Genomic DNA, 229,101 nt, shown 5'->3' with positions numbered 1-229,101 from the left:
GGCCCCGCTCGTTACCAGTTGAAGTGCGTGGTTCGACTCATACGGGCGTAGTGAGCGAAAACGGAATGCGCAGCTCTTCGACAGGCCCTGAATCGCGCCCGCACATTTCGTCGTGCACGCATTGCTGCACCAGTACGCAGGGAAAGGCCGGCACGGTCTGTAGCAAGTCCCGCAGGTGGGTGATCGAACGCAGGTGCATCGGCTTGGCCGCGTCATCCAGCAGGGTGAACTGGCCGTGATCCAGGCGGATCCGCGCCAGATAAAAACCACCTTCGAGCGACAGCAGTTCCAGTTCGCGTATTTCACTGTTGGCCGCACGTTCGGTGAGGGCTTGCAGGTTCATGCTTCACTCCTTGCCTACCAGGGTAGGCGTTCTCCATCGTAGGCAAAGAAATGGCCGCTGTCGGCCGGCGTCAACTGGTCTATCAAGGTCAGTAACTGTTCAGCGGCAACGTCTGCCGGACGGGCGCTGGAGGCGCTGCGAAAAGGTTGCGACAACCCCGACACCACCGTGCCCGGGTGCAGACTGAGCAAGCGACTCTGCGGGCGCGTGCGTGCCAGTTCGATGGCGGCGGTCTTGATCAGCATGTTCAGCGCAGCCTTGGAGGCGCGGTAGGCGTACCAGCCGCCCAATCGGTTGTCGCCAATGCTCCCGACCTTGGCCGAAAGCATCGCCATCGCTCCCCGAGGATCGAGCAGTGGCAGGAAATGGCGCAACACCAATGCCGGTCCCAGCGTGTTCACTTGAAACACGGTTTGCAGCGCCTCCGGCTCGATCGCGCTGAAGCTTTTTTCCGGTTTGATCCCTTCGCGATGGAGCAGACCGGCCGCGTGGATGATCAGTTGATACGGCGCTTCGCCTGCCAGTTCGGTGGCGGCACTGGCAATCGTTTCGGGCCGTTCAAGGTCGAGCGCGGGGAGCGTACGGCGCCCCAGCGCACGAACGTCGGCACAGCGCGGATCCTGTTTCAGCCGTTGGCAAAAGGCTGTGCCGAGGGCGCCACTGGCGCCGATCACCAGCGCGCGATAACCGTCGCCGAGCGAGGCCAGGGTCAATGCGCGGTTCATTCGCTGACTCCGGCACCCTGGCGACGGAAGAACAATGTCACCTGTCCGACCTCTACGCCGAATTTGGACATGCTGGTGCGGTTAATCAACGTGTCCTCGTCCATCAAGTGCATCCAGTCGTCCATGCTCATTTCGTAAGTCGAGTCATCGACCGGCAGGTTCAGGCGATAACGCCAGTGCAACGTGTTGCCCGCGACCTGGCCCTCGGCGACACCCACCACGTCAGCCGCGCGACCGCTCCAACGCCCCTGGCCTTCAGGCGTGAGGGTCCAGACGCGGCGTTGGCGGGTGCCGTCGCTGTACAGGAAGCGCTCGTCGAGAATCAGGTTGTTGCCCTCACGCCGGCTGACGATGTTGACCTCAAAACGCTTGGCCACCTCACCGCTGCGCTTCTGAAACATCCCCCAGGCTTTGACGGGCTGGCTGAAAAAGCGCTGCAGGTCCAAGGCCGGTTGTTGCTCGGCATAACGGGCAACATCCACGCTGCCGCAGCTTGCGACGCTGAGTGCCAGTGTCAGTAACAGCAGAAATCGGGTCATCGCCTAACTCCCTGAAACACACAAGTGAAGAGGGTGAGATTCGAACTGTCGGCTTGTACAGTGACTGTCCTCTGTATAGCTTTATCGCCGCCCGATCAGTTGCAGAAATTCCTGCCGTGTCGTCGAACTATCCCGGAAAGCCCCCAGCATCACGGAGGAGGTCATGACCGAATTCTGCTTCTCAACGCCGCGCATCATCATGCACATGTGCCGCGCTTCAATGACCACCGCCACACCGGCGGCATCGGTGATCTGCTGAATGGCGTCGGCAATCTGCCGCGTGAGGTTTTCCTGGATCTGCAGGCGCCGCGCGAACATGTCTACCACCCGCGCGACCTTCGACAGCCCCAGGACCCGGCCGGTGGGGATGTACGCGACATGTGCCTTGCCGATAAAGGGCAGCATGTGGTGCTCGCACAAGGAATACAGCTCGATGTCGCTGACGATCACCATTTCATCGCTCTGCGACTCGAACAGGGCACCGTTGGTGACGTCTTCCAGGCTCATCGTGTAGCCATTGCACAGGTACTGCATCGCTTTGGCGGCGCGCTGGGGTGTGTCCAACAGTCCTTCGCGCTCGGGGTTTTCACCGACGCCGACGAGAATTTCACGGTAATGGCTGGCTAATAGTGGGTTCATTCAAGGTGCTCGCGGCAGTGCTGTGCGTGAGGCCAATCCATAGCGAAAGAGTTGTACGCAATGAAGTGCTTTGTATAGGTTTTATTGAAGATAGGCTGAAAAAAATCACCTGACAATGAATCGGCAATCTTTTTTATGCAGATGCGAAAACCTCACATCGCAAAATGTGAGGTGGCGCGAGGAGCGGGAAGGGGGGGATGACAGTGAGCGCTACGGCAGAAGCAGGAGCGCGGGGCACAACCAAGCGATGTTGTGCGGCGTTCTGATTGATTTGGAAACCGTCAGACATCCTGACGGTTCCCGATTGCTGCACCTCAAGCGTTCTCTGCAAGCCTGCGCACGTCACCCAGGGAGTCACGCTGCATCGACTGCAGGTTCTTTTCGATGGTTTCGCACAGCGCTTCCATCTGAATCTGATGCTCGCTGTGGCGAAACGGACTTTGCAGATCGGTGCCGATGCGCTCGATGGCCAGCAGCATAAAGCCCACCACGGTCGACGCCAGCGGCGTGAACCAGCCCAGGGATTCCACTAGTCCGATCGGTACGATCAGGCAGAACAGCGAAATAAACAGCCGCGGAAAATACACATAAGGGTAGGGCAGCGGCGTATTCGCAATCCGCTCCATGCCACCCTGGCTGTTGGACAAGTCCACCAGCGTCGATTCCAGCCGCGCCAGGCGAATGCTGTCGAGGCGCCCGGCCTTGTATTCCCGAGCGAGCAAAGTCGCCGAGCCAGTGAGGATGTCGTTGGCAAAGTTATTGGTGGTGCCGCTGCGGGCGAACTCCTCGGCGGGAATGAACGCGCGGACTTCCTCAGGGCAAGGCTGGCCTTGCAAATGCGCTGCGAGGCAATTCACATAGGCGACGTGGCGGCGTAATAGAGTCGACTTGACCGGATTGACCTCGTTGTCAGCGTCATCCAGCAACGTCAGCACCTGCCGGGCGAAACTGCGCGAATTGTTGATCATCGAACCCCACAGCGTCCGTGCTTCCCACCAGCGGTTGTAGGCGCTGCTGTTGCGGAAACTGATCAACACAATCAACGCCGAACCCAATAAAGTCAGGGGCATGAGGGGTAAATTCAGCTTGGTGTTGAGAAACAACATGAAGTCGACAGTGACAGCGATGTCCCAGAGCAACAGCCAGAACAAGGCCCAGCCGACGTAGCCCAGCGTTTTGATGATCAATCGGTATTTTCTGACGATGGCAGCTTTCAAACGGAAACCTCGTGGCGAGCGGTAAGCGTTAACGCTTTAGCTCGGACGCTGTTTTCGGGGGAAAGGTTCGCTCATCGATGCAGCGCCCGAGTGATCACCGGCAAAGACGTTACACGCTATGTGCTCGATACGCCTGGCACATCCATATTGATCTTGCGCCAGCAAGCTTCCGACAGACTGTAGACCGAGAACGCCATCAGCCCCAGGGCTATTACCATCAAGATCAGCCAGCCAGCGGGTAGATTCTGCAGCGCATCGAGCGCTTCCTTCATACCCGGGGGATCCATGGCCCGATAGGTAGAGCCGCTGATTGCCAGGAGCAATGCGATCTCGATAAACACGACGCCGCGCGCGATCAGGCCAAACCGCGAGACCGGGCGGACGTAGCGCATGACCTCTTCGTCGGCCTCGAAATACTTCTCGAACGACGCTTTCCAGCCCTTGATGATGTGAGCAATGCCTACACCGAGCGGCACGAGGGCGATCAGGTACACCAGCCAGTTCGAATGTTCCCAGGACAGAAGATTCGCCAGCCAGTCTTTGGTTTGTCCTGCGGAATTGCCCGAGCTTTTAATCCCGCTGATGAGCAGGCCCAATGCAAAGAACGCCAGAGCACCGTTGACCAGACCTCCCACAAACAACCCTGTGCGGATCACCAGACCTTTGAGTTTTGTGCCGTGATGATCGACATCACGCGTTGCCTGCAGGACACGCCAAGCGGCAAATGCGAGCAGTCCCGCCACGACAAGTCCAACCAGAAAATAGCCGAATGGCTGGCCTAACAAGGCTTCCAGACTCTTGTGGCTGTCCTTCGGTTTAGTCGAATCCTGGGCTGCCAGCAACGCAAAGATACCGATGATCAGATAAAGCATTCCTCGGGCGGCATAGCCTCCCCGAGCGAGGAGGACGAGGTTGCGTTGCGCGGACATGGGGGTATTCCTGAGAGGTTATAAGAGAGCAGACCCTTCTTGCCGGGAGGGGTTCTATGACCTGTCGAAGAACGCCGTGAGCGGATTTCCATAGATGACTCAGCAATAGCCGGAATCGTCATTTGATCGAAACAACGACCTTGCCCTTGGCGCGTCCCTGCTCGACGTATTTCAACGCCTCTGCTGTAGATTCAAAGGGGAACGTTCGATCAATCACCGGTTTGATGATGCCGGCCTCGACCAGTGCGCTGATCTGCTGCAGTTGGGCGCCGTTGGCGCGCATGAACACGAATGCGTAATTGACGTCCTGCTTGCGTGCCTTGCGCCGAATGCCGAGGCTCAACAGGCGCATGACCTGCTGCAAGGGCCAAGACAAACCTTGCTCCTGTGCGAATTGCGCGGTGGGTGGCCCAGAGATGGAAATCAGCTGGCCACCGGGCTTGAGCACCTTGATTGACTTCTCCAGGACATCAGAACCGAGGCTGTTCAACACCACGTCGTAGTCGTGCAAGACACTTTCGAAGTTCTGCTGTTTGTAATCGATCACCACGTCAGCCCCTAGCGCCTTGACCCATTCGACATTCGCGGTGCTGGTGGTTGTGGCGACAAAGGCACCGAGGTGTTTGGCAAGCTGAATGGCAACGGTGCCGACGCCGCCGGAGCCGGCGTGAATCAGTACTTTCTGGCCTTTTTCCAGCTGGGTGGTTTCGACCAGCACTTGCCAGGCGGTCAGTGCCACCAAGGGCAGGGAAGCAGCCTGTGCCATGTCGGTATTGGCCGGTTTGAGGGCAATCGCATTTTCGTTCACGGCGATCAACTCAGCGAAGGTGCCGATTCGTGCTTCGGGTGGGCGAGCGTACACCTCGTCTCCCGGTTTGAAGCGTGTCACTTGCGTGCCGACTTCAGTCACCACGCCTGCCAGATCGTTGCCCAGAATCAATGGAAACTCGTAGGGGAGGATCAACTTGAATTCGCCGGTGCTGATCTTCGAGTCCAGCACGTTGACGCTGCTGGCATGGACCTCGATCAAGACGTCGTGAGAACCCACTGCCGGGACCGGCGCGTCGCCGATGCGCCCGGTGTGTTTGCCATAGCGATCAATCAAAAAAGCTTTCATCGAGGTGCGGCTCTTGTCGGTGTACGGATGGTAGTCGGTGCGTTGCGGATTCGATGCAGCGCCTTGTGACTGCATCTAATCTGCCGCGCATGCTCGCTAGCTGAGGATCACTCTGGCGTCTGGTAGCGCTGGGCAACCTCAGATTGGCGGATTTGCCCGATAAGGCCCAGCCGTGCGCCCTGCAAGGCATCCCAGCGCTCTGCTTCGTGCAGCGGCGGAATGGTCACCGGTTCGCGACGATCGAAGCCGACGAGCGCAGCATCCACCAGATCACCCACCTCCATGATTTCGCTCAAGGTGTTGATGTCGACGCCGGAGCGATCCCAGATTTCCGTGCGTGTGGCGGCCGGCAACACGGCCTGCACGTAGACACCCTGAGGCGACAGTTCCAGGCTCAGTCCTTGGGACAGGAACAATACAAACGCCTTGGTCGCGCCGTAGACCGTCATGCCGAACTCCGGTGCGAGGCCAACTACCGAACCGATGTTGATGATCGCACCGTCACCGGCCTTGGCCAGGCGTGGAGCGATGGCGCTGGCAAGCCGCACCAGTGCGGTGGTGTTGAGGGCGACCAGTTGCGCCACTTTGTCGGTGCTTTGCTCGACGAAATGGCCGGACAGCGCCGCGCCGGCGTTATTGACGAGGACGCCGATACGGGCATCGTCGCGCAGGCGGTTTTCAACAGTGGTCAGATCGCCGGGTTGGGTCAGGTCCGCCGGGATCACATCGACGGCGACGTCATGCTCGCTGCGCAAGCGCGCAGCCAGTGCATCCAGGCGCGCCTGATCGCGGGCGACCAGCACCAGATCGTGGCCGCGTTGCGCAAAGCGTTCGGCGTAGACCGCGCCGATGCCGGTGGAGGCGCCAGTGATCAGAACAGTAGGGCGAGTGCTCATGGTTTATCTCTCTTTGAGGGTGTGAGAAGCAGAACGCGCTCAGCTTGCGCTGATGCTCGATTCAGCCAGCGGCGATTGAGGTTGTTCCGTGCCCGTTGATGAAGATCGATGGTGCGAGCAATTAGGATGATGATCTAAATCTAAACTGTCAACGGTTTTGATTATGGCCAACATCTATGTATCATCGGACGCAGGATTTCCCCGGAAACACGAGGTATTGCACGTGAGAGTGACCAAGGCCCAGGCGCAGGCCAATCGAGAACACATCGTTGAAACCGCCTCAGAGCTGTTCCGTGAGCGCGGCTTTGACGGCGTCGGCGTGGCGGACCTCATGGCGGCCGCCGGTTTTACCCATGGTGGTTTCTATAAACATTTCGGGTCGAAGGCCGACCTGATGGCCGAAGCCTCGGCGTGCAGTCTGGCCAAATCGCTGATAGCCGCCCAAGCGCTGGATGTTCCGGGCTTCATCAACGTCTATGTGAACAGAGAACATCGCGACGGACGCGGCGACGGTTGCACCATGGCCGCGTTGGGCGGCGACGCGGCGCGTCAGTCGGATGAGGTGAAAGCGACGTTTGCCGAGGGCATTGAGCACACCCTGCAAACCCTGGGCGAGAAATACCCGAGCGGGCCGGATGCCGAGGCGGGTGAGGGGCGCAAGCAGATGATCGACCTGCTGTCGCGGGCCGTCGGCGCGATTATCCTGTCGCGTGCCTGCCCGGATGATTCCGCGCTGGCAGACGAGATTCTTGAGGTATGCCGCGCAGAAATGCTCGCTTCGTTGCCGACCGAAAACGCCATCGCAGAGTAGCAGCGCGGCTCATTCGGCGAGCGCTTTGGCCCTGACGATGGAGAACGCTTGCGGCAGTTGGGCGCCATTCTTCGCCGCAAGAATCTCGGCCATCACGCTGACGGCGATTTCCGCAGGCGTCTTGCTGCCGATGTAGAGGCCGATCGGCCCGTGTAGACGTTTAAGCGACGCCTCGGTCTCGCCAAAATGCTCGATCAGGCGTTCGCGACGCAGCTGGCTGTTGCGCCGCGAGCCGATGGCGCCGATATAGAACGCCGGGCCGTGGAGCGCTTCGAGCAAGGCCAGATCGTCGAGTTTGGGGTCATGACTCAAGGCGACGATGCAGGTGCGCAGATCGACCGCGAAGTCGCGGACCACGTCGTCCGGCATGCCGACAATGCGCTCCACACCGTCTACCGCCCAAGTCTCGATGTACTCGGGACGCGGATCGCACACCGCCACCTTGAAACCGTTGAACAAGGCCATGGTCGCCAGATACTCGGCCAGCGCGCCGGCACCGATCATCAGCATTCGATAGCCCGGCCCCAAGGTGTTGAGCATCTGCACGCCATCGAAGCTGAACTGTTCCGGCGTTGCGGTCGGTTCGAGCATCACCTGACCAGACTCCAACGCCAGACGACGGCGAACCAGTTGCCCGGCGTCCAGTTGCGTCAGCAGTTCATCGAGCGACTGCCACGCCGGGTTGAACTCAAGGATCAGTTCAAGCGTGCCACCGCACGGCAAGCCAAAGCGATGCGCTTCATCGGCGCTGACGCCATAGCGCACCACTTGCGGCGCGCTGTCGCTAAAAGCGCTGCCGCCATGGGCCGTGGTATAGCGATGGATCAGATCGTCCTCGATGCAGCCGCCGGACACACTGCCCACCACGCGACCATCGTCACGCAAAGCCATCATCGAACCGGTCGGACGCGGTGAAGAACCCCAGGTGCGCGCCACCGTGGCGAGCAATACACGCTCGCCAGCGGCAAGCCAGTCCCGCGCTGTGCGCAGGACCAGCAAGTCGATGCTTTCCATCAGTGTCTCCTCTTAGCGCATCTGCAGAATGATCGGGCTGCTGCTGGCCGGATCGGTGTGTTCACGCAGTTTGCCCACCGTCTGCGCATCAACCGCAGTGCTTTGGTTGCCCCAGGTGCTGCGCATGAAGGTCAGCACTTCGGCGATCTGCTGATCCGACAGCTGTTCACGGAAGGCCGGCATGCGATAGGCATCCGGCACGCCAGCCGCGACGACACGCTGCGAGCCATTGAGGGTGATGTTGATCGCCGAGGCGCTTTCCTTGGCCAGTGCAGAAGTCGCGCCGGCCAGCGGCGGCATCCATTCGGACTGGCCCTTGCCGTCCAGACCATGGCAGGAAGCACAGCGCGTCACGTAGGTATGAGCACCGGGCGAGTCGAGACGCTCCGCCGCCGAAACCGCTTGATACTGCCAAGGCTCGCCATCGCGCTGGCGGTCGCCAGGCAAGGACTTCAGGTAGTGGGCAATCGCGGTCAGATCGTCATCGGTCATGAACTGCGTGGAGTTGTTGAATGCTTCGGTCATCGAGCCGTAGACCACCGCATGTTTGTTGCGACCGGTCTTGAGGAACTGGACGATCTCCGGTTCGCTCCAGCGGCCCAGCCCGGTGTTGTGATCATCACGCAGGCTCGGTGCGTACCAGCCATCGAGCAAAGCGCCAGCGAGGTATGGCTTACCGGCCTCATCCAGTGCCTTTTCGTTGAACGCCAAACCGCGCGGCGTGTGGCAACTACCGCAATGCCCGGCGCCTTGAACGAGGTAAGCGCCACGGTTCCACTGTTCATCCTGCGAAGGTTTCGCCGCATAAGGCTCGGCGTCGACAAACACGCCATTCCACAGCGCAATCGGCCAGCGCAGGTTCAGTGGAAACGGAATCGCACTGGGGATGTTCGCCTGTTTCACCGGCGCCACGCCTTTCATGAAGAACGCATACAGCGCACGCACATCGTCATCACTGAGCTTGGCGTAGGACGGGTAGGGCATCGCCGGGTACAGACGGCGACTGTCGGGCGCCACGCCGTGGCGCACCGCTCGGTCGAAGTCCGCCAGGCTGTAGTGGCCGATGCCGGTTTCCGTGTCCGGGGTGATATTGGTCGCATGGATTGAGCCCAGCGGTGTGGCCATTTCCAGGCCGCCAGCGAATGGCGCCCCCCCTGGCACGCTGTGGCAGGCCACGCAATCGCTGAGTCGGGCGACGTATTCGCCACGGGCGACCAGTGCCGGATCGATGTCGGCCACGGCGATCTGATGGGTTTCCAGGCGCGAGACAGGCTCGCGGGTGACATACCAGGCCAGCAGGCCTGCCGCGACCAGGCACGGCACTGCCAGCCAGCCAGCGGTTCTTGCGAATCGGCTGTTATTCATGGACGCTCCGGCGCTGATCAAGTGAAGGTGTGTCGGCTCAAGGGCAGGCTACGCACCCGCTGACCGGTTAGGGTCGCCACCGCGTTAGCGACGGCGGGCGCGACCGCAGGCAGCGGCGGTTCACCGATGCCACCCATTTTTTCGCCACTCTCGACCACACGCACATGGACCCGAGCCATCCGCGCAGGCGGCAGGATCGGATACAAGTCGTAGTTGCGCGCCCGGGGTTTGCCATCAATCCACACGGCTTCTTCCACCAGGGTTTGCGACAGCCCCAGCGCCACGGCGCCATTGACCTGAGCCTCGACGATCGCTGGGTTGACGATGCTGCCCGGGTCAATCGCTTGCCAGATATCGTGCACCTTGACTTGGCCGTTCTCGATGGACACCTCGGCGATCACCGCGGTCTCCGTACCGAACGGCGAAGCCATGGCCACGCCGCGCGCACGTTTGCTGCCGTCTTCGGCGGTAAACGGCCCGCGCTTCCAGCCTCCGGATAGCTCACCCACCGCTTGCAGCAGAGTGGTCAAGCGCTTGTTGTCGCGTAACAGATGCAGGCGCAAATCGAACGGGTCTTTGCCGCCCTTGTCGGCCAGTTCGTCGAGGAACGATTCATAGAAGAAGTCGTTGAGCGAATTGCCCACCGAACGCCAGTAACCGAGCATGGCCGGGCCTTTGACGTAGATCTGCGCGATGCGCTTGTTAGGGATCGCGTAAGACTTGCCGGACAAGCCTTCAAGTGCCGTCGGATCGAGCTTCTCACCCTGCTTGCCGGCGAGGGCTTCGGTCGGGCCTTCGGTGGCACTGATCGCTTCGATTGCCAGCGGCCAGCCGTCGCTGTCCAGTGCGGCACGGAAATTCACTGCGGCAACGGGACGAAGCACGTCACGCAGGAACTCTTCTTCGCGACTCCAGATCAGTTTGACCGGGCGGCCAACCGCTTGCGCCAGCGCGATCGCCTGCGGATAGGGACTGGCCGAATCGTAGAGGAAATGCCGGCCAAAGAACCCGCCCAGCAGCGGCGAATGCAAGGTGATGCGCGAAATATCGAGGCCCGTGCGTTTGGCGATGTCCGCACGGAACATGTCCGGCGCCTGATTCGGCAACCAGACTTCCAGCGAACCGTCCGGGTTGAATCGCGCCAGTGCCGACGGCGGCTCCAACTGCCCGTGGTTCAGGTATTGGTTGTGGTAAGTGGCGTCGATCCGGGTCTTGGTTTCCTTGAGAATCGCCGCCACGTCGCCTTCATGTTCATCATCTTTGGCCGGGCCTTTATCTTCCGCGAGGCGCTTGAACCAGGCATCGCTGGAAAAGTCGGCGGGCATCGGCCGCACTTTGCTGTCGGCCGTTGGCTCTTGCCAGTTGACCTGGATCGCCTCGACAGCACGTTTGGCGTGCCACCAGCGCTCGGCGACTACCGCCACGGCACCCGGCAGACGATGCACGGAATGCACGCCTTTCATTGCCTTGACCTGCTCTTCGTTGCGCAAAGTGCCGACCGTCATGCCCAGGCGCGGGGCATGTTGCACGGCGGCATGGAGCATGTCGTCGACCTTCAGATCGATGCTGTAGAGCGCCTTGCCCGTGGACTTGTCGTAGGCATCGAGGCGCTTCACCGGTTTGCCGATCCAGCGGAACTGGCTCGGATCACGCAGCTTCACGGAGGCCGGATCGGGAACCGGCAGATCCATCGCGCGCTCGGCCAGTTCACCGTAAGCCAGCGAGCGGCCCGACTTGGCGTGCACGACTTTGCCTGGCTCGGTGCTCAACTCGCTCACTGGTACGCCAAGTTGCTGCGCACCCGCCTGCAATAACATGGCGCGGGCAAGGGCGCCGAGGCGGCGCATCACCGGGTAACTCATGCGCACCGACATGCTGCCGCCGGTGATGCGCATGCCGTTTTCCAACACCACATAGGCTTCGCCGGGCGGCGCCGCTTCGACCAGGAAGGTCGCCGGGTCGGCATCCAGTTCTTCACCGACAATCTGCGCCATTGCCGTGAAAGTGCCTTGTCCGCCTTCCATGAACGGGCAGAGCAAACGCACGCGATTGTCCGGACGGATCTCGAGAAACGCCGGGACCTGCGTGCCGCGCTCAGCCGTCGCCGTTGCAACGGCAGCTTGCACGCGTGTCGCACCCAGCGGCAGACCGAAGCCGAGAACCAGAGCGCCGACGGCGGTGCCGGTGAGAAAACGTCTGCGCGAAACATTGATCGGTTCGTGCAGATCCAGTACCGAGGCTTGCTGTGAAGGGTCGATACGAACGTTCATCACGCTTCTCCCTTGCCGGCCAGTTCATGCACGGCGGCATGAATCGCGTTGTAAGTACCGCAGCGGCACAGATTGACCATCGCTGCCTCGATCTGCGCATCACTCGGTTTAGGGTTTTGTTTGAGCAGCGCAGTGGCGGCCATCACCTGCCCGGACTGGCAGTAGCCGCACTGCGCGACCTGCAGATCGACCCAGGTCGAGACCACCCGTTTGCCCACGTCATCGCTTTCGATCGCCTCAATCGTGGTGACCTCGCGACCGACGACACCCGCCACCGGTGTGACGCACGAGCGCACGACGTTGCCATCCACCAGCACCGAGCAGGCGCCACATTGCGCCAGTCCGCAGCCGTACTTGGTGCCGGTCATGCCCAGATCATCGCGGATCACCCACAGCAAGGGTGTATCGGCGTCGGCATCGACCTGATAGGTCTTCTGGTTGATTCGTAGTTCCATGATTCACCCGCTGATCATCGGTTGACGTGCATTGTTATGAGCGGTGACGCGCGGCGAGGCGCATCACCGGTTTTCGTTCAATTCGCGACTGTGCCGAGCGCCTCTGCCTCGAATGGCTGACCGCGCAGAAGGGCGATGTCACGACTCGGCGCGGTGCCGAACAGCCGGGCATATTCGCGGCTGAACTGCGAAGGACTTTCATAGCCAACCGCAAACGCCGCCCGCGAAACGTCGAGGCGCTCGACCAGCATCAGCCGGCGGGCCTCGTTCAGCCGCAGCCATTTCTGGTACTGCAACGGACTCATGCCGGTGAGCTGGCGGAAATGATGGTGAAAGGTCGGCGCGCTCATCTGCACCCGCGCGGCCAGATCGTCGATGCGCAGGGCATCGGTGTAGTTGACCTTGAGCCAGTCGATGGCCTTGGCAATGCGGTAACCCTGGCCATCGACGGCCGTGATCTGCCGCAGCCGTGCGCCTTGATCGGTGTGCAGCAGCCGATAGTGGATTTCGCGCAGAATCAGCGGCGCCAGCACGGGGATCGCCTCGGGTTCATCAAGCAATGCCAGCAGGCGATCGAGTGCGCCTTCCAGGGCAGACGACAGACTGCCAATCGCGGCGCCCGTGCCCGTTGCTGGCTGCCGCTTGGCCGGCAAGCCGCTCTTGGTGATGACCTCAGCGAGCATGCTGACATCCAGCTTCAGTACGAGGCCGACACAGGGCCGCTCGGGGCTGGCAAGCATCACTTCGGAGTTGGCGGGCAGATCCAGCGAAGTCACCAGAAACCGTGAAGGGTCATAGCTGTAGCCTTCACCACCGACCCACAAACGTTTTTCGCCGCGACCGACGAGAATCAGGCTGGGTTCGATCATGCACACCACGGGCGGCGCTGGCTGGTCGCGACGAAACAGCGACAGTCCGGGTATGGCCGTGGCGAAGTCACCCGGCGCACTCACGCGCGGGTCAATGTGCAACGCCAAAGGCGATTCCTCGGGCAGAGGGGTTGGGATCATGTCGGGTCACTCCTGTTGACTGAACTCTAATCCGCGCGCGAGACGTTTCCTATCCATCACCCTGCATCGCCAGAGGATCAGGCAAGCATTCAAGAGGAATGCGCTAGGGAAGGGCCGGATTGACCGGGAGAATGTGTCTATCTGTTACAGGGGCAGTGTCCGGATGGGCGTCAAACTGCTTGCCCCTGCGCATCACACCCACAGGTTTTTCGCACCACAGGTAGTTCCCATGACGTTTCCTTCTACAGATCCTTCTAAAAGAACAGGCGGCTGGAGCGCTGTGCTGGCCATGTCGCTGGCCGCATTCGCTTTGGTCGCTTCAGAATTCATGCCCGTCAGTCTGCTGACGCCGATTGCGGCTGACCTGCACATCACTGAAGGCCAGGCCGGACAGGGGATTTCCGTGTCCGGTGCCTTTGCCTTGATCACCAGTCTGTTGATTGCCTCGGTCGCCGCGCACGTCGAACGCAAGAAGCTGCTGTTGGGCCTGACCTTGCTGATGATCGTCTCCGGTACGATCGTCGCGGTCGCGCCGGGTTACCCTTCATTCATGTTTGGACGTGCGTTGATCGGGATCGCGATTGGTGGTTTCTGGTCGCTGTCGGCGGCGACTGCGATACGTTTGGTGAAGCCTGAACAGGTTTCGCGAGCGCTGGCCATCGTCAATGGCGGTAACGCGCTGGCGACGGTCATCGCCGCTCCGGCAGGGAGCTTTCTCGGTTCGCTGATCGGCTGGCGTGGGGCATTCTTCTGTGTGGTTCCGGTCGCAGTGCTGGCCGCCGTCTGGCTGCTGATCAGCCTGCCGTCCTTTAAGGCCGAACGCCAGGCCGGTAGCGGCAACGTCCTGCGGCTGATGAAGCAATTGCCAGTGGCCTTGGGCATGGTCGCCGTCAGCGTCTTTTTCATGGGCCAGTTCATGCTGTTCACCTACCTGCGTCCCTTCCTTGAAGGCGTGACGGGCGTCAGTGTCTCGACGTTGTCCTTGATGCTGCTGGGGTTGGGACTGGCCGGTTTTATCGGCACTTTTTTGATCGAACGGTTCATGGGGCGCGGCCTCTATCGCACGCTGACCATCATCCCGCTGATCATGGCGGCCATCGCGCTGGCGTTGGTCAGCTTCGGCAAATCACCGGTACTCACCGCCGTATTGCTCGGACTCTGGGGACTGGTTGCTACCGCCGCGCCGGTCGGCTGGTGGACATGGCTGGCGCAAACACTGCCGGATGATGCGGAGGCTGGAGGTGGCTTGCTGGTGGCGATTGTCCAACTGGCGATCGCCGGTGGCGCGATCATTGGTGGTCTGGCTTTTGATCTGAGTGGTTATAAAGCTACGTTCGAGCTTAGCGCCGCGGTGTTGGTTGTCGCGTCGGTGCTGGCCTGGTTGGCGGGGCGCAATGCAACGGAGGTTCATCTTGTCGAGGCGACAGCTCATTCGGACGCCGTTTCCGGCTAAGCTGGGTCTCGATTTGTCTGATCACGTAGGAAGCTGCTCAGTGCACCAATGACGGTTGGGTAGCGACCGAGACAGTGAAGACCACGACAAACAGCACGACGAGTCCCCAGAACAACACCATGATTGTCAGCATGACGACCTTAAGGCCTTGATAAAGCCTGCGCAGCCAATGGCCTTCGGGTTTTGCTTCAGAACGGGTTCTGAGTAGGCCTTTCAAGTAAAAACCGAGGAGCGCCAACAGCGCGCCATCGATCGCCAGCGCAGGCAGGCCGGCTATGGGGAAAATGCTTTCCCACCGATAGAAAGAAGACCGGCTCAGAAAGACCACATAACAAGTCAGGCTGCCGTAGGGCAGTGCTCTCCACCATTTACCGGCCAGCGCCCCGACCATCAGGCACATGATCACCATGAACGGGCTGAGGAGAATATGGAGCATCCAGTCCAGTAGGTTGGGCAAGTAGTCCGGGGAATGGATGCTGCGCCAGAGGTATTCCAACATTGATCGGGTTCCTTCCTTCTCGGGAGTCAGTGCGGTTGCGGTGCTTCCGTGCTGCTGCAGGGTATCGGCGTGTTTTCGGGTTACATAAGGGTGTTATGTGAATTGGGTAAGAGCCGACGTTCGCGAAGGACCGGTTCCGCCCCGTAACCACCGTTTACACAGCTCGATTGCTAGAGTTCCAGCCAGTCAGAATGAAGCTGCGGAAATCGCTCTTGCAGCCACTCGATAAAAGCTTGAACCTGGGGCGCCAGATGAGTCCGGCTCGGGTATAGCAACGACACCGGGCGAGGGGCTGGCCGATAAGGCTTTAGAATTTCCACCAAACCGCGACTTTCCAAATGCTTGGCCACGGCGATCCCGGGTGCCTGAATTATTCCGAAGCCCGACACGCCACACTGAACGTACGCATTCGACTCGGTGACGGTGATGCCAGCGTCAGGCACAAAGGATCGATCCTGACCTTTCACCGAAAAATGCCAGGGCAATGTTCTGTTGCTCTGACCGGACAAGAAGTTAACGCCTCGATGGGAGGTCAGATCGTCGAGTGTCTTGGGTTCGCCATGCTCGTTCAAATACCCGGGCGCGGCACATGTCACCATCGTCGCCATCGCGATAGGGCGAGCGATCAAGGTGGAATTCGGTAGATCGCCGATACGCAACGCACAGTCGACGCCTTCACCGATCAAGTCGACCGCCCGATCAGTCACGCCCAGAACCATGTTGATACTGGGGTAGCAGACGGTGAATTCTTTAAGGCTATTGATGAATTTCATCTGCGCGAAGGCGCTTGGGATATCGACGCGCAGCCGGCCTGTGAGCGTTGCTCCTGATCGATCGAACATTGAGGTCGCAGCAGAAATACCCGCCAGAATTTCCTGTACTCGTTCATAGAATCTCTCGCCCTCGGCGGTGAGTGCGACCTTTCTCGTGGTGCGCTGGAACAAGCGCACGCCCAATGACGTTTCCAACTCCTGGATATACCGAGTGACCTGAGGTCGTCCGATGTCCAGCGATTCGGCGGCTTTGGTAAAGCTGCCAAGTTCGGCAAGCCTGGCGAACAGTCGCATCGATTGAAGCAATTCCATGACGCTTTCCTATGAACCCCGAATGAATAAAAGGTTGAACATGATTGTTATCCAAGATTAGAACAATCATGTCTTTTTCCACGCATTTATTGCGCGCTTTCAACAGCGAAGAATGCACCCAAGGCGGAACCGGCTCTGGTTCGTGGCCATTGATGTGTAATTGGAGACTGGCAATGAAAGCTTGGTTATTGAAAGATTTCGGACTCGACAACCTGCAATTGGGAGAGGTTGCGACCCCGCAACCCAAGGCTGGCGAGTTACTGGTGAAGGTCGGCGCGGTCTCGCTCAACTTTCGCGACAAGGCTATCGTCGACGGCATTTATGAACCGCACATGGTGCCCAAACCGCTGATTCCCGTGAGCGATGCAGCCGGCACGGTGGTCGCGATTGGTGACAACGTCACGCGTTTTAAAGTCGGTGATCGCGTCAACTCCCACCTTTATTCTCGCTGGCTGGATGGCGAGCCAGGGCCGAACGAACCCGATTACTGCTTCGGTTCACCGTTGCCCGGCGGTCTGGCCGAGTACATGATCATCCATGAAGACAGCGCCGTCGGTGCACCCGACAACATGAGCGACGAAGAGGCGGCAACACTGCCCATTGCTGCGCTCACAGCCTGGTATTCGCTGGTGGACTTTGGACAGATCAAGGCAGGACAGACCGTATTGGTTCAAGGTACTGGAGGGGTATCGATATTTGCCGTGCAGATTGCTAGTGCACTTGGTGCGAAGGTCATTGCAACGTCGAGCAGCGACCAGAATCTGCAAACTGTGACGGGACTGGGAGCCGTGGCTGGCATCAACTACAGAACCACCCCGAAGTGGGCGGACGAAGTGCTGAAATTAACCGACGGCAAGGGCGTGGATCTGCTACTCGATGTGGCCGGTGGCAGCGGCATCAATCAATCGGTCGCAGCAACCAAAGCATCGGGGCGCATTGCACAGATCGGCTTTCTCACTGGACAAACCGTTGAGCTCAATCTGATGCCACTTATTTTCCGCCAGACGACCATTCGCGGAATCGCCGTGGCGCCGCGTTCATCATTCGACCGGATGAACGCGTTCCTCAACGAGCACGAAATCCGTCCCGTGATCGATCAGGTTTATCCGTTCGAGAAAGCACGAGAAGCTTACGAACATCTCGCGAGGGGAGCGTTTGGGAAGGTTGTGATCAAAGTCGCTTGATAACGTTGAGGCGCCAATTTGGCGCCTTTTTTCTCGCTCATCGCAGCTTATTCGCCACCAGAGTCTGAGCCGGGCTAGGCTCAGATTCCGATGTCAACGATAAGCAGGGGCCGTCGGACGACCATTCCATCAAGGCCCTACATGAGTTTGAAAAATCTTGCTAATCACAGTCCACTTGCCATCAACTTTCAGCAGATGAAAAAAGTCGGTGAAAGAGATGCCTGACATGTCGTTGGCGTCGATGCGAGCACTAGCCGCCGTACCGACGACTTCGACGCGGACGATAGCTGCTGGTGCGTCAGGAGAAGGGCGGAAACCCTTGTCGACCCCTTCGAACAGTATTGAAATCGCACCCCCAGCCAGCTTACCGTCGCCATCGACGCTGAACATGGTCGCTTGCTCACTGAAAGCCGGCTTCATGATGCTGCTTTTGGCCTGCTTGCAGCCCTCAATGTACTTGTTAAGCACCTCGGTAATGGCTTGGTATTCTTCCACGTAAGTAGGCTTGCTCATGGTTTTGCTCCTGCTTCATCGCATTGCTGTTATTAGCTGATCTGATTAGTGCAAGAAAGCATCAGGCTTTGGTATCAAGCCAGACAGATCCATAACGTGTGTAGGCGGTAGGAATCTCGATGATTTCCTTAAGATCATCTGCAGCGGTGCGAACCCAGAATGGATCTCGGAGCATTTGCCGCCCGACAAACACCAGATCAGCTCGGCCGTTCTGCAAGATTTCTTCTGCCTGACGCCCACTCTGGATCACCCCCACAGCGCCTGTCGCAATATGCAATTCCTTACGCAGTAATTCAGCGGCCGGCACCTGGTAACCCGGATAGGTCTCGACCTTGACCATCTTGATCCCGCCGGAACTGCAGTCGATCAAGTCAACGCCCTGCGCTTTCATCCAGCGACCATATTCGAGAAACGATTCGGGCGTGTTTCCGCCTTCGGCGTAATCAGAGCTGGAGATGCGAACGAATAGAGGGCGATCCCCCCAATGAGTTTTAACCTCTTCCAGTACCTCGCGCAGGAAGCGATAACGACGCTTGGCATCACCGCCATACTCGTCGTCGCGGGTGTTAGCCAGCGGCGAGAGAAACTCACTTAACAAGTAGCCGTGCGCGGCATGGATCTCAAGCACATCGAAGCCCGCTTCGCTGGCGCGACGTGCGGCATCGCCGTAAAGCTTTACCAGAGCCGGAATCTCATCAGCCGCGAGTTCGCGAGGAACAGGGCTGGTTTGCGTAAATGGAATCGCCGATGGCGCGATGTGAATCAGACCGGGCAGGTCAGCATTGCGCCCCGCATGGCCGATCTGAGCGCCGGCTTTTGCACCAAAACCGTGAAGCAATTCTGTTAGCGCCTTCAAGCCAACAACGTGCTCATCGCTCCAGATGCCAAGGTCACCGGCTCCAATACGACCGTCAGCCTGAATGGCCAGCGTTTCGGGAAAAATCAGTGCTGCCTGACCCAGGGCACGAGCGCCGTAATGAACGCGGTGCCAGTCGGTCACGAAGCCATCATCCGACGCCATGTGCATGCACATAGGGGACATGACGACCCGGTTTTTCAGGGTGAGGCCCTTAATTTCATAGGGTGATAACAACAAACTCATCTGGCAGATTCCATCGTGGTGAACATGGAATCATGCTAACTTTTGCAGCACATCGACGTAAGTACGCACAATTTTGTGCGGTAGGCACACTTTTTATACCAAGGTGATAACAGTGAAAAAATGTAACCCTCAGGATGAGATTGAGGCTTTCGCGTGTCCCGTCGCCTTCACTGTTGATGTCATTGGTGGAAAATGGAAATCGCTCATACTTTTTCACCTGATGTCGGGCACGAAGCGCTTCAACGAGCTGCGTCGGCTAATTCCAGATATCACGCAGAGGATGCTCACACTTCAGCTCAGAGAACTGGAGACTGACGGGGTGATTCATCGCGAAATCTATCGCGAGGTGCCACCCAAAGTTGAGTATTCGCTTACAGCGTTAGGTGACTCACTCGCGCCATTGGTGAGTGCGATGCGAGAGTGGGGCGCAGTGCATGAACGCACGATCCTGGAGCTCAGGCGCTCTGCCGTCTGTGACGACAAGTTGGAATCTCTGGCTTGAATCATGCTGATGTTGAGAGGTGGAGGGGGTGAACAATACGAAGTTTGATGCCCGCTTGGCGCAGGGTTGAAACTGCACGAAAATCACTCGCGCGTGATGAGGCGAATTTTTGAGGTCGCACTGCCGTTACGAAAAATTCGGGCTGCCACCTTATTTCATGTCACGCCATCGGCTTCGGGCGTGTAGATACGCCGTCAAATCGCTGTAACCTAGTTGAGCTGCAATCTCCGTTAATGACTCTCCCTGCAATTCAAGATGCATTTCCAATTCTGCGCGAATCTGATCGAGCAATTGTCTGAAGGTTGTACCTTGCTCTTCCAGCCGTCTGCGCAAGGTCCTTGGCGTCTGGTGCAGCGACTTCGCCAGATTGTCCAGATTGGGAGTTTCACGTCTCGCTAGAGATCGTCGCGCTCCTTCAGCAACCTTGGCTGACCAACCGCTGAAATTCCGATGCGCGGCGATCCGTCGATCCAGCTCCTGCGTTAATAATTCCAACATCCCGTGATGACGGGTTTGCATTGGCAGGCTTAAGCTTCGAGCATGAAAATAGAAGCAGTTGATCGAGCAATCAAACTCGACTCGATCACCAAACCATTCGGTGTATTGCTTGTAATACGACGGACGCGAATGAGTGAACTTTGCCAAAATCGGCTGCACATTGTGTCCTGTTCCTCGTCGTAACTGCGCTATGGACATCACCCCGTAGTGTTCGACGACATACCGCGCCAACTCTCCTGGCGCATCAACGTTCAATTCGACTCCGACGCCGTTTTCGTCATTAACCAACCTGACATTGTCTGTGTCCGAGGCAAGAGGTGCGTACCGGGCCCAAAGGTGCATGGCTGACAAAATATCTGGACTGTACAGGCAAAGATAAGCCAAGACATGCCAGTCCTGGGGTGTGAATAGCGCGAACAATTTTAATCCGATCGCCGGATCGATACGTGCCGCTTCGCGCCACAGTTGATCCAGTTCGATCAGGTTGTAATCCGTACTTTTCCGGGCAACCTGGCTATCAAGGAAGCGCTCCAATACCTGGCCCAGCCTGCCGCGATGAAAGCGTTGGGGGGGGCGGTTGGCCGGTTCTAGCTCAATTTTGTCCATTTCGCGCATTGGGAGGACTTGCTCGCAGGTTTCTAATGAAAGGGCATTGCCCGCAAGGGCCTAAATCGAGAGTGCCATGAATACAACAATGCTCGTCAATAACCCCGCTGTGATAGTAGCCGGGATTTTCCTCTCCTTCATTTTACTGGAACTTGCCTGTTCCTCGCTTCGTCAGTCGTCAGGTAGTAAACGTGACGTGCTCATTGAAGTCGTCGGCTCCGGTATATTAGTGATGGTCACATTTCCTTTAGTCATGTGGCTAAGTGGTCTGATATTAAATCACGCCATCCCGGAAATGAAGGGCGCACTGTCCTCTATTCCATGGATCGCAGGATTTGCGTTGTTTCTACTGCTGGATGACATGACCCAATATTGGTGGCATCGCCTGACGCATCGTATTCCTGCTCTTTATGCATTGCATCGCGCACATCATTCCGCGCCCTATATGAGTATTCGCATCGTCTACCGCAACAATAGTTTCTACTATCTCTTGATGCCGGGCATCTGGCTATCAGGCGTGTTGATTTATCTGGGGCTCGCACCCGTTTATTATGTTTATCTGATTATAAAAATGACTGTGATCTTCGCCGCACACAGCAATGTTGCGTGGGACGACAAACTCTATCGCATTCGCGCTTTACGGCCGATCATCTGGGTTCTTGAGCGAACCATCTCCACTCCATCCACTCATTCTGCGCATCACGGTTTGACTGCAGAGGATGGCGTGACTCACTACAAAGGTAATTTCGGTAACCTGTTATTTTTATGGGATGTGTTGTTCGGAACAGCCAAAATTACCCGTAGGCGTCCGCCAGCATACGGTATCGAACACTTGTCACCGATAAGCTGGAAAGAAGAATTGTTCTGGCCAATCGTTCGCTCCCATCGCACGGCACCCAAGGTAAGTGAAGCTAAACAGAAGGTCGCACAATGAGTCGTCATATCGTTTTGCTGTCTGGATCGAATAGATCCAACAGTCAATCAATCAAAGTTGCCCATTATCTGCGCGACCGGTTAGCAGCACTTGAGCTTTGTGACTCAAGCGAACTAATAGATCTGGCGTCGAGTCCGCTACCGCTGTGGCCAGAAGAAGACACTCAGAAAGCCTGGAGTGCCCAGCAATCTACCCTCAAAAAAGCAACAGCATTGATCGTGATCAGCCCGGAATGGAATGGCATGGCTTGCCCGGCCCTGAAGAACTTCTTTTTGTACGCAGGGTTCAGCGAACTAGGACATAAGCCCGCGCTTCTAGTTGGCGTTTCGGCTGGACTTGGGGGAGCCTACCCAATTACAGAGTTACGTGCTTCAAGCTATAAAAATAGCCGGATCCTGTATTGGCCTGAGCAACTGATTATAAGAAACGTTGAATCAATGTTTAATAGTGAGTGCCCTTCAGATGAAAATGATATGCGCATCCGCGCACGTGCCGATTGGGTTTTGCATGTTCTTTGCCAATACAATGACGCCTTGCGTACGATGCGAACTGCAATCAAACATCCTCCTGAGTTCTCTACGGGGATGTGAGGTTGTCGCACCTCAATAAGTTTAAAATGCAACTGTTAAAGCTAAACCTTAGTTGGCTCATGACGCCAGAAGTAAATACTTCGCGATAGGCAAACTTCGGCCGATAGTTGCCTGCAAAGAATGTCCGTTTTGGGTCGAAACCGGTCGTTCACGAACGTCTGCTATTGGCCGATAGCTGCCGGTCAAGGTCAACTATTTCCAACTCAGCGCAGACATTACACAGGATGGCGCTGGATTATATCCAGACGTCGTTCAAAGCCGTTCTTTCGCCATCTTCATGCCCGGTGTTCAAAATACCTCGTGGCTCGATCATCATCAGTTTTGCTTCACCTTCAGCAGCCGTCCGGTGTTCAACGCCGCGGGGTACTACATACAATTCACCCTGGCTCACATAGACGCAGCTATCCGGCAGGTCGATGCGCAAGGTGCCCTCCAGGACAAGAAATGCTTCGTCGGTCTCAGGATGTGAGTGCCAGATGAATTCGCCTTCGATTCGCACAACCTTGAACTGGTAGTCATTCATTTCTGCAACAACCCTGGGGCTCCATTGCTGTTCGATGAGCGACGCTTTACGTGCCAGGTTTACAGGAACTGATGATTGTTGATGACGGAGCTTTGACATGACGAATCCTCGGTGGTCGAAGTCGCCATCCTATAGAGCATGGAGCAGGGCGCTCTTGTACGATCCTGCAAGTCAGCGTGCGGCCCGCAATCGTTCCAGCCAGCGCATGGGCGGAACTCCGTAGCAGCGGGTGAAGTGTCGCGTCATATGACTTTGATCGTGGAAACCCGCGATGAGGGACGCATCCACCAGGGCGAAACCTTCAAGCACCAATGCGCGGAACCGATCCAGACGGCGCAGGGTGACAAATCGGTAAGGGCTCGTACCGTAAAGTGTTCTGAAGTCGCGTGACAGGCTCCAGCGCTCGCGCCCACTGGCATGTTCCAGCATCTCCAGCGAAATGCATGTGTGCAGATGTTCCAGGATGAATGCTCTGGCGCGCTCGGCTGCGCGATAATCCAGACGCTTGCGCCCGCGCGGCTTGCCGCCGACCGCACGCAACGCCATCGCCAGGTCATACAGCGCGTCCTGTTCCTCCAGTGTTTCCAGTGGATGATCCACCGCTAGCACGAATGCTTCACTGGCATGGAACAGACGCGGATCGCTCGACAGTCCCCCGGCGATAAAGGGCAAGGGTTCCCCACCCAGAGCGTTCTGGATTAACGCCGGATCAACGTAGGCCATTCGATAACGAAAGCCTGCGTCGGTGCCGGCCATACCATCGTGGAGTTCGTCTGGGTGAAGCACCAGCGTATTGCCGGGGAGACTGTGGCGCATCGAGCCTGCGTAGTGAAAGCTCTGGACGCCCGCCAACGTACGGCCGATCGAGTAGATGTCGTGTCGATGAGGATCGTAGCCGTGGCTGCCGAACCACGCTTCGATACGCTCGATTCCTCCCGGTTGAACACTGCGGATGACCCAGTCGGCGTTGGCACGTTGGCCATTTTTCTGATCCATGAATGTACCTCTCCAATATGGGTGATCGCGTCGTCCCGGCATGTCGGGCACATTTTCAGGAGACATTTCATCGACTCATGACTGCCGCCAGTTTCGGATGGTTTTTTGCGTAATACAGCTCTGACTCAGCGTCATCTTCCAGGAAGTGCCATATCTTTTTTGATCGCATGGAATATATGACGATAACCAGAAATACCCCGAGATAAAGCCACATCAAACTGGATGCACCGGATACGGACATGATGGTGCCCGTCATCATGAATGACACCGAGCCGCCTAGTTGACTGATCACTAATGTGGATGCCATCAGTCGCACGCGTACGCCGGAGGGGATCGACATGAGCCTCTTGTCCATTCCGACCATCGTAATGCAAGCACTCGCCGCCCCGACGAAAAACAGGCAAGTACTCAACTGCCAGATCTCGTCGGCTTGTGTCGCTGCACAGAGTGCAAACGTTAATAGGGCCCAACATCCAAGATACTTGTTGCGCTGATTTTCCTTTTTGCTAATCAGCGGGCTTAAAAAGAACAAACCTGCAACGGCTCCGCCCGCGAATATCGCATTGAACAGGCCAACGCTACCTTCAGCCAGACCCCGAGTGTGTATGAGCGCTGGCACCAGCATCGGTATGGTCACGGTAACGGCCAGACCAAGCAGTAATCCGGAAAAGGTCAAAAATTGTTCTGGCGGTAGAACGCATTTGAGTTTAAGCCCCAAAAGCATGTCATTAACAAGATCGGTTGATGATTTTCGGGGTTGCAGGGCAGGGGATTCGCTGACGGGTAACACCATGCCTAAAACCACAATGACGAATCCTACTATCGACACAAATAGCAGCGAGACTTCCAGTGAGGAAACCGTAATCACCATACCCGCCAACAAAGGCCCAGCAACCCGGCCAACAGTAACAACGATGCGTCGGACGCGAAATGCAGCGTCCGTCCGATGTTTATCAACGGTTTCCGCAGGATAGATACCCAACAGAGGCTGGATCATTCCAAATGCTGATGCAGCGATTACATCGATCACTATCAGCGCATCAAGCGAATACCAGTTTGCAGCAAAAACGTATCGCAATACGCTGGCCATCAAGATCGCAAAACAGCCTACCTTGAGCGCCGTGCTGCGGCGCATTGACTCAACACGCGGCGCCAGACACAACATTGAAATGATCGCCGCGAGTGCCAGCGCTGTTTCGTATGCAGCCAGCTCCATCAGGCTTCCCCGCTGCACGATAATCAGAGGTAGCGTGGTATTCCAACAGCCGAGGTAGATCCAAAGTAACAAGTCCAGGCAAAGATACTTTCGAAATGTACTCAAGGGGTGACTTCCTTGCTCCGCACCTTGTTGTTTGGAATGTCATTCGCACGCGCCGAATTATCCGCAATGCGGCTGCGCAAATATCAGCTTATACCTGCGCTGACATCCGGTGATGTTCCCGCAAAAAGTCGACGAACAATCGCACCCGTGCCGGCATCGCCGCGCCACCGACGAACACCGCATGAATCGGCTCCTGATCCCCCGGGTTCCAGTCTTGCAACAGCGCAATCAGGTCGCCGCGCTGCAGATCCTCGCTCACGCTGAACGCACCGATACGGGCAATGCCGGCACCCACTCGCGCGAATTGTGCCAGCGCTTCACCACTGCTGCATTCGATGTTGCCGCTGACCTTCAGGGCAAACGCTTTGCCATCGCGGATAAATGGCCAGTTGGGTTCGGCACGCTTGAAATTGAAGCGCAGGCAGTTGTGTTGGAGCAGGTCTTCCGGTTCCTGCGGGATGCCGTGGCGCTGCAGATACTCCGGCGATGCCACCACGACCTGGCCGGTGGTGCCGATCCTGCGTGCGGTCAGCGGGCTGTCGGGCAGATGGCCGAAGCGCACCGCGACGTCGGCTTGCCCGCCGAGAATGTCGACCACCTCGTCGCCGAGGGTGAGGTCGACGACGATGTTCGGGTAACGGGCGCTGAAGGCTGCGACCAAGGGAACGATGGCCAGCCGTCCATGGCCAAGGGCGGCACTGACCCGCAGTCGCCCCTTGGGCACGCCCTGATCGGCGATGGCTTCCTCGACTTCGTCCATGTCGGCGAGGATCCGCCGGGCGCCGCGCAGGAACGCTTCGCCCTCGGCGGTGAAGGTGAGCGCTCGGGTGGTGCGCAACAGCAGGCGAGTGCCAAGCCGTTGCTCGGTGCGCGCAATGATCCGGCTGACGGCCGAGGGTGTCAGGCCCAGTGCACGCGCGGCGGCCGACAGGCTGCCTTCCTGCGCGACGGTGGTGAATACGCTCATTTCACCTGACCTGCCGTTGAAATCCACTTGTGCCTCCTACGCAAAGGTGATTGCCAAAAACGCTATCTACCGCCTGAAAGGGCGCGATCGTAGCATTGGCAGCATAGATGAGGAGCTTTCCATGCGTATCAATCCACCACTTGTTGCACTCGCCATCGGTGCCTTCGGCATCGGCGTCACAGAATTCGCCCCCATGGGCATGTTGCCGGGTATCGCTGCGGATCTGGGCGTTTCCATTCCCGCTGCCGGTTTGCTGGTCAGTGCTTATGCGCTGGGCGTATTGCTCGGCGCACCACTGATGACCCTGACCACCGGCAGGATTCCCCGGCGCTCTCTGCTGATCGGGCTCATGGCAATTTTCACCCTCGGTAATCTGATGTCAGCCCTGGCCACCGATTACTACAGCCTCATGGTCGCCAGGGTCGTGACCTCACTGAACCACGGTGCCTTCTTTGGCGTTGGCTCCGTCGTCGCCGCCACCTTGGTCGCCCCGGAAAAACGTGCCGGGGCGGTCGCGGCGATGTTCATGGGCTTGACTCTGGCGACCATCGGCGGTGTGCCGCTGGCTGCCTGGTTTGGCGAACTGTTCGGTTGGCGCACGGCTTTCTGGGGCATTACCGGCCTGGGCGTGCTGACCATGGCCGCGTTGTGGTTCGCTTTGCCCAACGTTCGGGCGCCGCAAAGCGTCGGTGTCATGGCGGAAATCCGGGTATTGGGGCGCGGCCCGGTGCTGGCCGCACTGGCCCTGACAGTCGTCGGCTCGAGTGCCATGTTCACTGTCTTCACCTACATCGCGCCAATCCTCAGCAGCGAGACCCATGCATCCACTGCCTACATCACCGCCATGCTGATGCTTTACGGTGTCGGGTTGACGCTGGGCAACATGTGGGGCGGCAAGGCCGCTGACCGCTCGATCGATCGCACCCTGATCGTCTCGCTGAGCGTGCTGATTCTGGTCTTGTTGGCGTTCACCGTACTGATGCGCTGGCCGCTGCCAGCCGCCGTGGCCATCCTGATCTGGGGTATCGCCAGCTTCGCTCTGGTGCCGCCGTTACAAATGCGTGTAATGGAAGCGGCCAAGGACGCACCCAATCTGGCCTCGGCGGTGAACATCGGCGCCTTCAACTTCGGCAACGCGATTGGCGCGGCGCTGGGCGGCGCGGTGATCAGCAGCGGGCTGGGTTATCCGGCGATCTCCCTGGCCGGCGCGGCAATGGCGGGCCTGGGGCTGCTGATGGTGTTGGGATTTGCGTGGCGTTCCAGGACGATTGAAGCCGCCGTGGTGTAACACGTTCAACAATGCTCGGCGAGTTGTCAGTCATTCATAGGGTGAGTAAGCTGCCCCCATGAATCAGCCATCCCTAACTGCCTCCTCGCCGAGCACTCGCGGCCCCGCCGAACACGACATTCGCGACCAGATTGTCGCCGCGGCCAACGAGCACTTCAGCCAATACGGCTACGGTAAAACCACGGTTTCCGACTTGGCCAAGGCCATCGGTTTTTCCAAGGCCTACATCTATAAATTCTTTGATTCCAAGCAGGCGATTGGCGAGGCCATTTGCGGCAACTGCCTGGGCCAAATCGCTGCAGCCGTCGAACAAGCGGTTAACGCAGAAGCGCTTTCAGCCACCGAGCGTTTGCGCAGGCTGGTCAAAACCGTGATCGCCACGGGTGTGGATCTGTTCTTCAACGATCGCAAGCTCTACGACATCGCGGCGTTTTCCGCATCAGAGCGCTGGAACAGCGCCCAGGTGTACGAAGCGCAGATCAAGGGCTTTATCCTCGACATCGTGCGTCAAGGTCGAGAAGCGGGGGAGTTCGAGCGCAAGACCCCGCTGGACGAGACCGTCGAGGCGATCAATCTGGCGCTGCGACCTTTCGTCAACCCGCTGCTGTTGCAACACAATCTGGATCTGATCGAACAAGCGCCCACGCTGACCACCAACCTCATCCTGCGCAGCCTCATGCCTTGACCCATCGCTGAGCAAAGTTTTCAGGCGATTCGAGTCAAGGCGACATCCCCCCTTATCAAGTTTCCTGTTCCCGGTACATGAGTACCGGGAGGGCATTGAATTTAGCTCAGCGTGACCATTGATTGAAATGGTCACATGGATAATATGGCTTCGCTGTAGTGCTCGATGTTCTATTCCAGTGATCTCCATAGAGTCCAATAATGAAAAAAACAATGCTCAAGAGGCCCGTGGGCCTGGCCTTCGTGCTTGCGTCTTCCAATGTGTTTGCCGGTGGCTTTGCACTCAACGAACAAAGCATCAGCGGGATGGGATCCGGTTTTGCCGGGCGCTCTTCATCAGCCGAAGACGCCAGTACGATCTACGGCAACCCGGCGGGCATGGCGCGGCTTAAACGGGAGCAGGTCAGCGTGGGCGCGGCGACACTGTTCGCCAAGTCTGATATCAGCCGGACGCGCAGTACGTTCGGTGGCAAGGAAGACGGCGACATGGTGCCCACGACCACCGTGCCGATGGGGTATTACGTCAAACCCATTGATGACCACTGGGCATTCGGCGTCGGATTTTATGTACCGTTCGGGTTGATCACCGACTACGGCAGTGGTTTTGCCGGACGCTATTACGCCAACAAGAGTGAAGTCACCACGCTGACTTTCCAGCCGACCATCAGCTACGCCTTTAACGAAAAAGTTTCGATCGGCTTCGGTCCGACCATTAACCGTATCAGCGGCGAGATATCGGGCATGGTTCCCAATCCACTGAGCCCGGGGCGTAATGACGGCAAGCTCAAAAGCACCGGCGATGACACCGCGCTGGGCTTCAACGCCGGTGTGCTGGTGCAGGCGACAGACCAGACCCGCCTGGGCCTGACCTACCATTCCAAGGTCAGTTACCACCTGGATGCGAAAACCAAGGTCACCGATGGCATCTTCAGCGTGCTGGGCGTCAGCGGTCGCAACTATGACGCGTCGCTGGACGTGGACACGCCGGAGTCGGTGGACTTTTCGGTCACGCATCAAATCAATAACGACTGGACGCTTTATGTGGGCAGTACCTGGACGCGCTGGAGCCGCTTCAAGGAGCTGACGATCGAGAACAGTGGTTTGCCGCCATTGCTGAGCGGCCAATTGGGCAAGATCAGCGAAGAGCAGAACTGGCATGACACTTGGGCTCACGCGATCGGTGCAGCCTATCAATTGAATAACCAGTGGGTGCTGCGCGCCGGTTTCTCGGTTGATCAGTCACCGGCTAACAACACCAATCGGGGGCCGCGGATTCCGACGGGCGACCGCAAGGTGCTCAGCTTCGGGGCCGGCTGGACGCCCGTGGAAAATGTCACGATCGACCTGGCTTATTCCTACCTTTGGGAGGAGAGCGTCGAGGTCAACGACACCTCGACATCGAGAGGTGCCTACAGTGCCCGATACAAGAACAGTGCGAGCGGGCTCGGGACTTCGGTGAGCTACCGTTTTTAGGCAGGCCCGTCAGCCGATTCGTAGTTCGATACTGCAGGTGGTCAGGATGCAGGTTGTGACCATTGACGTTATTGGTCACAAGGCTGAGAATATGATGATCATCCTATTCCTCAGTAAGGGAACCTATGCGCCGGCTCCGACCTTTCCCCATTGCCGCATGCTTGTTGCCTCTCGCCCTGAGCGCCTGTGGCGAATCTTCCAGCGTTGCAGATCCCCGTACGCAGGCGCCGCTGGTCAGATCCGCTGCGGTTCAAGCGTCACCCGATGTCGCTCGCTCTTTCACCGGCGTGGTCGCGGCGCGCGTTCAGGGCGACCTGGGGTTTCGCGTTTCGGGCAAAGTGCTCGAACGTCTGGTTGATACGGGGGAGGTCGTCAAGCGAGGGCAGCCGCTGATGCGTCTCGACCCGATCGATCTCGGATTGCAGGCGCGGGCGCAGCAGGCGGCGGTCATAGCTGCTCGCGCCAGCGCCAAACAGACAGCCGACGATGAGGCTCGCTATCGCAAACTGGTCGGCGTTGGCGCCATTTCGGCATCAGCCTACGATCAGTTCAGAGCCGCCGCAGAGACGGCAAAAGCGCAGCTCAACGCCGCGCAAGCGCAAGCCGATGTAGCGCGCAATACCTCGGGTTATGCGCTGCTGGTCGCTGATGCGGACGGCGTGGTGGTGGAAACACTCGCTGAACCGGGACAAGTCGTCAGTCCGGGACAACCGGTGGTTCGACTGGCCCGTGCAGGTCAGCGCGAAGCCATCGTGCATCTGCCCGAAACCCTGCGTCCGGCCGCCGGCTCCACCGCGCAAGCCAGCCTCTACGGCATGAATTCAGCGGCTGTCACGGCAAAACTGCGGCTGCTTTCGGACTCGGCAGACCGTACAACGCGCACGTTCGAAGCGCGCTATGTGCTTGAGGGGCCGCTGGCCAATGCGCCAATCGGTGCGACCGTGACCCTCAGCATTGCCGAGGGCGCCACCCAGACTCAAGCGTTACAAGTCCCCATCGCCGCCGTTTACGACCCGGGCAAAGGCCCCGGTGTGTGGGTGATTGCCGGAACACCGGCAACAGTGACCTGGCGAGCGGTTCAGGTGCTGGGGTTGAGCGATGATTCGGCGCGCATCGCCGGCGACCTCGCTGCCGGTGAGCAGGTTGTAGCGTTGGGCGCCCATCTGCTGCGCGATGGCGAAGAAATACGATTGCCGCAGCAGAGCGAAGCCAGCGTTGCCGGGAGCCGTCCATGAGTCAGGGGCGCTTCAACCTTTCGGCCATCGCCGTGCGCGAGCGGGCAATCACGGTGTTCCTGATTTTTCTGATCGCTGTTGCAGGGACGTTGTCGTTCTTTAAGTTGGGACGTGCGGAAGATCCACCGTTTACGGTCAAACAGTTGACCGTGATTACCGCGTGGCCCGGCGCGACGGCGCAAGAGATGCAGGATCAGGTCGCCGAACCCCTTGAAAAGCGCCTGCAAGAACTCAAGTGGTACGACCGCTCGGAAACCTACACCCGCCCTGGACTGGCGTTCACGATGGTGTCGTTGCTCGATAGCACGCCGCCGTCGCAAGTGCAGGAAGAGTTCTATCAAGCGCGCAAGAAACTCGACGATGAAGCCATCAGGCTGCCGGCCGGTGTGATCGGGCCGATGGTCAACGATGAGTTTTCCGATGTGACCTTCGCGCTGTTCGCCTTGAAAGCCAAAGGTGAGCCGCAGCGCTTGCTGGTGCGTGATGCGGAAGCCATGCGCCAGCGTCTGCTGCACGTGCCGGGGGTGAAGAAGGTCAACATCATCGGTGAGCAAGCCGAGCGCATCTACGTTTCGTTTTCCCATGACCGGCTGGCGACCCTCGGCTTGTCGCCGCAGGACATCTTCGCCGCGCTGAACAGTCAGAACGTGCTGACGCCCGCCGGCTCCATCGAAACCAATGGGCCGCAGGTTTTTCTGCGTCTCGACGGTGCCTTCGACAAGGTGCAGAAAATTCGCGACACACCGGTCTTCGTGCAGGGGCGCACACTCAAGCTCTCTGATGTGGCGACGGTTGAACGCGGTTACGAAGATCCGGCGACCTTTGTTGTACGCAATAACGGTGAAGACGCGCTGCTGCTGGGCGTGGTGATGCGCGAGGGCTGGAACGGTCTGGATCTGGGCAAGGCGCTGGATGCGGAGACCGCGCGGATCAATGCGGAAATGCCATTGGGCATGATACTCGCCAAAGTCACCGACCAGGCAGTCAATATCGACTCGGCGGTCGGCGAGTTCATGGTGAAGTTTTTTGTCGCGCTGCTGGTGGTCATGCTCGTTTGTTTTCTGAGTATGGGCTGGCGAGTAGGGGTGGTGGTCGCAGCGGCTGTGCCGTTGACCCTGGCGATCGTGTTCGTGGTGATGGCCGCCACTGGCAAGAATTTCGATCGCATCACCCTCGGCTCATTGATCCTTGCGCTCGGGCTGTTGGTCGATGACGCGATCATCGCCATTGAAATGATGGTGGTGAAAATGGAGGAGGGCTACGACCGCATCAAGGCATCCGCCTATGCCTGGAGCCATACGGCAGCGCCGATGCTGTCCGGTACGCTGGTGACGGCAATCGGCTTTTTGCCGAACGGTTTTGCCCAGTCCACTGCCGGCGAGTACACCAGCAACATGTTCTGGATCGTCGGCATCGCATTGATCGCTTCCTGGGTCGTCGCGGTGGCGTTCACCCCGTATCTGGGCGTGAAATTGTTGCCGGACATCAAGAAGGTCGAAGGTGGCCACGCGGCGATCTATAACACGCCGAATTACAACCGCTTCCGCCGGCTGCTGACCGCGGTGATCGCCCGCAAATGGTTAGTAGCAGGCACGGTGGTCACGCTGTTTTTTGTCGCCGTGCCAGGCATGGGGCTGGTGAAGAAACAGTTCTTCCCGACCTCTGACCGCCCCGAGGTGATGATCGAGGTGCAAATGCCCTACGGCACTTCGATCGAGCAGACCAGCGCCACGGCCGCCAAGGTCGAAGCCTGGTTGCAAAAGCAGGATGAGGCCAAAATCGTCACGGCCTATATCGGCCAGGGTGCGCCGCGTTTCTTCCTGGCGATGGCGCCAGAATTACCCGACCCTTCGTTTGCGAAAATCGTGGTGCTGACGGACAGTCAGGAAGCACGCGAAACCCTCAAGTTCCGGCTGCGCGAAGCGGTTGCCGAGGGGCTCGCGCCGGAAGCCCGTGTCAGGGCCACGCAAATTGTGTTCGGTCCTTATTCTCCGTTTCCGGTTGCCTATCGGGTGATGGGCCCTGATCCGGCGAAGCTGCGCGATATCGCCGAGCAGGTCCGGAGCGTGCTGCAAGACAGCCCGATGATGAGAACGGTGAACACCGACTGGGGACCGCTGACCCCGACCTTGCATTTCAGTCTCGATCAGGACCGTCTGCAGGCAGTGGGGCTGACCTCCAATGCGGTCGCCCAGCAACTGCAGTTTCTGCTGAGCGGAGTGCCGATCACGGCGGTGCGCGAGGATATTCGTTCTGTGCAGGTCGTCGGGCGTGCGGCGGGCAATATCAGGCTCGACCCGGCGCAGATCAAGGGTTTCACTTTGGTCGGCGTGTCGGGACAACGCATCCCGTTATCGCAGATTGGCGAGGTCGATGTGCGCATGGAGGACCCGATTCTGCGCCGCCGTGACCGCACACCGACGATCACTGTGCGTGGCGACATTGCCGAAGGTTTGCAGCCACCGGATGTATCGAGTTCGATCATCAAGCAGTTGCAGCCGATCATCGACACGTTGCCTTCCGGTTACCGCATCGAGCAGGCGGGGGCTATCGAGGAGTCCGGCAAGGCGGGCAAGGCGATCTTGCCCTTGCTGCCGATCATGATCGCCATGACGTTGCTGATCATCATCGTGCAGGTGCGTTCGATCGCGGCGATGATCATGGTCTTCCTCACATCACCGCTAGGCTTGATTGGCGTGGTGCCGACGCTGCTGATCTTCAATCAGCCGTTTGGCATCAATGCGCTGGTCGGTCTGATTGCGCTGTCGGGGATCCTGATGCGCAATACGCTGATTCTGATCGGGCAGATCCACCACAACACGCTGGAAGGGCTGGACCCGTTCCACGCCGTTGTCGAGGCCACGGTGCAACGCGCACGGCCGGTCCTGCTGACGGCGCTGGCGGCCATCCTGGCCTTTATTCCCCTGACGCACTCGGTGTTCTGGGGCACGCTGGCCTACACCCTGATCGGCGGCACATTCGTCGGTACCATCATGACGCTGGTGTTCCTGCCAGCGATGTATTCCATCTGGTTCAAGATCCGTCCTGAGCACAACGCTCAGACTGAAACAGTCAAACTGGCGTAGTGACAACGCCTGCAATCGAGGCCCGCTTTGGCGGGCCTCTTTGTCCCCCCGTCAAAGTGTGGTGATCTGCCCGTTGCGGTCCAGCTCATACACCTTGTTGCCCTGCAATTTCTCCTTCAGCCACCGCTCGGCCTTGCCCAGCGGTCGCTGCCGCGCCCACAACAAATCCACACCGATCTGCCAGTCCGTATGCGGATACGCCGAGAGCTGCAGTTCCACCAGCTCACCATTGGCCAGTTCGCGCTGAACAAGCTGACGGGGCAGGGTGGCCCAGCCGAGCCCGGCGCGGACCATTTCCAATAACGCCAGATAGCTTTCCGCTTGCCACAACTGGGTCGAGCGCAGGTATTCGCTGCTCGGCAGTTTGCTTGCGTGGGCGCTGAAGGCCAGGCGGCGATGGACGTGCAGGTCGTCGAAGGTGACGTCATCGAGTTGCGCCAATGGATGCTCGGGATGGCAGACGTGCAGCATGATCAGTTTGCCCAGTTGCTGGAACGCCAGTTCCTTGGGGTAGCCGGGCTGCGAAAACGCCACACCGAGTACCGCTTCGCCGCTGCTGACCAATTCGCTGACGTCGCCATACACCGGATGGCGGATGATCAGGTCGACAAAGGGGAACGCGGCTTCGAAGGCCTTGAGCACCGGCATGATCGGGCCGTACGGCGTTTCAATCGCCAGTGTCAGGCTGGTTTCGACATTGTCCGAAAGGCAATCGGCGTGGGCTTCGAAGGTCATGCAGCGTTCGAGCACGGCTTCGGCCTGCACCAGCAATTTGTGGCCGCTGGCGGTGAGGGCAGGGCTGCGGTTGCTGCGATCGAACAGGTCGACGCCAAGGTCGGTTTCGAGGTTGGCAATCGCCGCGCTGATGGTCGATTGGGTCTTGCCCAGTTGGCGCCCGGCTGCGGAGAACGATCCGCTTTTGACCACTTGGACGAACATCAACAGTTGATCGAGTGAGAAGCGCAAGCGGTGAACTCCCGGGTCGAAAATAAAGGTTTGGAGCGGCTAACGAATGCGTGATTGTGCCATCGAAAAAAACGATGGTTGCTAATTTGTTTCATCGTAATAAACGTTCAACTATGGCCCCGCGTCAAACGATCTCCGGGGCGGATCTGACTTTCAAGCGCCCCTGAGCATGCCCGCGATCTCAACAGATGCCGCACCTTCAGGAGCGTGTGAAATGACTACACAACGCATTCATCCGGTGGACGAGGTTTTGCCACTGCGACAGTTGTTCACGTTTGGCTTGCAGCATGTGCTGGTGATGTACGCGGGAGCGGTGGCAGTGCCGCTGATTCTCGGCAGTGCGATGGGGCTGACCTCGGCGCAGATCGTTTTACTGATTAACGCCAACCTGTTGACCTCGGGGGTGGCGACGTTGATTCAAACCCTTGGCTTCTGGAAGTTCGGCGCGCGGCTGCCGCTGATTCAGGGCTGCTCGTTCATAGCCCTGGCGCCGATGATCATGATCGGCAAGGAATTCGGCCTCAGTCAGATTTTCGGTGCGGTGATCGCGGCGGGCTTTATCACCATTGCGTTGGCACCGGTGTTCAGCCGCTTGCTGCGGTTTTTTCCGCCGGTAGTGATTGGCAGTCTGATCACCATCATCGGCATCTCGCTGATGCCGGCGGCGGCGATCTGGCTGGGCGGCGGCAATCCCGACTCGGCGGATTTTGGTAATTCCGCGAACTTGTTGCTGGGCCTGGTCACAGTCAGCGTGACACTGGTGATCTATGCCAAATGCAAGGGCTTCCTCGGCAACCTCAGCGTGCTCATCGGCCTGTTTGTCGGCAGCCTGATCGCAGCGGCTTGCGGCATGACTCACTTTAATCGGGTCAGTGAAGCCGCATGGTTCGAGCTGAGTGCGCCGATGGCCTTCGGCGCGCCGGAATTTGCGCCGGTGCCGATTCTGATCATGACCCTGGCGATGCTGGTGATCATGGCCGAGACCACCGGCAACTGCCTGGCGATCGGCAAACTGACCGGCAAAGCCACCACGCAACAGACCCTCGGCAACGCATTCCGCGCCGATGGCCTATCGACCATGCTTGGTGGCTTGTTCAACAGTTTTCCCTACAACGCTTTCACTCAAAACACCGGTTTGATCGCGCTTTCGAACGTGAAAAGCCGCTTCGTCGTGGCCGCGGCCGGGGCAATCATGGTGCTGATGGGGCTGTTCCCGAAACTCGGCGCGTTGATCGCCGCAGTGCCGACGCCAGTGCTCGGTGGCTGCGCGATCGTGATGTTCGGCATGACCACGGTGGCGGGCATTCAAGAACTGTCGCGGGTGCAATTCGAGGGGACGCGCAACGGCATTATCGTCGCCGTCTCGGTGAGCGTCGGCGTGCTGCCGATGTCCTTTCCGGCGCTGTTCGAACACGTCGGCCCGACCCTGAAACTGGTGCTCGACAGCGGGATTTTCCTCGGTGCGATCACCGCCATCGTCCTCAACGTGTTGCTCAACAACGATAAAAAATCGACCGAAACCATCGGCGCTGAACTGGCCGACTGACTGTTTGTTTTCCACTGCCCAGGAGTTACTCATGAATCAATTCACTCAGCTCATTCCGGCCGGCGTCAGCGAGCTTGATCTGACCTTGCTGCGCCAGACCATCGCCTTGTCCGAGGCATCGAAGCAACGCGGTCGCCATCCGTTCGCGGCATTGGTGGCCGACCGCAACGGCAAGGTGATTGTCGAAGCGGGGAACAACTCGATGCCGCCGGAAGGCGATCCGACTCAGCATGCGGAGTTGGTGGCAGCAGCGGCAGCGGCAAAACTGCTGTCGCCGCAAGAGCTGGAACTGTGCACGCTGTACACCAGCGCCGAACCTTGCTGTATGTGCGCCGGCGCGGTGTATTGGACGGGTATCGGACGGGTGGTTTATGCCTTGTCGGAGCATGCTTTACTGGGATTGACCGGTGACCATCCGGAGAACCCGACGTTCTCGCTGCCATGCCGCGAGGTATTCGCCAAGGGGCAGCGCAAGGTCAGTGTGTTGGGGCCGATGCTAGAGGGCGAGGCGGCTGAGCCGCACAAGGGTTTTTGGTCGTAACCAGCTTTGCAACGAAGCTCGAATGGGGTGAGGTTGCGCTATCCAGAGACTTGAGAGCACTTGCTCGCCGAGAGGGAGAAGGTGCGAAGTTTTGGAACTGCCAGCCCTCGGCCGATGCCGAATGAGTAACCAGAACGAGGGCAAAGCAATGACTGAAGAAACAGCACAATTTCCAGAGGAAGAAGTACCGGATCAATCGACGCCGGCGCATTCCACAGAGGAAGAGCAAAAGCGCCTTAAAGATTTTAACAAGGAAGGCATCCCGCCCGGCAGCTGCTGATCGGTAGGCACTGGCTCGGGCCACGTACCTTCGGCGCGTCGCTTTGCGACGCGCCATGAGGCGTTGGCCCGTGCCTGTGCGGCCATCGGCGGGGATTTCAAGCGTGTGTGTCAACGCTGAGTGTCATTTGGATCAATGTTGCCTGCAGCGCGTGGAGGTTGCCAGCGCATACAGAAATCTGATTTTGAATCTCGATTGTTCTTTGAGCCTTCTCTTCTTCTGGCATATTCATTCTTTCGGTTTTAGCCAGCTCTGCTTTGCGAGTTGCAAGTTGTTGCTGTATCTCGGCAATTTGTTTTTTTATGAGCTCGACTGCACTAATAGGCTGTTTGACCGTATTAACTCCTTTTTCGCTGGAATCAGTCCTAATCTTGTCGTCGCTTGTGGTTTTCTTCGTAAGCGATAGATGGTTTTGCGAATCTGATTTTATGTGTTGGTTGTTCTCTGGTTTTTTCTTATAGGTGGTTGCTCTAATGGCGCTGATTTTTGGCATGGCTAATTCTCTTGGCTTTCTCGCCTAAAGGGCGTTGGGGCTATTGATCTCACACGGTTGCGCGTGAGTGCTCACTACGCCTTTTATGGTAATGAGCCTTCTGCGTGTGGATATAGGAATTGTCTTGTTTTTATGTGCCATGGCTAGACGCGCAGAAACGACAAGGCTCTGAATAAATCAGAGCCTTGATGTTGAAGATTGAAGAATTGAACGTGTTATTTCGATGTGTCTACGCTGGTTGAGCAAGAAAGCCTGTAATGCTCATAGTTCAAATCCTTCAGTCGTTCTGGCAGCTTGTAAGGGGCAGGGCAACTTTTACCCTGCCACTTGATTGTGATGATGCCTTGATCTTTGGTAACAAGCGCTAACGCCTTGCCGGTGGGGTCGGAAAGCGCCAGTTGTTTACCGTCGGCGTCCATCAATACCGCTCCGAATGGGAGGGGATTGCCCTGGGCATCGTAGAGTTCGAACTGGATCCGTCGACCTTTGCTGCCTTCGAAGCGCGCGAGCACGACTGAACCTCGTCTCGGTACGAGTTGTTGAGTGGCGTTGTCCAGCTCTATGTCACCGCCGAGATTTCGTGTGTCCAGCGTCACCCAATTCACGCGATAGGGCTGTGCGTTTGGAAGGACGGCATAGCCGTTGAGGCCGGTTTTCACGCCGGAGTAGCTGCTGACTTCTACCCCTGACATGCCAGGCACTTCCACCATTGCGAATGTTTCGCCGACGGTCTGGCCCATGTTGATTCCCCCCGCGTGGGCCACGATCGATCCGGCCGCGCTCAGGTTCTGTGATTCATAACCGCTGCCTCGGCTGTAGCCCAATCCCAGATCACCCATCGCTGTACGGGTACTCAGGCTAAGCGAGCCGGAGCGATCACCTTGCACACTGCGGCCGGTCTGTACGGAATAGTAGGTGTCACTGTCTTCAGTCAGATAACCATTGATCCCGGCTTGTGTACTGGTGCCGGTATTCTGATGATTGCTGGAAATATAGGCGCGAGGCGCGCGAGGTGTCGATCCGAGCGGGAATGAGATCGAAACGCTCAGTTGGGTGTCGTGAGTGGTGTCACCGCGTGCGCCGAATTCCTCGGTTTTACTCAAGCTGATGTTGTAGTTCAGGTCGCGCCAATTATTGTTGTAACCGGCAGAAAAGCTGCGCGAGCCACCGCGATCCCAATAGCGCTGATCACTGGCATTCAAGTACAGCGAGCCGTACTGGCGCGCTTCGCCCAGGGTCTGGTTGACCGTGAGGTCGGTACGGGTTTTGGCGTTACCTGCGCGCCGCGTAGCGCCGGTGCTGGTGTCCTGAACGTGGTCGGTCAGCGTGCGGTAACCCTCGGTCGAATAACGATAGGCGGCGAGGGTGAAGCTGGTATCGGTGCCGGTGAAGGTTTTTGCATAGAGCGCGCGTACGCTGCTGCCCTGGGTCGTTTTGCCAAATGCCTTGCTGGACGATTGCGTGAGGTCCAGCGACATCGCGCCAATCGAAGTGTTCTTCGCCGCACCGACGGAAAGCGCCTTGAAACCGTTGCTGGCCTGAATGCCGGCAATGCCTGTCAGGTTGCTGGTCAAGCCGTAGGCGAAAGTGCCGCCCAGGAAGGCCGGTTTGTCGTAGCCCTCGCTGTTGTTGTTGAATTTGCCGCTCGACAGGCTGTACTTCAATTGACCCTCACGCACCATCGTCGGCAAGGCGGAGAACGCCTGCCGGGTTACCTTGCGCCGACCATCCGCCTCGACAATGGTGATCTCCAGATCGCCATTGGAACCCGATGGATAGATATCACTGATCTCGAACGGACCCGGCGGCACGTTGGTGGTGTAGAGAATGTAGTTATCCTGGCGGACTTCAATTTTTGCATTGGTTTCAGCCACGCCACGAATGATCGGCGCATAGCCGCGCTCGCTGTCTGCACGCATGCCCTCATCAGAGGCCACCTTGACGCCTTGATAGCGCACGCTGTCGAACAGGTCTGAGTCGGAAAAGATTTCACCCGCACTCAGTTGCCCCTTGATCGCCGTGAGGTCGCGCTGGATGAACGTGCGGTTGCTGACAAACCGATTGGGCCGGCCGGTGGCACTGCTGAGGTTGGACTCGTTGCGCAAACGCCAGGCACCGAAGTTGATGCCGTTGCGCAGCCCCAGATTATTGGAGATTTGCGTCGAGTAATCGGTTTTGCTGCGGGTGCTGCTCAACTGATAGTTGATGAACCCGGCGGCCACGCCATCGTCCCAAAGTTCTGGGTCAACATAGCCGCGCATGCCACGTGCCATAGCAACCTGCGGCACGCTGATATTGAGGCGTAGGCGGTTGGCGTCAAAACTGATACTGGCTTGCTCGATCATCGACGCAAGATCGTAGTGATCGGCAGGCCGTTGCTCATCAACCAGACCTTGCTCACGCAGTTTGCGCATGTCCACACCCAGCTGCTGTAACAATTCCAGGGTGATACGTGGCTCGACTTTGCCGTTGAGTGGGTTGGCCGCGAAATCAACGTCGCGACGACCGACCAGCATGCCGTTGCTGAACACGTCAACGCGATATCGGCCTGGTAGAACGCTGTTGGCATTCAACAAGGGTTGCAGATCGACCGCCGATGAACCTTCCAGAAACAAGGTATTGAACGCTTCACCCGCTACCGCGGCGGGGGCTTCGGCACCCATGGCGAATCCACAAATGGCCATATTGATGGCAAAGCACAATGGATGCAGGCAGCCCAACGCCGTTTTGTTTTTATGGCGCGCAACGTGATGCTTTACACAACTTGCAGATGTGTGGTGTTGGGAGGAAAACATGCAATTTGCCTTATCAGTCCGTGTTGCTTCAACCGGAGTCCGGAACTCGTAAATAGCTTGTGAATTGGCGGGGTGGGGCGGGGAAGTTACTGGGCGGATGCATCTTTCACGCGCTCGGCATGACTTTCGGTAGCGCTGAGTGGTGCATCGAATCGTTGTTGTGCGCCGTAATCGTTAATGGCTGAAAACGTCAGGCGCGGAGATCCAGGTGGCAACTCTTTCAAGTTGAATGAACGAACTTCGCCCGGAACGATCATTGTCGAATCAATCACCAACTCTGCTTTTTTTCCTGCAGCGACTTTCAGGTCGGCCAGCGACACATGGTAATTACTCTGGTTTTTTACTTTCAGTACCGACTTGCCAGCTTGCGTGACCAATTGCCATACAAGTTGCACCGGCGCTTGCGCGGCGTCACCGGTCAGTCCGTTCGGGCGAAAAAAAACCTTGATGCGCTGACGCACCGCCAGTTGCAGGGTGTTGACATCGGCAGCACTGGCCTGAGGGATTTCCTGCACGTTCAGCCACACCACCGACTCTTTGTCTGCAGGCATGCCCCGGCCCTCATAGAGAATCCTCAACAGTTGCTGTTGATTGGGTTCGAGTCGGGCCAGCGGTGGAGTCACCGCAAATGGCGGCGCGCTGCCAGCGGTGTCGCCGGCATCCAGCCACGATTGCGCCAGGATGGTTTGCCCGCCGTTGCGCACGGTGACGTTTGCCTCTTTGTGCGCGCCATCGAAGATGACCCGGGTGGAACTCAAGGAGATGCTGGCGAATGCCGAGTGCGTCATCAACACCCCGGCAAGCCCCAGACACAGCGGAAAATAGCGACTTAACATAGTTTTCACCGATTGATCTGGTCGGGAAGGACGAGGCACAGCGGCCCCGTCCAGGTATTGCGCGCTGCTTATTCGTATTCGAGAACGAACGGCAGAGTGGCGTTACCGGTACCTGCAGTAGCGGTGGCCTTGTCGCCGGTGGTGACGTAAGCGGCTGCGAACGACAGGGTGCCGTCGCCGCCAGTGGTGCCGTCGCCAGTCAGGCTGGTCTGTACTTTGGCTGTGGCTTCGGAGCTCAGGTCGATCAACTGGCCGTTGCTGTCCAGCAGCGCGATACCTACGCCTTTGGCCGCATCAGTACCTTGCAGCTTGAGAACTTTCTTGCCATCAACCAGGCCCGAACCGCCGTTGACGGTTGGTTTGAACAGCATCGACACCTTGGTGCCGGCGTTGCAGTTCACTTTCAGGTTGAAATCGTTGGCAGCCACGCGACCAGCACCCGGGGCAGAATCGGTGCCCATGTCTTTGATCGATACGCTGCCCATGTCCACGGCAATCATCTTGTCGTTACCCGAAGCGCCATCTACCGAGCACGCATCGTTGTTGATGACGCCGGTGAAGCTGATTTGACCGCTGCCGCCCTTGACGGCTTTAGCGGCTTCTTCTTCAGCCAGTGCACCAGTGGAGGCAGCCAGTACGGAAAGAGTGAGTACTGCGAAAGCGAACTTTTTCATGTTTATATCCGAAGTTATTGTGAAGTGCTGCATTGAAATGCCAGGCCATGTTAGGTCGGTGATAGCGATGGGTCTTTGAGATTTGTCTTAAAGCGTGACAAGTGCGAACAAGGCGGCAATATCGGAAGTGAGTATTTATATCTTCAGTCAATTTTACGGCAGGCTAAATGAGACAATTCTCAAAGTCGCACGGGTTCTGTTCGGTTACTGTTTGCGGATGCAGAAATTCTTAGTCAGTGCAAAGTTTGTGAGCGGTCTTTCTGCTTGAAAGATAATTCAGATGTTTTGCTATTAATGGCTGATAGAAAGAGGTTCCCGGTTTGTGAGCACGCTTCGAATATTGGTATTGGAAGATCACGCCTTCCAGCGCACGGCTGCGGTCAGCGCGCTTAATAGTCTGGGTTACAAAAATATCTTTCAGGCGGCTGATGGCAAAGATGCGCTGGCTGTGATCTCCCAGGCAGGGGGTGTGGACGTTGCGTTGTGTGACCTGAGCATGGCCGGGATGGATGGTTTGACCTTTTTGCGCCTGGCGAGAGAGGCCGGATTGATTCGCGCAGTGATCATCTGCAGTTCGTTGCCTGAAGACTTGTTGCGCACGGTTGATCGAATTGTCACGTTGCAGGGCCTGGAATTGCTCGGCAGTGTTGCAAAGCCGTTGATGGTCGATGTGCTGGCGCCATTGCTGGCGCGCTATCGGCCGCACAGCCAGGTCGATGTCAAAGTGGCGGAAAGTCATCTCGATCAGCCTTCGGAGAACGAAGTGCTTGAAGCGATACGTCGGCAGGAATTTCGCGCGTACTTCCAGCCCAAGTTTCATCTGCGCAGTGGTGAAGTGGATGGCGCCGAGGTGCTGGTGCGCTGGCAAAGCCCCAGTCGCGGGTTACTTTCACCGGGCATGTTCTTGCCCACGATCGAGCGTTGCGGGCTGCTTGACGAAATGTTTTTCAGCCTGCTCACGCAAGGATTGAGTCTGCAGCGTTTCGTGCAGTCCCACGGCAAACCGTTCAAGCTCGCGTTCAATCTCGACGTGACGCAGATGGCCAACCCGAATCTTGTCGATCGGATCAAGGCGCTGTTGCGCATTCACGGTGCCTCGCCAGCCGGGCTGATATTCGAGCTGACGGAAACCGGTCTGCTGCAGATGCCCGAGATCAGCATGGAAAACATGGTGCGTCTGCGCATGCTCGGCTTCAGCCTGGCAATCGATGATTTCGGTGTCGGCTATTCTTCGCTGGAGCGACTGTGTCAGATGCCGTTCAACGAAATCAAACTCGACGCCGGCTTCGTGCAGAATTTCCAGCAGGCTCGCTACAGTGCGGTCATCCACGGTGCCTTGGCCTTGGCGCGCGAGCTGGACATGCGTGTGGTGGCAGAGGGTATTGAAACCGCAGACCAGGTTCATCACCTGGCTCGACTCGGTTGCCAGTGGGGGCAGGGCTTCTTCTACGCTCGCCCCATGAATTGGGCGCATCTGGTCGATTGGCGCTTCGAGGGTCAAAAGTCGTCCTGGCGCCGCGCAATAGGTACGTCCGACCTTTGATGCGCGCTCGCGGTCTGACTTTTGGGACAAAGCCCTATTTCGTCGTGTCTTCAAAACAATCATCATGTGCCGAGAAATCAATCAGATGCACCTGAAAGCTTCGGTGATGCCCGGGATCTGCTGCGGTTGCCAAGTGCTGATGATCCTTCAACCCTCCTCATCATGGAGTTGCTCATGCATTGGTCAGTCGTGAATCCGTTACGCGTTGCCATCCTTGATGATCACTCGCTCATACGTCTGGCGATGAAATCGCGGCTGACGCGCGAAGCCGAGTTCAGTGTCGTGGGCGTGTACGGGAGCAGCGCGCAGTTGCTCGCTGGATTGCGCGAGGTCGAAATCGACCTGCTGATACTCGACTACAAGCTGCACGATGGTGAGCTGGACGGGCTCAATCTGATTCGCCTGCTGCGCAAGCAATATCCAGACATGCGCATCCTCGTCTCATCCTCTGAAGAGCGCCCGGCGGTGGTGAACATGGCGATCGGAGCGGGCGTCAGCGGATTCTTCGGCAAGTCCCAGCCAGTCGATGACCTGATCACGGGCATCCGTTGCGCAGCGTCCGGCCAGTTGTACCTGTCGCCGGCAATGGCCTTCGAGCTTGATGTGCTGCCTGCGTCGGTCGATGAACCTGCTGGTGCCAATGATGACGGCGCGGCGCACAGCGACGATTTCCTGAGCAATCCTTTGCTGTCGCCGAAAGAGAAAGAAGTCTTGCGTTGCTGCCTCGAGGGTATGGGGGTGACGCAGATTGCTTTGAAGTTCTCGCGCAGTCGCAAAACCATCAGTGGGCAAAAACAGGCCGCTTTCAAAAAGCTTGGCATTCGTGGTGATGCAGAGCTGTTCAAGTTGCAGCACAGCCTGACAGCCGACAACCAGGGATAACACGCTTATGTTTCAACTGTTGCGCGGTGTTTTGCTCGTCAGTGTGCTTTTCGTATTCGGTAGCGGGTCGTTGTGGGCAGCAGAGCCGCGCACTCTGCAGGTGTTCGGTCGATCAGACTGCAAGACGCTGCAGGTCGATCTGGGCAATGAAGACTGGAGTTGGCTGCGGCAGAAACGCAGCCTCGTATTGGGATCGGCACTTCCGGATTTCCCGCCTTATGTCATGACCGCCAGCGGTACGCGTTATGAGGGCATTGCCGCCGACATCGCCTGCATTATCGGCCAGGCCTTGCATGTCGAAGTTACCGTCAAGGCATATCCCGACCGTCGCGATGCCATGGCGGCGCTTGAACGCGGCGACATCGACATGTTGGGCAGCTCCAACAGTTTCGAGTTGATCGACGGCCTCGTCGCGCTCAGCAAGCCTTATGTCGAAGACGTGCCGGCAATGTTCATGCGCGGCGATGATCGGCGACCGATGCCGGCCAATCTGGCCGGTTTGCGTATTGCGGTTGCCGACGATTACCTGCCATCCAGTCAGCTCCATGGTTTGTATCCCAATGCCGAGTTCGTACTTTTTCCATCGAACGAGTTGGCACTGGCCGCGCTGGCGTTTGGCAAAGTCGATCTGTTTCTGGGCGATACGGTGTCCAGCAACTATCTGATCAACCTCAACTACTTCAACTATGTGCGCCTGCACTCGTTCGTCAAAACGCAAACCAACGGTTTCAGCTTTGCCCTGCGCCGAGGTAATGATCAACTGCTGCGTCTGATCGACTCGGTCATCGAGTCGATGGGTGACGGCAAGATAGCCGAAATCACCAAGCGCTGGTCCGGTGGCGGCGGGGCACTGACACCCAAACGTATTGACCTGACACCCGGCGAAGCACGCTGGCTTGAGCTGCACCCGGTCGCGCGGTTCGTGATCAATGACGATCAGGCGCCATTTGCGTTCTTTGATGGCGATGGCAACTTTGGCGGAATCGGCGCCGATCTGCTGGAACTGATTCAGCGGCGCACCGGTTTGCAGATCGATGTGGAGCGTACTGACAGTTTTTCCAGCTTGAGCACACGCCTGCTGGATGGCAGCGCCGATATCTCATTGCTGACGCCAACGGTCTCCCGTGAAGTCGGTATGCGTTTCACTCACCCATTCCTCGCCAGTCCCTTTGTGATCGTCACCGCCAAGGATGCAGGCGCGCCTTCAAGCCTGCAGGAGCTACGCGGCAAGCGCGTCGCCGTCCCCGAAAGCTCCGCGGAGCGTGAGTTGCTCAAGGATTATCCCGACATTGAAATTGTCGACAGCGAGACAGTGCTGGGTGCGCTGGCTGACGTGAAGGATGGGCGAGCGGATGCGATGATTACCACGTTGCACGGTGCGCGCTACTACATCGCTCACATCTACAGTGACAGTTTGCGCATCTCCAACATCGTCGGCATGAACAAGGGTTTCCTCGCCTTCGCCGCCCGGCGCGCCGATACCGAACTGGTCAGCATTCTGAACAAGGCTCTGCTGAGCATTCCACCCGATGAGCTGGACGTGATTCTCAACCGTTGGCGTCCCATTGCCGCGTTCTCGGGACTGTCGTGGCGCGATTACAAGGTGTTGATCTATCAAATCAGCGCTGGTGCCTTCTTGATTATCCTCGGATCGCTGGCGTGGAATTTCTATATTCGCCGGCAGATCCGCGAGCGCAGTAGGGCAGAGCGCTTGCTCGGCGATCAGCTGAAGTTCATGGGGGCGCTGATCAACGGCACGCCGCATCCCATTTACGTACGCGATCGGGAAGGTCGGCTTGTCACCTGCAATAACAATTATCTGCAGACGTTTGGCCTGTTGGAAAAAGACGTGATCGGCAAGACCGTGCTCGAAAGCGGCAAGCGCAATCGCCAGGAAGCGTTGCAATTTCACGATGACTATCTGCGCGTCATCGAGCGGGACGAACCTTACGAGGTGGATCGCACGCTGCATGTTGGTGAAACGCGGCTGATCATTTATCACTGGATCCAGCCTTATCACGACACGACGGGGGAAGTCAGAGGCGTGATCTGCGGCTGGATCGACATCAGCGAACGCCGCGAACTGATCGAGGAGTTGCGTTCGGCGAAAGAGCTGGCCGATGAGTCAAGCCGCGCCAAAACCACGTTCCTCGCGACCATGAGCCACGAGATCCGTACGCCGATGAGTGCCGTGATCGGCATGCTCGAACTCACCCTCAAGCGCGCCGAGCAGGGCCACTTCGATCGACCGGCGATTGAAGTCGCCTACGACTCGGCGAAAGGCCTGCTGGAGCTGATCGGCGATATCCTCGATGTGGTTCGCATCGAGTCTGGGCATGTCAGTCTTTCGCCCAAACGTGCCAACCTGCGCGAACTTGTGGAGTCCGTGGCGCGGGTGTTCGACGGCTTGGCCAGGCAGAAGAGTCTGGTATTGAAGCTCGATATCGACGCCACAGTCGGCTGTGACGTACTGGTTGATCCGATGCGCTTCCAGCAGGTGCTCTCGAATCTGGTCGGCAATGCCATCAAGTTTACCGATACCGGGCATGTCAGCGTCTCGATTCGCGGCCAACGCCTTGCTGACGAACGTTTGCAGGTCGACCTCAAAGTCGAGGATACCGGCATCGGCATTTCCAGCGCTGATCTGCAGAACCTGTTCCAGCCGTTTTCGCAAGCCAATCACGGCCCCTCGAACCGGGGCGGCACCGGTCTGGGATTGGCGATTTCACGTTCGTTGTGCGAGTTGATGGGCGGGCGACTGAACATCACCAGTACGCTGGGCAAAGGCACCTGCCTGGAAGTGTCGCTGTTCTTCAATATCCTCAGTCCGCTCGGCGGCAAGGTGCTGCCTGTTTCGGTTGTCCAGGACAAGCCAGTGCCGACGCTGCGGATTCTGGTAGTGGATGACCAGAGCGCCAACCGTCTGCTGCTGACGCAGCAGCTCAGCTTTCTTGGCCAGGCGGTGCGTGATGCTGCCGATGGTGCCCAGGCATTGGCGTTGTGGCGCTCGGAGCCGTTCGACATTGTGATCACGGATTGCAACATGCCGGTCATGAACGGCTATGAACTGGCCCGCACCATTCGCCAGGACGAACGCGGCAGTGGTGAAGCGCCGTGTATCGTGCTGGGCTTCACAGCCAACGCGCAGCCGGAAGAAAAAGTGAAATGCCGAGAGGCGGGGATGGACGACTGTCTGTTCAAACCGATCAGCCTCAGCACCTTGTCGACCCTGCTTGCCGGCTGGGAAAAGGACGTCGAAACCGAGCCAGTTGAAAGCCCGCCTGCGGCGGGTATCAAGGAGCCGGGGTCGATTCGCGAGCGTCTGACCGAGCTCACCGGAGGCGATCTCGACATGATGAAAGAACTGCTGCGCGAGGCGCTGTCGAGTTGTGAGAAGGATCTGGAGGAGCTGCATTCGCTGATACCCGAAAGCGATCCCGGGTTGTTGGCTGACCTGGCACATCGGATCAAGGGCGCGGCGCGCATTGTCGCCGAGCATCAGGTCATCGAGGCGTGTAACGACCTTGAGGCCGAGTGCGAAGCGCCGGTCATCGATCCACTGGATATCAATCGCAGCGCGTTGAAGCTGGAGCATGCACAGGCTGATCTGATCAAGAAAATCAAACGGGTCGAGCTGTAACCGTATTGGCGCAGGGCTCTGCTGACTGGCCTTGCATTGAAGGGGGACGTTAAAGATCATTTTGCAACGGGCGATACCTTGGTTAATAACCATGGAGTTTCGCGATGATCATTCGACGTCCTTTATTGATTGCCTGTCTCTGCCTGCTGAGTTTTGACACCGTCAGCGCGGCCCAGTCTGCGCCTGTCAGCGGAGTGATTCGCTTCAGCGGACAGATCGTCGAGACAAGTTGCATGGCGAGTGGCGCCAGCCGTGCTTCTGCTTCTGTCGAGCTGCTTGATTGTCCGCAGGCGAGCACTGGTCAGATGTTCTCGGTGACCAACGTCAGTGCGGCAGGGCGGGGTGAGCCGCGCCAGCAAGTGTTCGTGAAGATGATTGCCGATACCCACGAGCAGGAAAAATATTACGACCAGCGTTTGCTGCTCACGGACAACAAGGGCCATCAGATAACGACTGGCAATTACGTCGTGACGCTGACGCTGCCTTGATGGACTGAGAAGAATGAGTTTGCGCCCCTTGTTTCAAGGTTACTGACAACAAGGGGCGTTAATAATGAGAATTGTCTGGTTCGTATACGACCGTCCCGCGCTTCTGGCATTGCGCCGCTCGCCACCGTTGCAAAATCCCTCCTTCCAATAACCTTGAACCAAGCCACGCCGCGCTAGCGCAGGCTTGTCGTCAAGGTGTGGTTTTCGCTCAGCGATCCCTGTGGTCATTTTGAGACAAGTCTCATATCGGCCAGGTTGGCCCCTTGGTTATTTTCTTGAAAGGAAGAATGGAGCTGCCAAAGGTGTCCGATGTTTCTTGAAAATAACCGAAGTCGATCCTTGCGGATCCTGATCGCCGATAACGACGTGCGTAGAGGTCTGTCGATTGAACAACAGTTCAACAAGCTGGGCTGTCTCAGCGTAGTGAACGTCTGTACTTATCGTGACCTGAGAGTACTGACGTATTACTGCCCCCAACGGCTCAGCCTGGTCGTCGTCAATGCTGAGTTGCTCAACGAGATGGCGATGGATCCGCTCGATTTTTTTGGGGAGAACCCGCTGATTCGTCACCTGCTGATTTTCAACCCCAGTGATGATCATCAGTGGTCGAAGACCGTCTTCAACCCGCATCCGCAACGCTGGATGCGTCTGGTCTCGAAAATCGATCTGCCGCGATTGGCGGATTTTCTGATGCTGGCCGACCCGACGCTCAAGGAGCTGGCGGAGCCGGCCTCATCCGACTCCACGCTTTCTTCGGGCGCAAACCGCTAGCTGTTGCGCCTTCGCGCGGTAATCCGCTTGTGCTTTGAGGTGCTATTGCTCAGCGCCTGCTTTGCTGCCCGCTCGTTTGCCCCATTGTCTTGAATACACTCTAAGGTAAGGCATCATGCTGCTTCGTAAACTCAATCTCGCGCCGCGTTCGGCGCTGTGTTTTGGCTTGTTCTGTCTCATGATTATCGCGATCGGATTGATCGCCTTGCAGCAAGTCGACTTGCTCAATAAGGCGGAGACCTATGTCGAGACGACCATCGTGCCGAGTATCAAGCTGCTCGGACAACTGGATCGTGAACTCATCGAAATCAAGGGCAATAACGCCCGCCTGCGCAACCCTATTGAAACCCCTGAGCGCAAGGCTCAGGCCCTGATGGACATTCAGCAATCGCGTCAGCTCATCAAAAATCATCAGCGCGCACTCATTGATCTGCTGGCAACTGACGCCGGACGTGAGGCCTTCGAGGCGTTCGCCAAAGCACAACAGGTCAATGATCAGGCGCAGGACCAATACCTTGAAACCGTGGCGAACGGGCAGCTTGAAGCGGCCATTGCGCTGTCAAAGAATCAGATGCGTGCCGCCTCGGACGGCGTGCAGGTCGCGCTCAAGAAGCTGATTGCTCTCAATGAGATCGAAGCTTATGAAGCGGGCAAGCAGGCCGACAATGTCTACGAACACACGCTGTGGATCGTCAGTGTGTTCATTATCATTGCCATCGGTGCTTCCTTGGCCCTGGCGGTGTTGTACACGCGCAGCCTGACGGTGCCGATTGCAGGCTCGCTGAGGGTGGCGGAATGCATCGCCGCCAACGATCTGAGCGAAACCATCGCGCTGGATGGCTCCGATGAGGCAGCGCAGATGCTGTCGTCGTTGGCCGCGATGCAAGCCAGTTTGCGTGATGCGCTGATCATGATCCGTGACTCGTCCACGCAGTTGGCCGAAACCTCGGAAGTCATGCACGGCGTCACCGAAGATATTTCGCGTATCACTCAACGTCAGAGTCATGAAATCGAAATGGCCGCCACCGCCGTGACGCAAATGAGTGCGGCGGTGGAGCAGGTCGCGGACAACGCCGCATCGACCTCGCAACTGACGTCGGAATCAAGCGCCGCAGCCATTGCCGGTAAAGCCCAGGTCAGCGAAACGGTCGCGGCAATCAATCTGATGGTTTCCAGCGTGCATGGCACCTCGGCAGAAGTGCAGGCGCTTTCTACGATGGCGAGCGATATCAGCAGCGTGCTGGACGTGATCCGAGAAGTCGCCGAACAAACCAATCTGCTCGCGTTGAACGCGGCCATCGAGGCGGCGCGGGCGGGGGAGGCGGGCCGCGGCTTTGCCGTGGTTGCAGATGAGGTGAGAGGGCTGGCGCAGCGTACGCAGAAATCGACCGAGGACATCGAGTCCATGGTCAGCTCCATTCAGTCGGGCACCAGCAGGGCGGTTTCTTCCATGAGTCACACCCGCTCTCAAGCTGAAAGAACACTCGAGATGGCCAATATCGCCGGCGAAGTGCTGACTGACATCACTGGGTCTCTGAATCTTATCAATGAACGAAACCTGCTGATGGCGACCGCTGCCGAAGAGCAGGCTCAGGTTGCGCGCGAAGTGGATCGCAGCCTGATCAGCATTCGCGACCTGTCTTGCGAAACTGCAGAAGGCTCGAAACAGACCGCCGTTGCGTCGGCGGAGCTTTCGCAATTAGCGGCATCGCTGAATAAGTTGACCAAGGAATTCAAGCTGTAAAGAGTGAGCAGGAAGCCCTGATCACCAGGGCTTTGTTTGATCCGCGGTCAATCCTGTTGTGCAGCGGCCGCTACCTCATTTCTGTGTTGGCTGCTCGGTTTGTGCCGTCAGTTGTTCAATGCAGGTGGCGAGTTGTTTTTCATAGCTTTCAAGCACCGCTTCGGCTTCAGCTTCGCGCTCATCACGCAAGCGAAAGAAGTCATCGCGACTGAGCTGGTCCGCTACGAGGCGGATATTTTGCTCGATGATCGCGCACAGTGAATCTTCATCCTCTAACGCGGCGCTGGTTTGCGCCGCGCGTTGAGTGTTTTCGAGCTCCGTCTTTGCCGTCTCGGCAGCCTTCGCCTGTTCCTTCGCGGTAAGCAGGTCAGTCTCCAGTGCCTGCTTTTGTTCTGCCAGACGCTTGAGTTCTGCGCTCATTGACTGGATGGCATCGGCTCGCTGTGTGAGCTGGATCTCCTGCTTTTGCACCACGGCCTTCAGTGGAAACAGATTGTTGAGCTCATAACCGGCGGCGACAGTCATGGCGATCAGCGCCAGTGCCAGAATCGTCAGGCAATAGATGGCGGCGTTGCTCTGGGGTTTTGGGCTATTGAGGGTATCGAGGGCTCTCACGGAATCGTTTCTCCTTTCAAGAGTGGACAGTGTAATGACCGATTTCCGTTGCGCCTTTAAGACGAGTCTTAAATTGTCTGTTGGTTATCTGCGCTGGTAAAGGATGGTGTTCAATAACGTGTCCTTTTATAGGTTTTTCCGATTTGGCTAGTTAGCTATAAATCTATGAGAATTGTCTGTTTGTTGAATAAATAAACTTTTTGCGCAAGTGCTGTTTATTTATTATCTTCTCGTTCCGATTGTGGTGGTTTTGCTGCCGATTAAATATTCGCGCCATCGTCAGTCATTCAGTTGTTTGCATGCAATGCAGAGTCAGAGAGAGTGCTATGAAGTTATCCCGTATATCAATTGTCGGACTCTTGTATATGCTGTCGTCAAATACAATGGCGGCGGTATGCGAATTTTATCCCGATAATTCCATGGGCGACCTCCGAGTTGTCCTTCCGGCCACGATCTCGGTGCCGCGGGACACGCCGAACGGCACGGTTATCTATGAAAGCCCAATCGTGACCCTGGGAGCCATTCCCAGTTCGTTCAGGTGCTCTGCGGTACACAATGAAGGTGTTCGCAATTCTGTGGGCGTCACCCAATCAGGCGCGCAGATTTTTCCTGTTGGAAATACCGGGATCGGCTGGCAATGGATTCGACCGCCATCGGGCAAAGCATGGAAAGGCTTTCCGGGAGACACCGACGTTGCTGGCGGTTGGGGGTGGAATGGCACTCAGCACATCTTGCGTCTTGTAAAGACGGGTGAGATTTCCGGTAGTGCGACGATACCCTCAGGCCAATTGGGGAAATTTGTCGCTGCTGAAATCGAGCCTCTGGCATTGAATACAAGTGGCACGCGGGTGGTCTCACAGTCTTGCGAAACACCCGATGTAAAAGTTGATATGGGTAGCTATAACTTGAGCGATTTCCCGAAGAACGGTGCCTATGCCAAGGAGCAATACTTTTTTCTCAGTATGAAAAACTGTCCTGCCGGAATAAACAACTTCCGCTACTCCTTTTCGCCCACTGCGGGCAGCCCTCTGTGGGACGCTAATACTGGCATGGTAAATATGAACAGTAGTTCCACTGCCAAAGGTTTGGCATTGCAGATGCGCTTCAGAGACGGGAAGCCACTCAAGCTGAATCAGAACTACATAATGAAAGCGCCTACATCGGAAGGCGGGAACGCATCTGTAGACTTGCAAGCGCGCTTCGTGCGCATTGAGCCCGCGAATTCACAAATGAGAGCGGGCAATGCCAATGCCGAAATTGCCTTTGTCGTTGAGTATCTATGAGGAAGCCAACAGCTTCTTCACCTCAGCCACAATCACTTCAATGTCGAAAGGCTTGGGCAGCACCACGTCAAACAGATCCGAGCGCTGCATGCCGATGTGCGCCTGCGCTCCACTCATGAGAATGATCGGCAGGTGTTTGACGGAAGGCTGAGCACGCACGGCTTCGGCGAATTCGAGGCCGTCCATGACCGGCATCATGAAGTCCGTGATGATCAGTGCTGGCCGTTCTCTCTCCAGCACTTCGAGGGCTTTCTTGCCATTGCTGGCCGTCACCGTCATGAAGCCTTCATCCTCCAGTGCAAAGCCAAGAATGTCAGCAATCAGATACTCGTCGTCGACTACCAGGATGGTGGTCATGTTATTTCAACCCGCTCGAAGACTTACGATATTGAACCAGGCAATGACTCAGATGAGACGGAAGGTTCATTTCTCAAAGCCTTTTCCAGGAACACATCTTGATCACGGATGACTACCTCGAACCGCGAAGGGTTGTAGGAGCTATCACGTATCTTGAGAATGGAAAGCGTCCTGCGAAGTTCAGCGTGATTTTCAAAGAAACGCATGAGAATCAGGTTGTCAGCAATACTGGACAGGTCGGAATTCGGTGCGCTGACCTCGGAGCCAAACAGATCGCGCATTTCCCACGAGGCGAAGACCGTGACGCCTCTGGATCGCAGCTCGTTCATCAGTGCACTGAAAAAATCGGTGATGCGTTCCGGTGTGGTTGAAACCCGAGTCATGCCGCTGAGGCTGTCGATGAACAGGCGCTTGATTCCTTTTGCATCGACCAGGCTCAGCAGGCGCGCACCGAGGGCGTCGAGCAAGCCCTCGGTGGTCGGCTGCCAGGCAATGCTCAGTGCACCGCTGTGTTCTATTTCTTCAATATTGATGCCCAGCGAACGGCCTTTGAGTCGCAGCCGTTGCGGGCTCTCATAGAAGCCGAAATGCAGGCCCGGCGCTTCGGCCGTCGACTGCGCGAGAAACTTCAGCCCCAGCGTGGTTTTGCCGATCCCGGAAGGTCCCATGACGAGCGTGACGCTGGAGCTGTGCAAGCCGCCACCGAGAATGTCATCCAGCGAAGCGATGCCGCTGGGAATGCGTGTCATGTCTGCGCTGTCGGGGGCGGAAGGGCGTTTGTACAGACTTTCCAGGCGCGGATAGACCACCAGGCCTTTTTCGGTGATTTCACACTCGTGAACACCGGTCAACGCGCCGCTGCCGCGGGTCTTGCGCAGGTGAATGCGGCGCACCGATCGGGTGCCGAACAGCTCTTCGCCCATTTCGATGACGCCGTCGACCATCGTGTGTTCCGGGCTGCCGTCGTCAAGGCGCGAGCTGGTGAGAAACAGCACGGTGCAACCGGCGAATGCCGCATGGCCTTGCAGTTCGGAGATGAATTTTTTCGTGTCGATCGGTGAGTCGGCCTTGGAGCGGGCGTTGAGCAAACCGTCGACGACCATGACCGTCGCTTTCTGCCGGCTGATTTCGCGCCGCAGCAGTTTCACCACTTCATCGAGGCCTTCGTTTTCCAGCGTATCGAAAGCGCTGACAAACTGTATTTCAGCGCCCACTCGGGATGCGTCGAAAAAACTCATGGTCGACAGAAACTGAAACAGTCGGTCGTGGGACTCGGCCAGCAACGTGGCGACCAGAACGCGACCGCCATTGCGGGCATGATTGAAGCCGAGCTGATTGGCGAGGATGGTCTTGCCGGAACCGGGGCGGCCCTGAACGATGTACGAAGCACCCGCGACCAGGCCACCCTGAAGCAGCGCGTCGAGCCCTTCGATTCCGCTTTGAAGGCGTTTTAGCTTTTCCACTATGCGACCCTGATCTGAAAAAACAGGCTTGTTAAGCCGGATGGATGAAATGCTAACGCCATTTCCATTTTGGAGCCATGGCGGTGGAGGCAAAGTAGCGTTGGAAAGTGGCGCTTGGCGAATGGCGGCACGCAATCCGGGAATAAGGACAACCCGCGCGCAAGAAGATTCGATTGCCAAATCCCGCGAACGACAAAGGCGGAACAGGCAGGGCTTTGCCTGACTGAGATAACGCAGGCGATGGGATTCGGACTCATGGCGACGGCCAGCGAATTCTCACGCGCCTGCCGCCGCAGCGGGCGAGTAAAAATTCAGATCCACTGTCGCCTGGATGGACACCCATTGCCTTGAGAGTCCTGGAAAGTCATGTGCGTCGGTACTACTGCGCAATAGGTATGTGCGAGGAGGGGGTACGATGAGTAAGGGTAGCAAGGGGTCAAAACGATTGAGGCGCGGTCCTGCCATCCAACGTTCATAAAAACTTAACGAGATTGCTGCAGAGTTAAGGAGCCCCTATAAGGAGTTTCCTTGATGAAACGATTGATCAAGTCTGCTGCGTTCGCTGTGACTGCATCTGTGTTGGCTACCTCAATGTCCTTCGCGGCGGAAAACGTCCGGCTGACAGGCTCCGGAGCCAGTTTTCCGGCACCGATCTACCTCACCTGGTTCAAGGATTTCAGCAAAAAGTCGGCGGGTGTCACTGTGGATTACCAATCCAAGGGCAGCGGTGCGGGTGTACAGGACTTTTTGAATAAAACCGTTGATTTCGCCGCCAGTGATTCTGCGATGAAAGACGAAGACATTGCCAAGGTGGGCGAGGGCGTGCAGTTGCTGCCAATGACGGCGGGTGAAATCGTGCTGGCTTATAACCTGCCGGGCAATCCTAAAGGGCTCAAATTGCCACGCGACGTCTACTCCAACATCTTCCTGGGCAAGATCACCCGCTGGAACGATCCGCAGATCGTCGCAGCCAACCCCGAGTTGAAACTGGCCGATACGCCGATCACGGTTGTTGTGCGAGCAGACTCCAGCGGTACCACTGCGGTGTTCACCAAGCACCTGGCGGCCATCAACCCGGAGTTCAAGCAGGCGCTGGGGGAGGGCAACACCGTCAACTGGCCGGCCAGCGACAAATTCATCAAGTCGCCCAAGAATGACGGTGTGACAGCCACCGTACGCCAGACGCCGGGTGCCATCGGTTACATCGAATACGGCTTTGCCAAACTTGCCAAGGTTGACTTCGCGCAGTTGCAGAACAAGGCCGGTCAGTACGTGGTACCGAACGCGGAAAGCGGCGCCGAGGCACTCGCTGCGGTAAAAATGCCCGAGAGCCTGGTGGCCTGGCTGCCAGATCCGGACGGCGCCAAGTCTTACCCGATCACTTCCTACACCTGGATGATCTTTCGCAAGGACAACGGTAACCCGGCCAAGGCCAAAGCCATGCGCGAGATGGTCGAGTACAGCTTGACCGAAGGGCAGAAAATCGCCGACTCGATGGGTTATATACCTTTGCCACAGTCAGTCGTCGATCAGGTTCGCAAAGCGTCTGCCAACATCCAGTAAGCGCTCCTGAGGCCTCTCTCGGCGCCTGCTTGCAGCGCCGGGAGAGTTTCCCTTCATTCCGGAATTAGCCAATGAACACACCTTTTGTCGTACCGGTTAATCCGGCTTCTGCGTGCCAACCACCGTCCGCAAAGGACTTTCTGGTCGACCGCGTCTTCCGTGCGCTAGCGCAAATAGGCGTGGTGCTGATTCTGGCGCTGGTCTTTGCGCTGATATTCGAAGTAGGGCGCAAGGCCATTCCCGGCATGGAGAAGCACGGCCTGGATGTGCTTTTGGGGTCCGTCTGGGATGTTAATCAGGGCAAATACGGCATTCTGCCGGCCATTTGGGGGACGCTCTACAGTGCTTTCATCGCGCTGCTGATCGCCGGTTTTTTCGGTGTCAGCATGGCGATTTTTCTGACCCAGGATTTCCTGCCCGCTAAGCTCGCTGCCGTCTTTCGTACCATCGTCGAGTTACTGGCGGCCATCCCCAGCGTCGTTTATGGTCTCTGGGGGATCTACGTGGTGATTCCGGCAATTCGGCCGCTGGCGGAGTGGCTGAACAGCGAACTCAGCTGGATACCTTTTTTTGGCACTTCGTTGAGCGGACCTGGACTGCTGCCGGCGGCGCTGGTGCTGGCAATCATGATTCTGCCGACCATTGCTGCCGTGTCGCAGGACGCGCTCACCGGCGTACCGATGAAAACCAAGCAGGCTGCCTACGGCATGGGCACCACCCATTGGGAGGCCATTCTCAAGGTGATGGTGCCATCTGCCGCCACCGGCATCTTTGGTTCCCTCGTCTTGGGGCTGGGCCGCGCGTTAGGTGAAACCATGGCGCTGGCCATGCTGGTAGGCAACGCAAACAACATCTCCCTTTCTCTCTTTGCCCCGGCCAATACGCTGGCGGCCTTGCTGGCGTTGAATTTTCCCGAGGCGGGGCCGAATGAGATTGAAGTGTTGATGTACGCCGCATTGGTCCTGATGTTCATCACGTTACTGGTGAACATCATCGGTTCCATGATCATGGTCTATGCCCAACGTGGTACTAAATAATGACTGACATCACGTCCTCTGAGGCTGCATTTCCTAGCCTGCAGCGCAAGTTTGAAGGTCGCGCGCTGCGCAGCCTGGTGTTGACCATGCTGGTCTGGGGCGGTGCTCTATTGGCCAGCGTGCCATTGATCTCCGTGCTCTACATGCTGATCACTCGCGGCGGGGCACGTCTGAATCTGGAGGTCTTCACCGAACTTCCGCCCACCGGTTTCGAGACGGGCGGTGGCTTCGGCAACGCTATGGCCGGCACTTTCGTCATGGTCGGTATCGCAGCGGCGATCGCGGTGCCAGTTGGCATCATGGCGGCTATCTTTCTGGCGGAACTGGGCCCTGACAGCAAGCTGGCAAACGCCGCGCGCTTTGCCGCCAAGATGCTTACGGGGCTGCCCTCCATTCTGGCCGGGGTGTTCGCCTATGCGCTGGTCGTGATGACCACTGGTACTTACTCGGCGCCGGCCGGTGGCGTGGCACTGGCCGTGCTGATGTTGCCGATCGTCGTGCTGACGGCTGAAGAGTCGATGCGAATGGTGCCCAAGATCATGAAGGATGCCGCCTACGGCATGGGCTGCACCCGCTCACAGGTCATCTGGAAAATCGTCTTGCCGACCGGCATGCCCGCGATCCTCACCGGGGTCATGCTGGCCGTGGCCCGCGCTGCAGGCGAAACCGCACCTTTGTTGTTCACGGCGCTGTTCAGCAACTACTGGATCTACCACGACGGCAACCTGGCGGTCATGAATCCGACGGCCTCGCTCGCCGTACTGATTTACAACTTTTCCGGCATGCCCTTCGACAACCAACTCGAACTGGCATGGGCGGCCTCGCTGGTGCTGGTGATGATCGTACTGGTCGTCAATATTGTCAGCCGTATTTTCGGCAAGCCCAAGTACTGAGAACGGAGCATCTGAACCTTGAACGCATCAAATCTGCAAGTCGCGGCTCCGTTTGTCACTCAGGCGCCAGTGGTCATGGACTGCAAGCTGGACAAGATTTTCTACGGTAACTTCCTGGCAGTGCGTGACAGCCATGTTCCGATCGAAAAAAACAAGATCACCGGTTTCATCGGTCCATCGGGTTGCGGCAAGAGCACCGTGCTGCGCAGCCTCAACCGGATGAACGATCTGGTGAAGGGATTTCGCTTTGAAGGGCACGTGCATTTCCTCGGACAAGACGTTTATGGAAAGGGCGTTGATCCAGTGGTCGTGCGTCGTTATATCGGCATGGTGTTTCAGCAGCCGAATCCGTTCTCGATGAGCATTTTCGACAACGTTGCATTCGGCCTGCGCCTCAATCGCTACAAGGGCGATCTGGGCGACCGCGTGAAACATGCCTTGCAGGGTGCCGCGCTGTGGGATGAGGTCAAGGACAAGCTCAAGGTCAGCGGCCTGTCACTCTCCGGTGGTCAACAGCAACGGCTTTGCATCGCCCGTGCCATCGCGACCGAACCGGAAGTGCTGTTGCTGGACGAGCCTTGCTCGGCACTCGACCCGATCGCGACCCGACGGGTCGAGGAGTTGATGATCGAGTTGAAGAAGGATTACACCATCGCCCTGGTGACTCACAATATGCAGCAGGCCATCCGCGTCGCTGACACGACCGCTTTTTTCTCGGTTGATATTTCCCAGGGGACGCGCACCGGCTATCTGGTCGAGATGGGGCCGACAACCCAGATATTCGATAAGCCGCGTGAACAAATGACCGAAGACTACATCAGCGGCAAGTTCAGCTAAGCAGCAATCATCCAGTCAAGACGGCAAGCGGCCATGGACAAGGGTGCTGTACTGGCATCCGGCCGTTTGACCCTTTTATCTACCGTTCTCAGGATTGCCAATGTCTGCAACGCGTCGTCTTGATTTGCCCGCGATTGAACGGGTATTGCGAGAGGTTCAGGGCCGTTTCTCCGAACTCAGCAGGCACTTTACCGAGCCTCGCGATCCCTTCACTGACGAAGTGCTGCACAATGTGCTTGAAGGCTATGCGCTGATTGACGACTATGTCGCTCGCGGTGTCGACCTGTTCGACCTTCAGCAACTGAACCTGATGCTGGAGATCAACGCTACCGTCCTCTGTGGCCGGGACCCGGTTCGCCGACTGGAGTACGCTCAACACCTAGCGGCGACCGAAGAGCACTTCTTCAACAACGTTGAGGGGGGGATAAAGGACCTGTTCAACTGGTATTGCGCGTATCGCAGCGAGTCAGTCTGGAAGCGAGCGGCTGGTGTTTATGTTCGAATCCTCAGCAAGCCGCAGTTGTTTATCGAGGGTAATAACCGCAGTGGCTCACTCATCGTCAGCTATTTGCTCATGCGCGCGGGATTACCTCCGTTCGTGCTGACGCTGGAAAATGCCGGGGGTTACTTTAATCCGTCCTCGGTCATCCGCAACTCCGCCAAGCACGGGGTAAAGGCGTTGTATGAATTGCCCAAAATCAAGAAAAAGTATGCGGCCTTCCTTGAAGGTCAGGCGCCTGAGTCGATGAATTTTTTACTCAAAGACAAGACCTCGCCCGTCTTGCAAGGGGGAGATTGATGAGCGGGCAACCCATTTCCGCCAGGTACCAGGCTTCCGTCAGCCGCGTTTGGCAAGCCATGCTCGGTGCTATCCCCATGAGCGTATTCGCTCGCCAGCGCATACGGGTTTCGTTCGATATCGATGACACGCTGGCCTGCCAGCTGCATCACTGTGCCGTCGAGCAGAGCTGGTTGCCGGCTTGCTTGCATCGTTGGCTCGGCGAGCCACTGCGATGCGGTACGCGCTCATTGACCCGCGAGTTGCGGCGTCAGGGCTGCAGTATCTGGGTTTACACGTCGTCCGGTCGGACCCCGGCCTATATCAGGCGCTGGCTGTTGTTGTATGGCATCCGCGTCGACGGGGTGGTCAACAGTGTGGTGCATAACCAGGCGTTGGCGACAAACGGACTGTCAAACGGCCCGTCGAAATTCCCCCCGGCCTTCGATATCGACTTGCATGTCGATGACTCCGAAGGTGTGCGCTCGGAAGGCCATGATCACGGTTTTCGCGTTGTTGTCGTGCACCCGGAGGATGAGCATTGGGCGCAGCGGGTTCTGGATGCCGTCGCTGACGTACAGGCACTGCTCGCCCGGCAACAACAGGGCAAGAGCAGGAATCCGGCGCAACAATGTCCGGAAGCCGTGTCCTGATTTTCAGTGCAGACAAAAACGCCGCTCAATGAGCGGCGTTTTTTGTAGCGGGCAGTGACGCGTCGCGGGTTATTGCGAGCCTCAGGCTACGCCGTTCCAGGGACGATCTCCGTGTTCATCCTTGATGCGGGTCGGCAGTCCCATGACGTCCAGCGCCTTGAGGAACGGCTCAGCCGGCAGTTCCTCGACGTTGGCCATGCGCTGCACATCCCACTCGCCACGGGCGACCAGCAGGGCAGCGGCAACAGGCGGTACGCCGGCGGTGTAGGAAATGCCCTGGCTGTCGGTTTCGGCAAAGGCTTCCTCGTGGTCGGCCACGTTGTAGATGAACACTTCGCGCGACTGGCCATCCTTGGTGCCCTTGACCAGGTCACCGATGCAGGTCTTGCCGGTGTAGCCGGGCGCCAGCGAACTCGGATCAGGCAGCACGGCCTTGACCACTTTCAGCGGCACGACTTCCAGGCCTTCAGCGGTCTTGACCGGTTGTTCGGACAGCAGACCGAGGTTTCTGAGGACCGTGAACACGTTGATGTAGTGCTCGCCGAAACTCATCCAGAAACGCACGTTGGGTGCGTCCAGATTCTTCGACAGCGAGTGCACTTCATCGTGACCGGTCAGGTACAGGTTCTGCGAGCCTACAACCGGCAGGTCGTCGGTGCGTTTGACTTCGAACATGGTGTTGCTGGTCCACTGGCTGTTCTGCCAGCTCCACACCTGCCCGGTGAATTCACGGAAATTGATTTCCGGATCGAAATTGGTGGCGAAATATTTGCCGTGGGAACCGGCATTGACGTCAAGAATGTCAATCGAATCAATGCGGTCGAAATACTGTTGTTGTGCCAGTGCTGCATAGGCGTTGACCACACCCGGGTCGAAGCCCACGCCGAGAATGGCGGTGATGTTCTTCTCTTGGCACTCGGCGAGGTGCTTCCACTCATAGTTGCCATACCAGGGCGGGGTTTCGCAGATCTTGCCCGGCTCTTCGTGAATGGCGGTGTCGAGATAAGCGACGCCGGTATCGATGCAGGCACGCAACACCGACATATTGAGGAACGCGGAGCCGACGTTGATGACGATCTGGGATCCGGTTTCACGGATCAGCGCCTTGGTCGCCTCGACATCCAGCGCATTGAGGGAGAAGGCTTTGATATCGGCGGGTTGTTTGAGGCTACCCTTGGCCTTGACGCTGTCGATGATGGCCTGGCATTTGGAGATGTTGCGCGACGCGATAGCGATACGACCGAGTTCATCGTTATGCTGCGCGCACTTGTGGGCCACCACCTTAGCGACACCTCCTGCACCAATGATAAGAACGTTCTTTTTCAATTGCTTTTTCTCTCCTTTGTCTGTCCGTTTCAAGAAAGGCTGGACAGGTAGTCTTCGTAACCGAATTGGCGAACTACTTCGACGGTACCATCGAGTTGTTTCACCACGATGGATGGCATTTTCAGGCCGTTGAACCAGTTCTTCTTGACCATGGTGTAGCCGGCGGTATCAATGAATGACAGTCGATCACCAATGGCCAGCGGACGATCAAACTGGTACTCGCCGAAGATGTCTCCGGCCAGGCACGATTTGCCGCACACCATGTAGGTGTGTTCACCCTCGCTCGGCGCCAGCTTGGCGTTCAGGCGATAGATCAACAGGTCGAGCAGGTGGGCTTCAATGGAGCTGTCCACGACGGCCAGGTGCTTGCCGTTGTAGAGGGTGTCGAGCACGGTGACTTCCAGCGAAGCGCTGTTAGTGATCGCCGCTTCGCCAGGCTCCAGATAGACCTGCACGCCGTACTTTTGCGAGAACGCCTTGAGACGAGCGCAGAACGCGTCCAGTGCGTAGCCTTCACCGGTGAAGTGAATGCCGCCGCCCAGGCTGACCCAGCTGACCTTGTGCAGCAGCTCACCGAAGCGTTCTTCAATGGTGCAGAGCATTTGGTCGAACAGGCCAAAGTCGCCGTTCTCACAGTTATTGTGGAACATGAAGCCGGAGATCTGGCTGATAACGCCTTCGATCTTCACCGGGTCCCATTCGCCTAGACGGCTGAACGGACGCGCCGGGTCGGCCAGCAGATAATCGGAGCTGCTGACTTGCGGGTTAACGCGCAGGCCCCGGACTTTGCCCTCAGAGCGCTCGGCAAAGCGTTGCAGCTGGCTGATGGAGTTGAAGATGATCTTGTCGCAATTGTCGAGCATCTCCTCGATCTCATCGTCAGCCCAGGCCACGCTGTAGGCGTGGGTTTCGCCTTCGAACTTCTGGCGGCCGAGCTTGAGTTCGTACAGCGACGACGACGTGGTGCCGTCCATGTATTGCTGCATCAAGTCGAACACCGACCAGGTCGCGAAGCACTTGAGTGCCAGCAGGGCCTTGGCCCCTGACTGTTCGCGCACATAGGCGATCTTCTGCATGTTGGTCAGCAGTTTCTGTTTGTCGATGAGGTAGTACGGTGTCTTGATCATTTCGAGGCCTCCGGCAAGGCCAGCCAAAAAAGGATGCGCATTGTGCCCGGACTGACCATATATCGAAAGAGCAGAGCGTAGGACTGGTTCAGCAAATCCCCGCGAAAGGTTGAACGCTCGGGACGTTGGGCCAGTATGCAACGTCTGCTTCAAGCAATCAGCAATCCCGAGAACCCCGGTAACTGCTCAGTCATAAATCGACGTCAGTATGGCAGTACCATCCAGTACCCGAGGTCTTCACCATGCCCTCAGCTCAAGATCAGTTGATACACCGCATTCAGCGCGAGCTGCTCGACCACAGTGACGAGGAGCTGGAGTTGGAGTTGTCCGAAGACGGGCATGACCTGAACGCGCTGTTCGATGACCACGTTCCGAATGGTATTGAGAAGGACGACCGACGGCTTTATTTCAGCGAGTTGTTTCGCCTGCAGGGTGAACTGGTGAAGTTGCAAAGCTGGGTGGTCAAGACCGGACACAAGGTAGTGATCTTGTTTGAAGGGCGCGATGCCGCTGGCAAGGGAGGGGTAATCAAGCGCATAACCCAGCGGCTCAACCCCCGGGTATGCCGAGTCGCTGCCTTGCCCGCGCCCAACGACCGCGAGCGAACTCAATGGTACTTCCAGCGATATGTCTCGCACCTACCGGCAGCAGGTGAGATCGTGCTATTTGACCGCAGTTGGTACAACCGCGCCGGTGTTGAAAAAGTTATGGGATTTTGCAACGACTATCAGTACGAAGAATTTTTCCGGACCGTGCCAGAGTTTGAACGGATGCTCGCCCGTTCCGGCATTCAGTTGATCAAGTACTGGTTTTCCATTTCCGACCAAGAACAACACCTGCGCTTCCTTAGTCGCATTCACGACCCGCTCAAGCAGTGGAAACTCAGCCCGATGGACCTGGAGTCACGTCGGCGTTGGGAGGCCTATACCAAGGCCAAGGAAATCATGCTCGAACGCACCCACATTGCCGAAGCACCCTGGTGGGTGGTGCAAGCCGACGACAAGAAAAAAGCCCGACTTAACTGCATCAATCATCTACTCGGCCAAATGCCTTACGAAGAAGTCGAGTTACCGCTGATTGAACTGCCGCAGCGCGTGCGCGAGGAGGACTACTCTCGCAGTCCTACGCCACCGGAACTCATGGTGCCTCAAGTCTATTAAACGGCCGAACCAGGCGGCCCGACGACGGGTTGCCGGGTATCTAAATAACCTCATCCAATGCCTGCTCCAGCAGGCTGACCGTGCGCTCGATATTCTGCAGCTTCTCCAGCCCGAACAGCCCGAGGCGAAAGGTCTGGAAGTCGGCTGGCTCATCGCATTGCAATGGCACGCCGGCGGCGATCTGCAGGCCGTGCTGGGCAAATTTCTTGCCGTTTTTGATGTCGGCATCATCGGTGTAGCTCACCACGACGCCGGGGGCCTGAAAGCCTTCTGCGGCGACGCTTTTGAAACCTCTGCCGGTTAACAGGGCGCGCACCTGATCGCCCAGCGCCTGTTGTTCGTCGCGGATCTTGTCGAAACCGTACGCTTGCGTCTCTTTCATCACGTCGTTGAATCGCGCGAGGGAATCGCTGGGCATGGTCGCGTGATAGGCATGTCCACCCTGTTCGTAGGCCTGCATGATCTGCAGCCACTTTTTCAGGTCGCAGGCGAAGCTGCTGCTTTGCGTCTGTTCGATGCGCTCAAGCGCTGCAGAACTGAACATCACCAAGGCGCAGCAGGGGGAAGCGCTCCAGCCTTTCTGTGGTGCGCTGATCAGCAGGTCGACGGCGCATTTGTGCATATCCACCCAAATGGTGCCGGAGGCAATGCAGTCCAGCACGAACAGACCACCCACCGCATGCACGGCGTCGCCAACGGCTCGTAGGTACTCGTCGGGCAGGAGGATCCCGGATGAGGTTTCAACGTGGGGCGCGAAGACCACCTGCGGTTTCTGTGCGGCGATGGCTGCCAGCACTTCGTCCAGTGGCGGCGGGGCGTAGGCGGCCTGGCGACCCGTCTCGATCGGCCGGGCCTTGAGCACCGTAGTGGCCGCCGGGATGTTGCCCATCTCCAAAATCTGGCTCCAGCGATAACTGAACCAGCCGTTGCGTATCACCAGGCATTGCTGGCCGGTGGCGAACTGCCGCGCCACCGCTTCCATGCCGAAAGTGCCGCTGCCTGGAACCACCGCCACCGCTTCGGCGTGGTAGACCTGTTTCAGGGTTTTGGAAATGTTCTTCATCACGCCTTGAAAGGACTGCGACATGTGATTGAGCGAGCGGTCGGTGTAGACCACGGAATACTCGACCAATCCCTCGGGATCGATGCTCGGATAGAGCTTGGACATGGTGACTCCTTCGGCAGAGAGGTAAACATCATTGGCAAGCAAGTGTAGGCAAAGGGCAGGGCAAGGGCACTGGCAAATCACGTTGGCCAAGTGGAGCCCTCTGGTTTAGTTTTGCACTCCAGGGTTTTTCTGATTTGAACTCACCGTACTGACGGATCACACGCCCCCCATGCTCACAAACCTCTGGTATGTCGTTCTCCCATCGTCACAGCTGACTGATGGATTGATGCCGGTTCAATTGCTCGGACAACCGTTCGTTGCGTTCCGCGATGACGCGGGGGTCGCTCACCTGCTTTCGGATATTTGCGTGCATCGCGGCGGTTCACTGTCAGCCGGCAGCAAGGTCGGCAACAGCGTGCAGTGCCCTTATCACGGCTGGCGGTTTGGCGGTGATGGCGTGTGCACGCAGATACCGGCGCAGCCCGACCTGCGGATTCCCGCCAAGGCCCGCGTCGATGCCTACCCGACACTGGAGCGATACGGCTGGATCTGGGCGTTTTTAGGTGATCTGCCTGAGTCTGAGCGTCCACCCTTGCCGATGCTCGACTGGATCGACGATCCCGCCATCCGCGTGGTCTCGGGTCACTTTGACTGGCAGGCCAGTTGGGACCGGATTATCGAAAACGGTCTGGACTTCGCCCACGCACCGTTTGTCCATGGATCAACCTTCGGCGATCCGGATCATCCCGAGATTGAATCATTCGAGGTCGACAGCGATGCGTGGAGCGGCAGCGCCCAAATGCTCATGCGCAGGCCGGCACGCAAAGGGCTGCTGCGGCGCAAATCCTCCACCGAGTTTGTCAGTGTGGCCACTGTTCCGGGGTTTCACCTGTCCGGCCCTTGTACAACGCTTGAGCTTGAGTTGCCCAACGGCTGGCGGATCTACATCGTCTCGGCGCATGTGCCGATTGACGCCAGTCGCACGCGCACCTGGTGGATGATGGGCAGAACGTTCCTGCGCACCCGACTGCTGGATCGCAGGTTCATTGCGAGCAATATCCGTATCTTCGAACAAGATCACGCTGTGCTGAAAAACGTCCGGCCCGAGCGTGTGCCGGACTCTTTTCAGCAGGAGGTTTCGTTGAAATCCGATGCGCTGCAGATTGCCTTTCGCAAAGACGTGCAGGCACTGGAGTTGCGCGGATGGCGCATTGATGAAGAGCGTCTTGCGCGAACGTTCACTGGACGCAAAGCCTGCGCAATACCCAGCCCTGAACGTCGTCAGATTCGCGCTTGGGCGATTGAACCGATTCCGCTCGTGGATATCACCCACGAATCTGAATAGCGGTGCGAGCCAGCCTGCGCTTGGCGCAGACTGGCGCAACCCCTAGCGCGTCTCACATTGCGGCGAAGGCTCGCCGCTCAGTGCATCGACCATCGGCGGATGCTCCTGCACCGCTTGACGCAAGTCTTCAGTCACCCGCAGCTCCGCACCAGTCGGCGAGAACGTCGCTGCCGCCGCAAAAGGTGCGGGATTGGCCGGAACCGGGCGTTTGCCACGGCGCCACAGGAAGAAGGTGACCATGCACAGATTGACCAGCGCAAACACCCAGAACAGACCATTGGCACCGAACGAATTCATCACCGGCGAGATCATCATCGGGCTGATCGCCGAGCCCAGCGAATTGATCAGCAGCAAGCCCTGAATCATCGGCACCAAGGCTTCGGCCGGGGCACGGTCGGCGGCGTGGCTGACGGCAACCGGGTACAGCGCGAACACACCACCACCAAGCAGAAACAACATCACCGCGAGCATGGTCGAGGACAACGGCACCAGAACGATCACCAGCGATAGCACCGTGCATGCCACCGTCAGAATGGTCAGCACTTGCAAGCGATCCTTGCGGTCAGACCAGCGCCCGACTGGGTATTGCAGGAGCATCGCACCGAGGATCGTCCAGGCCATCATGCTGCCAACTTCCCCGACATTCAGACCGCTGCGTTGCAGATACAACGGCAGCAAGGTGTAGATCGCCGCGATGGTCACACCCGAGCCGAAACAGCCGACCAGCCCGGTCGGCGTCACGCCTAGCAGTTGCCGGGGTTTGAGCGGTTCAACCTGATCAAGCAATGGCGATACGCGCGGCAGAATCACGATCGGCAGCACCGACAACGAGGCGAGCATGCCGGCGACCATGAACGGTGCGCTGTCGCTCAACCCGGTGATTTTCCCTAGCGTTGCCTGACCCAGCACACCGGCGCCGTACAAGACGATCATGTACAACGCGAGCAAGCGCCCGCGAATCTTCGCGTCGCCCGCCAGCAGCAACCAGCTTTCGATCACCAGAAACACGCCGACCGTGGCCCAGCCGTTGATCAGGCGCAGGGCGAACCAGCCCCAAGTGTCATAGAACAAGCCCTGCAGCAGGATGGTCACGGCGATCAGCGAGGCGAAACTGCCATAGGCGCGGATATGGCCGATGCGCAGAATCAAACGGTCATTGAACACCGCACCCAGGGTCAGGCCGATGAAGTAGGCCGATGAAACGATACCGATCATCGTGGTCGAGGCACCGGCAGCGTCCAGTCGAAGGGTGGTCAGCGACGACATGAAACCGTTGCCCAGCGCAACAATGAACAGCCCGAGCAGGGGCGCCAGCGCCATGGCCAGCAAACGCGGAGACATAAAAACCTCTAGAGGACGAACAGCGCAACGTGCGCCGCTGCGCATGCGATTGCCAAGCCGAAGTGTGTTGTGGTGCAGGCAGACGCCGAGGGGGCTGCAAGAGAGCGCGGGATTCTAAGGCTTGTGCAGGATTTGCCAATAGCTGTTTGCTGCGACGTTAGGACGCAGGGGTTGCCCTTTATGCTTGTCCTGAGTGGCTGAGCAAAAAACAGCTTTTTGCCACCACCTAAGTGCTAAATTGCCGCGCGTACGATAAGTGTTCCGCAATCACGCAAGTTTCTGGAGATCAACAGCATGGAAGCCACCCGGATAGGCCGAAGAGCCGCAACACGTTACCTCGCAGTATTTGGCCTATCGCTGCTGTTCAACCCGTCAACCCCAGCCTTCGCCTTCAACCCCGACTTGCATTCGGCCTATGCACTGAAAGCAGCTCAGGCGTATCAACGCTGCCCGGGGGTGAAGTTGCCCGAACAGTTGGCGGAGGCTTTGGCGGCAGGCACTGACGCTGAGGATTCAAACCTGCTAACGCTCCCTCAGCGCGCTACCAATTGGCACTTCTATAACCGCAACAAAAAACTTGAGCCATTCTGGTTCGCCAACCGTAGCCTGGACGTGATTTTTTCCAAACGTATTGAAAAGCTGAACGCGCTGCTGGTGGAACCCGGTGCCGATCCCGTTGCGGTATACGAGCAAGCGGGAAGGGTCTTGCATTACATACAAGACATGAGCGTCCCCGGCCATGTCGTGCCGGCTTACCACGCCAAGTTGCCGGGCAATCATGCGGATCCGTTTGATGAGTTCGAGAGCATTGAAGCGCTGCCATTGTTCGACTTGTCTGACGCGCAGTGTCAGGCGCTTCGTGATGAGGCGAGTAAAGCCGATGCCACCCCTCAAGGTTTTCTGGACGCCGCTGCGACAGCAACCTTGCAGGCGATTGAGCAGATAGACGCGGCCGGCAAACCTGTCGTCGACGGTGCATGGCAAGCGTATTGGGTGTATCCCGCCCGAGATACCGATGAGGCCCGCAAAGGCTGGGGCCAATACGGTAGCTGCGAATTTGCAAGGGGCGATATCAACGCTGAGTGCAAGCGTGAAGAAGAGCTTGTGGCGTTGTTTGAGCAGCAATCTCGACAGGCTCAGACAAATTCGGTGTTGATGCTTTTTTATGTGCAAAAGAAGCTGGCCGAAGCAGGCCAAACTCGACCGTGAGAACCGCTGGCGAGAACCCCTCACGCACTGACTTTAACCTCAGCCTTGACCACTGATTTACGATATGTCAGCAAAACGATGCCCGTGACCACAATTACCCCGCCGAGAATCTGTCCGTTGCTGAGCATCTGATCCAGCACAATCCAGCCCATCAGCAGCGTTGCCAATGGTTCGATGTTCATCACCGGCGCATTGCGCGGCATGTCGAGTCGAGGTACGGAAATGAACAAGACGATAAAACCTGTGCCGTACAGCACCACCAGAGTGGCGAGGGCCAGCCATCCGGTCGAGGTGGCGGGCAGGTTCAATCCGCCGGGAAGGGCGCCCGTCAGCCCTGCGAGGTTGACGCTGCTGAACACGATGAAAATGGTCAGCAGACTGCGCACCGAGCCGCGTACCTGAGACAGTTTGTGGTCGGTGATCCACAGCGCGCAGGCGAACACGCTGGCGGCGCAGAACGCGAGCGCGACGCCGGTCAGCCATTGCGCACTGACGTCTGTCGTGGTCGAGAGGCGCCCGGGCACGTCCAGCACAAACACCAGACCCAATAGAATCAAACCCATCAATATCGCGGTGCGCGCGCTCGGTCGCGGGCCACCCAGCGCCCAGGTGAGCAATGCCAGCAGAATAGGGAATACGTTCGCCACCAGCAGGGCCAGCGCCACCGGCACCCGTGCGACAGCGGAATACAGACACAGACTCTGTGCAGTGATCAGCAACCCCAGCAGCAGTTGCCAGCGCCATGCGCCCGCCGGCAAACGCGGGCTTTGTCTTTGCCACAGCACCAGCATGGCGAGCACCAGCAAGGTCCCGCCGGAACGCATCAAAATCGCCAGCAACACTCCCGCACCATCATCAAATGCGACTCGCGCCGCCACATGATTGCCGGCAAACGCACAGCCCATGCACAACAGAATGATCACCGCCAGATAACGGGGGTAGGGTGGCGGCACGGTTTGCGTAGCGGTAGGGCGAGGCATGGCAGATCTCAGGATTGTTAGCCGTTCGAACGACTTGATTTTTATTAGGTTGTCGTACAACGAGCCCGTTTTATCGCATTCGGCGACGTCGGGCAATAGACCTGAAAGCGCACAGCTGCACTGTGATCGGCGTTACGGTGGATTTTTCACATCTGCGACTAAACGTAGAGATCGTATGACTTGATCGAGCAGGGGCGCATCGGCCCCTGCTTCCAGGGATTTACACATTCATGAGAGGCGGGTGGCCTGCATTTGTTCAGGCATGAAATGGATAATCGATGTAGCCCCGCTGATCCCCACCGAAAAAGCTGCTCGGATCCGGCACGTTGAGCGCCAGGCCATCGTGCAGCCGACGCGGCAAGTCCGGGTTGGCCAGGAACGGCCGGCCAAACGCGATGATGTCGGCACGATCGGCAATCAGCGCCTGTTCGGCAGATTGCGCATCGTAGCCGCCGGCCAGGATCAGCACGCCGTTCCAGGTCTTGCGCAACTGGGCAATGATCGCGTCCCAGCGCGGGTCGAAGTTCTCGTCTTTGACTGTGCCGACCATCGCCGGCTCGACCAGGTGCAGGTAGGCCAGATTCCAATGATTGAGCGCTTCGACGAGGTGGCCGAAGGTTGCCTCCGGGGTGTCATCGCCCATGCCCATGAAGCGCCCCATCGGCGTCAGGCGTACGCCGACCCGCTCGGCGCCAACTTCTTCAGCCACGGCCGCGACCACCTCCAGCAGAAACCGCGCGCGGTTCTCCACGCTGCCGCCATAGGCATCGTCACGCTGGTTGCTGTTGCTGTTAAGAAACTGGTCGAGCAGGTAACCGTTGCCAGCATGAATCTCTACACCGTCCATGCCCGCCAGCAATGCGTTGCGCGCGGCCACGCGGTAGTCCTCGACGATGCCGGCGATTTCCGCGGTTTCCAGCGCGCGCGGCACCGGCACATCACCCCAGACGCCGTTACCGTTTTCGTCGACGATAAACGTCTTGCCAGGCACTGGCAGCGCGCTGGGCGCAACCGGCAGGCCAGCATCGGGTTGAAAACTGGGGTGGGACACCCGGCCGACGTGCCACAGTTGCATGAAGATCAGGCCGCCGGCCTCATGCACCGCCGCGCTGACGTCGCGCCACGCCTCAACTTGCTCAGGACTGTAGATGCCCGGCGTCCAGGCGTAACCCTGAGCCTGCCGGGAGATTTGTGTGGCCTCGGTGATGATCAGCGCGGCGCTGGCCCGCTGGCGGTAGTACTCGGCGTTCATCGGCGTCGGTACATCGCCCGGTTGGCCGGCGCGTGAGCGCGTCAAGGGGGCCATCGCCACGCGATGGGCGAGGGTGTAAGGACCGAGTGCGAGGGGTTGGAACAGACGACGGGTCATGGGTAGCTCCAGATTTCAATAAAGGAAATTCAAGCGCGGCAGCGGGGCCGCGAACCAGTGCCGCTAACTTAACCGCGCTCAGCGGGGCTGATAATCGGCGACCGGCGCTACGCTGTTTTGCGCGCAACGCAACGGCGCCCGTGCTCATCAGCGATGAACACGGGCGTGGCTCAGTCGGATTGGTTTGAGCGCGTGAGCGGTAGGTTCAGCCAGCGCCGGCCAGTGGCGTTGGCGACGGCGTTGCCAAGGGCGGCGGCCATCGGCCCTTGAACGATTTCAGCGGCACCGAGGAAGGGTTCTCCCGGTTGGTCGAGCAAATGCACATCGACTTTTTTCGGCAGTTGCGTGAAGCGCAGAATCGGATAACCGCTCCAGTCGTAGCTGCGAATGCCCCCCGCGTCGTAGGCGACTTTTTCGTACAGGGTCCAGCTCGCGGACTGCACGATGCCGCCCTCGACCTGATTGCGCAGGCCATCGGGGCTGACGATCTGGCCGACATCCACCGCCGTCACCACGTGATCGATGCGGATCTCGCCAGTCTGCGGATGCACGCGAAGTTTCACCGCGATGGCGCAGTAACCCATGATGTTTTTGTAGCGGGCAAAGGCGAAACCGATACCGGCGCCGGGCTCGCTGCTTTTTTGCGGCCAACCGATCTCATCACGCACACGTTCTACCACCGCGCGAGCACGCGGGTCGCTGAGATGGGCCAGACGCAAGGCGACCGCGTCGATGCCGGCCCTGATCGCCAGTTCGTCGATACTCGCCTCGATGGCAAAAATGTTGATGTGCGCGCCCAGTGAACGCATGGCCGAGGTGCGAAAGGGCATCTGGGTGACGAAGGTCATGTTGATGCGCGTCGAGTTCAACGCATACAGCGGTACCGCGTTGCGATCACCATCGCCTTCGGGCTGGGCGATCGGCACGGATGGCGCCGAGGCGAAGGGCCGCGCGAGCAAGCGTGCCGGCAGCAGACGCCCGGCGTTGACGATGCGTTCGTTATGCGGCGTGGTCCAGAGTTCGTAGGCCCAGTCCTGCAGACGACCCTGGCTGAGGCCTGCGTCGACTTCAGTGACCATCGCCGAGCTATACGGCTCCCAAAGATTTTCCTGTTCGCGCATCCATTGCACGCGCACCGGCGTACCGGGCACGCGCAGGGCAATCAATGCTGCATCGGCGGCGGCATCATCTGCGCCGTTGTGGCCGTAACACCCTGAGCCTTCAGTATGAATACAGCGCACCCGCTCTGGTGGCAGGCCGAGCATTTCGGCAATGCCGGCGCGCAGCGGGTAAACGCCTTGGGTGTGGGTCCAGACGGTGAGCGTGCCGTCCTTGAACCAGGCCACTGCGCAAGACGGGCCGATCGAGCCGTGCATCAGATATTGCTTGGTGACCCGCGCCTGAAAACGCGTGTCGGCCGCGCCGCTCGGCGTGCCGCTGTGGCTGATCGGATAGCGCCGTGAGGGCAGGCGTTTGAGCAGGTCATGAATCTGCGCCGCATCAGGAATCGCCTCGCCGCTGCTCCACTGCGCGACTTCGCTGGCACGGCGCATGGCTTTGATCGCTTGCCACTCATCACCGGCGACCACCGCCAGATAGTTGCCGTCGCGGATCACCTTGACCACGCCAGCCAGCGCTTCGATGGACGCCGCATCGAATGCTTGCAACGTGCAGCCCGGACGGGGCGGGCGGATCACCCGCGCATGCAGCATGCCCGGCAGGCGCATGTCCTGGACGAAGGCTGCACCACCGCTGACCTTCGCCGGAATGTCGAGGCGCGGCAACGAATGGCCGATCAGTTTGAAATCAGCGGCGGCCATCGCCGGTGACTGAGCCTTGGCATATTGATGCACATCGACATGCTTGACCGCGTCGGCGTAACTCATCTGCTGGCCGGCCGGGCCTACGATCACAGCGTCGCGGGTGCTCAGCAGTGCTGCATCAACCTGCCAACTGCGCGCGGCGGCATCGACGAGCATTTCGCGCACCTGCGCGGCGGCGTTATACAACGCGGTACCGCTGTCAAAAATGCTGTGGCTGCCGGCGGTGTAGCCTTCGTTGGGCGTCAGCGCGGTGTCGGCGGTGAGCAAGTTGATGGAGGTTGCCGGCACCTGCAAACGCTCGGCGGCGATTTGCAGCAGCGCGGTTTTCACCCCGGTGCCCAATTCGACCTTGCCGGTGTAGACGGTAATGCCGTCGGCGCCGATGCGGATCCAAGCGTCGAGAAACGGATTGGTGCGCAGGCTTCCGGGCAGGTCGGGCGCGAGGACCACGGTGCCGAGCGTATCGACTTCCGTATCTGCCAACACACGCCGCGCGACCGGCATCAGGGTGAACGCCATCAGCAACGCACCACCGCGCAGGAAGGCGCGTCGGCTCGGCTGCAAACCATTCGACTCACTCATGTCAGGCTCCCATTGTGCCCGGCCACCTGTTTGATCGCCTCGATGATCCGCAAGTGCGTACCGCAGCGGCACAGGTTGCCGGCCATGTGCTCGCGAATGGTCGCCTCATCCGGGTGGCGATTACGCTCAAGCAACGCCTGCGCGCGCATCAGCATGCCGGCAATGCAGTAACCGCATTGCGCGGCCTGTTTCTCAATGAACGCCGCTTGCAGGGGGCCAGGATCTTCTGCGCTACCGAGGCTTTCCACGGTGCGGATTTTTTTGCCTTCGAGACCGGCGCAGGGCGTCAGGCAGGCGAACACCGGTTGATCATCGACGATCACCGTGCAGGCGCCGCACTGACCGAGACCGCAGCCGTATTTGGCGCCGTTGAGGTTCAAGTGATTGCGCAGCGCATACAGCAGCGGCATGTCCGGCTCCAGCTCAAGCGGTTGCGCGGCTCCGTTGACGTTGAGGGTGATCTGGCTCATTTCGTCTCCTGACGTAACGCTTCAATAGTGGAAGAGAGGTCGGCCCACGGTTGATCGGGGCTGGCTTGCTGACGCAGATACGCGGCCAGTGCGCCGAGTTGCGCGTTGTCGAGGCTGGCGGCGAATGCAGGCATCAGCGGACCGGGCGATCCGGGTGTGGCGGGCAAGCCTTCAAGCACGGTTTTGAGGAAATTGCGCGAGCTGGCCGCTTGCAGCGCCGAGGTGTTTTGCAACCCCGGGCGACCATCGATGGTGCGCATCGGCGCCGCTGGGCCATGGCAACCGGCGCAGGCGCTGCTGAAGAGCAGGGCGCCGGTCGAGTGGTCTGCCGGGGCATTGGCGGCGCGCTGCGCTGTTGTCTCTGTCACCGAAAGCGGGTTTTCCAAACTGAGCAGGTATTCGGCAATCGCCTCGGCCTCACTGGCGGGCAAGCGGGCCAGACTCAAGCTGACCGGACGCATCGGCCCGGCGGGTGTGCCGTGGCCATCAACGATCTCAGCGCGCAGATAGCCGACCAGTTGCTCACGACTCCACGGGTTGCTGCGCTGGCCCATGCCGACCAGCGCCGGCGCGTGCCAGCCGTCAACGCTGCCGCCCTGTAGGTATGCCGAGGACTTTTCCGCGCCGATCAGGTTCAGCGGCGAATGGCAGCCGGCGCAATGGCCCGGGGCGTCGACCAGATAACGCCCGCGATTCCACGCCTCGCTACGTCCCGCCAGAGGCGTCAGTGGCTCACCGTGCAGGAACAGCAGGTTCCAGAACGCCACCAACGGACGAATATTCATCGGGAAATTCATCTGGTTGTGCTCGGCCGGCGCGTGCACGGCGGGGCCGCTCATCAAGTAGGCATAGGCGTCGGCGATGTCTGCTGCGCTCATGCGCCGGTAGTGCACGTAGGGGAACGCCGGATAGAGCAAGTGACCATCGCGAGCAATGCCCTGACGCATCGCCCGCTCGAAGGCCGGCAGTGACCATTGGCCGATACCGGTCTCAGCGTCCGGGGTGATGTTGGTGCTGTACAGCGTGCCGAACGGCGTTACCAGCGGCAGCCCGCCGGCCAGATATTCACCGCCGGGGCGGGTATGGCACACCGCACAATCGCCGGCCTCGACCACCCGCGCCCCGCGTTGCAATTGCGCAGTATCGAACAGCGTCGGGCGCTCGATGGGTGTAATTGCCGGACGCCACATCAACCAAACGGCACCGATCAGGCCGAGCACAGCGATGACTGCCACGCTGATCCATAGCGTTCTGGACTTCAGAAATGAGCTGTTCATGGCACAGGAAAAAACGCGGCAGGCGATGACAGGACGGATGGGCTGCGGGTCATGGAAACGCTCCTTGTGATGGCCGGGGAAGGGCGCCGCAGGGGACTACGGCGCCAGGGGCCAAAGCGTAGAGAAACCGTCTGCGCGGGAGAATGACCGGCCCACGCAACAGCGCGTTGCGCGAGAAGCAACGCTTGCGCCGTTGCACCGGACGCATCACTGCGTTGCTCGCCGCGTGGATTCTGCACGTCGACACAGGGCCGTAGCCTTGGCAGCACTTTCCTGAACTCAATGAGGTGTCATCATGCTCACAGGCAATCCGGCCGTTGCGGCGAATGCCGAACAGCCAACTTCACTGTCCGGCCTGATGGTCGCGTTCTTGGCATTTTGCTGTGGCGCGGTCGTGGCCAATCTTTATTACGCGCAGCCGATCGTCGAACTGATTGCACCGCAGATCGGACTGTCCAGCGCCAATGCCAGCCTGATCGTTTCGCTGACGCAATTTGGCTACGCACTGGGCCTGTTACTGCTGGTGCCACTGGCCGACCTGATGGAAAACCGCCGGCTGGTGGTCGGCTTCACCCTGGCGGCGAGCGTCACATTGCTGTGCGCCGGGCTGACCCATTCACCGTCGATGTTCCTGCTGTTGTCTTTGCTGATCGGTCTGACCTCGGTGGCCGTGCAGATCCTTGTGCCGTTGGCGGCACACCTGGCGCCCGAGGCCAGTCGTGGCCGCGTCGTCGGCAATATCATGAGCGGTCTGCTGCTGGGTATTCTGTTGTCGCGGCCACTGTCGAGCCTGTTGGTTGAAGTGTTCGGCTGGCGCGGGGTGTTTTACAGCGCGGCGGCCCTGATGGCGGTCATCGCGCTGATCACTGCGGTGGCGCTGCCGCGTCGGCTGCCGACGCATAAAGCTTCGTATGCTGCGTTGATCGGTTCGGTGTTTGCCTTGGCCCGGCGCTATCCACTGTTGCGTCAGCGCTCGCTGTATCAAGGGTTGCTGTTTGCCAGTTTCAGCCTGTTCTGGACCCTTGCACCGATTGAACTGATGCGTCACCACGGCTTCACTCAGGCACAAGTCGCGATCTTCGCGCTGGTCGGTGCGGTGGGTGCCATTGCCGCGCCGATTGCCGGACGTCTGGCCGATGCCGGGCATGGTCGTCGCGGCACGCTGGTCGCATTGCTGCTGGCGCCGGTTTCGCTGCTGATCGCCGCGCTCCCGGGCAGCGGCTATGTCTGGTTGGTGGTGTGCGCGGTGCTGCTGGATTTCGCCGTGCAATTGAACATGGTGCTCGGCCAGCGTGAGGTGTACGCCCTCGATCCCCACAGCCGTGCGCGCCTGAACGCCGTGTACATGACCAGTATTTTCGTCGGCGGCGCGCTGGGGTCGCTGGTTGCAAGCCCGTTGTACGAGCATTTCGGCTGGAACCTGTCCGCTGTCGCGGTGGCGCTGTTGCCAGCGCTGGCGCTCGGCTTGTTCCTGGGTCGCCAGGCCGATGTCTGAACAACCGGCGAGCGCGGGCAAGCACGGTGGTACAAGACGACGGGGGAACAGTGATGCACAATCATCCGCGTTCCCTTTCGACCGGACTCCGCTTATGGACAAGTTGCTGGCACTGAAGATGTTTGTGGAAACCGTGCGCTGCGGGGGCTATTCCTCGGCAGCGCGCAAACTCGGGATATCAACGTCGTCAGTGACCCGGCAAGTCGCGGGGCTGGAACACGAGTTGGGCGCGAGCCTGCTCAATCGCACCACGCGCAACACCAGCGTGACCGTTGCCGGCCAGACCTATTTCGAAAAAGCCGTGGCGATTCTCGACGCGATCGACGAAGCCGATGCCGTCGTCGCCGATCGTGGCGCCGAAGCGCAGGGCCGTCTGCGCATCAGCGTGCCGGTGGAGTTCGGGCGGCGCCTGATTGCGCCGCACCTGAGCCGTTTGCTTGAACGGCATCCCGGTCTGGAGATCAGTCTGTCGCTGAGCGATCAGGTCAGCGACCTGCTCAGCGAGCAGATCGATGTTTCCGTGCGGCTCGGATCGTCGGTGGTCAGTGAAGACATCGTCAGCAAACGCGTGGGGCAGTTCGAACGCTGGGTGGTAGCGAGTCCGGCGTATCTGGCGCGTAGCGCAGTGCTCTGTCACCCACGGGATTTGCTCGAGCATCAATGCCTGCGTTTCGATTACGGCGGCACCCACCAGCACTGGACTTTTCAGAATGAAGACGCGCCCATTCAGCTCAACGTCCACGGGCGCCTGCAAAGCAATAATGCCGACATCCTGCGCGAAGCCGCCATCGGCGGCGGCGGGGTGACGCTGCTGGCCGACTGGCTGGTGCGCGACGACGTCGCAGCCGGCCGGCTGACCCGCTTGCTTGAGCAGTACGAGGTCAATCCCGGCAGCGCCAGCACGTGCATCAACGCGTTGTATTTACCCAATCACCGTGGGTCCAGCCGGATCAATGTGTTTATCGACTTCCTGATGGAAATTCTCAGCCCGACGCCCGCGACCACGCCCGCTGCGTGATGCCTGCGGCTCAACGGCGCCCGGTCCGCGTACTCACATCCACCCAAACCGCCAACACCAGAATGCTGCCCTTGACGATCATCTGCCAGTAACTGTCGACGTCGAGCATCGACATGCCGTTATCCAGACTGGTGATGACCAGCGCACCGAGGAGGGCGCCGTACACCGTGCCGGAGCCGCCGCGCATGGAGGTACCGCCGATAAAGCAGGCGGCGATGGCGTCGAGTTCGCCCATGCTCCCGGCTGAAGGCGAACCGGCGGCCAGGCGCGCGGTGTTGACCACGCCGGCGAGGGCGCACATCACGCCCATGATCCCGAAAATCCACAGCTTCACCGCCTGCACATTGATCCCGGACAGGCGCGTCGCTTCCATATTGCTGCCCACGGCATAGACGCGCCGGCCGAACACGGTCTGACTGGTGACGTAACTGAACACGCCCAGCAGAATCAGCAACAACAAGACCGGCACGGGAATGCCGTCATAGCTGTTCAGCGTCTGAACGAAACCGGCGAGCACGGCACCGATCACCAACACGCGGATGACATCGCGCACCAATGAATGCGCCGCGAGGCCGTGAAGGGCGCGATTGCGCCGCTGTTTCCAGGTCAGGAACACCGTCAGCGCGAACAGCAAAATGCCCAGGCCAGTGCCGATCGCGTGGGGCAGGTAACCCTGACCGATGTAAACGAGCTCCGGCGATACCGGTGCGATGGTCGTGCCGCCGGTAATCCCCAGCAGAATCCCGCGAAACGCCAGCATGCCGCCGAGACCGACAATGAACGAGGGGATGCGCAGGTAAGCCGTCATGTAGCCGTTGGCGAGGCCGATCATCAGGCCACACAGGGCGACCAGACTGAGGTTGGCCAGCAGCGGAATGTGGTAGACAACATCGAGAATCGCCGCGAGACCACCGAGCAGGCCGAGTAATGAACCGACTGACAAATCGATCTCGCCGCTGATGATCACCAGCACCATGCCGCAGGCAAGAATGCCGGTAATCGACATTTGCCGCAGCAGGTTGGAGAGGTTGCGCGGGGTCAGGAATCCGCCTTCGGTCTGCCAACTGAAGAACAGCCAGATCAGCACCACGGCAAACACCAGCGCGAGCATTTTGTAGCGGGTGAACAGTTGTTTGACCTGATTCATTTACGCGGTTTTCCGATCATTATTGTTATGACTGCCAGGCTGGCTGAGGGCGGCGGCGAGTACCTGTTCCTGGGTGAGTTCATGGTTGATGAAGTCACCACGCAACTGGCCTTCGCCGATCACCAGCACGCGGTCGGAAACGCCAAGCACTTCGGCCAGTTCCGACGAGACCATGATGATCGACACGCCGGCAGCGGCCAGTGCGCCCATCAACTTGTAGATTTCGTATTTGGCGCCGACGTCCACGCCTCGGGTCGGCTCGTCGAGAATCAACACCCGGGGTTTGGCCAGCAGCATCTTCGCCAGCACGGCTTTTTGTTGATTACCCCCCGAGAGGCTGGTGATCGGCAGGAACGGGCTGGCGGTTTTGAGGTGCAGGCGCGAGATTTCCTTATCGATGCTGCCCAGTTCGGCTTCGGCATCGATGCGGGTCAGTTTCGAGTAGTTGTCCAGCACGGCGAGGGTGATGTTCTGGCCAACGCCCAGGTCCGGAATGATGCCTTGGCGCTTGCGGTCCTCCGGCACCAGGCACAGGCCGGCGTGGATTGATTTGAGCGGCGTGCGGGTGTCGATGGGATGCCCATCGAGCCAGACTTCGCCCTCATGGCGACCGGGGTAGGCGCCGAACAGCGCGGTCACCAGTTCGGTGCGGCCGGCACCGACCAGACCGGCGATACCAAGGATCTCGCCGCGTTTGAGCACGAAGGAAACGTCGTCGACCCGTTTGCGCTTGGGGTTGTCGACGTCGTAGCAGGTAATGTGCCGGGCCTCGAAAATCACCTCGCCAATATCGTGCGGCTCGGAGGGGTAGAGGTTGCTCATTTCCCGCCCGACCATCTGCGTGATGATCTGCGCAATATCCATGTCGGCCATGGCGGTGGTGGCGATGTGTTTGCCGTCGCGGATCACCGAAATGGTGTCGCACACGGCGGCGACTTCATCGAGCTTGTGCGAGATGTAGACGCAGGCCACGCCTTTGGCTTTGAGGTCGCGGATGATATCCAGCAACACCTCGATTTCCGAACGGCTCAACGCCGATGATGGCTCGTCGAGGATCAGCAGGCGGGCGTGTTTGTTCAGAGCCTTGGCGATTTCCACCAATTGCTGATAGCCGCCTCCGTACTGCGAAACCGGCAGCGATACGTTCATGTCGGGGACTTTCAGTTCGCGCATCAACGCTTCGGCGCGGTGGATCATCGCCGGGTAATTCATCCGTCCGCCGGGCAGTGTCAGCTCGTGGCCCATGAAAATGTTTTCGGCCACCGACAGGTCGGGCACCAGCGTCAGTTCCTGGTGAATGATGACGATGCCGGCGGCTTCCGTTTCGCTGATCGATTGCGCCCTGAGCGGTTGCCCGTCCCAGAGAATTTCACCGTCCCAGGTGCCGTGCGGGTACACCGCCGAGAGGATCTTCATCAGCGTGGATTTGCCGGCGCCATTCTCGCCGCACAGGCCAACGCACTCGCCGGGCCTGACCTTGATGTCGATGCCGTTCAGCGCTTTGACACCGCTGAAGGTTTTGACGATGCCGTTCATTTGCAGCAGATAGTCGGACATGGAGAGGGCTCGTATATCAAAGACTCACACACCACTGAACCTGTGTGGGAGCGAGCCTGCTCGCGAAAGCGTCAGTTCAGACAATGCTTCGTTGACTGACACACTGCATTCGCGAGCAGGCTCGCTCCCACAAGGGTTTTTCGCATTACCGGAGATCACTTCCCGGCAATTTGCGCCTTGGTGTAGAAGCCGTCCTGTTCGAGCAGGTCGATGTTGTCCTTGGTCAGCGGGGTTGGCGTGAGCAGGATGGTGTCGACTTTTTTGCTGCCGTTGTCGTACTGCGAGCTGAAGGCGGGTTTTTCGTTGCGTGCCAGTTGCACCGAAAGCTTGGCCGCTTCGGAGGCGATGAGTTTCAGCGGCTTGTAAACGGTCATGGTTTGCGTGCCGGCGATCACACGTTTGACAGCAGCAAGGTCGGCGTCCTGCCCGGAAATCGGCACCTTGCCGGCCAACTGCTGCGCCGCCAGTGCCTGAATGGCGCCACCGGCGGTGGCGTCGTTGGAGGCGACGATGCCGTCGATTTTGTTGTCGTTGCGGGTCAGGGCGTTTTCAACAATGCTCAGCGCTTCGGTCGGGTTCCATTCCTTCACCCACTGCTGGCCGACGATCTTGATATCGCCCTTGTCGATGGCCGGTTGCAGCACTTTCATCTGGCCTTCACGCAGGATCTTGGCGTTGTTGTCGGTGGGCGCACCACCGAGCAAAAAGTAGTTGCCCTTGGGTGCGGCATTCAGCACGCCGCGGGCCTGCATCTCGCCGACCTTTTCGTTATCGAAGGAAATGTAGGCGTCGACATCAGCGTTGAGAATGAGCCGATCATAGGACACAACTTTGATCCCGGCTTTCTTCGCTTCGGCCACCGCGTTGGTCAGCACCGTGGCGTTGAACGGCACGATGACGATGACATCGACGCCCCGGGAAATAAGGTTTTCGATCTGGGAAATTTGCTTTTGCTCGTTGGCATCGGCCGATTGCACGAAGACCTTGGCGTCCATTTTTTCTGCCGCCGCGACGAAGTAATCACGGTCACGCGACCAGCGTTCCAGGCGCAGGTCATCAATGGAGAAACCGATTTTCGGGTGGGCAGCGTCAGCCATCACCGGCAGTGACAGCAGCGCCAGGGCAGTGGCCAACAGCGTGCGTTTTACGTTCTTCATAGTGGGGCGTCCTTTTATTGTTGTTGGAAAGACACGGCCTGACGATGAGTATCGGGCTGGTAAAACTGTAGAGAATCCGCAGACGCCGCAGGCACAGATTTGTCGTAGAAATGTCACCGCGTGGATGCGCCCGCAGACTTCCTCTGTGATCAGCGATAGATGAACCGATTGACGATGTTCTCGAGCCTTTCCTGGCGGCCGCTGACGGCTTGCGGGTTCAACTCGTTGGTGAACGCGTGCTCGGCCAACGACTCAAGGTTGAAGTCGCCGGCCATCACCGCTTTCCCGAACGGCTGCTGCCAACCGGCGTAGCGTTGATCCTTGAGCCGTTGCAGCTCGTCGTTCTGCACCATGGCCGCTGCGCGCTCCAGAGACAGGGCGAGAACGTCCATGGCACCGACGTGGCCATGGAACAGATCGATTTGATCGAGGCTTTGCCGGCGCACCTTGGAATCGAAGTTGAAGCCGCCATTCTTGAAGCCGCCGGCCTTGAGGATTTCATAGGTGGCGAGGGTCATTTCTTCGACGCTGTTGGGGAACTGATCGGTGTCCCAGCCGTTTTGCGGATCGCCACGGTTGGCGTCGATGCTGCCGAAAATCCCCAGCGAAACGGCCGTGGCAATCTCGTGATGGAAGCTATGCCCGGCCAGGGTCGCGTGGTTGGCCTCGATGTTGACCTTGATTTCGTGCTCCAGCCCGAACTGCTGGAGAAAGCCGAACACCGTTGCGCTGTCGTAATCGTATTGGTGCTTGGTCGGCTCTTGCGGCTTGGGTTCGATCAGCAGGTCACCGGTGAAACCGATCTTGTGCTTGTGCTCGACCACCATGCGCATAAAGCGGCCGAGTTGTTCGCGTTCACGCTTCAAGTCCGTGTTGAGCAGGGTTTCGTAGCCTTCGCGACCGCCCCATAACACGTAGTTGGCGCCTTTCAGGCGATGGGTCGCGTTCATGGCGCTGAACACCTGGGCAGCGGCGCAGGCGAACACTTCCGGATCCGGATTACTCGCGGCGCCGGCAGCGAAACGCGGATTGCTGAAGCAGTTGGCGGTGCCCCACAGCAGCTTGATGCCGCTGGCTTCCTGGTGTTGCTCGAGGTGATCAACCATCTGCGCGAAGTGGTTGCGGTACTCCTTCAGAGAGCTGCCTTCGGGGGCGACATCGGTGTCATGGAAGCAGTAATAGTCGATGCCCAGTTTGGAGAAGAATTCGAAAGCGGCTGCCGCTTTGCCGATGGCCAGTTCCATCGGATCGCCGGCGTGTTGCCATGGGCGCTTGAACGTCCCCGCACCGAACACATCGGAACCCGGCCAGACGAACGTGTGCCAGTAACAGGCGGCCATGCGCAGGTGTTCGCGCATGGGTTTGCCGAGGATCAGTTTGTCGGCGTCGTAGTGACGAAAGGAGAGGGGAGAATCGCTGTCTGGGCCTTCGTAGCGAATCGCATCGACATCGGGGAAATACTGCATGGCCTTGTCCTTGTTGTTCTTGGCGGTGTCTCGATACTAGCAACGGCCCTGTACCCGCTGATTATGAAAAACATCAACACGGGGTGCGATTTTGCGTATTGAGCTTCTTCTGCCAGGCGCCTAGTCTGTGTCAATCGCCTCCGTGACCAGAGGCCCGGAACAAGCATAAAAACAATGAAAACCGTACCGCCTGTTCACCGCATCGCCCTGTTGTTCAACGGCAGCAAGATCTACGACCGTGGAATCATCAGCGGGATCGGAAACTACCTGAGCAGCACCCGCGCCTCCTGGGACCTGTTCCTGGAAGAGGATTTTCTCTGTCGTTTGAAAGGCATCGAACGCTGGCAGGGCGACGGGATCATTGCCGATTTCGACGATCCGCTGATTGGCGAGGCGCTGGCCGATATCCAGATGCCGGTGGTGGCGGTAGGGGGCTCGTACGAAGATAAACGCGCCTATCCGAAAGCGATTCCCTACGTCGCCACCGATAACAATGCGCTGATGACGCTGGCTTACACGCACTTGATCGAGGCAGGACTGCAGCGCTTTGCCTGCTTCAGCCTGCCGGAAGCGCAGGCCAATCGTTGGGCGCAGGAGCGGGAAAAAGCCTTTCGCAAACTGATGAAGCGCGACGGCCTGCACGGCGAAATCTATCGCGGCATGGGCACCAGCGCACCGCTGTGGGACAGCGCCGTCGAACAACTGATCGCCTGGCTGCAAAGCCTGCCCAAGCCAATCGGCATCATCGCCGTCAGCGACGCCCGCGCGCGCCAGTTACTGCAAGCCTGCCTGACCGCCGGCATTGCCGTGCCGGAACAGGTGGCATTGATCGGCATCGACAATGATCCGCTGACACGCAGCCTGACCCGCGTGCCGCTGAGTTCTGTTATTCAGGGCACGGAAACCATGGGCCGTACCGCCGCGCAATTACTCCATCAGATGCTCCATGGCATGCCGTCCACCGGTACACAAATCCTGATTCCTCCCGATGCGGTCAACGTGCAGGTGTCGAGCTTGCACCAGCCTTTGGGCAATCCCTACGTCATGCAAGCGCTGCTGTTTATCCGACAATATGCTTGCCAGGGCATCAAAACGGCGCAGGTGGCGGCGTATGTCGGTGTGTCGCGCTCATCACTCGAAGCGCATTTCCGCGCCGAGCGAGGCTGCAGCGTGCACGACGAGATCCTGCGTTTCAAACTGGCAGCGGCCACCAGCGGATTGAAAAATACTGACTCGGTGATTGCCGACGTTGCGCGCAGTTGCGGGTTTAAATCTGCGCAGTATCTGCACACGGTGTTTCGCCGGGAGTTTGGCTGTACGCCGCGTGAGTATCAGCAAGGGGCAGGGATGCGCTGATGGAATGGCGGAAATGAGGTTAGAGTGGGCGTCAATGTCTTGATTGTTGCGTGAACAATGAATCGTCCGCTGTTCGTTTCTCTGGATGGGCCCAAAGGCACCGGCAAAACCACACTGTTGGAAGCCGTTACGCAAGTACTGAGGGCGGGCAACCAGAAAGTCATCCGGCTTTGCGAGAGAAAAAGCGATCCGTTCAGGGGTGAAACCATGGCCTTGGTCAACACTCTGGCGAGAAATCCTTGCCGGGATCTGGAGTGGGCTGTGTGTCAGCGCCTCGCGGATAGCCGTCGCTGGATCTCCCAGAACGTTCTGACGAAGCAGCCGCTGGACAGCATCATCTTGATCGATCGCTGGTATCCCTCGGATGCCGCGTTTCGCCAAACCATCCCGTTTGCCGAGATTCTTCAATTGAATATGGAGCGAGATGTGCGGGTGCCAGATCTGCATGTCGGCGTCGTCACCGATCCGGATATTTCATGGGCCAGGGCTGCGAACCGATCACGAGGACTGGGCGGCACTGTGATCCAGAAGCACGCAGAGCATGTGGCGTGTACAGAAATGTTCGAGCAAGCGGTCAAGGATCACGGCTGGATGTTGTGCCGTAATGACGGAACGGTTGAGGAGGCGACGATGCTGGTGGTTTCTCGGATCTATGAGGTGCTTGGGTTGAACGTCGAAGTGGATGCCAGGCTTGGCGCTCAGGGTATCGCGTAGACCTTGAAGTTCAGTGGACACGGCCCTGCCAGGAAGGCCGTTTGGTTAGATTTTCTGGGGTTGGGCAGGGCGTTTGCTCAGGCTCTGTGAATAGCCTGATGAAGGTTTTATAGAAACAGGATGAGCAAAACCGCGACAGCCACAAAGCCATCGCGGTTGTTCTGCGTTTTAGCGGTTAGCGTCGGCCAAGCCAGCCTCGATGAAGCGAACGGAACTCTCCATAGCCTGCTGACCTTCTGGCAGCATGGTGGCGTAGAAGTGCCAGGCGTGGAACATCGCAGGCCATACTTCCAGGTTCACGCGAACTCGGTTATCAGCCAGGTGAGTTGCAAGGCGCATTGCATCACTCAACATCAGCTCGTTCTCGCCGATCTGCACCAAGATTGGTGGAAGACCGGTAACGTCCGCGAACACAGGTGAGGCTAGAGGATGATTAGCCAATGTGTCGCCTAGGAATGCTCTGGCGAGGATGTCCAAGACAGGCTTGGAGTTCAGAGGATCCAGACCTTCACGGTTGCTCATGGAAGCACCGGTGTGTTCAAGGTTCGCCCATGGTGAGATGGAGGAGCCAACCGCAGGCAATGGAAGCCCTTTCGATTTAGCCGCGACCATGACGCTTACAACCATCGCGCCGCCAGCCGACTCGCCAGAGAACGCAATTTTGTTAGCCGGGATTTTCTGCTCAAGCAACCATTCGTAAGCGCGCAATGTGTCGTCAATTGATGCTGGGAACTTGTGCTCGGGAGCGAGGCGGTAGTCCGGCATGTACACACGAGCGCCGAGCATTTTTGCGTAGTTGCCGCCGATGCCGTGGTAGCCGTCTGGACGGCCAACAATGTATGCACCACCGTGGATGTACATAACGACTGCGTCGGTTTTGATCTCATCAGGGGTAACCAGTGTGCCCGGTACGCCACCCATGTCGACTGCTTCGAATTTGACGCCAGCAGGCGCAGGATTTTGCGCGAGCATTTTTGCGTAGGAGTCGCGGATGTCGCTCATTTTTGTAGTGGTATCGATTCCCTTAAGAACGGGTACCAGATCGCTAAGGCTATTGGCCCAGGTTTGGACGGCTGCTTGGACTTTAGTGTTCATAATGACCTCAATTGATCGTTGGGAGTGGATTAGCTAATTGAGATACTATGCTTCGTATTGGGGAATAGGGTTCCCCATAACAGGTGCTAAGCCGCCCGAACGTTGAGACCACCGAGGCCGTATGGAACTCCATAACTTGAATGATATTGCCGCGTTTGTGAGCTCGGTAAACGCTGGAAGCTTCACTGCTGCGGCAAAACAGCTTGGCCTTACGCGCTCTGCAGTGGGCAAGTCGATAGTCAGGCTCGAGGCTCGTTTACAGGTACGCTTACTGAATCGCACTACGCGTAGCTTGAGCATGACCGATGACGGCCAGGTCCTGTATGAGCGCTGTGTGGGCGTTCTTCAGGATCTGGATGACGTGGAGGATGCCCTTGCGTTTCGTCGTTCGACACCCAGTGGGCGACTGCGGATGAGTCTGCCGGTTGCGCTGGGCAGACTTCATGTCCTTCAGCACATTGAGTGCTGCCTTAAGGATTGGCCCTCCCTGAGCGTGGATATCACCTTTTCTGACAGGCTGGTCGATCTGATCGATGAGGGATTTGATTTGGCCATGCGCATCGGCCCACCGAAGGAAGATTCTCGGTTGTTAACGCGCACTGTGGCCTATCAACAAATGATTACCTGCGCTTCCCCCAAATATTTGGCTGAGCATGCCGAGCCTAAAACGCCGGAGGATTTATCCGAGCACCAGTGCCTGCATTTCGTGAGCGGTGGGAGATTGCTTCCTTGGAATTTTCGCGTGAATGGTAGCTCTGTGTCCGTTACTCATGGTGGAAGGCTACAGATGGACAGTGCTGAGTCATTACACCAGTCAGCTGTAGCTGGCCTGGGTATCGCGACTCTTCCTTCCTACGTGGTGAACGACGATTTGAGGAGCGGCAAGCTTGTTCAATTGCTCGCTGGGTATGCAGAGGCGGCAGAGCCTATTCGGGTGATCTACCCTAGCAAGCGGCACCTCTCTCCAAAAATTCGACTCTTCATCGATAAGCTCGTGGAGGCTTGGTCACCATGCCCACCATGGGAGCATCACCTAGGGGAAGGCGCTCATTCAGGTTGATCAGTGACCGAGGTGCGTAATTGCAATTTACAAGTCGACTTCGTGCTAAGCGACGCACGCGCCGATTTGATCGCTGATCGCATCGATATAGCGTTTCCGGCAACACCTACCGCTAGCTGTATCTGCTTTCATTGGTCTGGTTATGGAGAAATTAGAGGGGCAAGAATTCCCTGCGACGACTCTTTCCTGATCCATGCATTGTCGAAATATCGACGATTCGGTCGCGCTGCAAACCTTCAACAGAGGCAACGATGATGAATTCAACCTGGGCAGATCAAGTGGCACTTGTGAGTGGAGCGGGCAGTGAGCTTGGAATCGGTATGGCCATTTCCCATCGTCTTGGGGCTCAAGGGGCCAAGTTGATCGTCACGGCAAGCAGCGCACGCATCAATGAGCGGGTTGCGGAGTTACGTGCCGCCGGCTTCGAAGCAGTGGGTCGATCGGTCGACTTGACTCAGGAAACTCAGGTGAGTGAATTCGTCGCTTGGGCTGAGGCCGTCTGGGGCCGCATCGATATTCTTGTAAATAATGCCGGTATGGCGATGCAAGGGAGTCCAGAACAGTTCTCCGAATTCACGAGTACGAGCCTCGAAAGCTGGAATCTTTCCATCGCTAGAAATCTGACAACTGCGTTTCTGTTAACCCAAGGGGTGTTGCCCGGGATGCGAGCGAGAGGCTATGGCCGCATAGTGAACATCAGCTCAACTACCGGCACACGGGCGAGTAATCCAGGGGAGGCTGCTTACAGTGCTGCAAAGGCGGGAATGGTTGGAATGAACATGAGTCTAGCCCTTGAGGTTGCTCATCAAGGTATCACTGTGAATTCAGTTGCCCCTGGTTGGATCGCTACAGGGTCGAGCACGCCTGATGAAGTCAAAGCCGCACGTTCTACGCCTCTCGGGAGAGCGGGGCGACCAGACGAAGTGGCCGCAGCCGTTGTATTCCTGGCTTCACCTGAAGCGAGTTACATCACGGGTGAGCTGCTCGTAGTGGATGGAGGCAATTGTCTGGTTGAGAACAAAGCTGATTAAGACTTTTTAGTTCCTGAGAGGGATCTCAACGAGCTTGAGGGATTGCGCTTGCGTCACTCGCTTTCAGGGATATCGCCCGATCAGGTCGTGCGTCGACGCTCATTTTGCGTCTCCTGCACAGAAATGCTGATAAAGGACGTTGATTTTGATGTCAATCAGCGTTGACTGAGCTGCGCTGCGCCGACTCACTGCTCCAGCAAAAACCGCTCAATTTCCTCGACGGTACTGCGCGCCGTTCTAGTAACGCCGATCAGTGTCGCGGAAGCGGCGCCAGTCCAGTCGCCATAACCCACCAACCACAAACGCGGTTCCTGAATCGAATGCGTACCTTTGACGGCCACGCGCCCGTCGGCGGAACACACGCCCAGTGATTCCAGATAGCCGAGGGCAGGGCGGAAGCCGGTGCACCAGATCACCGCGTCGACCGGCGTTTGCGAGCCATCAGCCCAAGTCACGCCGGTCTCGGTGAAGCGCAGGAACGGCCGAACCGCGTGCAACACGCCGCGCTCCCGTGCCTCAACGACTGGCGGCACCATCACGATATCGCCCAGGCCGCCAACCGGTTGTTCAATGACGATGCCGGCCAGCTGCGCTTTCCAGCGTTCGGTGGCGCGTTCGAAGAGCACGCGTCCATCAACGTCATCGGCAAGAAACTCTGGTGGCTGCGGAGTGACCCAAGTGGCATCGGCCACTTGCGAGACTTCAGCGAGGATCTGTGCACCGGAGTTGCCACCGCCCACCACCAGGACTTTTTTTCCGGCAAACGGTTTGGCGTTAACGTAGTGGGCCGAATGCAATTGCTGGCCGGTAAAGGTTTCGCTGCCGGGGTAATGCGGCAGGTAAGGATGGCGCCAGGTGCCGGTCGCGCTGACTTGATGTTGCTCAATCGGCGGCGTTGTAATGGATGTGATTTAACATAATATACATTACACGTAACAAGATGTTACGAGATCAGCCCGGTTGCACAGTGGATTTCAACCTACAGAATCGACCTGAATCCGATCCACTGCTTTTCCTTGAATTCGACGGCGCTCAACCCTCATCACGCGTCAGCTTTTCAATCAGCGTTCGATGCTGTGGAAATTGTTGCGTGAGTTTCTGCCGATCACCCATTTCCATATCGGCAAAATCAAATCCTGGCGAAACGGCTTCGCTGATCAGCCCAAATCCGTTTTCGCCTTCGAGCAACCGCGAAGCTTTCCATAGTCCACCCGGTACGTGTAATTGTAAAAGCTGTCCTGCCAGAATGTCGGCGCCCATCACCAATGTCTGCAACGAGCCGTCAGCATGAATCAGGCTGTACTCAATGGCGTCGCCCAGGTGGAAATAATGCAGGATGTCGGATCGATTGAAATGAAACTGGCCCACCGGTGATCGTTGATCGAGCAGATAGTAAATCGAGGTCATCAGATACCGTGGACCGCTGGGGGTTTCGAGTGGGTCGCGATGATCGGCTTGATAGGTTCTGCGGAAATAGCCACCTTCGAGGTGAGGCTGCAGATCCAGCGTTCTAATAATGTATCCAACTTTGGCTTCACCCTTGATCATGGTCTCTTCTCCGTCGAATATGATGCTATTTTACGTTAACTCGACTAAACGACCATTTAGTGTAGTTAAACATGATTTCTAGTGAATAAAGGTCCATGCTCGTGCCACTACTTTTGAAATTCACTACGCCGCTGGTATCTCCAAGCAATCATGACGGAGCCGCCCTACCCTCAATGCAAAACCTCATCAGATCGCCATCACCTTCAAATTTTTCATCGCTTTCCTCCATTTAAAAAACCAGCGCTGCCCAGCGCGCAAATCTCTTTCGAACTGGCCTGTTACGGCGCAGGCCGGGGGCTTAGCTCGATTGGCGCGGTTTCAATCAAGCGCTTCGACACAATCATCGACTGGGTTGTGGCTGCGTACTTTTTGAAGTGCGGCGATTCGATATGGCTTCGGTATGCCGAATCGCTGGCGTAGATTTCGAAGAAATGAAACCAGTTCGGGCGGTCGACTTCGGCGACGGCGTAGATTGATATGACGCCCGGCTCTGTTCGAGTCGACTCTGTGATCTCTTCCTTGACTGCGGCTTGATAGGCCGCAACCTGTGCAGGATCGATTTCGAGTTGCGCGATGCGCACCACCAAGCCATTTTCCTCGGCGGCCAGCGCTTGTCCTGCCAGTAATCCAGCCAATGCCACCACTCCTAATAAACGTTTACACATCAGGTTTCCCCCTCTTCATTGTGTGGCTCAAGGCGGAGGCGCTGATGCCCACCTCTTTGCCTGCGCGATTAAAGCTTTGATGGCGGGTAATGGCGAGAAAGTAGACAAAGTCTGCGACGTTGGCGCGGCTTACATTCATGAGGCCTCACAACTTGAAACCGGGATGGAAGCCGGACGAGCGACCACGTCAGATGATTCTACGGATCACGTAAGCGTATTTTGATGAGTTTCCCTCATTAAACTGTCGCATCCGACTCATCAGTTAAATTCCATGATCGGGAACGAAGGCCGGAAATCTTCTTCGTATCGCTATTTGCCACCGAGACTCCCTCCCCCATCGACGCTGATCACCTGGCCGGTAACGAAGGATGCTCCCTCGCTCAGCAGGAAGGTAATCAGCGAGGCCACTTCTGATGGCGTGCCCAGTCTTTGCATCGGAATGGTGGAGAGTATCTGACGCTCACCCTCACTTCCCACGGGTCGGTTTTTTCGGAAAAGCTCGGTGTCTATAGGGCCCGGTGCGACTGCATTGACCGTAATGCCAATGGGCGCCAACTCAAGAGCCCACGTACGAGTGACACCCACCAATGCGCTTTTTGCGGCAGCGTAAGCGGTTCTGTCACGGGCGCCAAAAATGGCACGGCTGCACACATTCACGATGCGCCCCGCAGACGATCGCTTCAGAGACGGCAGGCAAGCCTGGGTGATTTGTACCGAGGCTCTGACATTCAGGTCAAAAACGTTTTGGAGTGTTTCGAGTTCAAGCGTTTCCAGGCTTTGCGCAGACGCAACACCTGCGTTATTGACGACGGCATCAATAGAGGTCCGTTCCAGGAGTTTCTCAAGCATTTTCCTCGTTTGCTGAGCATCGCTTAAATCACAGAGCAACAGCTTCCCGGGAAAATCATCAACCGGATGCCTGGCGATGCCGACCACATTCCAGCCTGCCTGATTCAACTGAGTACTGAGTGCAAAACCGATCCCTTTGGTTGCACCAGTGACCAGTGCAGTTCGGCTGTTGTTCATGGTTACCCCTCTCATCAACGATCACCTGCGCCGCCAGAAGTAGACGTTCCAGATAACTCACTCCAAGCAATATGACCGCCCTTCAGTATCGGTGAATTTCAATCCGTATCCCCTCATTCGTATCTGGAGCACGAAAGTAGCTCGTTATCAAATCAAACTCAGCGTCGCTTGCTGTAAACTCATGCTCGGCGCGGCCATTGCGCCGATGTAGCCTGCCCCGACAGGTCTCATCATCCACTTCGATGTAGTGGAAACAGTGGGGAATTTCGGCAGCGTCAGCCAGACCGCGTAACCACAGCCGATCCTCTGGCGTGTTGGCCGGGAAATCCAGAACCACAGTCACGCCAGCCTTCAGCACATCGATGACAAGCGGGCCCACCAGTGCCCGAATCTGACGCGCAAGCCTCACGTAATCGGCCACTGATTGGATCTGATCAGGGTAAAGCCTTGAGAGCCAATAATCCTCACTCATCAAAATAGCCGACCGTTCAGACGCCAAGGCCTTGGCCAACGTCGATTTACCGGATGCAATCTTGCCTGACATCAAATGAAGCATTGGTTTGGTCATGGGGGACGTCTCCTTGTCGAGTTCTGATGATCTTCATTGAAAAGCATCGAAGCAACCGCATACCCACCACTGTCAGCTTTGGACTGGGCCCGGTTTTTCCAGCCAGAACTTCAGCCTTTCTTGCTTTTCTCTTCATCGTATTCTTCTTGGACCGCACGTAATAAGGATCCGAAATAGCCTCACTCGGTCGAAGGGACGGAAGCTTTGCTGCCCAAGCGTATGAGTTCATTGGAGAAACACAGGCCGACTATGATCAGCACCGCTCCCGCGTAGAGGCTTTCGCGCGGTACTTCATTGAGCGCCACAAACGCCAGCAGCGCGGCAAACAGTGGCTCGGTCAATTCCAGCGCTTGTACTTGGGATGGCTTGAGATACTCGATGGCCTTGGTTGTGCAGAAGAAGCCCAGGATTGTCGGCAGCGTGGCCAACGCCAGCAACGCGGCGATCGCCATCGGCGACAACTCGCCTATTACAAAACCATTGGCGGCAGCCGGCATCAGCAAGTACAGGCTGCCAAAGAACAGCAATTGGCGGGTGAAGTGCAGTCCTCCCGACACCCCCATACGCTTCATGGCCACCGAAAAGGCTCCATAGCCGGAACCGGCCACGGCGGCGAGCGCAGCACCTTGCAGTGTAAAGCCCTGCTGCAGGTCGCCGCCGAAGATTACCGAGATTCCGGCGATAGCCAGTGTGGCGCCAACAGTAGCGTTCGCGGTGATCGCGTCCTTGAGGAAAATGCGCCCCAGAATGATCGAGGAAATTGACGCGCTGGCCATCAGCACCACCACCACACCTGCCGCAGCGTAGTGTCGATAGGCGGACGTTTCGAAATGGAACAGCACAAAGATGCCAAGAAACGCGCAGACAGCCGCCTGCGTCCATTTGGTCGATGTCGCCGGGCGCTTGAGGAAAAACAACAGAATCGAGAGAAGCACGCAACCCAGTACGGTCTTGATGACAGCAACACTGGTAGAGGTGAAACCATTACTCATGAGTATTTTGCTGAGTACCCCGATCGTTGCGTTCAGTGCCGCAGCGGAGAGTGCAAATATGACGCCTTTCCTGAAAGTCGATTGCATGGATGACGATCCCTGTCGCTGAATGGTCGTTCGATAGAAAGCCGCCCTGTATCGACGGCGCAAAGTTTGAGCACACGAACAGCCGACTAATACCGATAGAGTGCTATTCGCCGTCATGTCGCCAACGGTCAGAGGGCCTGGCCTTTGGCGATGCAATACGAGTTGACGAACATGGCAGTGTGCTGCAGAGACTGACGTATATCCGGTTTGGCTATTCCGTGCCTGTTGGCAAATTGCTCAACCGCCGCCGTATTAAAACGAGTGGTCTGGATAAAATCCAGGGCTTCGGGTTTTGAATTCAAAAACCTCGCTACGGGAGGAATACTCAGTAGCAGCTTCAGTAATCGAAGTGAAATGTGATGCTTGGGAGACTTTAATCCCAACGGTTGTGCAACCTGTGCCAGGAGCTCTCGCAGGTTTGGCGTCTGGTCATCAAGCGCCAGCAGTTCCTGACCCACCATGGCAGGATCAAACGCACAAACTGCCACCAGTTCAGCCAGGTAATCCACGGTCACCAGTGGCAGCCAGTGCCTGGCGGTGCCGGGCACCGCAGTCAACTTGCCCTGCACAAGGTTGCGTATCAGCTCCACCAGCGGCTGACCGTCAAGGATATGCCCCGTGCCGCTGTGGCCACAGACCGTCGCAGGGTGGACAACAGTAATCTCCCCGCCCTTGGCTGACATGACCTCCAGGGTCGCAAAATGCGCCTCCAGCTTGCTTCCCTCGTAACCACCGACACGCCGGTAGACGGCAGGCCAATTCGTCCGTTCCGGATAGCAAGGGTCAATGCCGATGCGTTGTAGATGTTCATGATTTTTCAGCATGTAGCCGCCGATCATCACTAAACGGCTTTTTTGCTCAGCCGCCAACAGCGCCACGCGCTTTGCCCCTTCTACGTTCACCGCACGAGAGTGCTCCACTGAAAGCCCCCATGCGAAGTGCGCGCCCAAGTGGAACATGACGCTGGCGCGCCTCAGCACTTCTCGGTCAGCAGCGCTCAGCCCGAGGTTGTCGTGTTCCAGATCGCCAGCGACGGCGAATACCCGGTTTGCGCACCCGCCCAAATGATCGACTTGCTCGCGCAAGGCAGCCAGTCGCTCCGGGCGACGCATCAACACCCGAACGGTGTGACCTTTTGCACTCAGGTTCGCCACTAAATGTTGACCGACGAAACCCGTCCCGCCTGTGACAAAGCACTCCACGCTCATTTCCCTGTTCCTTGTTGAAGGTGAGAAATCAAGCGTAAAGTATCGACCCCACTCTACAGTCAAGCGGTGTTTCCATGAAAATCGGCGAACTCGAAGCGCGCAGCGGCGCCAGCCGTCATACGTTGCGCTACTACGAGCAAATAGGCCTGATCTCCCCCCTACGGCAAACCAACAACTATCGCGTTTACAACGAGCAAACTCTGCAGGATCTGGACTTTATCCAGCGCGCGCAAAGCATGGGATTTTCTCTGGGGGAAATCGGCGAGATTCTGGATGCGCAGCGGAACAAGCTGATCGATTGTGCTGAAGGCGCGAAGCTGATTGAAAAGAAGATGGCCGACATCAAACAGAAAATCGCCAACCTCCAAAGCGTTTATCGGTATCTGGATGAAGAGCGTGCAACCCTGGAAGCCAGTGCTGCCAGGCAACTTGAGCTTCAGCAACTGAGCAACGCTTCCAATCATTAAACCAGCACGTTTTCCCGGCGCATCATGGTGATCATTCCTGGCCGGTTTCTTTCAGTCACGATGGGCGGAATTCAGGCGTTCGGCTAGACGTGTACACCCATGCACAGCAGATATCAGCAGTCCGGCAACTCGCACCGCGCAGCAGCTTTCAACGTCATTTCCACGCTGCAGTCTCCCGAGACTCACTCATCACTCGGGTCATAACTGTTCACATTGGGCACTTGCAGATGCAGGCGCCCAAGCAAGTCAATCAACGTGTCGACCTCAGCCGGGGTCAATCCGCTGAGCAGTCGCGCTTCTCGCTCAAGTGCAACTTTGAGCGCGCGGTCATGCAGTTCTTTGCCGCTGGCCGTCAATCGCACGGTGTAACGCCGCGCATCCTTGGGATCCAGCTGACTGGTGATCCGCCCCGCCGCTTCCAATGTCTGCAATGAACGACTGACAGCGCTCTTGTCGAGACCGATCGCCTGACAGATTCGATTGGCGGTGATGTCGGATTCAACCGCCAGCATCGACAGCATCCGCCATTCAACCACGCCGATTCCGAAGTGTTTGCGGTAGCACTGGGAAGCCCCGGTGGCGAGTTTGTTCGCCAGGAAAGTCACCAGGCCAGGTACATAACGCGACAGGTTCAGTTGTGTATCGGTAGGCATCGAGAAAACACCGTAGATCGAAGATCTTGCAATTTGGTTGACACCGCAACTAAATTATCTGAGGATTCACTCAGCCTGTCATTGCGGACGATGCGCCGCATGATACGCCGTAGCACAACCTCAAAAAAATAATTAACAGGTCTTGCTTATGAACGCTCCCCAACTGTGCCCTTCCTTGGCGCCCATGATTACCCACCCTTTCTACTTCTTCTTGCCTGGCTGATTCGTCACCCGCAAGTCCCCCTTTCGTTTTTCAGCAGCCACTTCAATGTGGAGGGAGAAGTCATGCTTCAAGTCAGCGTCACCCGCAAAGTCGTCGAGGCCGAGAGTATTTGCAGTTTTGAGCTGTGCGCAGCGGACGATCAGCCGTTGCCACCGTTCAATGCCGGTGCCCATATCGACATCCACATTGCCGGCGGCCTCACCCGGCAATACTCGCTGTGCAATGACTCAAAAGAACGTCATCGCTACGTAATCAGTGTGCTGAAGGATCCCGCCTCACGCGGCGGTTCCACTGCGATGCACGACACCATCAGCCAAGGCCAGACACTCAGCATCAGCGAACCACGCAACCTCTTTCCACTCGCGGACTCAGCCAAGCGTCACCTGCTGTTTGGCGGCGGAATTGGCATTACGCCGATGCTGGCAATGGCGCATGAGCTTCATCATCAAGGCGCGGATTTCGAGCTGCATTACTGCTTTCGATCCAGCGAACGTGCCGCGTTTATCCGATGGCTCGGAGAGGCGCCCTTCGCCAGCCACGTGCATTTGCATGACGACAGCGGATCGCCCGAACAGAAACTCGACGCAACCGCCCTCCTCGCCGCGCCAGATACCACGACTCACCTTTACGTGTGCGGCCCCGCCGGTTTCATGAATTTTATCCTCGACACCGCGCAGATCGCTGGCTGGCCCGAAGATCGCGTGCACAGAGAGTTCTTCGCCGCCGCAACTGTCGATGCAAGCGCTGATGCGCCCTTCGAAGTTCAACTGGCGAGCACGGGGCAGATTTTTTACATCCCCGCCGATCGCACGGTTTTCGAAGTGCTCGATGAGGCCGGGATTGCCATCGAGTCATCGTGCGAGCAAGGCGTCTGCGGCACCTGTGTCACCGGCTTGCTCGAAGGCATTGCTGATCATCGTGATCAGTTCATGACGGCTGCAGAACACGCTGCCAACGACCGTTTCACCCCGTGCTGCTCACGTGCCAAATCGCCCCGCCTGGTATTGGATCTTTGACCTGAACCGAGCCTCGACCGCTCGCCGGAGAACATCATGACTACCGCTGACCACCCCCTTGCCCATGAAATTGCCTCGGCCACTGCGCCGAGCTTCCCCCTCGATCAATGGTACGTCGCAGCCTTGAGCCGCGAGCTGAAAGACCAACCCCTTGGCCGTACGTTACTGAACAAACCGGTGGTGCTTTTCCGCACGGCAGATAACCAGGTCGCCGCGCTAGAAGACCGCTGCTGCCATCGCGCATTGCCGCTGTCCGGCGGCACGGTGGAAGAGCGCGGTTTGCGCTGCGGTTACCACGGCCTGCTATTCAATGAAGGCGGTAAATGCATTGAAATTCCGGGCCAGGACAAGATCCCGAGCAAAGCCAAAGTCCCTGCCTACACCGTCCGGGAGCAGGATCAGATCATCTGGATCTGGTTCGGCAGCGCCGAGCATCCCGAGCCGACATTCGCGCCACCGACCTACGACGTGCACAGCAGCGGTAAATACCTGTTCGACGGTGATGTTTACCACTACGACGCGCCCTATCAACTCATCCACGACAACCTCATGGATCTCAGTCACCTGGGCTACGTCCATCTGCACACCATTGGCGGTAACGCCAGCATTCATATGAACGCGAAGATGAACGTTGATGGTGATGACTCAATGGTTCGCGTGGTTCGCCACATGCCCGATTCCGTTCCGCCGCCGACCTACACCGCGGCCTACCCGTTCAAAGGCAACATCGACCGGTGGCAGGAGATCGAATTTCACTTCAATCACCTGCGCATCTGGACCGGCGCGATAGATGCAAGCACGGACGATCTGAACAACCCGGATCGAGGCGGCTTCCACATGCGTGGTTTTCACGGCGTGACACCTGAAACAGACACCACAAGCCACTATTTCTGGACCATGGCCACTAACCCTGAACATGATCCCGAGGCCGTCACAGCCAAAGTTCTGCATCAGACGCGATTGACGTTCGACGAAGACAAAGTGGTGATCGAAGCGCAGTACCAGAACATGTGCCGGTTCGGTACGCGCCCGATGATTGATATTCACGTCGACGTCGGGGCCAATCGTGCTCGTAGAATCATCGAGCGACTGCGCAATCCAACGGGTTGATTGCTTCAGAACAGTGGCGGCGGCAAACGCCGTCCACTGTGTTCAAAGCCTGCCGTTCTCTTACTGTCGTTAAAGGAATGCCTCAAACAGCCCGATCACTCTTCGAAAATAGCCACCGCGCGCACAAAACCTGCGGACGCATGCCGGATCTTGTAGGGAAAGCACGACACCGTGAAGCCGCTCGCTGGCAGGGATTCGAGGTTGGCCAGTTTTTCCATTTGCCCGTAGCCGATATCGCGCCCGGCCTTATGCCCTTCCCAGATGATCGAGGCATCGCCGCTGGCAGCAAAACGCTCACGGGTGTATTTGAACGGCGCGTCCCAGCTCCAGGCGTCAGTGCCGACCACGCGCACACCACGTTCCAGCAGATACATCGTCGCTTCGCGTCCCATGCCAATGCCGGCGTCGAGATACCCGGGCTGCCCGAACAGCGCACCGGCGCGTGTGTTGATCAGCACGATATCCAGTGGTTGCAGCGTGTGCTCGATACGCGCCAACTCCGCTTCGACCTCTTCTGCCGTGACCACGTGACCGTCGGGCAAATGGCGAAAATCCAGCTTGACCCCCGGCTGCAAACACCAGTCCAGCGGCAACTCATCAATGCCAAACGCCGGCTCGCCGCCATCGGTGGTCGAGGCGTAATGCCACGGCGCGTCCATGTGGGTGCCGCTGTGGGTGGTGATCTGCAAGCGCTCGGCGGCCCACGATTCATGGCCGGGCATCTGCTCAAGCTGCAAACCCGGAAACATCGCCGCCATCTCCGGCCAGCCTTGCTGGTGGTCCATGTAATCGATTTTCGGCAACAGCGGCGGCGGATCTGTGTACGGGTTGTTATCGAGGGTCACCGAAAGGTCGACCAGACGACGTTTACGCTGGATAGGCTGTGACATGAGGCGTATCTCCGTTCAACGGCAGATGCCGAAAAGGGGCTGGGTTGAGGGCGTTGCGAATAAGCGTGGCGACGTTGCCGTCATGGCTGAAGCCGACAGCGCGGGCTTGCGGGGTTTTCAAGGGCGGCATGCGCCCAAACAGATTTTCAAGGTCAAGGTCAGCGGCAAAACTGATCAGCGCACGGCGTTGCTCGCCGTAATTCGCCGCCAGTGCATCAATGACCTGGGCAATGGACAAGTGCAGCACCGGCAGTTGCCAGACCCGCTGTTGCGCGGTGGCGTCATCCAGTTCGGCGGCGTGGATCAGGTTGTTCACGCAACAGCGCGCCGACATCCACCACGCTGTTGCTTGCGGTGATACCGGGCAGCAATACTCAGCGCCCTCGGCAAAGGCCCGCATCAAGTCGCTCATGAAGGCCGAGCGCAAGCCGTTGGGTTCGCGTGGACGCGCGACAATGCCCGGCAGGCGCACCGCGCGGCTGTCGACCTCACCGCGCCGACCCAGATCGATCAGCGCGCGCTCGACCATCATCTTGTGTGTGCCGTACGACAATTGCGGGTGCAGTTCAGCCTGCTCGTTCATCTTTGCCGGCAGATCAGCGCCGTACACCGCCACGCTGCTGGCATACACCAACACCGGAGGTCGCGCCTTGTTGCGCAATTGATCAAGCAGTTCGAGGCTGGCCAGCAGGTTGACCTGATAACCCGATTCGTAATGCGCCTCCGCCGCTCCGCCGGGAATGCTGACCAAGTGAAACACCACGTCGATGCCATCGGCCAGGACACGGCGCATCAACGCCGCATCCGTCACGCTGCCGCTGTGCCGACGCAGGCGCGGGTCGTCTGGCAGGCCTTGGATATCGGTGTCCAGCACCAGCAACGAACGAATGACTTGCCCGCGCAAACTGCCGCGTGCGAGCAGACAACGCAGCAGTTCACGGCCGACAAAGCCATTGGCTCCGGTAATCAGTACACGCATGGGCGTTCCTTAGCCGTTGGCTTTGACGACGCGTTGATCGATCGCACCAAACAGTGACTGACCATCGCTGCCGGTGACGTCCATGCGCACGCGATCACCGAAACGCATGAAGCCTGTCACCGCCGCGCCTTGCTCGATCATCTCGATGGCCCGGCGTTCGGCGATGCACGCCGAGCCGACGTTGCGCTCGGCGTTCGACACCGTGCCGGAACCGATCAGCGTGCCGGCGCGCAAGCGTCGGGTTAAGGCTGCGTGGGCGATCAGTTGGCCAAAATGAAAGTTCATCTGCGCGCCGTGCGGCTGGCCAAACCACTCGCCGTTCCACTGCACTTGCAAGGGCAAATTGACGCGGCCGTCTCGCCAGGCTTCGCCGAGTTCATCCGGGGTAATCGCCAACGGGGCAAAACTGGAGGACGGTTTGGCTTGCAGGAAACCAAACCCGGTGCGCATTTCCCGCGGAGCGAGTGCACGCAGGCTGACATCGTTGATCTGCAGGATCAGCTTGATGTGCTGCAACGCCTTTTCCGCCGAACAGCCCATCGGCACATCATCGACCAGCACGACAAATTCGCCTTCGAAATCGATGCCCTGGCTTTCGCTCGGCAGTTCGATGTCATCGTGTGCGCCGATGAAGTCATCACCGGCGCCCTGGTACATCAACGGCGTGCGATCAGCGCCTTCGATCGGGTCGAGGTTGAACGCCTTCTGCATCAGTGCACCGTGACTGAGAAACGCCGAGCCATCGCACCATTGGTAAGCACGCGGCAACGGTGCCATCGCCTGCGCGGGGTCGAAGGCAAAGGCTTCGCGGCAATCGTTATTTTCAAGTTCACGCGCCAGGGCTTGCAAACGCGACTCGGCTTCAGCCCAGTTTTCGATGGCGTGCTGCAAGGTCGGCGCTACCGAACGGGCGTCCAGCGCCCGGGCCATGTCGCGCGAAACCACCACCAATCGGCCGTCACGGCTATCGTTTTTCAAGGTTGCGAGCTTCATGATTTTTCTCCCGGGCAGTCTTGCAATTCAGCGGCGAAACGCCCGTCCAGCAGAATAAACACCATGCGCGCCATGGCCTCGGTACGGTTGCTCCACGCGTGGTTGGTGCCGCGCTGAACCACCACATCGCCGCGTTTGAGGTGGACTTCTGTATCGTCGAGCACCAGCCAGACTTCGCCTTCGGTGACGATGCCGTAATCGAGGGTTTCGGTGCGGTGCATTAGTTTGTGCCGCGAGTTCGCCTGACCGGTACCGGCATGCGCCTGGCCAATCTCGGCAAATGCGGCTGCTGCATCGGCAGCGCTGACCTGGTTCTGCACGCTGTCTGGCGGAATGTCGACGACGCGAATCACACTGCCCTGCGGGCCGGGGCTCAGTTGTAAGGGTTTGCTGGTTGGATCATCGGCATTGTCGAGCAGGGCCGGACTGCCGCTGCTGTTCCATATTTCATGAAACACCGTGCCTGGCACCGCTTGCAGTGCGAAGACGTTAGCGGTTGCTCCGAGACTGGCGACGACCGCACGGCCCTGGGCGTCATGCCCGGTGACCACGCGTTTGAAAGGGGGAAGCGCTTGCATGGAAAATCCTCGTTCAATGGCCGTTGCCGATGGAGTCGTGACCGCCGACATGGGTGCGGGTCAACAGTCCACCGAGCCTCGGTACGGACAGACAAAACAGCGCCACGACCAGTTGCAACCAACCGATCATGGCTAATGCTTGAGGCAACGCCGTGGAAGTCCCGGAAGTGATGGCGAGTACCACCACCGGGCTGATGAACTCGCCGGCAAAAATCGCGGCGGTGAAGCACCCCGCCGCTCGCCCACGCTGAGCAAAACCGACTTGCGCCATGATCCAGGTGATCAACGTCGGCAACATCAGGCCGATGCCCAGACCGTTGACCAGAACCGCGACCACCACTTGCGCGTGGCTGCCGGCAGCGGCCATCAACAGGCCGCCGATGCCGGCCAGGCCATAGGCAATCAGCAACAGATGCTGGCTGCGCAGACCGCTCAACAAACGGAAACTCAAGGCCCCGACAAGCACACCGAGTTGATTGGCACCCATGGTCATGCCGATCTGCTGCGGCGCATCCACGTGCAACAAGTTGAGCAAGTAGCCGGCCTGCACCGGCACGATGAACAGGCTCAGGCCCGCGAGCAGCGACAACGCATACAGGGGTGTCAGTGCGCGCCACGGAAACAGGCGCTGGACTGGCACCGGCACCGTTGCTGCCGGCTGCACGCGGGGTTGCGGTTCCCAGAGTTTCCACGCCATCAGCGGCAGGAAGATCAGCCCGACTGCGTACAGGGCAAACGGCGTGCGCCAGTCGTCCTGTCCGAGAAAACCACCCAGCGCGATAAACACCGCAGCAGAGAGCGACGTTGCGACCATTTGCAGTGCAAACAGGCGTTCACGGCGTGCGCCGCTGTAGTAGTCGCCCATCAGCGTGGTGCAGCAGGTCATGATCCCCGCCTCCGCCAGACCGATGCCGGCGCGGCTGGCGACAATCGCCAGCAGAGAATCCAGCCACAGCGGCAACACACCGCAAAGCGCGTACAAGGCCATGCTCGCCAACAACAGCGGTTTGCGTCCGAGCCGATCGGCGATGACCCCGGCGAACGGCGCCAGTAATGCAATCACCAACGCTGGCAAGGTCAGCACGATCGGCACCAGCACGGTGCTGCCCGCGACCTCGGCAAAATGGGCCTGCATGCGCGGCAATACCGGTGCGAGCAATACCGCGCCAAGCACTGGCAGACAGCTGCCGAGCAGCAACAGCAAAGACTGCGTCAAACCGGCGCGGCGGCCGCTGTTTTCAAATGAAGACTCAACGGCCATGACAGGTCTCCCGATGACGCGCTTGATGAACATCTACCGCCACCGCTCGCGACGGCACGGCCAGACTGATGGCCTCCTCCGGCGTTTCTGCGTCGGTGTTCGTGCGCCGTGCAGGCAGCAGAAAGTACGCCAGCGCTGGCAACAGCAGCAGCGCGCCGACCATGTTCCAGACGAACATGAACGCCAGCAGCACGCCCATGTCAGCCTGGAATTTGATCGGCGAGAAGATCCACGTGGCCACGCCAATGGCGAGCGTGATACCGGTGAGCATCACCACTTTGCCGGTGGACACCAATGCGCGGTAATAGGCTTCAGACAGGCTCGCGCCCTGGCGCAGATGACCGAGCAGGATGCTCATTACATACAACGCATAGTCGACGCCAATGCCGACACCCAACGCGATCACCGGCAACGTCGCGACCTTCACGCCGATGTTCAGCCAGACCATCAATGCTTCGCAAAGGATCGAGGTGACCATCAGCGGAATCACCGCGCACAGCGTGGCGCGCCACGAACGGAAGGTGATCAGGCACAGGACGATCACCGCCCCGTAGACCCAGAAGAGCATCTCGCGATTGGCCTGCTTGACCACGATATTGGTCGCCGCTTCGATGCCGGCATTGCCCGCTGCCAGGAGGAACTGCACATCATCGTTGTTATTGGCAGCGGCGAACTGCTCGACGTGCTCGACCAGCCGCGTCAGCGTTTCAGCCTTGTGGTCGGTGAGGTAGGCGTACAGTGTGAGCAGGCTGCAATCCTCGTTGTACAAGCCGCGTGGCGCACTGGCGGTGATCATGTTGAGCATCGCCTGATTGTTCTGCAGCTCGTACCACTTGGCGCTGCCTTCGCTGAGGCCAACCAGCATGCGCCGGTTGAGCAAGGCCAGCGAGTTGGTCGAATCCACGCCCGGCAATGCACGCAGTTGCCAGTCCAGCGCATCGACTTTGGCAAGGATGTCGTAACGCGCACATTGCCCGGCCGGGGTCTTGACCATCACTGCGAACAAATCACTGCTGGCGCCGTAATGCCGGGTCAAAAACGCATCGTCCTGGTTGTAGCGTGAGTCGGCCCGCAGCTCCGGTGCACCGGCATTCAGATCACCGATCTTCAATTGCAGGCTGACCACAAAGCCCAATGCCGCCAACGCCAGGCTGATGGCAATGCACAGGCTGGCCCAGCGACGTCGGGTAAACAGATCGAGAAAACGCCAGAAGCCATGACGCCGCGCGCCGGCCTGATCGCTCTGCTCGCTCTTCAGGCTAAGTTGCGCCGCTCGCGGCGTTACGCCGACATAGGACAGCAACACCGGCAGCAGAATCAGGTTGGTGAAAATCAGCACCGCCACACCGATGCTGGCGATCACCGCCAGATCCTGAATCACCTGGATCTTGATCAGCATCAGCACGGCGAAACCCACTGCATCGCAGAGCAATGCCGTCAGCCCGGCCAGAAACAGCCGTCGAAAGGTGAAGCGCGCGGCAACGACCCGGTGCATGCCGCGACCGATGTCCTGCATGATGCCGTTCATTTTCTGCGCGCCGTGGCTCATGCCGATGGCGAACACCAGAAACGGCACCAGCACCGAATACGGATCCAGTTGATAGCCGAGCAACGGCAACAGACCCAGCTGCCAGACCACCGCCACCAGCGAACAGAACACCACTAGCACCGTGCTGCGCAGGCAGCGTGTGTACCAGAACAGCACGGCGGTGGTGATCAGAATCGCTACGGCGAAGAACAACAGGATCTGCTTGAGCCCGGCAATCAGGTCGCCGACCTTTTTCGCGAAACCGGTGATGTGAATGTCGATCCTGTCGTTCTGGTACTGGCTGCGCAACGCCTCCAGTTGCTCCGACAACACCGAGTAATTCAGCGCCTGGCCGTCGGCAGTCGTCGCCAGTAACGGCACGTAAATGATGCTCGAGGTTTGATCGAACGCTACCAGTTGGCCAAGCTCGTTGGAGCGCTGCACGTTACGGCGCAAGGCCTCGAGACTGGCCGGTGTGCCGGCGTAATCGTCCGGAATCACCGGGCCGCCATCCAGTCCGTCTTCAGTCACCGCGACCCAACGCGTTGCCGGCGTCCACAGCGACTTCATGTAGGCACGGTCGACGCCGGGCAGCAGGTAAAGCTTGTCGCTCAAGGCCTGCAAGGTTTTCAGATAATCAGCGTCGTAGATATCGCCCTGGCGATTGGCGACGACAATGCGCAAGGAGTTGCCCAGACCGCTGAGCTGCTTTTGATGTTGCAGATAATTGGCGATGTAAGGTTGTTGCGTGGGAATCATCTTTTCAAAACTGGCGTTCAGCTCGACGCGCGTGGCCTGATAGCCCAAGAAAAGCGTGGTCACCAGGCACACCAGCAACACCCACAACCGATGATTGAACAAAGTGCGTTCCACGACCGAGCCGGAGCGCGGGTCGAAACTCGCCAGGCTCGCCGTGGCGTTGTCGAATGGTTTCATAACCTCACTCCGAAGCTGTAGCAGTGGGCGACGCCAAGCGCGTCACCCCGGTGAAACCGGCCAGCACCAGGCTGCCATCGGCGGCCTGCACGACGCTGGCAATCGGTTTGCCCAGCGGTTTGCCGAAAGGCTCTAGGGTGGGTGCATCACCCGAGGTGCGAAACATTGCGCCCGCCTGATTGACCAACAACAACTGGCCGTCAGCGCTGCGGATCGCATCACTGAAGGACACCGGCATCGGTACCGGCGCGGGCACGAAGCTGTTGCCGCCGTCGGTGGAAATGAACGCGTTGCCTTTCAGCCCTGCCGCCAGCAGCGCTCCGTCATCGCGCAGTTGCAGGGCGAAGAAACTGCCGCTGTACGGGCTGTCGAGCGCGATGAAGGATTGTCCGCCGTCCTCGGAACGGGCCACGTAGCCTTGCTCGCCAGCGATGAACCAACGCTCGCCTTGTTGCGCGATGGCATACAGGTGCGCGCCCATCGGATTGTCGATATGGCCCATCAGCGACTGCCAGCTCACGCCGCCGTCTTCGGTGGTAAAGGCGAGGCCGTAGGCGCCGACGATCAGGCCGTGACGCGCATCGGTGAACTTGAGGCTGAGAAACGGTTTGTCCGCGCCTTCGCTGACCATCCGTTCGGCGGTTTGCACGCGTGCCGTCGCTGCGTCGGGGTCAGTCGCTGTGGGCAGTTGCTCGCGTGCGGCGTGCAACTCCAGTTGCGCAGCACGGTTGCCGTCCAGCTGCAAAGCCCATTTTTCACCACCGTCATGGGAGACCAGCACCGCACCGGCATGACCGACCGCCCAGCCGATGTTGGCATCGACAAATTGCACCGCCGTAAGGCTGACGGACACCGGCACCTGCGCCTGCCGCCAATTGATGCCGTTGTCATCGGAGAGCAAGACGATGCCGCGTTCGCCGACCGCCACCAACCGCGCACCTGCCCGCGCCAGATCAAGCAAGACCGCTTGCCGGGCCTGCGGCGCGCGCATCGCCGGCGTGTGCAATACATCACCAACGGCAGCAGCCTGAGCCTGGCTTACGGGTAATACGCAAGGCAGCGCCAGCAGCGCTAACAACCGCCCGAGCACCTGACAGATTCTATTCATACCGACCTCGAAACCACCTGTGAAACCGGATCGCCACACCTGTCGCGATCCGGCCCGATTCAACGAACCCCGGCACCCGCCATCGCCGCCGGCGAGAATTCAGACGCCTTGTAGCGATCGACCACGCCATATTGCTCAGGCAGGCCGGTGTAGACGTTCTGGATAAACCAGGCGCCGGAGGTCAGGTCGTAGAAACCCGAAGACAGCTGCGCCTGCGCTGGCAGATCCGGCAGCACGGCGGGCAGCGACCACAAGGTTTTGGCGAGTTGGCCGTTGGCGTCCCAGCGATCGCCGAGCATGGCCTGCCAGGTGTCTTCGTCGAGGTAGTAGCGGCCCTTCGGCAACTGGTGACGCTTGCCCGGCGCGAGTTCGGCGTCCACCACCCACACGCGATGCAATTCCCAGCGCACGTAATCAGGGTTCATGTGGTGAGCCAGAAACAGGTCTTCCGGTTTGCCGGCGGTCAGGACTTTGTTGGTGTTGTAAGGGATGTACATTTCCTGCTTGCCGACCAGCTTCCAGTCGAAGCGATCGATGCGTCCCTGGAACACGCTCAACTCATCGAACGACATCACCCCGGCGGTGGCCGGCGTCGGTGTGTCGCAGCAGGCATTCGGCAACTTGCGCACGCGGCGCTGGCCGGTCAGATAGACGTGGGCCTGGGACTTGTCGCCGTTGATATTGGTGCGCCCCATGATTTGCTCACCGGCACGCAACGGCGGGCCGACATTAAGCAGGCGGAACAGCCAGTAATCACCGGCGAAGCTTTCCGGCGTGCCGTCCTGGTAGTAATAAGGCATGTCCTGGATCGCCTGGCCGTCGGTGGTCATCACCTGTCTGCCGTCTGCAGTCATCAGGTAATGACGAAAGTGCATGGCCAGTGACGTGCCGCGCCAGTTGAGGATGTGGTTCCACATGGCTTCCGCGCCGTTATGCGGAATCGGGAATGGAATACCGCCAAACGCACCTTCGGGCACAGGTCCAGCGCTGCTCTCGACCAGCTTGGCGCGGGTCGCGTTTTTCAGGGTGTTGTCATACACCCATTGCGGTGCGGCGGCCGTGCGACGGGTCGGATAGACATCGATGCGATAGGTGTCGGGAAAACGCTTGAACATCTCCTTGGTGCCATCGCTGAGCTTGGCGGCGTATTGCGCAAGATTCTTCGAGGTGATGCTGAACAGCGGCTTGTCGGCCGCAAACGGATCGTTGCGTTTGCCGCCGGGTTTGTACGCCGGGTCAACTTTGGTGTAACCGCCCTGCCACGCCGGAATGCTGCCGTCGGCATTACCTGCGCGCTCGGCCCCCATTGGCGTGAGACTGCTCGACAGTTTGGCCGCCTCTTCTGCGGTGGCCGCAGTCGCAACCTGGCTCAGGACGGTAAGCGTTCCGAGCAAGGCAAAGCACAGAGCCTTCAGGCGCGGGAGACGATTGTGGTGGTGAGAAGTCATGCGCAAGTCCTCTTAAAACGTGGTCTTGACGGAGAAAGCCAGGTAATCCCGATCTTTCAGCGATTGCTGGAAATTGAATTGGCTGGCCGCGTTGAGGTTGGTGTTCTCGGGGCCGTAGTAATGCGTGTACGTCAGGCCGGCGGTCACACGGTCGAGGTAGGTCGCGGTAATACCGATATTCATGTCACCGCCGTTATCCGCGCCGAACGAACTGACAACCGCCGATTTGCCAAGCGGGAAATAGCTCAGGCCAACCGGAATGCTGATATCCACGCCGGGGAAAAACTGCCGATAAGTCGGGGTGTAAACCATCTTGAAGCCGAGACCGTCATCGGTGGCGTTGGGGTCTAGTGCGGCACGGTTTTTCGTGACGCTGAGCAGACGGTTCCAGGCGACCTCACCGACGAATCCGGACTCCTTGGCAATGAAGTTCGGCCCGAACGATGCGATCACGTTGAGGTTGATGTGCGCGGTGCGCCCGACGGCATAAAGCGCGTCATCATCGTTGTCGGCAGCAACCCCCGGTAGCACCGTGACGCCGTTGGACACCAGCGGCATGTTCCAGCGCATCGAGGCTTCACCGGCAAAGCTGTAGGCATCGACCGTGGTGGAGAAACTCGCGCCCAGCGCGCGGATGTCTTCTGGGTAAACCCAGTAGTAATCGCCGATTTGGCCCGTGCTGAAGTTCGGTGCGCCAGTGGAAGGTCTGAGGTACAGCTTGGGGGTCTTGTCGTGGTACTGAATGGCATAGAGACCGTACTCCACGGTCTCGGCGCTGTATTTCAGTTGCAGGCCACCCTGCCCCGAATCTCTGGCATCTTTGTCTTTGCCATGGAAAAACGCCGCCGGACTGCTGGCGTTACCACCCAGAAACGCCGGAAACGGTGCGCCGACAATCAGGCGTTCATTGCCTTCACCGATGGTGTCGCTGGTAGAAAAGTAGCTGCCTGCGCCAGGCAAGCGTGTTTCTTCCCATTCCAGTTGGTAAAACGCACCGAGGGACACGTCATCGGTCAGTTGGAAGGTGCCCGACAGTTGATTGACCGGACGGGTGATTTCCTTGAACTGCGTGTTAGGCACCGACTGCGCCTTGACCACGTCAACCGGGGCCATGCCACCGGCAATGCCGTTGGCGCCGAAGAACAAGCTCTCGCCCCAGATCAGACCATGACGGCCGGCGCGCACTGACGTTGCGCGGTCGGCCAGTTCACCGTTCCAGTAGACGAACGCGTCGAGGATTTCGCCGTCACCACCGTGCAAATGACGGGTGTCATCGGTGAACTCGTCGTAGCCGACCGAACGCGCGTTGGCGCGGCTTGGATCGTTATTGTCGTTGTTGCCCTGGTACTCGCTGTCGTACCACGCTGCACCGCTCAAACGTGCGCCGAAATCCTGAAAGGACAGATCCAGCTCCGAGAGGATGTCGGTGCGATTGGAGATCAGGCCTTTTTTGAACGCACGATCGCCATCGTCCTGATTGAGCGCCACCTGACCCTCGGTCAACTTGCTGCTCGGATTCTGCGTGCGCCAGGCAGCGCTGTACTTGATCGTGTTGTCCCAGCGCAGCTTGAAATCCGGGTTGCCGGTATCGATGTCGAAAGCGTGAGCGGCCTGGCTGCACAGCACCAGCAGCGCAGCAACGCTCAAACCAAAGGGTGCAGACGAGCAGACCGGGCGACGCGCGAGCGCCGCAGTCGTAGAACTAACCATCGCGTTAACCTCTTGTTTTTATAGTGGTAACTGCTGTGGATGAGTCGCAGGTGGGGCTTAGATTGGCTCGGCTGTGCGCGCGAGCATTTGCTTGACCAGGCCAATGCGATCGAAGTCGCGGTCGTGTTGCATCTCCTTGTCTCCGGCCAGCACCGAGCTTTCGCTGATGTATTTGCAACGTTCGAAACGCCGCGCCATAAAGCGCTGCAACTGCTGCTCGACGCTGGTGGCGGCGGACTGCTCGCGAGTCAGTTCTTCGCTGAGCACAATCGCGTCTTCGATGGCCATGCCGGCGCCTTGGCCGAGGTGCGGCGTGGTGGCGTGGGCCGCATCGCCGATCAGCAGGACGCGTCCGCGATGCCACGGCTCATCGACGAACACCACTTCCATCGGCTTGTAGACGACCTGACTGTTGTCAGTGATTTGCTCGCGCAGTTCGCCGATCAGACCGGTAAAACCTTGCAGGCGCTGGCGCATCTGCGCGGCCAGATCGGCAGGATCCATCCACGGATTGGACGGTTCGTGGGAGGTCAGAAACAGGTACATCAAGTTGCCGGCCAGCGGCACCAGCCCGGCGTTGCCGTCAGCGCTTTGATAGTTGGCCAGATGGTCGATTTGGGGCGCGCGGGGAAAGTTGTAGCGCCACACCGACTGACCAGTGAAACTCGGGGTGTAGGCATCGCCGAAGACCAGGCTGCGCACTTTCGAGAACAGTCCGTCGGCACCGACCACCAGGTCGTAGTGGCCGCGATTGCCGTCGGTAAACAACACGTCGACCTCTGTGCCGTTGTCGTCCAGCGCTTCCACACTCAGGCCCAAACGGACGTTGGCACCGAGTTGCAAGGCGGTTTCGCTGAGGACCTTGTGCAGCGCCAAGCGGGAAATACCGACGTTGGCTGGGTACTGCGGACCAGCGAGGCGTTGACCCGGAATGCGCGCCAGTTGCTGTCCGCCGGGGCCGTAGATGGCGACGTCTTCGAAGGCATAAGCGGCATCGAGATAGCCGTCGAGAACGCCCAGCTTGGCCATTTCGCGGACGACGTTGCTCTGCTGAATAATCCCGACGCCATAGACTGTCCATTCGGACTTGAGCTCGATCAGGTCGACCTCGATACCTTTACGCCGCAAGGCGATGGCCGCACACAAGCCGCCGATACCACCGCCCACGATCAGAACGTTGTTCACTGCACTCATGGTGTTCTCTCTTTTTATTCTTGTGATCGATGCTGCGTCGGGCACGGCATCGTTGGATGAAGCTTCCCGGCAAAGCAGGGATTTGACTAATCGCGAGTAGGGATGCGATGTATCGCCGTACGCGATACCTCGATTTATCCTGGCAGCGGCAAGCCTTCAGGCATTTGCACCAGCAGCCAGCCATCCTTCTCGCAGCTCGGCAGCGTCTCCAGCGTCTGGCCCAGGCACGGGCCGTAAATGCACTCGCCCGTCGCCGGCAGAAATTGCGCACCGTGGGCGTAGCAGACGATCAGCTGGCCATCGGCGGACAGGAAACGGTCCTTGCGATACTCCAGGCGCACGTCCAGATGCGGGCAACGGTTGCGATAGACCCGCACCTGATTGTCATGACGCAGGGCAAACACGCTGTCGCGTCCCTGCGCCAACGGATCGAACCCGCGCGCCCGGCCCTCCTCCAATTCGTCCAGCCGACACAATGGCTGCGCAATAGCGCTCATGATCAGCGCGGCCCTCAACCGAGCTTCGGCGGCGGACCGCCCGGCGCCCATTTTTCTTTCGCGCTGAACAGGAACAGCTGCGAGTTATCCGCCGACAGCGGCGCGCGACGGGCCTCCCAGGCGTCATCGTGCTTGTCCATGTCAGCGTCGTATTCAATGTGGCAGCCCAACGGACTGTTGAAGTACCAGAACCAGTTGGAGCCAAACAGGTGACGGCCAGGGCCCCAGAAACTGGTCCAGCCCTTTTGCTCGAATCGCGTCCCGGCCAGCAGCACTTCGGTGCCACTGCCCATGTGGAAGGTGAAGTGTTCGCAGCCTTTCATGTGCGGCGGGGTCTGGATCATGAACAGGCAATGGTGATCATCGGAGCCTGCCGGGCGCATGAACGGCCCGGCGCCAATGAAAGTGTCGGTGGTGCGAAAACCCAGACGCTCGGCGTAAAAGGCTTCAGCCTTTGCCGCATCAGGGACGAAATACACCACGTGGGACAAAGTGCGCGGAGCAGCGCCCATATCGAGGGTAATGCCCGGCTGGTTAAGTGGCCGCTGTGGCGCATGACCGGCGGCATTGGTCAGGTCATCCGGTGCGCTGTAAGGCCTGCGTACGCTGACCTGAAAAGCGATCGCGAAACCCATGTCGTCAACGCTGTGCAGCACGTCGTGCTGATCACGACGGACGATGCGATCTCGGGCCAGCTCATCTTCGATGGCATCCAGATCGCTGATCGCGCCGACCCCGTAGACCGTCTCGCGAATGGACGGCGCCGGGCCGATTGCCGCCGGCAAATCAGGATCGTCGGCTCGACGGATAATCACGGCGGTGCCGTCCAGCGCTTCGAAACGCCCGCCTTCGCTGTCAACGCCGACCGGCGCAAGGCCGTAGTCGCGCAGGCAATCGGTGCAGGCTTGAATGTCATCGACGCCAAAAATCAGGGCATCAAGGCCAATGATGTTCATGGCTTACCACTCCATTGAAATTATGATCCGGTGACGGTCGCCATGGACGCCTTGCAGCGCGCCGGGCCTGACTGGAAACCGGTGGTGGTGTCGGCAGCAGGGCCGACTGCGGCGAAGATTGGCGTACGGGCTGAGCGCTGACTAATCGCGAGTCGGGATGCGACCTATCGGCAAACGCGATACCTGCGACGAAGGTTGACGCGCCAATGGATTCGTTCGAATGTATTGCGAAAATAAATACAAAAACGGACCTGCCCATGCGTTTCAACCATCTGGACCTGAACCTGCTGGTCGCGCTCGATGTATTGCTCGAAGAGCAGAACATCACCCGCGCTGCCGAACGCCTGCACATGACCCAATCCGCCACCAGCGGCGTGCTCGCGCGTTTGCGCACCTACTTTGAGGATGAGTTGCTGGTCCAGGTGGGACGCAAGATGCAGCCCACGCCCTATGCCACGGAACTGGCCAAACCGGTGCGTGAAGTCCTGCTGACGATCCAGTCTTCAATCACCGCCAAACCGGTGTTCGACCCGGCCACCAGCAAGCGCCATTTTCGCTTGGTGACCTCGGACTATCTGATCAGCGTGCTGTTCGCCCAGGTGATCCAGAACATTCACCAGCAAGCGCCCAACATCACCTTTGAAATGCTCGGCCCCAGCGACAATTCCGGCGAGTTGCTGGTACGTGGCGAGGTCGACCTGATGATTGTTCCCGAGCGCTACATCATTGAGGGCCACCCTTCGCGCCTGCTGTTCGAGGAAGAACACGTGTGCGTGGTGTGGCAAGGCAATACGCAAGTCGGCGACAGCCTGACCCTTGAGCAGTACATGGAGATGGGCCATGTCTCGGTGGGCTTCGGCCGTACCCGGCACATGAGCATCGAAGAATGGTTCATGAATCAATACGGCTTCAATCGGCGCATTGAAGTGATCACCAGCGACTTCAATACCCTGCCGCAACTGATTGTCGGCACGCAGCGCATCGCCACGATGCACCAGCGCCTGGCGAACCTCTACGCGCACTATCTGCCGCTGCGCATCCTGCCGCCGCCGGTGAAAATCCCGGTCATGCGCGAGTACATGTTGTGGCACCGCAGCGTTGATGGCGACCCGATGCACCGCTGGCTGCGCGAACGCATCAGCGAATCCATCCAGCATCTGCAACACGTGCCCATCGTATCTCGCGATACCTCGTATCCGCCGTCACGATTGGCCAATTAGTCGGGTGATCCTTAACGTGCCTTGGGAATGCCAAGGCAACCATAAGGACAACAATAATCATGTTTCGCTATTTCCCGACCAACTACGTTTGGAATCTCTCTGTCGACCTGGCCATTGAAATGGGCGCCCGCATGGGTGAAATCGAAGAGATGTGCGCCCCGCTGCAAGAGGCGGCCAAGCAGCCGGACGCCGCCGGCACTCGAGCCTTTCGCGAAACCTGGGCGAAAATGGCCGACAAGCTCTGCGGTCTGGCCGAGGAAGACGAAGGCAATGGCCGGATGCTCTCGGCTGGCGAAAAATACAACCGCGCCGCCACTTACTATTTGACCTGCGAGCGTTTGCAAGCCCACGGCGCTCCGGGGCGTACCGAGCTTTATCAGCGTTTTCTCCAGACCTTCAAGCGCGGCGTCGAACTGTCGCGTGAAAACTGTGAACGGGTGGAAATTCCTTACGAAGGCAAACATCTTTCCGGCTTGCTGGTGCGCGCCGAAGGCGTCGAGGGGCCGGCGCCGATACTGGTGCAGGTCAACGGTCTGGACTCGACCAAAGAAATGAAATACCGCGTGGGCCTGCCAGCGTGGCTGGCGAAACGCGGCATCTCTTCGCTGATCATCGACCAGCCCGGCACCGGCGAAGCGCTGCGCCTGCATGGCCTGACCGCACGATTCGACAGTGAACACTGGGCCAGTCGCGTGGTGGATTGGCTGGAAACCCGAAACGACGTTGATGCTGCACGCATTGGACTCGAAGGTGTCTCATTGGGCGGCTATTACTGCCCGCGTGCGGTTGCATTCGAACCGCGCTTCGCCTGCGGCGTTGTGTGGGGCGCCAACCACGACTGGCGTGATGTGCAAAAGCGTCGACTGGAAAAAGAAGGCAGTTTCCCGGTACCGCACTACTGGGCGCATGTCTGCTGGGTGTGGGGCGCCAAGGACGTCGAAGAGTTCATGACCATCGCCGAAAACGTCCACCTCGATGGCGTGCTCGACCGGATCAAGGTGCCGTTCCTGGTGACCCATGGTGAGCAGGATTCGCAGATTCCGTTGAAATGGGCGCATCGCACCTACGAACAATTGGTCAACAGTCCAAAATGTGAACTGAAAATCTTCACCGAACGTGAAGGTGGTGTGCAGCATTCGAGCTTCGACAACAGCATCAATGCCGGGCAATACATTGCTGACTGGGTTGCTGAAACCCTCGGCGGTCGCACCGCTTGATCCACTGAAAAACACGCCATAAAAAACGCCGGATAATCTTTCGATTGTCCGGCGTTTTGCATTAACGAATTCAAGCGCTGGCGCAGCTATTGATGCCATCAATACGCAGCCATCGATGCAATCTGCTGGTCGTCTCCTCGCCTGCTTACTAGCCTCTCTTTGCATAACAATCACATAGCGAAGACGCCATGACTGCCCTGTACCTGAAATGCCAGACCCTGTTTGACGGCACCGGACTGGAGACCCGCCAACAACAGACATTGATCGTCGAAAACGGCCTGCTCAGTTACGTTGGGCCCACCGCGCTGGCACCCGCTCCCAAGCCAGGCGATACCCAGGTGGATGCGGGGGATAATTTCGTGATGCCGGGGCTGGTGGACGTGCACACGCATTTGGCCTTCGGCAACGCTCAAAGCGAAGAAGACATTGATCTATGGACCAGTGACGAATTTCGCGCGTTGCGCGGGATGTTCTTCGCGCAACACGTACTGGCCGCCGGCGTCACCAGCATGGTCTGCCCCGGCGACAGCGGCCAGCTCAGCATTGCGGTGCGCAATGCGGTGACCGCAGGTTTATTTGAAGGGCCGAGGATCGCAGCCAGCAGCCGCGTCATCACCAATCGGCAGAGTCTCAATGACTGGTTCCCGAGCCGGGTCGGTGCTCCTGAATACTTCACCGCCCAATTGGTCACCAGCCGTAGCGACGCCCTCGCGGAGATTCGCAAGCAGGCCAAGGACGGCGTCGACCTGATCAAGATCGCCATGGACGGCACGCACCGTCGTCCCAATGGCGAAATCATTGCGGCCTTCACTGCCGACGAAACCTTCGAAATGGTTGAGGAAGCGCACCGTCTGGGCTGCAAGGTCGCCACCCATGCTTACGGTCGCGAAGCCGTGATGTACGCGGCGCGTGCAGGCGTTGATCTGGTTTTCCATGCCTTTTACATGGACGACGCGTGCATAGAAGCGTTGCTCGAGGCCGGCAGCATCCTAGCCCCGACCATGACGTTCCCGCAGAACACCGTGGACTTCTGCCAGCCCCATGATCCGGCGATCAGCACCGGTTATGCGGGTTATTGCGCACGCACGCTGGAGGTCGGTTCGGCGGTACTCAAACGCGCCAAAGCGGCCGGCGTACCGTTCGCCTGCGGCAGTGACAGCGGTTTTGCGGTGACGCCCTATGGCGAATGGCATGCGCGCGAACTGGAGCTGTTGGTCACGCGCCTGGGATTCACTCCGGCCGAAGCGCTATATACCGCGACCGCTGTCGGTGCGCGCTGTATGCCGCGCGGTGAAACCCTCGGCTCGCTGCAAGTGGGCAAGCAGGCAGACTTCCTCGTGCTCGACGGTTCACCGCTGAATGACATCCGCATCCTTCAGGATCGCTCGCGCCTGAAGGCCGTTTACAAGGCCGGCCAACCGGCGCGCATGGATCGCAGCCCCTACAACCCCAAGCAAGTGTCCGACTTCAATTCGCTGAAATGGACGGACCTTTACACCCGCGACCGCGTTGCCCAACTGGGCAAGTGGGCTGTATGAGGACTGAGGCCATGCAACGACTTGATTTACGGACTGCGACGAACATGGCCAGCGATGCCATCCGCATCGCTCGGGAAACCGGGATCAAACCGCTGGGCGTCGCCGTACTGGATGCCGCCGGTCATCCGTTGGCCGTTCTGCGCGACGAACACGCCACGTTCCTGCGCACGCAAATCGCCAACGGCAAGGCGCGTGGCTGCCTGGGTATGGGTTTTGGAGGCCGTGAACTGGCGCGACGCGCGCAAGCCATGCCGGCGTTTTTCGATGCGATCAACAGTTTGACCGGCGGTGAAGTGATTCCGGTGGCGGGCGGCGTGCTGATTCGTAATGCCGAGGGCGTGGTGCTCGGGGCCATCGGCATCAGTGGCGATACCTCGGACAACGACGAACGCTGCGCATTGCTGGCCATCGCCAAGGCCGGATTGGTCGCCGACAGCGGCGATCAGACAGAGGGTTGATCGAGCAACGCGGCCTGTTCCAGAAGCAGGCCGCGAAACCACTGCATGACCGGGTCATGTTCTTGATAGGGATGCCATTGCAAGACTTGAACGGCCTCGGGAAAAGCAATCGGTGCCGGGTGAATGCGCAACGGATAACGCTGAGCGAAGCGCTGCGCCTGTCGTTGAAACACCGTGGCAATGCGCGCGGTGCCGACAATGAATTGCGGCATCAGCACAAAGCTTTCAACGGTCACCGCCACTCGCCGCTCAATGCCGAGTTCATGCAGGTGCACGGCATCCATTGCCAGGTTTTGCCCGTTGGCAAACTCGCGCACCACGTGCGCCGCGCCGCAAAAGTCGGCCAGGCTCAGTTGCTCGGCAAACTGTGGCTGTTGCGCGCAGACGATACAACAGAGCTGGTCAGTCATGAGCGGCACATGGGGATAGGCCGGATTCAGCCGTCGTTGCGGCACGATCACGCAATCACTGCGCCGATAATCCAGCGCTTCGCTGACGACATCACCGTCGCGCGGGACAGGCATGTCGCGCAGGCTCAAGCGAATGCCCGGAGCGATGCGCGCCAAAACACGGCTGACCGCTGGGAGCAGCACGTCGGCGACGTAATCAGAGGCCACCAGAGTGATGTGTCGGTCGCAGTTCGCCGGATCAAAATTCAGCGGCGCGTCAACGATCTCCCGGGTCAGTGCCAACGCTGCACGTACTTTGGGCAGCAACGTCTGCCCCAACGCGGTGAGCTCCAGGCGTCGGCCCACTTGCACGAGTAACGGGTCGTTGAAATGCTCACGCAAGCGGCCCAATGCCGAACTGGCAGCTGACTGCCCCAGGCACAGGCGCTCGGCCGCCCGGCTGACGCTGCATTCGCTCAGCAAAGCGTCCAGCGCAACCAAGAGATTAAGGTCGAGGCGTCGATATCGCATGTCGGTTCCGCTGAAGGTGATGGTGACGTCTTTGCGCCCGGTTTGCGGGCAGGATCAAAAACGAATCATGACCTTAGCGAGCTGTGTACCCATGCGCCAATCGCATGTGTCGTTGGGAGGTATCGCTAACGAAGATACCAAGCGCCAGTGCGCGCTATAGCAGGTAAGCAAAAGCCCTGCGACACCTTTGATCGAGAGCAACTCATAGGTTGCTCGAAAATCGATGCTCGTGGATGACGGTAATCGGCTAAAAGCTGACCGTCAGCATACTCTCCTCAAAGAACTCCTGATCTATAGTCACTGAAGAGTTCATAGGGCGCGGTAAAATTCAACTCGCAGGGAGCGTATGAATGACTCGTTTGCAAACACTCAAGTTGATTCAGATAGCCATTGCCCTTCCAGCCTATACCGTACCTTCAAGCACTACATTCGTCTTCACTCTTTGGTTCACCATCACCTCGACGATCAACCTGTTCACCTCACAATCCTTTTCAGGTTGGGGGGTGATCATGTTGTGGCTTCTGCTGTCGCTGTTCTCGCAATGGGCATGCTGGAGCATTTTTTCCGACTCGCTCGAGGACAGCCCCTCTGTGCAACACCTGCCACTACTTGTACTTGGGGTATTGTTAACACTGATTTTAGGTTTGAGTGCCTGGGTTCTTTTTCACATAGGCCTAATCTGGCTTATGTGCGGTACACAAGGCATTGCAGCCGGTGTGCTTTTGACGATCAGTTGTGTGAGAAAAAGACGTCAAACTGGCGACATGCTCAGTGAATGAGTTCATCAGGGTGCCGGCCCTTTGCTGAGAGTGGGGCGTAAAGCAGATGTTCTCTATCAGCCCATGCAACCGTTCGGGTGCGGCAGCGTCCGGTCAAAACACGCCACTCCCGAGCGGCTGCTTTTGGCCGAAAGCGCTCACTCGTGAGCGGCAGCAATCGGCCAAAAGCAGACACTCACGATCGCTTGCTTTCGGCCAAAAGGCGACGGTCAAGCTTCTGCCGTTCCTTCTAAGGACCCTACACTCGGAGGCTGGATTCGACTATTTCTTGTTTTAGCTCTCGAGTTTGCGCCGGAATGATGGCATTTCAATATTGACCTTCTAGCTCAGGGAACGTAGCCTCAACGTGCTGTTTTGCCTGGACTGGATTAATTGGCAGGCAGTTAATATTAATTTTAAATAAGGTTATCAAGTGACTGAATTAAGCTTGGAAATAAGGACAGCCTCTAAGCGAGATATACCTAGCATAGTAAATCAAGCAACAGAACTAGATCTCTTAAGCTTGATAAACTCAGGTTCGCACGAAACACTTGATGCCCTTTTACAAGGTCTAGATCATCAGTCTTTAGGCAGGCTTTTTACAATAATAAATACAAGCACGCTGCAGAAAGTCTTGTTAGGAGCTAGCGAGTCAGCTATTGCTAATCTGGTAGAGATAATCCAGCCTAAACAGCTATCTAAGCTATTATCGAATGCCTCTGATGAGCTCATTGGGAAGCTTGTAGATTCAGCCGGCTCTAAGAAATCGCGACTTTCTATCGCATCGGCACTTCCAAATGACCGAAGAAAGCAGTGGTCCGAATATATCCAAAGTCAAGAAAAACTAATATTGCAACTCAAGCAAAGTACTAATGATTCCTCACAATCACTGCTGGATGAAAAGCGAAGATTATTAAGTGATCTCGAAGCAGCCATTCGTGACAAAGAAGACATGCTTCGCGGGTTTGATGATGAGGCGCGCATTAAACGCGAGCACTTCGAATCAATGTCCAGCGAAGCAAAAAATCGTCTAGTAGACCTACAAAACCACATTGCAAAACAGGAAGATGAAATAAAAATTCGCGAGCTTGAGCTTGCCAAAAGAATAAAAGAGTTTGAGCGCGCCACTAGCAAGCAGGTTCAACAGCGGATTGAATTGAAAGTCCCAGAATATGTTGCAGCAGCGGTGAATGTTCTAGAAACAAGAGAGGCGCACTACCGAAAAAAAGCTATGCACTGGAGTGTTCACGGTTCGGTTGTACTAGCACTAGCGATTGCGGGAACCATCGGAATTTCTTTATATGGATATGTCTATGGTGAAAAATTATCTAACCTTGCCTGGCAAAGTCTGCTTTTCGTTTCGTTCAAAGGCCTAGTAGTTCTAGGGGTTTTGGGTCTATGGGCAAAGCACGCCTTTACCGTGAGCAATGCATATATGCATGAAGCGATTAAAAGAGCCGATCGAGCGCACGCAATTAATTTTGGGAAACTCTACTTGGAAATATACGGAAACTCAGTAGACGGTAAAGAACTAATCGATATATTTGAGAACTGGAACATTGCTACCGAAAGCGCCTTTTCTAAAATAACAACCGATGGATTCGAGCCGAAGGTGCTAGATAAACTCGTAGAAGTCCTCAAACTCACTGACCGAAACAAATGACAAAATGAGCTTTCTTCAAGCACTGAGCTATTTTAAATGCAATACAAAATTGAGTTAACAGCTCAATATTTGGGATTTTTTCGCTTGAGTTTACTTGGGGGTTTCCCGAGGCGGTGGACCTAGCGAAGGTCCGCTCTGGGTCGAAAGTGGGCACTCACGTTGATCACGCATTCGCTTCGTATTTTGTCACTCAATCGACGATGGGGACCCATCGGACAAACCATACTCGACCTCTTTTAGGGCTTGCCCCCATCGCTAGGGATGTAGCAAACTGAAAAGTGGCATTTTTTCGTCAGCCCCGTGATTACATGTGGTTACTATTTATTTCAGCTACACATGGATAGTGAATGTATACCTCAACCAATCTCTTAAAACTGGTATATCCGCCGATTTCGAATCAGTTCGCAGAATGGCTCTGGGAAGTGAGGGCAGTAAGAGAGTATGTGAAAAAAAGCAAGTTATACATGCTTGCGCAGCGCCGAGAGGTGCTATTTCGCAATTACGATGTTGTGAGCAACAAAATTTTGTTTGATCTTGTTTGCGGCGAATATGAAAGAAAAAATCTCAGCATTTGCATTTCAGAACTCATCGGAAACTATGACTCCCCTATAGAAATTGAGCTTGGGCCACGCTCTATAAAAATTTATAACCCTCAAACTCCTCAATTGGAGAGCCTTTACTGGGCCACAACTGACAAGGTACTGTTTGATTCATGGCGAAACCGCTTATTTATAAACGGACTTGACGACACGTCGCCATTTACAAAATACAATTTGTATTACGTAGGGATATCGAAGGAAGGGGACAGTTTTTCTAGGCTATTCGAGAATGGACATAAGAATAGGCTTCGGATATTAACTAACGAAACTCAGTACTCGCCCACCGCGAGATTGAGCGACGAGCTATATATATTCCTGTTCGACATTGATGACTACGCAGTGAAAATATTAACTGAGGACGACTCTACACCGCCAGGTTTCCTAGACAAAAAAACTCTAGCAGCAGACGCAGAAAAAGCATTTGTTAAAATCTTGCAATCTAAGTACAACATTCAAAAATACCCATCGTACCCCAAGGGCGCAGATGGGCTCTTCGGCTCCGGGTTAACCTCCTACTCATATATGATCGACGAAGACATTACCTTCCTAACTGCTACCTCAAAAATTAGGGGCGCTCATTATCTCGTTCCTAACGATCTCAGATCTTATGACTTCATTCATGTAAAAGGAGAAGACGTAAAGATTGTTTCGGGCGGCTAAAACACTGAAGCCTCGTAGGCTCTGCCCCCCTTACTACGGCATATAGAAGGCTAGTGGCATTCCCTTATGAACCTCAGCCGCGATTTTATATGAATTTTCCGCCTGTATTTGGAGTTATGTACATGTCCGATTATAAAAAAATGCAAGAAATGCTAGCTGAAGTAAAAACTGAGACGGATAGAAGTTGTGCTTTAATTATAGCTGCGAACCTTGAAAACAGACTGAAAGATCTTCTAACAGATTTTTTTATCAGCATGTCACCCACGGCATTGAAGGAAATATTTGAAGGCACAAATCCGCTATCAACATTTTCATCTAGAATCACCATCGCCTTCTCCCTCGGTTTACTTTCCGAACAAGAATGCCACGACCTCAATCTAATCAGAAGAATCAGAAATTCCTTTGCGCACGAGGAACATGGCTGGAGTTTTTCCACTAAAATAGTCAAGGATCGTTGCTCATCCTTTAAACTATTCTCAGAGGCGAGGATAAAAAATGCTGCCATCACTGGGGATTACTCTCCTCGGGATAGATTCCAAATCGTCGCTATTTCAATAACCTTGTTGTTACTTGAACGACGTAATAAAGCGAAATTTGAACAGCGTGCTCAGCATCCGTCGACGTCGATTTTCTAGCGTTTCACGAAGGGTGCTAGTTCCGACGACACAGAATTTTGAGGTAGGTATTACTTAGCCCGGCGTCCGAAAGGGCTCTTGGGTCGAAACGGTCTCTAAGAGAATACCTCATGATCGATGCAACACAGTCTAACGCTTCGCGGATGTAGTCAGAGGTAATGATGTTTAACTAATCATCTCAGGATAATGTTGACCGGCAGCTATTGGCCGATTGCTGCCGGTCACCAAGGCTGCAGTCGCCTAGAGCTGCCGGTGAAGGACGTTAGATTTTGGCCGCAACCGGACACTCGACAGCCCCCCAAACGTTTGTTGAGTCCGTCTGATCGTCTACGAAAGAAGCGCTCGCAACGGAGCTGGAATGGGTACAACTTCCTTACTTTCCGGTGAGACACAAACGTGTGTGACATTCGCGGTAAATGCCAGCACGCCTTCGCCTATAAAACCCTCAACCAAAAAAGTAAAAGAGTGCTCGCCCAACCTGGCCACGCTGACTTTAATAGTCAATTCGTCATCCCACGTCACCGGAGACAGCAACTCGATCGACATCGCACGCACCGGCGGCAATATATTAAAACTCATCACCGCCCTAAGCCCCGGCCCCCCTACCCATCTGTCGAGTGCTATACCAATGGCCTCTACAGCAAAATATGAGAATCGCGGGGTGTAAACCACCCCTGCCGGATCACAATCTCCGAACAAGATAGTTCTGCTTACAAAAACCGCATCAGGCATTTACTCCCCCCTACTCGCCAACGTCAGGCCGATATCGATGAGTTCTTCTCGCTCGGCCATCAAGGGCTTCTGCCTTTGATGGCCGGCGATTGTCCCCACATCAGCGACTCAAAGATTTTCGTCTAGCACCTAAGCACTTAGCTGCTTGAACCAGTCAAGACTCGCAACGGTAGTTCCAGAAGGACGGTATTCACACCCAATCCATCCCGCGTACCCGCGCTGCTCCAGCGCCGCGAACAACGCGGCAAAGTCGATACTCCCGGTTCCCGGTTCGTGACGCCCCGGGCAATCGGCAATTTGCACATGCACGGTTCTGTCATAGAACCGCGCCAGCACATCGGCTGCATCTCCGGTCAAAAGCTGCGCATGGTAAAGATCAAGAATCAGCCCGACACTCGGGAAGGTCTCCAGTACCTGTTGCGCCTTGCTGAAGTCGGACATGTAATAGCCCGGCATCGCCTCCGCGCTGATCACTTCGATAAGCGGCCGCAGCCCCTGGTCTTCCAAGTACTTGACCGCATATTCCAGGTTGCCAGCGTAGGTTCGCTCAGCGTCATTCTGCGTGGTGACGCCCGACATGATGTGGACATCCGCACACGCCAAGGTCTTTGCGTAGCGGGCGGCCTGGAGCAACCCGTCGCGAAACTCCTCGCCCCTGCCCTGTAACGCGGCGATGCCTTTGGTCACGCCCGCCGGGGCGGCGAACTGAATCAACGGCAAACTGTATTGGGCTAGATGGTCGGCAAGCAGACTGGCGTCGAATTCATACGGCGACGGGAACTCCACTGCCCGGAAACCGGCGGCTGCGGCGGCTTCGATGCGTTGCAGAAAAGGCAATTCATTGAATTGGAAACCGAGATGAGCATTGAACTTGAGCATTGGGTAATCATCCATCCTGGGAAGAAACGACATCATTAGCCTGGAGCATCCTTCACCGCTCCAGCACTGCACTATCGCAAGTGCGTTCAACGATTAAAACCAAGTTTCCATCTGGATGCCGTATTGCCACACGCCTCCCGCCTGGAAGTCGGACATGCCAAAGGAGTCGTTAGTACTGAACCTGTCCAGATCCGAAGACCAGTTCATGTAGCTGGCGAACACTCGCAGCTCCGGACGCGTGAGTAGATCGCCGACGTCAAGTTTGAATGTCGGGGCGACCGTGAATTTCCAGAAGTTACCATCGACCGCATTACGTTGTAGATAGCCCTTGGGGTCGAGGTTCATGGTTTGCCAGCTCATTTCGTAGGCCATTTCGAAGTTGCTGTTGATTTTGTTGGCCAAGCGCACGTTGAGGGTCAGCCAGCGGTAGTCGTCACCTTTAACGTATCTATCCTTGCTCTGTTCAGCCAGCAAGCTGGGCCCGATGCGCCAGTCAGAGGTCAGCGGCGTCTCACCGTAAAGCGCCAGACGCAGCGCGCGGGCGTCGTCGATCAGTTCACCATCCGAGCCAACGTTCTTGACCTCTGCCCCCAGGCCTTGCCCATAGAGCAGCGCCGTTTTGAAGAAGCCTTCCCTGCCGAAAAAGGTTTTCTGGTGATTGGCCAGCATGCTGTGCAAACCGCTATCCGCAGGCGTCAAACCGGCCTTGTTGGTGTGGGTGCCGAAATCGTTTTTCTTGGCGCCGATGGCGTTGTACATCCACTGCCACTGGCCATCCTCGAAGAACTGGTTGGAGGTCAGGACGTAGCTTTCCACATCGGCATTGATACCGCCCTGACTGAAATCCCCGTAGCTACGCCCAATCAACGAGTAATTCGAGCGCCAATGCTTGTTCATCTGCACATCGTAAATTCCACCGCCGGTGCCGGCCAGGTAAACGACATCGGAGTCCAGCCAGTGGATATCGAAATTATCTCTATCGAAGCGCTTGCCCGCCCACAGCGTAGCGTTCTCGAATACTGAATTGCCTTTGAACGCGGCGACATGGTCGAGCGTGGCGAATACCTGGCGTACGTTGAGGTTGCTTTCGTCGGCCGTCCAGTCATTGGAGCTTTCCACGCCGTCGGCGATGGAGACCGTGAACTTGGAACGGGTACCGTTTTGCGCATAGACCTCTTTCGACAGGTCGATACGCATGTAGGTGTCGTCCTCGTTACCGAGTCGCCCGACTGCCCCGCCCACCGAACCGGCCGGCGTTGTGTAAGGGCCGCCACGCCCACCACCCAGCCCCTCGTCGACCAGCAATCCGGAGCGCGCATAGCCGTTGAAGCTGAACCCATCGGTGAGGTGTCCGGAATTGCCCTCCTTCTCCAGGCTTTGCTGACGGGCTTCGAGTTTTGCCAGTCGGGTATCCAGAGCCGGCGCCGAAATGGCTGTTGCGTTGGACGCGACGGACTGCGAGGGCGGCGTTGCGAATTTGATCTGCTGCAATTCCCGGGCAAGTGCCTGGGTCTGCTGTTCGGCCGTGGCTGCACGCTTTTCCGCTGCGCTGGCACGCGCTTCAAGTGCGGCCATGCGCTCTTCCAGTGTCGCGCCCTGAGAAGCCGCCGCCGATGTGCCGAGCACGCCGACCAGTAGCCAGCTTGATCCTTTCTGCATGTTGATTCCCTGTTTTGTTTTTATTTTTTGGTTGCCGCAGTTGCCTTTTTTGCGTGAGTCGCGAGTTGTCACAAACGACAAAAAAAGGATGCCTCATCGCAAATACGCTGCTACATTTGGCGATGTTAACGTTAACTTTTCTAAAAACAAAAATAAAGGACGCTCGATGAAACACCTGAAATCGCTCCTGCCAGTTGCATTGATCACCCTGTCTGCCGCACTGCCATCCGTGTCGAACGCAACCGATCTGACGATCTCTTGCGGTGCGGTGGGTGCGGAGTTGCAACTGTGCAAAGAGGCCGTCGAGACATGGTCGAAACAGACCGGCAACAACGTCGAGGTGGTCTCCACGCCTAACTCGGCAACCGAGAGGTTGTCGTTCTACCAGCAGATCCTCAGTGCGCAGTCCACCGACATCGACATCATTCAAATCGACATGGTGTGGCCGGGGATGCTGGCCAAACACCTGCTGGATCTGCGGGAGGTGCTTCCCGCCAACGCGACCCAAGGCTATTTCCAGGCCCAGGTCGATAACGCCACGGTCAACGGCCGGCTGGTGACGATGCCGTGGTTCACCGACTCGGGGCTGCTGTATTACCGCAAGGACCTGCTTGAGAAATACAACAAACAGGTTCCTCAAACGTGGGAGGAAATGACCGCTACCGCCAGGGATGTGCAACAGGCTGAACGCAACGCCGGGAACGCCAATGCCTGGGGTTACATCTTTCAGGGACGTGCCTACGAGGGCCTGACGTGCAATGCGCTGGAGTGGATCAGCAGCCAGCCGCAAGGCGGACTGATCAATCAACGCGGCGACATCGTGGTCAACAGTCAGGCCTCGAGAGCGGCGTTGACCCTGGCGAAAAGCTGGGTCGGAGACATCTCTCCGCGTGGCGTGCTCAATTACACCGAGGAAGAAGGACGTGGCGTATTCCAGTCGGGCAATGCGCTGTTCATGCGTAACTGGCCTTATGTCTGGGCCTTGGTGCAAAGCCAAGACAGTGCCGTAAAAGACAAGGTCGGCGTCGCCCCCCTGCCCCGCGGCGGCGAAACCGGCGAGCATGCTTCCACCCTCGGTGGCTGGGGCCTGGCGGTATCGCGTTACAGCGCGCATCCCAAACTTGCCGCTGAGCTGGTGAGCTACCTGAGTAGTGCCCAAGAGCAAAAACGTCGAGCGCTGAAAGGCGGCTATAACCCGGTAATCGAGTCGCTGTATCAAGATCCCGAGTTGCTCGCGGCCATGCCTTATTACGCTCAGCTGCACAGCATTCTCAACGCTGGGGTCATGCGCCCCGCCGCCATCACCGCCGATCGTTATCCACGGGTCTCCAATGCGTTCTTCGATCGGGTGCATGGCGTGCTGGCGGGCGAGTTGCCCGTCGATCAGGCTCTTGCCGAACTGGAAAGCGAACTTACGCGCATCAAACGCCGGAACTGGTAAGCCACAAGGAAGGAAATCACCATGTCTGTCTCTACAACCCATGCCCCGTTTGACGAGCTGCTGCTCACGAGGGAAACGCCTGTACAACGTCGCCGGGTGCGCGCTGCCTGGCTGTTTCTGACGCCAATGCTGGTCTGCCTGGCCCTGGTCGCCGCCTGGCCGCTGCTGCGCACATTCTGGTTCAGTCTGACCGACGCCAGCCTGGCGGACACCGGTGGCGCAACCTTCATAGGCTTGAGCAATTATCTGTTGTTCAGCGGTTCCGGCTGGTCGGGCATCCTCGTCGATCCACAGTGGTGGAATGCAGTGCGCAACACGTTGTATTTCACGGTGGTCTCGGTGGGACTGGAGGTCGTGCTGGGGTTGTTGGTGGCGTTGCTGCTGAACATCAAATTCACCGGCCGTTCTCTGGTGCGGGCGTTGATTCTGATTCCGTGGGCGATTCCGACGATTGTCTCGGCGAAGATCTGGTCATGGATGCTCAACGACCAGTTCGGCATCATCAATCACCTGATGCTCAGCCTCGGCCTGATTGATGCTCCCCTGGCCTGGACGGCAGATGCCGACCTGTCGATGTGGGCGGTGATCATCGTTGATGTCTGGAAGACCGTGCCTTTCGTCACGCTGCTGATGCTGGCGGCCTTGCAGATGTTGCCGAGCGATTGCTACGAAGCGGCCAGGGTCGATGGCATTCATCCGCTGAAGGTGTTCTGGCGCGTCACCCTGCCACTGTTGATGCCTGCACTGCTGGTGGCGGCGATCTTTCGCATCCTTGATTCGCTGCGGGTATTCGACGTCATCTATGTGCTGACCTCGAACTCCTCGAGCACCATGAGCATGTCGGTGTATGCCCGCCAGCACTTGGTGGAGTTCCAGGATGTCGGTTACGGCAGCGCGGCGTCGACGCTGTTGTTTCTCGTGGTCGCGGTGATCGCCATGCTTTACCTCTACCTCGGACGCCGTCAACTGGAGGTCCGCGCATGAGCCCGCGCCTGCTGAAAAAAGCGCTGTTGCGCCTCGGATTCTGGTGCCTGATCGGGGTTTTGCTGCTGTATGCGGTTTTCCCGTTCTACTACGCCATCGTGACGTCGCTGAAGCCCTCCAGCGCCTTGTTCGAGGTGAGCTACTGGATCGAAAATCCTGACTTCTCCAATTACGCTGCGGTCCTCCACCAGGCCTCGTTCCTGCGAGCAATCGGTAATTCACTGGTGGTTGCGCTGTGCGTGGTCACCCTGGCGCTTTTCCTCAGCCTGACCGCTGCTTATGCCTTGGGCCGGGTGAAATTCCGTGGGCGTGGCACGGTGTTGATGATGGTGCTTGGCGTGTCGATGTTTCCCCAGGTCGCGGTGCTGTCGGGACTGTTCGAAGTGATCCGCGCCTTGGGCCTGTACAACACGTCGTGGGCGTTGATCCTGAGTTACACGATTTTCACCCTGCCCTTCACCGTCTGGGTGCTGACCACGTTCATGGGACAACTGCCCCATGAACTGGAGGAAGCGGCAATCATGGATGGTGCGTCGCCCTGGGTGACGCTGACCCGCGTGCTGTTGCCGCTACTCTGGCCCGCCCTGATCACCACTGGCTTGTTGGCCTTCATCGCGGCGTGGAACGAGTTCCTGTTTGCCCTGACGTTCACCCTCACCGACAGCCAACGCACGGTGCCGGTGGCCATCGCCTTGATTTCCGGCGGCAGCCCCCATGAGTTGCCTTGGGGCTTGTTGATGGCTGCCTCGGTGCTGGTCACCGTCCCACTGGTGATTCTGGTGCTGATCTTCCAGCGCCGAATCGTTTCCGGCCTCACTGCCGGCGCGTTAAAGGGTTGATGCCCAATAAAGACAAGGAACCGCATCGTGATGAAATTGAAACTGGACAACGTGAACAAACAATTGGGCGGCGCGCGGATTCTTCGCGACATCAACCTGGAGATCGCTGCGGGTGAATTCGTGGTATTCGTCGGCCCTTCGGGCTGCGGAAAGTCGACGCTGCTGCGGCTGATCGCCGGACTGGATTCGATCTGTGCCGGCGACCTGCTGATCGACGGGCGCCGGGTCAACGACCTGGAGCCGCGCGAGCGTGGCGTCGGCATGGTGTTTCAGTCCTATGCGCTGTACCCACACATGAGCGTCTACGACAACATCAGTTTCGGTCTCAAACTGGCCAAGACTGAAAAGAGCAGCTTGCGCGAGCGCGTACTGAAAACTGCGCAAATCCTGCAATTGGACAAACTGCTGCAACGCAAGCCAAAAGAGTTGTCTGGAGGGCAGCGTCAGCGTGTAGCAATGGGCAGAGCCATGGCGCGGGAACCGGACATTTTGTTGTTCGATGAGCCGCTCTCCAACCTGGATGCCTCCTTGCGGGTACAGATGCGCAACGAAATCGCCCGGCTGCATGCGCGACTGCGCTCAACCATGATCTACGTCACCCACGATCAGGTCGAAGCGATGACCCTGGCCGACAAAATTGTTGTGCTCAATGGTGGTCACGTCGAGCAGGTCGGTTCACCGCGCGAACTCTATGAGCGCCCGGCCAGCCGCTTTGTCGCCGGTTTTCTCGGTTCGCCGAGAATGAATTTCCTGCCGGCACGCTTGCATGCGCCGGGCGAAACCAGCCTGGTCGATGCAACTGTTTTGGGGATGACCACCCTGCCCTTCGACAGCTCGGACCTGGCGGCAGAAGCCTCGCTGAGCCTGGGCGTTCGTCCGGAACACCTGTCGCTCAAAGCGGCGCAGGGCACGGCAGGCGTCGTCGTGACCGGGGTCGAATACCTGGGCAGTGAAACCTATGTGCACCTGGATACCGGGCAGGACGAGCCACTTATCTGTCGTTGTGAAGTCAACGCCGGATGGCAGGCGGGCGATCGGGTCGAACTGCAGCTGGACATCAACAAGATCCATCTGTTCGACAGCGACGGCACGGCATTGAAGCGCCACCCGCACGCCATTGAATCCGCGCAGGATGACCTCTCTTTGCGCTCAGTCCGAGCAGGCGCCCTATGACCTTGTCTTTGAATACTCCGAGCGATCCCATGTCTTCGACCCTTGACCTTGCGCAGCGCGCCCTGGCTGACAGCCAGTCTCGCGTCATCGAGGATTATCGACCCGGTTATCATATTGCCCCGCCGGCAGGCTGGATGAACGACCCGAACGGGGTCGTGTACTTCCGTGGCGAATATCACGTTTTCTATCAGCATCACCCCTTCGATGCGAAATGGGGGCCGATGTATTGGGGCCACGCCAAGAGTGCCGATCTGGTGCATTGGCAACACCTGCCCATTGCGCTGGCACCCGACGATGACTGCGACCGCGACGGCTGTTTTTCCGGGAGCGCCGTGGTCTGTGGCGATACCCTGGCCCTGATCTACACCGGGCACACCTGGCTGGGCGAAGTGGGTGACGAACGCTTGATCCGTCAAGTGCAGTGCCTGGCAACCAGTACCGATGGCATCCGCTTCGTCAAACACGGGGCCGTCATCGACAGCGCGCCGCAAGACGCCATCATGCACTTTCGTGACCCCAAGGTCTGGCAGGACGATGGTTATTGGTACCTGATTGCCGGCGCACGTTTGGGCGACAGACCGCTGCTGCCGTTGTACCGGTCCACGGATCTGCGCGTCTGGGAATTCCTCGACTATGTGTCCGCCGGCAGCGAAGGCGATGGCTATATGTGGGAATGCCCGGACCTGTTTCGCCTGAATGGACGCGATGTGCTGCTGTACTCTCCGCAAGGCATGCAAGCCGAGGGTTATGACCGGCTCAACAAGTACCAGACCGGTTATCGAGTGGGCCAACTCGACAACCAGTGGCACTTCACGGGCGGGCCTTTTATCGAGCTGGATAACGGCCACGATTTCTATGCGGCGCAGACGCTGTTGGCCGCCGATGGTCGGCGCCTCATCTGGGCGTGGCTGGACATGTGGGAAAGCCCGATGCCCAGCCAGGCCCATCACTGGTGCGGCATGCTCGGATTGCCCCGCGAACTTGAGCTGCGCGCCGATCGCCTTTGCGTGTATCCGGCACGGGAGCTCAGCGCGCTGCGAATGGCGCTATTGCCGGGTACGCCGTGGTGGGAAGCGTCGGGAGCCCGCTGGGTGCCGGAGGTAAACGGCGACATGCTCGAAATCCATGTGCATCTGGATCTGCTCGGCTGCACTGACGGCCACCTGGGAGTCGCTTTGCGTTGCAGCGACGATGGCCGTGAAGAAACCCTGCTCTATTACGATGCATCACTGCAGCGTCTGGTGCTTGATCGCAGCCGCTCGGGTGCGCAAGTCACAGGCCAGCGCAGCGTGGCGATAGACCCGACACAAGAGCGCTTGGAACTGCGCGTGTTTCTTGATCGCTCATCCATCGAGGTATTCGACGAAAACGGCCGCTTCAGCCTCAGCAGTCGCCTCTATCCGCGTTCCGACAGTCTGGGCGTGAAGCTGGTGGCAAGCGGGAGTGGCGGACGCGTCTCGATTGCCAAGGCATGGCCGCTCGGTTCTGCATGGTCATGAGCGGCGTCATTCGGGTCGCGAGAAGCCCGGGCCCTGTGTCATGATTCTGCGTCAACCTGACCGGCCGCACCTCGCATGACTTCAGTGAAAGACGTTGCACAACTGGCCGGCGTGTCCCTGATGACGGTGTCTCGAGCGCTCAATACTCCGGAAAAACTGAGCCCCGAAACCCTTCTACGGGTGCGTCGTGCCATTGATGAACTGCAATTCGTACCCAGCCTGTCAGCGCGCAAGATGCGCGGTGACAACCTCCAGTCGCGCACCATCGGTGTGTTCGCGCTGGACACTGCGACCACACCTTTCGCGGTCGAGCTGCTGCTGTCCATTGAGCAAACTGCGCAGCAAGCCGGCTGGAATGTCTTTATCCTCAACCTGCTAAGCAACCCGCCCACCGACCAGAACATTGATCTGATGCTGTCGCACCGTCCGGACGGCTTGATCTTCAGCGCCATGGGGTTTCGCCAGGTCAGCATTCCCGAGCGCTTGAAGAGCAAGCCTCTGGTGCTCGCCAATTGTCTGGCAGATGACAGCGGCCTCGTCAGCTATGTACCCGACGACGAAATGGGCCAGTACCGCGCCGTACACCACGCATTGAGCCTCGGCTACAAACGTCCTCTGTGTATCAATCTGCCGAAACAGAGTCTGGCATGGGGGCTGCGACAAAAAGGCCTGCAGCGTGCCTGTCAGGCATTTGGCCTAGCGCCTGAAATGCTCTTGCAATACGACCTTTCCGATCATGATGCCTACAGTGAAACAGCCGCCATTCTCGACCGGCATGTCATTGATGGTCGTCCCCAATTTGATATTTTGATCTGCGGCAACGACCGCATTGCCTTTTGTGCCTATCAGTTGTTGTTGGGGCGTGGCCTGAAAATTCCCGACGATGTCGCCGTCCTCGGCTACGACAACATGATCGGCATTGCCGAGTTGTTCATCCCTCCGTTGACCACCGTGCAACTGCCGTACTACGAAATTGGGCGCCAGGCTGCACGGCATCTGATCGAGACCCTGGAGCTTTCGGGCACTCAGCGAGTTGACTGTCCATTGGTGGTCAGGACATCACTGTAAGAGTGGGTCAGCTCGCTGATAGCACGCTTTTGATTTTCCGAGTGGAATCAGAAATCCACTGTCGCTGAAAGCAGATAAGTTCTCGGTGTCGACAACGTCAACCCCGGTTCACTGTCATCCGAAGCGCCTGCTGAACTCCAGTAGCTTTTATCCAGAACGTTCTCGACATTGGCGCGCAGGGTGATGGTTTTTTCATCGACTTTGAAGGCGTACCGCGTACCCACGTCGAAGCGCTCCCAAGCGTCGATCTCCTTCTCGTTCGACTGATCCAGATACTGCGAACTGGAATAGATGCCACGGGTTGTCAGCGTCAGCCCCTGCACACTCGGCACGTCCCACTCTGCGCCCAGATTGACGTTGTATTTCGGCGTCGCCGGCGCACGGTTGCCGTCGAAAGTGCCGTTGGTGGTGTGGGTCAGCTCGCTGTCGATGTACATCACGCCGCCGAGCAACCGGACGCCTTTGAGCGGTTCGCCAAACATGCTCAGCTCCACGCCGTTGTTCTGTCGTTTGCCGTTCGGGCCGAAGACCCGGGTCGTGGCGTTGGTTTCATAGGCGGGTTGCTTGATCCTGAATACTGCTGCCGTTAACGCATACGAACCGGCGTCGTACTTGGCTCCGATCTCGACCTGACGGCTGATAAACGGCGGAAAAATTTCGTCTTCGTTCACTGACGTTGACGGCGCAATCTTGCCTTGGCTCAGGCCTTCCATGTAGTTGGCGTAGAGCGACAGCTTGTCAGTCGCCTTGAACAGAATCCCGCCCGAGGGCGAAACCTTTTCCTCGTCGTAAGCCGTGTCGCCTTTGACGTCATCGCTCCAGTCATCGACTTTCACTCGTTGCCAGCGCGCACCGAGGGTCAACAGAAGCCGATCATCAAAGAAGCCCAAGGTGTCGGACAACGCCACGCCGCTGAAGCGGTTTTCGGTGTACACCTTGGCGTCGTAGCGCGTCGGCGTACCGGGTTTGGCGGTTTCCACCGGGTCATACAGATTGCTGCGCCCGGCCGCATAACGCGCGCCGCCATTCTCGAAATCCATATAAAAGTAGCTGGCCACCAGATTGACCTCATGGCTCACCGGCCCGGTATGGAACCAGTTGCGCACGCCGGCCGTTGCGGTACGGACATTCTCGTCGCGGGTGAAATCACGCGGTTGAACGCTGAAATCACCGGCATCGTTGGTGACGGAAACGGCGTGGCGCAAGAAGTCATGATTGCTTTTGCGAGCACCGACACCGCCGTACAGCATCACCGAATCATTGACGTCGAACTCAGCGTTGAGCGTGCCGAAGGTGTCCTCGGTTTTCGCCTGAGTCCACGGTTGCGCGTAGTTGCGATGCACCTTGTTCGCGCTCGGAACCTTGGCATTGGCCGCGACCTGCACGCGCTCCTGCGGCGCGTCGGTGTCGCGTTCGGTGTGACCGATATCGGTCGAAAGTCGCAAGCGCTCACCGCGAAAATCCAGGCCGAGCACGGCCATGTCGCGGTCGACACTTTGATCATCCCACTCGGTATCACCGGACTGTTTGACGCCGTTGAAGCGCAGGCCGAACTGATTGTCCTCACCGAACCGCCGGCCGACATCCACCGCGCCGCCGACCTGATTGTTCGATGCATAGTTGGCCGTCAGCGAGGTGATCGGTTTGTCGGTGGCACGCTTGGGCACCACATTGATGCCTCCGCCCACGCTACCCCGTGGCGAGATGCCGTTAATGAGTTGGCTCGGGCCTTTCAGAATGTCGACGCGATCGGCCATTTCCATGTCGATCGTGTAAGTCGGCAGCACCCCATAGAGGCCGTTATAGGCGACGTCGCTGTTGAACAAACTGAAACCACGGATGGTGAACTGCTCGTAACGTCCACCGGCCGGATTGGTCGCGCGCACCGATGGATCGCTGGAAATCAGATCGCCCAAGGTGCGCGCCTGCTGATTCTTCACCGCCTCGCTGGTGTAGGTGGTCATGCTGAACGGGGTTTCCATGAAGTCTTTCGACCCCAGCAAACCCTGCGAGCCACGCCGCGCAACCTGGCCGCCGGCAAAGACATCGGCGCCTGTCGAATCGCTGGCGCCGAGGATCGAAGTCGGCGCTAGTTGCAGGCTGCTGCCCTCGGCGGCTGGAATCAGTGTGTAGGCCTGCTCGCCCAGCGGTTGCAGTTGCAGACCGGAACCCAGCAACAAGCGAGCGAACCCCTCCTCCACGCCAAATTCGCCGGACAAACCATTACTGTTGCGCCCGCTGACCAGCGCCGGATCGACCGACAGATTGACCCCGGCCAACCCGGCAAACCGCGTCAGCGCGGCACTCAGGCTGCCGGCCGGCACCTGGTAACTGCGCCGAGCGGCGTCTTCGGCCCAACTGGACTGGATCAACACAGGGCTGGCACTCAGGCTCAGCAGGAGGCTCAACTGCAACAACGGACGCAAACGACTTGGGAATACTGCGGGCATTGGAAGAAGCTCTCGAGTTTGTTCACTTACCTGCAATGACCGGTGAGGCGAAAAAAAGGGACAGGCTTCAGACGAAATTTTTTCGCGGCGCCAGCGTTACCCAAAAACGCGTGCGCGAATGGACCTCCAACGGCAGGCTCGCCGCCAGCAGCGTCAGCACTTTATCGGTGTCGTCGAGGCGGAAACTGCCGGTGACACGCAGACGTTCAAGTGCCGGCTCCCAGCGCAGAAGCCCCGAGCGATAACGGCTCAACTCGCGAAGAAAGTCCCCCAACGGCTGGTTTTGCGCCATCAACACACCGTCACGCCAGCCCGGCATTTTGGCGTCGAACAGCGCGACCGACCCGGCGCCGGAAGCCTGCAGATTGACCTGTTGCCCGGCGTTCAACTGCAGCGCCGGCCCGTGCAACGGCTGCAATTGCACCGAACCGCTGACCACCGACACGGTGCAATCACGCTGGTTGAGGCGCACGCAGACTTCGCTGCGGCTGACAATGATCCGACCGTGCGGCGCGTTGACCGTCAACGCCGTGCTACCCGGAACGTTGAGCGCCATTTCGCCGCGCACCAACGTCAACTGACGGCTGGCCAGATCGACGTTCACCGCACTGGCGGTGTTCAGTTGCAAGATGCTGCCGTCGGCCAGCCGTGTTCGCGTGTGTTCGCCGGTGGAAGTCTGCAAATCCGCGCGCCAGACGTCGAGCGGCAACTGGCGACTGATCAACCACGCCGTCGGCACCAGCGCCGCCAGACCCAGCGCCCTTTTCAGAGCTGCACGCCGCGCCAGATCCGGGCGATCGAGTGTGGCCATGGCCAATTCTGCTGGCAGACTGGAAAAGCGCTGGCGCAGTAATTGAATCTTCTGCCAGGTGTTTTCATGGCGGCTGTCGCTGTCGCGCCAGTGCTTCAGTCGCACGTGATCGGCTTCACTGGCCTCGCCGGATTCGAGCAATGCCAACCACTGTGCGGCGGCACGGGCAACTTCGCGCGCTTCGGTGCTGGGCGCAACACGCATCATAGATCCAACATCAAGCAATGTTCGTAAGCCATTGCCATGTAACGTTTTATACTGCGTTCAGAAACCTGCAGCCGTTCGGCAATTTCACGGTAAGCGAGGCCTTCGAGCTGACTCAGGAGAAAGGCCCGACGCACCGCTCGCGGCAAACCATCGAGCAGCTCATCCAGCGCTTGCAGGGTTTCCAGCAGCAGCCAACGTTGCTCGGGCGACGGCACGCATTCTTCGGGCAACTGCGCGAGGGCTTCGAGATAGGCCTTTTCCAGGCTGCGGCGGGTGTAGAAATTGCTCAGCAGGCGTTTGCCCACGGTCAGCAGATACGCGCGCGGCTCGCGCATATCTACAATCGGCTGAGCGCTGCACAGCACGCGCAAGAAGGTATCTTGGCTCAGGTCCGCCGCATCCCACGCGTTGCCCATGCGCCGCCGCAGCCAGGTTTCCAGCCAGCCTCGATGGTCGCGATACAGTTTGTGCAGGTGCTGCGGCGATGGCGTCGCTGCTTCAGTCATCTCAAGAGTCCTGCGCGAAGTCAGTTTCAAATGAGAGTGATTCTATTTAACTTGAGCGCCGACACAAAGCCTTTTTAACCGCGACAGCTTTCATGAGCGCTTCAAGGTCTCGCTCGGCAACTCCTTGAACAACGCCCGGTAACTGCTGGAAAACCTTCCCAAATGCCAGAACGACCAGTGCATCGCCACCTCCGCCACGGTGGTTTCCGTGGGTCGGCGCTTGAGCAATTCACGGTGTGCGCTGTTCAACCGGCGCAGGCGCAGCCAGTGACTCGGGGTCATCCCGGTGTAGGCCTTGAACGCCTGCTGCAATTGGCGCAACGGCACCCCGGCCACTTGCGAAAGCTCCAGCAGATTGACCGTGTCTTCCGGCGAATCGGCCGCCCACTCCCCTACCCGTTTCATGATCATCCGCTCTTCAGTACGCCGCTGTAATCCGCCGCGATCAAGACTGGTGTGAGCGTTGTCGAGAATGAACAGACAGTCTTCGAGCAGTTGCTTTGTCAGCGAATCTTTATCAAGCAGATCAACAGCTTGCGACATCTTCGTGAGAGTCGAGCTTAACCAGCGACTGAACAAGGCGTTCTGCCCGCAGTTGAGTTGGGTCATGAACAACCCTTCGAGTTTCGCCACATTCAGACCGTGCTGGCGAACAAATTCCGGACCGAACACCACGGCGATTTCCTGGTAGTTCTCCGGGGTGATCCAGATGTTGCGGCTCTCTTCATTGAGCAGATACAGCGCGTTGTCACTGCGATCGAAACAGAACGCCAAAGCACCCGACGGCGCGCTGAAGTTCTGCTCGACGCGGGTGTTCATCTGTTCTTCGTAGACCTCGACACCCTGCAGATCCAGATAGCGGATCTGCCCGGCGAAATGGCCCGGCGACATCTGTTGGTAATGCTGGACCCAGCCCGGTGTGGCGCGGACTTGTTCGGCCACATCGGCGGTGTTGAACGCTTGAACCTGGAGCGAATTGCACGTTGTCATGGGGTGACCTTGCGCACTCTTTTGGTGCGCTTTGGTGCTGCTTAAAGTGGATAGATGGAACTGCAAGGCTCGCCCAAGATAGTCGTCAACGCGCCACAGGGGAAGGGGCGGAAGATGAAACCCGCCCTCCCCGGCGTCTATAAAACCAATAACGAGGTCTTTATGAATGCCCCTTTCGATCAGCTGTTCACGTGGCTGAAAGATCACAAGATTACCGAAGTCGAATGTGTGGTCAGCGACCTGACCGGCATTGCCCGCGGCAAGATCGCACCGACCAACAAGTTCCTGCATGAGCGAGGCATGCGCCTGCCGGAAAGTGTCCTGCTGCAAACGGTAACCGGGGATTTTGTCGACGACGACATCTACTACGACCTGCTCGATCCTGCCGATATCGACATGGTCTGCAAGCCCGTAGCTGACGCGGTCTACGTGATTCCGTGGGCGATCGAGCCGACCGCCATCGTCATCCACGACACCTTCGACAAGTTCGGCAACCCGATCGAACTGTCGCCGCGCAACGTGTTGAAGAAAGTCTTGCAGCTGTACACCGACAAAGGCTGGAAGCCGATTGTGGCGCCGGAAATGGAGTTCTACCTGACCCAACGCTGCGAAGACCCGGATCTGCCGCTGAAGGCACCGCTGGGCCGCTCGGGCCGTGCTGAAAGCGGTCGGCAGTCGTTCTCCATCGATGCCGCCAACGAATTCGATCCGTTGTTCGAAGACGTCTACGACTGGTGCGAACTGCAAGGCCTGGACCTCGACACGCTGATCCACGAAGACGGCCCGGCGCAGATGGAAATCAACTTCCGTCACGGCGACGCCCTCGATCTGGCGGACCAGATCACTGTGTTCAAGCGCACCATGCGTGAGGCCGCACTCAAGCACAACGTTGCGGCGACATTCATGGCCAAGCCGATCGGCGACGAGCCGGGCAGCGCCATGCACATTCACCAGAGCGTGGTGGACATCGCCACGGGCAAACCGATCTTTGCTAACGCTGACGGGCAGATGAGCGAACTGTTCCTGCATTACATCGGTGGTTTGCAGAAGTACATCCCGAAAGTGCTGCCGATGTTCGCCCCAAACGTCAACTCGTTCCGCCGCTTCCTGCCGGACACCTCGGCGCCGGTCAACGTCGAATGGGGCGAAGAAAACCGCACCGTCGGCCTGCGTGTGCCAACGTCCAGCCCGGAAGCCATGCGTGTGGAAAACCGTCTGCCGGGCGCCGATGCCAACCCGTACCTGGCAATCGCCGCGAGCCTGCTCTGCGGTTATATCGGCATGGTCGAAGCCATCGCGCCGAGCGCTGCGGTACAAGGCCGCGCTTACGAACGTCGCAATCTGCGCCTGCCGATCACCATCGAAGAAGCGCTGACGCAAATGGAAGAGTGCGAAGCCGTTGCGCAATACCTCGGCGACAAGTTTGTCCGTGGCTATGTCGCGGTAAAGCGTGCCGAGCATGAAAACTTCAAACGCGTGATCAGTTCGTGGGAGCGTGAGTTCCTGATGCTGAGCGTCTGAGCAAAGCCAAAAGATCCCCTGTGTCGATCGTTCCCACGCTCTGCGTGGGAATGCAGCCCGGGACGCTCCGCGTCCCATCCAAAGCCGAACGCGGAGCGTCCGTTGAGGCATTCCCACGCAGAGCGTGGGAACGATCATTCGAAAAAGAGGTGTCGAAATGCGTCTGTTGAAATCCGTACTCCCGGTCGCCCTGAGCGTGCTGTTCAGCGCGGTAGCCCATGCCCAACCCCAGGTCAGCGTCTACAACTGGACCGACTACATCGGCGAAACCACCCTCGCCGATTTCCAGAGCCAAAGCGGGATCAAGGTGATCTACGACGTTTTCGACTCCAACGAAACCCTCGAAGGCAAACTGCTCGCCGGTCGCACCGGGTATGACGTGGTCGTGCCGTCCAACCACTTCCTCGCGCGTCAGGTGAAGGCAGGCGCCTTCCTCAAACTTGACCGTGCGCAACTGCCGAACTTCAAGAACCTCGACCCGAAACTGCTCGAACTGCTGGAGAAAAACGACCCGGGCAACGAGCACTCGGTGCCGTACCTGTGGGGCACTAACGGCATCGGCTACAACGTCGACAAGGTCAAGCAAGTGCTGGGCGTCGACCACATCGATTCCTGGGCCGTGCTGTTCGAGCCTGAGAACCTGAAGAAACTCAGCCAGTGCGGGGTGTCGATGATGGACTCCGCCGACGAAGTCTTCCCGGCGGTACTCAATTACATGGGCATGGACCCGCGCAGCGAAAACCCGGAAGACTATAAAAAGGCTGAAGCGAAACTGCTGAGCATCCGTCCATACATCACCTATTTCCATTCTTCGAAATACGTGTCGGATCTGGCCAACGGCGATATTTGCGTAGCCTTCGGTTACTCCGGCGACGTGTTCCAGGCCGCCAACCGCGCCAAGGAAGCCAAGAACGGCGTGAACATCGCTTACGCCATTCCGAAGGAAGGCGCCAACCTCTGGTTTGATCTGTTGGCCATCCCCGCCGATGCGAGCAACACCAAAGAAGCGCACGCTTTCATCAATTACCTGCTCGATCCGCAAGTAATCGCCAAAGTCAGCGCTTCGGTCGGTTACGCCAACCCGAACCCGGCCGCCAAGCAATACATGGATCAAGAGCTGGTCAACAACCCTGAGGTTTACCCATCCCAGGCAGTGCTCGACAAGCTCTACATCTCCTCTACCCCGCCCCAGGCGATCATGCGACTGATGACCCGATCCTGGAGCAAAGTGAAGTCGAACAAATGAATCAGTACACCCAAGAACACGCTCGCTCTTACTACGCCGCTTCGGCCCGGGCGAGCACACCTTATCCGCTGCTGGACGGTGACTTGACTGCCGATGTCTGCGTGATCGGCGGCGGATTCACCGGGGTCAACACGGCCATCGAACTGGCGCAACGCGGGTTGTCGGTGGTGTTGATCGAAGCCCGGCGCATCGGCTGGGGCGCCAGTGGGCGCAATGGCGGCCAGTTGATTCGCGGGATCGGTCATGAGGTCACGGGGTTCGCCAAGTATGTCGGTCAGGAAGGCGTGCGTTACTTGCAGCGCGCCGGCATCGATTCGGTCGAACTGGTGCGTCAGCGCATCGGCGACAACGGCATCGAATGTGATCTGCGCTGGGGCTTCTGCGATCTGGCCAACACCCCGGCGCAGTTCGCTGCCTTCAAGGATGAATTGGTCGACCTCGCCGAACTCGGCTATGCCCATGAAACCCGCCTGATCGGCCCCGAGCAGGTGCGCCAGCAGGTGGTCAACTCCGACATCTATGCCGGTGGCCTGGTCGACATGGGGTCCGGTCATCTGCATCCGCTGGATTTGGTGCAAGGCGAAGCGCGACTTGCAGCATCGTTGGGCGTAAGGATTTTCGAGCAGAGTGAAGTGCTGGAAATCATCCATGGCCCGACCGTGCAGGTGCGCTGCGCAAGCGGCACGGTGCGGGCTGGCAGTCTGGTGCTCGGCTGCAATGCGCATCTGGACGACCTCGAACAGCAACTCAGTGGCAAGGTGCTGCCGGCCGGCAGTTACATCATCGCCACCGAACCGTTGTCCGAGGCGCGCGCCGCGCAACTGATCCCGCACAATCTGGCGGTGTGCGACCAGAAAGTCGGCCTCGATTACTACCGGCTCTCGGCGGACCGACGCCTGCTGTTCGGCGGTGCGTGCCACTATTCCGGGCGTGATCCGGCGGACATCGCCGCTTACATGCGCCCGAAGATGCTCAAGGTCTTCCCGCAACTGGCCGACGTGCGCATCGATTACCAGTGGGGCGGCAAGATTGGCATCACCGCCAACCGCTTTCCACAGGTCGGCCGGCTCAAGCAGCACCCGAACGTGTTCTATGCGCAGGGCTATTCCGGCCATGGCCTGAACGTCACGCACTGGTGCGCGAAACTGCTCGGCGAGGCGATTCATGCCGGTCACAGCCAAGGCATTGACGTGTTCAGCGGCGTGCCGCACATGACCTTCCCGGGCGGTCCGGCCTTGCGTTCGCCACTGCTGGCACTGGGCATGTTCTGGTATCGCCTGCGGGAAATGCTCGGCTGACAGCACAAACCGCGCTGACACGATCTGATCGTTCCCGGCTTTGATCGTTCCCACGCTCTGCGTGGGAATGCCTCAAGGGACGCTTTGCGTCCAGTGACGCGGAGCGTCACGGGCTGCATTCCCACGCAGAGCGTGGGAACGATCATCGAGCGCAGGTGAGCTATTCACATTTGCTCTATCGCCAAGCACTTCTATATTGATGAGGTGCTTTGGCGTTCCTGACGCTCAGTGCCCAATCAATCGAGGAGGACATGGATGAAGTCGTCAGCCACCGACGAGCCGCGAGCACCCGGCCAAGCCCCAGTCAAAACCCGCCGTTTCAGTATTTCACTCGTCTGGATCGTGCCGATTGTGGCGGTGCTGGTGGGCATCTCGCTGGTGGTGCACAACGTGATGCAGGAAGGGCCGACGATCATCGTCAACTTCAAGACCGGCAGCGGCCTGACGGCCAACAAGACCGAGGTCAAATACCGCAACGTGGTCATCGGTCAGGTGACGGACGTCGAGTTGAGTAACGACCAGAAAAGTGTCGACGCCACCATTAAACTGTCAAAACAGGCGGAAACCTTCACGCGCGAAGACTCACAGTTCTGGGTGGTGCGCCCGCGCATTGGCGCCGGCGGCGTTTCGGGTATCGACACCCTGCTTTCCGGTGACTACATCGGTGCCGACATCGGTCAGGCCGACAACCGCGCCAAACACTTCAAAGGCCTGGAAAATCCGCCGCCGATCACCTACGGCGAACCCGGCAAGCGCTTCATGCTGCATGCGCCGGACCTCGGTTCACTGGATATCGGTTCACCGGTTTATTACCGCAAGATTCCGGTCGGCCAGGTCGTCACCTACGCCCTCAACCCCGAAGGCAAAGGGGTGGATATCGAGGTGTTCATTCACGCGCCGAACGACGCGTTCGTCACTGAAAACACCCGTTTCTGGAATGCCAGCGGCATCGACATCAATGTCGGTGCCAACGGCTTTGCCGTGAAGACCGAATCGCTGTCGACCATGCTGGTGGGCGGGATTGCGTTCCGTGCTCCGGATTACAGTCCCAACGATGTGGCCGCCGCAGACGACAAAGATTTCGAACTGTTCGCCGACCAGCAGAGCGCCCTCGCCCCACCGAATGGCAAGGCGCAATACATGGTGCTGCGTTTCGAACAGTCACTGCGCGGGCTCAAGGTCGATGCGCCGGTCGAGTTCCTCGGTATGGAAATCGGCCGGGTCGTGGGCATCAACCTGGATTTCGATGCGAAAAAACGCACCTTCCCGCTTAACGTCGGTATCGTCATTTACCCGCAGCGTCTCGGTCAGGCCTACAAAAAGATGCTCACCGAATTCAAGCACGACCCCAACGACGAAGCCGCTGGCATCCGCTTGCTGGGCACCTTCGTCGATAATGGCCTGCGTGCCCAGGCGCGCAGTGGCAACCTGCTGACCGGCCAGTTGTACGTCGCGTTGGACTTCTTCCCGAAAGCGGAGAAAGTCGCGTTCGACCCGAGCGCTCGCCCGGTCGTTCTACCGACCGTGCCCGGCAGCCTCGAACAGTTGCAGGAAAAACTCGAAGCGGTGGTCGACAAGCTCAACAAGTTGCCAGTGGATCGCATCGCCAACAACCTCGACAGCAATCTGATCGAGCTGCGCAAAGGTCTGACTCAGTTCAACGCCAAGACCCTGCCGGGCGTGCAGAGCACGCTCGCCGACGTCAGCAAGACCTTGCAGTCCGCCAGTTCAACCCTGGCCGAAGATTCGCCACAACGCGAGAAACTCACGGAAACCCTCGACGAACTCGGGCGCATGTCGCGTTCGCTGCGTGAGCTGTCGGATTACCTCGGTCGTCATCCGGAATCGCTGATTCGTGGTCGCCCCGATAACGCAGCACCTATCGATCTGAAAGGACCGCCACGCAATTGAGCACAGGAGCTAACACAATGGCTTTACCGCTAAAGATCACCGTGCTCGCTGCGTTCATGCTGCTGAGCGCCTGTCGCAGCGACCCGATCAGCTTTCACACCCTGACGCCGGTGCAGATCGCCAACACACGGACCGGCGCGCAGATTCCGATTGAAGCGCTGAGCGTGCCGCCGCAGGTCGACCGTGCGCAAATCGTTATCCGCCAGGGCAACAGCGGCCTGGCGATTCTTGAAACTGATTGGTGGGGCGCGACACTGGCGGATGAGTTGCGCGGTGCGTTGGCCGATCAATTGAGCAATACCGGTGGGCAAGGCAACGTTTCGGTGCGCATCGAAGTGCAACGCTTCGACTCGATCCCCGGTCAGTACGGCCTGATCGACGCCAAATGGCGCTTGCGTCCTGTCGGCGCCACTGACAATGGCTCGCTGACCTGCCGTTCGACCCTGCAAACACCGTCCGGCCCGACCATCGATGATCTGGTGGGGGCCCAGCAGCACAACGTCAAACGGCTGGCCGAGCAGATCAGTCGGGCGGCAACCGGCAACGCGCGCACCTGCCCTTCCCCGTCCTGACGGACCTACAGATCGAAGCGATCCACCGCACGCCGCCGCTCGTTGTCATCACGCACATCGTAGTTGGCGGTGGTCTGGATGTTGCTGTGGTGCGCCAGTTTCTGCGCAATCGACAAATCATGCTCCTCGATCACCCGCGTGATAAACGAACGGCGGAAATCGTGCGGCATGATCTTCACCCCGACCTGGGTGCCACGCTGACGGGCGATGTAATAGATCGCGTGTTTGGTGATGCGCTCGCGGGTGATATGACTGCCGCGACGGATACGGTTGAACAGAAAGGCATCGTCACTCTCGCCCTCCTTCAGCTCTGAACGCCGCAGCTCCAGCCATGCATCGAGTTTGGCGAACGCCCAGGCCGGTGCGTACTTGATCAGTTGCTTATTGCCTTTGCCGGTGACGGTCAGGCTGCGCTCCGTGAAATCGACCTGATTCAAGTCCAGGTCCACCGACTCTGATTTACGCATGCCGGTGCCGTACAACAACGCAATCACCGCTGCGTCGCGCAGCCCTTGCGGACGCGGATCAGCGGCGCAGACTTCCATCAATTCGTGAATCAAGGTGCGCTTCAAGTTGCGCCCCTGAGATAACCGCGTGCCGGCGATGCCTTTGACCGAACGCATTTTCAGCAGATGATCCTGGCTGATCAGGCTCATGCGCCAGGCTTCATTCATCACACCGCGCACGGCATTCACGTACAGCGACGAGGTATTCGGCGCATAACCGTCGGAGCGCAATGCGGCGACCAGCGCCACGACGTCTTCCGGTTGCAGCCCGTGCCAGGGGATTTCCTCGATGTCCACGTCTTCAAAACCAAGACGGTCAGCGGCGTCCTGCAAGACATAACGCATGGTCAGTTGGCTGGACGGCGCCAGGCGGGCCAGATAAAGCGTCAGCGGATTAGTGTTGGACGGGGTGGATTCAGTACTCGACAAGTCAATCAAACGAAACGGCCTTGAATAGAAAACAGTTCAACAAAACAACTTAAAAGTGCAAAGAAACTTATATAAAGAGCGACTCTTCCGTAAAACTTTTCTACTAAAACAGCCGATAAACGGAAGAAGTCTGAACGGTGGCTGTATGGCTTACAGATAGACGAATCGCCGACCGTTTTTTCATGTTCCTTTCACAAAAACGCGCATAACCTTAGTTACAACAGGTTGCCCCGAAAGGCCTGCAACCCTGCCGACCGCGGACTGAAAAGTCAATCAGGTATCCCCCGATCGGTATCTCAACCCTTTGAAATTCCGTGTTTTTCAGACAATCGGCTGAAGGATGGCTATCGCCTCGAGGTTCTTATGAGTCAAGCGTTTCTGCCGTTTTCCCGCCCGAGTATCGGCGATGAAGAAATAGCCGCCGTTGAACAAGTATTGCGGTCAGGGTGGATTACCACCGGCCCTAAAAACCAGGCACTGGAAGAACACTTCGCCAACTATGTCGGTTGCAAACACGCCGTGGCACTTTCCTCGGCCACCGGCGGCATGCACATCACTTTGCTGGCCTTGGGCATTGGCCCGGGTGACGAGGTCATCACCCCGTCGCAGACCTGGGTCTCGACCGCCAACATGATCTCCCTGCTCGGCGCCACACCGGTGTTCGTCGACGTTGATCGCGACACCCTGATGACCGATGCCGCGCGCATCGAAGCCGCCATCACCCCACGCACCAAAGCAATCATTCCTGTGCATTACGCCGGCGCCGCGTTTGATCTTGATCCGCTGTACGCGCTGGCCGACAAACACGGCATCGCCATTATCGAAGACGCCGCCCACGCTGCTGGCACCCGTTACAAGGGCCGGCACGTCGGTGTGCAAGGCACGGCGATTTTCTCCTTCCACGCGATCAAGAACATGACCTGCGCCGAAGGCGCGATGTTCGTCACCGACGACGAAGCGCTGGCCAGCCGCGTGCGCATGCTCAAGTTCCACGGTCTCGGCGTCGACGCCTACGATCGTCTGACCGGTGGCCGCAAGCCGCAGGCGCAAGTGATGGAACCGGGGTTCAAATACAACCTCGCCGACATCAATGCCGCGATTGCCCTGGTGCAACTGGAGCGTCTCGACGCAATCAATGCGCGCCGCACCGAACTGGCCGCCGCCTACCGGCAAAAACTCGAAGGCCTGCCGGTGCAAACGCTGGCCCTGCCCGCCTACGCACAAACCCACGCCTGGCACCTGTTCATCCTGCGCATCGACAGCGAGCGCTGCGGCATGGACCGCGAAGCCTTCATGAAAGGCTTGCAGGACCAAGGCATTGGCTCCGGCATCCATTTCATCGCCACCCACTTGCACACCTGGTATCGCCAGCGTGACCCCGACCTTTACCTGCCCGACACCGAGTGGAACTCGGCGCGGCTGTGCTCGATTCCGTTGTTCCCCGACATGAGCGATCAGGACCTTGATCGCGTGGTCGGCGCCATCGCCACCCTTATGGACAAACGCCCGTGAAAACCTATCCGATCCGCTGTGTGTCGATCGTCATCCCGGTCTACAACGAACAGGACAGCCTGCCGGAACTGCTGCGCCGTACTGAAGCCGCCTGCAAGATGCTGCGTCACGACTTTGAAATTGTCCTCGTCGACGACGGCAGCCGTGACGAGTCCGCCAACCTTCTGGAAGAAGCCGCGACCCGTGAAGACAGCCCGTTCGTGGCGGTCATCCTCAACCGTAACTACGGCCAGCACGCAGCAATCATGGCCGGTTTCGAACAATGCAAAGGCGATGTGGTGATCACCCTCGACGCCGACCTGCAGAACCCGCCGGAAGAAATCCCGCGGCTGGTCGCCGAAGCGGAAAAGGGTTACGACGTGGTCGGCACCGTGCGCGGCAACCGCCAGGATTCGGCCCTGCGCCGCTATCCGTCGAAGCTGATCAACCTCGCCGTGCAACGCTCCACCGGCGTCGCCATGAGCGACTACGGCTGCATGCTCCGCGCTTACCGCCGGACGATCATCGACGCAATGCTCGCCTGCCGTGAACGCAGCACCTTCATCCCGATTCTGGCCAACAGCTTCGCCCGCCACACCACCGAAATCGTCGTGGCTCACGCCGAACGTGAGCACGGCGATTCGAAGTACAGCCCGATGCGCCTGATCAACCTGATGTTCGACCTGATCACCTGCATGACCACTACACCTTTGCGCCTGCTGAGCATCGTCGGTTTCACCATGGCCGGGTTTGGGTTGCTGTTTGCTTTCGCACTGATCGTTATGCGTCTGGCTTTCGGTTCCGGCTGGGCCGGTGACGGCATGTTCGTGCTGTTCGCGGTGCTGTTTGTGTTCACCGGTGGCCAGTTCATCGGCATGGGCCTGCTCGGCGAATACCTGGGGCGCATGTACAGCGACGTGCGCGCCCGCCCGCGTTTCTTCATCGAAAAAGTCTTGCGCAGCCACGCCGCCGAGCCAGCGCCTGCCGTCACGGTTGACGGTCTCTCTTCTACTTCTACTACCGGTCAGGTTCACTCATGAGTGCAAAAACTGTTGTCTTCGCTTACCACGATATTGGCTGCGCCGGCATTCAAGCCCTGCTCGACAGCGGCTATGACATTGCGGCGGTGTTCACTCACGCCGATGACCCGAAAGAGAACGCGTTTTACAGCTCGGTCGCACAACTGTGCGCCACCAAAGGCATCCCGGTGCATGCGCCGGAAGACGTCAACCACCCGCTGTGGATCGAGCGCATCGCCAAGCTCGATCCTGAATATATTTTCTCGTTCTACTATCGCAACCTGCTAAGCGAGCCGCTGCTGGCACTGGCGAAAAAAGGTGCGTTCAACCTGCACGGTTCGCTGCTGCCAAGCTACCGTGGCCGCGCCCCGGCCAACTGGGTACTGGTCAACGGCGAAAGCGAAACCGGCGTCACTTTGCACCGCATGGTCAAACGTGCCGATGCCGGCGCCATTGTTGCCCAACAGCGTATCGCCATTGAACGCAGCGACACCGCGTTGAGCCTGCACGGCAAATTGCGCATCGCCGCGACGGATCTGCTGCGCGACACCTTGCCGGCCATGCTGCAAGGCAAGATCAGCGAAACCCCACAAGACGAATCGAAAGCCACGGTGTTCGGTCGTCGCACCGCCGCGGACGGCAAACTGGTCTGGGCGAAACCGGCCGAGCAACTGTTCAATCTCGTGCGTGCCGTGACCCAACCTTACCCGGGCGCGTTCTGCGCTGTGGGCGAGCACAAACTGATCGTCTGGAGCGCTGAAGTTGCCAAGGGCAACGACGGCCAGGCACCGGGCCGAGTAATCAGCGTCAATCCGCTGCGCATTGCCTGCGGCGAAGATTCGCTGGTGATCCTCTCCGGTCAGCGCAACGACAACGGTCTGTTCCTCAGCGGCCCGCAACTGGCCAGTGAACTGGGTCTGGTCGACGGCTCGCTGTTGCGCGGTGCCGAGTCCGGCCGTGCGCCACGCCGTACTCGCGTGCTGATCCTCGGCGTCAACGGTTTTATCGGCAATCACTTGTCTGAGCGCCTGCTGCGTGATGACCGCTACGAAGTCTATGGTCTGGACATCGGTTCCGACGCGATCGAGCGTCTGCGCAGCCATCCGCACTTCCACTACGTCGAAGGCGACATCAGCATTCACTCCGAGTGGATCGAGTACCACATCAAGAAGTGCGACGTGGTCCTGCCGCTGGTGGCCATCGCCACGCCGATCGAATACACCCGCAACCCGCTGCGTGTGTTCGAACTCGACTTCGAAGAAAACCTGAAACTGGTGCGCTACTGCGTCAAGTACAACAAGCGCGTGATCTTCCCGTCGACCTCGGAAGTCTATGGCATGTGCCAGGACAAACACTTCGATGAAGACACTTCCAACCTGGTGGTCGGCCCGATCAACAAGCAGCGCTGGATCTACTCCGTGTCCAAGCAACTGCTGGACCGGGTGATCTGGGCCTACGGCGCCAAGGGTCTGAATTTCACCCTGTTCCGCCCGTTCAACTGGATGGGCCCGCGTCTCGATCGCCTGGACTCGGCACGCATCGGCAGCTCCCGCGCCATCACCCAGTTGATCCTCAACCTGGTCGAAGGCACGCCGATTCGCCTGTTCGACGGTGGCGAGCAAAAACGCTGCTTCACCGACATCGCTGACGGCGTCGAGGCACTTGCACGGATCATCGATAACGACAACGACGTCTGCAACGGCCAGATCATCAACATCGGCAACCCGGACAACGAAGCCAGCATTCGTCAGTTGGGTGAAGAGCTGCTGCGTCAGTTCGAAGCGCATCCGCTGCGCGACAACTTCCCGCCGTTCGCCGGTTTCCGCGATGTCGAGAGCAAGGCGTTCTACGGTGCCGGTTACCAGGACGTCGAACACCGTAAACCCAGCATCGCCAACGCCAAACGTCTGCTCGACTGGACGCCGACCGTGGAAATGCGCGAGACCATTGGCAACACGCTCGACTTCTTCTTGCGTGAAGCCATGCTCGAACAAGCGGACAAGCGCTAATGCAGGCCGGTCTACGCATCGACGTCGACACCTTTCGCGGCACCCGTGAAGGTGTGCCGCGCTTGCTGGAAATGCTCGACGAGGCGCAGGTCAAGGCAACGTTCTTCTTCAGTGTCGGCCCTGACAACATGGGCCGGCATCTGTGGCGCCTGATCCGCCCGCAGTTTCTCTGGAAGATGCTCCGCTCCAATGCGGCCGGCCTGTACGGCTGGGACATTCTGCTGGCCGGCACCGCGTGGCCGGGCAAGCCGATTGGCCGCGATCTCGGGCACCTGATGCGTCAGGCCCGTGATGCCGGTCATGAAGTGGGTTTGCATGCGTGGGATCACCACGGCTGGCAGGCCAATGCCGGGCGCTGGAGCGACACGCAACTGATCGAGCAGATCCGTCAGGGCGTCGACACCTTGAGCGACATTCTCGGCGAGAAAATCCAGTGCTCGGCCGCCGCCGGTTGGCGTGCCGACGAGCGCGTGATCGAGGCCAAGCAAGCCTTCGGTTTTCGCTACAACAGCGATTGCCGTGGGCGGCGTCTGTTTCGTCCGCTGTTGGCCGATGGCACGCCTGGCACGCCGCAGATTCCGGTGGACCTGCCGACCTTCGATGAAGTCGTCGGCCCCATCGTCGCGGCGCGGGATTTCAACGGTTTCATCCTTGATCACTTCCGCCCGCAACAGCTCAACGTCTACACCATTCATGCCGAAGTAGAAGGGATTCTGATGGCTGAGGGTTTTCGTCAATTACTCGCCGATGCGCGTCAGCGCCAAATCGACTTCAAACCACTGGGCGACTTGCTGCCCGAGTTCTTCAACACCTTGCCCGTGGGGCGCGTGCAACGCGGCACCCTCGACGGCCGTGAAGGCTGGCTGGGAGTGCAAGGCGCATGATTAAACGCTGGACGCTGCCACTGCTGTTGCTGGGTATTTGCTTATTGGCTTACCTGCTGCCGCTGGGCACGCACGGTTTGTGGATTCCTGATGAGACTCGTTACGCACAGATCAGCCAGGACATGCTGCTCAGTGGCAACTGGGTGTCGCCGCACTTCATGAGCCTGCGTTATTTCGAGAAGCCAATTGCCGGCTACTGGATGATCGCGCTGGGTCAGGCGTTGTTCGGGCAGAACCTGTTCGGCGTGCGCTTTGCATCGGCGCTGAGCACCGGGTTGAGTGTGCTGCTGTGCTATCTGCTCGCCCGGCGCTTGTGGGACGAGCCGCGTAAAAGCTTCGTCTGCGCCCTGCTCTACATGAGCTTCACGATTGTTGCCGGTCAGGCCGGTTACGCCAACCTCGATCCGCAGTTCACCTGCTGGGTCAATCTGAGTCTGGTGGCGCTGTGGTTTGCCGTCGACAGCCACACCAACGGCAAGCGCATAGCGGCCTGGGCTGTTCTGGGGCTGGCGTGTGGCATGGGTTTCATGACCAAAGGCTTTCTCGCCTGGTTGCTGCCGGTGCTGATCGCCCTGCCGTGGATGCTCTGGCAAAAACGCTGGCGTGAACTGCTGATGTTCGGCCCGGTGGCGATTGCCGTGGCGATCCTCGTCAGCCTGCCGTGGGTGCTTTCGGTGCATGCGCAGGAACCGGACTACTGGCGGTTCTTCTTCTGGCACGAACACATTCGTCGCTTTGCCGGTGATGACGCACAACACGATGCGCCGTGGTGGTTTTACTTGCCGCTGCTGGTCGCGTTCAGTCTACCGTGGATCGGGTTGTTGCCGACCGCGTTCAAGCAAGCCTGGCAAAGCCGCGCTCAGCCCAAAGTCGTGTTTTTGCTGCTGTGGCTGCTGATGCCGCTGCTGTTTTTCAGCCTGAGCAACGGCAAATTGCCGACCTACATCCTGCCGTGCCTGCTGCCGATGGCGTTGCTGCTGGGCAATGCGCTGGCCGATCGTTTGCGTCTGGAGCAAGGTCGGGCGCTGAGCATCAACGGTGTGCTGAATCTGTTGCTGGGCATCGTCACGTTGATCGCGCTGGTCTATCTGCAACTGACCAAACCGGTCTACGACCACGAACTGCACAGCCTGGTGCTGGTGTTCATTGCCCTGATCGGCTGGATCATCGCCAACCTGCTGCAAGCCTTTCTGCCGCTGCAATGCTGGGCGGCTCCGGCGCTGGGCAGCCTGTTGCTGATCGCGGTGTTGCCGGCGGCGCTGCCCAAATCGGTGGTCGCCAACAAGATGCCGGATCAGTTCATCAAGCATCACGTCACCGAACTGGCGCAAACCACCCACCTGCTGAGTAACGACCTCGGTGCCGCGTCCGCACTGGCCTGGCGCCTGAAAACCCCGCAAGTCGCGTTGTACAACACGATAGGCGAATTGAAATATGGCCTTGCCTATCCTGACGGCATTCAACAGCGGGTCGATCCCGATCACGTGCAACAGTGGATGCGCGAGGCACGCCGCAGCGGTGCGGTCGGCGTGGTGATGCGCGTCAAGGGGCAGGACGAACTGGACGAAATCGACAGATTGCCAAAGGACGGCGTCCGTTATGAGCAGGGCAACCTGGTGATCATGATCCTGCCCAAGGAGGCGTCATGAGCCTGTTGCTGCTGTTGGCTGCGTGCCTGCTCACCTGCCTCGGGCAGGTTGCGCAGAAGCACGCCGTGGAGAGCTGGCGCGGTGTCGAGTCGGGCTGGGCCGACAAACTGCGTACGCCGTGGTTGTGGCTGGCCCTGCTCGCCCTCGGCTCGGGTCTGTTGGTTTGGCTGCTGGTGTTGCAGCGTCTGGAAGTCGGCATCGCCTACCCGATGCTCAGCCTCAACTTTGTGCTGATCACCCTGATCGCGCGCTTCGTCTTCCGTGAACCCATCGACCGCCAGCATTGGCTTGGCGTGGCATTGGTGATCGGCGGCGTGGTTTTGCTGGGACAACAGTCATGAATCAACGTCGCGGCATCACCTTCGCGCTAGGCAGTGTGTTCTTCGTCAGCGCTGCGCAATTGGGCATGCGCTGGAGCATGACCCGCCTGCCCGTGCCGGAACAATGGCTGCACATCGACAGCCTCGATTGGCTGGCCCTGGCCCTGGCCGTGGTCATTGCGGCGATTTTTGCCTACGCCCTGTCGATGCTTTGCTGGCTCGCCGCCCTGCGCGATCTGCCGTTGGGCCGGGCTTACTCGCTGCTGAGCATCAGCTATGCGCTGGTTTATCTGCTGGCGGCCAGTCTGCCGCTGTTCAACGAATCTTTTAGTTTCACTAAATCACTGGGCGTGGCGCTGGTCATGCTCGGGGTCATCACCATCAACACTCGTCCGGCTCGTGCGCCCGAATTCAGGAGTGCTCCATGAAAATCACAGTATTTGGCAGCGGTTACGTCGGTCTGGTGCAAGCGGCTGTGTTGGCCGAGGTCGGCCATGATGTCGTGTGCATGGATGTCGACCAGAAGAAGGTCGACCTGTTGCGCCAGGGTCATGTCAGCATTTTTGAGCCGGGGCTGGCCAGCCTGGTGCGCGAAGGTCTGGATTCGAAACGCCTGCAATTCACCACCGATGAAAAACTCGCCGTGCAGCACGGTCGGGTAGCGTTCATTGCCGTGGGTACGCCGTCGCGTGAGGACGGTTCGGCCGATCTGCGCTACGTGCTATCGGTCGGCGATGCCATTGCCCGCCATCGCGAACAGCCGGTGATCATCGTCGAGAAATCCACGGTGCCGGTAGGCACGGGCGACACCCTGCGCACGCACATCGAAAAAGCCTTGATCAAGGTCGGCCGCCTGCTGCAGTTCGATATCGTCTCCAACCCGGAATTTCTCAAGGAAGGCTCGGCAGTCGCTGACTGCCGCCGCCCGGACCGTATCGTCATCGGCTGCGAAGGTGATGAGGTGCGCGACGTAATGCGCGATCTGTACTCGCCATTCAACCGCAACCATGACCGCATCATGTTCATGGATCTGCGCAGCGCTGAGCTGACCAAGTACGCCGCCAACTGCATGCTGGCGACCAAGATCAGCTTCATCAACCAGATCGCCGAACTGGCCGAGCACCTGGGCGCCGACATCGAATCGGTACGCCAGGGCATCGGTGCCGACACGCGCATCGGTTACCACTTCATCTACCCCGGCTGCGGTTATGGCGGCTCGTGCTTCCCCAAAGACATGCGCGCATTGATTCACAGCGCCGAAGAAGCGCACTGCTTCAGCGACTTGCTGCAAGCGGTCGAGGCGATCAACCAGCGGCAGAAACACAAGCTGTTCGAGCGCATCAACGCGTTCTACAAGGGTGATCTGCGCGGCAAGACTTTCGCCCTGTGGGGGCTGGCGTTCAAACCCAACACCGATGACATGCGCGATGCGCCAAGCCGTGTCCTGCTGGAGGAGCTGTGGGCCGCCGGTGCCAGCGTGCGCGCCTTCGACCCGGAAGCCATGCAGGAAACCCAGAACCTTTACCCGGACGAGTCGAAGCTGATGTTGATGGGCACGCCGGAATCGGTACTGCCCGGCGCCGACGCACTGATCATCTGCACCGAATGGCAGCAGTTCAAGGCGCCGGATTTCGATCTGATCAAACAGCGCCTCAACACCCCGGTGATTTTCGACGGCCGCAACCTGTACGACGCCGAGCGACTGGCGCGCAATGGCTTCCAGTACTTCCCGATGGGCCGTGGCGAATCGCGTAAGTTGCCGATCCCGCTGCAACAATGGCCACACGCGTCCGATGTCGCTTGATCAGCTTATCGCCTGAGATTCGCCGGCAGTCCCTGATCGCAGGGCTGCTGGCGTTTTTAGTGTTCATCGCCGGGGTCTACGGGCAGGCGCCGATCGGTTTCGATTCGCGGTTCGTGTTGTTCGCGCAAGAAATGCTGCGGCATGGGCCGACGGTGTTTCCGACCACCTATGATCAACCGTATGCGGATTATTCAGCGGTTTCGACGCTGTTCATCTGGCTGCTGTCGCTGCCGTTCGGCGCGGTGAATGCGTTTACGGCGTGGGCGCCAAGTGCCGGCGCCGGCGCGCTGATCGTGACGCTGATGTATCGACTGCTGGCACCGTACTCGCGGCGTTGGGCGCTGATCTTCGCGTTGCTGCTGCTCGGCTTCGGCATTCGCGGACCGATTGGTCTGGTGGTGCCGACCGGCATGCTGTGCAGCTATTACCTGCTCAACCGTGAGTGGACGCGTCTGCTGGTGTTCGGCGTACTGGCTTCGCTGTTGCTCGCAGTCTGTGTCGGCCTGCTGTTGTGGCTGGCGAAACTCAGCGGTGGCCCGGTCTTCTTGCAGGACGTGATCCGCATGCAGTTCATGGGGCGCATGGACGGCAGCGAAGGCGTCAGCGGTTCGCTGTATTACTTCACCAGTTCGTTCGGCAACTACGCGCTGGCCTATCCGCTGGCATTACTGGTACTGGTGGCGGCCTGGCTGAGCAAACCGCAGCAACGTGGCCCGGCGCTGCGTCTGGTGCAGTACTGCGCGGCGGCGGGAATGATTGTGATGGTCGGGCTGTCGATTCCCCAGGCGAAGAAGGCGCGGTATTTGCTGCCGATGCTGCCCATGGCGGCGATCATTGCGGCGTATCCGTTTCAGGTCGCGCATGGGCGGGTGTTTCGTTGGTTGCGCGGGTTGATGCTGGGTGTTTGGCTGGTTACGCCGGGATTGTTGATGGTTGTGTTACTGGTCGCTCGACGGCGCTTTCCCGAGCAATTGAGTGAAGTGTCTTTGGTGTTGATCGTGCTGGGCCTGCTGCAACTCTTGGCGTTGTCGCGATTGTTGATCCCGCGTTGGCGTGTCGAGGTATTGGCGTTGTCTGCGGTGTTGGCGCTGTGGACGGTGTACGCGGCAGTGTTCGAGCCGGTGGAGCGGCGTTTGTACGACACCCAGGGATTCAGTCACGCGGTGTTTGCCCAAGTTCAACAAAACCCGGCGCCGCTGGTGTTGCATGGCATGGGCAAGGATGCGAAGGCGATTAAGTTCATGGTCAATATCGAGCAGGATCTGCAACCGCAGTTCAGCGACTCGATCCAGCAACTGGAGGCGCTCAAAGGTCCGGCGTGGCTGATGATGGATCGCAGTGATTTTCTGGCCCTGCGGGGGACGCCGCTGTGTGAATTGCAACCGATACTCAGTGGCCGCTTCGACAAAAACGATTACGTCCTGCTTTACGCTAATCCCTTGTAGGCGCTGCCGAAGGCTGCGATCTTGATCGTTCCCACGCTCTGCGTGGGCATGCAGCCTGGGACGCTCCGCGTCCCAAATTCAAAATCGTAGACTGTGGCATCTCCTACATGAATATGACCATCCGTCTTGCGCAGCCCGCTGACGCGCCCGCCCTCCCCGCCATCGAACGCTCGGCCGCCGGGCTGTTTCGCCTCGATCCGCAACTGGCCTGGCTGGCCGACGCCGAAGTGGCCGGCGTCGAATTGCATTTACAGGCCATCGAGCAGGCCAGGGTTTGGGTCGCACGATCCCCTGAAGGGCAACTTGCCGGGTTCTTGCGGGCCGTCCCGGTCGATAACCAACTGCATGTAGAGGAGCTGTCCGTCAGCCAGCACTTTCAGGGTCAGGGTATTGGCCGCAAGTTGCTGTCGGCGGTCATCGAGCATGCCTGGGCGCAACAACTTTGCGCCGTGACGCTGACCACCTTCGTTGATGTGCCGTGGAATGCGCCGTTCTATCAGAAGATCGGTTTCCAGCGTTTGAATAGCGAGGAAACAAGCGGGTATTTAGTCGACGCCTTGAACGATGAAATCGCCCACGGTTTACCCGGCCACCGGCGCTGCGCCATGCGCCTGACGTTGCCTTGAAATCAGATCGTGGCTTTCAGATCGACGCCCAATGCCTCTGCGAATGCCTTCACCAACGGACTGCGCACGGTGTTGTGCCGCAGGATCAGATTGAACGGCGTCATGATGTTGATCCGCTCGGGCAGCACCGCACGCATCTGCCCTGCTGCCACCAGCGTTGCCGCGTAATGCCGGGGCAGAAAACCAACGAAACGGCCGGTCTTGATCAGCAAGGCCACGGCTTCGACCTGGGTCGCTGACGCCGAGAAACTGTCATAGCGCGCATAGTTGAGCTTGTCGCGATGGATCGCGTAGCGGTGGTTGATGCACTCGTATTCCTGCAAGACATTGCTGCCCATTTGCGCCTCCGCCATGTCGAACAACGGATGCCCGACCGCGCAGTAGACTTCCGAGCGCTCCTCGTACAGCGGGTAATAATCGAACTCTTCACGGCGTTGATAAACCGGCACTATTCCAGCCACTAAACGCCCCTCTACCACGCCTCTTTCCACTTCATCCAGTTGCGATGCTTGAAGTTGAAACCTGACCTTCGGCGATTGTTCGTTAAGTTGTTTTAGCGCGGCAACTAGCGGTGAGTTTTCATCACTGATCGTATTGTCGATAACGCCCACACCCAGATCACCGATAAGTTCATTCTTCGCAGAACTAAGTCGATCACGAAAGTTGTCCACCGACGCAAACAGATCAATCGACGCCTGATACACCAGGCGACCTTCTTCGGTCAGGTGAAACCCCTCGCGGCCGCGTGTGCACAGACGCATGCCGATGCGGATTTCCAGGTCGGAGATCTGCTTGCTGATGGCCGCAAGGCCCACGTTCAGCTCGTTTTGCGCGGCGCTGAAGCCTCCTGCCTCGACCACCGCCTTGAACACCTTGAGCAGTTTGAAATCCAGTCCGCTGAGGGTCAGCGGTGCTCGGTGGGCCATTTTCGGCGGCGGGTTTCCGGAATTGGAAAGTGGGGTTTCCATAATGCTGATTTACCTCTGGCGCAATGTTCAACAATCTGTGTCCAACAACAAAAACATCGCCGGCTAATAATAATGATCACAGAAAACCAGCCTTGGCAACCGCCAAAAAATCCCGAACATCAGTGCCAACTCACTGATCTCGAAACATTAAAAGCTGACACTTCGATCAGTTCTCGCTCTCTAGCAACTGCCCTCTTGAACACTGCTTTGGCCTGACGCCGTCTGCTGACTTTCCAGCAACGATCACGGCCATGCACAGCGATTTCAGTTCGCGTTACCGACGAGGAAAACAACACATGTCTCAAGCCACCGACCGTCTCTGGGGTGCCCGTTTCAAAAGCGGCCCTTCAGCCGCCCTGGCCGCCCTCTCCCGGTGCCCCGAGCGCTATTTCCGCCTGACGCCGTACGATCTGGCCGGTTCCAAGGCGCATGCCGGCGAACTGCAGCGGGCCGGTCTGCTCAACGAGCAGGAAACCCGCACCATGCTGGAAGCCCTGGACGGCATCGGTGCCGACTTCCGCGCCGGACGTATTGCGCCAACGCTGGATGACGAAGACGTTCACACCTTTATCGAACGCCTGCTGACCGAACGCCTCGGCGCCCTCGGCGGCAAGCTGCGCGCCGGCCGTTCGCGCAACGACCAGACCGCCAACGACCTGCGCCTGTTTCTGCGCGATCACGTACGCACCCTCGCCGTCGAAGTCCTCGCCTTGCAGCAAGCGCTGGTGACTCAGGCCGAGCAACACGTCGAAAGCATCTGCCCGGGTTTCACTCACTTGCAGCAGGCGCAACCGATCGTATTCGCTCACCACTTGCTGGCCCACGCGCAATCGATGCTGCGGGACGTGCAGCGTCTGGTGGACTGGGACGCGCGCACCTCATTGTCGCCACTCGGCGCAGCGGCCATGGCCGGTTCGGCGATAGCCCGCCAGCCGCAGCAATCGGCCAAGGAAATGGGCTACGCCGGGGTCTGCGAAAACTCCATCGACGCCGTCGCCAGCCGCGATCACGTCGCCGAATTCCTGTTTATCGCCAGCATGCTCGGGATCAACATTTCGCGGCTGGCCGAAGAGTTTTGCCTGTGGTCATCACGGCAATTCCGCTGGGTCGATCTGGACGATGCCTACGCCACTGGCAGCTCGATCATGCCGCAGAAGAAAAACCCGGACATCGCCGAACTGGCGCGGGGCAAGGCCGGACGCTTGATCGGCAATCTCACTGGTTTGCTGTCGACGCTGAAATCCTTGCCGCTGTCGTACAACCGCGACCTCAGCGAAGACAAGCACGGCGTGCTCGACAGCGTCGACACGTTGCTGCTGGTGCTGCCAGCCATGGCCGGGATGGTCGCGACCATGACCGTCAACGTCGAAGAATTGCGCCGCCAAGCCCCGCTGGGTTTCACCCTCGCCACCGAGGTTGCCGACTGGCTGGCAGTGCGCGGCGTGCCGTTCAAGGAAGCCCACGAAATCACCGGGGCGCTGGTGCAGGCCTGTGAAAAACACGGCATCGAATTGTGGGAGGCCTCGCCGGCGCTGCTGGCCGAGATCGATCCACGCCTGACCGCCGATGTGCGCGACAGCCTGACGCTGGAAGCCGCCATTGCGGCCCGTAATGGTTGGGGTGGTACTGCGCCGCAACAGGTGCGCGAACAGATCGGCCGCTTGAAAACCACCCTCGCCGCGCAACAGCAGTGGACCGAAAACTACCAGGGCTTCCGCCTCTGAAGCCGCCAACGCAAAACCCTGTGGGAGCGAGCCTGCTCGCGAAAGCGATGGGTCAGCCAACTGCGATGTTGAAGGTGCTGTCGCCTTCGCGAGCAGGCTCGCTCCTACAGTGGAATGTGTTGGATTTGAAAGAACAGTTGGGAGAAACACCATGAGCCAGACCCAGGCAGAACGACTCCAGTCGGAGCGCAAACTGGCGGAAAACCAGTTCGATATCACCCAGTACCAGCACGTGCCTCGGCGCTATTACGGGCGGATTTTCTTCGCTACCGTGATTGTCATCGCGATTATCGGCCTGGTGCGCGCCTTCGCCGAAGGCAAGATCGAATGGTCGTACATCGGCCAGTTCCTCACCTCTGAAGCGATCATGTGGGGCCTGTTCAACACCATCATCATGGCGGTGCTGGCCATGGCGCTGGGCATCGTTTTCGGGGTGATCACGGCGATCATGCGCATGTCGGCCAACCCGATCCTGCGCTACGTGGCCGTGACCTACACCTGGTTGTTTCGCGGTACGCCGCTGATTCTGCAACTGCTGTTGTGGTTCAACCTGGCGTTGATTTTCCCCACCATCGGCATTCCGGGCGTGTTCGAACTCGACACCGTCAGCCTGATGACGCCGTTCGTGGCCGCGCTGCTCGGTTTGAGCATCAATCAGGGCGCCTACACCGCTGAAGTGGTGCGCGCCGGCCTGCTGTCGGTGGACACCGGCCAGTACGAAGCCGCCAAGTCGATCGGCATGCCGCGCCTGCAAGCGCTGCGCCGGATCATCCTGCCGCAGGCCATGCGCATCATCATTCCACCGGTCGGCAACGAGTTTATCGGCATGGTCAAAATGACCTCGCTGGCCAGCGTGATCCAGTACTCGGAACTGCTCTACAACGCGCAAAACATCTACTACGCCAACGCCCGCGTGATGGAGCTACTGATCGTCGCCGGTATCTGGTACCTGGCCACCGTCACCGTGCTGTCCTTCGGTCAAAGCCGTCTGGAGCGTCGTTTCGCTCGCGGCGCCGGCAAGCGTTCTTGAGGAGTCGAACATGAGAAGCATCGTCAAGGCCGTCAGCCTGAACAAGTATTACGACCAGTACCACGCGCTCAAGGACATCAACATCGAGGTCGAGCAAGGCGAAGTGCTGTGCATCATCGGCCCGTCCGGCTCGGGCAAGAGCACCCTGCTGCGCTGCGTCAATCAGTTGGAAAAGATCGACAAGGGCGGCCTCTGGGTTGACGGCGAACTGGTCGGCTACCGCGTGGTCGGCAACAAACTGCACGAACTCAACGAGTCGCAGATCGCCCGGCAACGCCTGGCCACCGGCATGGTGTTCCAGCGTTTCAACCTGTTCCCGCACATGACTGTGCTGCAAAACATCATCGAAGGCCCGTGCCAGGTGCTCAAGCGTTCGCCGAAAGAGGCGCACGAAGAAGCCCTGGAACTGCTGGCCCGCGTCGGCCTCGCCGACAAACGCGACAGCTATCCGATCGAATTGTCGGGCGGTCAGCAGCAACGTGTGGCGATCGCACGAGCGTTGGCCATGCGTCCGAAGCTGATGCTGTTCGATGAACCCACTTCGGCACTCGACCCGGAACTGGTCGGTGAGGTGCTGTCGGTGATGCGAGATCTCGCGCAGACCGGCATGACCATGATCGTCGTCACCCATGAACTGGGCTTCGCCCGCGAGGTTTCCAATCGCATGGTGTTCATGGACGGCGGGCAGATCGTGGAGGCTGGAAGCCCCGAAGAAATACTAATAAGTCCGCAAAACCCGCGCACCCAAAGCTTCATTTCTGCCGTTCGAACCTAAGCACCGATTGGTGTCACAACACGCATAAGAGAACGACCATGAAGAATTTCGTAATCCCCGCTGTACTCGCGTCCGTCATGTCTTGCGGTTTCGCCGTGGCCGCCGATTTGCCGGCCAGCATCAAGGAAAAAGGCGAGATCGTCGTCGCGATCATGCCCAACTATCCACCGATGGATTTCAAGGACCCGGCGACCAACACCCTCACCGGCCTGGACTACGACCTGGGCAATGCCCTCGCCGAACGTCTGGGGGTGAAGATCAAATGGCAGGAAACCGGCTTCGAGCAAATGATCAACGCGCTGACCACCGACCGCGTCGACATGGTGCTGTCGGGCATGACCGACACCGCCGAGCGTCAGGCCAGCGTGACCTTCGTCGACTACTTCACCAGCGGCCCGCAGTTCTACACCTTGCAGAAGAACGCCGCGACCAACGAGATCATCGACCTGTGCGGCAAGAAAGTCGGCACCAGCCGCCGCACCACGTTCCCGGCGGAAATCGCCGCGTGGAGCAAGGCCAACTGCGAAGCGGCCGGCAAACCGGCGATCAACGTGATCGGCACCGAAGGCTCGGCCGACGCTCGTGCGCAACTGCGCCAGAGTCGCATCGACGCGGCGATGCAAGGCAGCGAGACTTTGTCGTACCTGAAGACTCAGGAAAAGGACATGTACAAGACCGTCGGCCAGCCGATCTCCGTGCAGTTCACCGGCCTTGGTGTGAGCAAGAAAAAGCCTGAGCTGAGTGAAGCGGTGAAGGTTGCCCTGCAGAGCATGGTCGATGACGGCAGCTATGGCGCGATCCTGAAGAAGTGGGAGCTGGAACTGGGCGCGATCAAGGAAGTGACCATCAACGCTGGCAAGTAACCTTCGAGATCGATCCCCCCCTCACCCCAACCCTCTCCCCCAAGGGGGAAAGGGAGCTGATCTTCAAGTGTTCGAAACCTGAGCTCGGCGCGGTCTTTCAGGTCGATGTCGCGCTAAAGAGCACCTCGGTCGGCGCCCTCTCCCTCCGGGAGAGGGCTGGGGTGAGGTTTTCTATTGATTCAACACCGGAGAGCCACAACCATGTCTTCGTGCCAACCCACCTGGCCCGACCCACACAAAGCCTGCCTCGCCTTGGCCTTCGACCTTGACGGCCCGACTGGCGACGCCATGCTCAATGGCTCGATCTGGCACAAACCCGAGTACTTCGGTTTCGGCGGCTACGGCCCTTATCGCGCCCTGCCTCGCCTGCTCGATCTGCTCGATGCGTTCAAGTTGCCAACCACGTTTTTCGTCCCGGCATGGGTCGTGGAAAACTGGCCGAAGCAATGTCAGGCCATCGTCGAGCGCGGCCATGAAGTCGCTTATCACGGCTACAAACACGAATCTTTCTACGCCCTGACGCTGGAGCAACAGCAAACCGTCATGGCCAAGTCCAGGGACGTGTTCTGGCAACACCTGCACATCCGCGCCGAGGGTTTCCGTACCCCGTCCGGCGACTGGCGCGCCGAAACCCCGGCGATGCTTGCGGACAACGGCGTCATTTACTCCAGCAGCATGCGCGGCGACGATCGCCCGTATCTGGTCAACGTCCCCGGCCACAGCACGCCGCTGGTGGAAATCCCCGGTCGCTGGGAGATGGACGATTACGCCTCCCTCGCCTACACCCGCGCGCCGAACTTTCCGTCCGGCCTTGATCGCACCGCCAGTTATGCGTTGACCCTCGACAACTGGCAGCGCGAATACGACGGCGCGATGAATGAAGGCCTGTGCCTGACCACCCTGTTCCACCCGAAAATCACCGGCAAACCGGGACGCATCCTGTTGCTGGAAAAACTCTTCGAACACATGCGCCAGCGAGATGACGTGTGGTTCGCCACCTGCCGCGATGTCGCCCGTTGGTGGCTGAAGGAGCATCACCATGGTTGATTCCAGGATCTGGCCCGCTGGCAAGCGCTGCGCAGTTGTGCTGACCGTCGATTACAACGACATCCACGGCATTCTCACCCAGGCGCCGGAAGTGGCAGGTCGCGACAAGACCCTGTCGGTCTGGCGATATGGCAGCCAGCGTGGCGTCACGCGTTTGCTCGACCTATTCGCGGAACTGGGCGTGCGCAGCAGCTGGTTCGTGCCCGGTATCGTCGCCGAAGAAAATCCGCAGCACATCGCTGCGATTCGCGCCGGCGGGCATGAGATCGCTTGCGCCGGCTACCACCATCAGGATTACGACGGGCTTGATCTGGCGGAGCAAAGTGCCGACGTCGGCAAAGGATGTGCGGCACTTGAAGCCCTGACCGGTCAACGCCCGAGCGGGTTTCGCCTCCCTGCCGGCAACGGCGCGCCGGGTTTTATGGCCGCGTTGAAAGATCATGGCATCGTCTGGTCCTCTTCGTGGCGCGGCGATGATCTGCCATTCGCCCATCCCACTGCGCCTGAGGTGATCGAACTGCCGTTGCACTATGAACTGGAAGACGAACCGTACTTCGCCTTCAATCTCAGCCCCGCCGTGCCACCGGCGCAATCGCGGATCGCCTCTTACAGTCACACCTTGGGCAACCTGCAAATGGACTTCGCCGGATTTCATCGCTTCGGCCTGTGTTATGTGCTGCGCCTGCACCCGGAAATCATCGCCACACCCGGACGCATCAGCGTGCTGCGCGAATTGCTGCAAGGCATTCAACAACATGACGATGTGTGGATCGCCACCGGTGCCGAGGTTGCGCAATGGTGGGCAGAAACCGCAGCACCGGTCGGCGCGGATCACCCGGCAGCGGTTTATGAGCAGCACTATCGGGACTATCTGTCATGACCGAACGCATTTGGCTGATCTGGCGCCTTCGGGAGCAGGCTCGCTCCCACACGGGTTCTTCACTGTTCAGACATTCCCTGTGGGAGCGAGCCTGCTCGCGAAGGGCACGACGCGGTCTGTAGTCGAACACAAAAACAACTGAAACAAGGACATTCGATTCCCCGTGGCCACTTACTCGCTCGTCATCCGCCGTCTGATGATTGTCTCGCTGACCATTGTTGTCAGCCGCGCCATCACCAGCCCGCTGCTGACGCTGTTTCTGAGCACCAAACTCGGTCTCAACCAGCAGGACGTAGGGCTGCTGCTGGGCATTGCGGTGTTTATCGCCACCCTGCTTGCGCTGTATGGCGGCTACATCATCGATCGCCTGGAAAAACGCCGGCTGCTGATTGTCGCCATGCTCTCCAGTGCCATCGGTTTCGTCCTGCTGACGTTCGCCCAGGATCTGTACCTGACCACCGCGACTCTGGTGATTACCGAAACCGCGTCGGCACTGTTCCTCATCGGCTCGAAGGCGATCCTCAGCGAAAACCTGCCGATGAGCCAACGGGCCAAGGCGTTTTCCCTGCGCTATACACTGACCAACATCGGCTACGCCACCGGGCCGATGCTCGGTGTGGTGATCGCCGGGCATTACCCGATCGCACCGTTCCTGATCGCCGCCGCCATCGCCTTCGGCAGTATCTTCCTGATGATCGGCATCCCCAAAGACACCAGCCCGATTGCCGTGGTCAGTCAGCCGCCAAGCTTTCTGAAAACCCTCGTCACCCTGAAAAACGATCGCACCCTGATCATGTTCACCTGCGGTTGCCTGCTCAGCACGGTGGTGCACGGGCGCTTCACCCTATATCTGTCGCAATACCTGCTGGTGGTCAGCGACTCCAAGCGCGCCTTGCAAGTCATGGCCGCCCTGCTCGCCTGTAACGCGATCACGGTGATCCTGCTGCAATACCAGATCGGCCGCTTCCTCAGCCGCGAGAAACTGCGCTACTGGATCGCCGCCGGCACCGGCCTGTTCATTCTCGGTCTTATCGGCTTCAGCCTGGCTGACAGCTTGCTGAGCTGGTGCATCGCCATGTTCATCTTCACCTTGGGCGAAATGATCATTTACCCGTCGGAGTTCCTCTTTGTCGACACCCTCGCTCCGGAAGAACTGCGCGGCAGCTACTACGGCGCGCAGAATCTGGCGGCGCTGGGCGGTGCACTGAGCCCGGTGATCTGCGGCTTCCTGCTGATGCACACACCGGCACCGACGATGTTCTATGCCTTGAGCGCACTCACCGCGATGGGCGGCACCCTGTGCTTTCTTAGCGGACGTCGCGCGGATTCAATTCAACATTAATGCACTAAATCTTCATTAATATGAATTTGTCAGCATCGAGTTTGCCCGGCACACTGTGCGCGTTCCTCCCCCAATGTTGGAACACTTCGAGGGCTTTCCGGATATGCCGGACAAGTCCTTTTTTTTGCCTCGAATTTGCTGCAAGGATTGGATTCACATGCTCGCTCGCTGGTTGCCCGCCGCCATCAATACCCGCCCGACCGAATGGAGCCGCGCCGCCATCGGCATGGCGCTGGGCACATTGTTCAGTGTGTGGCTGTGCGCGCAGGTGTTCGGCCATGAAGTGGCCTACCACCTGATCGGCCCGCTGGGCGCGTCGGCGGTGTTGCTGTTCGCCGTGTCCTCCGGCGCCCTCGCCCAGCCATGGTCGATTCTCGGCGGCTATTTATGTGCTGGCGTGGTCGCGTTGCTGGTGGCGCATGTGCTTGGCCGAACCCTTGGCAGCGCCTGTCTGGCGGCGGGTGTGGCGCTGATCCTGATGTGCTGGCTGCGCTGCCTGCATCCGCCCGCTGGCGCGTTGGCGCTGACGCTGGTGCTGGCCGATCCGGCGACAATCGCCATGGACTGGAAAGCCATGGAACCGGTGATGCTCGGCGCCGCGTGCATGCTGCTCAGTGCGCTCGCCTACAACAACCTGACCCGCATCCGCTACCCGAAACGCCCGGCAGAACCGGCGCCGGTGCTTGGGCCGGTCGACAGTCAGGCGATCACCGCCGAAGACCTGAAACTTGCCTTGGCCGAGATGGAAGCGTTTATCGACGTCACCCCTGAAGATCTCGAGCAACTGATTCACTCCAGCGAACTGCACGCCAAGCGCCGCAGCATTACCGAAACATTCCGCTGACCCCGTGTAGGAGCTGCCGAAGGCTCGGGCCGCGATCGGACGATCTTTTGATCTTGTGTTTTAAAGGTCAACAGATCGCAGCCCGAGCCTTCGGCAGCTCCTACATAGGAACCCGGTGATTTCGGGTGATGTAAAAACGCAAACTCCCCCTGCGAATATCCCGGTTGTACAGGGCAAATTTGCACTGTTACGATCCGGTAACGCTCGCGCGCGAGCTTCTCGAATAAAGACAATAAAAGCAGGGAGTTACTGATGACAGCTCAGGCTTCATCCCCGCGGACCCCGTCCTTGGATGCCACGCAAAACGAAGTGCTGGCCGAGGTTCGCAATCATATCGGTCACCTGACCCTCAACCGCCCCGCCGGTCTCAATGCCATTACCCTCGACATGGTGCGCTTGCTGCAACAGCAGCTCGATGCGTGGGCGACTGACATCGATGTTCACGCCGTGGTCCTGCGCGGTGCCGGTGAAAAAGCCTTCTGTGCCGGTGGCGACATTCGTTCCCTGTACGACAGTTTCAAAAGCGGCGATACGCTGCACGAAGATTTCTTCGTCGAGGAATACGCCCTCGACCTGACGATTCATCATTACCGCAAACCGGTATTGGCGCTGATGGACGGTTTCGTCCTCGGCGGCGGCATGGGCCTGGTGCAAGGCGCCGATCTGCGCGTGGTCACCGAGAAGAGCCGTCTGGCGATGCCAGAAGTGGCCATCGGTTATTTCCCCGATGTCGGTGGCAGTTATTTCCTGCCGCGCATTCCCGGTGAGCTGGGCATCTATCTGGGGGTCAGCGGCGTGCAGATCCGTGCCGCCGACGCGCTGTATTGCGGCTTGGCCGACTGGTATCTGGACAGCAGCAAACTGGCGCTGCTCGACGAAAGACTCGATCAGATGGAATGGCAGGACACGCCGCTCAAGGCCCTGCAAAACCTGCTCGCCAAACACGCCGTGCAAACCTTGCCCGATGCGCCACTTGAGGCTTTGCGCCCGGCCATCGACCATTTCTTCGCCCTGCCGGACGTACCGAGCATGGTCGAGCAGCTACGCGCAGTGACGGTTGCCAACAGCCACGAATGGGCGACCACAACGGCAGACCTGCTGGAAACCCGCTCGCCGTTGGCCATGGCGGTGACCCTGGAGATGCTGCGTCGCGGCCGCCACTTGAGCCTGGAACAGTGCTTCGCGCTGGAACTGCATCTGGATCGCCAGTGGTTCGCCCGCGGCGACCTGATCGAAGGCGTGCGCGCGCTGCTGATCGATAAAGACAAGACACCGCACTGGAACCCGCCGACCCTCGCTGCGCTGGACGCAGAGCATGTCGCGAGTTTCTTCCACGGGTTTGCTGAGAGCGGGAGCTGAGCCATGCACGATCTCGAACTGACTGAAGAACAAGTGATGATCCGCGACATGGCCCGGGACTTTGCCCGTGGCGAAATCGCGCCCCATGCGCAGGCGTGGGAAAAGGCTGGCTGGATCGATGACGCGCTCGTCGCGAAGATGGGCGAACTCGGTTTGCTCGGCATGGTGGTACCCGAGGAATGGGGCGGCACCTACGTCGATTACGTCGCCTATGCCTTGGCCGTGGAAGAGATCTCTGCCGGTGATGGCGCAACCGGCGCCTTTATGAGTATCCATAACTCGGTCGGCTGCGGTCCGGTGCTCAATTACGGCAGCGAAGCGCAAAAACAGACCTGGCTGGCGGATCTGGCCAGTGGGCAAACCATCGGCTGCTTCTGCCTGACCGAACCGCAGGCCGGTTCCGAGGCGCACAACCTGCGCACCCGCGCCGAGCTGCGTGACGGCCAGTGGGTGATCAACGGCGCCAAGCAATTTGTCAGCAACGGCAAACGGGCGAAACTGGCGATCGTCTTTGCCGTGACCGATCCGGATCTGGGCAAGAAAGGCATTTCGGCGTTTCTGGTGCCGACCGATACCCCGGGCTTCATCGTCGATCGCACCGAACACAAGATGGGCATCCGCGCCTCCGACACCTGCGCGGTGACGCTGAACGACTGCAGCATTCCCGAGGCCAATCTGCTCGGTGAACGCGGTAAAGGCCTGGCGATCGCCCTGTCCAACCTTGAAGGAGGACGCATCGGCATCGCCGCGCAAGCATTGGGCATCGCCCGTGCCGCGTTTGAAGCGGCGCTGGTGTATTCGCGCGATCGCATCCAGTTCGGCAAACCGATCAACGAGCACCAGAGCATCGCCAATCTGTTGGCCGACATGCACATGCAAATCAACGCGGCGCGCCTGATGATCCTGCATGCGGCGCGACTGCGCACGGCGGGCAAACCGTGTTTGTCGGAGGCGTCACAGGCCAAACTGTTTGCGTCGGAAATGGCCGAGAAGGTCTGTTCGTCAGCGATTCAGATTCATGGCGGGTATGGGTATCTGGAGGATTATCCGGTCGAGAAGTATTACCGCGATGCGCGGATTACCCAGATCTATGAAGGGTCGAGCGAGATTCAGCGGATGGTGATTGCGCGGGAGCTGAAGAACTATCAGTTGTGATGGTGTTGGCCCCTTCCCTCACCCCAGCCCTCTCCCAGAGGGAGAGGGAGCCGACCGAGGTGTCTGGCGTTATACGTCGACCTGAAAGACCGGGTCGATTACGGATTCAATAAAGCACTTTCAGGTCGGCGTACCTCCCAAGCATCCCCCAATCAGTCCCCTCTCCCTCCGGGAGAGGGTTAGGGTGAGGGGCTTTTCGCTCTAGACGCGTTACTTGCCCTTGAACTCAGCCTCACGCTTGGCAATAAACGCCGCCATCCCTTCCTTCTGATCCTGCGTGGCAAACGCCGCATGGAACACCCGACGCTCGAAGCGCACGCCCTCAGTCAGGTTCACTTCAAAGGCACGATTCACACTTTCCTTGATCATCATCGCAATCGGCAGCGATTTGCTGGCAATCACCGCAGCAACCTTCAGCGCTTCGTCGAGCAGTTCATCGCTCGGCACGATCCGCGCAACAATGCCGCAACGCTCGGCCTCCACTGCATCGATCAAACGTCCGCTCAGGCACATTTCCATGGCTTTCGCCTTACCTACTGCGCGGGTCAGGCGCTGAGTGCCGCCCATGCCCGGCAACACGCCAAGGTTGATTTCCGGCTGACCGAATCTGGCGTTGTCACCGGCCAGAATGAAGTCGCACATCAACGCCAGTTCACAACCACCGCCAAGGGCAAAACCGTTGACGGCGGCAATGATCGGCTTACGCCGGTTGGCCACGCGGTCACTGTCGCTGAACAGATCGTCCATGTAGATCTGCGGGTAAGTCAGTTCGGCCATTTCCTTTATATCGGCACCCGCGGCAAAAGCCTTTTTCGAACCGGTGATGACGATACAACCGATGTTCGCATCTGCTTCCAGCGCATCAAGGGCCTGGTTCACTTCGCTGACCAGTTGCGCATTCAGCGCGTTCAGCGCCTGCGGGCGGTTGAGGGTGATCAGGCCAACGCGGCCGTGGGTTTCGAGCAGAATGGTTTGGTAAGTCATGATTAAAATTCCTTGTCAAAGATTGCGCGAAATAACCATGCGCTGAATATCGCTGGTGCCTTCGTAGATCTGGCAGACGCGTACGTCGCGGTAGATACGTTCCAGCGGGAAGTCGTTGAGGTAACCGTAACCACCGAGGGTTTGCAACGCCATCGAGCAGACCTTCTCGGCCATCTCCGAGGCGAACAGTTTGGCCATCGACGCCTCGACCAGTGCCGGTTGCCCACTGTCACGCAGGGCCGCCGCGTAATGCACCATTTGCCGGGCGACGGCGATCTGCGTGGCCATGTCGGCGAGGCGGAAAGCTACGGCCTGATGTTCGATGATCGGCTTGCCGAAGGTGTCGCGTTCACGGGCGTAATCACGTGCTGCTTCAAACGCCGCGCGGGCCATGCCCACCGCTTGCGAAGCGATGCCGACGCGACCGCCTTCAAGGTTGGCCAGGGCGATCTTGTAGCCCTCGCCCTCTTCGCCCAAGCGATTGGCTACCGGTACTTTGACGTCTTCGAAGAGGATCTGGCAGGTGTCGGAAGCGTGTTGGCCGAGCTTGTCTTCGACGCGAGCGACTTTATAGCCCGGTGAATCGGTCGGCACGATAAACGCGCTGATACCGCGTTTGCCGGCACTCGGATCGGTCACCGCAAACACAATCACGATCCCGGCGTTTTGCCCGGAGGTGATGAACTGTTTGCAGCCGTTCAGCACGTAGTGATCGCCGTCCAGCCGTGCGCGGGTTTTCAGGCTGCTGGCATCGGAACCGGCCTGCGGTTCGGTCAATGCAAAAGCGCCGAGCATCGAGCCGCTAGCCAGCGGTTTGAGAAAGCGTTCACGCTGATCGTCGTTACCGAACTTGAGAATCGGCACGCAGCCGACTGAGTTGTGCACGCTCATGATCGTCGAGCAGGCGCCGTCGCCGGCGGCGATTTCTTCCAGAGCCATGGCGTAGGCCAGGTAACCGGTGTCGCAACCACCCCACTGCTCCGGCACGAGCATGCCGAAGAAGCCCAGCTCAGCCATCTCACCGATGGCTTCCTTGGGGAAACGGTGCTCGCGATCCCACTCGGCGGCGAACGGCTTCAAGCGTTCCTCGGCAAACTGCCGGGCCATGTCGCGGATCTGGGTTTGGTCTTCGTTGGGAATCATGGTGAATCCTTAAATCCGGGTTACCACACAGAACCCTGTGGGAGCTGGCTTGCCAGCGATGGGGCCGTGTCATTGAACATATTGGCTGTCTGACCCACCGCCATCGCGGGCAAGCCCGCTCCCACAGGGTCCAGTGTCAACGTTAGTAAACGCATTCCACGGCCATGGCCGTCGCTTCGCCGCCGCCGATGCAGATGGCTGCCACACCGCGTTTGAGGTTGCGCTGGCGCAAGGCCGAGAGCAACGTCACCAGAATCCGCGCGCCCGACGCGCCGATCGGATGGCCCAGCGCACAGGCACCACCATGCACATTCAACTTGTCATGGGGGATTTCCAGGTGCGTCATCGCCGCCATGCCAACCACGGCAAACGCTTCGTTGACCTCGAACAGATCGACATCACCCAACGACCAACCGGTCTTCTTGATCAGTTTCTTGATTGCACCAATCGGCGCCACCGGGAACAGGCCCGGGGTATCAGCAAACGCGGCATGACCATGAATCACCGCCAGCGGTTTCAGCCCGAGTTTCTGTGCCTGCGACTGACGCATCAGCACCAGAGCCGCCGCGCCGTCAGAGATCGAACTGGAGTTCGCCGCCGTCACCGTGCCGCCTTCGCGGAACGCCGGTTTCAGCGAGGCAATCTTGTCCAGTTTGGCTTTCGGTGGCTGTTCGTCGTGGCTGATCAGCACCTGCTCTTTGCCGACGGTCACGGTCAGCGGTACGATTTCGTCCTTGAAGCTGCCGTCCTTGATTGCCTGCTGCGCGCGGGTGGTCGAGGCGATGGCAAACGCGTCCTGCGCTTCACGGCTGAAGTGGTTGGTCTCGGCGCAGTCTTCGGCGAAGGTGCCCATCAAGCGGCCCTTGTCGTAGGCGTCTTCGAGGCCGTCGAGGAACATCGAGTCGAGCACGCGGCCATGACCCATGCGATAACCGGCGCGGGCACGATCCAGCAGATACGGCGAGTTGGACATGCTTTCCATGCCACCGGCGATCACCACATCAGCACTGCCAGCCACCAGCATGTCGTGAGCGAGAATGGTGGTTTCCATGCCCGAACCGCACATCTTGTTGACCGTGGTGCAACGGGTCGATTTATCCAGCCCGGCGCCCAGTGCCGCTTGACGTGCAGGTGCCTGGCCGAGGCCCGCAGGCAGTACGCAACCGAACAGCACTTCATCAACCGTGTCACTAGCAACACCGGCACGTTCAACCGCAGCCTTGATCGCAGCAGCACCGAGTTGCGGCGCGGTGAGGCTTTTCAGTTCGCCCTGAAAACCGCCCATCGGCGTGCGCACAGCGCTGACGATGACAATCGGATCGTTGGAAATAGTCATGACAAATCCTCCTTACTTGGCGGCCATGCGCAAGGCACCGTCGAGACGGATCACCTCGCCGTTGAGCATGCTGTTTTCGATGATATGCCGAACCAGCGCGGCGTACTCGGCAGGCTTGCCCAGACGCGGCGGGAACGGTACGCCGGCGGCCAGCGAATCGCGGACTTCCGGGGTCATGCCGGCCATCATCGGCGTTTCGAAAATGCCCGGTGCGATGGTCATCACGCGGATGCCGAAGCGTGCCAGTTCACGGGCGGCCGGCAGGGTCAGGCTGGCGATCGCGCCTTTCGAAGCGGAATACGCCGCTTGGCCGATCTGGCCGTCAAACGCTGCGACCGAGGCGGTGTTGATGATCACGCCGCGTTCGCCGTCGGCATTGGCCTCGGCTTCGGCGATGGCCGCAGCGACCAGGCGCAGCATATTGAAGCTGCCGATCAGGTTGACGTTGATCACTTGGGCGAAACTGCTCAGTGCATGCGGGCCGTTCTTGCCGAGGATCTTCTCGCCACGGACGATACCGGCACAGTTGACCAGACCGTTGAGGCTGCCAAAGGCTTTAACGGTGGCCTGCACGGCAGCTTCAGCGGCGGCTTCGTTGCTGATATCGGCAACCACGCTTTGCGCGCCCAAACGCTGAGCCTGTGCGGCGACAGCTTCGGCATTCATGTCCACCAGCATCACTTTGGCGCCGGCACTGACCAGCAATTCAGCGGTGGCAGCACCCAGGCCAGAGGCGCCGCCGGTGACGATAAAAACCTTGTTCTCGATCTGCATGACTGTATTTCCTGATTCAAGCTGAAACGTTATGCGCCGCGGCCTCTTGAGCCTTGGCGATTTCCTGGTTGCGCAAGATAAAGCGCTGCAATTTGCCACTCGGGGTCTTGGGCAATTCGCTGACGAATTCGATTTCACGTGGGTATGAGTGCGCGGCCAGACGCTTGCGCACGTGTTGGCGCAGTTCTTCGGCCAGCTCGGGCGCGGCACGGTATTGCGCGCTCAGCACGACGAAGGCTTTGACCAGTTCGGTGCGCTCCGGATCAGGTTTGCCGACGACCGCTGCTTCGACCACCGCCGGGTGCTCAATCAGCGCACTTTCGACATCGAACGGGCCTACGCGGTAGCCCGATGTGGTGATGACGTCATCGCTGCGGCCGACAAAACTGATGCTGCCGTCCGGGTTCCATTCCACGGTGTCGCCGCTCAGGTAGTAATCACCGACGAAGGCTTTGGTTGGCGCACCTTCATAGCCGCCAAACCAGCACATCGGCGATTGCGCACGGTCGATGGCGAGGATGCCGGGCTGGCCGACGCCGAGTTCGTTGTACTGATCGTCGAGCACCACGATGCGATGGCCCGGCGAGGCGAAACCGGCGGCACCAACGTGCACCGCGTGATCAAGGCCGTGGTGATTGCACAGGACCATGCCCAGTTCGGTCTGGCCGTAATGGTCGTGGATGACCACGCCGAGGTTGTCGGCGAACCAGCGGATGACTTCCGGGTTCAGCGGCTCGCCGGCGCTGCTGACGATGCGCAGCTTGCCCTTGATCGACTTGGCGAATTCGTCGCCACCGGCGATCAGCAAGCGATAAGCGGTGGGCGAACCGGTGAGGTTGGTGATGCCGTATTTGTTGATCACCCGGCAGGTGCTTTCGAGGGTGAACGGCCCATCGTAGAAAGTGATTGGATGGCCCATCGACAACGGCCCGGTGACGCCGAAGTAGATGCCGTAGGCCCAACCCGGATCGGCGACGTTCCAGAAGGCGTCTTCGGGACGCAGGTCTACGGCATCGCGGGTGTAACTCTGGAACGCGACGATGGCTTTGAGCGGTACCGACAGCGCTTTCGAAGGGCCGGTGGTGCCGGACGTGAACATCAACAGAAACGGATCTTCGCCAGTCAGCAATACCGGTTCGCAGACATTGGAATAATTGGCCAGTTCGGCCCAGAAGCTGAAGTCGCCACGGACGATGCCCTGGCCTTTCGCGCCGCCAACGGTAACGAGGGTCGGGCAGTCAGCGACTTCGGCGAGTTTCGGCCGGTTGACCGCATCGGTGATCACAACTTTGGCGCCGGAGCTGTTCAGGCGATGTTCGAGGGCTTTGGGGCCGAAGGCGGTGAACAGCGGTTGATACACCGCGCCGATGCGCCAGGTGGCGAGCACGGTGATGAGCAATTCGATGTTGCGCGGCAGCAGGCCGGCGACCTTGTCACCCTTCTGCACGCCTTGGGCGAGGAGGAAGTTGGCGAAACGCGCGGCTTTGTCCTGGAGCTCGCTGAAGGTGTACGTCGCACTCGCGCCGTCGCGGCCTTCCCAGAACAGCGCAATGCGCCCGGGCAAGGCATGACGGTCGCAACATTCGACGCAGGCGTTGAGCGCCGCCAGCGTACCGCTGAGCGCGGCATCCACGGTGTGCTGATAGTTGAACTGTTCAGTGGCAGACAAGTAATCGCGCATTGCCAGAATCCCTCTGTTTTTTTATTAGGCTGGGAAGCGTAAACAACAGGGGGATAGTCGCGCTGTGGGGCGGCGGCGGCAATGGTCAAAGCCATCAATGTGGCTGACTGGTTTGGCCAAGACCGCTACCACACTGATCGTTCCCACGCTCTGCGTGGGAATGCAGCCTCGGACGCTCTGCGTCCGCTCCAGAGCTGGAACGCGGAGCGTCCCTTGAGGCATTCCCACGCGGAGCGTGGGAACGATCAAGCGGCGGAATGTGTTGGGTCAGACAACCTCATTCAGGATCAGTTGGCGATAGTGGCCCGGATTCGACCCCGACCATTTGCGAAACGCCTTGTAGAACGAACTCGCATCGGCAAATCCCAAGCGGCTGGCAATCTCGACAAAACTGATCGACGGCTCCGCCAGCCAGATAATCGCCAGCTCTTTGCGCACGCTGTCCTTGAGCCCTTGGTAGGTCTGCCCTTCCTCGGCCAAACGCCGGCGCAGTGTCGAAGCCGACATGCACAACTGTTGGGCCAGGGCCTCGGTTTCCGGCCACTGCTCGGCCGGCAACTCCCGCAGATCGTGCTTGATCCGACTGGCTAGGCTCTCCGGGTCGCGGTACTTGACCAGGATGTTGGCCGGGGCGTGGGCGAGAAAGCGTTTCAGTTCTTCGGCGGTGCGCTTGATCGGTAGATCGAGACAATCGGCAGAGAAGATCATCCGTGTGCGTGGACGCTCGAAACGCAGGTTTTCCGAGAACATCACTCGATAGTCATCGGTGAACTCCGGCGCCGCACAGCGCAGTTCGATCGCCAGAATCGGAATCCGCCGCCCCGCCAGCCAACAGGCCACGCCGTGGACGATCATCCAGTAGGTGAAATAGGTGAAAGCGCGGCGTGGCTCGGGATCGTCCTCGAGCAAAACGATTTCCGCCAGACTTTGCTGGTGCACCAGTTGTGCGGGCAGGCGTTCGAGCATCAGTGACAGAAAGCTCAGGCCCGTATTCAAACCCGCCGCCAGCGTCGATTGCGCCATGGTGCTGCGGCAGAGGAATTCGAGGCTGCCAGACTTGAGCTTGCGCGGGTCCATGCCAAAGAACTCGTCATCCCCGCGTCGGGCCAACAAGCGCCAGAGTCTGGCGTACTGGGAGGCGGGCACCCGGCCGTGTTCGGTTTGCAGCAACGCCGGAGCAATCCCGACCTTGTTCAACACCTCTTCGGTGGCTGCGCCCGGGGCACAACTTTGCAGCAGCGCTTCACGCACCAGTTGCACGGCGATGGTGTCTTTTTCCGACATGGAGCGCGGTGAACCTTGTTGTTTTGGGTGGCAGGCATATTACCGCAGCTAACACAAATACCCATGTAGGAGCTGCCGAAGGCTGCGATCTTTTGATCTTGATTCTATAAATCAAAAGATCGCAGCCTTCGGCAGCTCCTACAGGGTTCCGGTGTCACCCGCATGAGAATGGTTGTTCTTTACTTTGTTCAGCTTGTGTTCAGGTTTATGTCAATCAATGTCATGTGAGAATGACTTTCATTATGTTACAACTTGTAACCTCTTCGAATGACTTGTTGGATACCGAATGCTTGTTCCCTTCCTGATCATGCTGCGCGAAGGCATTGAAGCCGCGCTGATCGTTGGCATTATCGCCAGCTACCTGCAACAGACTGGCCGTGGTCAATGGATGCCTGCCGTGTGGATCGGCGTATTTCTCGCCGCTGCCCTCGCCCTGCTGGTGGGCGGTGGTCTTGAATTGGTCAGCGCTGAATTCCCGCAAAAGCAGCAGGAACTGTTCGAAGGCATCGTCGGGCTGGTGGCCGTGGGCATTCTCAGTTCAATGGTGTTCTGGATGCGCAAAGTGGCGCGTTCGATCAAACATTCGCTGCAAGCTTCGCTGGACGAGGCGCTAACGTCCTCGAAACACCAAGTGATCGCACTGATCGCCATGGTGTTCTTCGCGGTCGCTCGCGAAGGCCTGGAAACGGTGTTCTTCCTGCTCGCGGTATTCCAGCAAAGCGAAGGCCCCGGCGCGCCCATCGGTGCCCTGCTCGGGCTGATTCTGGCGATCATCGTCGGTTTCCTGATCTACAGCGGCAGCATGCGCCTCAATCTTTCGGCGTTCTTCAAGTGGACCGGCCTGTTCATTCTGGTGGTGGCCGCCGGGATTCTCGCCAACTCGGTGCAAGCCCTGCATGAAGCCGGGCTGTGGAATCACCTGCAAACCGTACTCTTCGACTTCAGCGCGACGCTGCCGATGGATGGCCCGTTGGGCTCGGTGCTGGCCGGTATGTTCGGTTATCAGGATGCGCCGACCGTCAGCACCCTCGGTGCCTATCTGCTTTATCTGCTGGTGGCACTGGTGATGTTCTTTCTCCCCGCGCCCAAGCCTTCCGCGCAATCGTCTTCCGTTTCCAGCCAATAAGGGCATTCATGTCAAAGCCTAATACTCCTCAGGCCTCCCCTCCTCGCGCCTTGCGTTGGGCGGTGGCCGGTTCGGTGGTGGTGATGATCGCCGCCGGTGGTCTGTTTTATTACGCCTCGAAAATGGCTGCGGCCAAGCGTCAGCACAACCACGATGAAGTGGTGGTGAACATTCATCCGGGCAGTTGTGAACCCAACGCGCTGACGGTGCCGGCCGGCCGCGCCAGTTTCCGCATCGTCAACCGCTCCGACCGCGCGGTGGAATGGGAAATCCTCGACGGCGTGCTCGTCGTCGAGGAGCGGGAAAACATTGCGCCAGGCCTCAGCCAAGTGATCAACGCCAACCTGCAACCGGGCGATTACGCGATCACCTGCGGCCTGCTGAGCAACCCGCGCGGTACCCTGCACGTGACGCCAACTGCCGCCTCTGATGCTGCTGCCAAAGCCAAGCCATCGATGGTCGCCTTCGTCGGGCCGCTGTCGGAGTTTCGCGTGTACCTGGCCAGCCAGAGCAACGCATTGATCAAAGCCGTGACCGCGCTCGTTCAAGCGATTGAAAGCGGCGACCTCAGTCAGGCTCAAGCGTTGTACCTACCGGCCCGCGCGGCTTATCAGCGTCTGGCCCCTGCCGCGCAACGCCTGGCGGAACTGGACAACAGCATCAACGCCCGCGCCGATTATTTCGAAAAGCGCGAACAGGATCCGGCCTTCGTCGGTTTCCACCGCATCGAATACGCACTGTTCCAGCAACGCAATCTCGACCAACTGACACCCGTTGCCCAGCGCCTGCTCAGCGATGTCACCACGCTCAAACAGCAATTGCTCGCGCAGAGCCTGCCACCGGAGCAACTGGTCAGCATCATCGTGCGCAACCTCAACACCTTGGCCGACGTCCGTGCTGCCAGCGGTGAAGAAGAACGCTACAGCCACAGCGACCTCAACGGTTTCGCTGCCAACGCGCAAACCGCACACAAAGTCGTCGATCTGTTGCGGCCAATGTTGACCAAGTCGGCGGCCGAGCTGTTGCCGAAAATCGACCAGGCACTGGCGGACTTCGACAGCGAACTCGACAACTACAAGATCAAGGACGGCTACGCCAGTTACGACGCCATCAGCGGCGAACAACGCAAGCAGATTGCCGACAAGGCCCAGGCTCTGGCCGACGCTCTGGATGGCATCGATCCCGCCCTCGGCCTCTCCGGCCTGTAAGCAGAAGACCCTTTGACGATGAAAGATAGCGAACCACTCAACCTGCAACGTCGCCGTGTCCTGATGGGCATGGGCGCCGCCGGTGTCGCCCTCGCCGGCTCGGCCCTGAGCTGTCCGGCCATGGCCGCCGCGCCGGCACAAGTCACCGAAGCACCGAGCAGTGACAAGACCGAAGACCGTCACGATTTCCACGGCATCCACCAGACCGGCATCGTCACCCCGCGCCCGGCGTCGGGCATGCTCGTATCGTTCGACGTGTTGGCCAGTGATCGTGAAGATCTGGAGCGGCTGTTCCGCACCCTCAACGAGCGCATCGCGTTCCTGATGAAGGGCGGCCCGGTGGCGCAGATCGATCCGAAACTGCCGCCGCCGGACTCCGGCATCCTTGGCCCGAATGTAACCCCGGACAACCTGACCATCACCGTTTCGGTCGGCGAGTCGCTGTTCGACGAGCGCTTCGGTCTGGCCGACGCCAAGCCCAAGCGTCTGATGCGCATGGTCGGGTTTCCCAACGATGCGCTGGACGCCGATTGCTGCCACGGCGACCTGAGCCTGCAGTTCTGCTCGAACACCGCCGACACCAACATTCACGCCCTGCGCGATATCGTCAAAAACCTTCCCGACCTGCTGCTGGTGCGCTGGAAGCAGGAAGGCAGCGTGCCGCCGCAAGCCCCGGCAAAAGCCGGTGTGCCGGCGCAATCGGCGCGTAACTTCCTGGGGTTCCGCGATGGCTCGGCCAACCCCGATTCCAACGACGCTAAAGCCATGGATCGCCTGGTCTGGGTGCAACCGGGCAGTGACGAACCGGCCTGGGCTGCTCACGGCAGCTATCAAGCGGTGCGGATCATCCGCAACTTTGTCGAGCGCTGGGACCGTACGCCATTGCAGGAACAGGAAAGCATCATCGGCCGGGTCAAAACTACCGGCGCGCCGATGGGTGCGCAGCATGAGACTGAAGTCCCGGACTACAGCAAAGACCCGGCCGGCAAGCTGACCAAGCTCGACGCGCACATTCGCCTGGCCAACCCGCGCACCGCCGCGAGCCAAGCCAACCTGATCCTGCGCCGGCCGTTCAACTATTCGAATGGCGTGAACAAGAACGGCCAGCTCGACATGGGCCTGCTGTTCATCTGCTACCAGGCCGATCTGGAAAAAGGCTTCATCACCGTGCAGACCCGCCTCAACGGCGAGCCACTGGAGGAATACCTCAAACCGGTCGGCGGCGGGTACTTCTTCACCCTGCCGGGTGTCACGGGCGACAAGGACTTCATCGGCCGCTCGCTGCTCAACGCCACACAACCGAAAACCGCTGCCTGAAACAACATCTCAACACTGGAGCCGCCCCCATGAAAAAGACGCCACTCGCGTTATTGCTGACCCTTGGTTTGCTCAACACCCCGCTGTCGGCATTCGCCGCGACAGCACCGCTGGATCTGGTCGGGCCGGTGTCGGACTACAAGATTTACGTCACCGAAAAACTCGATGAACTGGGCAGCCACACTCAACAATTCACCGACGCGGTGAAGAAAGGCGATTTGGCCACCGCGCAAAAGCTCTACGCACCGACCCGCGTTTACTACGAGTCGATCGAGCCGATTGCCGAGCTGTTCAGTGACCTCGATGCGTCCATCGACTCCCGCGTCGACGACCACGAGAAAGGCGTGAAGGCTGACGACTTCACCGGCTTCCACCGCATCGAGTACTCGCTGTTCTCGGAAAAAAGCACCCAGGGCCTTAACGAGTTGGCGGACAAGCTCAACAGCGACGTAAAAGATCTGCAAACCCGCGTCGCCGGCCTGACTTTCCCGCCGGAAAAAGTCGTCGGCGGTGCCGCCGCGCTGCTGGAAGAAGTCGCCGCGACCAAGATCTCCGGCGAAGAGGATCGCTACAGCCACACCGACCTGTATGACTTCCAGGGCAACATCGACGGCGCGAAGAAAATCGTTGATCTGTTCCGTCCGCAGATCGAGCAGCAGGACAAGGCTTTTGCTGCGAAGGTGGACAAGAACTTTGCCACGGTCGACAAGATTCTGGCCAAGTACAAGACTAAGGATGGTGGTTTCGAGACGTATGACAAGGTGAAGGACAACGACCGTAAAGCGTTGGTTGGGCCGGTGAATACGCTGGCGGAAGACCTGTCCACGTTGCGTGGCAAGTTGGGTCTGAATTGATTTTTTGTAGCGTCTAAGCGGGCCCCATCGCTGGCAAGCCAGCTCCCACAGTGTTCTCGGTCATTCACAAATATTGTGTACACCATAGAACCTGTGGGAGCTGGGTTGCCAGCGATGGTATTTTCAGCAGCCTACAAAATCCGGTAAAGCAACCGCTCAATCCGCACCCGACTCACGCGCTTGAGAAACTTGGCCACCCCGGCCGGGTACTCCGGCAGCGTCTCCAGGCTCTGAAAGCTGTCAATCCGCGTGGTATGGCGGAAAATCTCTTCCAGTTCCTTCGCCCGCGGCTCCAGCCATTCCCCTTTCGGATCATCGATCAACAAGGCGTTTTCCAGATCCAGGCGAAACGCTCGTGGATTAAGGTTGTTGCCGGTCAGCAACGTATAACGCTGATCGATCCACATGCCCTTGAGGTGATAGGTGTTGTCGCCGTCACGCCACAGGTGCAGGTTCAACTGCCCGCTGTCGATGTTGCGCTGATGGCGCTTGGCAAAGCGGCGCAAGCTGATTTCGTACAGATACGGCAACGCCGCGATCACCTTGAACGGCTCGCTCGGCGGAATATAAAAGTCGTTGGCCGTCTTGTCGCCGACCACGATATCGATCTTCACGCCACGGGCCAGCGCTCGGTTGATCTCGCGAATCACACCCAGCGGCAGGTTGAAGTACGGCGTGCAGATGGTCAGCTGTTTTTGCGCGCTGGCGATCAGTTCGAGAATCGCCCGGTTCAACGGGTTGTTCTTGCCGACGCCGAGCAACGGGCTGACCGACAGGCCGTCTCTGGCGACGCTGCCATTGGCGGTGTCGTACGTCGCGTACTTGAGACGGCTGCGCAGATCGCCGATGTCGTTGCGCAGGCTGCGCGTGGTCGGCAGGTTCGGCAGATCGAGACGATGCACGGCTTTGGATTCGATCAGGCCGTGCTTGACCAGGTGATGCATCGAATCAGCCAGTTCGTGGCTTTGCAGCACGTGGTAACGGTCGAAGCGGTACTTGTCGAATTTGTGCAGGTAAACGTTGTTCAGGCTCGCGCCGCTGTAGACCACGCAGTCGTCGATCACGAAGCCTTTCAAATGCAGCACACCGAACAACTCGCGGGTCTGCACCGGCACGCCGTACACCGGCACTTCGCTCTGGTGCGTGCGGGTCATTTCCTGATACCACGCCGAGTTACCCGGCTGCTTGCCAGCGCCGATCAGCCCGCGCTGGGCACGCAACCAATCGACGACCACGGCGATCTCCAGCTCGGGGCGCTTGAGCTTGGCGGCGTGCAAGGCATCGAGGATTTCCTGACCGGCTTCGTCTTGCTGCAGATACAGCGCAACGATGTAGATGCGCTGGGTCGCCGTGGCGATTTTCTCCAGCAGGCAACGACGAAACTCGGCGGCGCCGGACAGAATGGTCACGGCCTCGGCGGTCAGCGGAAAGCTGCGCAATTTGGGCAGCAAGGAACGTTTGAAAAGCAACGGCATAGGGCTCGCAATGGGTCGAATCCGAAGAACCCGAGAGCTTACACCATCGCATCCTTCGGGTCTTGTTAGTGTCTGTCATAACCCCTTCGCGAGCAGGCTCGCTCCCACCTTTGAAATGCATATCCCTGTGGGAGCGAGCCTGCTCGCGAAGGCAATTTCACAGTCGATAAAAATTCCGCCTTGACCAAGGAGAACAATCGTTCTACTGTTCGCCACATGAACGAAATCACTAGCAACGACACACGCGACATCATTCTGGATGTCACCGAAAAGTTGATCTACAAAAGTGGCATCGCTGCCACCAGCATGGATCTTCTGGTTAAAACCGCAGGCGTCTCCAGAAAAAGCATTTACCGCTACTTTGCCGACAAGGACGCACTGACCGTTGCCGCCCTGCAACGCCGTGACGTGCGCTGGATGCACTGGTACAGAAGCGCTGTCGATCAGGCCGAAACCCCGGCCGATCGCCTGCTCAACCTGTTTACCGTGCTCAAGAGCTGGTTTGCCTCCGAAGGCTTTCGCGGCTGCGCGTTCATCAACACCAGCGGCGAGACCGGCGACCCGCAGGACCCGGTGCGGCTGGTGGCGAAAGAACACAAACAGAAGCTGCTCGACTACGTGTGCGAGCTGTGTACCGAACATGGCGCCGAGGATCCGCAACTGCTGGCCAAACAGCTGCTGATCCTGATTGATGGTGCCATTACCGTAGCGCTTGTGATGGGTGATCACAGTGCCGCCGATAATGCGCAATGCATGGCGCGAAAGTTATTGGACCTGTAACGCCTTAATAAGCCGGACTTGTTGTTCAATTATTAATTAGATCGGGAGATCTGATATGTCTACTGCAGCCCAGGTACGTCCGCCATTGCCGCCCTTCAACCGTGAATCAGCCATCGAGAAAGTTCGCCTGGCCGAGGATGGCTGGAACTCCCGCGACCCGGAACGGGTATCGCTGGCTTACACCCTCGACACCAAATGGCGCAACCGCGCCGAATTCGCCAACAGCCGCGAAGAAGCCAAGGCCTTCCTGACCCGTAAATGGGCGAAAGAGCTGGATTACCGCTTGATCAAGGAACTCTGGGCTTACTCGGATACCCGTATCGCCGTGCGTTACGCCTATGAATGGCACGATGATTCGGGTAACTGGTTCCGTTCCTACGGCAATGAAAACTGGGAATTCGATGAGCATGGCCTGATGTTCCAGCGCTATGCATGCATCAACGACATGCCGATCAAGGAAAGCGAACGCAAGTTCCACTGGCCGCTGGGCCGTCGCCCGGATGATCACCCAAGCCTGTCTGACCTCGGTCTGTAACAATCGACCCTGTAGGAGCTGCCGAAGGCTGCGATCTTTTGATCTTGATCCTAAAAAACAAAATCAAAAGATCGCAGCCTTCGGCAGCTCCTACAGGGGATTTGTGGTGTTCAGGCGACGGCCGCAGTCTTCTCGGCCTCCAGTTCGCGCACCAGCGGCAACACCCGCCGCCCGAAATATTCCACCTCTTCCTGAAAGTGCAGAAACCCCGCCAGCACCAGATCCACACCCACCGCTTTCAGCGCGACAATCCGCTCGGCAATCTGCAACGGCGTACCAATCAGATTGGTCTTGAAACCATCGTTGTACTGCACCAGATCCTCAAACGTTGATTTCGCCCAGTTGCCTTCACCTTCCGGCGATGCACGGCCTGCCTGTTTCGCCGCATCGCCAAAAGCGTTTACCGCTTCCGGATCGGCCTGATCGATGATCTGCGCAAGTACCGCCCGCGCCTCTTCTTCAGTCTCACGGGCGATGACAAAGGCATTCACGCCGATCTTCACCGAATGATTGTTCGCCGCTGCCTTGGCACGAATATCGTCGACCTGCGCCTTGATCCCCTCAACGCTGTTGCCGTTGGTGAAATACCAGTCCGAAACCCGTGCGGCCATGTCCCGCGCGGCACGGGAACTGCCGCCCTGGAAAATTTCCGGACGACCCAATGGTTTCGGTTTCAGGCTGTAATTATCGAAGCGGTAGAAATCGCCGCGAAAGGTGAAGTTGTCCTGGCTCCACACGCCTCGCAGTGAGCGAATGAACTCTTCGGAGCGACGATAACGCTCGTCGTGCTCCAGCCAATGCTCGCCGATGGCCTGGAATTCACCCTTGAACCAGCCACTGACGATATTCACCGCGATGCGGCCGTTGGTGAGTTGGTCGATGGTTGCCAGTTGCTTGGCCGCCAACGCGGGTTGCCATGGGCCGGGCAGGATCGCGGCGATCACTTTGAGTTTGCTGGTGGCCGCGAGCAATGCGTGGCTGAACGCCACGGATTCATGCTGGAACTCCGCACCATACCCGGCGGTGAAGCGGATCTGCGTCAACGCGTATTCGAACCCGGCGGCCTCGGCGAGTTGCGCCAGTTTACGGTTGTAGTCGATGCCCCAATCGGTGCGCTGTTCGATCTTGCTGACCACCAGCCCACCGCTGACGTTCGGCACCCAGTAGGCAAATTTTACGGCTTGCTGACTCATTGGCGTGTCCTCGGGACATTTGCGGAGATGGGAGTGGTAGAGCAGCAAGCGTGCCAGGGTTGGAATGCCCGGCTTTATTGATGTTCGGCGTGAGATTGATGTTTTGTAGAGGGGGATTTGTTGGCAGGTTGTTGTGTGGGCAACAGTTGGTTTACTTGTTGGCTCGACTGTCCTCATCGCTGGCAAGCCAGCTCCCACAAGGATCAGGGTGAACAATGATCTTGGGTACAACGCAAAAACCTGTGGGAGCTGGCTTGCCAGCGATGGCGTCAGATGGGTCGCCGCAACACTTGGAAATGAGTAACATGACCGCCCTCCCCGCAGCTCACGTTCTGCGCCCTGCCGAATAAGCCGATTCCATGCCTTTCGAACTCAGCGTTGACCTCACCACCCTCGCCATTCTGGCCTTTGTCGCTTTCATTGCCGGTTTCATCGATGCCATCGCCGGCGGTGGCGGCCTGCTGACCACGCCCGCCCTGCTGACCGCTGGCCTGCCGCCGCATCTGGTGCTCGGCACGAACAAACTCAGCTCGACGTTCGGTTCGGCCACCGCCAGTTTCACCTTCTACAAACGCAAATTGTTCCACCCGCGTCAGTGGACCCACGCCATCGTCGGCACACTGGTCGGCGCCCTGGCCGGCGCCATCGTCGCGCATTACCTGCCCGCGGAGTGGCTGAACAAGATGCTCCCGGTGATTGTGTTTGCCTGCGGCCTGTACCTGTTGTTCGGCGGCACACCGAAAGCGCCGCTGGACAGCGACGCGCCGATCAAAAAGAAATGGCAATCGAGCCAAGGCTTCAGCCTCGGTTTCTATGACGGCGTGGCCGGCCCCGGCACGGGCGCGTTCTGGACAGTGAGCAGCCTGCTGCTCTACCCGATCGATCTGGTCAAAGCCAGCGGCGTGGCGCGCAGCATGAACTTCGTCAGCAACATTGCGGCGCTGTCGGTGTTCGTGTTTTCCGGGCAGGTGGACTGGGTCATCGGCCTGAGCATGGGCCTGTCGGTGATGGTCGGCGCGTTCTTTGGCGCGCGCACCGCGATCAGCGGCGGCGCCAAGTTCATTCGCCCGGTGTTCATCACCGTGGTGCTGGGTTTGACCGTGCGCCTAGCCTGGCAGCACTGGTTCAGCGTGGCCTAAGCGTCGCGCCACGTAGACGTCGATCAGGTAACGGGCAATCGACTTTGACGCCGGCAACGGCGGCAGGTCGTGCACGTTGAACCACTGAGCGTCTTCGATCTCGTCTTCCTGACAGACAATCTCGCCACCGGCGTACTCGGCATGGAAGCCGAGCATCATCGAATGCGGGAACGGCCAGCACTGGCTGCCCATGTACTGAATGTTCTGCACCTCGATCTGCACTTCTTCGCGCACTTCCCGAATCAGGCAATCCTCAGCCGACTCGCCAGGTTCAGCGAATCCGGCCAGCGTGCTATAGACCCCGGTGACGAAACGCGGTGAGCGCGCCAACAGAATCTCGTCGCCACGGGTGATCAGCACGATCATGCTCGGCGAAATCCGCGGATAACTGCGCAGATCGCACGGCTGGCAATACATCGCCCGCTCGCGCGGGACCTGGGTCATTGCCTGCCCGCAATTGCCGCAGAAACGATGCTCGCGCGCCCACGTACCGATCTGTGCGGCGTAACCGAGGACTTTGTAGATCGTGTGCTCGCCATCGAGCATGAACGCCCGCAGGCCTTTCCAGTTACAACCCGGCACTTCGCTGGCGTTGTGCAGTTCCAGCAAGTACACCGGCTCACCGTCGAGATGGCCAATGCCGTGTTCGGTGAGGATCGACAAGTCCTGACGCTTGAGCCATTCACGTGGGAACAGCGCGCCGTTGTCGTCGAACAAAAAGCCTTCCGGGCTGCGCGCCACGGCCCAGCCGCCGGGTTGATCGGTGTCCAGTACTGCAGTGGTCCAGCGAGATGTCATGGTTTCTCAGTCCAGAAATTCGGGTTTCTGTTTGCTCATATGGGCGGCCATGGCCACGCGCAAGTCGGTGGATTGCAACATGGCGGCGTTCCAGGTGGCAACGTATTCGAGACCGTCGTCGATACGATGGTCGCGCATGTAGCTGATCATTTCCTTGGTACCGGTAACCGCGATCGGCGATTTCGAAGCGATCTCGCGAGCGATGTCCAGCACGCCTTCGAGCAGCGCGTCTTTGTCGCTGTAGACGCGATTGACCAGGCCAATGCTGCGCGCCTCGTCAGCGCCGAACGTGCGACCGGTGTAAGCCAGTTCACGCAGCATGCCGTCACCGATGATCCGTGGCAACCGTTGCAAAGTGCCAACATCGGCGGCCATGCCGATATCGATTTCCTTGATCGAGAATTGCGCGTCTTCAGCGGCGTAGCGCATGTCGCAGGCCGCGATCAGGTCAATCGCACCACCGAGGCAATACCCCTGAATAGCCGCCAGTACTGGTTTGCGGCAGTTGTCGACGGCGTTGAACGAGGCTTGCAGGGTGAGGATCTTGCGGCGCAGCAGGCGCGCGTTGCGGCCGACGTCCTTGCCCAGTTCATTGGCGACGCCGGCGAGCATCATCAGATCAATGCCGGAGGAAAAGTGTTTACCGTTTCCACTGAGGACCACCACGCGCACTTCGTCGGTGTCGTCGATCCACTGGAAGATCTCGACGATCTCGCTCCAGAACGCCGCGTTCATCGCGTTGATCTTTTCCGGGCGATTGATCTGCACATGGGCGATGTTATCGGCCAGTTCGACGCTGAAAGCGGAGTATTGAGTCATGGCAGTGATCCTTTACCGGGCAGAAAATGAGGCCCGAACTATAACAAGGCATCACAGTGGCGGTTCGGCCAAATGCGGGACTGCAGAGCGCGTTCTCTGTAGGAGCTGCCGAAGGCTGCGATCCCGGCCCTTAAAAACAAAATCAAAAGATCGCAGCCTTCGGCAGCTCCTACATAGGTTGTTTGCACACGCCGATTATTTGGCCAAACGCCGTAGCCCAAACAACATCCCGCCCGCGCCCAGCAACATCACCGCCAGAAATGCCGGATAGGAAATCCACCACGGCGTCCCTGCCGTCATCATGCTGAATTCCGACATGCCGCCAATACTCGCAATCAGGTTCAACGGCAGAAACACCACGTTGATCAACGTCAGCTTGCGCAGCAGGTTGTTCATGCTGTTGTTCATCAGGTTGCCACGCGCATCGATCAGCCCGGAAAACACCGTCGAGTAGATTTCCGCCTGCTTGTAGCACTGGTTGTTCTCGATGATCAGGTCGTCGATCAGGCCAAGCGCTTCACTGCCGAAATGCTGCTTCTCGGCATGGTTGCGCAGGCGCGTGAGGACCGCGCCGTTGCTGTGCAACGCGTTGATGTAATAGATCAGGCTTTCGCTGAGGTTGAACATCTGCACCAGATGCTGGTTTTGCATCGAGGCGTTGAATTTCTGCTGCAGTTCGCGGGCGACCAGTTTGATCACCTTCAAGTGCCCGAGGTAGTGATGGATGTTGTTGAACAGCAAGTCGAGCAATACATCCAGCGGCGTGTTCAACGGTTGGCGGGTGCCGAGGCCGTGCAGCGGCGTGTCGTCGGTGGCGATCACCAGCAGTTGCCCGGGCGCAAACAGCAATCCGCAGGACGACACTTCAAACGCCAGGCTGCCACCACCCGAATAGTTTTCCGGGCGTTTCCAGATCAGGAACAAATGGTCGGGATGGAACTCGATGCGCGACACCTCGTCCGGGTCCAGCGCTGACGCCAGTGCATGCTCATCGACCTTGAAATGACTGTGCAGCAAGTCGCGTTCGGCAGCATCGGGATTGCTGAACAGCATCACCTCGGCATCCAGTCGCTCGACCCGCTGCAGGGCGCCGTGGCTCAGTGCAAAGCTGTTGATCATCGGCGCCTCACCACGCCTGACCGCGACGCTTCAGCTCCAGGCGGCGCACGAACTCCTCCAGCACCAGTGCGTACAGATCGTCGTGCAAATAGGCGTCTTCGATGCCGGCGTCGAGGTTGGGGTTGTCGTTGACTTCGATCACCACCACCTTGTCGCCGGCCTGTTTCAGATCGACGCCGTAGAGGCCGTCGCCGATGAGGTTAGCGGTCTTCACCGCGAGTTCCACCACCGCCCGCGGCGCCTCGTGGATCGCCATGGTCCGGCATTCGCCGTTGACGTCCTGACCCTTGGCTTTGTGATTGTAGATTTGCCAGTGGCCCTTGGACATAAAGTACTGGCAGGCGAAGATCGGTTTGCGATTGAGCACGCCAATGCGCCAGTCGTATTCGGTGTAGAAAAACTCCTGCGCCAGCAGCAACACCGAGTGTTCGAACAGTTCGGCGGTCGCCTCAAGCAAAGCCTGCTGGCTTTCGACCTTGATCACGCCACGGGAAAAACAGCCGTCGGGGATTTTCAATACCAGCGGAAAGCCGAGGCGCTCGCCCACACGCTCGAAGTCTTCGGGTCGCTCCTTGTAGAGGATTTCGGTGGCGGGCATGCCCAGTTGATGGCTGTTGAGCAAGTCAGTCAGGTAGACCTTGTTGGTGCAGCGCAGAATCGACGTCGGATCATCCATCACCACCAATCCTTCACTTTCGGCCTTCTTGGCGAAGCGATAAGTGTGGTTGTCAACGCTGGTGGTCTCGCGGATCAGCAAGCCGTCGTACTCGGCCAGACGCGCGTAATCCTTGCGCTCAATCAACTCGACGTCGATGCCCATGCCTTTGCCGACCCGGACGAAATTCGCCAGTGCCTTGGCGTTGGATGGCGGCAACGCCTCCTGCGGATCGTGCAATATCGCCAGGTCGTAGCGTGCCACTTGCGGCGAGCGCGGCACCCGCCAGACTTTACGGCTGAACCCGTCCAGCGCGTTGGCGAACTGATCTTCCTGATCATCGCGCAACTTGTGCAGAGCACCGGATTTTATGCCTTCAATGTGCCAGCCGTTAGTTCGGCGGAACTCAACTAACAGAATCGGGCAGGGAAACACTTCAAACAATTGCCGCGCCAGATCCTGCAAGGGTTCGATATGTGTCCGGCCGAAATACAGGGTCAGGGTAAACCCTTCGGTATCACTGTAGAGATGATGACTGAGGGCTTTCTCGAGCGTTTTATCGAGATCATCCAGCGCCAGGCCATACAGTGATTTTTTCGTCAGTTCGCTGATGGTGCGCACGGAGGGAATCACCTTGTGCCCCCGCGCTTCGGCCAGCAGCGAGCAGTAATAGCCATGACCGAGATACTTGTAGCTGCGGCACAGATTGATCACCTGCACACGCTTGCCCGGCTCGCTGTCACAGCTGTGCTCGAGGTATTCCTGCGCCGTTAGGATGTCTTCACTGGGGAAGTATGAAGCCCAGTCTTCCTTGCGCTCGACAATAATCAACACTTGGCTGGATGCCTTAATCGCCGAACTTAAATAAGTTGCCGCCGGCAAACTTTGCTCGGATACTTCGCGCCAATGACCCTGTACCGCTGACATAGAGATTGATCCGTTGGAGAACAAGACCTTTTCTATTAAGCACGAAGTTTTTTGAAAGTCTCGTTTCGTTACGCAACTTTTACGGTGGTCATATGAAGGCTGTTTTTCGTTTGGCGGTAGTTGAAGACTTGCCGGCGCTGCTGGCACTGGAAATGCAATGTTTCACCACAGACCGGCTCACCAGTCGCAGCTTTCAGTGGATGATCACCCGTGCTCACGGGCAGTTGCTGGTGGCGGAGTGCGACGGTCAATTATTGGGTTATGCGTTGGTGTTGTTTCATCGCGGCACTTCGCTCGCCCGGCTGTATTCCATTGCACTGGCCGTTGAAGCGCGAGGGACCGGTCTGAGCAAGCAACTGCTGCAACGCATCGAAGCGATGGCGCTGGAGCACGATTGTGCGTACTTGCGCCTGGAGGTGCGCATCGACAACCCTGCGGCCATCGCCCTGTATGAACGCAATGGCTACCGGCGCTTTGCGCTGATCCATGATTACTACGAAGACCACGCCGACGCGCTGCGCTTGGAGAAACGCATTCTCCAGCACCGCGACTCGCGCAGCATCAAGGTGCCTTACTACCCGCAAACCACCGATTTCACCTGTGGCCCGGCGTGCCTGTTGATGGCCATGGGTGCACTGCAATCGGAACGTTTATTGGAGCGGCGCGAAGAGTTGCAGATCTGGCGGGAAGCGACCACGGTGTTCATGACCTCCGGCCACGGCGGGTGCAGCCCTCAGGGATTGGCATTGGCGGCGTGGCGTCGAGGCTACAAGGTAGGTTTGCAACTAAGCCTTGCCGGACCATTGTTTCTCGACGGTGTGCGGGATGCGCATAAAAAAGACGTCATGCGCCTGGTACACGAAGAGTTCACGGCGCAATTGCAGGAGACCGATGTCGAGTGTGTGATCGGTGCGTCGCTGGATTTGCCGCGTTTGCTGGATGCCGGAGGGCAGCCACTGGTGTTGATCAGCAGCTATCGACTGACGCGCTCCAAATCGCCGCACTGGGTGGTCGTGACCGATTGTGACGAAGATTTCGTTTACCTGCATGATCCGGATGTCGATCATAGCCAGCATCGACAACCCATGGATTGCCAGCATGTGCCGGTGAGTCATGGCGAGTTCGAGAAAATGTGCCGGTTTGGCCGGGGTAAATTGCGTGCGGCGGTGGTGTTGTATTCTCGCGAAACGTAAGCCTCCACATGTAGGAGCTGCCGAAGGCTGCGATCTTTTGATTTTGTTGTGAAGATCAAGATCAAAAAAATCGCAGCCTGCGGCAGCTCCTACAGGGGCCTACCCGTCAAGGTGTCGGCTTCAGGCCAACTTTGTACAGCGAACCCTTCTCTTCATCGGTCAGCACATACAAATAACCATCCGGCCCTTGCCGCACATCACGAATCCGCTGCTTGAGTTCGCCGAGCAAACGCTCCTCATGCACGACCTTGTCGCCATCGAACTGCAAGCGGATCAGTTCTTGACTCACCAGTGCGCCGATAAACGCATTGTGTTGCCACGGTTTAAAACGATCGGCATCGTAAAACGTCATGCCGGTAACGCCCGGCGATTTCTCCCACACATGATGCGGCGCGACGGTGCCTTCGGCTGTTTTGCCCTGGGCTTCCGGAATCGGCTGCATCGAGTAATTGATGCCGTGGGTCGCCAGTGGCCAGCCATAGTTCTTGCCGCGCTCGATGATGTTCACTTCGTCGCCACCGCGCGGGCCGTGCTCATTCTCCCATACCGTGCCAGTCCATGGATTGAGCGCCGCGCCCTGCGGATTGCGCACGCCGTAGGCCCAGATTTCCGGGCGAACGCCGGACTGGCCGACAAAGGGGTTGTCGTCCGGCACCTTGCCGTCGGGGTAGATGCGCACGACCTTGCCTTGCAGCTTGTCGAGATCCTGCGCAGTCGGCCGGTCGTTGTTCTCGCCCAAGGTAATGAACAGATAACCGTCGCGATCAAACACCAGCCGCGAGCCAAAGTGATTGCCGACCGAAAGCTTCGGCTCCTGGCGAAAGATCACTTTGAAGTCCTTCAACGTCTTCAGGTCATCCGCAAGCCGCCCGCGCCCTACGGCGGTGCCAGCCTTGTCGCCGGCTCCGCCGCCTTCGGCATAGGACAGATAGACCAGACGATCCTGTTTGAAGTCCGGCGACAGCGCGACATCCAGCAACCCGCCCTGCCCCTTGGCCCAGACCTGCGGTACACCGGAGATCGGTGCTGACAGCGTGCCGTCTGCCGCCACCACGCGCAGATTGCCCGGACGCTCAGTGACCAGCATGCCTTGGCGATCCGGCAAAAACGCCAGCGCCCATGGATGCTCAAGGCCTGCGGTGATGGTCGTGACTTCGAGGGTGCCCTGTTCGCTTTGCAGCTCTTTGGGCGCGGCGGCAAAGGCCGGAGCACTGATCAGCGCACCGGCACACAGTGTGGCTAGAAGGGTTTTACGCAACATGCACGATTCCTTTTTTCGTTTGAAGGGCCGACAGAACTTCAGTCCTGGCGCTCAACGATTGCTGTCTCCGCCGCGCGAAGGTGGGTTGGGAATGAACGTGGGGGGAGTGCTCGGCACCGAACGGATCGGCTGGCCGTTGCCAATGCCCCGGTTCTCGACCGTAGGCTTGCGCGGCGTTGGTACGGTGTTCGGCCCCCGAATGGGGGGAGCGCTGGGCTGAGTGCCCTGCATGCTGTTCGGATTGGCCCGGCGGATCGGGCTGTTGTAGGGGTTATTGCTGTTACCAGTGGGGCTTTGCGCCAACAGCACGTCGGCATGAACCAGCCCACCACTGAGGGCAAGGACGACGATGCCAAGCAGAATTCGGTTCATAACGCTGCCTCTCGATGGGCGTGGGATAGAGCCTTCGAGTCCACGCTACGCCGAGGGTTCGGATTTGTTAACCCGTCAGGCTTAAACAACATGTAACACGGCTTGACCAAGTGGCTGGTAACCCGCGCATCCCGGGGAAACTTTCAGTCGTGGCCGCAGGTCATCCGATCATCACTCGGAGAACTCACCATGGCTCGGGCAATCTGGAAAGGCGCAATCAGTTTTGGACTGGTGCACATCCCTGTCGCACTGGTCTCGGCGACCTCGTCGCAGGGCGTGGATTTCGATTGGCTCGACAGCCGCAGCATGGATCCCGTTGGTTATAAACGGGTAAACAAGGTCACCGGCAAAGAAGTTACCAAGGAACACATTGTCAAAGGCGTGGCCTACGAAAAAGGCCGATATGTGGTGCTCAGCGAAGAAGAGATCCGCTCGGCACACCCTGTTTCAACGCAGACCATCGACATATTCTCGTTTGTCGACGCCGATCAGATCCCCCTGCAAAACATCGACACGCCCTACTATCTGGCGCCGGACAAACGCGGTGGCAAGGTCTACGCGTTACTGCGTGAAACCCTGAGCAAAACCAACAAGGTCGCCCTCGCCCGCGTTGTCTTGCATACGCGCCAATACCTCGCAGCGTTAATGCCGCTGGAATCGGCGCTGGTGTTGGTGAAGTTGCGCTGGCCGCAGGAGGTACGTGGTCTCGATGAGCTGGAACTAGGCAGCGAAGTGACCAAGCCGCAGTTAGCCAAGGGTGAGTTGGACATGGCCAAACGGCTGGTGCAGGACATGAGCGCAGACTGGAAGCCCGAGGATTACAAGGATGAGTTCGAAGACAAGATCATGGCGCTAGTCGAGAAAAAGGCCCATGAAGGCAAGATCGAGGATGTTGAGACGGTGGGCGGCGAGGAAGAGCGTAAAACCGCTGATGTGATCGACTTGACCGAGCTGCTCAAACGCAGTCTGGGCGGGAAAGCGGTGGCGAAGCCGAAAGCGAAAGCAGAGAAAACGGCGAAATCTGCGCCGGCGAAGAAGACCAAGAAGGCTTCCTGATAGTGATTGGTTGCCCTTGAGACCGTCATCGCGAGCAGGCTCACTCCTACAGGGGAACGCATTTCAAATGTAGGAGTGAGCCTGCTCGCGATGGCGTCAGCAGCGTTTACCTTGAATTCAGATCATAATGAAGATCGCCAGCAAACCACCGAAGATCGCCCACTTTTCCATGTAGTAGCGCTTGCGATTGCGCTTTTTCAGCTCTTTGCCACGCAGACGAATCTTGTAGATCCGGGTAAACAAGCGGTTGATCCCGCCAGTACGGTCGCCAGCATCGTTCGGTGCGCCCGCCGCCGACATCACCGTGCGGCTGAACCAGGCGTTGAAGGCGGCGGCCCAGCGGTACTTCAGCGGCCGTTCAATATCGCAGAACAGGATGATACGGTTCTTGTCGGTGGTGTTTTCGGCGTAATGAATAAACGTCTCGTCGAACATCACCGCTTCGCCATCGCGCCAATGGTAATTTTCACCGTCGACGTTGATGTAGCAGCCGGCATCGTTCGGCGTGTCCAGGCCCAGGTGATAGCGATAGGAACCGGCATACGGGTCACGGTGACGCACCAGTTTCGAACCCGGGGGCAACTCGGCAAACATCGCGGCCTTGATCGAACCAATGCTCTGCACCAGTTCGGTGGTGCGCGGGCACAGCTTCATGGCCGACGGATGGCTCTCGCCGTACCACTTCAGGTAAAACCGCTTCCAGCCGCTTTTGAAGAACGAGTTGAAACCGACATCGTCGTACTGGTTGGAGCGCTTGATCTCGCCGGCACGCAGCAGGTTCTGCCCCTCTTCACGGATTTCTTCCCAGTGCGCCTGCAACGGGCTCAAGTCAGGAAACTCGCTAGGGTCCAGGTACGGCTTGTTCGGTTTTTTGGAAAACAGATAAAGGAAGCAGTTGATCGGCGCGAGAAACGTCGAATGGTCGCTCAGTTGTCGACCGAGTTTGTGTCGCACACGCCCACGCAGGTGAACGTACGCAATGGAAATGACATAAATAGCAGCAATGATGAGTTTCACGGAAATCGTCACACGTCAAAAGTGAACAAACTGCGCGCCTGGCGGCCTGAGGCCCAGCGTCTTATGCAGTGGTCTGAATACACATGGCACGTCCTTGGCCCGCGCCGTAACCGGACGCTCGGTGAAAGGTGGCATTTTAGCCACAGTTTGTAACTGAGGGTGAGCCTTCATCTGTGAAAATCTGTCCTTCGATTGCGCCAGATGCTGTCCCGGCGTCCTTGGCAGCGCTTTCACAACAGCAGTCCCGCCGCTTTTTCAGACGCCTCCCCTTTGCATCATCCTCTAGAGGGCTACGGAAGATCAGCGGTAAAAGGCTTCAGATGCGCTATACGACAACTGCGATACCCAGGTACTTTTTAACAGCAAGATCGCTGCGAATCTCGACGACGTTATATACAAGCTCTGGCATCCCCGAAGCCCAACTCGGACACTCAGATTTGAAATATTTGACGAAGGTATCTTTTCTCACGCCAAATCCTTCGCCAAATGTTTCGTTGCCAAACGAGTGCGCGCCAAAATCAACGGCACCGCCCCCTAAGCGGCCGATCATATTAGTGACTTCTTTCTCAATATCGTTGTAGACAGTCTGAGTGCTCGCTTCCGCAACTGCTTTTTGACACGCCGTGTCAATCGCCTCTTTTATTTGCCTATAACGGTCAGCATAGAAAGAAGCACGCGTCGACTCACGATCGACGCTTTCATCACCCACCTCAACTGCCAAAAAGCCCTCTTTAACAAGATCATCAAACTCCCTGTAATCATCATTTTTGATTAGCTTTCCCCACTCATCGAGTCTAGTTAGGACAGGCTCAAAAGAAGTGGCTACAGTTTTACCTAAAACCAATAACTTGCTACGAGTGTCCTCACAGATCCACTCCGGTTCCCCTCGAAAAACCGTATTGATTTTTGCCCACTGTTCTTTCTCGTACGCGAATGGCCTGCCAACAGCCCCCTCCTCATCAACCCTCATATAACCGATCAGCGTGTTGAGCTTCGGCTTGATAACTGTTTCAAATGCAAACTCCGCGTGCTGCTTCAACTCTTCACGATCGCCAGGCCCTGCCAACGTCGCCAAAATATTGGCTGGAGAATCCTTCACCCAGACACTGGCCATTTCCTTGACCATCGATGAGTAATCCATGTTCTCCGGTACCGGATTTCCGTTGCGTCGTGGATAGACTAGAGAAGGAATAGCCAGTGTATTCACCAAGGCTTTGTTGATGTGAATGACTGCCGCTTGCTTGCCGTTGTGCAAATTTTCCAGGGTACGGTAAGTATCACCGATGAACGATTTTTCACATTCGTTCCAGTCTTTTTCTTCGGCAAACCATTCTCTCGACGCCGTAATCAAATCCGCACTTTCAATGGCGCTCATGGAAATATTCATTTGAGAATAGATTTTATCGCCTTTAGCCTTATCAGAAGTGGGCTCGCAGACCTCAAGAATGCGCTGGGTTTTCTTTGACCATTTATCTCCGATGCCTTCCTGCTCAACAAGGCAAAGCAATTTATCAAGGCTGTGCTTATCGTTTACTGCAACCCTTTTAATGCTCAGCATCGCATCTTTCATACAGGCGAAGACCGCAGCGATTTCCTCCTTGTTATGTTTACCTTCGATTCTAGGGATCAAAAACGGCGGCATGCCTATTTCGATAATTTGCCCAGAATCGCTTTCCAGCTCGAAACAAATACCAAACAAAGCCGATAACGCCCCGGAACTCCCCAGCGCAACGTGCGAATCCAGGCCAAATATTGAGTGTCCGGTAAACTCAAACTCGAATCCCACACTCGAGTGTTCGGTCATCACACTTCGAAAACAATGGCCAATGAACGAATTCTGATAGGCGCGCTGACTCTCAATGTATTTTTTAGCAGTCTTGCACTCTGCCATGGTTTTGTATGGTTCCACAGGAACAGAAACCATGACCGGCATAGACAACGATGACTCGACAACGGAAGAACTGGCGCTTGCGCTATCCTTGGGGCATACCGTTTTCACTCCGACACTTTCGCCCGACTGGTCTTCGGCATGAGCCTTTTTAATGTCGGCGACACTCACACATTTTTTGCATTCCATCGCATTGCTGCTCCATAGACGCGAGTAACTATTTTTAACGAACCGACATCAGCGAGTTCAACAGGATCCCCATCCGTTGATGCGGCGGAATATTTACATCCATCAAAACCTGACTTATCGCTGACCGCTGCATGAATTCGCAGCCCATGCAAAGCGTCAGTTTTATGTAGGCCACGATGTCTCGCGATTCTTCCAGGCCATAGGATTGGGCCCTGTCTATATAGGTAATCAATCGCTGCCTGAATGCGTCGTCGCTGACCCCAGCGACCGCGTCCGGGTAAGCCGCTTTCATTTCAGGCAGAATTTTTTCGGCGAACTTAACCGTCGAATCAGTTTGAAATGCATGCAGCTGTTCATGCCGAATCATGAGCATCGGTTCAAGTCCAGATGGTCGGGGCGTTTTGAAGTCGCTGGCGAGCGAATGATTGCTTTCATTACCGAAGCTCGCGCAAGTCATGGCACCGTGCCACAACCCCGTAAAAATAGCAGCACTTTCGCCCATAGCCAGAAGGCGACCACCGAAACCGGCGCTGCGTAGAAGCCCTGTTCGCGCTAGACGTTCGTTATCGCCCGTCATACAACTGCCGTCCTACTTATGCGACAATGCGCGCAATGTCCAAACACAGACCCCGTATTCGTCGTTCAGCAGCGTGGCCACACCGGTCAATGCTGCTGGCGACGTATGCGCGTTGACTTAACTCAAGCTCAGACTGGGTGGAGCTGGACAAGCTCCGGATTGGTATCGAAGCGGTATCAGACACACAAAACACCAGCTCTAACCCATTGATAGGTAAGGTAATTGATCTCCACAGCTAACATCACGATGCAGTTCGGCGCCAAGCCGCTCTTCGAAAACGTTTCGGTCAAATTCGGTGCTGGCAATCGCTACGGCCTGATCGGCGCCAACGGTTGCGGCAAGTCGACCTTCATGAAAATCCTCGGCGGCGACCTCGACCCGTCCGGCGGTCAGGTCATGCTCGAGCCGAACGTGCGTCTGGGTAAATTGCGCCAGGACCAGTTCGCCTACGAAGAATTCACCGTGATCGACACCGTGATCATGGGTCACGAAGAGCTGTGGAAGGTCAAGGCCGAGCGCGACCGCATCTACTCGCTGGCGGAAATGTCGGAAGAAGACGGCATGGCCGTGGCCGAGCTGGAAACCGAATTCGCCGAGATGGACGGCTACACCGCCGAATCCCGCGCTGGTGAACTGTTGCTGGGCCTGGGCATCGGCATCGAGCAGCACTTCGGCCCGATGAGCGAAGTCTCGCCAGGCTGGAAACTGCGTGTATTGCTGGCGCAGGCGCTGTTCTCCGATCCGGAAGTGCTGTTGCTCGACGAACCGACCAACCACCTGGACATCAACACCATTCGCTGGCTGGAAAACGTGCTGACCCAGCGCAACAGCCTGATGATCATCATCTCTCACGACCGTCACTTCCTGAACAGCGTGTGCACGCACATGGCTGACCTGGATTACGGCGAGCTGCGTCTGTTCCCGGGCAACTACGACGAGTACATGACCGTGGCGACCCAGTCCCGCGAACAACTGCTGTCGGACAACGCCAAGAAGAAAGCGCAGATTTCCGAGTTGCAATCGTTCGTCAGCCGCTTCTCGGCCAACGCCTCGAAAGCCAAGCAGGCTACTTCCCGCGCCAAGGCGATCGACAAGATCCAGCTGGCCGAGGTCAAGCCTTCGAGCCGCGTGAGCCCGTTCATTCGCTTCGATCAGAACAAGAAGCTGCACCGCCAGGCGGTCATCGTCGAAAAAATGGCCAAAGGCTTCGACGGCAAACCACTGTTCAAAGACTTCAGCTTCCAGGTTGAAGCCGGCGAGCGCGTGGCGATCATCGGCCCGAACGGTATCGGCAAAACCACCCTGCTGCGCACTCTGGTCAACGAACTGACCCCGGACGCCGGCAGCATCAAGTGGACCGACGCGGCAGAACTGGGCTACTACGCTCAGGATCACGCGCACGATTTCGAAGACGACGTCACCCTGTTCGACTGGATGGGTCAGTGGACTCAGGGCGAGCAGATGATTCGCGGTACTTTGGGGCGCATGCTGTTCTCCAACGACGAAATCCTCAAGTCGGTCAAGGTCATCTCCGGTGGTGAGCAAGGTCGCATGCTGTTCGGCAAGCTGATCCTGCAAAAGCCGAACGTGCTGATCATGGACGAACCAACCAACCACTTGGACATGGAATCGATCGAGGCGCTGAACCTGGCGCTGGAAAACTACCCGGGCACGCTGATCTTCGTCAGCCACGACCGTGAGTTCGTATCGTCCCTGGCCACGCGCATCATCGAGCTGAGCCCGAATGGCGTGACCGACTTCAGCGGCACTTACGATGACTACCTGCGTAGTCAGGGTGTGGTGTTCTAAAAAGCAGCTGAAAACTGAAAAGCCCTGTCCATGTGACGGGGCTTTTTGCATTCAGCGCGCTGATCGTTCCCACACTCTGCGTGGGAATGCATCCCGTGACGCTCCGCGTCACACGAGCGGGGCGCGGAGCGTCCGTGGCGGCGTTACCACGCAGAGCGTGGGAACGATCAATCTGGAAAGATAGTTAGCCTGCTTTCTTTTATCTCAAGCCCAAGCCATGATGCGAACTCTCCCACCGCCGCCCGCGAACGAGTCCTCATGTCTGCGCAGCAACTGCCACCGCAAAGCTCCATGGCGATCACCCTGCAGATCGTTTCCATCGTGTTCTACACCTTTATTGCGTTCCTCTGCATCGGCCTGCCGATCGCGGTGTTGCCGGGTTATGTGCATGAGCAACTGGGTTTCAGCGCGGTCATCGCCGGGCTGGTGATTGGCTCGCAATACCTGGCCACCCTGCTCAGCCGGCCAATGGCCGGGCGCATGTCGGACACGGTCGGCACGAAACGGGCGATCATTTATGGCTTGTGGGGAATTGTCCTCAGTGGCTTGCTGACGCTGCTCTCCACCCTGCTGCAGACTTGGCCGCTGACAAGCCTGATCATTCTGATCATCGGCCGCTTGCTGCTCGGCATCGCGCAGGGCTTGATCGGTGTCGGTACGATCAGTTGGTGCATGGGCCAGGTCGGCGTTGAACACACGGCAAAATCCATCGGCTGGAACGGCATTGCCTCCTATGGGGCGATTGCCATTGGTGCGCCCTTAGGCGTGGTGATGGTCGCTGATTACGGTTTCACCAGCCTCGGCATCGCGCTGGCCGTACTGGCGGCCGGTGCACTGCTGCTGATCCGCAACAAACCGTCGGTGCCGGTGATCCGTGGCGAACGCCTGCCGTTTTGGGCGGTGTTCGGGCGAATCGCCCCGTATGGCGCCAGTCTGACCCTGGCCTCGATCGGTTACGGCACCCTGACCACTTTCATCACGCTGTATTACCTCAACCGTGGCTGGTCCGGCGCGGCGTACTGTCTGACGGTGTTTGGCGTGTGCTTCATCCTGTCACGGCTGATGTTTATTTCAGCGATCAGTCGTTTCGGCGGCTTCAGCTCAGCCATTGCCTGCATGAGCATCGAAACCGTGGGGCTGGTGCTGTTGTGGGTGGCACCGTCCACCGCGTTTGCCCTGATCGGCGCAGGACTCGCGGGGTTTGGCCTGTCGCTGGTGTACCCGGCGCTGGGTGTCGAGGCGATCAAACAGGTGCCCAGCTCCAGTCGTGGTTCCGGGTTGGGGGCTTATGCAGTGTTCTTCGATCTGGCACTGGCGATTGCCGGGCCGTTGATGGGCGCGGTGGCTTTGAATCTGGGGTATTCGTGGATTTTCTTCAGTGCGGCGCTGTTGTCGGTGGTTGGGTTGGGGCTGACCCTACTGCTGCAGCGCCGGGCGATGTCCTGAAGTTCGCCGCGATCCCCTGTAGGTGTGAGCCTGCTCGCGATAGCGGTGTGTCAGTCACCTAATATGTTGAATGGTATGACGCTTTCGCGAGCAGGCTCGCTCCCACAAGGGTTCTGCTCCTGACTATTGATCCGCGGTCTGCATGCCGGCCCGGGTCGGTTTACCCAAGGTGTGCGAGAAGAATCGCCCGGCCTCCGAGATCAGGTTGCGATGGATATCTTCGCGATCCACACCATCAGCATCGGTGCACAGCGCCGGCATCGCGCGAATCTGCTCTTCGTTACACGGCGCCATAAATACGAAGTGCCCAGCCCCTGCGAGTAATTTGAAATCCGGTGCCGTCGGCAGTTTGCGCGCCAGCGCGGCCGCATTCTTGTCGAAGGCCACCAGTTTGTCACCATCACCGCTGTAGAGCAGCACCGGCACATGCACATCGGCCAGGGTGTGACGGCCAAACTTCAGGCTCAGCGGCGCCATCAGCAACAGCGCATGAACGCGCGGATCGGCCACCGGTTGCAGATCATCCCGATCAACGATCAACTCACCTTGCGTATTACAGGCATCACGATCGTCCGGGCGCTCTTGGCAATACCGACGCAGGCGATCGAGATCCGGTTGCGCCCCGGACAGGATCAACGCGGTCTCGCCGCCTGCGGAATAACCGATCACCCCGACTTGATCGGCGTTGACGTACGGCGCGAGCATACGATCGCCCAAGGTCGCGGTGATGGCTTCGGAAATCTGGATCGGTCGCCCGTAGAGATTGCTCAGGGTGCCGAGTCGGCTGTGGTCTTTGGAATTGTCGCCGGGGTGAATCACCGCCACCACCACAAAGCCTTTGCGCGCCAGCGAAGTCGCCAGGTCGTGCAGCGCCAGCGGCGTGCCGGTGTTACCGTGGGACAGCATCAGCATCGGAAAGCGGCCGATGGCGACTTTGGTGTCTTCGCCGGCTTCGACCGAATAGCCCTCAAGCAGACTCAGGTGTTCACGATCGCTGGAGGGATAAAAGGCGATGGCGCGCATCGGTTGCAGGTCGAGCGGATCGAGGAAGGTCATCTCGTGATAACCGACGCTCCAGACCGGGTGTCGCCCAGGCGCGGCATGCACTGTGTTAAGGCTGCCGAGCAGGCAAATCAGTAACGTTGCACAAAGACGCATCATGGGATGCCCCACCCTGTTGTTACTCAATCGAAAGTTCCGTTGCGTTGCGGGCCTGAAACCCCGGGGATTCGGTGTTCCGGTACGACAATGCACTCAGACGCTGATTGTGTGACTGCATAACCCGGGCCAGATTATGTAACAGTCAGAAACAAAAAACTCCGTATTCGCCCCTTGCGGAACCAGAATACAGAGTTTTTTGGGGGTTACCTGAACATCAGCTGTTCTTTACGCAAGCCTTACGCGGCGGCGAACAGTTGCTCGCTGATCTTCGCTTGTGCAGCGGTCATGGCGTTGTTACGCACTTCGTCGCCATACGCCAGGCCTTCGGCGCGGACGATTTCGATGTCGGTGATGCCGAGGAAGCCCAGTACCAGCTTCAGATATTCTTCGTGAGCGATGCCGCTGGCCTGACCGGCATGAATGCCGCCGGAAGTCGATACGATCACCACTTTCTTGCCACCGCACAGACCTTCAGGGCCGGCTTCGGTGTAACGGAAGGTTTGACCGGCGACTGCAACGCGGTCGATCCACGCCTTGAGTTGGGTCGGTACGGTGAAGTTGTACATCGGAGCCGCGATCACAACCGCGTCGGCGGCGATGAACTCGGCCAGGGTCGAAGCACTCAGTTCGGCTTCGTGCTGTTGTGCGGCGTTACGCAGCTCAGCGGTGGTGCCAGCGGCGACCAGGGTGGTCGACGAGAAGTGGCTGATGGCGTCGGCGGCCAGGTCGCGGTAGGTCACCACGGCGCTTGGCTCGGCAACTTGCCAGGCTTTGACAACTTCGCTGCTCAACTGACGGGAAGCCGAGTTGTCGCCCAGAATGCTCGAATCGATATGCAGCAGTTTCATGTGGAATCTCCTGGAAGGAATCGCCGGTGGCGACGGAATGGAGACAATCCTACGCAAGAAACCAATGGATGATTAGCCGCCTGAAATGCGATAGTTTGTCCCACTGATAGAACAGTCGGATGTCCCTGATGCAAGACCTCAACGATCTCTACTATTTCGCCAAAGTCGTCGAGGCCGGCGGTTTTGCTGCGGCCGGGCGATTGCTCGGGATTCCCAAATCACGGTTATCGCGGCGCATTGCCGAACTGGAAGAACGCCTTGGCGCGCGTTTGCTGCAACGCACCACCCGGCAACTCAATCTCACCGCGGTTGGCGAACGTTACTTGCGCCACTGTCAGGCGATGCTTCTCGAAGCAGAAATGGCCGATGAGGCGGTGGCGAGCATGTCCAGCGAGCCGCGCGGGCGACTGCGCGTTTCCTGCCCTACAGGTCTGGCCCGGGAAATGTTGCCGTGGGTGATCAGCGATTTCCTCGGCAAATTCCCCCAGGTGCAACTGGAAGTCGTACTGCTCAATCGCCGGGTCGATCTGGTCGGTGAAGGCTTTGATGTCGCGTTGCGCGTGCGTGAGCACGGTGACGAGGATCCGCTGCTGGTGACCCGACGCCTGCGTCAGGCGCAGATGGTCGTGGTGGCCAGCCCGGCGTTTTTACAGGGCAAGACGATCAACCATCCGCAAGACTTGAAGCATCTGCCCGTACTGGGTGCGCTGGAGGCCGATCGCATGGTGCATGTGCGCCTGCTCGATCAACAGGGCCACAGTTTCGAACTGAACATGGAGGCTCGCCTGGGCATCGACGATTTCGGCGTGCGCAAGGCCTGCGTCCTTGCCGGCCAGGGTTTTACTTTGTTGCCGATGATGTATTGCGAAGCGGAGCTGGAAAACGGCACGCTGGTGCAGATGCTGCCAGAGTGGTCGCTGCCCGGCGGCTGGCTGCAAGCGGTGTATCCGCATCGGCGCGGGGTGATGCCGGCGGTGCGCGCGTGGATCGATCATCTGGTCGAGTCGTTCAATGCCTGTGGGGAGCGGTTGTTATGAGCAAGGGAAAGATGAGCGAAGCCGACGTGGCCGCGTTCTGCCTGGCATTGCCGGGCGCTCGGGAAGATTACAAATGGGGCGGCGTGCGAGTGTTTTCGATTGCCGGCAACAAGATGTTTGCCTTGCAGGGGCTGCGTGGGGATTCCCTGGCGTTCAAGGTCGACAAGGATTTGTTTCTTGGCCATTGCGACCGCCCGGGCATTCACCCGGCGCCGTATCTGGCGCGGGCGCAGTGGATCATCATGCATCCGCCCTACCCGCTAGGTGCCGAGGAATTGTGCGGGTTGTTGCAGCGCTCGCATCAACTGGTGGTGAGCAAGTTGCCGAAAAAGACCCAAATCGGTTTGTTGCTGTAAACCCGATCCCCCTGTGTAGGAGCTGCCGAAGGCTGCGATCTTTTGACTTTGATCTTTTAAAAGCAAGATCAAAAAGATCGCAGCCTTCGGCAGCTCCTACATAGGGAATTGCGGTGTATTCAGAACAGCGTCAGCAAGTTCGAGCCGAGAAACAGCTGGTCGATCCAGAACACTTGGTGCAACACGACAATCACCCAGAACAGAATCTGAAACGACACCTTGCGCGTCTTGTGCCGGAACACCTGCTGGGCGATCAATGCGCCCGGCCAGCCGCCCGCCAGTTCCACGGCATGAAGGATGTTCTCGGGTGTGCGCCAGGCATCGGCGCGCGCCTTGCGCTTGTCGGCCCAGTACATGAAGAACGCCAACACACTCACAACACCGTAAGCCGTCAGCGGCACCAACGAAATCCCGCGCAACCACATCGACACCGAGCCGAACAACGGCAGCGCGCAGACGACCAGCAGAACCAGCAGTTTCAGCTTCAGATGCTGGATGTTGTTGCCGCCCGAAGGTCGCCCTTCGGGCCGGCGTGCGCGGGAATCACTCATGGCTTGGCCGCCGCCCAATCAATCCAGCCAAACTGCCACGTCGCCAGAATGACCAGACCAAATACGATCCGATACCAGGCAAATGCCGCATAGCTGTGGCTGGCGATGAACTTGAGCAAACCGCGCACGGCGATCATGGCGAAGATGAATGCGGTGACGAAACCGATGGCGAACACCGGGAAGTCCGCTGGCACAAACAAGTCACGGTACTTGTAGCCCGAGTAAACCGCCGCACCGACCATGGTCGGCATCGCAAGGAAGAAGGAAAACTCGGTAGCGGTCTTGCGCGACAGGCCGAACAGCAAGCCGCCAATGATCGTCGAGCCGGAACGCGAAGTGCCGGGAATCATCGCCAGACACTGGGCGAAGCCGACTTTCAGGGCATCTTTCCAGGTGATCTCGTCGACCGTTTCGGCGTGCACTTCATGCTGACGCTTTTCCGCCCACAACATGATGATGCCGCCCACCACCAACGCGGTCGCAACGGTAATCGGGTTGAACAGGTATTCGTGGATCAGGTCGGCAAAGATCACGCCCAGCACCACAGCGGGCAGAAATGCGATCAGCAGGTTGGCGGTGAAACGACGGGCGCTGGGCTGCGTCGGCAAACCGATGACCACATCGAAAATCTTGCGTCGAAACTCCCAGACCACCGCGAGGATCGCGCCGAGCTGGATGATGATATTGAACGCCATGGCCCGTTCGCCGCCAAAATCAAGCAAGTCGGCAACAATGATCTGGTGTCCGGTACTGGAAATGGGCAAAAACTCCGTCAGCCCTTCTACAACTCCTAGTATCAGTGCCTGCAAGGCCGTCCAAAGATCCATCAATCCCCCAAAGAGCGATGCGCGCCGGCATGCCCCGATAGTATTTTTCTAGCGTTCACTGCGATCAGCGTAGCTGTTTATGGCTGTACCGATTCCGCACGCACAGGATCCACACGAAACGGTCAAAATTCCGTGAAATATCAATTTGGATTCAGGTTTTCACGCGCGGGGCCGAAATCCTAACAGACAAGCCTTATTAGCGCTGCCGCGTTATACGACTTGGGTCGCGTATGCCCGCTCACGAAATCGTGGTTGGATGCTGGCGGTCGTTTATTACAAGAAAAAGAATCCGGAGTGACAGCGTTATGAACAGCTTGCGCAGTGTGTCGATCAGCCGACGCTTGTGGCTCATCTTGATTGTGGCGGTGGTCATGTTGCTGACCTTGGGCGTGTTGATGCTCAAGCAGATCCACGACGATCTCTACCATGCCAAAGCCCAGAAAACCCAGCACGTCGTGCAGACCGCCAGCGGCCTGCTGACCTATTACCACGACCTCGAAACCGCCGGCACCCTGAGCAAAGAGGCTGCACAGAAACAGGCGCTGACGGCAATTCGCGGCCTGCGTTACGACCAGAGCGATTACTTCTGGATCAACGACCTCACGCCCGTGATGGTCATGCACCCGACCAACCCGAAACTCGAAGGCCAGAACCTCTCGGCGATCCGTGACCCGGACGGCTTTGCGGTGTTCAACGAAATGGTCGCCATCGCCCGATCGAAAGGCGCGGGCATGGTCGACTACCGCTGGCCAAAACCGGGCGCCAGTGAGCCGGTGGCCAAGACGTCCTACGTCAAACTTTTCGAACCGTGGGGCTGGGTGCTCGGCTCCGGGGTTTACGTCGACGACGTTCAGGCGGAATTCCAGGGCCAAGTGATCAAGGCTACGGTCATCGGCCTGGTGATCGCCGTGATCATGGCGCTGTTGGTGATCCTCATCGCGCGCAGCATCGTCCGCCCATTGCAGGAAACCGTGAACGCCATGGCCAACATTGCCAGCGGTGAAAGCGACCTGACCCGCAGCCTCGATACCCATGGCAAAGATGAAGTCACTGAACTGGCGCATCACTTCAACGCCTTCACCGCCAAGCTGCGCCGGGTGATCGGTGATTTGCAGGTGTCGGCCAGCGCCTTGGGCCAGTCGTCCAGCGAACTGGGCAACGACGCCTCGCAGGCTCAGCAACGCAGCCAGCAGCAATCGCAGCAGATGGAACTGGTGGCCACGGCGATCAACGAAGTGACCTATGGCGTGCAGGACGTGGCAAAGAACGCCGAGCACGCCGCCGCCGAAATGCGCGATGCCGAAGCGCAGGCGCAACAGGGCCAGATCAATATCGACGGCAGCTTGCAGCAGATAGACAAGCTGTCCGGCACCATTGATCAAGCGGTGGAAGTGATTCGCACCCTGGCTGCCGAAAGCACGCAGATCGGCAGCGTATTGGAGGTGATCCGTTCGATTGCCGAACAGACCAACCTGCTCGCGCTTAATGCCGCGATTGAAGCGGCGCGGGCCGGGGAGCAAGGTCGCGGGTTTGCCGTGGTGGCGGATGAAGTACGCTTGTTGGCGCAACGTACGCAGAAGTCGACGGCGGAAATCCAGTCGATGATCGAGCGCCTGCAGAACCACTCCGAAGCCGCCGTAAAAGTGATCGGCGACAGCAGCAAGGCGTCGCAACTGACCATCGAACAAGCCGGGTTGGCCGGTGCGAGCCTGAATGCCATTGGCCAGGCACTGCGTAATCTCAATGGCCTGAACGCGTCGATTGCCAGCGCCACGTTGCAGCAGGCTCATGTGGTCGAGGACATCAATCAGAACGTCACTCAGGCGGCCGGCCTCTCGCACAGCACGGCGATCGCTGCCGAACAATCGAGTGCGGCCAGCCTGAAACTTGGCCAGTTGAGCGAACAACTCAACGCCCTCCTGCGCCAGTTCCGCGTCTGACCCGTGTAACTGTGGTCAGCCCACCCCTCACCCCACCCCTCTCCCCAAGGAGAGGGGGCCGACCGAGGTGTCTCAAGCTATACGTCGACCTGAAAAATCGAGTCGATTATGGATTCAACGCAGAAAGATCAGGTCGGCGTATCTCGAACATCCAACTCGGTCAGTCCCCTCTCCCTACGGGCGGTCCGACGTTTCGGGAGGGTTAGGGTGAGGGGCTTTTGATCTACAGCGATCATCAGTACCTAGCCCAATGCAGTACAATCCGCCCCCTTCTTTCACTCCCCCAAGGAACCCCCATGTCCGGGCTTGAACTGTTTGCCGCCGCCCTCGGGGTGATCGCCGTGTGGCTGACGGTCAAACAGAATCCGTGGTGCTGGCCGATCGGTCTGGTCATGGTGTTGCTCTATAGCTGGATCTTCTTTGAAGTGAAGCTGTACTCGGACATGTTGCTGCAAGTGATTTACGCCGCGCTGCAAGTCTATGGCTGGTGGCAATGGACCCGCGCCGGGACGATGCATGACGGCCGCGAGGTCACTCGCCTCGATCGCCGCACTCTGTTGCTCGGCCTCAGCGTTGGCGCGGTCGGCAGTGTCTTGCTCGGCGCGGCCATGGCGCATTGGACCGACGCCGCGCAACCGTGGCTGGATGCGGCGCTGACCGGTTTCAGCCTGGTGGCGCAACTGTGGATGGCACAGAAACGCCTGCAATGCTGGGCGCTATGGTTCGTACTCGATGTGATTTTTGTCGGGTTGTTCATCTACAAAGGGCTGTACCTGACCGCTGCGCTGTACGGGCTATTCACCCTGCTGGCGGTGCAAGGCTATCGCGAATGGCGCGCCGACCCGGCGTTGCGCCCATGAAGGTCGTGGTCCTGACCGGCCCCGAATCCACTGGCAAGAGCTGGCTGGCGGCGGGCCTGCAACAACGCTTTGGCGGCTTGCGGGTGGATGAATACGTGCGTCGGTTTATCGAACTCAATCCCCGCGATACATGCCTGGCCGACATCCCTGATATCGCTCGGGGCCAGTTGCAATGGGAGGATGAGGCTCGGGCGCAACAGCCGTCACTGCTGATTCTCGACACCCATCTGCTGAGCAACATGCTGTGGAGCCAGACGCTGTTTGCTGACTGTCCGGACTGGCTGGAAACCGAGCTGTTGGCACGGCATTACGACCTGCACCTTCTTTTGTCCCCGGAACAGATCGACTGGACCGATGACGGTCAGCGCTGCCAACCGGATCTGGACGAGCGTCTGGCGTTTTACCAAGCCACGCAGAACTGGCTGGAAAACCACCACCAGCACTTTCAGGTCATCCAGGGCAATTGGGCCGAGCGCCAAGTGCAGGCCTTTGCCGCCGTCGAGCAATTACTGGTCGAATGACCCGGTCAACGGGTCACCTTCCCCGGCACTTTCCCCTGTTTTGGGGACAAAGTGTCCGATTCTGAAACACTCGTTGACGTGCAGAGTGGCCGTTTCAGCGCTGTTCATGGCTTTGTCATCCGAGTTGTTACGTGGTTGAAACACATCGTCGCAAACCCTTGTTCCAGAGCTTTGCTTAGCCAATAGACAGCTCGGCGCGGCCGTGGGTGTTTCAACGCTGAAACAGCTTGTGTTTCAGCTGCGCGTGTTTATTTACCAACTCATTGAAATTCAAAAACTTTTAAAAAGCGGCACAGCTTTCGCTCTCTCCTTCACAACGCTGACTCGGGCCAGCCCACTGAAGAAGGAATTGCAGCCGTGGGGAATATCCAAAAAGGTTTGACCTGCCTTCTGCTGATCGGATCAGCAGCCAGTACGCTGATCAGCCTCAACGTGCAGGCGGAAGGCAACGGCGTCATCGTCCTCAACCGCGATGTTCAGCCTATTCCTATCGGTCGCAATGGTGGCAAAGACCCCTACCCGACCACCGTCAATGCCAACCCGTCCGCGCGCATCAACTCCACCATGAACAGCACCGAATTGAGCGATGGCGACTTCGCCGGTGTCGCCAGCGGCAGCGCGTTCCGCACCGTCAACAATGTCCAGGCCGGCAGCAACCTGCCAGGCCTCAATACCGTCACCAATCCCAACGGCATGCCCGGCATGAGCGCAGGACACGGCGGCGGTTCCGGTGGTGCGATTTCCGGCACGATCAACCGCGCCATGAGTTCCGGCCTTGCCCCCCTGACCCGCATGGCCGGAGGCCAATGAGATGAATCGTTCACTCCTTCTGCTCGCCCTGCTCGGTTGCACCACAGTTATGGCTGCTGATCCCGTTTCAGTGAACAACGCCAATATTCAAGACTCCGGCGTCCATTATCGCGGCAACTTCAACGTCAACCAGGCGGCTGGCGATCAAATGCAGCAGACCAACGTCAAGGCAGTGGCAATCGGCACCGAATCCCACGCCAGTACCAGCGTCATGCAGAAAATCGACACACCGGCCTCGCGCTCCATCGACGCCAGCGCATCCATTGGCGGCACCTCTTTCAGTAATGGCAACGGGATCCTCGGTGTGAACCAGGGTGCCGGCGCCAACAACCAGATGGCCAACGTCACGCGCGTCAGCATCAGTGCTGCCCCGCAGAGCGTTGACGACAGTGCCCTTTCACAACAGAACGTGGCGCTTTTACCAAGCTCAGGAGCAACTGGGACCTCACCCGGCAGTCGCCAGGTCACGACAAGTGATCAGGCCTTCACCGGCAGCCGCGGGGTAATCCAGGTGAACCAGAGTGCCGGGGTGGGGAACCGAATGGCTAACACCCTGAGCATCCGGGTCGCTGACTGACCCAAACAACAAAAGCAGTGCAATTAGAAAGTACCAACACTTAACCAACTAATAAGCACGATGGAGAAACACCATGAAACCTACAATGGCTCTCAAACCACTGGTTTTCGCACTTGCAGCAGTGATGGCAATCGCAGCACAGGCAGGCGGTCGTGATGACGATCATGGTAATGGGCACGGCAACGGGCATGGTAATAACCAGCCTAAAGGCCCAACCCTGGAACAACTGCTGCAAATCACCGCAGGCGCCGGTGCCGCTGTGCTTGACGTGCAAGACAGCGACGGCAACGTGGTGAAAAACCAGGGCACTTTGAACAACGCTAATGCCAGTGATTCGCTCAACGGTTCCAACGGCAACATGGGCGCCAACGTTGCAGCCGGCGACGGCAACCAGCAGGACAACGCTGCTGCGCTGGCCACCGCTGACGAAAGCTTCATCTTCGGTAACGCTGTTGCTGCTTCGAGTGCCACTCAAGTCAACACCAACAACTATGTGAAAAACTCGTCCACCTTCAATAACGCTACGCTCAACAACGCAGGCAACAATGGTTCCGGCAACATCGGTATCAACGTCACTGCCGGCAACTTCAACCAGCAGAAAAACAACCTGGCGATCGCCGTATCCGGTGGCCGCGTAGCTCAGGCTGCTGCTTCTGCCAACCAGTCTTCCACTGGCCTGGTTGTAGAAAACAAAGGCGTGCAGACCTACAAAACCGACACCCTCACCGGCACTTATGCCGCTGCCGGCGTGTTCAAGGCAAAAGGCACTGCAACCATCGAAGACGATAATGATCACGGCGGTTGGGGCAATCGTGGCGGCGGTCACGGTGGCAACGATGACCAGAAAGCCAAGTTCGAAGCCGTGGGTACCTTTGGCCTCGCTGGCGTAACCACTCAGCAAGTCATGACCAAAGACGGCTGGAAAGCGCCAGTGGTCAACAACGCCAACATGACCAACTCGATGAACAACTTCTCCGGCAACGGCGGAGCCAACGTCTCGGCGGGTGTGGGCAACCAACAAAGCAACTCGCTGTCCATCGCTGCTGGCTGCAGAGCCTGCCTGTAACTGCGATCGAAACGAAAGCCCCGGAAACGGGGCTTTTCCTCAGTCCGCAAAGGCGTATCGATCATGCGTAAGCCTGCTCTCCTCGCTCTGCTTTTCGTCTGTGGCCTGACTCAGGCCGGTCAGATGCCCGTCGCTGCCCTGCCGGGTGGCACGCTCGTCTACAAAAACGTGCAGAGCATCCGTGAGCGCAAGTTTGCCGACATCGTCGAACAGAAAACCGATTTCAGCTGCGGCGCTGCTGCACTGGCCACGGTATTACGCCAAGCCTATTGGCTCGACGTCGATGAGGAGCACATCATCAAAGGCATGCTGGTCAACGCTGACCAGGACCTTGTTCGTACTCAAGGGTTTTCCATGCTCGACATGAAGCGCTACATAGAAAGCATCGGCATGCGCGCCAGGGGTTACAAGATTCCACCGGAAAAGCTCGAAGCGGTAACGATCCCGGTGGTGGTACTGATGGAAATTCGCGGCTACAAGCATTTCGTCGTGTTGCAGCGTTCGGACAAGGATTGGGTTTACATCGGAGACCCGGTTCTCGGCCATAAACGCTACAAACATGATGACTTTGTCAAAGGCTGGAACGGCATTGTCTTCGCCATCGTCGGTCCCGGATATGACAAGGCCAACGCCTTGCGCAGCCCTCCGGTGCCATTGACGGCCAAGAACAAGCTCGACGGTTTCAACCCGGTCAAAGATGCTGAATTGATGGATTTTGGGTTCATTCAGAGCGACTTCTTTTAATCGCCGATTATAGAAAATGGGACTGGATGTCCCGGGAGCAGCAGATGAAAACCTCATACTGGCTGGCCGCCGCCTGCCTGGCAGCGAGCGCATCGGGCTACGCCAATGCAGGATTCAAACCCATAGAGATCAAGGACCAGGAGCTCGCCGAGCTGCGTGGTCGTTATGTCATGCCGGGGCGGATTATCAGCTTCGGCATTGTCATGAGCAGTACCTGGCGCAATGCCAGCGGAGATTTGATCGGGGCAGCCACCTCGATGCAACTTCAGGCAGCAACGGTTAGACCCGAATTTTATGTGCAAACGATCAAGGAGCACGGCAACGGCAGCCCCCTTCCTGCGGGTACCGGCACGATCACTGGTGGCGCCGGCCTCAACAGCAGCCAGGGCGTGACGCAGAGCGTGCGTGCCGCTGGCGACAGCAATACCGCCTACAATAATGTAGCCATCAACGTTTCGGAAGCCAATCAGGCCCCCGCGCTGGTGCCCACTCAAGGGCAGGCACTGATGGCCGGACAAACCATTGGCGGCAGCAATGCCGCGGGCAGCGTGGCCGTTTCGGCCAACGGTGGCGGCGTACAGATGGCCATTCAAGCCGCCGGCAATCAGGGCACAGCCCTGCAACAAGTCGCCCAAGGTGGCTTGCTGCAGAATACCCGTCTGCTGGGCAGTGCCAACGTGGTCAATAACATGACTCAACTCAACGTCGTATTGAACAATAACGGCATGAGTGCCGGCGCACTGGATTGCAACCTGAGTCAACTCAGGGCACTACGCACTATTGGATATTGAACTACGCTGAGTCTCGATCATTGGGCTTAAAGGGACGGCTTATTCATGTATCGATCAGTATCACTGCGTGCCGCAGTGTGTTTGAGCACTCTTCTCCCGGCCGCGATGCTGCAAGCGGCACCGGACGCCGATGTAGAAACCCTGAAACAAGAGCTTCTGGAGCTGAAGCAAAGATACGAAGTACAACAAAAGGCCCTGGCGGTCCTCGAACAACGAGTCCGCCAGGTTGAAGAGCAACCCGCCGCCCCACCGCCAAAACGTTTGGCCAAATCACCATCGGACATGAAAGGCAACCGCGTCGCCACCGGTACCGGTGCGGCAGCCGCATCAGGAGGCGCCGCCGGGGGCAGTGGCGCTTCTTACGGGCAATCGCTGGCGGACGATTCGCAACCGGCGCAGAGCGTTTCCAACCTGTACGACGAGGCCAGTGGCTTCTTCGGCGGCGGCAAGTTCAGCGTCGAAACCGGCATCACCTATTCGCGCTATGACACGCGCCAGTTGATTCTCAACGGCTTCCTCGCGCTGGATTCGATTTTTCTCGGCAACATCAACCTCGACCGGATCAAGGCCGACACCTGGACTCTCGACCTGACGGGCCGCTACAACTTCGATAATCGCTGGCAGTTCGACCTGAACGTGCCCGTGGTGTATCGCGAATCGACTTATCAGTCGGGCGGCGGCAATGAGGGCGCGGCGGGAGTCACCACAGAAGAAACCGTCACCAAGGATCCAACCATTGGCGACGTCAACTTCGGTATTGCTTACAAGTTCCTCGACGAGTCGGTCAATACACCGGACGCGGTGGTCACCCTGCGGGTCAAGGCGCCAACGGGCAAGGATCCGTTCGGCATCAAACTTCGCCAGACCGATGCCAACTCCAATCTGTTTGTACCTGACACCCTGCCCACCGGCAACGGCGTCTGGTCGATCACGCCGGGCATCTCGCTGGTCAAGACGTTCGACCCGGCGGTGCTGTTCGGCAGCTTGTCCTACACCCACAACCTGGAGGAGTCGTTTGACGACATCAGCTCTACGGTCAACCAGAAAAACCCGGGCAAGGTAAAGATCGGCGACAGCTTCCAGATCGGCGCCGGTATTGCCTTTGCGCTGAACGAAAAGATGAGTATGTCGTTCTCGGTGTCTGATCTGGTGCAACGCAAGAGCAAGCTGAAACAGGATGGCGGAGATTGGGAATCGGTGGTGTCCAGCGACGCCAACGCCGGTTACTTCAACGTCGGCATGACCATTGCTGCCACTGACAACCTGACCATCGTACCCAACCTGTCCATCGGCATGACGGATGATGCCCCGGACTTTTCCTTCAGCCTGAAATTCCCGTACTACTTTTAAGCAAACGCAAAAGATCGCAGCCTGCGGCAGCTCCTACAGGGATTACACAAACCCAATGTAGGAGCTGCCGCAGGCTGCGATCTTTTGATCTTCAGTGATCTAACGAATCTGATGTTTGTGCAGCAAACGGTAGAACGTCGGCCGTGACACGCCGAGCACTTTGGCCGCCACACTGAGATTATCGCTGTGCCGGTTCAACACGTCACACAACGCCTGGCGTTCGGCGCGGGTCTTGTAATCTTCCAGCGTGCCCATCGGTGTGGCGATCGAGTGCTGACTGATCAAGCCCAGGTCCCGGGCCTCGATCTGCCGCCCTTCAGCCAACACCAAACCACGACGCACACGGTTGGCCAGTTCACGGACGTTACCCGGCCAGTCATGCTTGCCCATGGCAATCAGCGCGTCTTCGCTAAAGCTGCGTGGACGGCGGCCGGTTTCATGACTGTAGAAGTGGGAAAAGTGGTTGGCCAGCATCGAGAGATCACCATGGCGTTCACGCAACGGCGCGGTGACCACCTGCAGCACGTTGAGCCGGTAATACAGGTCTTCGCGAAAACGTTTCTTCTCGATGGCCGCTTCAAGGTCGACGTGAGTCGCCGCCAGCACACGCACATCCACCGGGATCGGCTGGCTGCCGCCGACGCGTTCGATGTGTTTTTCCTGCAAGAAGCGCAGCAGATTGGCCTGCAGTTCAAGGGGCAAATCACCAATCTCATCGAGAAACAGCGTACCGCCATTGGCCGCCTCAATACGCCCGACCTTGCGCTGATGCGCGCCGGTAAACGCGCCTTTCTCGTGGCCGAACAGCTCGGACTGAATCAAATGCTCGGGAATCGCCCCGCAATTGATCGCCACAAATGGTTTGCTGTGACGCTGGGATTGCCGATGCAGCGTGCGCGCGACCAGTTCTTTGCCGGTACCGCTTTCGCCGCGGATCAGCACCGGCGATTCGGTCGGTGCCAGTTTGCTGAGCAATTTGCGCAATTCGCGGATCGGCTTGCTGTCACCGAGCAGTTCATGTTCGGGTTGATCGACGTGAATCGTGCCCTGCCCGCGCAAGCGCGCCATGCCGAATGCCCGGCCAAGGGTGACCTGCACCCGCGACACGTCGAACGGCAAGGTGTGGAAATCGAAAAACCATTCACAGACGAAGTCACCGACGTTCTGTAAACGCAGGACTTCCTGATTGAGCACGGCGATCCATTCAGTGCCGCTGCGACTGATCAGCTCCTTGACCGCCTCGGGGCGTTCAAGATGAAACGGCTGTAATCGCAACAAGCCGACATCACAACTGCGGTCGGCGGCATTTTCCAGGGTGCAACTGTCAACATCCCAACCTACGGCGCGTAATCCGGGCAATAAGCGGTGGCAGTCGTCGCACGGATCGACTACCAATAAACGTCGTAACGCTGGCGCTTCGCTCATGACTGTTCCTTGGCGCCAAATTATTAGAAATGATTGTAAAAACAGTCATTTGGCAGACCCGACTGTAACATTAGCAAGATTTTGACAGCGCCTTGTATCGATTGCTTATAGGTGTACAAGCAAACGCGTTATAAGAAACCAGGTTGTTAGTTAGCTATCGACTAAATTGCTGTTTCAACCTTTCAGTGAGCTTTCAAAAGCTGCCCACAAAGCAACACCATGAAAGAAAGTTGAAATTTCTTTGTTTCATGTGTGACCTGCCTACCGGTTCGGTGCATCAGTACAAGTACCAGCCGAACGGTAAGCCCAACCGACGGCACAACATTTGATTGGGCACGACAGAGAGAAAACCCCCATGACCGCCCCGCTCCGTATCAACGAAGCTCTTTTGATTGCCAACCACGCGTTCAAACCTTTCCAGTGCGTGGCCTGGGCGCCACAAGACGGCAATGGCGAGCTCAGCCTGACCGTGATCGACCGGACCAACTCGCACATCGGTCGCAAACAGATCCCGAGCAGCGCCTACTCTGATCCGGCGCAACTCGAGCAACTGTTGGAGCAGGCTCGCGCTGAACTCAGCGAAGAAGGTTACAGCCTGCAATCCTGGTCGATGCCACACTAACAGCCGGGCGATGCGGATGACGCTCAGGTCATCCGCCCTACTCTGTTAGTTCTAATCTTTTTAACTCTCCGTACTTTTACACAACTATTTGCAACTTATTCAGGCGTAACTGCTTGGCCGGCTTGCTATTGGTTCAAAAAGACACTGTTCTGGCACAGTGCGACCGTCCACCTGTTAGTTCTTACAGTTGTACTTCTCCCGGTTCAGGGATTGAATGTTTCGCTCATGCAGTTACCCGCCCGGTTCCCGGTACCAGGTCAACTCGCAAGGAGATGCGTGCATGTCCACTCTGAACACTTTTGCGCTGCCGGCGCTATCGACTTCGTTATTGAGTCGAGCCGGTCAACTCGACAGAACATTTGCCGCTACCGGCGTCGCTCAAGTGTATTTCGCGGGCAGTGTGTCCAGCCTGACCGAGGACATCGCCCTCGATTCGCACGGGCGGGTGCTGGTCGCAGCTAAGGTCGGCGTCGCCACCGGTAGCCGATTCGGCCTGGCACGGATGCTTGCCGATGGCTCGGCCGATCTGACCTTTGGCGATCAAGGCAGCGTGATCGAAACCTTTGCCCCGGGCTTTGAAGCCACGGCCGGTAAAGTCCGGGTACTCCCCGACGGACGCATCCTGCTCGCCGGCCTGCATTATGAAAACGCTCATCGCACCTTGCCGGCTCTGGCCATGTTTGACGCACAGGGCAAGCCGGATCTGCGCTTCGGTGACAACGGTCGTCAGGTAGTGCGCCTGCCCGGCGACTTGTCCATGGGCAGCCGTGATGCCTGGCTACCGCCGGGCGTCCCGGGTGCTGAAGCCTGCGACTTTGTAGTCCAGGACGACGGCCATATTCTGCTGATCGCCAATCACCATTTCGAACTCGCCGACCATGCCGGCATGCTGATTCGCCTCAAGCCCGACGGCAGCCTCGATGAAACCTTCAACGGCCGCGGCTTCGTGATGATTCGCCACTTGCTGCTCAACACCTGGCTCAGCAGCCTGCTGTTGCAAGAGGATGGGCGAATTGTAGTGGCCGGCTCCATCGACTTTCCACAGGAGGGTCTGTTGGCGCGCTACCTGCCCGATGGTCGCCTCGACGAGCGTTTTGCCGTGGACGGATTCATGGCGTTCAAGGCTCACGGGCAAAGCGCTCAGGTCAGTCAGGTCCTGGAATCGGCCGATGCACTGCATTGTTTCGGCAGCAGTCGCGACCCGATCCGGTGCATGGCGTACAGCCTGCACACCAACGGTCGACCGAACCTGCACCATCACGGCGTGCAACCACAGTTGCTGGAAATCGGCCCGAGCGGCTGCCAATGGAGCGCCGCCCAGCGCATGGCGGACGGCCGCATCATCGCGGTCGGTGCAACCATTGGCGGATTCGAAGCAGATTTTATTGTTGCTCGTTACCAGAGGGACGGAGGCCTGGATCACAGCTTCGGTGACGGCAAAGGCTGGCTGCGCACACGTCTGGGGCGCAGTCTCGACACGGCCAACTCGCTGGCCGTGCAAGCGGACAATGCCATCCTCGTCGGCGGTTATTCATTGGATGGCAACTACCGAGCCATGGTGGCGCGTTACCTGAACCGTTGAAAAACACGCACTGTACTTGATCTTCCGCAACGCATCCGGCAACTTGCGCGCTTCTAAAGACAAGGAGCAGCCGATGTCCGGTTCAATGGCCCAGGCGTTCGCGCAAAATTTTCTCGGGCACTCGCCACGCTGGTACAAGGCGACCATCGTCGGTTTCCTCATCCTCAACGCCGTCGTGCTGTTCAGCGTCGGCCCGGTCGCGGCCGGCTGGTTGCTGGTGATCGAATTCATCTTCACCCTGGCGATGGCGCTCAAGTGCTATCCGCTGATGCCCGGCGGTTTGTTGTTGATCGAAGCGCTGCTGCTGAAGATGACCACCCCGCAAGCGCTTTACGATGAACTGGTGCACAACTTCCCGGTGATCCTGCTGCTGATGTTCATGGTGGCCGGTATCTACTTCATGAAAGATCTGTTGCTGTTTCTGTTCTCGCGCCTGCTGTTGGGCGTGCGTTCAAAAGCGATACTGGCCTTGCTGTTCTGCTTTCTTTCCGCGTTTCTGTCGGCGTTTCTCGATGCCTTGACGGTGACCGCAGTGATCATCAGTGCGGCGGTCGGTTTCTATTCCGTTTATCACCGTGTCGCGTCGGGCAACGATCCGCGCCAGGACAGTGAGTTTGCTGACGACCGGAACCTGCCAAAACTTCACCATGACGATCTGGAACAATTCCGCGCGTTCTTGCGCAGCCTGTTGATGCACGGCGCGGTCGGTACGGCGCTGGGCGGTGTCTGCACACTGGTGGGCGAACCACAAAACCTGCTGATCGGCCACGAAATGGGCTGGCACTTCGCCGAGTTCTTCCTGAAAGTCGCGCCGGTGTCGATACCGGTGCTGGCCGCGGGTCTGGTCACCTGCGTGTTGCTGGAGAAACTGCGCTGGTTCGGCTACGGCACCCTGCTGCCGGACAATGTTCGCGCCGTGCTGGCCAATTACGCCGCCGAAAACAACGCCGAGCGCACGGCGCGCCAACGCGCAGCCCTGCTGGTGCAAGGCGCGGCGGCACTGATCCTGATCGGCTGCCTGGCCTTTCATATCGCTGAAGTCGGCCTGATCGGCTTGATGGTGATTGTGTTGATCACCGCGTTTACCGGCATCACCGACGAACATCGTCTGGGCAGCGCATTCAAGGACGCCATGCCGTTCACGGCGTTGCTGGTGGTGTTTTTTGCGGTGGTTGCGGTGATTCACGATCAACAGCTGTTTGCGCCGTTGATCGAGTGGGTACTGGCCCTGCCGGTCGAGCAACAACCGGGCATGCTGTTCATTGCCAACGGTCTGCTGTCGGCGATCAGTGACAACGTGTTTGTCGCCACGATCTACATCACCGAAGTGAAACAGGCGTTCCTCGCCGGCCACATGAGCCGCGAGCATTTCGAGACATTGGCGATCGCGATCAATACCGGTACCAATCTGCCGAGCGTGGCGACGCCGAATGGTCAGGCTGCATTCCTGTTTCTGCTGACCTCGGCGATTGCACCGTTGGTACGCCTGTCGTACGGGCGGATGGTGTGGATGGCGTTGCCTTACACCTTTGTGATGGGGCTGCTGGGCTGGTACGCGGTGAGCTACTGGCTCTAACCAACACTGAATAAACCCGTGGGAGCGAGCCTGCTCGCGAAGAGGGAATGTCAGACAACGGATTCGTTGAATGACACTCCGCTTTCGCCAGCAGGCTCGCTCCCACATTGGTTTTGGGGTGGGGTCAGCGAGGGAGGATGTATTTCTCGATCGCTTGCGCCACGCCGTCTTCAGTGTTCGGCGCAGTGACCACGTCGGCTTGGCGCTTTACCGCGTCCTCTGCCTGGGCCATGGCTATCGAAAAGCCTGCACAATGGAACATCGCCGGGTCGTTGCCGCCATCGCCGATGGCAGCTGTCTGCTCTAATGGAATACCGAGATGTTCGGCCAGCGTCGCCAGCGCGGTGCCTTTGTTGGCTTCCAGCGCGGTCACGTCAAGATAAACAGGTTGTGAACGCGATACCTGCGCCATGCCGTTGACCTTGGCCAGCAGTTGCGCCTCCAGTTCGATCAACAGCTCAGTGTTGTTACTGGTCGCGACGATCTTGTCGATGCGCTCAAGATACGGCTCGAAACTCTCCACTACCACCGGCGGATAGCCGAGGCCATGCTGCTCGCGCGGTACCATCGGCCCGTGAGGATCCTTGAGCAGCCAGTCGCCGCCGCTGAACACCCAGATTTCCACATCCGGTTGATCGGCGAACGTGGCCAGCGCAATCAGCGCGGTGCTGGCCGGCAGGTAATGCGCGACCAAAAGACTGCCGTCAGGATTGACGATAGTGCCGCCATTGAACGCCGCCGTCGGCAGATCAACACCCAAGGCTTCGATCTGCTGCAACATGGCTTTCGGTGGTCGACCGGTGGCGAGGCTGAACAGCACGCCAGCCTCACGCAGCGAACGCACTGTTTCGATGGTGCGCTGGCTCAGCGTGTGATCGGGCAGCAGCAGCGTGCCGTCCATGTCACTGAGCAGAAAACGGATGGGTTGTTGCGGAAAGTCACTCATCCGAGGCCATGCCAGACGCGGCCATCGCGAGTCAGCAGGTCTTCAGCAGCCTGCGGGCCGTCCTCACCAGCGGCGTAGGTCTGCACACTTGCATCCTGCTGCCAGGCATCAAGGAACGGCTGTACCGCGCGCCAGCCGTTCTCGATGTTGTCAGCACGCTGGAACAGCGTCTGATCGCCGGTCAGGCAGTCATAGATCAGGGTTTCGTACCCGGTCGACGGCTGCATCTCGAAAAAGTCTTTGTAAGCAAAACCCAGCTCGATGTTGGCCATGTTCAACGCCGGCCCCGGCCGTTTGGCCAGCAGGTCGAACCACATGCCTTCGTTGGGCTGGATCTGGATGCGCAAGTAAGTCGGCTGCAATTCGTCGACTTCGGTGTCACGGAACTGTGCGTACGGCGCCGGTTTGAAGCAGATGACGATCTCGGTGTCGCGCACGCTCATGCGCTTGCCGGTGCGCAGGTAGAACGGCACGCCGACCCAGCGCCAGTTGTCGATCATCACCTTCAGTGCCACGTAGGTTTCGGTGTTGCTGTCAGGCGAGACGTTGGGCTCCTGGCGATAACCGCTCAGCGGCTTGCCGTCGACCTCACCGGCGCTGTACTGACCGCGCACCGAGTTGGCCCGCGCCTCTTCAGTGGTCCACGGACGAATTGCCCCCACAACCTTGGCCTTCTCGCCGCGCACCGCATCGGCGCCAAACGCGGCCGGCGGTTCCATGGCAACCATGGCCAGCAACTGGAACAGGTGATTGGGCACCATGTCACGCAGGGCGCCGGTGTGTTCGTAAAAACTGCCACGGGTTTCGACGCCGACGGTTTCGGCGGCGGTAATCTGCACGTGGTCGATGTAGTGATTGTTCCAGAAGGCTTCGAACAGGCTGTTGGAGAACCGGCTGACGAGAATGTTCTGCACGGTTTCCTTGCCCAGATAATGGTCGATCCGATAGATCTGCTTCTCGGACATCACCTTGAGCAAACAGGCGTTCAACGCTTCGGCGGTTTGCAGATCGGAGCCGAACGGCTTCTCGATCACCACCCTTCTGAACGCTTCGGGAGTTTCTTCGAGCAATTTGGCAGCGCCCAGTCGGCGCACCACTTCACTGAAGAAACGCGGCGCGGTGGCCAGGTAGAACACCGCATTGCCGGTGCCGCTGTCGGCGATTTTCGCCGCCAGCGCGGAATAAGTGCTGTCGTCCAGGAAGTCACCCTGGACGTAGCTGATACCTTTGGCGAGCTTGGCCCACAAGGCCGGATCAAGCATCTGATCGCCCTTGCCGACCTTCGCCGCCACTTCGGTGCGGATGAAATCTTCGAGCTTCTGCGCGAAGGCTTCATCGGTAATGGCGTTGTGGTCAACGCCGACGATCCGCAGATTGTCGTCAAGCAAGCCGTCGCGACTGAGGTTGTACAGCGCCGGCATCAGCAAGCGCTTGACCAGGTCGCCGTGGGCACCGAACAAAAACAGCGTGGTCGGTGGTGCGGGTTCTGCCTTGGATTTTCTGCGGATCGTATGGGTCATTTCTTCGGTGTCTCCACGTGGCCGCCGAAGCCGAAGCGCTGGGCCGAAAGAATCTTGTCGCCAAAGGTGCCCTGACCGCGCGAGCGGTAGCGCGAGAACAGCGAGTTCGACAGCACCGGTACCGGCACCGCTTGTTCCATGGCCGCTTCGATGGTCCATTGACCTTCACCGCTGTCGGCAACCGAACCGGAGAAGCCGTCGAGCTTCGGATCGCTGGCCAGTGCATCGGCGGTCAGGTCGAGCAACCACGACGACACCACGCTGCCACGGCGCCACACTTCAGCGATGTCGGCCACGTTGAGGTCGAAACGCTGATCTTCCGGCAGGCGCTCACTGGACTTGGTCTTGAGGATGTCGAAGCCCTCGGCGAACGCGGCCATCATGCCGTACTCGATACCGTTGTGAATCATCTTCACGAAGTGCCCGGCACCGGCGGGACCGGCGTGGATGTAGCCGTGTTCGGCGCGGTGGTCGTCGGACTTGCGATCCTTGGTGCGCGGGATATCACCCATGCCCGGCGCCAGAGCAGCGAACAGCGGGTCGAGGCGCTGCACGGTTTCGGCGTCACCGCCGATCATCATGCAATAGCCACGTTCCAGGCCCCAGACGCCGCCGGAGGTACCGACGTCGATGTAGTGCAGGCCTTTCTCGGCCAGAGTTTTGGCCCGGCGGATGTCATCCTTATAGTTGGTGTTGCCGCCGTCGATGATGGTATCGCCGGCTTCGAGCAAAGTGCTCAGGGTGTTGATGGTGTCTTCGGTCGGCGCGCCGGCCGGCAACATGACCCAGACCGCACGCGGTTTGGCCAGGCCGGCAACCATTGCCGGCAAGTCGGCGACGCCGGTGGAGCCCTCGGCGACCAGGTTCTCGATGAAAGCGGTATTGCGGTCGTAAACAACGGTGGTGTGACCGTTGAGCATCAGACGTCGCGCAATATTGCCGCCCATGCGGCCCAGTCCAATAATCCCGAGTTGCATGTGCTGATGCTCCTTACTACAAATAAATGTGTGTCATTGGTTATAGCCCAACGCGACTGATGGAGGTTAGTCCAGAGCGTTGCGATGAAGTTTCCGGGCATTGTGCCCGATCCAGACTGATAACGCCCCGAATCCTGCCGAAGACACACCGACCATGAAAAATAAAAAAGTTCCATTCACAGGCAAAAGAAATCAAAATCGGCGCCGATAGTAAGTCAGTACCCCAAAGCGGGGACGACCTACAGTTGATGCACGCCATTTGCGAGGTGAGCAATGGGCACAGTACACACAGCAATGCCGCCACAAACCCTGTACGTGACAATCCGTCGCGATGAATTGCGCCAGTTGAAAGACGAACGCGACCAGTTGAAACAGGAGCTGGCGCAGCTGCGCCTGTTGACCCAAGGTGTGCAGCCGCAACCTTTGCCGGTCGTTCAGCGTCACCCCCACGCCTGATCCCCGCCTGTTTCGGGAACGGCCGCCGCTGTTCCCGACATGATCCATCGCTGCCCTCCTCTCTATAGAGCAAAGCGGCAACTCACAAACTTTTCACATTCTCTTCGTAATACTCCGCCCCATTCTGGCCGTACCTGCGTGTACGGCCTCCGTTCGTCGGCTTCATGGATGTTCCGGCGGTGGTTGTAACGAGTGAGCTGGAGCGCCGAATGGCATTGTTCAAACGCAGCAAAACGACTGCGACAGGTTTCGATTGGGCCGGATTTCTCTGGCTGTTTGTATTCTTCTGGTACTTCTCGGGTATCACCCAACTGCTGATCCAGCTGACCGGCACCTCCGGCTTCACCGGGTTCCGTCAGGCGTTCGTCATGAGCGCGATCTGGCTAGCACCGATGTTGCTGTTCCCCAAACGCACCAAACTGCTCGCTGCCATCATTGGCGTGGTGCTGTGGGCCTGCTCGATGGCCAGCCTGGGCTACTTTTTCATCTATGAGCAGGAGTTCTCCCAGAGCGTCATCTTCATCATGTTCGAGTCGAACATCTCTGAAGCCGGCGAGTACATGACCCAGTACTTTGCCTGGTGGATGGTGCCAGCGTTCCTCGCACACACCGCCTTCGCTTACTTCCTGTGGACGCGTCTGCGTCCGGTATACATGCCCCGTGGCCGCGCATTCGTCGCGGCGATGGCAATCCTCATTGCGGTGATCGGTTATCCGCTGGTCAAACAGACAATGCGCATGGGCACCTTCGCCCAAGGCTTCGAGAAATTCGAAACCCGCATCGAGCCGGCGGTGCCATGGCAGATGGTCGTGGCCTATCACCGTTACCAGGAAACCCTCGCCGACATGCAGGGCATGCTGCACAACGTGAGCAAGATCCCGCCGCTGAAAAACCTCAAGGACGCCTCAGCCGACCAGCCGAAGACCCTGGTGCTGGTGATCGGCGAATCGACCAACCGTCAGCGCATGAGCCTTTATGGCTATCAGCGCAACACCACGCCGGAACTGGACAAGCTCAAGGATCAACTGGCGGTTTTCGACAATGTCGTCACTCCGCGTCCGTACACCATTGAGGCGTTGCAGCAGGTGCTGACCTTCGCTGACGAAGAGCACCCCGACCTGTACCTGTCGACACCGTCGCTGGTCAGCATGATGAAACAGGCCGGCTACAAGACCTTCTGGATCACCAACCAGCAGACCATGACCAAGCGCAACACCATGCTCACCACGTTCTCCGAGCAGGCCGACGAGCAGGTGTACCTGAACAACAACCGCAACCAGAACGCCGCGCAGTACGATGGTGATGTGATCGAGCCGTTCAACAAGGCCCTGGCTGACGCGGCGCCACGCAAGCTGATCGTTGTGCATTTGCTCGGCACGCACATGAGCTATCAGTACCGCTATCCGCCTACGTTCGACAAGTTCCAGGACCGCACCGGCGTACCAGCCGGCGTGCGTGACGACCAAGTCCCGACCTACAACAGCTACGACAATGCCGTGCTGTACAACGACTTCGTGGTGTCGAGCCTGATCAAGGATTACGCCAAATCCGATCCGAATGGCTTCCTGCTGTACCTCTCGGACCACGGTGAAGACGTGTTCGACTCGGTGGGCCACAAGACCCTGGGCCGCAACGAAAACAAACCGACAGCGCCGATGTACACCATCCCGTTCATGGCCTGGGCGTCGCCAAAGTGGAAAGCCAATCACGACTGGAACTTCGCCGCCGACCTCGATCGCCCGTATAGCAGCTCGCATCTGATCCACACTTGGGCTGACCTGGCCGGTTTGAGCTTCGATGAACTCGACCACAGCAAGAGCCTGGTCAGCGACAGCTTCAAGGCTCGCCCCCTGCTGATCGGCGACCCGTACCAGACCGAGCAGCGTGCGCTGATCGACTTCAGTTTGATGAAGCCGAAGAAAACCGACGCCGCGCCGGCGGATGTCGCGCAGAAGTAACACCAGAAGGGGCCGAAACCGGCCCCTTTTTCATGTCCGCAGAAAACTCATCCAGCCTGCCTCGAATTTCGCTTGTTACCTCTGCCCCGTCCAATGCGTCGCCACGGTCAGCTCTGACAGGTGCCCCCCGATCCCGACTATCAAATGTTCTGCAACATGCTGCAAAAACTCCACTGAACGGGCGTTAACCCCGAGTTAATTCAGGCCTCCCAGACTCTCTTCCGAGATCTGCTTCATGGACGAACGGCTCCCACTTGTTCAGTAGGAGGCACCATGAAAATCACTACCGCAATCCTTGCCGGGCTGTTTGCCCTGGGTTCTGCCAGCGTTTTTGCCGAGGGCGGCGCTGAGCGTATGCGTTATTACTACGACAACTTCCCGGTTCACCAAGCCCAGAGCGAGCAGAAGAGCGACGCCAACGCGAAGGAAATTCGCGTTCCCGCCGATCAGACGGCGCAAGTGACCGAGTCGTATCGCGACTGAGATTGATCGAGCAACCGATGGACCTTCCGTGGCTCCGCTCTGGCCTGGAAGAAGACAGTTTGGCGCCCTGATTGGGGCGCCTTTTTTATGGGCAATGAGCGGGGTGTTCGACCTTATGCTGTCGCGAGTTCGCAGATGGGGTTGGGTCAGCAAGATCCAACCCCCTCACCCCAGCCCTCTCCCCAAAGGGGCGAGGGGGAAAGGGAGCCGATTTTCATGCTATTCAAAACCTGAGTTCGGCTTGATGTTTCAGGTCGACGTATCTCGCCCAAACACCTCGGTCAGTCCCCTCTCCCTCTGGGAGAGGGTTAGGGTGAGGGGCTTCTAGGCCTGCAAACTCTTGATCCAGAACTGCATGCGCCCGTGATCCGGGTCGAACATGCCCGGCGCAAAGCCGAACTTGCTGTAGGCATTCTGCGCCACGGCGTTGCCTTCCAGCACTTCGAGGGTGATTTTGCAGCAACCGCGCTGGCGAGAAATTTCCTCGACTTTCTGCAGCATCTTCTGGCTCAGGCCGAGACCGCGAAACCGGCCCACCACCGCTACGTCATGGACGTTGACCAGCGGCTTGCAGGCAAACGTGGAAAACCCTTCAAAGCAGTTCACCAGTCCCGCCGGTTCACCACCGACGAAGGCCAGCACGCTGAACGCATGCGGGCGCCGGGCCAGTTCTTCGGGCAGTCGGCGCAGCAGCTCAGGGTCGAGCGAATGACCGCCGCCCATTGGGTCTTCTGCATAGTGGTTGAGCACGATACCGATGGCCTCGGCGTGCGTTGGATTACTGTAGCTGGCCTGAAGTACAAGAATTTCTGCGGAATCCATTTCCATCCCCGAACACAAAAGCCCCGGCGCGCAAAGTGCGTACTGAAAGGCTGTCTGACATTAGCGCGGGGGTGATCGGGCGGGCAACCGACAAATGCAAAAGATCGGACGATCTTTTGCTTTTTCAGTGGCCCCAGATCAACTCTTCAGTCCAGCCCAGTTCGGCAAAATCCTCAGCGCGCAGTCCACTCTCGCCGACACAGAAAAACTCATCCAGTTGCGGCGGCTTCACCGAAGTATCACTGAGCATCGCGTGCACCTGTCCACGGTGATGAATCTGATGTTCGAACAGGTGCGAAAGCATGCGCAAACGGCTGTCGTGCTGCGGCGTATCACGGGCAATGGTGACGATGCGCGTCAGATCGGCATCGCGCAGTTGCTCGCAATAGGCGATCAGACGTCGATCAACGTGGGCCTGCTCTTCGCGCAGTTGCGGGCCGTCGGCAAACGGCTCGTCCACGTTGAAAAACACGTAGCAATCGGGGTGCGGTTCAGCTCCGCGCAGCTCGCGCTCCAGTGCATCGACGTAGAACCAGTCGCAGGTGAGGATGTGATTGAGGGTCAGACGAATGCTCGGAAAAAAACTCACCCGAGGCGCCGCCAGATCCGTCGCACTCAGCTGCGTCCAGGCCTTGGCCAGGCGATGATTGGCCCAGGCATTCTGGTATGCCATGGTCAGCAAATGATGGGATAACGCTTGGCTCATGTCGGCGCCCTCTTCCATTCAAGCTTCGGCAAAACGCTGCAGCTGCATCTCCTGCAAGCGACTGAGGGTGCGGCGGAACGGAAATTCCAGATAACCCTCGGTGTACAGCGCATCCATGGGTACTTGCGCTTCGATGTACAGCGGCACCTTGCGGTCGTAGCACTCGTCGACCAGCGCAATGAAACGCCGCACGCCGTCGTCGTGAACCGACAATTGCGGCAACTCACGGTCGCCCGCAACTACCCGCTGCGCGCCATCTTCAGTGCCACGCGCGATCCGCCCTTCGCGTTTCTGCGCACTGAGATTGGGTACTTCGCTCAACAGAATAGCCGTGTAGCGGTCGCACAGCGCGATGAAATCCATGGCGGCAAACGGTTGCTCGCAGAGATCGGCGTAGCGGCACCACAACACCGTTTCACTGGCCTGCACCACGTTCAACTGGCGATGCCCGACCGCCACCGGTTCGGCGCTGGCTGCTTGGCCGGCGGTCAATGCCTGAAAGACTTCGTTCAGCGCACTGACTGCAGATGTGGCGACAAAGTAGCGTTGCAGGCCCGTCCCCGGATGCAAGCGATGATCCTCGGCGCCATTCACCGCAACCACCTGCATATGCGCCTTGATCGCGGCAATCGCCGGCACAAACCGGTCGCGATTGAAGCCATCGGCGTAAAGATCATCCGGCGGCAGATTGGACGTACAGACGATCACCACGCCTTCGTCGAACATCACCTGAAACAACCGACCGAGAATGATCGCGTCCCCGATGTCGTTGACGAACAACTCATCGAAGCACAGCACCCGCACCTCGGCCGCCAGCTCCCTGGCCAGCGCACGCAACGGATCGGCAATCCCGGTCAACTGGAATGAACGCTGATGCACCCAGCCCATGAAGTGATGAAAGTGTTGGCGTCGCGCCGGCACCCGCAGGCTTTGATAGAACTGATCCATCAACCAGGTCTTGCCGCGCCCGACCGGCCCCCACAGATAAACGCCGCTGACCGAACCGGCCCCGGCGTGCAGCGCTTCATGGCATTTTTGCAACGCCCAGACCGCGTGTTCCTGGGCTTCATCCTGGACGAAGCCCTTGTGTTGGACGGCGTGTTGCCAGGCGCTGAGAGGAGAGTCGAAAGTCATGCGCGGCAGTATGCCACGATGGTTACAGGGAAATGTCCAGTCGGGCGATTTTCCCCTGCTCGTTCAAGCGAAATGTGTAGCGCAGTTGCGCCGGGCTGCCGGGGAAGGTTCCGGAAATCAGCCCGTGTACCAGCACTTTGCCGGTGCGCTGCTGCACGTCCAGCACTTCGACCCGTGGCTGATAGCGCTGCCCGGTGTCGTGCATCCATTGCGCGATGGCTTGCGGGCCGGCCTGATGTTGGCCCTCGTCGAACACGTTGGCATCCTCGGCAAAAAAACTGGCGACCCTGGAAGTATCGCGTGCGTTGGCCGCATCGATATACGCAGCAATCGCCGGGGCCAGTGCAGAGACGGGATGAGACATGGTTGCAGCTCCTTTTTGTTTGGTTCTGCGACCATCCTAAAACAGCGTTGCGTCAGTTTTTGTCAGGAGTGAAACGCCCGCTTTCATCCAGTTGCATCTGCTCGCGCCATGTGCGCAACAGGTCGCTGCGCCGTCCCGGATAACCCTCGCCCTGGCGGCTGGCCGCGCTGATCCGATCGGTACGAAACGTACGATAGGCGCTGCGCAATTCGCACCACGCAACGATGATTCGCACCTCGTTGAGGAAGCCCAGCGCCAAGGGCCAGATCAACCGCTGGCTGGGCACCTGTTGCGCGTCGGCGTAATCGATGTGCAGTTTGGCCTGGTCGCGGATGGCATGGCGAAACACGTTCAACGGCACGGCGTTTTGCGGAAAACCATAACCCGGCGGGCCCGGCATCACGGTGGGATTGCGCAGCGCTTCCTGAGCCTGCGGATCGAGCACGGCAGCAATTTTCGCCAGCGCATCCGCCGCGGCTTTGCCGAGAACTTCGTCACCGCGCTGATCGACGTAACGCAAACCGAGGACGATGGCTTCGGTTTCGTCGGCATTGAGCATCAGCGGCGGCAGAAAGAGGCCGCTGCGCAACACATAACCAATCCCCGCCTCGCCATGGATCGGCGCGCCGAGGGCGGTCAGTTCCGCGATATCGCGATAGAGCGTGCGCTCGGACACTTCCAGCTCGGCAGCCAGGGTCGCCGCCGTCACCGGGCGCTTCTTGCCGCGCAGCACTTGCAGCAAAGTCAAAAGACGAGTGGTACGCGACACGTTGGGCAGGCTCTGGAGGGCAAAGATGTTCGAGCTTAGCAGAGGCTGGTGTCAGAAACTGGCAGGAGCAATGTGAGAAGGCAGGTTGATCAAGCCTGCTCTTTTGGGGGTAGCGGAATATCGAGAGGTGATCTGGCTTAATGATTCTGGACACCCCTAAAGGGCGTTAATCTACGCCCAACGATGAGGTGTGATTTGACCAGACGATATTTTTCAACAGATTTCAAACGGGATGCGGCTTGCCTGGTTTTGGATAAAGACTATTCGGTGAGTGAAGCCTGCGAAGCAATGGGCGTGGGCCCTACAGCTCTGCGTCGCTGGGTTGAGCAACTGCGTGCGGAGC

The 229,101-nt window shown here is 58.5% G+C and carries 210 protein-coding genes and 2 pseudogenes; 107 read left to right on the top strand and 105 right to left on the bottom strand.

Going from position 1 to position 229,101, the window contains the following annotated elements:
* Positions 1 to 37: 37 nt before the first annotated feature.
* The 8 genes from CKW26_RS14040 to CKW26_RS14005 form a co-directional block, all read right to left on the bottom strand.
* Complete coding sequence (locus CKW26_RS14040; RefSeq protein WP_034154117.1) at positions 38 to 343, bottom strand: DUF6482 family protein; 306 nt, start codon at positions 341 to 343, stop codon at positions 38 to 40.
* A 14-nt stretch (positions 344 to 357) separates the two neighbouring features.
* On the bottom strand, positions 358 to 1,068 hold the full coding sequence (locus CKW26_RS14035) for an SDR family NAD(P)-dependent oxidoreductase (RefSeq protein ID WP_095049022.1): 711 nt from the start codon (positions 1,066 to 1,068) through the stop codon (positions 358 to 360).
* Positions 1,065 to 1,607 carry a DUF3833 domain-containing protein gene (locus tag CKW26_RS14030; protein WP_095049021.1) on the bottom strand — a complete coding sequence of 181 codons (543 nt, stop codon included), beginning with the start codon at positions 1,605 to 1,607 and terminating at the stop codon, positions 1,065 to 1,067. The genes CKW26_RS14035 and CKW26_RS14030 overlap by 4 nt, the downstream gene beginning before the upstream one ends.
* A gap of 81 nt (positions 1,608 to 1,688) precedes the next feature.
* Positions 1,689 to 2,246, bottom strand: a complete 558-nt coding sequence (gene folE / locus CKW26_RS14025) for a GTP cyclohydrolase I FolE (RefSeq protein ID WP_034154114.1) — start codon at positions 2,244 to 2,246, stop codon at positions 1,689 to 1,691.
* A 314-nt stretch (positions 2,247 to 2,560) separates the two neighbouring features.
* Positions 2,561 to 3,463 (bottom strand): bestrophin family protein, encoded by a 903-nt coding sequence (locus CKW26_RS14020; RefSeq protein ID WP_095049020.1) that lies wholly within the window; start codon positions 3,461 to 3,463, stop codon positions 2,561 to 2,563.
* Between the two features lie 116 nt (positions 3,464 to 3,579).
* On the bottom strand, positions 3,580 to 4,392 hold the full coding sequence (locus CKW26_RS14015) for a DUF1206 domain-containing protein (protein ID WP_095049019.1): 813 nt from the start codon (positions 4,390 to 4,392) through the stop codon (positions 3,580 to 3,582).
* 118 nt (positions 4,393 to 4,510) lie between these two features.
* A complete protein-coding gene (locus CKW26_RS14010) occupies positions 4,511 to 5,509 on the bottom strand; it encodes an NADP-dependent oxidoreductase (protein WP_095049096.1) in 999 nt (332 codons plus the stop codon).
* Positions 5,510 to 5,616: 107 nt separating this feature from the next.
* A complete protein-coding gene (locus CKW26_RS14005) occupies positions 5,617 to 6,405 on the bottom strand; it encodes an SDR family oxidoreductase (protein WP_034154110.1) in 789 nt (262 codons plus the stop codon).
* Positions 6,406 to 6,628: 223 nt separating this feature from the next.
* Here CKW26_RS14005 and CKW26_RS14000 point away from each other — a divergent pair, with 223 nt between their 5' ends.
* The gene (locus CKW26_RS14000) at positions 6,629 to 7,216 is read left to right on the top strand and encodes a TetR/AcrR family transcriptional regulator (RefSeq protein WP_177409253.1); all 588 of its coding nucleotides are present in this window, start codon (positions 6,629 to 6,631) and stop codon (positions 7,214 to 7,216) included.
* Positions 7,217 to 7,225: 9 nt separating this feature from the next.
* Here CKW26_RS14000 and CKW26_RS13995 read toward each other — a convergent pair whose 3' ends face one another.
* The 5 genes from CKW26_RS13995 to CKW26_RS13975 form a co-directional block, all read right to left on the bottom strand.
* Positions 7,226 to 8,230 carry an XdhC family protein gene (locus CKW26_RS13995; RefSeq protein ID WP_095049017.1) on the bottom strand — a complete coding sequence of 335 codons (1,005 nt, stop codon included), beginning with the start codon at positions 8,228 to 8,230 and terminating at the stop codon, positions 7,226 to 7,228.
* A 12-nt stretch (positions 8,231 to 8,242) separates the two neighbouring features.
* Positions 8,243 to 9,595, bottom strand: coding sequence for a cytochrome c (locus tag CKW26_RS13990; RefSeq protein WP_095049016.1), 1,353 nt, complete (start codon positions 9,593 to 9,595; stop codon positions 8,243 to 8,245).
* Positions 9,596 to 9,612: 17 nt separating this feature from the next.
* Positions 9,613 to 11,865 carry a molybdopterin cofactor-binding domain-containing protein gene (locus CKW26_RS13985; protein WP_095049015.1) on the bottom strand — a complete coding sequence of 751 codons (2,253 nt, stop codon included), beginning with the start codon at positions 11,863 to 11,865 and terminating at the stop codon, positions 9,613 to 9,615.
* Positions 11,865 to 12,320, bottom strand: a complete 456-nt coding sequence (locus tag CKW26_RS13980) for a (2Fe-2S)-binding protein (protein WP_007955170.1) — start codon at positions 12,318 to 12,320, stop codon at positions 11,865 to 11,867. Before CKW26_RS13980 ends, CKW26_RS13985 begins: the two co-directional genes overlap by 1 nt.
* A gap of 77 nt (positions 12,321 to 12,397) precedes the next feature.
* Positions 12,398 to 13,330, bottom strand: coding sequence for an AraC family transcriptional regulator (locus CKW26_RS13975; RefSeq protein WP_095049014.1), 933 nt, complete (start codon positions 13,328 to 13,330; stop codon positions 12,398 to 12,400).
* A gap of 229 nt (positions 13,331 to 13,559) precedes the next feature.
* Between CKW26_RS13975 and CKW26_RS13970 the strand changes: the two genes are divergently transcribed.
* On the top strand, positions 13,560 to 14,783 hold the full coding sequence (locus CKW26_RS13970; protein ID WP_095049013.1) for an MFS transporter: 1,224 nt from the start codon (positions 13,560 to 13,562) through the stop codon (positions 14,781 to 14,783).
* 37 nt (positions 14,784 to 14,820) lie between these two features.
* Here the strand turns inward: CKW26_RS13970 and CKW26_RS13965 are convergent, their stop codons facing one another.
* Both CKW26_RS13965 and CKW26_RS13960 read right to left on the bottom strand, forming a co-directional pair.
* A complete protein-coding gene (locus tag CKW26_RS13965; protein WP_095049012.1) occupies positions 14,821 to 15,282 on the bottom strand; it encodes a hypothetical protein in 462 nt (153 codons plus the stop codon).
* Positions 15,283 to 15,452: 170 nt separating this feature from the next.
* Positions 15,453 to 16,367 (bottom strand): LysR family transcriptional regulator, encoded by a 915-nt coding sequence (locus CKW26_RS13960; RefSeq protein ID WP_095049011.1) that lies wholly within the window; start codon positions 16,365 to 16,367, stop codon positions 15,453 to 15,455.
* Positions 16,368 to 16,540: 173 nt separating this feature from the next.
* On the opposite strand from CKW26_RS13960, the gene CKW26_RS13955 reads away from it, so the two are divergent.
* A complete protein-coding gene (locus tag CKW26_RS13955; protein WP_095049010.1) occupies positions 16,541 to 17,551 on the top strand; it encodes an NAD(P)-dependent alcohol dehydrogenase in 1,011 nt (336 codons plus the stop codon).
* Positions 17,552 to 17,680: 129 nt separating this feature from the next.
* Here the strand turns inward: CKW26_RS13955 and CKW26_RS13950 are convergent, their stop codons facing one another.
* Positions 17,681 to 18,064 carry a nuclear transport factor 2 family protein gene (locus CKW26_RS13950; protein ID WP_095049009.1) on the bottom strand — a complete coding sequence of 128 codons (384 nt, stop codon included), beginning with the start codon at positions 18,062 to 18,064 and terminating at the stop codon, positions 17,681 to 17,683.
* Between the two features lie 61 nt (positions 18,065 to 18,125).
* The gene (gene namA / locus CKW26_RS13945; RefSeq protein WP_095049008.1) at positions 18,126 to 19,166 is read right to left on the bottom strand and encodes an NADPH dehydrogenase NamA; all 1,041 of its coding nucleotides are present in this window, start codon (positions 19,164 to 19,166) and stop codon (positions 18,126 to 18,128) included.
* A 112-nt stretch (positions 19,167 to 19,278) separates the two neighbouring features.
* On the opposite strand from namA, the gene CKW26_RS13940 reads away from it, so the two are divergent.
* The gene (locus CKW26_RS13940; protein ID WP_093431515.1) at positions 19,279 to 19,668 is read left to right on the top strand and encodes a helix-turn-helix domain-containing protein; all 390 of its coding nucleotides are present in this window, start codon (positions 19,279 to 19,281) and stop codon (positions 19,666 to 19,668) included.
* 150 nt (positions 19,669 to 19,818) lie between these two features.
* Here the strand turns inward: CKW26_RS13940 and CKW26_RS13935 are convergent, their stop codons facing one another.
* A complete protein-coding gene (locus CKW26_RS13935) occupies positions 19,819 to 20,781 on the bottom strand; it encodes an AraC family transcriptional regulator ligand-binding domain-containing protein (protein ID WP_095049007.1) in 963 nt (320 codons plus the stop codon).
* Positions 20,782 to 20,848: 67 nt separating this feature from the next.
* On the opposite strand from CKW26_RS13935, the gene CKW26_RS13930 reads away from it, so the two are divergent.
* Both CKW26_RS13930 and CKW26_RS13925 read left to right on the top strand, forming a co-directional pair.
* A complete protein-coding gene (locus CKW26_RS13930; protein ID WP_095049006.1) occupies positions 20,849 to 21,706 on the top strand; it encodes a sterol desaturase family protein in 858 nt (285 codons plus the stop codon).
* Positions 21,703 to 22,296, top strand: coding sequence for an NADPH-dependent FMN reductase (locus CKW26_RS13925; RefSeq protein WP_095049005.1), 594 nt, complete (start codon positions 21,703 to 21,705; stop codon positions 22,294 to 22,296). The genes CKW26_RS13930 and CKW26_RS13925 overlap by 4 nt, the downstream gene beginning before the upstream one ends.
* Before the next feature lie 235 nt (positions 22,297 to 22,531).
* Here CKW26_RS13925 and CKW26_RS13920 read toward each other — a convergent pair whose 3' ends face one another.
* The 4 genes from CKW26_RS13920 to CKW26_RS13905 form a co-directional block, all read right to left on the bottom strand.
* Positions 22,532 to 22,918, bottom strand: coding sequence for a cupin domain-containing protein (locus CKW26_RS13920; RefSeq protein WP_095049004.1), 387 nt, complete (start codon positions 22,916 to 22,918; stop codon positions 22,532 to 22,534).
* Positions 22,919 to 22,990: 72 nt separating this feature from the next.
* Positions 22,991 to 23,815: an AraC family transcriptional regulator gene (locus CKW26_RS13915; protein ID WP_095049003.1), complete on the bottom strand. Its 825-nt coding sequence runs from the start codon at positions 23,813 to 23,815 to the stop codon at positions 22,991 to 22,993.
* A 67-nt stretch (positions 23,816 to 23,882) separates the two neighbouring features.
* The gene (locus CKW26_RS13910) at positions 23,883 to 25,136 is read right to left on the bottom strand and encodes an MFS transporter (RefSeq protein WP_095049002.1); all 1,254 of its coding nucleotides are present in this window, start codon (positions 25,134 to 25,136) and stop codon (positions 23,883 to 23,885) included.
* Between the two features lie 88 nt (positions 25,137 to 25,224).
* Positions 25,225 to 26,130 (bottom strand): LysR family transcriptional regulator, encoded by a 906-nt coding sequence (locus CKW26_RS13905; protein WP_095049001.1) that lies wholly within the window; start codon positions 26,128 to 26,130, stop codon positions 25,225 to 25,227.
* Positions 26,131 to 26,224: 94 nt separating this feature from the next.
* Here CKW26_RS13905 and CKW26_RS13900 point away from each other — a divergent pair, with 94 nt between their 5' ends.
* The 5 genes from CKW26_RS13900 to CKW26_RS13880 all read left to right on the top strand — a co-directional run bounded on the left by CKW26_RS13900 (position 26,225) and on the right by CKW26_RS13880 (position 33,869).
* A complete protein-coding gene (locus CKW26_RS13900; RefSeq protein ID WP_095049000.1) occupies positions 26,225 to 27,391 on the top strand; it encodes an MFS transporter in 1,167 nt (388 codons plus the stop codon).
* Positions 27,392 to 27,449: 58 nt separating this feature from the next.
* The gene (locus tag CKW26_RS13895; RefSeq protein ID WP_095048999.1) at positions 27,450 to 28,076 is read left to right on the top strand and encodes a TetR/AcrR family transcriptional regulator; all 627 of its coding nucleotides are present in this window, start codon (positions 27,450 to 27,452) and stop codon (positions 28,074 to 28,076) included.
* 200 nt (positions 28,077 to 28,276) lie between these two features.
* Positions 28,277 to 29,548 carry an OmpP1/FadL family transporter gene (locus tag CKW26_RS13890; RefSeq protein WP_095048998.1) on the top strand — a complete coding sequence of 424 codons (1,272 nt, stop codon included), beginning with the start codon at positions 28,277 to 28,279 and terminating at the stop codon, positions 29,546 to 29,548.
* A 125-nt stretch (positions 29,549 to 29,673) separates the two neighbouring features.
* The gene (locus CKW26_RS13885) at positions 29,674 to 30,783 is read left to right on the top strand and encodes an efflux RND transporter periplasmic adaptor subunit (protein ID WP_095048997.1); all 1,110 of its coding nucleotides are present in this window, start codon (positions 29,674 to 29,676) and stop codon (positions 30,781 to 30,783) included.
* On the top strand, positions 30,780 to 33,869 hold the full coding sequence (locus tag CKW26_RS13880; protein ID WP_095048996.1) for an efflux RND transporter permease subunit: 3,090 nt from the start codon (positions 30,780 to 30,782) through the stop codon (positions 33,867 to 33,869). Before CKW26_RS13885 ends, CKW26_RS13880 begins: the two co-directional genes overlap by 4 nt.
* A 51-nt stretch (positions 33,870 to 33,920) precedes the next feature.
* Here CKW26_RS13880 and CKW26_RS13875 read toward each other — a convergent pair whose 3' ends face one another.
* The gene (locus CKW26_RS13875; RefSeq protein ID WP_095048995.1) at positions 33,921 to 34,835 is read right to left on the bottom strand and encodes a LysR family transcriptional regulator; all 915 of its coding nucleotides are present in this window, start codon (positions 34,833 to 34,835) and stop codon (positions 33,921 to 33,923) included.
* A gap of 214 nt (positions 34,836 to 35,049) precedes the next feature.
* Between CKW26_RS13875 and CKW26_RS13870 the strand changes: the two genes are divergently transcribed.
* From CKW26_RS13870 to CKW26_RS30260, 3 genes are all read left to right on the top strand, one after another.
* Positions 35,050 to 36,381, top strand: a complete 1,332-nt coding sequence (locus tag CKW26_RS13870) for a nucleobase:cation symporter-2 family protein (RefSeq protein WP_095048994.1) — start codon at positions 35,050 to 35,052, stop codon at positions 36,379 to 36,381.
* 31 nt (positions 36,382 to 36,412) lie between these two features.
* Positions 36,413 to 36,922 carry a nucleoside deaminase gene (locus CKW26_RS13865; protein ID WP_008077533.1) on the top strand — a complete coding sequence of 170 codons (510 nt, stop codon included), beginning with the start codon at positions 36,413 to 36,415 and terminating at the stop codon, positions 36,920 to 36,922.
* Between the two features lie 148 nt (positions 36,923 to 37,070).
* Positions 37,071 to 37,202, top strand: coding sequence for a hypothetical protein (locus tag CKW26_RS30260; RefSeq protein WP_086936038.1), 132 nt, complete (start codon positions 37,071 to 37,073; stop codon positions 37,200 to 37,202).
* A 97-nt stretch (positions 37,203 to 37,299) separates the two neighbouring features.
* On the opposite strand, the gene CKW26_RS13855 is transcribed toward CKW26_RS30260, so the two are convergent.
* From CKW26_RS13855 to CKW26_RS13840, 4 genes are all read right to left on the bottom strand, one after another.
* A complete protein-coding gene (locus tag CKW26_RS13855; RefSeq protein ID WP_095048993.1) occupies positions 37,300 to 37,695 on the bottom strand; it encodes a hypothetical protein in 396 nt (131 codons plus the stop codon).
* A 215-nt stretch (positions 37,696 to 37,910) separates the two neighbouring features.
* Positions 37,911 to 40,379, bottom strand: coding sequence for a fimbria/pilus outer membrane usher protein (locus CKW26_RS13850; RefSeq protein ID WP_371917965.1), 2,469 nt, complete (start codon positions 40,377 to 40,379; stop codon positions 37,911 to 37,913).
* Between the two features lie 197 nt (positions 40,380 to 40,576).
* A complete protein-coding gene (locus CKW26_RS13845) occupies positions 40,577 to 41,326 on the bottom strand; it encodes a molecular chaperone (protein ID WP_095048991.1) in 750 nt (249 codons plus the stop codon).
* A gap of 68 nt (positions 41,327 to 41,394) precedes the next feature.
* Positions 41,395 to 42,000, bottom strand: coding sequence for a fimbrial protein (locus CKW26_RS13840; protein WP_093431558.1), 606 nt, complete (start codon positions 41,998 to 42,000; stop codon positions 41,395 to 41,397).
* A 322-nt stretch (positions 42,001 to 42,322) separates the two neighbouring features.
* Here CKW26_RS13840 and CKW26_RS13835 point away from each other — a divergent pair, with 322 nt between their 5' ends.
* From CKW26_RS13835 to CKW26_RS13810, 6 genes are all read left to right on the top strand, one after another.
* The gene (locus tag CKW26_RS13835; protein ID WP_095048990.1) at positions 42,323 to 43,543 is read left to right on the top strand and encodes an EAL domain-containing protein; all 1,221 of its coding nucleotides are present in this window, start codon (positions 42,323 to 42,325) and stop codon (positions 43,541 to 43,543) included.
* Positions 43,544 to 43,717: 174 nt separating this feature from the next.
* Complete coding sequence (locus tag CKW26_RS13830) at positions 43,718 to 44,425, top strand: response regulator transcription factor (RefSeq protein ID WP_093431564.1); 708 nt, start codon at positions 43,718 to 43,720, stop codon at positions 44,423 to 44,425.
* A 7-nt stretch (positions 44,426 to 44,432) separates the two neighbouring features.
* Positions 44,433 to 48,065, top strand: coding sequence for a transporter substrate-binding domain-containing protein (locus CKW26_RS13825; RefSeq protein ID WP_095048989.1), 3,633 nt, complete (start codon positions 44,433 to 44,435; stop codon positions 48,063 to 48,065).
* A gap of 104 nt (positions 48,066 to 48,169) precedes the next feature.
* Complete coding sequence (locus CKW26_RS13820) at positions 48,170 to 48,553, top strand: hypothetical protein (RefSeq protein ID WP_093431571.1); 384 nt, start codon at positions 48,170 to 48,172, stop codon at positions 48,551 to 48,553.
* 309 nt (positions 48,554 to 48,862) lie between these two features.
* Entirely contained in the window at positions 48,863 to 49,324 is a 462-nt protein-coding gene (locus CKW26_RS13815; RefSeq protein ID WP_093431574.1) for a hypothetical protein, read from the top strand.
* Positions 49,325 to 49,439: 115 nt separating this feature from the next.
* Entirely contained in the window at positions 49,440 to 51,068 is a 1,629-nt protein-coding gene (locus CKW26_RS13810; RefSeq protein ID WP_095048988.1) for a methyl-accepting chemotaxis protein, read from the top strand.
* Positions 51,069 to 51,143: 75 nt separating this feature from the next.
* Here the strand turns inward: CKW26_RS13810 and CKW26_RS13805 are convergent, their stop codons facing one another.
* Entirely contained in the window at positions 51,144 to 51,683 is a 540-nt protein-coding gene (locus tag CKW26_RS13805; protein ID WP_093431579.1) for a hypothetical protein, read from the bottom strand.
* 299 nt (positions 51,684 to 51,982) lie between these two features.
* Here CKW26_RS13805 and CKW26_RS13800 point away from each other — a divergent pair, with 299 nt between their 5' ends.
* A complete protein-coding gene (locus tag CKW26_RS13800; RefSeq protein WP_371917963.1) occupies positions 51,983 to 52,966 on the top strand; it encodes a fimbrial protein in 984 nt (327 codons plus the stop codon).
* Here CKW26_RS13800 and CKW26_RS13795 read toward each other — a convergent pair.
* Together CKW26_RS13795 and CKW26_RS13790 are read right to left on the bottom strand one after the other, a co-directional pair.
* The gene (locus CKW26_RS13795) at positions 52,961 to 53,323 is read right to left on the bottom strand and encodes a response regulator (protein ID WP_095048986.1); all 363 of its coding nucleotides are present in this window, start codon (positions 53,321 to 53,323) and stop codon (positions 52,961 to 52,963) included. The genes CKW26_RS13800 and CKW26_RS13795 overlap by 6 nt on opposite strands.
* A gap of 23 nt (positions 53,324 to 53,346) precedes the next feature.
* The gene (locus CKW26_RS13790; protein ID WP_095048985.1) at positions 53,347 to 54,786 is read right to left on the bottom strand and encodes an ATPase domain-containing protein; all 1,440 of its coding nucleotides are present in this window, start codon (positions 54,784 to 54,786) and stop codon (positions 53,347 to 53,349) included.
* Positions 54,787 to 55,317: 531 nt separating this feature from the next.
* Here CKW26_RS13790 and pstS point away from each other — a divergent pair.
* The 6 genes from pstS to CKW26_RS13760 all read left to right on the top strand — a co-directional run bounded on the left by pstS (position 55,318) and on the right by CKW26_RS13760 (position 60,547).
* Positions 55,318 to 56,349: a phosphate ABC transporter substrate-binding protein PstS gene (gene pstS, locus CKW26_RS13785; protein WP_095048984.1), complete on the top strand. Its 1,032-nt coding sequence runs from the start codon at positions 55,318 to 55,320 to the stop codon at positions 56,347 to 56,349.
* A gap of 71 nt (positions 56,350 to 56,420) precedes the next feature.
* Positions 56,421 to 57,386, top strand: a complete 966-nt coding sequence (gene pstC / locus CKW26_RS13780; protein ID WP_095048983.1) for a phosphate ABC transporter permease subunit PstC — start codon at positions 56,421 to 56,423, stop codon at positions 57,384 to 57,386.
* Entirely contained in the window at positions 57,386 to 58,279 is an 894-nt protein-coding gene (gene pstA / locus CKW26_RS13775; RefSeq protein WP_095048982.1) for a phosphate ABC transporter permease PstA, read from the top strand. Before pstC ends, pstA begins: the two co-directional genes overlap by 1 nt.
* Positions 58,280 to 58,354: 75 nt before the next feature.
* The gene (gene pstB, locus CKW26_RS13770; protein ID WP_217827632.1) at positions 58,355 to 59,116 is read left to right on the top strand and encodes a phosphate ABC transporter ATP-binding protein PstB; all 762 of its coding nucleotides are present in this window, start codon (positions 58,355 to 58,357) and stop codon (positions 59,114 to 59,116) included.
* Between the two features lie 100 nt (positions 59,117 to 59,216).
* Positions 59,217 to 59,915, top strand: coding sequence for a hypothetical protein (locus tag CKW26_RS13765; protein ID WP_095048981.1), 699 nt, complete (start codon positions 59,217 to 59,219; stop codon positions 59,913 to 59,915).
* 59 nt (positions 59,916 to 59,974) lie between these two features.
* Positions 59,975 to 60,547 (top strand): hypothetical protein, encoded by a 573-nt coding sequence (locus CKW26_RS13760; RefSeq protein WP_095049095.1) that lies wholly within the window; start codon positions 59,975 to 59,977, stop codon positions 60,545 to 60,547.
* Between the two features lie 81 nt (positions 60,548 to 60,628).
* Here CKW26_RS13760 and CKW26_RS13755 read toward each other — a convergent pair whose 3' ends face one another.
* Both CKW26_RS13755 and CKW26_RS13750 read right to left on the bottom strand, forming a co-directional pair.
* Positions 60,629 to 61,873: a saccharopine dehydrogenase family protein gene (locus CKW26_RS13755; protein WP_095048980.1), complete on the bottom strand. Its 1,245-nt coding sequence runs from the start codon at positions 61,871 to 61,873 to the stop codon at positions 60,629 to 60,631.
* Between the two features lie 29 nt (positions 61,874 to 61,902).
* The gene (locus tag CKW26_RS13750) at positions 61,903 to 63,000 is read right to left on the bottom strand and encodes a carboxynorspermidine decarboxylase (RefSeq protein WP_095048979.1); all 1,098 of its coding nucleotides are present in this window, start codon (positions 62,998 to 63,000) and stop codon (positions 61,903 to 61,905) included.
* Between the two features lie 242 nt (positions 63,001 to 63,242).
* On the opposite strand from CKW26_RS13750, the gene ppk2 reads away from it, so the two are divergent.
* Positions 63,243 to 64,160, top strand: coding sequence for a polyphosphate kinase 2 (gene ppk2, locus CKW26_RS13745; RefSeq protein WP_095048978.1), 918 nt, complete (start codon positions 63,243 to 63,245; stop codon positions 64,158 to 64,160).
* 40 nt (positions 64,161 to 64,200) lie between these two features.
* Here ppk2 and CKW26_RS13740 read toward each other — a convergent pair whose 3' ends face one another.
* Positions 64,201 to 65,328, bottom strand: a complete 1,128-nt coding sequence (locus CKW26_RS13740; protein WP_095048977.1) for an aminotransferase class V-fold PLP-dependent enzyme — start codon at positions 65,326 to 65,328, stop codon at positions 64,201 to 64,203.
* A 169-nt stretch (positions 65,329 to 65,497) separates the two neighbouring features.
* Between CKW26_RS13740 and CKW26_RS13735 the strand changes: the two genes are divergently transcribed.
* A complete protein-coding gene (locus CKW26_RS13735) occupies positions 65,498 to 66,613 on the top strand; it encodes an aromatic ring-hydroxylating dioxygenase subunit alpha (protein ID WP_095048976.1) in 1,116 nt (371 codons plus the stop codon).
* Between the two features lie 42 nt (positions 66,614 to 66,655).
* Here the strand turns inward: CKW26_RS13735 and CKW26_RS13730 are convergent, their stop codons facing one another.
* A complete protein-coding gene (locus tag CKW26_RS13730) occupies positions 66,656 to 67,954 on the bottom strand; it encodes an MFS transporter (protein ID WP_095048975.1) in 1,299 nt (432 codons plus the stop codon).
* 294 nt (positions 67,955 to 68,248) lie between these two features.
* Here CKW26_RS13730 and CKW26_RS13725 point away from each other — a divergent pair, with 294 nt between their 5' ends.
* Positions 68,249 to 69,163: a hypothetical protein gene (locus CKW26_RS13725; RefSeq protein WP_095048974.1), complete on the top strand. Its 915-nt coding sequence runs from the start codon at positions 68,249 to 68,251 to the stop codon at positions 69,161 to 69,163.
* Positions 69,164 to 69,183: 20 nt separating this feature from the next.
* Here the strand turns inward: CKW26_RS13725 and CKW26_RS13720 are convergent, their stop codons facing one another.
* From CKW26_RS13720 to CKW26_RS13700, 5 genes are all read right to left on the bottom strand, one after another.
* Complete coding sequence (locus tag CKW26_RS13720; RefSeq protein ID WP_095048973.1) at positions 69,184 to 70,143, bottom strand: EamA family transporter; 960 nt, start codon at positions 70,141 to 70,143, stop codon at positions 69,184 to 69,186.
* A gap of 256 nt (positions 70,144 to 70,399) precedes the next feature.
* Entirely contained in the window at positions 70,400 to 71,512 is a 1,113-nt protein-coding gene (locus CKW26_RS13715) for an alkene reductase (RefSeq protein ID WP_095048972.1), read from the bottom strand.
* Positions 71,513 to 71,682: 170 nt separating this feature from the next.
* Entirely contained in the window at positions 71,683 to 73,917 is a 2,235-nt protein-coding gene (locus tag CKW26_RS13710; RefSeq protein WP_095048971.1) for a molybdopterin cofactor-binding domain-containing protein, read from the bottom strand.
* The gene (locus CKW26_RS13705; RefSeq protein WP_095048970.1) at positions 73,914 to 74,387 is read right to left on the bottom strand and encodes a (2Fe-2S)-binding protein; all 474 of its coding nucleotides are present in this window, start codon (positions 74,385 to 74,387) and stop codon (positions 73,914 to 73,916) included. Before CKW26_RS13705 ends, CKW26_RS13710 begins: the two co-directional genes overlap by 4 nt.
* The gene (locus CKW26_RS13700; protein ID WP_371917962.1) at positions 74,384 to 75,622 is read right to left on the bottom strand and encodes a cytochrome c; all 1,239 of its coding nucleotides are present in this window, start codon (positions 75,620 to 75,622) and stop codon (positions 74,384 to 74,386) included. Before CKW26_RS13700 ends, CKW26_RS13705 begins: the two co-directional genes overlap by 4 nt.
* Before the next feature lie 337 nt (positions 75,623 to 75,959).
* Here CKW26_RS13700 and CKW26_RS13695 point away from each other — a divergent pair, with 337 nt between their 5' ends.
* Both CKW26_RS13695 and CKW26_RS13690 read left to right on the top strand, forming a co-directional pair.
* Entirely contained in the window at positions 75,960 to 77,159 is a 1,200-nt protein-coding gene (locus CKW26_RS13695) for an MFS transporter (RefSeq protein WP_095048968.1), read from the top strand.
* Between the two features lie 94 nt (positions 77,160 to 77,253).
* Entirely contained in the window at positions 77,254 to 78,177 is a 924-nt protein-coding gene (locus tag CKW26_RS13690; RefSeq protein WP_095048967.1) for a LysR family transcriptional regulator, read from the top strand.
* 10 nt (positions 78,178 to 78,187) lie between these two features.
* Here the strand turns inward: CKW26_RS13690 and CKW26_RS13685 are convergent, their stop codons facing one another.
* From CKW26_RS13685 to xylA, 4 genes are all read right to left on the bottom strand, one after another.
* Positions 78,188 to 79,324: a sugar ABC transporter permease gene (locus tag CKW26_RS13685; RefSeq protein WP_007913196.1), complete on the bottom strand. Its 1,137-nt coding sequence runs from the start codon at positions 79,322 to 79,324 to the stop codon at positions 78,188 to 78,190.
* On the bottom strand, positions 79,325 to 80,881 hold the full coding sequence (gene xylG, locus CKW26_RS13680; RefSeq protein ID WP_095048966.1) for a D-xylose ABC transporter ATP-binding protein: 1,557 nt from the start codon (positions 80,879 to 80,881) through the stop codon (positions 79,325 to 79,327).
* 155 nt (positions 80,882 to 81,036) lie between these two features.
* Positions 81,037 to 82,038, bottom strand: a complete 1,002-nt coding sequence (gene xylF, locus CKW26_RS13675; protein ID WP_095048965.1) for a D-xylose ABC transporter substrate-binding protein — start codon at positions 82,036 to 82,038, stop codon at positions 81,037 to 81,039.
* 149 nt (positions 82,039 to 82,187) lie between these two features.
* Positions 82,188 to 83,504, bottom strand: a complete 1,317-nt coding sequence (gene xylA, locus CKW26_RS13670; protein WP_095048964.1) for a xylose isomerase — start codon at positions 83,502 to 83,504, stop codon at positions 82,188 to 82,190.
* A 174-nt stretch (positions 83,505 to 83,678) separates the two neighbouring features.
* On the opposite strand from xylA, the gene CKW26_RS13665 reads away from it, so the two are divergent.
* Together CKW26_RS13665 and CKW26_RS13660 are read left to right on the top strand one after the other, a co-directional pair.
* The gene (locus CKW26_RS13665) at positions 83,679 to 84,860 is read left to right on the top strand and encodes a XylR family transcriptional regulator (protein ID WP_077572858.1); all 1,182 of its coding nucleotides are present in this window, start codon (positions 83,679 to 83,681) and stop codon (positions 84,858 to 84,860) included.
* A 57-nt stretch (positions 84,861 to 84,917) separates the two neighbouring features.
* The gene (locus CKW26_RS13660; RefSeq protein WP_095048963.1) at positions 84,918 to 85,574 is read left to right on the top strand and encodes a dTMP kinase; all 657 of its coding nucleotides are present in this window, start codon (positions 84,918 to 84,920) and stop codon (positions 85,572 to 85,574) included.
* Between the two features lie 168 nt (positions 85,575 to 85,742).
* On the opposite strand, the gene CKW26_RS13655 is transcribed toward CKW26_RS13660, so the two are convergent.
* Complete coding sequence (locus CKW26_RS13655; RefSeq protein WP_027620514.1) at positions 85,743 to 86,669, bottom strand: alpha/beta hydrolase; 927 nt, start codon at positions 86,667 to 86,669, stop codon at positions 85,743 to 85,745.
* 121 nt (positions 86,670 to 86,790) lie between these two features.
* Between CKW26_RS13655 and CKW26_RS13650 the strand changes: the two genes are divergently transcribed.
* Both CKW26_RS13650 and CKW26_RS13645 read left to right on the top strand, forming a co-directional pair.
* Positions 86,791 to 87,729 (top strand): LysR family transcriptional regulator, encoded by a 939-nt coding sequence (locus CKW26_RS13650; protein ID WP_095048962.1) that lies wholly within the window; start codon positions 86,791 to 86,793, stop codon positions 87,727 to 87,729.
* Positions 87,730 to 87,983: 254 nt separating this feature from the next.
* Positions 87,984 to 88,760: an SDR family NAD(P)-dependent oxidoreductase gene (locus CKW26_RS13645; RefSeq protein ID WP_095049094.1), complete on the top strand. Its 777-nt coding sequence runs from the start codon at positions 87,984 to 87,986 to the stop codon at positions 88,758 to 88,760.
* Positions 88,761 to 88,945: 185 nt separating this feature from the next.
* On the opposite strand, the pseudogene CKW26_RS13640 reads toward CKW26_RS13645, so the two are convergent.
* From CKW26_RS13640 to CKW26_RS13605, 8 genes and pseudogenes are all read right to left on the bottom strand, one after another.
* Positions 88,946 to 89,632, bottom strand: a pseudogene (locus tag CKW26_RS13640) (NAD(P)-binding domain-containing protein); the annotation flags it as partial.
* A 160-nt stretch (positions 89,633 to 89,792) separates the two neighbouring features.
* The gene (locus CKW26_RS13635) at positions 89,793 to 90,308 is read right to left on the bottom strand and encodes a cupin domain-containing protein (protein ID WP_095048961.1); all 516 of its coding nucleotides are present in this window, start codon (positions 90,306 to 90,308) and stop codon (positions 89,793 to 89,795) included.
* 278 nt (positions 90,309 to 90,586) lie between these two features.
* Complete coding sequence (locus CKW26_RS13630) at positions 90,587 to 90,973, bottom strand: putative quinol monooxygenase (protein WP_095048960.1); 387 nt, start codon at positions 90,971 to 90,973, stop codon at positions 90,587 to 90,589.
* Positions 90,974 to 90,986: 13 nt separating this feature from the next.
* A pseudogene (locus tag CKW26_RS13625) lies at positions 90,987 to 91,112 on the bottom strand (LysR family transcriptional regulator); the annotation flags it as partial.
* Positions 91,113 to 91,282: 170 nt separating this feature from the next.
* Positions 91,283 to 91,999, bottom strand: coding sequence for an SDR family oxidoreductase (locus CKW26_RS13620; RefSeq protein ID WP_095049093.1), 717 nt, complete (start codon positions 91,997 to 91,999; stop codon positions 91,283 to 91,285).
* An 82-nt stretch (positions 92,000 to 92,081) separates the two neighbouring features.
* Entirely contained in the window at positions 92,082 to 92,567 is a 486-nt protein-coding gene (locus tag CKW26_RS13615; RefSeq protein WP_095048959.1) for an ATP-binding protein, read from the bottom strand.
* Between the two features lie 179 nt (positions 92,568 to 92,746).
* Complete coding sequence (locus CKW26_RS13610) at positions 92,747 to 93,646, bottom strand: DMT family transporter (protein ID WP_095048958.1); 900 nt, start codon at positions 93,644 to 93,646, stop codon at positions 92,747 to 92,749.
* Between the two features lie 128 nt (positions 93,647 to 93,774).
* Positions 93,775 to 94,854: an SDR family oxidoreductase gene (locus tag CKW26_RS13605; RefSeq protein WP_095048957.1), complete on the bottom strand. Its 1,080-nt coding sequence runs from the start codon at positions 94,852 to 94,854 to the stop codon at positions 93,775 to 93,777.
* Between the two features lie 74 nt (positions 94,855 to 94,928).
* Between CKW26_RS13605 and CKW26_RS13600 the strand changes: the two genes are divergently transcribed.
* The gene (locus tag CKW26_RS13600) at positions 94,929 to 95,321 is read left to right on the top strand and encodes a MerR family transcriptional regulator (RefSeq protein ID WP_095048956.1); all 393 of its coding nucleotides are present in this window, start codon (positions 94,929 to 94,931) and stop codon (positions 95,319 to 95,321) included.
* A gap of 182 nt (positions 95,322 to 95,503) precedes the next feature.
* Here CKW26_RS13600 and CKW26_RS13595 read toward each other — a convergent pair whose 3' ends face one another.
* The gene (locus CKW26_RS13595) at positions 95,504 to 95,974 is read right to left on the bottom strand and encodes a MarR family winged helix-turn-helix transcriptional regulator (protein ID WP_095048955.1); all 471 of its coding nucleotides are present in this window, start codon (positions 95,972 to 95,974) and stop codon (positions 95,504 to 95,506) included.
* A 285-nt stretch (positions 95,975 to 96,259) separates the two neighbouring features.
* Between CKW26_RS13595 and CKW26_RS13590 the strand changes: the two genes are divergently transcribed.
* A complete protein-coding gene (locus tag CKW26_RS13590; protein WP_095048954.1) occupies positions 96,260 to 97,213 on the top strand; it encodes a PDR/VanB family oxidoreductase in 954 nt (317 codons plus the stop codon).
* Positions 97,214 to 97,249: 36 nt separating this feature from the next.
* Positions 97,250 to 98,323, top strand: coding sequence for an aromatic ring-hydroxylating dioxygenase subunit alpha (locus CKW26_RS13585; protein WP_095048953.1), 1,074 nt, complete (start codon positions 97,250 to 97,252; stop codon positions 98,321 to 98,323).
* A gap of 95 nt (positions 98,324 to 98,418) precedes the next feature.
* Here the strand turns inward: CKW26_RS13585 and CKW26_RS13580 are convergent, their stop codons facing one another.
* The 12 genes from CKW26_RS13580 to CKW26_RS13525 form a co-directional block, all read right to left on the bottom strand.
* A complete protein-coding gene (locus CKW26_RS13580; RefSeq protein WP_095048952.1) occupies positions 98,419 to 99,213 on the bottom strand; it encodes a cyclase family protein in 795 nt (264 codons plus the stop codon).
* Positions 99,191 to 100,192, bottom strand: coding sequence for an NAD-dependent epimerase/dehydratase family protein (locus tag CKW26_RS13575; RefSeq protein WP_095048951.1), 1,002 nt, complete (start codon positions 100,190 to 100,192; stop codon positions 99,191 to 99,193). The genes CKW26_RS13580 and CKW26_RS13575 overlap by 23 nt, the downstream gene beginning before the upstream one ends.
* Before the next feature lie 9 nt (positions 100,193 to 100,201).
* Positions 100,202 to 101,185, bottom strand: a complete 984-nt coding sequence (locus CKW26_RS13570) for a fumarylacetoacetate hydrolase family protein (RefSeq protein WP_095048950.1) — start codon at positions 101,183 to 101,185, stop codon at positions 100,202 to 100,204.
* Complete coding sequence (locus CKW26_RS13565; protein ID WP_095048949.1) at positions 101,182 to 101,763, bottom strand: cupin domain-containing protein; 582 nt, start codon at positions 101,761 to 101,763, stop codon at positions 101,182 to 101,184. The genes CKW26_RS13570 and CKW26_RS13565 overlap by 4 nt, the downstream gene beginning before the upstream one ends.
* Before the next feature lie 13 nt (positions 101,764 to 101,776).
* The gene (locus tag CKW26_RS13560; protein ID WP_095048948.1) at positions 101,777 to 103,024 is read right to left on the bottom strand and encodes an MFS transporter; all 1,248 of its coding nucleotides are present in this window, start codon (positions 103,022 to 103,024) and stop codon (positions 101,777 to 101,779) included.
* Positions 103,014 to 105,488, bottom strand: a complete 2,475-nt coding sequence (locus tag CKW26_RS13555; RefSeq protein WP_095048947.1) for an RND family transporter — start codon at positions 105,486 to 105,488, stop codon at positions 103,014 to 103,016. Before CKW26_RS13555 ends, CKW26_RS13560 begins: the two co-directional genes overlap by 11 nt.
* Before the next feature lie 4 nt (positions 105,489 to 105,492).
* On the bottom strand, positions 105,493 to 106,596 hold the full coding sequence (locus CKW26_RS13550) for a YCF48-related protein (RefSeq protein ID WP_095048946.1): 1,104 nt from the start codon (positions 106,594 to 106,596) through the stop codon (positions 105,493 to 105,495).
* A gap of 59 nt (positions 106,597 to 106,655) precedes the next feature.
* Positions 106,656 to 108,044: a DUF1329 domain-containing protein gene (locus tag CKW26_RS13545; RefSeq protein WP_095048945.1), complete on the bottom strand. Its 1,389-nt coding sequence runs from the start codon at positions 108,042 to 108,044 to the stop codon at positions 106,656 to 106,658.
* A 12-nt stretch (positions 108,045 to 108,056) separates the two neighbouring features.
* The gene (locus CKW26_RS13540) at positions 108,057 to 109,754 is read right to left on the bottom strand and encodes a DUF1302 domain-containing protein (RefSeq protein WP_095048944.1); all 1,698 of its coding nucleotides are present in this window, start codon (positions 109,752 to 109,754) and stop codon (positions 108,057 to 108,059) included.
* 57 nt (positions 109,755 to 109,811) lie between these two features.
* On the bottom strand, positions 109,812 to 110,948 hold the full coding sequence (locus tag CKW26_RS13535; protein WP_095048943.1) for an FAD-dependent oxidoreductase: 1,137 nt from the start codon (positions 110,946 to 110,948) through the stop codon (positions 109,812 to 109,814).
* Between the two features lie 134 nt (positions 110,949 to 111,082).
* Positions 111,083 to 111,445, bottom strand: coding sequence for a Rieske (2Fe-2S) protein (locus tag CKW26_RS13530; protein WP_095049092.1), 363 nt, complete (start codon positions 111,443 to 111,445; stop codon positions 111,083 to 111,085).
* 14 nt (positions 111,446 to 111,459) lie between these two features.
* Positions 111,460 to 112,401 (bottom strand): VOC family protein, encoded by a 942-nt coding sequence (locus tag CKW26_RS13525; protein ID WP_095048942.1) that lies wholly within the window; start codon positions 112,399 to 112,401, stop codon positions 111,460 to 111,462.
* Positions 112,402 to 112,658: 257 nt separating this feature from the next.
* Here CKW26_RS13525 and CKW26_RS13520 point away from each other — a divergent pair, with 257 nt between their 5' ends.
* The 4 genes from CKW26_RS13520 (at position 112,659) to CKW26_RS13505 (ending at position 116,834) form a co-directional block, all read left to right on the top strand.
* The gene (locus CKW26_RS13520; protein WP_095048941.1) at positions 112,659 to 113,621 is read left to right on the top strand and encodes a LysR family transcriptional regulator; all 963 of its coding nucleotides are present in this window, start codon (positions 112,659 to 112,661) and stop codon (positions 113,619 to 113,621) included.
* Positions 113,622 to 113,680: 59 nt separating this feature from the next.
* Positions 113,681 to 114,838, top strand: coding sequence for a S9 family peptidase (locus tag CKW26_RS13515; RefSeq protein WP_095048940.1), 1,158 nt, complete (start codon positions 113,681 to 113,683; stop codon positions 114,836 to 114,838).
* Positions 114,839 to 115,026: 188 nt separating this feature from the next.
* Entirely contained in the window at positions 115,027 to 116,376 is a 1,350-nt protein-coding gene (locus tag CKW26_RS13510; protein WP_095048939.1) for an amidohydrolase family protein, read from the top strand.
* A gap of 11 nt (positions 116,377 to 116,387) precedes the next feature.
* Positions 116,388 to 116,834, top strand: a complete 447-nt coding sequence (locus CKW26_RS13505; RefSeq protein WP_095048938.1) for a heme-binding protein — start codon at positions 116,388 to 116,390, stop codon at positions 116,832 to 116,834.
* Here CKW26_RS13505 and CKW26_RS13500 read toward each other — a convergent pair.
* The gene (locus tag CKW26_RS13500) at positions 116,819 to 117,754 is read right to left on the bottom strand and encodes a LysR family transcriptional regulator (RefSeq protein ID WP_095048937.1); all 936 of its coding nucleotides are present in this window, start codon (positions 117,752 to 117,754) and stop codon (positions 116,819 to 116,821) included. The two genes, CKW26_RS13505 and CKW26_RS13500, sit on opposite strands and share 16 nt — an antisense overlap.
* Positions 117,755 to 118,104: 350 nt before the next feature.
* Here CKW26_RS13500 and CKW26_RS13495 point away from each other — a divergent pair, with 350 nt between their 5' ends.
* The 4 genes from CKW26_RS13495 (at position 118,105) to CKW26_RS13480 (ending at position 122,069) form a co-directional block, all read left to right on the top strand.
* On the top strand, positions 118,105 to 118,533 hold the full coding sequence (locus CKW26_RS13495; RefSeq protein WP_095048936.1) for a hypothetical protein: 429 nt from the start codon (positions 118,105 to 118,107) through the stop codon (positions 118,531 to 118,533).
* A 412-nt stretch (positions 118,534 to 118,945) separates the two neighbouring features.
* Entirely contained in the window at positions 118,946 to 120,175 is a 1,230-nt protein-coding gene (locus CKW26_RS29550) for a hypothetical protein (RefSeq protein ID WP_141231857.1), read from the top strand.
* Between the two features lie 347 nt (positions 120,176 to 120,522).
* The gene (locus CKW26_RS13485; RefSeq protein WP_095048934.1) at positions 120,523 to 121,434 is read left to right on the top strand and encodes a hypothetical protein; all 912 of its coding nucleotides are present in this window, start codon (positions 120,523 to 120,525) and stop codon (positions 121,432 to 121,434) included.
* A 122-nt stretch (positions 121,435 to 121,556) separates the two neighbouring features.
* A complete protein-coding gene (locus tag CKW26_RS13480; protein WP_177409252.1) occupies positions 121,557 to 122,069 on the top strand; it encodes an MltR family transcriptional regulator in 513 nt (170 codons plus the stop codon).
* A 327-nt stretch (positions 122,070 to 122,396) separates the two neighbouring features.
* Here CKW26_RS13480 and CKW26_RS13475 read toward each other — a convergent pair whose 3' ends face one another.
* The 3 genes from CKW26_RS13475 to CKW26_RS13465 all read right to left on the bottom strand — a co-directional run bounded on the left by CKW26_RS13475 (position 122,397) and on the right by CKW26_RS13465 (position 125,339).
* A complete protein-coding gene (locus CKW26_RS13475; RefSeq protein ID WP_095048932.1) occupies positions 122,397 to 122,801 on the bottom strand; it encodes a thioesterase family protein in 405 nt (134 codons plus the stop codon).
* 129 nt (positions 122,802 to 122,930) lie between these two features.
* A complete protein-coding gene (locus CKW26_RS13470) occupies positions 122,931 to 123,680 on the bottom strand; it encodes a hydroxypyruvate isomerase family protein (RefSeq protein WP_095049091.1) in 750 nt (249 codons plus the stop codon).
* Positions 123,681 to 123,773: 93 nt separating this feature from the next.
* Entirely contained in the window at positions 123,774 to 125,339 is a 1,566-nt protein-coding gene (locus CKW26_RS13465; protein WP_095048931.1) for a carbohydrate porin, read from the bottom strand.
* A 166-nt stretch (positions 125,340 to 125,505) separates the two neighbouring features.
* Between CKW26_RS13465 and CKW26_RS13460 the strand changes: the two genes are divergently transcribed.
* From CKW26_RS13460 to CKW26_RS13435, 6 genes are all read left to right on the top strand, one after another.
* On the top strand, positions 125,506 to 126,780 hold the full coding sequence (locus CKW26_RS13460) for an ABC transporter substrate-binding protein (RefSeq protein WP_095048930.1): 1,275 nt from the start codon (positions 125,506 to 125,508) through the stop codon (positions 126,778 to 126,780).
* 21 nt (positions 126,781 to 126,801) lie between these two features.
* The gene (locus CKW26_RS13455) at positions 126,802 to 127,764 is read left to right on the top strand and encodes a carbohydrate ABC transporter permease (RefSeq protein ID WP_095048929.1); all 963 of its coding nucleotides are present in this window, start codon (positions 126,802 to 126,804) and stop codon (positions 127,762 to 127,764) included.
* Positions 127,761 to 128,603 (top strand): carbohydrate ABC transporter permease, encoded by an 843-nt coding sequence (locus tag CKW26_RS13450; protein ID WP_095048928.1) that lies wholly within the window; start codon positions 127,761 to 127,763, stop codon positions 128,601 to 128,603. Before CKW26_RS13455 ends, CKW26_RS13450 begins: the two co-directional genes overlap by 4 nt.
* 27 nt (positions 128,604 to 128,630) lie before the next feature.
* Complete coding sequence (locus CKW26_RS13445) at positions 128,631 to 129,776, top strand: ABC transporter ATP-binding protein (protein WP_256579899.1); 1,146 nt, start codon at positions 128,631 to 128,633, stop codon at positions 129,774 to 129,776.
* A 29-nt stretch (positions 129,777 to 129,805) separates the two neighbouring features.
* A complete protein-coding gene (locus CKW26_RS13440; protein WP_095048926.1) occupies positions 129,806 to 131,275 on the top strand; it encodes a glycoside hydrolase family 32 protein in 1,470 nt (489 codons plus the stop codon).
* A 75-nt stretch (positions 131,276 to 131,350) separates the two neighbouring features.
* Entirely contained in the window at positions 131,351 to 132,343 is a 993-nt protein-coding gene (locus tag CKW26_RS13435) for a LacI family DNA-binding transcriptional regulator (RefSeq protein ID WP_095048925.1), read from the top strand.
* Positions 132,344 to 132,390: 47 nt separating this feature from the next.
* Here the strand turns inward: CKW26_RS13435 and CKW26_RS13430 are convergent, their stop codons facing one another.
* The 4 genes from CKW26_RS13430 to CKW26_RS13415 all read right to left on the bottom strand — a co-directional run bounded on the left by CKW26_RS13430 (position 132,391) and on the right by CKW26_RS13415 (position 137,307).
* Complete coding sequence (locus tag CKW26_RS13430) at positions 132,391 to 134,793, bottom strand: TonB-dependent siderophore receptor (protein WP_095048924.1); 2,403 nt, start codon at positions 134,791 to 134,793, stop codon at positions 132,391 to 132,393.
* Between the two features lie 67 nt (positions 134,794 to 134,860).
* Entirely contained in the window at positions 134,861 to 135,808 is a 948-nt protein-coding gene (locus CKW26_RS13425; protein WP_095048923.1) for a FecR domain-containing protein, read from the bottom strand.
* A complete protein-coding gene (locus CKW26_RS13420; RefSeq protein WP_095048922.1) occupies positions 135,808 to 136,317 on the bottom strand; it encodes a sigma-70 family RNA polymerase sigma factor in 510 nt (169 codons plus the stop codon). The genes CKW26_RS13425 and CKW26_RS13420 overlap by 1 nt, the downstream gene beginning before the upstream one ends.
* Positions 136,318 to 136,407: 90 nt before the next feature.
* Complete coding sequence (locus CKW26_RS13415; RefSeq protein WP_095048921.1) at positions 136,408 to 137,307, bottom strand: helix-turn-helix domain-containing protein; 900 nt, start codon at positions 137,305 to 137,307, stop codon at positions 136,408 to 136,410.
* 162 nt (positions 137,308 to 137,469) lie between these two features.
* Here CKW26_RS13415 and CKW26_RS13410 point away from each other — a divergent pair, with 162 nt between their 5' ends.
* From CKW26_RS13410 to CKW26_RS13390, 5 genes are all read left to right on the top strand, one after another.
* Positions 137,470 to 138,828, top strand: coding sequence for a glutamine synthetase family protein (locus CKW26_RS13410; RefSeq protein ID WP_095048920.1), 1,359 nt, complete (start codon positions 137,470 to 137,472; stop codon positions 138,826 to 138,828).
* 157 nt (positions 138,829 to 138,985) lie between these two features.
* Positions 138,986 to 140,074, top strand: coding sequence for a polyamine ABC transporter substrate-binding protein (locus tag CKW26_RS13405; RefSeq protein ID WP_095048919.1), 1,089 nt, complete (start codon positions 138,986 to 138,988; stop codon positions 140,072 to 140,074).
* Complete coding sequence (locus CKW26_RS13400) at positions 140,071 to 141,372, top strand: FAD-binding oxidoreductase (RefSeq protein WP_095048918.1); 1,302 nt, start codon at positions 140,071 to 140,073, stop codon at positions 141,370 to 141,372. Before CKW26_RS13405 ends, CKW26_RS13400 begins: the two co-directional genes overlap by 4 nt.
* A 255-nt stretch (positions 141,373 to 141,627) precedes the next feature.
* Positions 141,628 to 143,283 (top strand): intermembrane transport protein PqiB, encoded by a 1,656-nt coding sequence (locus CKW26_RS13395; RefSeq protein ID WP_095048917.1) that lies wholly within the window; start codon positions 141,628 to 141,630, stop codon positions 143,281 to 143,283.
* 17 nt (positions 143,284 to 143,300) lie between these two features.
* Positions 143,301 to 143,855, top strand: a complete 555-nt coding sequence (locus CKW26_RS13390) for a membrane integrity-associated transporter subunit PqiC (protein ID WP_095048916.1) — start codon at positions 143,301 to 143,303, stop codon at positions 143,853 to 143,855.
* 5 nt (positions 143,856 to 143,860) lie between these two features.
* On the opposite strand, the gene xerC is transcribed toward CKW26_RS13390, so the two are convergent.
* Positions 143,861 to 144,706, bottom strand: coding sequence for a tyrosine recombinase XerC (gene xerC / locus CKW26_RS13385; protein WP_256579900.1), 846 nt, complete (start codon positions 144,704 to 144,706; stop codon positions 143,861 to 143,863).
* Between the two features lie 447 nt (positions 144,707 to 145,153).
* Here xerC and arnB point away from each other — a divergent pair, with 447 nt between their 5' ends.
* From arnB to CKW26_RS13335, 10 genes are all read left to right on the top strand, one after another.
* Positions 145,154 to 146,302: a UDP-4-amino-4-deoxy-L-arabinose aminotransferase gene (gene arnB / locus CKW26_RS13380; protein WP_095048915.1), complete on the top strand. Its 1,149-nt coding sequence runs from the start codon at positions 145,154 to 145,156 to the stop codon at positions 146,300 to 146,302.
* Entirely contained in the window at positions 146,299 to 147,321 is a 1,023-nt protein-coding gene (gene arnC / locus CKW26_RS13375; protein ID WP_095048914.1) for an undecaprenyl-phosphate 4-deoxy-4-formamido-L-arabinose transferase, read from the top strand. The genes arnB and arnC overlap by 4 nt, the downstream gene beginning before the upstream one ends.
* Positions 147,318 to 149,309 (top strand): bifunctional UDP-4-amino-4-deoxy-L-arabinose formyltransferase/UDP-glucuronic acid oxidase ArnA, encoded by a 1,992-nt coding sequence (gene arnA / locus CKW26_RS13370; protein ID WP_095048913.1) that lies wholly within the window; start codon positions 147,318 to 147,320, stop codon positions 149,307 to 149,309. Before arnC ends, arnA begins: the two co-directional genes overlap by 4 nt.
* On the top strand, positions 149,309 to 150,193 hold the full coding sequence (gene arnD, locus CKW26_RS13365; protein ID WP_095048912.1) for a 4-deoxy-4-formamido-L-arabinose-phosphoundecaprenol deformylase: 885 nt from the start codon (positions 149,309 to 149,311) through the stop codon (positions 150,191 to 150,193). The genes arnA and arnD overlap by 1 nt, the downstream gene beginning before the upstream one ends.
* A complete protein-coding gene (gene arnT / locus CKW26_RS13360; protein ID WP_095048911.1) occupies positions 150,190 to 151,842 on the top strand; it encodes a lipid IV(A) 4-amino-4-deoxy-L-arabinosyltransferase in 1,653 nt (550 codons plus the stop codon). Before arnD ends, arnT begins: the two co-directional genes overlap by 4 nt.
* On the top strand, positions 151,839 to 152,183 hold the full coding sequence (arnE, locus tag CKW26_RS13355; RefSeq protein WP_095048910.1) for a 4-amino-4-deoxy-L-arabinose-phosphoundecaprenol flippase subunit ArnE: 345 nt from the start codon (positions 151,839 to 151,841) through the stop codon (positions 152,181 to 152,183). The genes arnT and arnE overlap by 4 nt, the downstream gene beginning before the upstream one ends.
* Positions 152,180 to 152,590, top strand: coding sequence for a 4-amino-4-deoxy-L-arabinose-phosphoundecaprenol flippase subunit ArnF (arnF, locus tag CKW26_RS13350; protein ID WP_095048909.1), 411 nt, complete (start codon positions 152,180 to 152,182; stop codon positions 152,588 to 152,590). Before arnE ends, arnF begins: the two co-directional genes overlap by 4 nt.
* On the top strand, positions 152,587 to 153,966 hold the full coding sequence (locus tag CKW26_RS13345) for a UDP-glucose/GDP-mannose dehydrogenase family protein (RefSeq protein ID WP_095048908.1): 1,380 nt from the start codon (positions 152,587 to 152,589) through the stop codon (positions 153,964 to 153,966). Before arnF ends, CKW26_RS13345 begins: the two co-directional genes overlap by 4 nt.
* Positions 153,939 to 155,411, top strand: coding sequence for a glycosyltransferase family 39 protein (locus CKW26_RS13340; protein ID WP_177409250.1), 1,473 nt, complete (start codon positions 153,939 to 153,941; stop codon positions 155,409 to 155,411). Before CKW26_RS13345 ends, CKW26_RS13340 begins: the two co-directional genes overlap by 28 nt.
* A 107-nt stretch (positions 155,412 to 155,518) precedes the next feature.
* On the top strand, positions 155,519 to 156,037 hold the full coding sequence (locus CKW26_RS13335; protein ID WP_095048906.1) for a GNAT family N-acetyltransferase: 519 nt from the start codon (positions 155,519 to 155,521) through the stop codon (positions 156,035 to 156,037).
* 2 nt (positions 156,038 to 156,039) lie between these two features.
* On the opposite strand, the gene CKW26_RS13330 is transcribed toward CKW26_RS13335, so the two are convergent.
* Entirely contained in the window at positions 156,040 to 157,005 is a 966-nt protein-coding gene (locus tag CKW26_RS13330) for a LysR family transcriptional regulator (RefSeq protein WP_095048905.1), read from the bottom strand.
* 296 nt (positions 157,006 to 157,301) lie between these two features.
* Here CKW26_RS13330 and argH point away from each other — a divergent pair, with 296 nt between their 5' ends.
* The 10 genes from argH to CKW26_RS13280 all read left to right on the top strand — a co-directional run bounded on the left by argH (position 157,302) and on the right by CKW26_RS13280 (position 168,024).
* Positions 157,302 to 158,729, top strand: coding sequence for an argininosuccinate lyase (gene argH, locus CKW26_RS13325; protein WP_095048904.1), 1,428 nt, complete (start codon positions 157,302 to 157,304; stop codon positions 158,727 to 158,729).
* Between the two features lie 151 nt (positions 158,730 to 158,880).
* Positions 158,881 to 159,759, top strand: a complete 879-nt coding sequence (locus CKW26_RS13320) for an amino acid ABC transporter permease (RefSeq protein WP_095048903.1) — start codon at positions 158,881 to 158,883, stop codon at positions 159,757 to 159,759.
* A 10-nt stretch (positions 159,760 to 159,769) separates the two neighbouring features.
* Positions 159,770 to 160,534, top strand: coding sequence for an amino acid ABC transporter ATP-binding protein (locus CKW26_RS13315; protein WP_064587499.1), 765 nt, complete (start codon positions 159,770 to 159,772; stop codon positions 160,532 to 160,534).
* Between the two features lie 38 nt (positions 160,535 to 160,572).
* Positions 160,573 to 161,397 (top strand): ABC transporter substrate-binding protein, encoded by an 825-nt coding sequence (locus CKW26_RS13310; protein WP_095048902.1) that lies wholly within the window; start codon positions 160,573 to 160,575, stop codon positions 161,395 to 161,397.
* A 201-nt stretch (positions 161,398 to 161,598) separates the two neighbouring features.
* Positions 161,599 to 162,444, top strand: coding sequence for a polysaccharide deacetylase (locus CKW26_RS13305; protein WP_095048901.1), 846 nt, complete (start codon positions 161,599 to 161,601; stop codon positions 162,442 to 162,444).
* Entirely contained in the window at positions 162,437 to 163,324 is an 888-nt protein-coding gene (locus tag CKW26_RS13300; RefSeq protein ID WP_095048900.1) for a polysaccharide deacetylase, read from the top strand. The genes CKW26_RS13305 and CKW26_RS13300 overlap by 8 nt, the downstream gene beginning before the upstream one ends.
* Positions 163,325 to 163,487: 163 nt before the next feature.
* On the top strand, positions 163,488 to 164,666 hold the full coding sequence (locus CKW26_RS13295; RefSeq protein WP_095048899.1) for an MFS transporter: 1,179 nt from the start codon (positions 163,488 to 163,490) through the stop codon (positions 164,664 to 164,666).
* Between the two features lie 157 nt (positions 164,667 to 164,823).
* Entirely contained in the window at positions 164,824 to 165,510 is a 687-nt protein-coding gene (locus CKW26_RS13290; RefSeq protein ID WP_095048898.1) for an HPP family protein, read from the top strand.
* A 252-nt stretch (positions 165,511 to 165,762) separates the two neighbouring features.
* Entirely contained in the window at positions 165,763 to 166,869 is a 1,107-nt protein-coding gene (locus CKW26_RS13285) for an enoyl-CoA hydratase/isomerase family protein (protein ID WP_095048897.1), read from the top strand.
* A 3-nt stretch (positions 166,870 to 166,872) separates the two neighbouring features.
* Positions 166,873 to 168,024, top strand: a complete 1,152-nt coding sequence (locus tag CKW26_RS13280; RefSeq protein ID WP_095048896.1) for an acyl-CoA dehydrogenase family protein — start codon at positions 166,873 to 166,875, stop codon at positions 168,022 to 168,024.
* Between the two features lie 210 nt (positions 168,025 to 168,234).
* On the opposite strand, the gene CKW26_RS13275 is transcribed toward CKW26_RS13280, so the two are convergent.
* The 6 genes from CKW26_RS13275 to CKW26_RS13250 form a co-directional block, all read right to left on the bottom strand.
* Positions 168,235 to 169,008 (bottom strand): enoyl-CoA hydratase, encoded by a 774-nt coding sequence (locus tag CKW26_RS13275; RefSeq protein WP_095048895.1) that lies wholly within the window; start codon positions 169,006 to 169,008, stop codon positions 168,235 to 168,237.
* A gap of 15 nt (positions 169,009 to 169,023) precedes the next feature.
* Positions 169,024 to 170,151 carry an acyl-CoA dehydrogenase gene (locus tag CKW26_RS13270; RefSeq protein ID WP_095048894.1) on the bottom strand — a complete coding sequence of 376 codons (1,128 nt, stop codon included), beginning with the start codon at positions 170,149 to 170,151 and terminating at the stop codon, positions 169,024 to 169,026.
* A 142-nt stretch (positions 170,152 to 170,293) separates the two neighbouring features.
* Positions 170,294 to 171,487, bottom strand: a complete 1,194-nt coding sequence (locus CKW26_RS13265; RefSeq protein WP_095048893.1) for an acetyl-CoA C-acyltransferase — start codon at positions 171,485 to 171,487, stop codon at positions 170,294 to 170,296.
* A gap of 12 nt (positions 171,488 to 171,499) precedes the next feature.
* Positions 171,500 to 172,261, bottom strand: a complete 762-nt coding sequence (locus CKW26_RS13260) for an SDR family NAD(P)-dependent oxidoreductase (RefSeq protein ID WP_095048892.1) — start codon at positions 172,259 to 172,261, stop codon at positions 171,500 to 171,502.
* 16 nt (positions 172,262 to 172,277) lie between these two features.
* On the bottom strand, positions 172,278 to 173,942 hold the full coding sequence (locus CKW26_RS13255; RefSeq protein WP_095048891.1) for an AMP-binding protein: 1,665 nt from the start codon (positions 173,940 to 173,942) through the stop codon (positions 172,278 to 172,280).
* A 267-nt stretch (positions 173,943 to 174,209) separates the two neighbouring features.
* The gene (locus CKW26_RS13250; RefSeq protein WP_095048890.1) at positions 174,210 to 175,226 is read right to left on the bottom strand and encodes an AraC family transcriptional regulator; all 1,017 of its coding nucleotides are present in this window, start codon (positions 175,224 to 175,226) and stop codon (positions 174,210 to 174,212) included.
* 286 nt (positions 175,227 to 175,512) lie between these two features.
* Between CKW26_RS13250 and efeU the strand changes: the two genes are divergently transcribed.
* The 4 genes from efeU to efeO (CKW26_RS13230) are packed head-to-tail and all read left to right on the top strand — an operon-like array spanning position 175,513 to position 179,731.
* Positions 175,513 to 176,352 carry an iron uptake transporter permease EfeU gene (gene efeU, locus CKW26_RS13245; protein WP_095048889.1) on the top strand — a complete coding sequence of 280 codons (840 nt, stop codon included), beginning with the start codon at positions 175,513 to 175,515 and terminating at the stop codon, positions 176,350 to 176,352.
* A gap of 8 nt (positions 176,353 to 176,360) precedes the next feature.
* Entirely contained in the window at positions 176,361 to 177,560 is a 1,200-nt protein-coding gene (efeO, locus tag CKW26_RS13240) for an iron uptake system protein EfeO (RefSeq protein ID WP_095048888.1), read from the top strand.
* Between the two features lie 18 nt (positions 177,561 to 177,578).
* Positions 177,579 to 178,877 carry an iron uptake transporter deferrochelatase/peroxidase subunit gene (gene efeB / locus CKW26_RS13235; protein WP_093432742.1) on the top strand — a complete coding sequence of 433 codons (1,299 nt, stop codon included), beginning with the start codon at positions 177,579 to 177,581 and terminating at the stop codon, positions 178,875 to 178,877.
* 29 nt (positions 178,878 to 178,906) lie between these two features.
* Positions 178,907 to 179,731: an iron uptake system protein EfeO gene (gene efeO, locus CKW26_RS13230; RefSeq protein ID WP_095048887.1), complete on the top strand. Its 825-nt coding sequence runs from the start codon at positions 178,907 to 178,909 to the stop codon at positions 179,729 to 179,731.
* Between the two features lie 131 nt (positions 179,732 to 179,862).
* On the opposite strand, the gene pssA is transcribed toward efeO (CKW26_RS13230), so the two are convergent.
* Positions 179,863 to 181,206, bottom strand: coding sequence for a CDP-diacylglycerol--serine O-phosphatidyltransferase (gene pssA / locus CKW26_RS13225; protein WP_095048886.1), 1,344 nt, complete (start codon positions 181,204 to 181,206; stop codon positions 179,863 to 179,865).
* 216 nt (positions 181,207 to 181,422) lie between these two features.
* On the opposite strand from pssA, the gene CKW26_RS13220 reads away from it, so the two are divergent.
* Positions 181,423 to 181,986, top strand: coding sequence for a TetR/AcrR family transcriptional regulator (locus CKW26_RS13220; RefSeq protein ID WP_007914737.1), 564 nt, complete (start codon positions 181,423 to 181,425; stop codon positions 181,984 to 181,986).
* Positions 181,987 to 182,041: 55 nt separating this feature from the next.
* A complete protein-coding gene (locus CKW26_RS13215; RefSeq protein WP_095048885.1) occupies positions 182,042 to 182,521 on the top strand; it encodes a nuclear transport factor 2 family protein in 480 nt (159 codons plus the stop codon).
* Between the two features lie 110 nt (positions 182,522 to 182,631).
* On the opposite strand, the gene sfnG is transcribed toward CKW26_RS13215, so the two are convergent.
* Positions 182,632 to 183,714, bottom strand: a complete 1,083-nt coding sequence (gene sfnG, locus CKW26_RS13210) for a dimethylsulfone monooxygenase SfnG (RefSeq protein ID WP_093432753.1) — start codon at positions 183,712 to 183,714, stop codon at positions 182,632 to 182,634.
* A 359-nt stretch (positions 183,715 to 184,073) separates the two neighbouring features.
* On the opposite strand from sfnG, the gene CKW26_RS13205 reads away from it, so the two are divergent.
* Positions 184,074 to 184,853, top strand: a complete 780-nt coding sequence (locus CKW26_RS13205; RefSeq protein ID WP_095048884.1) for a TSUP family transporter — start codon at positions 184,074 to 184,076, stop codon at positions 184,851 to 184,853.
* On the opposite strand, the gene nudC is transcribed toward CKW26_RS13205, so the two are convergent.
* The 4 genes from nudC to CKW26_RS13185 form a co-directional block, all read right to left on the bottom strand.
* Positions 184,821 to 185,651, bottom strand: a complete 831-nt coding sequence (gene nudC, locus CKW26_RS13200; protein WP_095048883.1) for an NAD(+) diphosphatase — start codon at positions 185,649 to 185,651, stop codon at positions 184,821 to 184,823. The two genes, CKW26_RS13205 and nudC, sit on opposite strands and share 33 nt — an antisense overlap.
* A 6-nt stretch (positions 185,652 to 185,657) precedes the next feature.
* Positions 185,658 to 186,470, bottom strand: coding sequence for a crotonase/enoyl-CoA hydratase family protein (locus tag CKW26_RS13195; RefSeq protein WP_095048882.1), 813 nt, complete (start codon positions 186,468 to 186,470; stop codon positions 185,658 to 185,660).
* Between the two features lie 195 nt (positions 186,471 to 186,665).
* Positions 186,666 to 187,589 carry a magnesium transporter CorA family protein gene (locus CKW26_RS13190; protein ID WP_095048881.1) on the bottom strand — a complete coding sequence of 308 codons (924 nt, stop codon included), beginning with the start codon at positions 187,587 to 187,589 and terminating at the stop codon, positions 186,666 to 186,668.
* A 7-nt stretch (positions 187,590 to 187,596) separates the two neighbouring features.
* Complete coding sequence (locus CKW26_RS13185) at positions 187,597 to 189,171, bottom strand: RimK family protein (protein ID WP_095048880.1); 1,575 nt, start codon at positions 189,169 to 189,171, stop codon at positions 187,597 to 187,599.
* Positions 189,172 to 189,263: 92 nt separating this feature from the next.
* Here CKW26_RS13185 and CKW26_RS13180 point away from each other — a divergent pair, with 92 nt between their 5' ends.
* Positions 189,264 to 190,364, top strand: coding sequence for a GNAT family N-acetyltransferase/peptidase C39 family protein (locus CKW26_RS13180; protein ID WP_095048879.1), 1,101 nt, complete (start codon positions 189,264 to 189,266; stop codon positions 190,362 to 190,364).
* Between the two features lie 106 nt (positions 190,365 to 190,470).
* On the opposite strand, the gene CKW26_RS13175 is transcribed toward CKW26_RS13180, so the two are convergent.
* Positions 190,471 to 191,625, bottom strand: coding sequence for a PQQ-dependent sugar dehydrogenase (locus CKW26_RS13175; protein WP_095048878.1), 1,155 nt, complete (start codon positions 191,623 to 191,625; stop codon positions 190,471 to 190,473).
* Positions 191,626 to 191,676: 51 nt separating this feature from the next.
* Positions 191,677 to 191,997, bottom strand: a complete 321-nt coding sequence (locus tag CKW26_RS13170; protein WP_095048877.1) for a hypothetical protein — start codon at positions 191,995 to 191,997, stop codon at positions 191,677 to 191,679.
* Positions 191,998 to 192,186: 189 nt separating this feature from the next.
* On the opposite strand from CKW26_RS13170, the gene CKW26_RS13165 reads away from it, so the two are divergent.
* Complete coding sequence (locus CKW26_RS13165) at positions 192,187 to 193,053, top strand: Ku protein (RefSeq protein WP_095048876.1); 867 nt, start codon at positions 192,187 to 192,189, stop codon at positions 193,051 to 193,053.
* Positions 193,054 to 193,170: 117 nt separating this feature from the next.
* Here the strand turns inward: CKW26_RS13165 and lpxO are convergent, their stop codons facing one another.
* From lpxO to CKW26_RS13150, 3 genes are all read right to left on the bottom strand, one after another.
* Positions 193,171 to 194,070: a lipid A hydroxylase LpxO gene (gene lpxO, locus CKW26_RS13160; protein WP_095049089.1), complete on the bottom strand. Its 900-nt coding sequence runs from the start codon at positions 194,068 to 194,070 to the stop codon at positions 193,171 to 193,173.
* Between the two features lie 325 nt (positions 194,071 to 194,395).
* Positions 194,396 to 196,147 (bottom strand): hypothetical protein, encoded by a 1,752-nt coding sequence (locus CKW26_RS13155; RefSeq protein ID WP_095048875.1) that lies wholly within the window; start codon positions 196,145 to 196,147, stop codon positions 194,396 to 194,398.
* Positions 196,148 to 196,181: 34 nt separating this feature from the next.
* Positions 196,182 to 196,724, bottom strand: a complete 543-nt coding sequence (locus CKW26_RS13150; RefSeq protein ID WP_095048874.1) for a hypothetical protein — start codon at positions 196,722 to 196,724, stop codon at positions 196,182 to 196,184.
* 222 nt (positions 196,725 to 196,946) lie between these two features.
* Here CKW26_RS13150 and CKW26_RS13145 point away from each other — a divergent pair, with 222 nt between their 5' ends.
* Positions 196,947 to 198,533 carry an ABC-F family ATPase gene (locus tag CKW26_RS13145; RefSeq protein WP_095048873.1) on the top strand — a complete coding sequence of 529 codons (1,587 nt, stop codon included), beginning with the start codon at positions 196,947 to 196,949 and terminating at the stop codon, positions 198,531 to 198,533.
* Between the two features lie 258 nt (positions 198,534 to 198,791).
* A complete protein-coding gene (locus CKW26_RS13140; protein ID WP_095048872.1) occupies positions 198,792 to 199,979 on the top strand; it encodes an MFS transporter in 1,188 nt (395 codons plus the stop codon).
* 123 nt (positions 199,980 to 200,102) lie between these two features.
* On the opposite strand, the gene CKW26_RS13135 is transcribed toward CKW26_RS13140, so the two are convergent.
* Both CKW26_RS13135 and CKW26_RS13130 read right to left on the bottom strand, forming a co-directional pair.
* Positions 200,103 to 201,140, bottom strand: coding sequence for a dienelactone hydrolase (locus tag CKW26_RS13135; protein ID WP_095048871.1), 1,038 nt, complete (start codon positions 201,138 to 201,140; stop codon positions 200,103 to 200,105).
* A gap of 236 nt (positions 201,141 to 201,376) precedes the next feature.
* Positions 201,377 to 201,988, bottom strand: a complete 612-nt coding sequence (locus CKW26_RS13130) for an FMN-dependent NADH-azoreductase (protein WP_095048870.1) — start codon at positions 201,986 to 201,988, stop codon at positions 201,377 to 201,379.
* A gap of 128 nt (positions 201,989 to 202,116) precedes the next feature.
* Here CKW26_RS13130 and CKW26_RS13125 point away from each other — a divergent pair, with 128 nt between their 5' ends.
* Positions 202,117 to 203,025: a LysR substrate-binding domain-containing protein gene (locus CKW26_RS13125; protein WP_095049088.1), complete on the top strand. Its 909-nt coding sequence runs from the start codon at positions 202,117 to 202,119 to the stop codon at positions 203,023 to 203,025.
* Positions 203,022 to 203,381 (top strand): MmcQ/YjbR family DNA-binding protein, encoded by a 360-nt coding sequence (locus tag CKW26_RS13120; protein ID WP_095048869.1) that lies wholly within the window; start codon positions 203,022 to 203,024, stop codon positions 203,379 to 203,381. Before CKW26_RS13125 ends, CKW26_RS13120 begins: the two co-directional genes overlap by 4 nt.
* Positions 203,382 to 203,500: 119 nt before the next feature.
* Here CKW26_RS13120 and CKW26_RS13115 read toward each other — a convergent pair whose 3' ends face one another.
* On the bottom strand, positions 203,501 to 203,932 hold the full coding sequence (locus tag CKW26_RS13115) for a DUF1294 domain-containing protein (RefSeq protein ID WP_095048868.1): 432 nt from the start codon (positions 203,930 to 203,932) through the stop codon (positions 203,501 to 203,503).
* Positions 203,929 to 204,759, bottom strand: coding sequence for an undecaprenyl-diphosphate phosphatase (locus tag CKW26_RS13110; RefSeq protein ID WP_095048867.1), 831 nt, complete (start codon positions 204,757 to 204,759; stop codon positions 203,929 to 203,931). Before CKW26_RS13110 ends, CKW26_RS13115 begins: the two co-directional genes overlap by 4 nt.
* A gap of 305 nt (positions 204,760 to 205,064) precedes the next feature.
* On the opposite strand from CKW26_RS13110, the gene CKW26_RS13105 reads away from it, so the two are divergent.
* The 9 genes from CKW26_RS13105 (at position 205,065) to CKW26_RS13065 (ending at position 213,418) form a co-directional block, all read left to right on the top strand.
* Positions 205,065 to 206,699: a methyl-accepting chemotaxis protein gene (locus CKW26_RS13105; protein WP_095048866.1), complete on the top strand. Its 1,635-nt coding sequence runs from the start codon at positions 205,065 to 205,067 to the stop codon at positions 206,697 to 206,699.
* Positions 206,700 to 206,995: 296 nt separating this feature from the next.
* The gene (gene pnuC / locus CKW26_RS13100; RefSeq protein ID WP_095048865.1) at positions 206,996 to 207,559 is read left to right on the top strand and encodes a nicotinamide riboside transporter PnuC; all 564 of its coding nucleotides are present in this window, start codon (positions 206,996 to 206,998) and stop codon (positions 207,557 to 207,559) included.
* A complete protein-coding gene (locus CKW26_RS13095) occupies positions 207,556 to 208,080 on the top strand; it encodes an AAA family ATPase (RefSeq protein ID WP_095048864.1) in 525 nt (174 codons plus the stop codon). Before pnuC ends, CKW26_RS13095 begins: the two co-directional genes overlap by 4 nt.
* A 357-nt stretch (positions 208,081 to 208,437) precedes the next feature.
* Positions 208,438 to 208,890: a hypothetical protein gene (locus CKW26_RS13090; protein ID WP_095048863.1), complete on the top strand. Its 453-nt coding sequence runs from the start codon at positions 208,438 to 208,440 to the stop codon at positions 208,888 to 208,890.
* A gap of 1 nt (position 208,891) precedes the next feature.
* Positions 208,892 to 209,467, top strand: coding sequence for an adhesin (locus tag CKW26_RS13085; protein WP_095048862.1), 576 nt, complete (start codon positions 208,892 to 208,894; stop codon positions 209,465 to 209,467).
* A gap of 73 nt (positions 209,468 to 209,540) precedes the next feature.
* Positions 209,541 to 210,533, top strand: a complete 993-nt coding sequence (locus CKW26_RS13080) for a heme utilization protein (RefSeq protein ID WP_095048861.1) — start codon at positions 209,541 to 209,543, stop codon at positions 210,531 to 210,533.
* A gap of 63 nt (positions 210,534 to 210,596) precedes the next feature.
* On the top strand, positions 210,597 to 211,277 hold the full coding sequence (locus tag CKW26_RS13075; RefSeq protein ID WP_095048860.1) for a C39 family peptidase: 681 nt from the start codon (positions 210,597 to 210,599) through the stop codon (positions 211,275 to 211,277).
* A 44-nt stretch (positions 211,278 to 211,321) separates the two neighbouring features.
* On the top strand, positions 211,322 to 212,068 hold the full coding sequence (locus CKW26_RS13070) for a hypothetical protein (RefSeq protein WP_095048859.1): 747 nt from the start codon (positions 211,322 to 211,324) through the stop codon (positions 212,066 to 212,068).
* Between the two features lie 45 nt (positions 212,069 to 212,113).
* Positions 212,114 to 213,418, top strand: a complete 1,305-nt coding sequence (locus CKW26_RS13065) for a hypothetical protein (RefSeq protein ID WP_095048858.1) — start codon at positions 212,114 to 212,116, stop codon at positions 213,416 to 213,418.
* A gap of 99 nt (positions 213,419 to 213,517) precedes the next feature.
* Here CKW26_RS13065 and CKW26_RS13060 read toward each other — a convergent pair whose 3' ends face one another.
* Positions 213,518 to 214,843 (bottom strand): sigma-54 dependent transcriptional regulator, encoded by a 1,326-nt coding sequence (locus CKW26_RS13060; RefSeq protein WP_016983762.1) that lies wholly within the window; start codon positions 214,841 to 214,843, stop codon positions 213,518 to 213,520.
* Between the two features lie 355 nt (positions 214,844 to 215,198).
* Here CKW26_RS13060 and CKW26_RS13055 point away from each other — a divergent pair, with 355 nt between their 5' ends.
* The 3 genes from CKW26_RS13055 (at position 215,199) to nhaB (ending at position 218,623) form a co-directional block, all read left to right on the top strand.
* On the top strand, positions 215,199 to 215,465 hold the full coding sequence (locus CKW26_RS13055; RefSeq protein ID WP_095048857.1) for a hypothetical protein: 267 nt from the start codon (positions 215,199 to 215,201) through the stop codon (positions 215,463 to 215,465).
* Positions 215,466 to 215,745: 280 nt separating this feature from the next.
* Positions 215,746 to 217,047, top strand: a complete 1,302-nt coding sequence (locus CKW26_RS13050; RefSeq protein WP_095048856.1) for a hypothetical protein — start codon at positions 215,746 to 215,748, stop codon at positions 217,045 to 217,047.
* Between the two features lie 73 nt (positions 217,048 to 217,120).
* Positions 217,121 to 218,623 (top strand): sodium/proton antiporter NhaB, encoded by a 1,503-nt coding sequence (gene nhaB / locus CKW26_RS13045; RefSeq protein WP_095048855.1) that lies wholly within the window; start codon positions 217,121 to 217,123, stop codon positions 218,621 to 218,623.
* Between the two features lie 124 nt (positions 218,624 to 218,747).
* On the opposite strand, the gene CKW26_RS13040 is transcribed toward nhaB, so the two are convergent.
* Genes CKW26_RS13040 through gnd form a run of 3 tightly spaced genes read right to left on the bottom strand, consistent with a single transcriptional unit; the run spans position 218,748 to position 222,066 of the window.
* Positions 218,748 to 219,569 carry an HAD family hydrolase gene (locus tag CKW26_RS13040; RefSeq protein ID WP_095048854.1) on the bottom strand — a complete coding sequence of 274 codons (822 nt, stop codon included), beginning with the start codon at positions 219,567 to 219,569 and terminating at the stop codon, positions 218,748 to 218,750.
* Positions 219,566 to 221,089 (bottom strand): glucose-6-phosphate dehydrogenase, encoded by a 1,524-nt coding sequence (gene zwf / locus CKW26_RS13035; protein ID WP_093432830.1) that lies wholly within the window; start codon positions 221,087 to 221,089, stop codon positions 219,566 to 219,568. The genes CKW26_RS13040 and zwf overlap by 4 nt, the downstream gene beginning before the upstream one ends.
* Positions 221,086 to 222,066 carry a phosphogluconate dehydrogenase (NAD(+)-dependent, decarboxylating) gene (gnd, locus tag CKW26_RS13030; RefSeq protein WP_095048853.1) on the bottom strand — a complete coding sequence of 327 codons (981 nt, stop codon included), beginning with the start codon at positions 222,064 to 222,066 and terminating at the stop codon, positions 221,086 to 221,088. Before gnd ends, zwf begins: the two co-directional genes overlap by 4 nt.
* A 273-nt stretch (positions 222,067 to 222,339) precedes the next feature.
* On the opposite strand from gnd, the gene CKW26_RS13025 reads away from it, so the two are divergent.
* The 3 genes from CKW26_RS13025 (at position 222,340) to CKW26_RS13015 (ending at position 224,963) form a co-directional block, all read left to right on the top strand.
* On the top strand, positions 222,340 to 222,522 hold the full coding sequence (locus CKW26_RS13025) for a DUF6026 family protein (protein ID WP_007914840.1): 183 nt from the start codon (positions 222,340 to 222,342) through the stop codon (positions 222,520 to 222,522).
* Between the two features lie 209 nt (positions 222,523 to 222,731).
* A complete protein-coding gene (locus CKW26_RS13020; protein WP_095048852.1) occupies positions 222,732 to 224,480 on the top strand; it encodes a phosphoethanolamine transferase CptA in 1,749 nt (582 codons plus the stop codon).
* 273 nt (positions 224,481 to 224,753) lie between these two features.
* Entirely contained in the window at positions 224,754 to 224,963 is a 210-nt protein-coding gene (locus CKW26_RS13015; protein WP_093432836.1) for a hypothetical protein, read from the top strand.
* Positions 224,964 to 225,287: 324 nt separating this feature from the next.
* Here the strand turns inward: CKW26_RS13015 and CKW26_RS13010 are convergent, their stop codons facing one another.
* The 5 genes from CKW26_RS13010 to CKW26_RS12990 all read right to left on the bottom strand — a co-directional run bounded on the left by CKW26_RS13010 (position 225,288) and on the right by CKW26_RS12990 (position 228,758).
* Entirely contained in the window at positions 225,288 to 225,785 is a 498-nt protein-coding gene (locus CKW26_RS13010; protein WP_095048851.1) for a GNAT family N-acetyltransferase, read from the bottom strand.
* Between the two features lie 124 nt (positions 225,786 to 225,909).
* On the bottom strand, positions 225,910 to 226,491 hold the full coding sequence (locus tag CKW26_RS13005) for a DinB family protein (protein ID WP_095049087.1): 582 nt from the start codon (positions 226,489 to 226,491) through the stop codon (positions 225,910 to 225,912).
* An 18-nt stretch (positions 226,492 to 226,509) separates the two neighbouring features.
* Positions 226,510 to 227,625 carry a cell division protein ZapE gene (gene zapE / locus CKW26_RS13000; RefSeq protein WP_095048850.1) on the bottom strand — a complete coding sequence of 372 codons (1,116 nt, stop codon included), beginning with the start codon at positions 227,623 to 227,625 and terminating at the stop codon, positions 226,510 to 226,512.
* Positions 227,626 to 227,647: 22 nt separating this feature from the next.
* Entirely contained in the window at positions 227,648 to 227,989 is a 342-nt protein-coding gene (locus CKW26_RS12995) for a nuclear transport factor 2 family protein (RefSeq protein WP_095048849.1), read from the bottom strand.
* 52 nt (positions 227,990 to 228,041) lie between these two features.
* On the bottom strand, positions 228,042 to 228,758 hold the full coding sequence (locus CKW26_RS12990) for a YafY family protein (RefSeq protein ID WP_095048848.1): 717 nt from the start codon (positions 228,756 to 228,758) through the stop codon (positions 228,042 to 228,044).
* Positions 228,759 to 228,941: 183 nt separating this feature from the next.
* Here CKW26_RS12990 and CKW26_RS12985 point away from each other — a divergent pair.
* Positions 228,942 to 229,101 (top strand): transposase (locus tag CKW26_RS12985; RefSeq protein WP_141231849.1); only part of this gene is annotated, 160 nt, incomplete at its 3' end.

It is taken from the genome of Pseudomonas sp. Irchel s3h9, from assembly GCF_900187475.1.
In the GTDB taxonomy this organism is placed as follows: domain Bacteria; phylum Pseudomonadota; class Gammaproteobacteria; order Pseudomonadales; family Pseudomonadaceae; genus Aquipseudomonas; species Aquipseudomonas neuropathica.
This window is presented reverse-complemented; position numbering and strand designations above follow the sequence as displayed.

Excerpts from the sequence above, each read along its gene's own strand:
- CKW26_RS14040 (WP_034154117.1), bottom strand. The coding sequence starts at position 343 with ATGAACCTGCAAGCCCTCACCGAACGTGCGGCCAACAGTGAAATACGC.
- CKW26_RS14035 (WP_095049022.1), bottom strand. The coding sequence starts at position 1,068 with ATGAACCGCGCATTGACCCTGGCCTCGCTCGGCGACGGTTATCGCGCG.
- CKW26_RS14030 (WP_095049021.1), bottom strand. The coding sequence starts at position 1,607 with ATGACCCGATTTCTGCTGTTACTGACACTGGCACTCAGCGTCGCAAGC.
- folE (WP_034154114.1), bottom strand. The coding sequence starts at position 2,246 with ATGAACCCACTATTAGCCAGCCATTACCGTGAAATTCTCGTCGGCGTC.
- CKW26_RS14015 (WP_095049019.1), bottom strand. The coding sequence starts at position 4,392 with ATGTCCGCGCAACGCAACCTCGTCCTCCTCGCTCGGGGAGGCTATGCC.
- CKW26_RS14010 (WP_095049096.1), bottom strand. The coding sequence starts at position 5,509 with ATGAAAGCTTTTTTGATTGATCGCTATGGCAAACACACCGGGCGCATC.
- CKW26_RS14005 (WP_034154110.1), bottom strand. The coding sequence starts at position 6,405 with ATGAGCACTCGCCCTACTGTTCTGATCACTGGCGCCTCCACCGGCATC.
- CKW26_RS13995 (WP_095049017.1), bottom strand. The coding sequence starts at position 8,230 with ATGGAAAGCATCGACTTGCTGGTCCTGCGCACAGCGCGGGACTGGCTT.
- CKW26_RS13990 (WP_095049016.1), bottom strand. The coding sequence starts at position 9,595 with ATGAATAACAGCCGATTCGCAAGAACCGCTGGCTGGCTGGCAGTGCCG.
- CKW26_RS13985 (WP_095049015.1), bottom strand. The coding sequence starts at position 11,865 with ATGAACGTTCGTATCGACCCTTCACAGCAAGCCTCGGTACTGGATCTG.
- CKW26_RS13980 (WP_007955170.1), bottom strand. The coding sequence starts at position 12,320 with ATGGAACTACGAATCAACCAGAAGACCTATCAGGTCGATGCCGACGCC.
- CKW26_RS13975 (WP_095049014.1), bottom strand. The coding sequence starts at position 13,330 with ATGATCCCAACCCCTCTGCCCGAGGAATCGCCTTTGGCGTTGCACATT.
- CKW26_RS13970 (WP_095049013.1), top strand. The coding sequence starts at position 13,560 with ATGACGTTTCCTTCTACAGATCCTTCTAAAAGAACAGGCGGCTGGAGC.
- CKW26_RS13965 (WP_095049012.1), bottom strand. The coding sequence starts at position 15,282 with ATGTTGGAATACCTCTGGCGCAGCATCCATTCCCCGGACTACTTGCCC.
- CKW26_RS13960 (WP_095049011.1), bottom strand. The coding sequence starts at position 16,367 with ATGGAATTGCTTCAATCGATGCGACTGTTCGCCAGGCTTGCCGAACTT.
- CKW26_RS13955 (WP_095049010.1), top strand. The coding sequence starts at position 16,541 with ATGAAAGCTTGGTTATTGAAAGATTTCGGACTCGACAACCTGCAATTG.
- CKW26_RS13950 (WP_095049009.1), bottom strand. The coding sequence starts at position 18,064 with ATGAGCAAGCCTACTTACGTGGAAGAATACCAAGCCATTACCGAGGTG.
- namA (WP_095049008.1), bottom strand. The coding sequence starts at position 19,166 with ATGAGTTTGTTGTTATCACCCTATGAAATTAAGGGCCTCACCCTGAAA.
- CKW26_RS13935 (WP_095049007.1), bottom strand. The coding sequence starts at position 20,781 with ATGCGCGAAATGGACAAAATTGAGCTAGAACCGGCCAACCGCCCCCCC.
- CKW26_RS13930 (WP_095049006.1), top strand. The coding sequence starts at position 20,849 with ATGAATACAACAATGCTCGTCAATAACCCCGCTGTGATAGTAGCCGGG.
- CKW26_RS13925 (WP_095049005.1), top strand. The coding sequence starts at position 21,703 with ATGAGTCGTCATATCGTTTTGCTGTCTGGATCGAATAGATCCAACAGT.
- CKW26_RS13920 (WP_095049004.1), bottom strand. The coding sequence starts at position 22,918 with ATGTCAAAGCTCCGTCATCAACAATCATCAGTTCCTGTAAACCTGGCA.
- CKW26_RS13915 (WP_095049003.1), bottom strand. The coding sequence starts at position 23,815 with ATGGATCAGAAAAATGGCCAACGTGCCAACGCCGACTGGGTCATCCGC.
- CKW26_RS13900 (WP_095049000.1), top strand. The coding sequence starts at position 26,225 with ATGCGTATCAATCCACCACTTGTTGCACTCGCCATCGGTGCCTTCGGC.
- CKW26_RS13895 (WP_095048999.1), top strand. The coding sequence starts at position 27,450 with ATGAATCAGCCATCCCTAACTGCCTCCTCGCCGAGCACTCGCGGCCCC.
- CKW26_RS13890 (WP_095048998.1), top strand. The coding sequence starts at position 28,277 with ATGAAAAAAACAATGCTCAAGAGGCCCGTGGGCCTGGCCTTCGTGCTT.
- CKW26_RS13885 (WP_095048997.1), top strand. The coding sequence starts at position 29,674 with ATGCGCCGGCTCCGACCTTTCCCCATTGCCGCATGCTTGTTGCCTCTC.
- CKW26_RS13880 (WP_095048996.1), top strand. The coding sequence starts at position 30,780 with ATGAGTCAGGGGCGCTTCAACCTTTCGGCCATCGCCGTGCGCGAGCGG.
- CKW26_RS13870 (WP_095048994.1), top strand. The coding sequence starts at position 35,050 with ATGACTACACAACGCATTCATCCGGTGGACGAGGTTTTGCCACTGCGA.
- CKW26_RS13865 (WP_008077533.1), top strand. The coding sequence starts at position 36,413 with ATGAATCAATTCACTCAGCTCATTCCGGCCGGCGTCAGCGAGCTTGAT.
- CKW26_RS30260 (WP_086936038.1), top strand. The coding sequence starts at position 37,071 with ATGACTGAAGAAACAGCACAATTTCCAGAGGAAGAAGTACCGGATCAA.
- CKW26_RS13855 (WP_095048993.1), bottom strand. The coding sequence starts at position 37,695 with ATGCCAAAAATCAGCGCCATTAGAGCAACCACCTATAAGAAAAAACCA.
- CKW26_RS13850 (WP_371917965.1), bottom strand. The coding sequence starts at position 40,379 with ATGGCCATTTGTGGATTCGCCATGGGTGCCGAAGCCCCCGCCGCGGTA.
- CKW26_RS13845 (WP_095048991.1), bottom strand. The coding sequence starts at position 41,326 with ATGTTAAGTCGCTATTTTCCGCTGTGTCTGGGGCTTGCCGGGGTGTTG.
- CKW26_RS13840 (WP_093431558.1), bottom strand. The coding sequence starts at position 42,000 with ATGAAAAAGTTCGCTTTCGCAGTACTCACTCTTTCCGTACTGGCTGCC.
- CKW26_RS13830 (WP_093431564.1), top strand. The coding sequence starts at position 43,718 with ATGCATTGGTCAGTCGTGAATCCGTTACGCGTTGCCATCCTTGATGAT.
- CKW26_RS13825 (WP_095048989.1), top strand. The coding sequence starts at position 44,433 with ATGTTTCAACTGTTGCGCGGTGTTTTGCTCGTCAGTGTGCTTTTCGTA.
- CKW26_RS13820 (WP_093431571.1), top strand. The coding sequence starts at position 48,170 with ATGATCATTCGACGTCCTTTATTGATTGCCTGTCTCTGCCTGCTGAGT.
- CKW26_RS13815 (WP_093431574.1), top strand. The coding sequence starts at position 48,863 with ATGTTTCTTGAAAATAACCGAAGTCGATCCTTGCGGATCCTGATCGCC.
- CKW26_RS13810 (WP_095048988.1), top strand. The coding sequence starts at position 49,440 with ATGCTGCTTCGTAAACTCAATCTCGCGCCGCGTTCGGCGCTGTGTTTT.
- CKW26_RS13800 (WP_371917963.1), top strand. The coding sequence starts at position 51,983 with ATGCAATGCAGAGTCAGAGAGAGTGCTATGAAGTTATCCCGTATATCA.
- CKW26_RS13795 (WP_095048986.1), bottom strand. The coding sequence starts at position 53,323 with ATGACCACCATCCTGGTAGTCGACGACGAGTATCTGATTGCTGACATT.
- pstS (WP_095048984.1), top strand. The coding sequence starts at position 55,318 with ATGAAACGATTGATCAAGTCTGCTGCGTTCGCTGTGACTGCATCTGTG.
- pstC (WP_095048983.1), top strand. The coding sequence starts at position 56,421 with ATGAACACACCTTTTGTCGTACCGGTTAATCCGGCTTCTGCGTGCCAA.
- pstA (WP_095048982.1), top strand. The coding sequence starts at position 57,386 with ATGACTGACATCACGTCCTCTGAGGCTGCATTTCCTAGCCTGCAGCGC.
- pstB (WP_217827632.1), top strand. The coding sequence starts at position 58,355 with ATGGACTGCAAGCTGGACAAGATTTTCTACGGTAACTTCCTGGCAGTG.
- CKW26_RS13765 (WP_095048981.1), top strand. The coding sequence starts at position 59,217 with ATGTCTGCAACGCGTCGTCTTGATTTGCCCGCGATTGAACGGGTATTG.
- CKW26_RS13760 (WP_095049095.1), top strand. The coding sequence starts at position 59,975 with ATGCTCGGTGCTATCCCCATGAGCGTATTCGCTCGCCAGCGCATACGG.
- CKW26_RS13750 (WP_095048979.1), bottom strand. The coding sequence starts at position 63,000 with ATGATCAAGACACCGTACTACCTCATCGACAAACAGAAACTGCTGACC.
- ppk2 (WP_095048978.1), top strand. The coding sequence starts at position 63,243 with ATGCCCTCAGCTCAAGATCAGTTGATACACCGCATTCAGCGCGAGCTG.
- CKW26_RS13740 (WP_095048977.1), bottom strand. The coding sequence starts at position 65,328 with ATGTCCAAGCTCTATCCGAGCATCGATCCCGAGGGATTGGTCGAGTAT.
- CKW26_RS13735 (WP_095048976.1), top strand. The coding sequence starts at position 65,498 with ATGCTCACAAACCTCTGGTATGTCGTTCTCCCATCGTCACAGCTGACT.
- CKW26_RS13730 (WP_095048975.1), bottom strand. The coding sequence starts at position 67,954 with ATGTCTCCGCGTTTGCTGGCCATGGCGCTGGCGCCCCTGCTCGGGCTG.
- CKW26_RS13725 (WP_095048974.1), top strand. The coding sequence starts at position 68,249 with ATGGAAGCCACCCGGATAGGCCGAAGAGCCGCAACACGTTACCTCGCA.
- CKW26_RS13720 (WP_095048973.1), bottom strand. The coding sequence starts at position 70,143 with ATGCCTCGCCCTACCGCTACGCAAACCGTGCCGCCACCCTACCCCCGT.
- CKW26_RS13715 (WP_095048972.1), bottom strand. The coding sequence starts at position 71,512 with ATGACCCGTCGTCTGTTCCAACCCCTCGCACTCGGTCCTTACACCCTC.
- CKW26_RS13710 (WP_095048971.1), bottom strand. The coding sequence starts at position 73,917 with ATGAGTGAGTCGAATGGTTTGCAGCCGAGCCGACGCGCCTTCCTGCGC.
- CKW26_RS13705 (WP_095048970.1), bottom strand. The coding sequence starts at position 74,387 with ATGAGCCAGATCACCCTCAACGTCAACGGAGCCGCGCAACCGCTTGAG.
- CKW26_RS13695 (WP_095048968.1), top strand. The coding sequence starts at position 75,960 with ATGCTCACAGGCAATCCGGCCGTTGCGGCGAATGCCGAACAGCCAACT.
- CKW26_RS13690 (WP_095048967.1), top strand. The coding sequence starts at position 77,254 with ATGGACAAGTTGCTGGCACTGAAGATGTTTGTGGAAACCGTGCGCTGC.
- CKW26_RS13685 (WP_007913196.1), bottom strand. The coding sequence starts at position 79,324 with ATGAATCAGGTCAAACAACTGTTCACCCGCTACAAAATGCTCGCGCTG.
- xylG (WP_095048966.1), bottom strand. The coding sequence starts at position 80,881 with ATGTCCGACTATCTGCTGCAAATGAACGGCATCGTCAAAACCTTCAGC.
- xylF (WP_095048965.1), bottom strand. The coding sequence starts at position 82,038 with ATGAAGAACGTAAAACGCACGCTGTTGGCCACTGCCCTGGCGCTGCTG.
- xylA (WP_095048964.1), bottom strand. The coding sequence starts at position 83,504 with ATGCAGTATTTCCCCGATGTCGATGCGATTCGCTACGAAGGCCCAGAC.
- CKW26_RS13665 (WP_077572858.1), top strand. The coding sequence starts at position 83,679 with ATGAAAACCGTACCGCCTGTTCACCGCATCGCCCTGTTGTTCAACGGC.
- CKW26_RS13660 (WP_095048963.1), top strand. The coding sequence starts at position 84,918 with ATGAATCGTCCGCTGTTCGTTTCTCTGGATGGGCCCAAAGGCACCGGC.
- CKW26_RS13655 (WP_027620514.1), bottom strand. The coding sequence starts at position 86,669 with ATGAACACTAAAGTCCAAGCAGCCGTCCAAACCTGGGCCAATAGCCTT.
- CKW26_RS13650 (WP_095048962.1), top strand. The coding sequence starts at position 86,791 with ATGGAACTCCATAACTTGAATGATATTGCCGCGTTTGTGAGCTCGGTA.
- CKW26_RS13645 (WP_095049094.1), top strand. The coding sequence starts at position 87,984 with ATGAATTCAACCTGGGCAGATCAAGTGGCACTTGTGAGTGGAGCGGGC.
- CKW26_RS13635 (WP_095048961.1), bottom strand. The coding sequence starts at position 90,308 with ATGATCAAGGGTGAAGCCAAAGTTGGATACATTATTAGAACGCTGGAT.
- CKW26_RS13630 (WP_095048960.1), bottom strand. The coding sequence starts at position 90,973 with ATGTGTAAACGTTTATTAGGAGTGGTGGCATTGGCTGGATTACTGGCA.
- CKW26_RS13620 (WP_095049093.1), bottom strand. The coding sequence starts at position 91,999 with ATGAACAACAGCCGAACTGCACTGGTCACTGGTGCAACCAAAGGGATC.
- CKW26_RS13615 (WP_095048959.1), bottom strand. The coding sequence starts at position 92,567 with ATGACCAAACCAATGCTTCATTTGATGTCAGGCAAGATTGCATCCGGT.
- CKW26_RS13610 (WP_095048958.1), bottom strand. The coding sequence starts at position 93,646 with ATGCAATCGACTTTCAGGAAAGGCGTCATATTTGCACTCTCCGCTGCG.
- CKW26_RS13605 (WP_095048957.1), bottom strand. The coding sequence starts at position 94,854 with ATGAGCGTGGAGTGCTTTGTCACAGGCGGGACGGGTTTCGTCGGTCAA.
- CKW26_RS13600 (WP_095048956.1), top strand. The coding sequence starts at position 94,929 with ATGAAAATCGGCGAACTCGAAGCGCGCAGCGGCGCCAGCCGTCATACG.
- CKW26_RS13595 (WP_095048955.1), bottom strand. The coding sequence starts at position 95,974 with ATGCCTACCGATACACAACTGAACCTGTCGCGTTATGTACCTGGCCTG.
- CKW26_RS13590 (WP_095048954.1), top strand. The coding sequence starts at position 96,260 with ATGCTTCAAGTCAGCGTCACCCGCAAAGTCGTCGAGGCCGAGAGTATT.
- CKW26_RS13585 (WP_095048953.1), top strand. The coding sequence starts at position 97,250 with ATGACTACCGCTGACCACCCCCTTGCCCATGAAATTGCCTCGGCCACT.
- CKW26_RS13580 (WP_095048952.1), bottom strand. The coding sequence starts at position 99,213 with ATGTCACAGCCTATCCAGCGTAAACGTCGTCTGGTCGACCTTTCGGTG.
- CKW26_RS13575 (WP_095048951.1), bottom strand. The coding sequence starts at position 100,192 with ATGCGTGTACTGATTACCGGAGCCAATGGCTTTGTCGGCCGTGAACTG.
- CKW26_RS13570 (WP_095048950.1), bottom strand. The coding sequence starts at position 101,185 with ATGAAGCTCGCAACCTTGAAAAACGATAGCCGTGACGGCCGATTGGTG.
- CKW26_RS13565 (WP_095048949.1), bottom strand. The coding sequence starts at position 101,763 with ATGCAAGCGCTTCCCCCTTTCAAACGCGTGGTCACCGGGCATGACGCC.
- CKW26_RS13560 (WP_095048948.1), bottom strand. The coding sequence starts at position 103,024 with ATGGCCGTTGAGTCTTCATTTGAAAACAGCGGCCGCCGCGCCGGTTTG.
- CKW26_RS13555 (WP_095048947.1), bottom strand. The coding sequence starts at position 105,488 with ATGAAACCATTCGACAACGCCACGGCGAGCCTGGCGAGTTTCGACCCG.
- CKW26_RS13550 (WP_095048946.1), bottom strand. The coding sequence starts at position 106,596 with ATGAATAGAATCTGTCAGGTGCTCGGGCGGTTGTTAGCGCTGCTGGCG.
- CKW26_RS13545 (WP_095048945.1), bottom strand. The coding sequence starts at position 108,044 with ATGACTTCTCACCACCACAATCGTCTCCCGCGCCTGAAGGCTCTGTGC.
- CKW26_RS13540 (WP_095048944.1), bottom strand. The coding sequence starts at position 109,754 with ATGGTTAGTTCTACGACTGCGGCGCTCGCGCGTCGCCCGGTCTGCTCG.
- CKW26_RS13535 (WP_095048943.1), bottom strand. The coding sequence starts at position 110,948 with ATGAGTGCAGTGAACAACGTTCTGATCGTGGGCGGTGGTATCGGCGGC.
- CKW26_RS13530 (WP_095049092.1), bottom strand. The coding sequence starts at position 111,445 with ATGAGCGCTATTGCGCAGCCATTGTGTCGGCTGGACGAATTGGAGGAG.
- CKW26_RS13525 (WP_095048942.1), bottom strand. The coding sequence starts at position 112,401 with ATGAACATCATTGGCCTTGATGCCCTGATTTTTGGCGTCGATGACATT.
- CKW26_RS13520 (WP_095048941.1), top strand. The coding sequence starts at position 112,659 with ATGCGTTTCAACCATCTGGACCTGAACCTGCTGGTCGCGCTCGATGTA.
- CKW26_RS13515 (WP_095048940.1), top strand. The coding sequence starts at position 113,681 with ATGTTTCGCTATTTCCCGACCAACTACGTTTGGAATCTCTCTGTCGAC.
- CKW26_RS13510 (WP_095048939.1), top strand. The coding sequence starts at position 115,027 with ATGACTGCCCTGTACCTGAAATGCCAGACCCTGTTTGACGGCACCGGA.
- CKW26_RS13505 (WP_095048938.1), top strand. The coding sequence starts at position 116,388 with ATGCAACGACTTGATTTACGGACTGCGACGAACATGGCCAGCGATGCC.
- CKW26_RS13500 (WP_095048937.1), bottom strand. The coding sequence starts at position 117,754 with ATGCGATATCGACGCCTCGACCTTAATCTCTTGGTTGCGCTGGACGCT.
- CKW26_RS13495 (WP_095048936.1), top strand. The coding sequence starts at position 118,105 with ATGACTCGTTTGCAAACACTCAAGTTGATTCAGATAGCCATTGCCCTT.
- CKW26_RS13485 (WP_095048934.1), top strand. The coding sequence starts at position 120,523 with ATGTATACCTCAACCAATCTCTTAAAACTGGTATATCCGCCGATTTCG.
- CKW26_RS13480 (WP_177409252.1), top strand. The coding sequence starts at position 121,557 with ATGTCCGATTATAAAAAAATGCAAGAAATGCTAGCTGAAGTAAAAACT.
- CKW26_RS13475 (WP_095048932.1), bottom strand. The coding sequence starts at position 122,801 with ATGCCTGATGCGGTTTTTGTAAGCAGAACTATCTTGTTCGGAGATTGT.
- CKW26_RS13470 (WP_095049091.1), bottom strand. The coding sequence starts at position 123,680 with ATGCTCAAGTTCAATGCTCATCTCGGTTTCCAATTCAATGAATTGCCT.
- CKW26_RS13465 (WP_095048931.1), bottom strand. The coding sequence starts at position 125,339 with ATGCAGAAAGGATCAAGCTGGCTACTGGTCGGCGTGCTCGGCACATCG.
- CKW26_RS13460 (WP_095048930.1), top strand. The coding sequence starts at position 125,506 with ATGAAACACCTGAAATCGCTCCTGCCAGTTGCATTGATCACCCTGTCT.
- CKW26_RS13455 (WP_095048929.1), top strand. The coding sequence starts at position 126,802 with ATGTCTGTCTCTACAACCCATGCCCCGTTTGACGAGCTGCTGCTCACG.
- CKW26_RS13450 (WP_095048928.1), top strand. The coding sequence starts at position 127,761 with ATGAGCCCGCGCCTGCTGAAAAAAGCGCTGTTGCGCCTCGGATTCTGG.
- CKW26_RS13440 (WP_095048926.1), top strand. The coding sequence starts at position 129,806 with ATGTCTTCGACCCTTGACCTTGCGCAGCGCGCCCTGGCTGACAGCCAG.
- CKW26_RS13435 (WP_095048925.1), top strand. The coding sequence starts at position 131,351 with ATGACTTCAGTGAAAGACGTTGCACAACTGGCCGGCGTGTCCCTGATG.
- CKW26_RS13430 (WP_095048924.1), bottom strand. The coding sequence starts at position 134,793 with ATGCCCGCAGTATTCCCAAGTCGTTTGCGTCCGTTGTTGCAGTTGAGC.
- CKW26_RS13425 (WP_095048923.1), bottom strand. The coding sequence starts at position 135,808 with ATGCGTGTTGCGCCCAGCACCGAAGCGCGCGAAGTTGCCCGTGCCGCC.
- CKW26_RS13420 (WP_095048922.1), bottom strand. The coding sequence starts at position 136,317 with ATGACTGAAGCAGCGACGCCATCGCCGCAGCACCTGCACAAACTGTAT.
- CKW26_RS13415 (WP_095048921.1), bottom strand. The coding sequence starts at position 137,307 with ATGACAACGTGCAATTCGCTCCAGGTTCAAGCGTTCAACACCGCCGAT.
- CKW26_RS13410 (WP_095048920.1), top strand. The coding sequence starts at position 137,470 with ATGAATGCCCCTTTCGATCAGCTGTTCACGTGGCTGAAAGATCACAAG.
- CKW26_RS13405 (WP_095048919.1), top strand. The coding sequence starts at position 138,986 with ATGCGTCTGTTGAAATCCGTACTCCCGGTCGCCCTGAGCGTGCTGTTC.
- CKW26_RS13400 (WP_095048918.1), top strand. The coding sequence starts at position 140,071 with ATGAATCAGTACACCCAAGAACACGCTCGCTCTTACTACGCCGCTTCG.
- CKW26_RS13395 (WP_095048917.1), top strand. The coding sequence starts at position 141,628 with ATGAAGTCGTCAGCCACCGACGAGCCGCGAGCACCCGGCCAAGCCCCA.
- CKW26_RS13390 (WP_095048916.1), top strand. The coding sequence starts at position 143,301 with ATGGCTTTACCGCTAAAGATCACCGTGCTCGCTGCGTTCATGCTGCTG.
- xerC (WP_256579900.1), bottom strand. The coding sequence starts at position 144,706 with ATGCGTTATGTCTTGCAGGACGCCGCTGACCGTCTTGGTTTTGAAGAC.
- arnB (WP_095048915.1), top strand. The coding sequence starts at position 145,154 with ATGAGTCAAGCGTTTCTGCCGTTTTCCCGCCCGAGTATCGGCGATGAA.
- arnA (WP_095048913.1), top strand. The coding sequence starts at position 147,318 with ATGAGTGCAAAAACTGTTGTCTTCGCTTACCACGATATTGGCTGCGCC.
- arnD (WP_095048912.1), top strand. The coding sequence starts at position 149,309 with ATGCAGGCCGGTCTACGCATCGACGTCGACACCTTTCGCGGCACCCGT.
- arnT (WP_095048911.1), top strand. The coding sequence starts at position 150,190 with ATGATTAAACGCTGGACGCTGCCACTGCTGTTGCTGGGTATTTGCTTA.
- arnE (WP_095048910.1), top strand. The coding sequence starts at position 151,839 with ATGAGCCTGTTGCTGCTGTTGGCTGCGTGCCTGCTCACCTGCCTCGGG.
- arnF (WP_095048909.1), top strand. The coding sequence starts at position 152,180 with ATGAATCAACGTCGCGGCATCACCTTCGCGCTAGGCAGTGTGTTCTTC.
- CKW26_RS13345 (WP_095048908.1), top strand. The coding sequence starts at position 152,587 with ATGAAAATCACAGTATTTGGCAGCGGTTACGTCGGTCTGGTGCAAGCG.
- CKW26_RS13340 (WP_177409250.1), top strand. The coding sequence starts at position 153,939 with ATGGCCACACGCGTCCGATGTCGCTTGATCAGCTTATCGCCTGAGATT.
- CKW26_RS13335 (WP_095048906.1), top strand. The coding sequence starts at position 155,519 with ATGAATATGACCATCCGTCTTGCGCAGCCCGCTGACGCGCCCGCCCTC.
- CKW26_RS13330 (WP_095048905.1), bottom strand. The coding sequence starts at position 157,005 with ATGGAAACCCCACTTTCCAATTCCGGAAACCCGCCGCCGAAAATGGCC.
- argH (WP_095048904.1), top strand. The coding sequence starts at position 157,302 with ATGTCTCAAGCCACCGACCGTCTCTGGGGTGCCCGTTTCAAAAGCGGC.
- CKW26_RS13320 (WP_095048903.1), top strand. The coding sequence starts at position 158,881 with ATGAGCCAGACCCAGGCAGAACGACTCCAGTCGGAGCGCAAACTGGCG.
- CKW26_RS13315 (WP_064587499.1), top strand. The coding sequence starts at position 159,770 with ATGAGAAGCATCGTCAAGGCCGTCAGCCTGAACAAGTATTACGACCAG.
- CKW26_RS13310 (WP_095048902.1), top strand. The coding sequence starts at position 160,573 with ATGAAGAATTTCGTAATCCCCGCTGTACTCGCGTCCGTCATGTCTTGC.
- CKW26_RS13305 (WP_095048901.1), top strand. The coding sequence starts at position 161,599 with ATGTCTTCGTGCCAACCCACCTGGCCCGACCCACACAAAGCCTGCCTC.
- CKW26_RS13300 (WP_095048900.1), top strand. The coding sequence starts at position 162,437 with ATGGTTGATTCCAGGATCTGGCCCGCTGGCAAGCGCTGCGCAGTTGTG.
- CKW26_RS13290 (WP_095048898.1), top strand. The coding sequence starts at position 164,824 with ATGCTCGCTCGCTGGTTGCCCGCCGCCATCAATACCCGCCCGACCGAA.
- CKW26_RS13285 (WP_095048897.1), top strand. The coding sequence starts at position 165,763 with ATGACAGCTCAGGCTTCATCCCCGCGGACCCCGTCCTTGGATGCCACG.
- CKW26_RS13280 (WP_095048896.1), top strand. The coding sequence starts at position 166,873 with ATGCACGATCTCGAACTGACTGAAGAACAAGTGATGATCCGCGACATG.
- CKW26_RS13275 (WP_095048895.1), bottom strand. The coding sequence starts at position 169,008 with ATGACTTACCAAACCATTCTGCTCGAAACCCACGGCCGCGTTGGCCTG.
- CKW26_RS13270 (WP_095048894.1), bottom strand. The coding sequence starts at position 170,151 with ATGATTCCCAACGAAGACCAAACCCAGATCCGCGACATGGCCCGGCAG.
- CKW26_RS13265 (WP_095048893.1), bottom strand. The coding sequence starts at position 171,487 with ATGACTATTTCCAACGATCCGATTGTCATCGTCAGCGCTGTGCGCACG.
- CKW26_RS13260 (WP_095048892.1), bottom strand. The coding sequence starts at position 172,261 with ATGCAGATCGAGAACAAGGTTTTTATCGTCACCGGCGGCGCCTCTGGC.
- CKW26_RS13255 (WP_095048891.1), bottom strand. The coding sequence starts at position 173,942 with ATGCGCGATTACTTGTCTGCCACTGAACAGTTCAACTATCAGCACACC.
- CKW26_RS13250 (WP_095048890.1), bottom strand. The coding sequence starts at position 175,226 with ATGTCGGAAAAAGACACCATCGCCGTGCAACTGGTGCGTGAAGCGCTG.
- efeU (WP_095048889.1), top strand. The coding sequence starts at position 175,513 with ATGCTTGTTCCCTTCCTGATCATGCTGCGCGAAGGCATTGAAGCCGCG.
- efeO (WP_095048888.1), top strand. The coding sequence starts at position 176,361 with ATGTCAAAGCCTAATACTCCTCAGGCCTCCCCTCCTCGCGCCTTGCGT.
- efeB (WP_093432742.1), top strand. The coding sequence starts at position 177,579 with ATGAAAGATAGCGAACCACTCAACCTGCAACGTCGCCGTGTCCTGATG.
- efeO (WP_095048887.1), top strand. The coding sequence starts at position 178,907 with ATGAAAAAGACGCCACTCGCGTTATTGCTGACCCTTGGTTTGCTCAAC.
- pssA (WP_095048886.1), bottom strand. The coding sequence starts at position 181,206 with ATGCCGTTGCTTTTCAAACGTTCCTTGCTGCCCAAATTGCGCAGCTTT.
- CKW26_RS13220 (WP_007914737.1), top strand. The coding sequence starts at position 181,423 with ATGAACGAAATCACTAGCAACGACACACGCGACATCATTCTGGATGTC.
- CKW26_RS13215 (WP_095048885.1), top strand. The coding sequence starts at position 182,042 with ATGTCTACTGCAGCCCAGGTACGTCCGCCATTGCCGCCCTTCAACCGT.
- sfnG (WP_093432753.1), bottom strand. The coding sequence starts at position 183,714 with ATGAGTCAGCAAGCCGTAAAATTTGCCTACTGGGTGCCGAACGTCAGC.
- CKW26_RS13205 (WP_095048884.1), top strand. The coding sequence starts at position 184,074 with ATGCCTTTCGAACTCAGCGTTGACCTCACCACCCTCGCCATTCTGGCC.
- nudC (WP_095048883.1), bottom strand. The coding sequence starts at position 185,651 with ATGACATCTCGCTGGACCACTGCAGTACTGGACACCGATCAACCCGGC.
- CKW26_RS13195 (WP_095048882.1), bottom strand. The coding sequence starts at position 186,470 with ATGACTCAATACTCCGCTTTCAGCGTCGAACTGGCCGATAACATCGCC.
- CKW26_RS13190 (WP_095048881.1), bottom strand. The coding sequence starts at position 187,589 with ATGATCAACAGCTTTGCACTGAGCCACGGCGCCCTGCAGCGGGTCGAG.
- CKW26_RS13185 (WP_095048880.1), bottom strand. The coding sequence starts at position 189,171 with ATGTCAGCGGTACAGGGTCATTGGCGCGAAGTATCCGAGCAAAGTTTG.
- CKW26_RS13180 (WP_095048879.1), top strand. The coding sequence starts at position 189,264 with ATGAAGGCTGTTTTTCGTTTGGCGGTAGTTGAAGACTTGCCGGCGCTG.
- CKW26_RS13175 (WP_095048878.1), bottom strand. The coding sequence starts at position 191,625 with ATGTTGCGTAAAACCCTTCTAGCCACACTGTGTGCCGGTGCGCTGATC.
- CKW26_RS13170 (WP_095048877.1), bottom strand. The coding sequence starts at position 191,997 with ATGAACCGAATTCTGCTTGGCATCGTCGTCCTTGCCCTCAGTGGTGGG.
- CKW26_RS13165 (WP_095048876.1), top strand. The coding sequence starts at position 192,187 with ATGGCTCGGGCAATCTGGAAAGGCGCAATCAGTTTTGGACTGGTGCAC.
- CKW26_RS13155 (WP_095048875.1), bottom strand. The coding sequence starts at position 196,147 with ATGGAATGCAAAAAATGTGTGAGTGTCGCCGACATTAAAAAGGCTCAT.
- CKW26_RS13150 (WP_095048874.1), bottom strand. The coding sequence starts at position 196,724 with ATGACGGGCGATAACGAACGTCTAGCGCGAACAGGGCTTCTACGCAGC.
- CKW26_RS13140 (WP_095048872.1), top strand. The coding sequence starts at position 198,792 with ATGTCTGCGCAGCAACTGCCACCGCAAAGCTCCATGGCGATCACCCTG.
- CKW26_RS13135 (WP_095048871.1), bottom strand. The coding sequence starts at position 201,140 with ATGATGCGTCTTTGTGCAACGTTACTGATTTGCCTGCTCGGCAGCCTT.
- CKW26_RS13130 (WP_095048870.1), bottom strand. The coding sequence starts at position 201,988 with ATGAAACTGCTGCATATCGATTCGAGCATTCTGGGCGACAACTCGGCT.
- CKW26_RS13125 (WP_095049088.1), top strand. The coding sequence starts at position 202,117 with ATGCAAGACCTCAACGATCTCTACTATTTCGCCAAAGTCGTCGAGGCC.
- CKW26_RS13120 (WP_095048869.1), top strand. The coding sequence starts at position 203,022 with ATGAGCAAGGGAAAGATGAGCGAAGCCGACGTGGCCGCGTTCTGCCTG.
- CKW26_RS13115 (WP_095048868.1), bottom strand. The coding sequence starts at position 203,932 with ATGAGTGATTCCCGCGCACGCCGGCCCGAAGGGCGACCTTCGGGCGGC.
- CKW26_RS13110 (WP_095048867.1), bottom strand. The coding sequence starts at position 204,759 with ATGGATCTTTGGACGGCCTTGCAGGCACTGATACTAGGAGTTGTAGAA.
- CKW26_RS13105 (WP_095048866.1), top strand. The coding sequence starts at position 205,065 with ATGAACAGCTTGCGCAGTGTGTCGATCAGCCGACGCTTGTGGCTCATC.
- pnuC (WP_095048865.1), top strand. The coding sequence starts at position 206,996 with ATGTCCGGGCTTGAACTGTTTGCCGCCGCCCTCGGGGTGATCGCCGTG.
- CKW26_RS13095 (WP_095048864.1), top strand. The coding sequence starts at position 207,556 with ATGAAGGTCGTGGTCCTGACCGGCCCCGAATCCACTGGCAAGAGCTGG.
- CKW26_RS13085 (WP_095048862.1), top strand. The coding sequence starts at position 208,892 with ATGAATCGTTCACTCCTTCTGCTCGCCCTGCTCGGTTGCACCACAGTT.
- CKW26_RS13080 (WP_095048861.1), top strand. The coding sequence starts at position 209,541 with ATGAAACCTACAATGGCTCTCAAACCACTGGTTTTCGCACTTGCAGCA.
- CKW26_RS13075 (WP_095048860.1), top strand. The coding sequence starts at position 210,597 with ATGCGTAAGCCTGCTCTCCTCGCTCTGCTTTTCGTCTGTGGCCTGACT.
- CKW26_RS13070 (WP_095048859.1), top strand. The coding sequence starts at position 211,322 with ATGAAAACCTCATACTGGCTGGCCGCCGCCTGCCTGGCAGCGAGCGCA.
- CKW26_RS13065 (WP_095048858.1), top strand. The coding sequence starts at position 212,114 with ATGTATCGATCAGTATCACTGCGTGCCGCAGTGTGTTTGAGCACTCTT.
- CKW26_RS13060 (WP_016983762.1), bottom strand. The coding sequence starts at position 214,843 with ATGAGCGAAGCGCCAGCGTTACGACGTTTATTGGTAGTCGATCCGTGC.
- CKW26_RS13055 (WP_095048857.1), top strand. The coding sequence starts at position 215,199 with ATGACCGCCCCGCTCCGTATCAACGAAGCTCTTTTGATTGCCAACCAC.
- CKW26_RS13050 (WP_095048856.1), top strand. The coding sequence starts at position 215,746 with ATGTCCACTCTGAACACTTTTGCGCTGCCGGCGCTATCGACTTCGTTA.
- nhaB (WP_095048855.1), top strand. The coding sequence starts at position 217,121 with ATGTCCGGTTCAATGGCCCAGGCGTTCGCGCAAAATTTTCTCGGGCAC.
- CKW26_RS13040 (WP_095048854.1), bottom strand. The coding sequence starts at position 219,569 with ATGAGTGACTTTCCGCAACAACCCATCCGTTTTCTGCTCAGTGACATG.
- zwf (WP_093432830.1), bottom strand. The coding sequence starts at position 221,089 with ATGACCCATACGATCCGCAGAAAATCCAAGGCAGAACCCGCACCACCG.
- gnd (WP_095048853.1), bottom strand. The coding sequence starts at position 222,066 with ATGCAACTCGGGATTATTGGACTGGGCCGCATGGGCGGCAATATTGCG.
- CKW26_RS13025 (WP_007914840.1), top strand. The coding sequence starts at position 222,340 with ATGGGCACAGTACACACAGCAATGCCGCCACAAACCCTGTACGTGACA.
- CKW26_RS13020 (WP_095048852.1), top strand. The coding sequence starts at position 222,732 with ATGGCATTGTTCAAACGCAGCAAAACGACTGCGACAGGTTTCGATTGG.
- CKW26_RS13015 (WP_093432836.1), top strand. The coding sequence starts at position 224,754 with ATGAAAATCACTACCGCAATCCTTGCCGGGCTGTTTGCCCTGGGTTCT.
- CKW26_RS13010 (WP_095048851.1), bottom strand. The coding sequence starts at position 225,785 with ATGGATTCCGCAGAAATTCTTGTACTTCAGGCCAGCTACAGTAATCCA.
- CKW26_RS13005 (WP_095049087.1), bottom strand. The coding sequence starts at position 226,491 with ATGAGCCAAGCGTTATCCCATCATTTGCTGACCATGGCATACCAGAAT.
- zapE (WP_095048850.1), bottom strand. The coding sequence starts at position 227,625 with ATGACTTTCGACTCTCCTCTCAGCGCCTGGCAACACGCCGTCCAACAC.
- CKW26_RS12995 (WP_095048849.1), bottom strand. The coding sequence starts at position 227,989 with ATGTCTCATCCCGTCTCTGCACTGGCCCCGGCGATTGCTGCGTATATC.